The sequence below is a fragment of the Salinactinospora qingdaonensis genome (assembly GCF_039539445.1).
GTDB classification, from domain to species: domain Bacteria; phylum Actinomycetota; class Actinomycetes; order Streptosporangiales; family Streptosporangiaceae; genus Salinactinospora; species Salinactinospora qingdaonensis.
This window is the reverse complement of sequence record NZ_BAABDD010000010.1, coordinates 1-187,247: the sequence shown is the minus strand read 5'-3', so window position 1 is coordinate 187,247 and position 187,247 is coordinate 1. Positions and strand designations below refer to the sequence as shown.

Here is a 187,247-nt window from a genome sequence, read left to right as displayed (position 1 = left end):
ATCCGCTCCACCGAGATCGGTATGGCGGCCGCCCTCGACGAGGCCGCCGAGCTGGCCCACCGCCACCCCGCCACCATCGGCGCCCCCCACCACCCCGACATCACCGCCAACACCAACGACCCCGCCAGCGAGGGCAGCGGCCCATCAACGTCCACTTCCGCTGAGGGCTCCTCCTTCTCCTCTACGCCCTCCAATACCGGCGGAGTCGACGGGGACCGTAATACCGGGAAGGGGGCGCAATCCAGCGCTTCCTCACCCCCAGGCGGCTCCGGCAATGAAAGCAATACCCCGACTTCAGCGCAGGTAGGCGACGGCAAGGGTGATGGCGCGCACGGTACGGACCCCAATGGCATCGCTGAAGACCGCAACGGCGCCGCGCGAAAAGAGGACCGTTCCGTTACGGGAGACTCCGCTGCCGAGAATAAGACCCATGAGACAGACCGCATCGGCGAGGAGCACACGGCAGCCGAACCGAGCCGACCTGAGGAATCCTCCAGCCAGGCGGTGGAAAGCGACAGCGACCCAGGCGACAGGAACGGCCATTCGGCGGTCGAAGTCTCCACAAGCGACCCGGTTCCCCTGCCGGACGCCACTGAGGGGCAGACACTAGAGACCGTCGACGAGTCACGAGTGACACGCGGCGATGACGGCCTCATCGACTCAGTCGACGGAAGACCAGTCGAGAAATATATTCAAGACAAAGCAATCGACCGCGCCAACTACATGCGCGAGCTAGTTGAAAATGGACTTTCCAAAAAGTCACTTGGAAAAGAGGGCGGCGCGGTCAACTCTGTTGTTGTCGACCTGCAAACCGGAAAAATATCCGAGGGAATCAATGGCAGACCCAATGATGTAATTGAACAGACAGAGGTTCACAAACTCCTTCAAAATCGGATTGAGAAAATGCGCAATGAAGGACCCTACGAAAAATGGAATCGAATCACTGGAGAGAAGAACGGGGTCTCCGAGTTCCCCCAGCCAGATAATCCTCTTAGGCACGCAGAAATCAAAGCTGTCAACAAGCTACTCCAAGAGAGAGGAGAAGATATCAGCGAACAAGTTTTCAGTAATTTTCTAGTGGAAAGCAGATTCACTCTCCACAAAACTGGGACCAACCCAGCGGAAGCTTGTTCCAATTGCACTCGACTATTGGATGGAACGGAAACCAATAACGGCATGAACTTCCACCCACCAGGCCATCCGCAACACAAGGAGACAAAAATCCAAGGGAGAATAAACCAATGAAAAGAGTTCACGAAGAAGACATCGACTTTGAAACTCAAGGAATAGCGACATACGAGGGAGAGGCGTATACAGGAGAGATTGTCGAGCATGACGAAAATGGGAACACTATTTCTCTCGTTACATACCGAGACGGAGAGGAAGATGGCCCCTACCTCGAATGGTATCCAGATGGAACCCCTCAAGTAAAGGGGTTTATCGTCTCTGGAAAGGGCCCCATTGGAACGTGGATAAAATGGCACAAAAACGGCCAAATCTCCCAAGAACAACATTTCGACGACAGAGGGAGAGAGGTCGCCCGCCGCCAATGGGACGAACATGGAAACGTCATTAAAGACAGTGTTTATAAAAATCCGATTTAAGATCGACATCCCCGCTGCCTACCAGATAAGAACCCATGGCTCATTCAATGACTATCATGGTTGGCGCTCTCGACGCTTCGACTGATATAGCTCAAGAGTTGGTTCGAGTACTCGCCGCAGATATAGAATATGGAGGCATTGCTCCTGCCGCACGAACTCCCGAAAAAATAGTATTCCACTTCGAATACGTCGATATATACGAGGGATATGATTATGCTCTTGACGTTTACGGGATGAATGACACCGATGCTGACGTGAAAGCTGATGAGATCTTCGATCGTCTCAGCAAGGCGACCCGCTGGCGACTGGGAATGTACTTCGACGACGATGACCGGCCACGGAAACATCGTCCAGCCAGCCACGGCAGTCAGTGAGCCGAGAGTAACAACAGGGAAAACGTCTATCCTGCAAGCCATCCACTGCATGAGTAGACAAGCATGGAGGGAGACTTGTGAACAGGGTTGACGCAGAAGATGTTGACTTCAAAGAAGACGGGACTCCTACCTACCAAGGAAAGACGTACACCGGAGAAATCGTCGAGTACGACGAAGCGGAGAATATGGCCTCTCTGACAACATATAGAAACGGCCATGAAGAGGGACCCTCACTGGAATGGTACTCGGACGGAACACCGCTGGCCGAAGGGACGGTCGCTTTTGGAAAAGGGGCCATCGGACCATGGAGACGATGGCATCCAAATGGAAAACTTGCACGGGAGAAGGTTTTCGACGACGAAGGTAGAACTCTATCTATACACGAATGGGACAAAGAAGGAAATCTAATAAAAGAAAAAATTCTTAATAAACCCTAAAAATCAACAGAGCCTCTACCTACGAATCAGAACGGAAAAGCATAAGATTCCGCACAACCATGACCAGTGGCGCTAACCAGTCTCATGGAAGTAGCGGGGCCGCCGTCTTGGCCTCGGGTTGCTGTCGAGGTGAACGCAGACGAGGGTGTAGCGATGGTCACCGCCAGCGTTGAGGTAGAGCGCCGCCGCGTTGCCCAAGGCGACCAGCGCATGGCAGGGCTGTTCGTTCCCCTTCAGCACCAACCCGAGGTTGTTCCAGACGTGGACCTGGCGGTAGGTCTCGCGGGCGATGGTGGCGACGGTGACCTTGTCGGCAAACGCGCGAGGCCGGTCCAGGTAACCGCCCAGCAGCAACGGCAGGCGGGGCAGCGGGCTGACCGGGCGCATGCGTGATCCGGTGTCGCTGTGGGCGCAACCGGCCGACGGCCGGGGCGGGAACACGGGTTCACCGCGGCTACGTTGACCCGGGGAAGGCAACGGTCACCGACCGTTGGGATGGCCGACACTCATCGCAGTCCGCCGGTAGGGGGCCCGCTCTGTCAGGGAACACACGCAACCACGCCCGATCAGACTGGCCACAACACGGCCCGTACCCGCCGCTCGCCGGAAAGCGGCGGCCATGACGGGTAAGGAGATCAGTCCAGCCGACCATCCCGACAAGGAGATCCGTCGCGTCCTCAACGACCTGGCCGCCAAGGGGTGGGTGGTGCGCAAGGAGGGCCACTGGGGCCGGCTGTACTGCGACTGCGGGTGCTCGTGCATCCAGATCCCCGGCAGCGCCAAGAACGTCACCCGGGCAGCCCGCCGGATCGCGCGCGAAGCCCAGCGCTGTCCGCTGCCTCCGACAGATCCGCGGCGCAGCCTCACCGGCTCCCACGGGTAAGCCTTAGCGGCACCCCAGGACCTCCTCGACACTGCGCCCCACACCGTAGGGCCAACCGGTGACCGGCTGCGCCGAGTCGGCGTCTCACCGCCAAAACCGCCACTCTCACCACTCAAACGTGGTGCGAGCTGTGACGGGTTCACACCGATTCTTTGTTGACGTTCGTCAACGCCAGTGCGATATTAGCTGGAGTCGAGCGCGCCCACCACCATGCTGGTGCCCTACCTGAGCTTTCGAAAAGGTGATGGACGAACGGATGCTGGAGTACGAGTTCACCTTCGTGCTGGACGGGATCAGCCTCGACGACCACACCGCGGTCCAGCGGCTCACCGAGGAACTGGACGCGCTACTGTCCCACTCCCACGGCACGCCCAGGATGACTGTCGCGGGCGAGGGGCCCGACGCCGTCACCGCCGCGCTGGCGGTGGTCACGCGCGCGCTGGACCTAGTGCCCACGATGCGCGTGGTCCGGCTCGACTGGGATCTCGTGGGCGTCTCCGACATCGCCGAGCGCACGGGCCGCAGCCGGCAGAACGTCACCCAGTGGGTACGCGGCCAACGCCACGACCGCGTCCCTTTCCCCGCCCCCGAAGGCACGGCCGGGCACTCGCTGATCTGGCTGTGGTCGGAGGTGAACACATGGCTGTGCGAGCTCGGACTCGACGACGGCGAGAACCGGCCCACCCGCGTACAGATGGCCGAAATTGACTGGCGGCTGCACGGCCTGCGCAGAACCCCGCTGACACTCGACATCGGCCCCGACCGGGGCAACGTGACCCGTGTCGCCAAACAACTCGTGGCCCTCGCCGGGAGTGACACGCGGTTCATCGACTACCTCAGGGCACACCCGCAGATGCGTGGCTCCCATGGCCAGTACACGATCGTCGTGTGCTGCCCCCAGGACCGCGCCGTCGACGCCTTCCGCCGCCTCAGCGCCTACTCCCACCCCGTGGTGTTGGCGGTGGCCACCGACACCGGCACGATCCACACGCTGATCATGGCCCCTGGCTATGACAACGCGGCGGAGAACTGCGAACTCACCCCGGATATGACGGTGGCCGATTGGTTCGGGCTCATGCGGCTCTCACCCAACCGGGAGTTCACCGTCACCGCCGGCGGCCTCACGACGATCGCCGTACGGTCCCCACTGGAGCTCACCCCCACCTGAAGCCACCTCCCCCAGTCATGACGCGCACCGGACAACCCGCCGAACAGACGCCCTTCCGCCGAGGGCGAGGGGACACAGCGCGCGGTATGGCCGATGCCGGTCATGGAAAAGACGTATCCCGGTCTCCCGGGATTGGCCGGCATGTGACGGCCATGTGACGTTGGAGGTCCAGGGGAAGCCGAACGGGACGAGGGTTGCGGAGCTCGCTGGCGCCGGATGGAACGCTCAGCGCTACAAGAACGTCGCAGTCGGTAGCCCATGCCAGAATAAGCATGCTGCTGTTTTGGCCGTTCGACGCCTTTTAGTGAGAAATCCACAGCTCAGATGAGTTACGAACCTAATTCTGGACAGCCGTACCCGCCACCGCACGGCGGCTATGCCCCCGCTCCCGGCTACGGGCCTCCGCCTGGCTACAGTCCCGCCCCTGGTTATGGTCCAGCGCCCGCTCCCGTTCCCCCCGCCGGCTATGTCGGTGGCCCGGGGTATCAGCCTGTCGGTGGCTCCCCGCCCCGCCCAACCAGCCCGCCCTACCTGGCCAGTTGGGGGGCACGAGCGGCGGCCTACCTCGTCGACTCGGTCTTGATGCTGGCGCTGGTCTTCCTCATCTTCGCCACGGGCATGACGTTCTCCTTCGAGGTCTTCGAAGAGGACTCGCCGTGGATGGTCCTCAGCGTCTTCACCATGATCGGCCTCGTCATCTTCGTTCCCTTCGCCTACTTCTGGCTGCTACACGCCCACAACGGGCAGACGGTGGGCAAATTGGCGCTGGGAATCAAGGTGATCTCGCTGCGCACCGGGGCTCCGCCCGGCTTGGGAGGCTCGGCGGGGCGGCAGTTGGTCCACATGACGCTGGCAACCGTGGGGATTCTGGGATGGCTCCTCGATGGCCTGTGGCCGCTGTGGGACGAGCCCAACCGGCAGGCGCTGCACGACAAAGCCGTATCCACCTACGTGGTGCGCACCCGCGGCGACAGCGCCTACCCGTACTGACCTGACCAGCCTCGGGACGGTCGAACGGCGAACCGGCCATCGCGCAGCCGGACTTCGGTACGGTCGGAGCGTGAGTAGTGCGACCGGTTCCTTCCTGATGATCATCGGCGATCGCGAAGCGCTCGCCTGGGTGCTGGCTACCCGCCAGACCGCCTTTCCCGCCGGCCGAGCGCGGGAGGCGAGCGGGCTCGCCGCCGGCGACAGCGTACTGCTGTACACCACCCGCGGCTGCTTCCGTAACCCCAGCCGTGACCGGGGCCGGATCATCGCCCACGCCGCCGTGGCCGCGCCAGTGACCCACGACGACGAACCGGTGGAATTCGGCGGGCGCGGCTATCCGCTGCGCTGCCCGCTGCATCTGACCGAACTCGCCCCCTTCGGGGCCGGGGTGGTGCTCGCCGACCACGTGACCTCGCTGTACGCCTTCCCCAATCCGAAGGCGTGGAGCATCCAACTGCGCCGCCCGCTGCTGCCCCTCAACGAGCACGACCACGCCTACCTGACACGCGAACTCACCCCGATCGTGGCCCCCGTCGAGGAGACGATCGGGGAATACCTGCGTGTGGGCGTGCCACCCCGCTCCGCCGCCGGCGAGCGGTAGCCTCCCTCCTCAGTAGCGGGCACCGTCGAGCCGAAACTTCTGATACAGCGGTCCGTTCCTTGGTGGGCTTTTGGGGCGACAACGGGTCCTTCGCTCAGCGAACACGTGGGGTCGCTCCCCAACGCACCTATGTAGTCGAGGAGCGACTTTATCTGGGAAAACTTGGGAGAGCGGGGCCGCGCGGGTCCCGAGGCAGCCGTACCAGGCGGGAGTGACCGCGGCACGCGAAGATCTCAGGTGCCGGCGGGGCGGGTGTTGAGGAGACGGGACAGATTCTCCGGTTCGGCCACGGTAGCCGTGAGGCCGGGATGGCGTACGAGCCCCCAGGGGTCGACGCCGCGCACGGGCACTCGCAACTCCACACACACCCCTTGGTGAGTGTTGCTGCCCAGGGTCAGTCCACGGTCGGCCAGCGACACCCGGACCCCGATGACTCGCCACCACAGGTACGGTCCGGTGATGTGGGCGGCCATGATGTTGGTGCGGGGAGTACGCACCGACCAGGGCCCAAAGCGCGCGGACAGCGCGATGTCGTCCACCTCGACCCAGGCATTTTCGGGCCGCACTCCCACCAGCCCCAATAGCCGCACGTACGCAGAGTCGAAGGCGAATTCGAAACGTTGGGTCGTGGCCACAGCACCTCCCCAGGGTTGCACCGAAACCGACCCGCTACCCGGCTAACTCGTGGTGATGCTGGCCCGCCGACGTGCCGGCGAACCAAAGCAGACGCCTCGCCTCTGCACGGTCGGGCGCATCGCCCCCGCAGCCGTGTCACGGCGCGCGGCGAGCAGCGACGCACCGTGAAGCTACCGCGAGGTGTCGGCGGGGAAGCGTTTCTCGTTGATGGCGACCTTTTCGCGCAGGGCGGTCTCCAGGTCGACGCCGAGCACGTCGGCCAGCCGCAGCAGGTAGCTGAAGACGTCGGCCATCTCCATGCGCACGGCGGTGGCCTTGGCGGGGTCGTCCAGCACGCGGGCCGACTCCTCGGGGTCGAGCCACTGGAACTCGGCGGCCAGTTCACCCGCCTCCCCCACCAGCGCCATGGCCAGGTTCTTGGGGGTGTGGAAGGGGCCCCAGTCCCGACGCTCGGCGAAATCGGACAGGAGTTCCTGCATCGTCGCAACACTCATGGGCCAATGCCTACCACGCGCGCCGCACCGGTGGAGCGGGGCCACCGTGACAGCGACGATCCGCCCGCCGGTAGGGCTGCCCGGCTTTGGGATGTGTGTCTTGTCACTATAAGCCCGCTGCCGTTAGTGCGGCGCCTTCCCCGAGCCTGACCGGAGGCGCCGGGAGGGGGCGCTGCCGTCGGCGACGGTGCCGAGGACGGCGGGGCGTTGTCTCCTGTGGCCGGCGTAGGGGCCCGCCGTGCCCTGCCTGTGGAGGACGCGCTGGTCACGACCTCGTGGGTCGTTCCACCGGTTCCCAGGAGCCCCGCCCTTCCCGCGGGTGTACGGCCTTGCCTCGGCAGGGACCGGGTGTCGTTGTGCGAAGCCGCACAGCCGGATGTGGGCTGTGGTGACCAGGAATTCTTCCACTGTAAAAGATTGGTTTAGACCTTTTGGTTTAGCATGGTGGCGTCATCCCCGCCGACGACGAGGAGGACGCCGCTGTGGAGTCGCGCAGCACATCGGGAGTGCCCAGACCCACGCGCTCCCACCCTCCTGCCAAGGCCAGCACCACCATGCGGAGCTGACCCGCAGCGGGCACAACCACGACAGCAACGCCCCCACGCTTCCCGTCCACTCAGCGGGCAGCATCCAGCAGTGGCAGCGCACACCCCACCGGTCGCACCGCACGCTCCTCGCGCCTTCCCAGCCGCGCGGCACGCGAGCCGGCCCGATCGGAAGCGGGGCTGCCCCCTACCACCCGGTCTGTGCTGCCCCAGCACGGCCGTGGCCGCACAAGATCATCACCGCCAACCCCGAAGCGAGTTCGTATGATCGTCACCGTCACGCCCAACCCCAGCGTCGACCGCACCCTGGAAATCGACACCTTCACCCGCGGTGAAGTCCTGCGCATCCACACCGCCCTGGCCCACGCCGGCGGCAAGGGCGTCAACGTTTCGCGCGCACTGCGCAATCACGGCCTGCAAACCGTGGCCGTGCTGCCCACCGGCGGCGCTGAAGGCGCCCAACTCTCCGCCCTGCTGGGCGAGCACGGGATCGCCGCCGTGACCGTGCCCGTGGCCGCTGTGACCCGCTGCAACATCACCACCGCCGAAGCCGACGGCACGACGACGCAGCTCAATGTGGCCGGTGCCGCGCTCAACGAGGCCGAGGTGGCCGCGCTGCTGCGTGCCACCGAGGCCCAGTTGGCGCACCGGCCGGAGTGGCTCGTCGCCGGCGGCAGCCTGCCCACGGGCACTCCCGAGGACTTCTATGTGCGCTTGTCGGAGCTGGCGCGGGCGCGCGGCGTGCCCATCGCGATCGACACCTCGGGCAAGCCGTTGGAGGTGGCCGCCCGCGCAGGTGCCGCTGACCTCCTCAAGCCCAACCATCACGAGTTGGCCGAGCTGTTCGACCGGGAGATGGTCACGATCGGCGACGTGATCGAGGCCACTCGGGAGGTCCTGAGCTGGGGCAACCGGGCGGCTCTGGTGACGTTGGGCGGCCACGGCGCGCTGCTGGTCGAGCCCGAGCGCGCCTGGTGGGCCGGGCACACGCCCGTCGTACCACGCAGCACGGTCGGGGCGGGCGACAGCGCACTGGCCGGCTACCTCAGCGGCGGCCCCGACGTCTGCGAAGGGTTGCGTCGCGCCGCAGCCTGGGGCAGCGCCGCGGTGGCGCTGCCGGGCACCACCATTCCCGGCCCGGACCACGTTGCTCTCGACACCGTCCGCGTGATCGCCGATCCCGATCCCGGCCGGGTGCTGGAGGAGATGTCGGTCGCGCTGGTGTGAGGGGGCTTGAGCCCCCGCCGACGCACCACCGAGGGTGGGGCGGTCTCCGTCCGCGGGATATCCCGCGGTGCGGACTCGGCGCCGCTACGGTCTCACCTGCGTGGGGCGTCGCGTCGGCTGTGCTCACCGGTAAGAACCGGTGCGGCGCACAGCCGGCGGGCGGGACGATCGGAACCGCCAATGTCGCCGGTCATGGCTAAACTCACGGCCATGGTCTCCAAGGAGTTCAGCATCGAGGATCTCCGCGCAGTCGCTAACCCCACCTGGTTGGAGCGCGGAGAGAAGTATGTCACCGACGGCCAAGTGGGCCGACTGCGCTCCGAGGCGGGTCAGGTCACGGCCGTTGTAGGCGGGGAACGCGACTACCTGGTGCGATTGAGGTGGCCCAGCGGCTCGCCCACGGGCGTGTGCGGCTGCCCGCAAGGCACCGAGGGAGAGCCGTGGTGCGAGCACGCCATCGCCGTAGCTCTGGCCTGGCTGGAGGAGAGCAGCGACAACGAACACGGCGATGCCGCGGGCGAAGCGCCACGCCAAGACGAGGCGGCACTCACCGCGTTCCTGACCGCCCAAGAGCCCGCATGGCTCACCGAACAGTTGATGAACGCCGCTGAGGACGATCCCGTGTTGTGGGGGCGCATGGCTGCCGCCGCCGGCTTGGACGCGGCTGTGTCCCTCTGCCGCGACCTGCTACGGGAGGCCGTTTTGGCCTACGTACCCGAGGCCGAGTTTCGCGACTCCCGCATCGACGACGGCGCCGAGCGGTTGCGCCGCGCCGTGGCCCTCCTGGATGACCTGCTGGACTACGGATTCACCGAGCAGGTCGCCGAGGTGGCCGACGAGATCCTCGACACCTACGACGAAACCCACGACGACTACGAGAGCGAGCACAGCGAGCGCCTCGCCGAGATCGCCGAATCGGCCCACGCGCTCCTCCAGCGGTGAACGTCTCGCCCGGTGGCGGTGTCGCCCCTCCCGTCGCAGGCGCGGGCGAGTGTCGGGGGAGCCCTGCCCCCACCCGCTAGGGGCACGGACGACGTGAGGGGCCAGGAGTCGACCTCTTGGAACAGGCGGGGGAAGACGTAGAGGGTGCCGGCCGGCTGGGTGGCTGCGGGAGCGGCCCGGCCGGCGACCGGGGAAAGCAGTCGCCCCACTGCCCCGGGGGTCGGGCGGTGCTCTGCCGTGGTCGGCCGGGAAGCGGTGGTGGGCTGGCCATCCACACCCATCACCAGGAGGCTTTCCGCAACGCACAACCAGGCAGCCCGTCGTCTGCGATGTGTCAATGGCTCTGCCCTGTGCCCGGCGGTCACGTTAGGCCCGCCGCCCGCGGGTAGCAGCCGGGAGGCCCGCGCTGTGGTCCGACCGCAGCGACGTCTCGAATGCGCATGGTCGGGGGGATTGGCCTATGACATCGACCCGCGAGAGCGCCCCACTCGTCCCGCAGGTTCTCGTGCTGCTGGGAGCTACCGGTGACCTCGCCCGGCGCAAACTGTTTCCCGGACTGTTCCGCCTGGACCGCGCCGGCCTGCTGCCGCCACTGCGCGTCGCGGCGGCTGGGCAACGCCAGCGCCGCGACGCCGACTTCCGCGCGCACGTGTGCGAGGCGCTGGTGGAGTTCGCCGACGATCCCGGAGACGAGCAGGCACGCCACGCCTTCGCAGCCAAGGTCTGCTACAGCGCCGCCACTCCAGACGACGGTGCGCACCTGGCCACCCGCGTAGCCGAACTGGAGCGGGAACTGGGCGGGCATGCCGAACGCCTGGTGTACCTGTCAGTGCCGCCAGACGTCACCGAGCCGATGATCACCATGCTGGGACGCACGGGACTGGCCAAGGACGCGCGGCTGGTCCTGGAGAAGCCGTTCGGCACCGACCTGGAGTCCGCCCGCACCCTCAACGCGACGCTGCATGAGGTCGTCACCGAGTCCCAGGTCTTTCGGATCGATCACTTTCTGGGCAAGGAAGCTGTCCAAAACGTGCTCGCGCTGCGCTTCGCCAACGGGCTGTTCGAACCGGTGTGGAATCGCCACCACATCAGCTATGTGCAGATCGACGTGCCCGAAGCATCCGCCATCGAAGGGCGGGCCGGTTTCTACGAGACTACCGGCGCATTCCGCGACATGGTGTCGACGCATCTGTTTCAACTGCTGGGCTTCGTCGCGCTGGAGCCCCCGTCTCGCCTCACCGCCGAAACGCTGCGTGCCGAAAAGGCCAAGGTGTTCGACTCGGTGCGTCCCCTCACTCCCGAGCGCACGGTGTTCGGCCAGTACGAGGGGTACCGGGACGAAGCGGGGGTGGCTGCGGACTCGCAGGTGGAGACGTTCGTGGCGGCAGAGGCCCGCATCGACAATTGGCGCTGGAAGGAGGTGCCTTTCCTGCTGCGCACCGGCAAGGCGCTGGCAGCCCAGCGGCGCACCGTCACGATCGGCTTTCGCGAGCCCCCGCCCTTGTTCGGCAGCGGAAACGACGCCTCCCCCGGCGGGGACGAGTTGGCCTTCGAGCTGACGGTGGAGCCTCGCATCAGCATCGACGTGCGCACCAAGCGTCCCGGTCCCGAGCTGGAGATCGCGCCGGCGCGGTTCGTGCTGGACTTCGCCGAGGCATTCGACGAGGAGCGAGCGGTACCCGCCTACGAGCGGCTCCTCCTCGACGTGATGCGCGGCGACCAGATGCTGTTCACTCGTGACGACGAGGTAGAGCGGATCTGGCAGGCATGTGACCGGCTGTTGCGCCACCCGCCCACCCCCATCAGCTACCCCCAGGGGTCATGGGGCCCACAGCGCGCCACCGACCTGGCGGGGGCGCGTAGTTGGCGGGTATCGCGCGGCGTGTGAGGACACCCGGTGGGGAAGACGCCGGAGAGGGCTGCGGGCACGGCCACCCCTGAGAACACCGTAAAGTAACCAAGCCATCACCTTCTGTTTTGGGCGCGTCGCTTCCGTGAGCACTCGGTTATCGCTTACTACTCAAGGGTTACCGATTCGTCGACCGGGAAGGACTCCCCCGCATGCGCCTCGCCGCAAGACGTGCCCTCATGTCGATGCTCACGCTGGCTATAGCGGCACTGTTGCCGCTGCTGGGAACGGGAGTGGCACAGGCCGCGCTTACTCCTGCCCAGGTGCGCGACGTCACCGATACTTACCTCTACGAGGTGTCCCTGGACTCCTTCAGCGACATCCGGGCGCGCGCCCCCTACCCTGCCCATCTGGACTGGAGTTCCGACGGCTGCTCGTGGTCCCCCGACGAGCCACTGGGGTACAACTTCCTGCCGAGCTGCCACCGCCATGACTTCGGCTACCGCAACTACCAACTCCAGGAACGGTTCACCGAGAGCAACCGGCTCCGCATCGACGAGCAGTTCCGAGACGACATGTACACCCAGTGCGACGGCAGCTTCCTGTGCGAAGGGGTCGCCGAGATCTACTACGCCGCTGTGCGCCAGTTCGGCGGTTCCAGCACCAGCACCGCCGAAGCGCTGGATAGGGCCAACGCCCACGAGCGGGCTCGCGAGTACCTCACCAACTACCTCACGAGCACGCAGTAAACGGCTTCTATAACCGCGACGCTGCCGCGCGGACCTGAACCCGCACGGCAGCGTCGCGCTGCCCCAGGGGCGATCACCGTTTGTCGATCACGGGATTGCCCATGAAACGCTGCGTGAAGAAGCTGATGTCGGCGTTGATCAGTGCAATGTCAAGGTAGATGTCGACATAGCGCCCGATGAAGAGTTTTGCTCCGCGGCTGGGAGGCATAGCTTCAATCCCGAAAGCGAACCGGTCGATACGGGCCACAGCGCTGCACGAGACCAACGTAGCCGCACCGAAGGGATAGGCCCTGTCGCCAAGGAACTGACCGGTCAACGGCACCTCGATCGAACGGTCCCGCAGTGTCAGGACACCGTGGAAGACCCATGTGCGGGGGTCGTCGGTGGCTTCGACCCCCGTTCCGCGCCAACTCATCGTGGGATAGCGCTCCACGTCAAGGAACTCCGGCGACCGCAGGTGGTTGTCGCGGCGCTCGATTCCCGTGTCGATGCCAGCCGTCTCAATGGTGACTGAGGCCGAGCTCGTTGCCGGCTCCTCATGGACCCACACGACCCCGGAGACGTTGCTGAACCTGCCGTGCACGGGAACGAGATCCTGTAGTGCAGCAGCGAACCCGACCGTGGAGTGGACGGGGTCGATGTAGTAGGTGTCGGGCTCGGGAACCATAACCGTTGGCTGCGGCCCGGGCTGACCAGGTGCGGCTGGACGCGCCGCTGTCCCCTCCCCGCTATGTTGACCGGTCCTCATCGACGCTCTTCCTTCCAGCGCTGGCACGGATGCTCACAGGGGCACACGGATACCCATGGTCACGCTGTCAGAATGCTGCACTGATTGCAGCGTTTCGTACTAATTGCCGCGAAGATGGCGGGCCGCCCTCTCTCGATCGCAGGGGCCACGCCGCTCCAGCGGCCCGGCACGACCAAGCCCCAAGAGCGGGGAGAGGCCGTTGGAGCACGTTGGAACACCGAGTAGCCGGCTGGCAGCGCCCGCTCTCCGATTCCCTCTCGGGCCCTTTGCCTGGGCGAGCACGGCTTTGCTGCGGCGCCAACCTCACCGGGCGGCGTCGGGGCTGTCCCGGGCCACCCGCAGCGCGAGCCACAACTCGGCGCGGTAATCGGGATCGTCGAGGTCACCGGGCAGGAGTTCGCGAATCCGAGCGATACGGTAGCGCAGCGTATGGCGATGCACCCTCAGCGACTCGGCAGCGGCATCCCAGCGGCCGGCCGCGGCGAGATAGGCGCGTAGGGACGCCACCAGCTCAGCCGAGGAGCGGTGCGAGGCCAGCGGTGCGAGCAACTCATGGGCGCGCCGCAGTCCCTCGGGGGTGGCGAGCAGTCCCATGAGCCCACCCGGCGCGTCGCGGTAGCGCACCAGTCCCGCTCCCGCCCGCTGGGCGGCCCCCAGCGCTGCCTCGGCCCGCGTCCACGCGCCGGGCAGGTCAGTGTACTCGGCGGGCTCGGCCGCGCCGACAGGTCCGCCGGTGAGCGCGGCTAGGCCGGCGGCGGGATCGCTGTCGGCTGTTCCCAGCACCACGACACGATCGTCGATGTCGGCGGCGAGGTGGGGCGCCAACTGGGCGGGCCAGCGCTGTTGCAGTGTCGCGGCGGGAGCCAGCGCCAGCACAACCGGCTCGGTCGGCAGCGCCTCACGCAGTCGAGCGGCGGCATTCAGGTCGATCGCCCCTGCCAGGAGCGCCGTCAGTACTGCCGCACGCAGGCCCACCCTGCGCTCGGGGGCGGTGCGGGCCAACTCCAGAGACAGCAAAGAGACAGCGGCGTTGACCAGTGTGCGCTCGTGGGTCTCCAGGGGGCGCGGCCCACCCACGGCGAGCACTGCCCGCCCCCGTTCTCCGACACCGAGCGGCTGTAACGCGACACTGTCGCCCGCGACCGTTACCGAGACACCAGTGGGACGGCGCGCCCCCCGCAACGCACGCACCTCCGCAGCCAAAGCGGGGGAACGGTCGGCCACCGACTCCGGCGCGGCGTGGCGTAACTCGCCGTCGGGAGCGAACAGCAGCGCCCAGCGATCCACCTCCTCGGCGAGCGTGTCGACCACCGCACGTTCGCCACGCAGGGCGGCCTCTGTCAGCCTGCGCTGGGCATCAAAAGCACGGGTCAGCCCTTCGTACTCCTCACGGGCCACCAGGCGCGACACTTCCTCACCGACCGCGATGAAGGGGGTGGCCAGCGGAACTTCCAGCAGCGGCAGTCCCAGCTCCCGCGCAGCCGCAAGGAGCTCCGCAGGCACGGCCTCGTGCACGACTCCGGTGCCAAATCCCAACGCGGTGGCGCCGTGCTCGACTAGGCGCCGCACATAGTCATAGGCGGCTAGGTCTGTTGTCTCTTGCCAGCGCACACCGGTGGTAAGCACAAGTTCCCCACCGGCCAGGTAAGGAGTTGGGTCGGTGAGCTCGCTGACGGCCACCCAGCGCACCCGGTTGTCGAGGCGGGTGTCGTCGGTGAGCAGTCGCAGGTGCAGGCGCCGGGCGCGGAGGACGGCGCCGAGGGTGGGCGGCACAGCGGACTCCTCTCATTGGCGGCCGGCTCCAGCGGCAGCCGGACAACGGGCTCCTGGCCCGTGCCTATCGCCTGGACGCGGCGACGAGGGGCGAGCCGGGGCCGCAGCGACAGCGGGGCCGACCGTGCAGTGCCGGGCTGCCGGCGGTCTACCCTACGCTCGGCGCGGCCGGAGGCGCCGACGCGCGAGCCGGGGACTCTCCTCGGCTGGTGAGGGAGAGCGGTAACGAAACGACCACCTCATGGGAGAGATCCTAGCCGTCGCGGCGGTCGTGGGGCCGGAGCGGACCGCCCCCGCCTGCGTCGACGTCCCCGCCACGCCGCTGCGGGGAGCGCCGCGGGCACGAGCGGTATACGTCTGCGACGATGGACCCCAAGGGCAGGAGAGCGGTGATCCGGTCAACCGGATCGGGCCCGGCAGAGGGAGAGTGACGACCGTGCATGTGGCTGTGGCCCAGTTCGCGCCGGGTGAGGACAAAGACGAGAACCTGGCCGGCGCGAGGGCGCTGGTGGCCGAGGCCGCCGAGCGCGGTGCCGGCGTGGTGGTCCTGCCGGAGTACACGATGTTCACGGTGCCGCGCACCGATCATCGCCTCATCGACGCCGCCGAGCCCCTCACGGGGGCGTTCGTCTCGGGCGTGCGCGGGCTGGCCCGCGAGCATGGGGTTCACGTTGTCGCCGGGGTCAATGAGGCCAGCGAAGAGGACAAGCGCGTCCACAACACGCTCCTGGCGGTGGACCCCAGCGGCGAGATCGTGGCCACCTACCGCAAGCTGCACCTCTACGACGCCTTCGGGTTCACCGAGTCCGCGGTGATCCGGCCGGGGGAGATCAGCGCACCGGAGACATTCACCGTCGACAGCGTTACGCTCGGGATGCAGACATGCTATGACCTGCGTTTCCCTGAGGTTACCCGGCGTATTGTCGATGCCGGCGCCGACGTGCTGCTGCTACCGGCGGCGTGGGTTCCCGGCCCGTTGAAAGAGGACCACTGGCGCACCCTCGTGCGGGCCCGTGCCATCGAGAACACTATGTATGTGGCCGCAGCCGGCCAGCACGCACCGACAGGGGCCGGTTCGAGCATGGTGGTCGACCCCATGGGAGTCACCGTGGCCGCATTGGGCGAACAAACGGGCGTCGCCGTGGGGGAGATCTCGACCGAACGCATCGGCGACGTCCGTAGCCGAAACCCGGCGCTGCGGTTGCGCCGGTTCCGGGTCGTGCCGAGCGAGTAGCACCGAAAAAGCCGACATACCAGGCTAGACGGCACCGAACACGAGAGCTGGACGCAACATATTCCCTTTTTTACTACTGAGAGTTATCATACACATGCCTACGGTCACGGAATATGGCCCAGACCATTCCTACAGTACGGCACATCTGGTTCAATAAATAGTTAGTAACTATCGACCCGCCAGACTGTCCTAAACCACGGGGGGAGCAAGGACGTTGAGCGGTCTGCGTATCGTGTGCGATCACACGACAAGCACGGACACTGACGAGGGCAGCTACATCTTCGAGCCCGAGTCGCTGACATCAGCGCAGGCATTGGGGGATGCCTGCGCGATCTGCCACGCGAAGTGGCCGCGTCCTCGCCGGCCACTGGGCGCACTGCCCGACGGCACGGGCATCTACGGGTGCGGCGAATGCGCCGGAATCGTGGCCGATCACCAGGCGGGTTCGTCGCGCCATGCGCTCGCGGCGCACTGAGCAGACCCTACGATCCCGACTGTAGGCGCAAGGGTCACCGACCACGCGGCGAGCGCCCCACGGGGGTGGCCGACCACCGTGGCAGGTATAAGCGCCGGCAGACACCGAGGGGCCTCCCACGAAGCGGGAGGCCCCCACGGCGTGGCGCGCTCCAGGCGGGGGAACCCGAAACGCTCCCTGCGACGCACCCGCTTTCCATGGAGGGGGAGGGGAGGGGAAATGAGTGCGTCATCCCGTTATGCCAGCACAAGCCGGTCCATTACGGCCGACTGATCGAAACCATACTCCCCGCGTCGACACCGCGACTATATGTATGCGAAAGCTTGTCCGTGGTTCGCTGCCTGTTCACCGCGCCGATACTCTCCAGAAGCTCAAGTGTCAGCTCTCCGTCGCGGCCCCACTAAGGGCACCCTACGGGGAGGGCTCAAGAGCGCGCCGCCGCATCGACAGCACTGACGGCTTCGACGAGCACCTCCAGGCCCTCGCGCGCCTCCTCCTCGTGCAGCGTCAGCGGCGGGGCCATACGCAACACATTGCCGCGCAGGCCCCCCTTGCCGATGAGCAACCCCCGCTCTCGAGTCGCTTCCAGGGCCGCCGCGGCCAATTCCGGTGCCGGCTCCCCCGTGCCGGGCCTGACCAACTCCATACCGAGCATCAGTCCTTTGCCCCGTACCGCCGCCACGCTGGGCAGGGTCTCGACCAGGGGGCGCAGCCCCGCCATCAGCACCTCCCCCAAACGGGCGGCGTTGGTCTGCAATTCGTGGTCGAGGATGTAATCCAGGGTGGCATTGGCCGCGGCGGTGGCGATCGGGTTGCCACCAAAGGTGGACAGGCTGTTGGCAGGCAGCACGTCCATCAGGTCCCCACGTGCGACGACGCCGCCGATGGCCACCCCGTTGCCCAGCCCTTTGGCGAAGGTCATAGCGTCGGGGACCACGCCGTGCGCACCGATCCCCCAGAAATGCTCCCCGGTGCGCCCCCAGGCCGTTTGCACCTCGTCGGAGACGAACAGGATGCCGTGCTCGTCGAGCACCTCCTTGTAGGCGGCCAGCAAGCCGTCGGGAGGCGCCGTGAGCCCACCCACGCCCTGCACCGGCTCGGCGATGAGACAGGCGAGATCCGGGGCTGCTGCCGTGGCCAGCACCTCGCGCAGGTCGGCCACGCAGGCGTCGATGTACCCGGCGTCGGACAGGGCACGGAAGGCAGGCAGATCGCGGTCGGTGCCATGCAGGTAGTGCACGTTCAACGGCGACAGAGCGGAGTTCTTCCAACTCCGGTTCCCCGTGACCGCAGTCGTGCCATAGGAGCGGCCGTGGTAGCTGTTGCGCATCGCCAGCACCTGGTCGGAGCCGCGTGCACACGTGGCCAACAGCAGCGCGGTCTCGTTGGCCTCGGTACCGGAGTTGGTGAAAAACACTTTGGCCTCGGGGATACCGGAGAGCCGAGCGATCTTCTCGGCCAGCTCCACCTGGCCGCGTAGTAGGTAGAGGGTGGAGGTGTGTGCCACACCGCGCGCGAGTTGGCGTTCCACGGCATCGCGAACCTCAGCCACGTCGTAGCCAAGCGTGTTCGTGACGATTCCCGCGAAGAAGTCGAGATAAGTACGGCCTTCGGCGTCGGTGAGCCGGTTGCCTTTACCACTGACGATCTCGATGGGGGTGTCGTAGTACAGGGCCAGCCAAGCGGGCATGACGGCGCGGTGACGTGCGAGCAGATCCGACATGCGTTCAGTCTCTTGGTTATCGCAGCCATTGGCCAGCGTCACGCCGTCGAAATCCCCTCCCCGCCGCGACCGTGGGGGCGCGACCGCGAGAGCGCGGCAAGCTGTGACGCACGGCGTTGGAGGCCGAACGTGGCCAACCTTAGATGGCGATAACCGATGACCAGCAATAACGCTGCTAGAAGGGGGAGGGGCAGCTCAGGGTCAATCCGCCGTTCCACTCGCCCACACCGGCCCATCCACGCGATATTGGATGTGTAAAACGAGGCATCTAGCCATCACGCGAAAAGCGGAGGCGCATGTGGCAGAGCAGGTGGACCTGACCACACCCCGAAAGGGCAACTCGCACGGCATCGTTCTCGATGACACCGCTCAACGCATCATCGAGCAGCTCCAAGAGGACGGACGGCGCTCCTACGCTGCGATCGGCAAGGCGGTAGGACTCTCGGAAGCCGCGGTGCGTCAGCGGGTGCAGCGATTGCTGGAGACCGGCGTCGTCCAAGTGGTCGGCGTGACCGACCCGGTGATGCTCGGGTTCAGCCGGCAAGCCATGATCGGCATCCGCTGCGACGGGGACCCCAGCCTCGTCGCCGACGAGGTTGCCGAACTCCAAGGCGTCGAACACGTCGTGATCACCGCCGGGTCGTTCGACCTCCTCGTCGAGGTCGTGGCCTCCAACGACGAACGGCTGCTGGACCTGCTGCGCGACATCCGGTCAGTGGCCATGGTCACCGGAACCGAAAGCTTCCTCTACCTCAGGCTGCACAAGCATGGCCGGAGAACACGCTGACCTCCGCCCCCTACGTCAAGCCCGATTCCCGGCACGGCGCTACGTGTGCCGGGGGTTCGGCGAGGACGGCGTTTCGGCTCTCGCGGAAGGCGGCTGCGTCCCAAGCCCCCTGCTCACGCCAGGATCGCCCCCGCCACTCCCGGCGCATAGACCAACAGCAAAAACCTGGCGGTGCGAGTAACCATCGTGACCGCGACGAAGGCCACCAGCGACATCCGCAGCGTTCCCGCGAGCACCGAGACCACCATGAACGGAGGGACGCTGGTCAAGGAACTCAGCCCTACCAGAGCCCCCGTCCACCAGGGGCGCCCCTCGACCCGCCGGCGCCACCGGGCCATCTTCTCGCTCCAGCCCCCCGACTTCTCCGCCCGACGGCGCAGCCAGCCCGCCGTGAGCACGCCTTTACCCAGGTAGTAGTAGACAACCTTGCCGATGGTCTGACCGGCGCCCGCCGCCACAGCCATCGCGACGAGCACGCCGTCGCCCGACAGGGCCGCCGCTCCCAGCAGGTAGAGCTCGATGTTGATGAACGGCAGCAACGCCGAGAGCAGCGCGAGGAGGAAAGCGAAAGCGACTTCGATCACGACGGGACTCCCGCCGGCACGGCGGCGCCTCCGCTTCGGCTACTTCTCGGCCGCGGCGAGCTGACCACACGCACCGTCGATCTCCTGGCCCCGCGTATCGCGGATCGTCACCGAAACACCGTGGGCCTGCAACCGGCGGACGAATTCACGCTCGTCCTCGGGGCGCGAGGCGGTCCATTTGGAGCCGGGCGTGGGGTTGAGCGGGATGAGATTGACATGGGTCAACTGGCCGGCGAGCAGCTCACCAAGCATGTCGGCGCGCCAAGCCTGATCGTTGATGTCGCGGATCAGCGCGTACTCGATCGAAACCCGGCGACCGGTCACGTCAGCGTAGTGCCAGGCTGCATCGAGCACCTCGGCGACCGGCCAACGGTTGTTGACCGGGACCAGCTCATCGCGTAGCTCGTCGTCGGGGGCATGCAGCGAGACCGCGAGCCGCACCTGCGTCCGCTCGGCGGCCAGCTTGTGCATCGCCGGCACCAGCCCGACCGTGGAGATCGTCACCCCGCGCTGGGAGAGCCCCAACCCGCCGGGGACAGGATCGGTGATCCGTCGTACCGCGTCGAAGACGCGCCGGTAGTTGGCCAACGGCTCCCCCATCCCCATGAACACGATGTTGCCGATGCGCCCCGGGCCGCCGGCGACCTCGCCGCGCTCCAGATCCCGCGCCACCGACACGATCTGGTCAACGATCTCGCCGGTCGAGAGGTTACGGGTGAGGCCGTTTTGGCCCGTGGCACAGAAGGGGCAGTTCATGCCGCACCCGGCTTGGGAGGACACGCACAGCGTGACGCGGTCGGGGTAGCGCATGAGCACCGACTCGAACATCACCCCGTCGAAAGCGCGCCACAACGTCTTGCGCGTCATCCCGCCGTCGCAGGTGACATGACGCACCACCGTGAGCAGCCGCGGCAGCAGCGCCTCCCCGAGCCGTTCTCGGGAGGCCGCCGGCAGGTCGGTCATAGCTGCGGTATCGGATTCGAGATGACCGAAGTAGTGCTGCGCGAGCTGCTTGGCCCGGAACGGCTTCTCCCCCAGCTCGGCGACGGCGGCCTGGCGATCCTGCGGACTGAGGTCGGCGAGATGCCGCGGCGGGCGGGCACGGTTGGGCGATACGAAAGTGAGCTCGGCAGGCATGACTAAGATCCAGAAGGAGAGACAACGGGGGCAGCGGCAGACCGACGCTTCGCGGTAATTTGTGGCCTGACACAACCGAGCAGCGCCAACGCCGCCCATACGGCACTACCGTCCATACTATGTTGCACGGTAGGTGGGGGCGCGTGGGCAACGACCAATGAGGAGGAGCTGTGGCCACAACTCGGATCCTCCTCGACCGGGTGAGCCCCTACCAGAGCCGGCGGCTCATCGTCGAGTGTGACGGCCGGACCACCGCCGCCTACCTGATCGACCCACGCGGGGCGGTCCGCGTTCCCGTATGGTTGGCCAACCACGAACTCGCCCCCGACATCGGCCAGGAAACCCCTGACGACGGCCGGGCTCCGCTGATGCCGGCCCAGCACACCAAACATCCTCAGGGACGCGCCCCCTTCGACCCCGACCGGTTGCGCGTGGTGTGGTTCGAAGAGGGCGACGGGATCGCACTGCTCGACAGCGACGGACTGTTGGCGATCATCCCCGGCTGGGCAGAAGCCGACCGCGGTCTGCCCGGCTATGCCCGGGAAGCCATCGGCCGCAGCCCCTATGCGTGGGCGCTCGACGACGTCGCCGCCCAACTGTGGCCGCGCGTGGTGCACGCCGAAGCCTACTGGCAGTGGCGTGAGGCGCCCAATGCCTGGCGCAACGTACAGCGCACCGTCTTCAACCACCTCACCCGCACCGTGGGGCCGGCCGGGCACTACTGGGACGTCTCCGACGGCCACGCCCCCCTGATCCGCGTCTCCGAACGGCCGGCCACCCCAGAGCGGCCGTACACGGTGCTGAGCACCGTGGGCATGTGCGGCCAGCGCATGCCCACCCTCGACCGCTACATGGCCGACACCTCGGCCTATGCGCGCATCGAGCTCGCGCTGGCCACCACCGGCCCCTCCCATCTGGCCGCCCGTGTCTTCCGGTGGCTGGGCACGTTTCCCTGGCGCGCCGTCACCTGGTTCGGGCCGGGTCACAGCGTGAAATGGATGCGCAGCGCCGAAGACTCACCGCTGCGCGGGGATAATGCCGCCGTACTGCTCGTGGCCGATCCCGGTCCGCTGGCCGGCAACGGCAGCGGCCCCCCACCCGACACCTCAGGCCTACAGTTCCATGGCGACCCAGTGACCTGGCTGTGGGTGATCCCCATCACCCGGCCCGAGCATCTCTTCGCCAAGGAACACGACTCCACGACCCTCCTCGCCAAACTCGCCGCCGAAGGCCGCAGTTGGATCATGAGCTAACAGCACCGCCAGCCGCGGCACGCCGGCGAGCCTAGAGCTGTAGCCGGCCACGGTCAGGCCGGGGCGGGCACCAGCAGCGTGAGCACGACCCAGGCCACGGGCCCGGCGACCAGGAGAGAATCGAGCCGGTCGAGCAGGCCACCGTGGCCGGGCATGAAGCTCCCCATGTCTTTGACGCCAAGATCACGCTTGATCAGCGACTCGATCAGGTCGCCGACGGTGGCGGCCAACACGACCGCCACACCCAACACCAGACCGGCCCACACCGGGCCACCAAGCATGAGCCACACGGTAAGCGCCCCCGCGATCATGCAGGCCGCGACAGAGCCGGCAAAGCCCTCCCAGGTCTTATTGGGACTGATCGTCGGCGCCATCTTGTGGCGTCCCGCGGTGATACCGGCGAAATAGCCACCGATGTCGCTGCTGATCGTCACGATGATGAAGGCGATCATCCGCTCCTGACCGTCGCCGGGCGAGGCCAGCAGCAACAGCCAGGTTCCCAACAGCAGCGGGAGGTAGATCGCGATGAAGACACTGGAGGTGGCGTCGCGTACGTAGCCCTCCGGTCCGTCGCGCAGCCGCCACGACAGGGCGACGATCACGGTGACGGCCAAGACACCGAGCAGCCATGCCGGACCGCCGAAATAGGCGGCGACCTGCATCCCCAGTCCTCCCGCTACCAGCGGGAGGAGCGCCGGGCTGATATCGAGGGAGCGAAACGCCCGGTGAAGTTCCCGCAGTCCGATGAGGACGGCCACCATGGCGATCGCCACGAAAGCGGCCGGATAGGGATAAATCGATACGAGGACGAGAGCGCCGAGCGCCACACCGCTGCAAATGGCGAGCGGGAGATTACGTCCCGTGCGGATCTTCTTGTGGGATCGGCCCCCCGAGTCCGCCGAGTCGTCGGCCCCGCCGCCGGACGCCGATGAGTTAGAGACTGACACTAGACCTCAAGCAGCTCGGATTCCTTGTGCTTGAGCAACTCGTCGACCTCGGCGACATACTTGTGGGTGAGCTCCTCAAGCTCCTCTTGAGCGCGCCGCCCCTCGTCCTCACCGATCTCGCCCTGTTTCACGGCCTTGTCGAAGGAGTCTTTAGCGTGGCGACGCACGTTGCGGATGGAAACCCGCCCGTCCTCGGCTTTGGAGCGGACGACCTTCACGTAGTCCTTGCGGCGCTCCTCCGACAGCTCAGGAAAGACGACACGGATGACGTTACCGTCGTTGGCCGGATTGACGCCAAGATCACTGTCGCGGATGGCCTTTTCGATGGCCTGGGCCGACCCCTTGTCGAACGGCGAGACGACCACCATGCGCGGTTCGGGAACCTGGAAGGACGCGAGCTGGTTGATGGGGGTCTGCGTGCCGTAGTACTCGGCGGTGATCCGGTTGAAGGTCGCGGGGCCAGGGCGGCCGGTACGGATACTGGCGAAGTCCTCCTTGGCGACCGCGACGGCCTTCTCCATCTTCTCCTCGGCTTCGAGGAGTGTCTCTTCGATCATTTCGGCTCCCGGATGTCGCGATGCGTCGGTTTGAGGTCTACGCTAAGTCAACTATCAGCGTGACACACGATCGTGCCGAGTTTCTCGCCTCTGATGGCGCGGACGATGTTGCCCTTGGTCATCAGGTCAAAGACGACGATCGGCAAAGCATTGTCCATGCACAGGCTCACCGCGGTGGCGTCCATGACCTTCAACCCGCGGGTGAGCACCTCGTTGTAGTCAAGTCGGTCGAACTTGACGGCGTGCGGATTGCGGTGTGGGTCGGAGTCGTACACTCCGTCGACCTGAGTCCCCTTGAGCACTGCCTGCGCACCGATCTCCAAAGCACGCTGGGCGGCGGTGGTGTCAGTGGAGAAGAAAGGGGCCCCCAAACCGGCACCGAAGATCACCACACGGCCCTTCTGGAGATGGCGCACCGCACGACGCGGGATGTAGGCCTCAGCCACCTGGCTCATGTGGATGGAAGTCTGCACCCGCGTGTCGACTCCCAGCCCCTCCAGGAAGTCCTGAAGAGCGAGGCAGTTGATGACCGTACCGAGCATGCCCATGTAGTCGGCCCGGCCTCGCTCCATCCCACTCTCCGAAAGGACGGCGCCACGGAACATGTTGCCACCGCCAACGACGACGGCGACCTCTATGTTCTCCGCGACGGCCGACGCGATGGCGTCAGCGAGATACTGCACCACGCCGGGATCGATCCCGAGCTGGTCGCCGCCGGCGAACGCTTCCCCCGAAAGCTTCAGCACTACGCGACGCCTTCCATGGTCGTACATGGCTGGCCTGGTGGCGGCGGTATGCCCTTCGGTCTCCGGCACGGCTGGTCGGCCTCCCTCTGTTTCCCCCGAGTGGTACACATCCGCCCGATTCGCCACATCAGCGGCAAACCGGGCCTGATCCACCAGAGGTGCCGGGGTCACCCCCGGCACCTCCCATCATGTCAAACGTTCTAGGCTTCGCCGACCTTAAACCGCACGAAGCGGCGTACAGTGACGCCGGCCTCGTCGACCACCTGCTGGACGGTCTTCTTGTTGTCCTTGACGAAGGGCTGGCCCAGCAGTGTCACGTCCTTGAAGAAGCCGTTGACACGCCCTTCGATAATTTTGGGCAGCGCCTGCTCCGGCTTGCCCTCTTCCTTAGCCGTTGCCTCAGCGACACGGCGCTCGTTCTCGACCACGTCGGCGGGCACATCGTCTTTGCTGATGTAGCGCGGCGCCAGTGCGGCGATCTGCTGGGCAAGGTCCCTGGCGACGTCGGCGTCGGACGTGTCCAATTCGACGAGCACACCCAGCGTGGGCGGCAGGTCGGGGTCGCTCTTGTGCAGGTAGCTGGCCACATAGGTGCCCTCGAACTTGGTGAAGCGCCCCAGTTCGAGCTTCTCACCGATGACCGCGCTGTGCTCCTCGATCAGGGTCCGCACGGTCTTTCCGTCAGCGTACTCGGAGTCCAGGAAGCTGGCGGGGTCGGTGTCGCCGGTACGGGCCACGAAGTCAGCGATGTCGGCGGCCAACTGCTGAAACTTCTCGTTCTTAGCGACGAAGTCGGTCTCACAGTTGAGCTCGACCAGCGCGGCGGCGGTGTCGTCCACGGCGTGCAGCGCCACTAGACCGTTGGCCGCGGTACGCTCGGCGCGCTTGTTGACGTCCTTAGCGCCCTTGACGCGCAGCGCCTCAACCGCCTTGTCGAAGTCGCCCTCCGCCTCCTCCAGGGCCTTCTTGCACGCCATCATGCCGGCGCCAGTGAGTTCACGAAGCTTCTTGACGTCGGCGGCAGTATAGTTCGCCATTACTGTTCTCTATCCGTGAAGAGTCGGGACGGGAAAAGGGGCCACGGGCTCGGGGGCGCGTCGTTGTGACGCCGCCCCGAGCCACACCTAGTCAGGAAACGGAGGTCTCGCCCTCGGCCGCGTCAGCGGTCGCGGTGGCCTCGGCCTTCTCCGTCTCGGCCGGGGTCGTGACCTGCTGGTCCTGGGTATCGGTCTCGCCCTTGCCTTCCAGGAGTTCGCGCTCCCACTCGGCCAGCGGCTCCTCAGCGGTCTTCTCCGCGCCCCCGGAGCGAGCCAGTCGGCCATCGGCCACGGCGTCGGCGACCACACGGGTGAGTAGGCTAACGCTGCGAATAGCGTCGTCATTGCCCGGAATGGGGTAGTCGACCTCATCGGGGTCGCAGTTGGTGTCGAGGATCGCGACCACCGGAATGTTGAGCTTACGCGCCTCGCTGATCGCGATGTGCTCCTTCTTGGTGTCGACGATCCACACCGCGCTGGGAACGCGGGACATGTCGCGGATACCGCCGAGCGTGCGCTCCAGCTTGTCCTTCTCGCGGCGCAGCCCCAGCAGCTCCTTCTTGGTCAGGCCAGAGGCGGCGACGTCGTCGAAGTCGATCTCCTCCAGCTCCTTGAGCCGTTGCAGCCGCTTGTGGACCGTGGAGAAGTTGGTGAGCATGCCACCGAGCCAACGCTGATTGACGAAGGGCATCCCCACGCGGCGCGCCTGCTCGTCGATGGCCTCCTGCCCCTGCTTCTTGGTGCCCACGAAGAGAATGGTGCCGCCGTGGGCCACCGTCTCCTTCACGAACTCGTAGGCGCGGTCGATGTAGGAGAGCGACTTCTGCAAGTCGATGATGTAGATGCCATTGCGCTCAGTGAAGATGAAGCGCTTCATCTTCGGGTTCCAGCGGCGAGTCTGGTGCCCGAAGTGGACGCCGCTCTCAAGGAGCTGGCGAATCGTCACGACTGCGGCCATGACAAGGTCCTCCCAGTCACGGCGGAACATGTCCGCCTCGGTTGTTCCTAGCGTCCTGACCGCTCCGCCACGCCTGCGGCGTGGACCGTAAGAGTCGGCCCTTCCCGGTAAGGAAGCACAAGGACGCGCGAGATGTGTGGTTCGCGAGGAACCACGCAACGATTCTAGCTGCCACACGCCGCCGACGGGGCGTGTAACCTCTGCCGCGGGTTCGTGTCAAGGATGCGGCCAAAGGTGAATGTCGACACCGCTCCACCTCAGAACAGCGCAAAGCAGCGCGGCGGCGACGGGTTATCCACAGTCCGCACATCACAAGTGCGCGGCGGCGACGCACTGGGCCAAGCTGATCGCATGCACCACCTAAGTCCCCGCCATCACACCGTTGCCCACTGCCGTGGCGTGCAGTCGCTTATCTCGCGCCTCCCGCGTGTGCTGGCGCCTCTGGCACTGGCCTGCGCGATGCTGGCCGTGGGCGTGTCGTTCCCGCTGCCGGTCCGGGCCGACGCCACCGCCTGGCGCAGCCCCCTCGCAGGCGAGCTGACGGTCGTGCGCTCCTTCGCTCCGCCCCCCGAACCGTGGCTGGCCGGCCATCGCGGCGTCGACCTGGCTGCCCGCCCCGGCGATCCCGTCCACGCCGCCGGCGCGGGCCGGGTCGCCTTCGCCGGCTCCGTCGCTGGGCGCGGGGTCGTCAGCATCGTCCACGGCGAGCTGCGCACCACCTACCTGCCGCTTGTCCCGCGGGTGAAGCGCGGCGCGACCGTGGCCGCGGGCCAGCTCATCGGAAGGCTCACTGAAAAAGGGACCCACTGCGCCCCGAGAAGTTGCCTGCATTGGGGACTGCTGGACCGCCATGGCTACCTCGACCCGCTGCTGCTGTTGGGACAGGGCGAGGTGCGGCTGTTGCCGCTGCCGCACCACCCCGGCGGCCACCACGGCTCAGGCGCGCGGATGGGCCTGGTTGTAGGTGCGGGTGAGCCGTTCGATCGAGACATGAGTGTAGATCTGGGTGCTCGACAGGGAGGAGTGCCCCAGGATCTCCTGGACACTGCGCAGATCGGCGCCCCCGTTGAGCAGATGGGTGGCGGCACTGTGACGCAGGCCGTGCGGGGTGACGTCAGCGGCGCTGTCCCTCTCGCCGTCGCGCGCGAGCGCGCCCATGTACCCGTGCACGTCGCGGCGAGCCGAGCGGGTCCCAAGCCGGCCCCCTCTGGCCCCCAGGAAGACCGCGGCCCCACTGTGGCCGGCGGCCCAGCACGGCCGTCCCCGGCTCAACCAGTGATCCAGCGCGACCAACGCCCGCGGCGCGATCGGCACCACGCGCTCCTTGCCCCCTTTGCCGCGTACCCGCAGCGTGGCGCGCTCGCGGTCGACGTCATCGAGGTCGAGCCCACACAACTCCGCCACCCGAATCCCCGTGGCGTAGAGCGTCTCCACCACGGCCTGCCTCCGTAGCGCCAGCGGCGACGTGTCCTCACCCGCAGGGGCGAAGGCGCGGGCGACGGTGTCCTCTTCAAGCACAGCGGGCAGCCGCCGCTGCTGTTTGGGGCTGGCCAGCAGCAGCCCGGGGTCGGTAGCCAACCGGCCGAGCCGGTGTAGGTAGGCCGTGAACACCCGGGCGGCGGCGATGCGCCGCGCCACGGTCGCACGGCTCGCGCCACGGTCGCGCAGCCGCGCCAACCACCCTCGCAGTAGCGAGATTTCCAACTCGTCGATGTTGGCGCCCACCTCTGCGAGATAGCCGAGCAGTGCGCGCACATCGCCGACGTAGGCGCGCACGGTGTGGGGCGAGCGATGCAACTCGGCGCTGAGGTAGCGCTTGAACTCGCCCAACAGCGCGCTCTCGGCGCTGTCGGTGTTCTCGGTGCTGTGGCCGGACTGTGGCGATGGTTCTGCTGCGGTCACTGCTCGCGGCCCCCACCCTGGTGTGGTGCCACGGCTATGGCGTCGATCTCAAGCAGATAGCGGGTGTCGATGAGCCCGCTCACCTCTACCAGGGTGCTCGCGGGGCGGCACGGCGGCACCAGGAGCTGCGCCACTGCGGCCTGCACGACAGCCAGGTCGGTGATATGGCGCAGATAGTAGGTGAGCTTGACGAGGTCGTGCAGCTCGGCGCCGTACTCGGCTAAGACCGCGCTGGTGTTTCGAAAGATCTGCCGGGTCTGCTCGGCGGCATCGCCCTCGGCGACCTCGCCGTCGGCGGCTTCGGGGACCTGCCCCGAGACGAAGACCAGCGGCCCCGCAGCGAGGGCAGCCGGGCTATGGCCCTTGCTCATGACGCCACCTTATCCGGACCTACCGTCATCCCCGGGGGATCACGGAGCCGAGCGTGCCCGCCACCCCGTCTCGCCGCGCTCGACGAACCCACCCGCGGCTAGGACTCCCAGCGTACGTAAGGCTGTGTCGAGGTCGACCTCAGCCGCGGCGGCAACGGTAGCCGTGCCTACCGTTGTGCGCTGCGGCAATGCCGCTAACACGCGGCGCGACAGCTCGTCGAGTTCGGCTGGGTCGAGCACGGTGGCTGTCTGTGGACGCAGGTCGGCACCGATCTGGCCGACCTGCTCAATGACGTCGGCGGCCTCGGTGACGCACACGGCTTGGAAGTCGCGCAACAGCCGATGGCACCCGCTCGACAGGGCTGACGTGACCGGCCCGGGGACCGCCATGAGCGTGCGGCACAGTTCCCGCGCGTGCGAGGCGGTGTTGAGGGCGCCGCTACGCGGCCCTGCTTCGACCACGACGGTGCCGGGGGTGAGGGCGGCGATAAGACGGTTGCGGACGAGGAAGGCGTGGCGCGACGGCAGGGTTCCGGGGGGATGCTCGGTGACGAGAACCCCAGCAGATCCGACGTCAGCGAACAAGTTCTCGTGGCCGCGCGGATAGGCGACGTCGAGCCCGCAGGCGAGCACGGCCACCGTGGCCGCGCCCCCGGTCAGCGCCGCACGGTGGGCGGCGCCGTCGATACCGTAGGCTCCGCCGGAGACCGTGACCCATCCCCGCTCGGCCAGCGCATAGCACAGCTCGCCTGTGGCGTGCAGACCATAGCTGGACGCGGCCCGGGAGCCGACGACCGCCACCGAGCGCAGGCAACAATGGCGTAGATCCCGCGCTCCCCGCATCCAGAGGGCATAGGGGCGGGCCTCGGCGAGGTCGTCGAGTTGGCGCGGCCATTCCGGGTCACCGGGCACGGCGACGCGCACCCCGAGATCGTCGGCCCGTGCCAACAGTGCCTCGCCGTCGACCCTTTGGGCGCGGGCCCGCCAGCGCCGAAGCCGCACGGCGAAACCGGAGGCGTCACGCTCGGACGGGGCCGCCAAGGGGCGTTCCTCGCGGACCGCGCGCCAGACAGCCACGGCGCCGTGGGTGGCGATGGCACGCCCCATGGCCGGGTCGCCGGGGCTGGCCACGGCGGTGAGACACGCACGGGCCACCGTTTCGGCCGTCGGGTGGGACGGTGTCGCGCCCCCGCTCACCGCGCCGTCCCGGACCACAGCGCGAACGCATAACCGGTGTCGTCGGCAACGGGGCGGGAACGCCCGGCAAGGTCGGCTAGGCTCCAGGACACTCGTAGCACCCGATCGACTCCCCGCGCGCTGATCTCCCCGCGTTCCAGCGCGCCGGCGAGCACCCGCAACGCTTCCTCTCCCACCGGGAAACGCCGCCGCAGCTCCGCCCCCGGGATCTCGGCGTTGGTGCGCCACGGCGTGCCCGACAGCCGCTTAGCGGCGCGCTCCCGCGCTTGGCGCACGCGCTCAGCCACGACACTCGACGATTCCGCGAATGCCTGGTCAGCCAGGAGTTCGGCCCTGCTGACCGGGTACAGCTCCACTTTGAGGTCGACTCGGTCGAGTAACGGCCCCGACAGCCGGCTGAGGTAACGGCGCCGCACCGGGGAGGGGCAGGCGCACCCCTTGGCGGGCTTGCCGCACGGACAGGGGTTGGCAGCCATGACAAACAGGAACCGCGCGGGAAACCGGGCCGTGGCGGCCGAGCGCGATACAACCACCTCCCCCGTCTCCAGCGGCTGGCGCAGTGAGTCCAGAACCCCGCGGCCGAACTCGGGCGCCTCGTCGATGAAGAGGACGCCATTGTTGGCCAGGGACACGTAGCCGGGGCGCAGCACGCTCGTGCCGCCGCCCACGATCGCCGCTCTGGTCGCGGTGTGGTGGGGGTCGCAAAACGGGGGGTCGGTGATGAGCGGGGTACTGCGGGGCAGCGTTCCGGCGATGGAGTGGATCGCCGTGGTCTCCAAGGACTGCGCTTTGGTCAATGCGGGCAACACGGTCGGCAGGCGGGCAGCCAGCAGACTCTTCCCGGTGCCGGGCGGTCCCACGAGGAAAACGTTGTGCCCGCCGGCAGCGGCGATCTCGACGGCTCGACGAGCGACCGGCTGGCCGAGGACGTCGGCGAGATCGGGGCGGGGGCGGGATTCCTCGTCGCTGGTGGGGAGATCGTCGTCGAGGTCGTGGTCGAGCCCGTCGTCCTCAGGTGTGGGCAGGCCGCGCAGCCACGCCAACAGCTCTGCCAGCGAACGCGCAGCCACGACGTCGGCTTCGGGGACCAGCCGAGCCTCGGCGACGTCACCGCCGGCGACGACGAAGCGCGTGTGTCCGCATCGCACCCCTGCCAACACCGCCGGCAGCACTCCCCGCACCGAGCGGGTGCGACCGTCGAGGCCGAGTTCGGCGAGTAGCACACAGTCGTGGAGCCCTTCGACCGGCAGGGCTCCACTGGCCGCGAGGATCGCGGCGGCGATGGCGAGATCGAAGCCGCTGCCGCGCTTGGGCAGACTCGCGGGCGAGAGACTGACGGTGATATGGCCCTCGGGCCAGTGCTCGCCGCTGTTGACCACGGCGGCCCGGATGCGGTCGCGGGCCTCGCGAAGCGCGGTGTCAGGCAGGCCGACCAGCGTGAGCCCCGGCGGGCCGTCACCGAGATGGGCCTCGACCTCCACCATGTGGCCCTCGACCCCCACCAGAGCGGTGGAGCGGGTGCGCGCGAGCCCCATCTAGGCCACCCCCCGATGGTGGTTGACATACCAGCAGCCGTCTCGCGCCAGCAGCACCGAGACCACGTCGACCCGCACCCGCTGTGGAACGGGGCGACGTTGGGCGGCGCTCCAGTTGCGCGCAAGGCGCCGCAACCGCGTTCGCTTGGCTACGGTGACCGCTTCGAGCGGGCTCCCGAAGCGGGTGCACGCGCGGGTCTTGACCTCGGCCACGACCAGGGTCGCGCCCCAGCGCGCCACGATGTCGATCTCACCGTCACGGCAACGCCAGTTGCGCGCCAGGATGCGCATGCCCTCTTCCCGCAGGTAGCCGGCGGCGATCTCCTCGCCGCGCCGCCCCAGCGTCTGGGCCCACCGCGGGGTCGTTGGGTGTGCCACCTCCATCACCTCCACCTTCACAGTGGAGCAGGAGCATTACCCACAGCCACGACGATTCAACGGCTGTGGATAACCCGACCCCTTGGTTGCGCATCGCCACTGGGCTCTGTTCTTCGAACGCCCGAGGCGTAGGGTGCGTGCGGGGGCTCTCGATTATCGCCGGTGTCGCCGTTCGGCGATGCTCGCAACCCGATGTCCACCGCGCCACAACACTCGCGGTGATCATGGCGGCCCCACCGCCGAGATAGGGCCGAGTCCCTGGACAAGGCGGGCAGGGCGGCCGGGACGCCCCGATTGTGCCCGGGGCCGGCGGCACGGGCCGACGGCGTACTCTGGGCCGCAGCCGGTCCCCCGCGGGCCCTGCGAGGCGACCGGGCCGCAGCGGCTCCAGGGCCGGACGTCCGCCCCCCGAGAGGCTCTGACTCAGGCGAGGCTGCCGCGTCCTGGGCCGGGGCTGGTGAGCCTTGGGCCGCCGCGCGGGAGTGACTGTTAAGGAGTGTCGGTCCCGGTCGCCGGCTGGTTGGGACGGGGGTCGACCTCCCCGTCGGGCCGGCCCTGGACCGCGTTGGCCACCCGCCTGACGTTCCACACGTCGGTGTGCTCGGGGTCGCCGCCGGCCGCCTCGACCGCGGGCGCGTCAGTGGGCGCAGCCGCGGCGGGCACGCCGCCGCTTAGGCGCGCTGGAGGGACCGGTGCCTGGGAGCGGGCGGAGGGCTCGGGGCCCACCGGCAGCTCGGACACGGCCCCCAGGTGTCCAAGTTCCTCGTTGCGGCGCACCGCGAGCTGTCCCCGCTGCCCTTGCGGTGCGGCCGACAGCGACTCTTCCTCCGTTCGATCGGCCCGTGCGGCATCGGAACCGGGCTGACGGGACTGATCGTGCTGTTCCTCGCTCAACGGTCTCCTCCCTCATGCCGTCGTGTCGTCCCCGCCCTCAGGCGACTCTCCCGGCTGGCAGGGGACTCTCCTCGCCGCTACCCGCTGCGCGAAGGTGGGAACATCCCCATTCCACTCCCCTGTCCGAGAGCGGGGGAGGTTCGCGCACGTATACCGGAGTGTTCCGGCGAGGTGTCGGCTTACTCGCCGCTACGCACGTCGGTGAGGCGGTGTGGTGAGTAGCGGATGTCCTCGAAGCGGACGGTGCGGCCCTCGCCGAGCGGGCTCTGGGCGAGGAAGCCCACCTCCGGATCGCCGTCGAGTGCAAAGTAACGGATGAGGTCCCAGGAGTCGGCATCGGTGCGCGCGTGGAAGGCGTAGACAGAGCCAAGGCGCGAGATCCGCAGTTCGACGTCCGGGCCCGCCACCGCGAAGGAGTTGCAGTCGTCGGACACCCCCCGCGTGACTACGGACACGATCGTCGGGCGGCCCTGGGGGGAGGATTCCAGGCACAGCTTCGCCCACGTGGTGTCGTCGGTGTAGAGCAGCAGGACGGCGGCGTCGAAGGCGGATTCGAGGTCGAGCCTGACCCGCGCGCTCAGCGTGAAGTCCCCGGACAGCCGGCCGACAAGTGCCGGGGCTTGGGCGTGCTGGGCGCTGCCGTCGGGGTCGGTGAACAGGTCGGTGCCGCCGCCTGCGCTGATGACCAGGGTGTCCTCGCCGAGAATCGCCCAGGACTCCGGCTGGTTGAGCCACCGCAGCGGTGAAGGGAACGCGGGAATCTCGACCGGCTCGCTCATCTCGCTCCATCAATCGGTGTGGTTAGGTCGCTGAGACCGACCTGTGCGACGGCCAGAGCGCTCTCTGCCGGGGCAGGCGCGAAGGACTGTTCCCAAGGACGGCAGGAGGGGAAACGAAAACGCGGTTGTAGGGTAGCCAGCTTGCCCGGTCGTCGCAGCCGGCCTCTCGGGCCTCGACATGGAGGATGCCGGTCCCAGAGCGCCTCCCGCCGCCTCTCTCTGCTGCACAGCGCCTGCTGCCGGGCCTTATCGCCGACACTCCCCACACCCGGCATACTTCACATTAGAGATAAAAACCCCAAAACAGACAAAGCAATTACATATTTTGAATTTGTTCTGATTATTTCTTAATGCTTGTCACGATCCCGCGTTAGCGGGCCAGACATAAAACGAAGTGGCGGCTACCGCGTTCCGGAACGCCGCTGCCAGGGCACGCTGTAGCCCCCGTGCGGCCAGGGGCGCTCAACCTGCGTTTTCAGAAAACGGGCACTAACCTCCAACAATCATCGATAACATTCGCAAAGCACATTTCTCAGTCCCTGAGGAGACCAAACACGCTCATGGAAGCCTTCACGCTGCCCGACTTCTACCTACCGCATCCGGCTAGGCTCAACCCCCATGTCGAGCGTTCGCGCGCCCACAGCATGGAATGGGCCCGCCAGATGGGAATGCTCGATTCCCCTACCCCTGACGGCGGTCTCGTCTGGGACGAGGCGGCGCTGGCCAGCATGGACTATGCGCTGATGTGTGCCTACACGCACCCGGACTGCGACGGGCCCATGCTCGATCTGATCACCGACTGGTACGTCTGGGTGTTCTTCTTCGACGACCACTTCTTGGAGCAGTTCAAGTACTCCCGCGATCTGCAAAGCGCACAGGCCTACCTCGACCGCCTCGAACTGTTCATGGTCGCCGAGGACGAGGAGCCACCAGAGCCGGAGAACCCGGCCGAACGGGGACTCAACGACCTGTGGCAACGCACCATCCCGATGATGTCGACGGATTGGCGGCAGCGCTTCACCCTCAGCACGCACAACCTGATGGTGGAGTCGATGTGGGAACTGGACAACATCAACCGCGAGCGCATCGCCAACCCGATCGAGTACATCCAGATGCGGCGCCGGGTCGGGGGCGCGCCATGGTCGGCCAACCTCGTCGAGGTCGCCGTTGGCGCTGAGATCCCCGACCGCATCGCCGAGACCAGGCCGATGCGGGTCCTCAGAGACACGTTCTCCGACGCGGTGCACTTGCGTAACGACCTGTTCTCCTACCAGCGCGAGGTCCGAGAGGAAGGCGAGAACTCCAACGCGGTCCTGGTGTTCGAGCGGTTCTTCGACTGCTCCACCCAGGAAGCGGCTGACCTGGTCAACGACCTACTGACCTCCCGGCTGATCCAATTCGAGAACACGGCGCTGGGCGAGGTCTCCGGGCTGTTCACCGACTACGCCGTGGCCCCACACGAGCAGTTGGGAGTGGCCGGCTACGTCAAAGGACTCCAGGACTGGCAGGCCGGTGGCCACGAGTGGCACGCCAGGTCGAGCCGGTACATGAACGACCGGGCCGCCACCCGCCCTTCGGGCGGGCTCAGTGGCCCGACCGGCCTGGGTACCTCGGCCCTCAGGCCGGCGTTCTCCACCGTCGCCCTGGGACTGCGGCAACGGTCCCGGCAGCACTCCCAGCCGGTGTTCGCACCGGTCGGCCACCTCACGCTGCCCGAGCTGTACATGCCCTACACACTGCGTATGAGCCCGCACCTGGACGCAGCGCGGCGTCACGGGGTCGAGTGGGCCCGCCGGATGGGGATGTTCGACTCGGTGCCCGGGGTGGAGGTCGGCGGAGTGTGGGACGAGCGGCGTTTCGTCATCTTCGACTTCGCTCACTGCGCTTCGATGATCCACGCCGACGCGAGCGCCGAACAGCTCAACCTGTCCTCAGACTGGTTGGCTTGGGGCACCTACGGCGACGACTACTTCCCGGTGGTATTCGGCGCGAGCCGCAACCTGGCGGCGGCCAAGGTGTGCAACGACCGGCTGTCGGCCTTCATGCCCCTGGACCTCGGCCCCACACCGGAACCGACAAACCCGATCGAGCGCGGGCTGGCGGACCTGTGGCAACGCACAGCGGGGCCGATGACCTCTTCTGCTCGGCGGCAGTTCCGCACCGCCGTGGAGGATATGACGGCGAGCTGGTTGTGGGAACTGAACAACCAGGCACAGCACAACGTGCCCGACCCCATCGACTACATCGAGATGCGTCGCAAAACGTTCGGATCGGACATGACGATCAGTCTGGCGCGCCTCGCTCGCTCCGACGAAGTCCCCGCCGGGATTTACCAGACCCGGACGTTGCGGGAGCTGGAAACCGCGGCACAGGACTACGCCTGCTTCACCAACGACCTGTTCTCCTACCAAAAAGAGGTGGAGTTCGAGGGTGAGCTCCACAACATAGTGCTGGTCGTCGAGAACTTCCTTGGCGTGGACCGGTGGCGGGCGCGCGACATCGTGGCCAATCTGATGCGGGCGCGGATGGAGCAGTTCGAGCACATCGTCGCTGTCGAGTTGCCGAACATGTTCGAGGAGTTCGATCTCGACGAGGATGCCCGCACGATGCTCACTCGCCATGCCGACGAACTCAAAGACTGGATGTCGGGAATTCTGGAGTGGCACCGCCGCTGCGGTCGCTACACCGAAGAAGAACTCCGGGGCAGCCGGACCGGGGCGGCGCAGAAGGAGGTTCCCTCACGGCCCACAGGTCTGGGAACATCGGCTGCACGAGTCGCAGAGACGCTGCGGCGGGGCGACTCCCGGAACGATGACAGCCCGAACGGCGGGGCGGCGGGCGACCGAGACGACAGCGGGGAGGCGGCGCCGGTCACGGTCGCCACTGTTGACGACGGTGAACTAACGGCGTCGTAGCGCCCGTGGACAGCGGCGTCCGAGAGGGCCGACCGTGCTTACACAACGGAACCGCCCGAGCTGCGTAGTGGGGCGCGCCTGGGAGACCTCAGGCAACGCGGCTCGGGCGGTTCCGGACAATATATGGGCGAAATGTTGAACCTGTCGGAAATGAATCGTCCCCCGTGTGGGGAGGTTCGGCTATGTCCACTGGAATGGTTACCGAATGGAATAGTAATCCGCCGGATTTTATTTTTTGAACTGCTACGGCGTCAGCGCCCCGGCCCCTGGGGAACCGCTATATCAAGAGTCCGGGCTTCCCGTGGCAGGAACTTCGAGATCGCTCTTTGTGATTTCTTCGACATTGACGTCCTTGAACGTCACCACGCGAACGTTCTTCACGAAGCGAGCCGGGCGGTACATGTCCCACACCCAGGCATCTTGCATCGTGACCTCGAAATACATCTCCCCTGTCTCGGTTGACCTGGGCACCATATCGATGTGGTTGGTGAGGTAGAAGCGGCGCTCGGTCTCCACCACGTAGCTGAAGAGCCCGACGACGTCACGGTATTCGCGATAGAGCTGGAGCTCCATCTCGGCTTCGTACTTCTCCAAGTCCTCAGAACTCATTCAACCGCTCGCTTTCCTCGTGGACTTGTTACCCGCGGGTCGGTCTCCCCATCCGCCCGGACAGCGCCTCTGTGTCGGTCAGCGGGGGCGCGCGGTTCCCCCGCTCCTATAATGATGCATCTGTCAACTACTTAAGGGTAGATGTGGCAGCGGCTGAGTGGCGGAGCGCCATGTCACAGACCCTGACCGACTACTCTACGGACATGCTCGCCCGACGAGATCCGTAACGATGCCATGCGCGTCGGCCGGCTAGGTGGAGCGGGACAGCCGCAGCGAAACCGAGACCGAGCGGCGCAGCAGCCGCGGAGGCAGCGCTCGCTTGATTCAGCTCCGAGAACGTCTCGGGCACCGACAGCACCTGGAAGTGGTCGAAGGGCCACAGGACCACAAAGGCTCGGCCGACCACGGCGTCCTCACCGATCGACCCGCCCCCTGGATCGTTTTGGTGGCGGCGGGAGTCGTAGGAGATCGAGCGGTGGTCGCCCATCACCCACAGCCGCCCTTCCGGCACCTCGACAGGCCCGAAGCTTTGGTGCGTGGCGAGGCTGTCGGGGTAGAGGTAGGGTTCGTCGATCGATTCGCCGTTGACGATCAGTCGATTCTCGCTGTCACAGCATTCAACGGTGTCGCCGGGCAAGCCGATGATGCGCTTGATGTAGTCCTTGCCGGAGGGAGCCAACCCGAGCCGCTGGCTGACCCATGTGAACCCCTGGGAGATGGGGTTGGAGGGTTCCTCGATCTGGACGGTGTTCTCTTCGTCCCATGAGCCGCTGCCGTTGAAAACGACGATGTCGCCGCGTTCGAAGTCCCGCACCTCGTAGACGAGTTTGTTGACAAGAACGCGGTCACCAACGAGAAGCGTGTTCTCCATCGAGGTGGAGGGGATGTAGAAGGCCTGCACCACCCAGGTTTGAATGATGAACGCCAACACAAGGGCTATAACGACCAGAACGGGCAGTTCTTTCCAGAACGAGCCTTGCTTCTTGGCGTTTTTTCCCTCTTTCTTCGCGTTCATGGTGCCCTCCGGACTCGTGCCGGTAGCAGCATCCCCGTCGGAGTCACCACTTGCGGCGCTGTCGTCACTTTCGGCTCGCGCAGCCGCGGTGCCCTCTCCCTCATCGGTGGCAGCGTCCTCCCCCGAGGCGGCCGGCGAAACACCACTGGCTCTCCCACGGGTTGCCATGGGAGAGCCAGTGCCGTCAGTCGGATTGTCCTCATCGAACTGGGGGGCATTGCCACGGGCACCACGGGTCTCGTCATCGCGAGACTCCACATCGTCATTGCTCATCGGCACTGAAGCCTAGCCGAGCCCGGGATCGGACGCCCGTAAAGACGCATCCTCAGGCCACACCGATTTGGATTTCCGGTAGACGGCGGCTGGAGTTCCGAGGCGCAACAAGGGCAACCGAGAACCCGAGGGCAGCAGGGCTAGCGACGCTCCGGGATACGAGCGGCCTTGCCGCGCAGGTTCCGCAGGTAGTAGAGCTTGGCGCGGCGGACACGACCCCGCATCACCACCTCGATCTTGTCGATCGCCGGAGTGTGCACGGGGAACGTGCGCTCCACACCCACGCCGTAGCTGATCTTGCGAACGGTGAAGGTCTCGCGGTTGCCGCCCCCGTGGCGGCGGATGACCACACCCTTGAAGACCTGAACCCGGGACCGGTTACCTTCCGTCACCCGCACGTGAACATTGAGGGTGTCGCCCGGACGGAAGTCGGGAATGTCAGAGCGAAGCTGAGCCTTCTCAAGCTCCTGAATAGCAGTGTGCATCTCAGCGGTTCCTCGTCGGTTGCGCGCCGCGGCGACGGACATTGCGGTTCGCGCGGGCGGATCTGCTGGGTTCGGATCGGTTGCCCCAGTGGCGTGTCTCTGGTTGGGCGGCACTGTCGACACAACGACGGCGCGCGAGCAGAGACGAACGGCAACGGCAACTCATCTAGTCTGCCATAGATTCAGCGGCGACCTGTAACCAGGCCGCGGCGATGACCTCACGGTCACGCTCGTCGAGGTGGGCGGGGTCAATCCGTTCCAGCAGATCGGGACGGGTGCGAACCGTCCTGCGCAGTGCCTCGTCGCGACGCCAACGGTCGACGGCCCCATGGTCGCCCGAGAGCAGCACGGGGGGCACGTCCAGACCGCGCCAGGAGGCCGGCTTGGTGTAGACGGGCCCTTCCAACAGGTTGTCCATCGCGCCCGGCGCGAAGGAGTCCTCCGCCACCGATTGGGCGTTGCCCAGCACGCCCGGAAGCAGGCGGGCAACGGTCTCCACCATGACCAGCGTCGCCACCTCTCCCCCACCGAGAACGTAGTCGCCGATACTGATCTCCTCGACCGGCATCCGGGTGGCGGCATCGGCCAGGACACGGCTGTCGATGCCCTCGTAGCGCCCGCAGGCGAAGATAAGCCAGGGTTCCTGCGAAAGCCGGAGAGCGTGGGCCTGGGTGAACGGCACGCCACTGGGGGTGGGGAGGATGAGCCGGGGCCCGCTCGGCCGCTCCGAGGCCTTCCCCGTGTCCTCGACGCCGCTGGCCGCCACGGCAGACTCGCCGGTATCAGCGGTTACCACGTCGTCACGGGCGGTGATCTCATCGAGAGCTTCCCCCCACGGCTGCGGCTTCATCACCATGCCCGGCCCCCCGCCATAGGGAGTGTCGTCGACGGTGTTGTGCCGGTCGTGTGTCCAGGAGCGCAGGTCGTGCACGCAGACGTCGAGGATGTCAGCGGCACGCGCCTTGCCGATCAGGGAAAGATCCAGTGGCGCGAAGTAGTCGGGAAAGATAGAGATGATGTCGATACGCATGAGGCTTACCGGTTTCGCCGAAGACCTGACCGCGCCGGACCGGCCGGTCGACATGGCGGGGCAACGACGTCGTGCGGGACAGGGACCGAGCGGCTCGGCGAGGGCACCACCACCGTGCCCAAGGCTATAGCGGGTCGGCTACGGGGATCTCCGGTCATGGTGCGCGGCGATCTCAGCGCGGCGCGCCATCGAGGCGAGGGGAACGGCACGGGGTGCCGTCTCGGCTCAGCGGCCAAGGTCGACGAGGCCGGGAGGCGGGTCGATGACGAGCTGACCGGCGGCGGTGTCGACTTCGGGAACGAGGGCACGGACGAAGGGCACCAGTACCTCCGCGCCGTCGTCGGCTCTGATGAGAAGGACGTCCTGGGCATAGTGGAGCACGTCCTCGACGTCACCGACACGCTGGCCCGCCGTGGTGCGCACGCTCAACCCGAGGAGTTCGTGGTCGTGGAATTCGTCAGGGTCGGGCAGCGAGTCGATGTCGGCGGATTCCACGAAAAGCGTCACGCCACGCAGCCCTTCGGCAGCAGTACGGTCGCGCACTGAGGCGAACCTGACGAGCAGCCGGCCCGCGTGCGTGCGTGTGGCGGACACGGTCAGCGGTCCCGCGCTTTCGGGGTCGGTAAGCAGGACCGATCCCGGGGCGAACCGCTGATCCGGGTCGTCGGTACGCACATCCACGGCCACATCGCCGCGGATGCCGTGTGCCCGGCCCACATGGCCGACGACGAGACGCATCGTTTCCTCCTCGTCAGCGTCAGGCCCGCCGAAACAGCACGCGCGGACGGGGCACAGCCCGCCCGCGCGGTTGGCCTGCGTTACGTTTTGGGACGTCGCGGCGCACCCGTCTCCCGTGCCCGCACCGGGCGGGACGGAGGAAGGGAGGCCGCCGCCAAGGGGCGGCGGCGGTGAGGTCAGCGCACTTCGTGCAGGTCCAGCAGGTCGACGCGCACATAGCGCCCGCCGGCCAGCGAACCGATGACGGTACGCAGCGCCTTGGCGGTACGGCCATTGCGGCCGATGACCTTCCCCAAGTCATCGGGGTGGACCCGAACTTCGAGCACCTTGCCCTTGCGGAGCCTGCGGGCTCGCACCTGGACATCGTCGGGGTTGTGGACGATCCCCTTGACGAGGTGCTCAAGCGCCTCTTCCAGCACGTTATGCCTCGCCCTCGGACTTCTCCGCCGCGGCTTCGGCCGGCTCGCTGTCGGACGCGGCGGCCTGTTCGGCCTGCTCAGCCTTACTGTCAGCCTTGTCCGACTTCTTGGCCTTGCCCTTGCTCTCGTTGTCGGGCAGCACGAGTTCCTTCAGAACAGCCTGGAACGCGGCTTCCTCAGCTTCCTTGTCCCGGGGCTCGGCGACCTTGAGCGGCGGCGGTGCAGGCAGCCCCTTGAACTTCTGCCAGTCGCCGGTAAGCCGAAGGATCTTTTGCACCGGAACGGTGGGCTGTGCCCCCACGGACAGCCAGTACTGTGCCCGTTCGGAGTTCACCTCGATGAAGCTGGGCTCCTCTTTCGGGTGGTACTTCCCGATCTCCTCGATGGCCTTGCCATCGCGCTTGTTGCGGGCGTCAGCGATGATGATGCGGTACTGCGGCGTACGGATCTTCCCCATACGCTTGAGCTTGATCTTGACAGCCACTGTTGTGGTCTTCTCCCGATTACAGCCTGATGCCCCAGCGCGTGCCGTGTGGGGTTGCGGCCCGCTACCGGAGCGGGGACGTGGATGTGCGGATAAGTAGAGGGCCGACCCGCACATCGTTAGTCGCGTTTCAATTGTGCCAGAGAATTCGAGCGGACCAGCGCCAACTACCAACGTTCGGCGGGTCTTACCCAACCTTGACACTCGGGCGCCTTGCAGCACGGCACCACGGCCCGGGGGTGCCTACTTCTTCGGGATCTTGAAACCGGAGAGGTCGGGCATCTTCCCGCCGCCGAACCCCGGCGGGAGCTGCTGCGAAGAGCCTTGAGCACCGGAACCACCGCCGAAACCGGGGGGAAGTCCCGAGGAGTCCTGCTCGTCGGTCCCCTCCTCGCGGCGACGCTGGCGCTCGGCAGCCTTAGCCGCCTCCTGCTCCTTGGCCTTCATAGGGTTGCCGCTGCGCTGCTTGCCCTTGTTCTTCTTCTTGGCGGCGGGCTTGGCCGCCTTCTTGCGGCCACCGCCCCCGCCACCGGCCCCGGGCATCCCCGGCATCCCGGGGAAGGAGCCGTCCTTCATCTTGCGCAGCATCTTCTGCGCCTCGAAGAAGCGGGTGACCAGCCCGTTGACGTCGCTGACCTGAGTGCCGGACCCGTTGGCGATGCGCAGCCGCCGCGACCCGTTGATGATCTTGGGGTTGCGGCGCTCCTCGGGGGTCATGGAGCGGATGAGCGCGGTGATCCGGTCGAGATCCTTGTCGTCGACGTTGCTGATCTGATCGCGCATCTGCCCCATGCCGGGCATCATCCCCAACAGATTGCCGATGGGGCCGAGCTTGCGCACCATCTGCATCTGTTCGAGGAAATCCTCAAGGGTGAAGTCGTCCTCAGAGGTCAGCGAACCGGCCATCCGCTCGACCTCAGCCTCGTCGAACGTGCGCTGGGCCTGCTCGATGAGCGAGAGCATGTCGCCCATATCGAGGATGCGCGAGGCCATCCGATCGGGGTGGAAGACGTCGAAGTCCTCCAGTTTCTCCCCTGTGGAGGCGAACATGATCGGCCGGCCGGTGATGTGACGGATCGACAGCGCGGCACCGCCGCGGGCGTCGCCGTCGAGCTTGGTGAGGACGACCCCGTCGTAGCCGACACCGTCGAGGAAGGCCTGCGCGGTGTTGACGGCATCCTGACCGATCATGGCGTCGACGACGAAGAGGATCTCGTCGGGAGTGACGGCGTCGCGGATGTCGGCGGCCTGCTGCATCATCTCGTCGTCGACACCCAGGCGACCCGCGGTGTCGATGATGACGACGTTGTGGTTGTTGCGACGGGCGTGTTCGATGGATTCCCGAGCGACCTCGACCGGATCACCAACACCGTTGCCGGGCTGGGGCGCGAACACCTGCGTGCCGGCGCGCTCCCCCACCACTTGCAACTGGGTGACGGCGTTGGGGCGCTGTAGGTCGGCGGCCACGAGCAGCGGTGTGTTGCGTTCGGCGACGAGCCACTTGGCCAGCTTGCCCGCGAGCGTGGTCTTACCGGACCCTTGCAGGCCGGCGAGCATGATGACGGTGGGCGGCCGTTTGGCGAAGCGGATCTCGCGCGTCTCACCGCCGAGGACGGCGATGAGTTCCTCATTGACGATCTTGATGACCTGCTGGGCAGGGTTGAGGGCCTTGGAGACCTCTTCACCGCGCGCCCGTTCCTTAATGTGGGCGATGAACTCGCGCACCACAGGCAACGCAACATCGGCCTCCAGCAGGGCGAGGCGGATCTCGCGCGCAGTGGTGGCGATGTCCTCCTCTGACAGGCGTCCCTTGCCCTTGAGCGAGGAGAAGACGGATGTGAGCCGGTCGGAAAGCGTCTCGAACACGAGTGTGTCCCGTCCTTCATCTCGGGATTGGCTTTCTAGGCTACCTGCCGGAAGGCCCGGCCCGCCCAATGCTCGCCGGCGCCGGTGACCCGGGTCGCACGACCGGGCCACCGCTGGCCCGTTGAGCCGTCAGCCGACGGACGGACTGGAACTGGCCGACGGTTCCTCCCCACTCAGGGTGGCCTCACGCTGCTTCTCAATGCTAGCGACGAGTTCGTCCTTGGCGTTGCCGCCCAGGGCACGGGTCGAAAGCTTGGGCCGAGCCTGAATCTCGTAGGTCGTGGGGTCGGTGCTGGGCTCTAGGGCGTAGTCGATGGCACACGCCAAATCGACGGAGCCCCCGGCTTCCAGGGACTCGGTGACATGGCAGCTCTTCTCTCCCAACGAATCGTTGGTGAAGGTGGCATCCATCCGCACCAGCACCGAACCGGAAGACTCCCAACTGGAGATATCGGTTACCGAGGCGGTCAGGGTGCACTGTCCGCCCGTCTCGCAGTACAGCTCGTCGGCGCCCTCGCTTTGGATCTCGATGCGGGCGTCGCGGGCGCTGCCGAATTCGTCCTTGGCGGTGGTGGCCATGTCGTCGTAGAGCTGCTGGACGTCTTCCGTGGCCGGCTCCTCGACGTTGACGGCGGCCCGCACGGAAGCGCCGGCCGTATCGCCGCCCTCGCCGGTGGAGGCGAGCGCCTCGGCCTCCACTCGCAGCAGCCGGTGGGGCTCCTCCTCGGCGAGCCACACCGTGGCGTCGGAGAGCTCAACCCGGTAGGCACGGGTTCCGGAGAGCCGCTCCCGCGTGGCATCGCCTTGGGCGGGCATGTTCTTAAGGCTCTCGGCGAGCTTGGCGGGGGTCAGCGCCGCCTGCGGGTCGAAACCGAGAAGTTCGGTCCTGACGCGCACCCAGTGGTCGACGTAGGTGTTGGCGTCGGGGTTGTACAGCGGCTGGGTGAGCCAGAAGTTGTCGGCGGCCGAAAGGTAGAGCTGGCTATCGGCTTGCACCACGCTGACGTCGGTCTCGGCGATGCGCATGGTGCCGGAGACGGCGCCGGAGTCTGTGACGGTGAGGTCGGTCTCGTTGGGGGCGCCGTCGGGGCCGGCGAACTGACCCTGGAGGTGGACCGCGCTGAGTTCTGCGAGCTGTGAAAGCGAGGAGTCCAGGAGCGGCTGGGCTGCGAACGAGGTGGGGGAAGGTGAGGGTGAGGGTGAGGGGTCCGAACCGCCGGGGCGAAGGTGACTCAGATCGAGGGCGCACCCCGTGCTCACCAGGGTGAGTGAAGCCACGGCGAGGGCGACGACGCGAGATCGTCGGTGAGGGCGCGGGGCTCGCCTGGCCCTTATTCGCTGCGTTGTGGATGCTACCGGCGCCATCGTGCCTCCTGGCCCCTGCCATAGGGACGAAACGTAAGGGGAGCGTGCTGGACGGTTCGACGCTTTGGGCCGGGCGCAGGCTCCAGGTGGGCTGCGAAATGTTCGCGCTCGGCGCGCCGGGCCCCTAGAGACCGCCCACGAGAATCGGGAGATTTGAGGTGAATACCTCGCTGGCGGCTAAGCGTAGCTAATGCCCAGGTCGCCACGTGGCGCAACCATAGATCCAGAACGGGTTTCAGCCGCTCACCGTACTGTGACGGGGGTGCCGGTGGGAGTCAACGCAGCCGGTGGCAGCTCGACATCAACCTCGCGGCGCGGCAACCGAACCGGTAAGTGCGAGTGATGGATATCACATTGGCGCGTGGGGAGTTACGGCCGGGCTCGGGGCGCCTACCGGCCCGGCCGGGGACCGTGCCCGGGGAAGGAGCTGCGTCGCACCGACCCCGGACACGATGTGGGCCGGCGGGAAACCCGCCGGCCCAACGGCCCTCGCCGCGTACCTGGCGTGGACCAACGCCCGCAGCGTTGAGGGCGTTAGAGCCGCGCCTGCTGCGAGGGCTTCTCCTCGCCCGGAGGCGTCGGCGAGGAGAGCTCCGCTTCCGTCTCGTCCAGCTCGTCGAAGGCGTAAGCGGTCTCGGAGTGGACCTCGTGGTCCAGACCGTTGGTCTCGACGTGCTCGGGGATACGGAAGCCCATGATCAGGTCGATGACCTTGGCGATGATCCAGGAGGCAACGAAGGAGTAGATCATAACGACGACCACGGCCACCGCCTGCACGGCCAGCAGGGTGAAGCTGCCGCCGTAGAAGAGGCCGTTGGGAGCCTCCTCCCCGACGAGCGAGGAGGCGAGGAGGCCGATGCCCAGGGAGCCGATGATGCCGCCGACCATGTGGATGCCCACGACGTCGAGGGCGTCGTCATAGCCGAACTTGAACTTCCAGCTAATCGCGTAGGCGCAGATGGCACCGGCGATCAGGCCGAGGATGACGGAGCCGATGGGAGTCAGCGAGGCCGCGGCCGGGGTGATCGCGACCAGACCGGCGATGGCGCCGGAGGCGAAGCCAAGTGCGGTGACCTTGCCGTAGCGCAGCCGCTCGACGAGCATCCAGGCAGCGGTGGCGGCGGCGGTGGCGACCTGGGTGTTGACCAGGGCCAGGGAGGCGGTGCCGTCGGCGGCCAGACCGGAGCCGGCGTTGAAGCCGAACCAGCCGAACCACAGCAGGGCGGCACCGAGCAGGACGAACGGCAGGTTGTGCGGACGCATCGACTCGGTGCCAAAGCCCTGGCGACGACCCAGCACGAGGGTCAGGGCCAGTGCGGCGGCGCCGGCGTTGATGTGAACGGCAGTACCACCGGCGAAGTCGATAACGGCGCTGCCGCCGATCTCAAGATCAGCGATCCAGCCGCCGCCCCAGACCCAGTGGGCCACGGGGAAGTAGACCAGCAGGGACCACAGCGGGACGAAGAGCAGCCAGGCGCCGAACTTGGCACGGTCGGCGATGGCGCCGCTGATCAGGGCAACGGTGATGACGGCGAACATCATCTGGAAGCCGGCGAAGGCCAAGTCGGGAAGGCCGTCGGTGCCGGTGCTGATGAGTCCGCTCAGGCCGAGGGTGTCGAGACCGCCGATGATGGGAGAGAGGGCACCAGAGCCGCCCCCGAAAGTAAGGGAGTAACCGATAACCACCCACAGGACGCTGACGATCGCGATGCTCGCGAAGCTCATCAGCATCATGTTGAGGACGCTCTTGGCCCGCGACATTCCTCCGTAGAAGAAGGCCAGCCCAGGGGTCATAAGCATCACTAGGGCGGCGCAGGCAAGCACCCATGCGGTGTTGCCGCTGTCGATCTCCATGTCGCCTCCATAGTCGGTGCGGGGATGGACTTTGCAGGGTGGTGGGAAGCCGCGAGCACGTCCTCGGGCACAGCGGTCTGGCCACGCAGGAAATCGTGTCCCGGTCGTGTTACTCGGCATCGCCGCTGTTGTTGCACCGGCGTAAAGACATCACCGCTTCTGTTACGTCTGTGTGAATTAGTGACGCACAGAGGTCATCCGGTCGCAGGGAAGCTGGAATCGGTCGCCGTTAAAAACGTGTAAGGGGGCGTCGATCGTCGCCGTAACAAAGGGATCATTGTGTGTACTGCAAATTCAATAAATACTGAACACTATGGACCACTGGGATCGAGAGACACAGCAGCAGCCCCCCTTCGCCCCTACTGACGCGCAGCGCCACTACGTCGAGGAACTCGCCGTCGTCCTCGAAGGCATGGGGTTGGTGCGTATGCACGGACGTGTCGTGGGCTGGCTGCTGATCTGCGACCCCCCAGAGCAGAGCGCTTCGGACATCCAACTGGCACTGGAGGCGAGCAAGGGCTCCATCAGTGGAGCGCTGCGCTTCCTGACCACGGCCGAGCTGGTAGAGCAGGCCCCCAAGCCGGGAAAACGCCGCAACTACTACCGGATCAGGCGCCACGCCTGGAGCCGGATGATCAGCAAGCGTGTCCCCCTGTTCGCAACGTTCGCCGAACTCGCGGAGCGCGGACTGCGCGAGTTCGACGACCCCAGCGGAAGGCTGGAACGGCTGCACGAGATGCGCGACTTCTTCCGCTGGCTGGAACGGGAGATGCCCGAACTGCTGGAAAGCTGGACCCGGTGGTCCGGAAAGGAGACGCTGGAGGAATGACCGAACTCGCCCCACCGGTCATCGCGACCCTTGACCTGACGAAGAGCTATGGCCGCCATCAGGCACTCTTCGGCGTGAACCTCCAGGTGCGCGCCGGTGAGATCTTCGGCTTCCTGGGCCCTAACGGCGCGGGAAAGTCCACGACCATCCGTATCCTGCTCGACATCATCCGCCGCTCCGGCGGCGGTGTCGAAGTCTTTGGCCTCGACCCACGCACCGACGGTGTTCGAGTACGGAGCCGTGTCGGCTACCTGCCGGGAGAGTTGGCCATGACCAGCCGGCGCCCGGCCCGGGAGTTCCTCACCTACCTAGGCCACCTGCGCGGCGGTGTCGACCCACGCCGGATCGAGGCGTTGGCCCACCGCCTGGACCTGGACCTGTCGCGCCCGATCCGAGGGCTGTCCAAAGGCAACAAGCAAAAGGTCGGCCTGGTCCAAGCGTTCATGCACGAGCCGGAACTGCTGATCCTCGACGAGCCCACGAGTGGGCTCGACCCGCTGTTGCAGCAGGAATTCCAAGAGATGGTGCGTGAGGTCCGCGCCGCGGGTCGAACCGTGTTCATGTCCTCACACGTGCTCAGCGAGGTGCAGGATCTGGCGGACCGGGCCGCGATCATCCGCGACGGCCGCATCGTCGCGCTGGAAGACATGGACGCGCTGCGGGAACGCGCCCTGCGCCGGATGACGATGACCTTCGCCGACTCCCACACCCTCAGTCAGGAGGAGTTCGCCGCGTTGGACAACGTCCGAGAGGTCACGCTGGACGGGACCGCGGTGAGCTGCCTGGTGGAAGGCAGCCCCGACGCCTTGATCAAGCTCGCCGCCCAGCACACGGTGCTCTCCCTCACCAGCGAAGAGCCCGACCTGGAAGAACTGTTCTTCACCCACTACAGCAACGGCACAACCGAGGCGACCGAGGGGCAGGACCAGCATGCTGCGTAACGTCTTCGCCAAGTTCTTGCGCGACCACCTGCGCGCGCTCCTCGGCTGGTCGGTGGGCGTAGTGCTCGTGACGGCCATGTATTCGTCGTTCTACCCCACGATGACCGGCGACAGCACCATGGCCGCGCTGGCCGAGGCCGAGATGCGGGGCATGGGCGACACCATGACCCAGGCGCTGAACATGACCGACCTCACCTCCCCCGAGGGCTACCTCAACGCCACCGTGTTCTCGCTGCTCGTGCCCATCCTGCTGGTCATCGCCGCGATCACCGTGGGCACCCGCGCCATCGCCGGCGACGAGGAGGAGGGCGGACTGGAACTGCTCCTGGCCCACCCGGTGAGCCGGACGCGCCTCGTGGTCGAGCGCTTCCTGGGCCTCGTGGTGTTCGTCAGCGTGCTCGGGGCGCTGGTCTACGCAACCCTGCTGACGATCGGTCCGGGGCTCGACCTCGACGTGGACCGACTGAACCTGCTCGCCGCCTGCGTCGTCGTGACACTGCTGGCGCTGAGCTACGGCTCGGTGGCCCTTGCGGTGGGGGCCGTCACCGGCAGGCGCGCCACGGCCTTGGCGGTAGCCGCGCTGCTGGCGGTGGTCGGTTTCCTCGGCAACACCTTCGCGTTGCAGGTCGAGGAGTTGGAGTGGCTGCGTTTCGCCTCCGCCTTCTACTACGCCCTCGACAGCGACCCCCTCGCCACCGGTTTCCACGCCGGTTTCATCGCCGTGCTGATCGCGGTACCGGTCGTGCTGCTGAGCTTGGCCGTGAGCACGTTCACCCGCCGCGACGTCGGGGTGTGACGCGCAGCCGTGCCGCGCCGGCTCCAGCCTCACCGCGGCGACGGCACGGCTCCCCTCGACGGCGGTAAGCAGCCGAGAAAGCCTCGGCCGGCCCTGCTGCGCTGCGGCCTTAAAGAGACCCGCCGACCGTTGCCCCCGCCCCGGAGGGCAGGGACGAGAGCTAAAATGTGGCGTCGTTCGCCCCAGCGGCAGGCGGACGACGCCACCGCTGGGTACAGGCGCCGCGGCCCCGCTCACACCCCGGTACAAGGGCCTGTCGGCCCGCCCTCAAGCGGCTTCCAGGATGGCGTCGACGAAGCCCTCGGGGTCGAAGGGCGCGAGGTCGTCGGGCCCCTCCCCCAGTCCCACGAGCTTGACCGGCACTCCCAGTTCACGCTGGACCTGGATGACGATGCCGCCCTTGGCCGTACCGTCGAGCTTGGTCAACACAATGCCGGTGATGTTGACGACCTCAGCGAACACACGTGCCTGGCGCAAACCGTTCTGGCCCGTGGTGGCGTCGAGCACCAGTAGCACCTCGTCGACCTGAGAGCGCTTCTCGACGACCCGCTTGACCTTGCCCAACTCGTCCATCAGGCCCGTCTTGGTGTGGAGCCGGCCGGCGGTGTCGACGATGACGGCGTCGGCGGCGTCCTCGATACCGCGCGAGACGGCATCGAAGGCGACGCTGGCGGGGTCGGCGCCCTCGTCTCGACGTACCACGGGAGCGCCCACTCGACCGCCCCACGTCTCAAGCTGGTCGGCGGCGGCGGCGCGGAAGGTGTCGGCCGCACCGAGCACCACGCTGCGGCCATCGCCCACGAGCACGCGCGCGAGCTTGCCACACGAGGTGGTCTTGCCCGTCCCGTTGACCCCCACGACCAGCACGACCGCCGGGCTCTCGCCGCGAGGCTCGGTGTGCACCACACGGTCGAGTTCGGGGTTGATCTGGGCCAGCAGCTCGGTGCGGAGCAGGGCACGGATATCGGCAGAGGTGCGGGTGCCCAACACCTTGACCTTGGTACGCAGACTCTCCACGATCTGCGCGGCGGCAGTGACACCCACGTCGGCGGTGACGAGGGTGTCCTCGATCTCCTCCCAGGCGTCCTCGTCGAGCTGGTCACTGGAGAGCAGACTCAGCAGCCCTTGGCCGAAGACGTTTTGCGAGCGTGCGAGCCGGGCCCGCAAGCGCACCAGCCGACCGGCCGAGGGAGGCGGGGTTTCGACCTCGGGAGCCGCCGGCGCCTCTTGAACGGCGGTCGTCCCCGCCGCGGCGTCGGCGGTCTCGTCCTCGCGCTCGCGCGGCTCGGCCACGGCTGTCGCGGCGCCGCCCTCGCGGTCCTCGTCAGGGGCCTGCGAGCGCCGCGGCCGGATCAGGAACGCTCCGCCGACCACGAGCACGGCGACGACGAAGATGACAACGGCAACGATGGTGTAGTCCATAGCTCGTCCAGTTTCGCAGAAGACAAGCGCGCGGCGGTCACCTACCGCTCCTCGTGTGGATACTTCCCCCATGGCGGCAGCGGTGTTGCGTACAGGATCGCGGTGACTCACCGGCCATCGGTAAAAACCGCGAGCGGTGCTCACACGGCGCGGTGGCGAGTGGCGCGCAGCACAGCGAGGAAGAACGGCGCGCCGATGAAGGCGGTGACCACCCCCAACGGCAGCTCCGCCGGAGCAACGACGAGCCGCGCGACCACGTCGACCAGCACCATGAACGTAGCGCCCGCCAGGAGGGAGACGGGCAGGATGCGGTGGTAGGCGCTGCCGACCAGTTGGCGGACGATATGGGGTACGACGATGCCGACGAAGGCGATCAGGCCGCTGACCGACACCGCGGCGGCTGTGGCCAGCGACGCCGCAGCGATCACCAGCAGCCGCACCCACATGGGGTTGAGGCCTAGGCTGGTGGACTTCTCATCGCCAAGAGCGAGCAGGTCGAGTAGTCGGCCGCAGCCCAGCAGCACCACGACGCCCACGACAGCGTAGGGGGCGATGAGGACGACATCGTCCCAGCCACCCCGCCCCAAACCCCCCAAGATCCAGGCGTAGATGCGCTGTAGTTCCTCGATGCGCAATTGCTGGATCAGGGTTTGGGCGGCCGACAAAAACGACGACACCGCGACACCGGCGAGCAGAAGCGAAGCGGTGGCCCCCCGGCCGGCGGCGCTACCGATGGCATAGGAACCGAACACGCCCACGACCGCCCCGACAAAGGCGGCCACCGGGATCAGCCGCACCGACCCCAGAGTCAACGCGGAACCGTAGACGATGGCCAGCGTCGCCCCCAGGCCCGCACCGCCGGCCGCCCCCAACAGGTAGGGGTCGGCCAGCGGGTTGCGAAACGCGCCCTGATAACCGGCTCCGGCTATGGCGAGCAGCCCGCCCACGACCGCCCCCAACACCACCCGGGGCAACCGAATCTGGAGGAGTACGGCGCTTTGGCGCTCCCCCAGCGGCGACTCGCCGCCCAGTGGTAGCAGGCTGAGCAGTTCGCCCGCGATCGCGCCCGGGGCGATACCGGCCGCGCCGGCAGCGATACCGACCAGCATCGCCAGCAGCAGCGCGACCGCGGCGGCGAGCAGCCACAGCCAAGGCAGCCGGGTGTGGGGCACGGTTCAGCTCTCGCCGGAGGCGATCACGGTGTCGGCCACGTCGCGGGCGAAGTCGACGACCCGCGGCCCCCACCGCGAGGAGGTGTCGGGGTCGAGTTGGGCGATGTCACCGTTTTTGACGGCCGTGATCGTGTCGAAGGCGGGGCGCTGGGTCAGAGATTCGACGTTGTCGAAATCGCCGTCTGCGCCGGGATAGCTGAGGAAGATCAGGTCGGGGTTGGCCTCGACGACGAACTCGGCCGACAGTTGCGGGTAGCCGCTGTCGCCGTCGGTGGCGGCGTCGGCGATGTTGTTCAGTCCGAAACGCTCATAGACCTGGCCGACGAATGTCTGCGAGCTGACGGAGTGCATGCTCTCGTCGAGCTCGTGGTAGAAGGACAGCTCCGGCCGGCCCTCGGTGGCCGCTTCGACCTCCTCGACAATGTCGGCGATGTCGCTTTCGACCTGGTTGGCGAGCTTGGTGGCGCTTTCAGGGTGGCCGGTGGCCCGTCCGAGCAATTCGATCTGCTCATAGGTGTCGGCGAGCTCGGTCGCCGACGGCATCAGCAGCGCCGGAATGCCGACGTCGGAGAGCTGGCGCACCGCGTCTTCGGCGCTGCGGGCCAAGACCACCAGGTCGGGATCGTAGGAGGTGATGGCCTCCACGCTAGGGGTGAAGCCCGACAGGTCGGTGTCGGGTGCTTCGGCGGGGTAGGTGGAGTGCTCGTCGACCGCGACCACCTGATCGCCGGCGCCGATAGCGAAAAGCATCTCGGTGTGGCTCGGCGAGAGCGAGACGATGCGCTGCGGGCGCTCCGCGAGGGTGACCTCGCCCTGAGAGTCGCTGACGGTGACCGGGAAACCCGTCGCGCTGGCCGAGCTCTGGGGGGACACGGCCTCAGAGGCAGGCTCGCCGCAGGCGGTGAGGACGCTCAGGGGCAGGACAGCCAATGCGAAGGCGGCTATCCGAAGGCGTGCGAGGTGCACAGGACTCCTCCACAACAGGTGAGGGGAAGAAAGTCCGCAGGACGGACTGCCCTTCCCACGAGGACAGTGATCGTCGGCATACCTACGAGGCGACCTGGCTCGTCACCACCGTCGACGACGGCGGGCCTCACAGTTGCGGGACAGCGCCGGGTTGTGACCGGACTTCGCTCGTAGGGTGCCGTTGGTCCGCGTGCCACCCGCGCAGCGGCGCGCCGAGCGGCGAAATCGACGCGGACCAACGCACCACTCTAACGGCGCCCGTGTGTCGGCCCGGAGACCACCCCGGTCGACAGCACTGACAGTGCGGGGCCCAACGAACGGCCCCCTTCCCTCCCCTGGCTCGGCATCCCCACAGAACCTTGCGGCGGGGTGTGGCTTTGGTTTGAGGAGAGCATGCAAGGTTTCCCGTCGCTCGTGCCTCGATCGCTAAGCGATCTCGGCAGCCTGGGGGCGGGCTGTGGCCAAGGTGGGATGAACAGCGCAACGGGCAGGCTGGCCACGGTGGATGTCGCGGCTCAACGCTTTCTGAGGTGTCCTCTGCCACCGCCCCGCAGAGATCGCCGCCCACCGCTGTATCCCTCGCGACAGCGACACCCCGCACGACAGCGAGTCCTGGGGGCGGCGACCTCCCGAGTCGGAGCGAGGCCCCGGCGAGGTTCTGGGATAGAACGGCATCGTGCGCTGGAGCGACGTTGCCTCATCCCTGGAGCCACCCACATCGTTTCCACTCTCCCCAGCCACAGCACCCCCATGAGGCTGCCGAAATCGCGCAGCGATCGAGGAACGAACAGCAAGCCCTCCAGGCCGGGGCAAGCGGCAAACTCCCACCTACGCCGCCAAGAACGCCGAGACCACGCAACGATCAACGCACGAGCGAGCACCACCCACCCGCTCCCCGCTTGACCACCCCATAGAAACACCCCCGCGCGACGGGGCGCGATTCCAAAAGCGCGCTCTGTTACCGGCCGGGCGGGGCCTTAACCGCCCTCGCCGGAGCGGCGCTCCAGCTTTTGGCTGATCACGTGCGAGATACCGTCGCCCTGCATGGTCACGCCGTAGAGGGCGTCGGCCGCCTCCATGGTGCGTTTCTGGTGGGTGATGACGATGAGCTGCGAGGCTGCACGCAACTCGTCGAAGACCACGAGCAGACGTTGGAGGTTGACGTCGTCGAGCGCGGCCTCAACCTCGTCCATGACGTAGAACGGCGAGGGGCGGGCTTTGAAGATCGCGGTGAGAAACGCCACCGCGGTCAGGGAGCGTTCGCCCCCCGAAAGCAGCGAGAGGCGTTTGACCTTCTTACCGGGCGGCCGCGCCTCCACCTCGACGCCGGTGGAGAGCATGTCGTCGGGTTCGGTGAGCACCAAGCGCCCCTCGCCGCCGGGGAAGAGCCGGGCGAAGACGGCGGCGAACTGCTGCTGCACATCGGCAAACGCCGAACCGAACACCTCCTGGACCCGGTCGTCGACCTCCTTGACGACGGTGAGCAGGTCGCGGCGGGTCTTCTTGAGGTCCTCCAACTGCGAGGAGAGGTAGGCGTGGCGCTCCTCCAGCGCCGCGTACTCCTCCAGCGCCAGCGGGTTGACCTTGCCAAGCCGGTTGAGCTGACGCTCGGCGGTACGGGCCCGCTTCTCCTGCACCTCGCGGACGTAGGGCACGGGTACGGCTTCGTCGGGATCGGCGTCCTCGGGGGGCGGGACGGCCACGTTGGGGCCGTACTCGGCGATGAGCGTGTCGACCTCGATGCCCATCTCCTCCACGGCCTTGGTGTGGAGCTGCTCTAGGCGCATCCCCCGCTCGGCGCGAGCCACCTCACTGCCGTGCACGACGTTGGCGAGTTTCTCCAACTCCACCGAGAGTTCCCGCACCCGCGCACGGACCGTTTTCAGCTCGGCGTCGCGGGCATCGCGCTCGGTTTCGGCGGTGCGGCGCTCGGTTTCGGCCGCGGCCAGCGAGGACTCGATCCGTTCCAGGGCGTACCCCGCCGCTTGGGCCACATTCTCGGCTACGCGGGATTGGCGCCGGCGGCGCTCTCGCCGCTGGGCGGCGCGCTCGCGCGCTTGACGCTCGTTGGCGGCGGCACGCAACAGCGCGTCAGCGCGGCCTTCGATGGAGCGGACGCGCTCCTCGGAGGTGCGGACAGCCAGCCGCGCCTCGGTCTCCACCGACCGGCTGTGGGCGGCACGCTCGGCCAGCTCGTCGCGGTGGGCGGTGTCGGGCTCGGCGTCATCGACGGGCTCGGCTTCGGCGTGAGCCAACCGTTCCTCCAAGTCGGCGAGCTTGGCGAGGTCGGCTTCGCGGGCCTTGGCCGCCTTGGTCACCGAAGCGGCGTAGCGGTCGGCCTCGGCCTTGACCGAGCGGGCCTGGCCGCCGAGCTTGCCCAGTTGCTGTGCGATCTCGTTGCGGCGCTTGTCGGCCGCGCGGCGCCGGGCGGCGATCTCCTCGATGGTCTCGGCGTGGCGCCGGCGCTGTTCCTCGGCCGCGGCGAGATCGGCGGCGGCCCGCTCGCACGAGGTCTCGGCGCGTTCCAGGTGCTCGGTGGCCTCATCCACGGCGGCCTGCACTTCCAGCAGGCTCGGTGCGGAGGCGGAGCCGCCGTGGGCGAAAGCGGCCCCGAGGAGGTCGCCGTCGGCGGTGACGGCCCGGAGTTGTGGGTGGGCGGCGATGAGGTCACGACCGGTTGAGATGTCGGCTACGAGCGCGACCCGGTCGAGCAGGGCGGTGACGGTCGCCGCCAGCTCCGGGGGCGGGGTGACGGCCTGGACGGCGTAGCGGCAACCGTCGGGCAACGCGGGCCACTCCGGGCGTGGCGGCAGACCGGCGGGGCCGCCTTGGGCGACGACGATACCGACCCGTCCGGCGTCGTCGCTCTTGAGCAGTTCCAACGCCGCGGCTGCGGAGTCGAGGGTGTCGACGGCCACGGCGTCGGAGGCGGCCCCCAGGGCGGCGGCGACGGCCGTTTCGGCTCCCGGCTCCACCCGCACCAGCGTGGTGAGCGGACCGAGCAGGCCGGGCAGACGCTGGGCGGCCTCCAAAAGCGTGCCGGCGCCGTCCTTGCGGTTGAGGCTGCTCTCCAGGGCCTCCTTACGCGCGGCCAGCGCGGCGCGTTCGCGTTCGGCCGCGCGCTCGGCTTCGCGGGCGCGCTTGAGGGCCGTCTCCGCCGCGTCGAGGTCGCGCTTGGCCGCCTCATGGTCGGCTTCAAGTTCGGTGTCTCCGGCGTCGAGGCCCTCGGAGTCGGCGGTAGCCCGCTCGTACTCCTCCTGGGCGGCGTGGGCTCGCTCAGCGGCCTCATCTGCGGCTTGGGTGAGCCGTTCGACTTCGGCTTCGCTGGCGGCGAGCCTGCTACGCAGCGCTTCGACGCGGCCACGCAGTTGCGCCAGGCTCTCCCTGCGGTCGGCGGCGGCCCGCGCCGCCTCGGCGACGCGCTTGTCTTCCTCTTTGAGCGCTGCCTCGGCCTTCTCGCGCTCGGCGAGAGCGCGTTCGAGCTCGCTTTGGGCCTCCAGGAGGCGCTGCTGGAGACGTTCCTCCTGTTCCCCGACTTCTTCGGCCTCACGTTCCAGCTCGTCGGGGTCGCGTCCGCTGCTGGGCTCTTCCTCGACAGTGGCGAGGTTGCGGTGACGCTCGGTGGCTAGGCCGGCGACGGCGCTGAGTCGTTCCTTGAGCCGGGAGAGTGTGTGGTAAGTCTCTTGAGCTTGGGCGAGCAGGGGCGCGGCTGCGGTGGCGGCGGCATCCAACTGGGTCTCGCGGTCCTGGGCCTCGGCCAGTGCTCGCTCGGCCGTGGCCCGGCGCTCGCGCACCTCGGCCTCATCGGCGCGTTCCTGCTCCAGGGAGTCGCGCAGCGTCACGATGTCGTCAGCGAGCAGACGTAGTTGAGCGTCGCGCAGCTCGGCCTGGATGGCGGCGGCTCGGCGGGCGATCTCGGCCTGCTTGCCCAGCGGTTTGAGCTGGCGGCGCAGCTCGGCGGTGAGGTCGTTGACCCGGTCGAGGTTGCCCTGCATGGCGTCGAGCTTGCGCAGCGCCTTCTGTTTGCGCTTGCGGTGTTTGAGGATGCCGGCGGCCTCTTCGATGAGGGAGCGGCGTTCCTCAGGGCCGGCGTGCAAGACGGTGTCGAGTTGGCCTTGGCCCACGATGACGTGCATCTCGCGGCCGATGCCGGAATCGCTGAGGAGGTCTTGGATGTCGAGGAGCCGACAGGTGTCGCCGTTGATGGCGTACTCCGATCCCCCGTTGCGAAACATCGTCCGCTTGATGGTGACCTCGGAGTAGTCGATGGGGAGCGCACCGTCGGTGTTGTCGATGGTCAGACTGACCTCGGCGCGGCCAAGCTGGGAACGCGAGGACGTACCGGCGAAAATGACGTCCTCCATCTTGCCGCCACGGAGCGACTTCGCGCCCTGCTCGCCCATAACCCAGGCGAGCGCGTCGACGACGTTGGACTTGCCCGACCCGTTGGGGCCGACCACACAGGTGATGCCCGGTTCGAATTTGAGGTTCGTGGCGGAGGCGAACGACTTGAAACCCCGCAGCGTGAGGTTTTTCAAGTACACGAGCGTGCCCCCTTCCCCGTTTAGTCGACTGCTCGTGAGCGTCGCCCCGTCCCCGCTAGGGCGCCATCTAGGGTGCCATGAACGGCGTGTTCGCGGGGACGACGAAGGGTAAAGCCCGCAGGAGAGAGCTGTGTTGGAGGCGGGGGAGCCCCGCGCGCCATGGATGCGACGCCCCGGCCGCACGGCACCGCCGGCGTGAGGCTGGCGATCCAGCCTCACGGGCGGGCCGCGGCGATCCGGGACACTGCTCCATGCGGCGTGCGCACGCGAACCGATGAGCGGGCCGGCTGGGGACGACCGCTCATGCGTAGGCGTGGCTGCCGGCACCGCCAAAGTTAGGCGGCTATGACTGTTGTGCGTGTTGTCGCGCCGACCGCGCCATCCCAGCCCCCTGCGGGAAGTCCCGCGATGCGCACCGTCGACGGCCTCACCGGCCCACCCCTGCGGCACGTACCCGGGGAACCGCCGCAGCAGAAAAATCAGGTGTGGGCCGGGGATTGCGGAAAAATGGAACGGGGTAAACCCTCGACAAAATGACGGGAAACGGCGGCACAGGGAAACGAGGGTGTAATGTGCCGGTCCCCCAGGGACGCCAGAGAAAGCGTGGACGGCGTCCCTTACCTTACGCTACGTCTGGTTACGGGAGACTAAGCCAGGGCAGGTTCACGGTCGGACGTGCTCACAGCGACATCAGCCACAGCCGCGGAGAGTTGGTCATTTTGCGCCTGGAGTCGACTGATCTCCTCTTCCAAGTCGCTTACTCGCTTTTGCAGCCGCCGCATTTCCTGAACCATACGAGGGTCAGGGGCGCCAACGTGGCCAAACAAAGCCTTCGCCATGACGTGGGTCCTCCACACTGAGTGACCGGACTGGTTCACGCACGTGAGAGCCAGCAATCCGCAGCCGGTTAGACATGTGCTGCGTTGTGGCAGGAAATATCGCGTGGTCTATCTTCCAGAGTCTCACCATGCGTACCGCCGGTCAAGATTGAACGGGTACACGGAGATTATTGTGACTACTTTCTGTAACCAGGCAGGTCACAGTGCACGATTCACATGCAAGTACCTCCTTAGCGCAAGGCGTGAAGCCCCCGCCACGGAGTGACCCTCCCATGGGCAGTGGCGGCCTCTTCAGGCCGCCATGACCCCGCCTATGGGTACTTGGCGAACCGCGTCACCCATCTATCATACTCATCGTTCAGCGAATCCGGAGAACGCCCCCGACGCATCGGACCAGCGTTGCGTCACAGACTCCACGCGACCAGGGGTGGAACCACCGTTGAGGAGCCGAAAAAGCTCCTCGCAGCGCTCGCGTGGCCCTTCCGCGGTGACCTCAACCCTGCCGTCGGCGAGGTTGGTGGCAGCGCCGACGAGCCCCAACTCCAGGGCGCGTGAGCGCACCCACCATCGGAACCCGACTCCCTGCACCCGACCTCGAACCCACGCGGTGAGCCGAACGTCGGCCATGAGATCCCTCCTTAGCTGCGGTCGCGCTTGAACCAGCCACGCCGCCCCTTCAGAATCGGGCGAACTCCGGGGGTGGCTGGCACTTCGGGCAACTGAACGATGAGCGATTCATGAAGACTTCCCTGCGGAGCAACGTCGCACAGCGCTCGCATGGCAGATCCGCGCGCCCGTAGGCCCGCAAGCCGCGGGAGAAGTAGCCGCTCTCGCCGTTGACATTGACATAGAGGCTGTCGAACGAGGTCCCGCCTTCGGCGAGGGCACGAGTCATGACATCGCGCACCGCGCTCAGCAGTGCGTCGACCTGGGGCCGCCGCAACCGTTCGGTGGGTGCGGCCCAGTGCAGCCGACACTGCCACAGGGCTTCGTCGGCGTAGATGTTGCCGATCCCACTGACCAACGACTGGTCCAACAGGGCGCGTTTGAGGCCGGTACGGCGCCGCAGCAGTGCCGCGGCGAAGGCGTCGTCGTCGAATGCCGGATCGAGCGGATCGCGGGCGATGTGGGTGATAAGGCTCGGGAGCGGCACACCCGCGTCGTCATCGACGAGCTTGTCGACGAGCAGGTGACCGAAGGTGCGCTGGTCGACGAACCGAAGCTGGCGCTGTCCGTCGGTGAAGTCCACCCGGATACGCAAGTGGCGCTCACCCGGCTCGTGGGCAGGCCGCAGCAACAACTGTCCGCTCATGCCCAGATGGGCCATGAGGGCATCCCCGCTGTCCAGCGGCAGCCATAGGTACTTGCCGCGACGTCGAGCCTCGACGACGCGGGTGTGGGCCAGCCGGGCGACGAAATCGGTCGCGCCGGGAAGGTGGCGGCGCACCGAGCGGGGGTGCAGCACCGTCACGTCGGCGACAGTGCGATCGATGAGCCAGTTGTGGAGTCCGCGACGGACGACCTCGACCTCGGGGAGCTCGGGCATGGCCGGCTGTCAGTCCTCTCCGTCCACCGGCTCGGCGCGCCTGGCCTCGCTTTGGGAACGGATAGCCTTCCAAGCCGATTCAGCGGCCTGCTGCTCGGCCTCCTTCTTGCTGCGCCCCTCGCCGGAGCCATAGCTGTGCCCGGCCACCCACACCGTAGCGCTGAACGTCTTCTGGTGGTCGGGGCCGCTCTCGTCGACGTGGTATTCGGGAACCCCGAGCAGTTCAGAGGCGGTCAGCTCCTGGAGCGAGGTCTTCCAATCCAACCCCGCCCCCAAGCCGGCGGCCTTGTCGATCAGCGGATCGAAAAGGCGATGCACGAACTCGGAGGCGACCTCCAGCCCAAGATCGAGGTAGACCGCGCCGATGATCGCTTCCAGGGTGTCGGCCAGGATGGAGGACTTGTCACGACCACCGGTCCCCTCCTCGCCCCGCCCCAGCCGGATGTAGTCGCCGATGCCCAACCCGCGGGCGACGTCGGCCAGGGCCCGCATGTTCACCACGGCGGCCCGCAACTTGGCGAGCTGCCCTTCGGGCAGGTCGGGGTGTTCCCGAAAGAGGGTGTCGGTGACGACCAGACCGAGCACGGAGTCGCCGAGGAACTCCAGGCGTTCGTTGGTGGGCAGGCCGCCCTTTTCGTAAGCGTAGGAGCGGTGGGTCAGCGCGCGGGTGAGCACGCTCGGATTGATTTCGATCTCGATCGCTCGGCTGAATTCGCGGATCTCGGCCGCGGAGAGTTGAGTGGCCACTCGACGTTCACATCCCTTTCTGCGTTGGGCGCACCTGCGGCCTCACCGGCTCGTGGGCACACGTGCCCACAGCGGCTGGCGCGCCCGGAGAAGCGGTGGTGGACCGGACCGACCAGGGACGCTCGAGAGCGAGGTGAGCGTCGCGGCAGAGCCAAAGGGCGCGGGAACAGCCGGCATAGCCGACTCGCCCGTCGTCCACGGCGGCCACCACGGTCTCGGGAAAGCCCTGTTTCGGTTCAGGTGGAGAAAACCGGTGAGACATTGGGGCGGGCCCAGGGGCACTCGTGGTCCCTGGGCCTACTCCTGATGCGCGATAGGCTCGCTGTGCTCGTTACGCAGTGTTGAGAACCTGGCGATTGTTGTAGGTGCCGCACGTGGGGCACGCGACATGGGGGAGCTTGGGGTCACGGCAGCGCGGGCAGTTGACCAACACCGGACGCGACGCCTTCCACTGGGAACGGCGCTTGCGGGTGTTACTCCGCGACATCTTCCGCTTCGGGACGGCCACTTCAATCCTCCTGGGTCACCCCCGCCTAGCGCGGGGACGGAGTCACTTTCTGGGTCACCCCGCGGGCGCGGGGGCACCGTGCTCGTTGTCGTCAGCGACCCTGCCGACATCGAGCGAGACACCACGCGGTCGTGCGGGGACGCCCCGCACCGCGGGCTACTGGTCGCCGAACTCCTCGCTCAACGACCGCAGCGCCTCCCAACGAGGGTCGACGCGGTCGCCATGGCTGTGATCAGCTTCGACGTCGGCCAGTTTGGCACCGCACTCCGCGCACAAGCCCGGACAGTCCCCCCGACACAGCGGCGAGAGGGGCAGCGCGAGGATGAGCGCGTCACGGACCACCTGCTCAAGATCGATAAGGTCGCCCTCAAGATGGTAGTCCTCGTCAGCACCTGCCCCGTCACCCTCTCCCCCGCCGGCGTCGATACCGAGAGAATCGTCAGAGGGGTAACGGAACAGTTCCTGGAAGTCGACCTCGACCTCATCGCTGATGGGATCGAGACAGCGGGAGCACTCGGCGGACATCCGAGCCAGCGCGGCACCGGTAACCAGCACGCCGTCCATAACGGCCTCAAGCCGGAAATCGAGTTGGATCTCGGCGTCCTGTGGGACACGCGCCATCTCCACGCCGAGGTCACCGGCGTGGGGCGCCATACGCTGCTCCGTTCGCATCGCACCGGGCTGGCGCCCGAGTGGCCGCGTGTCGACCACGAACGGGGAACGGGTATCTAGACGAGACAGGGTAATCGCGCTTTCAGTGGAACCGCCCCGCGGGTGCGGGGAATTCACGGGTTTGCTCGACATGTACGGGCCCGGGCACGGCGGGCGCCATCCTGAGACTCACGAGGACGCGCGCCGAATATCCCGACGACACAGTGCACACAGCGTGCACATTCACAATCTCATTTTAGCGACGGCTGCAAGCCGGACAAATTGAGTTCTTCCCCATGGCTGACGCCAGGGGGAAGCCGCCGGCGTCCCGACCAGTGGGCCAAGCCACCGTCGGCCAACCGCTTCACGCCCCCGCAGCGGGGCCGCCGACCGCCCTGCCCGCCGGAGCGCCGTGCCAGCCGGGCAGACTCAGCCGTGCTCCTTGTACTTGGCGCGCAGCCGCTGCTCGACAAAGGGTGTCACCAAGGTACTCACGTCACCGTCGTACTGGGCGATCTCCTTGACCAGGCTGGAACTGAGGAAGGAGTACTGCGGGTTGGCGGTCATGAACAGGGTCTCCACTCCGGAGAGCTGGTAGTTCATCTGGGCGATCTGCAACTCGTAGTCGAAGTCGCTGACCGAGCGCAAACTCCGCACGATCGCCGGGATGTCGTTTTGGCGGCAGAAGTCCACGAGTAGCCCATCGAACTCCGCGACCTGCACATTGGGAAAGTGTCGAGTGGACTCGCGCAGCATGTCCAGTTTCTCGGGGACCGAGAACAGGCCACGCTTGCTGGTGTTGGTCAGCACGGCGACGATCACCTCGTCGTTCTGCCGCGCCGCTCGGCCGATGATGTCGATGTGACCATTGGTAACCGGATCAAACGACCCGGGGCAGACGACACGGCGCACAGTAGACCGCTCCCCTCTCAAGGTCCTCTCCAGCGGACGCGAGTCACCGCACAACAGTTCTGCCCAGATTGTGACTTAACCGATCAGACCGGATCGTGCAGACTCGCGGCGTGACCGTACCAAAGCGCGGCTTCGCCGTATCGACGTACCCTGCCCGGTTCGTACCCTGCTGGCCAGGTCACATGAGGCCCACGACTCGCGCGTTCAACGACGACCAGCGCGCCGGGAGTCAGCCACCCCTGGTCACACAGGGCCCGCAAGACGACTGTGATCTCGCCCTCAGTGGTGACATAGGGCGGATCGGCGAAAACGAGGTCATAGCCCTCCACCTGGGGTGAGCGCGCGAGTACCCGCTCGACCCGTTCCTGAGCCACCTCGGCACCGGCAAGGCCCACAGCGGCAACGTTGCGGCGCAGCACCGAGGCGGCCCGACGTCCCGCCTCGACCAGCAAGACGTGTTCAGCGCCACGCGAGAGCGCCTCCAGGCCGAGCGCGCCCGAGCCGGCGTAGAGGTCGAGCACCCGCAGCCCCGTAAAGGTTCCCAAGTCCGACAGCGCGGCGGCGAACAGCGCCTCTCTCACCCGGTCGCCGGTGGGTCGCGTATCGCGCCCCCCGGGAGCGGCGATCCGTCGACCGCCCGCGCGCCCAGCGATGATGCGGGGCATCGTCCTCCTCGCGTTGTGCCCGACCGCCGATGGGCGGTCGGGCTGTCAGGTCTTCTCCAGGTACTCCGCACGCTCGTCGGTGAGCAGCTCGGCCAGTGCCGCGGTCAGTGGCGGATGCGACCCCAGATGAGGGTCCTCGGCGATGAATGCCAGTGCCGCCTCCCGAGCGTCGCGGATCAGCTCCTCGTCCCGTAGGAGGGTCAGCAGTCGCAGCGAGGACCTGCGGCCCGACTGGGCCTCGCCCAGCACGTCGCCCTCGCGGCGCTGCTCCAGATCCACCCGAGACAGCTCGAAGCCATCGGTGGTGGCGGCCACGGCCGCCAGTCGCTCTCGCGCGGGCGCATGCTCGGGGGCGTCGGTGACGAGCAAGCACAGCCCCGCCATCTGTCCCCGCCCCACGCGACCGCGCAACTGGTGGAGCTGAGAGACACCGAAGCGTTCAGCGTCCATGATCGCCATAACGGTGGCGTTGGGCACGTCCACGCCCACCTCGATGACGGTGGTGGCCACCAGTACATCGACCTCGCCGGCGGCGAAGCGGCGCATGACCGCGTCCTTGTCTTCGGGAGGCAGCCGACCGTGCAGCGCCTCGACCCGCACCCCCGCCAGGGGCCCCGCGGCCAGCTCGGGAGCCATGTCGAGTACGGCGAGCGGCGCACGCCGCTCCTCCGGGGAATCGTCGCCCTGCCCTTGAGCCCCGACGTCGCCGGCCGTGACCTCGTCGCCGGCGGCCTCGGCTCCCTCCGGCTCTCCCCCCACGCGCGGACAGACCACGTACGCCTGGCGCCCTTGGGCGACCTCCTCGCGGATGCGTTCCCATGCGCGGCTGAGGTAGTGCGGCTTGTCGCTGGCCGGAACCACGTGAGTGCTTACCTGCGCGCGTCCGGCCGGCAACTGGGTGAGCGAAACGACGTCGAGATCCCCATAGACGGTCATAGCGACCGTGCGGGGAATGGGGGTGGCGGTCATGACCAGCGTGTGGGGACGACCGTCGGCGACCTTCTCGCGCAAGGCGTCGCGTTGCTCGACCCCGAAACGGTGCTGCTCGTCGACGACGACCAAACCGAGGTCGGCGAAGCTGACGTGTTCTTGCAGCACGGCGTGCGTGCCCACGAGGATGCCCGCCGCGCCAGAGGCGGCATCGAGGAGCGCCTGCCTGCGCGCCGCGGCGCCCTGTGACCCGGTCAGCAACGCCACGCGCGTGGCGTTGGGCGCGCCGTCGAGCTGCCCGGCACGCGCTAGGGGGCCGAGCATGGCCGTGATGGAGCGGTGGTGCTGCTGGGCCAAGACCTCGGTGGGCGCGAGCAGGACAGCCTGGCCCCCCGCGTCGAGGACCTGCAACATGGCACGTAGCGCGACGAGGGTCTTCCCCGCTCCGACGTCGCCTTGCAGCAGCCGGTGCATGGGGTGGTCGGTGGCGAGGTCAGCGGCGATAACCTCCCCCACCTCGCGCTGGCCCTCGGTGAGGGCAAACGGCAGCGAAGCGTCGAAGGTGTCCAACAGCGCCCCCGGAGTGCGGGGGCGCGGGCGGGCCGCGAGAGTTTGGGACTCCTGGCGCCGCCGAGCCAAAGCGAGCTGAAGGACGAACGCCTCGTCCCATTTCAAGCGGTGCCGGGCTATGCCGATGTCGGAGGTGTCGCCGGGACGGTGGATGAGCTGGTATGCCTCGCGCAGGCCGATCAAGCGGTACTGGGAACGCAGCCAGAGCGGGAGCGTGTCGGGCAGTTCTTCAAGCTGGTCGAGGACCAACCCCACGCATTGGGCGATCCGCCAGGACGGCAAGTCCTTGGCAGCCGGGTAGACGGGGATCAGCTCGTCGGCGAACTCGCGGGCGCGCTCCTCGTCGGCGCCCTCGTCGACCGGCAGCAGTTGGTAGTCGGGGTGGGCGAGTTGGCGCTGCCCGCGGTAAGTGGAGACCTTGCCGGAGAAGAGCCCACGCCGTCCGGCGTAGAGCTCCTTCTCGCGGAAGTCGCGGGGTGGGCGGGCCCCGGAGCGACCGCCTTTGCCGAAGAAGGTGAGGGTGAGCCGACCCTGGCCATCGGTGACCGTGACCTCGAAGATGTGACCGTTGCGGTTGCGCATGGGCCGGGTGTTGGTCTTGAGGACCTCGGCCAAGACAGTGACCTGTTCCCCTTCGACCAGACCGCTCAGTTCGGTCAGCTCTCCCCGACTGGCGTAGCGCCGGGGGTAGTGGCGCAGCAGATCGCCGACGGTGTGCAGATCGAGGGCCATGGCGAGCTTCTTGGCCGCGTTGCCGCCCAACGTTGTGCGAAGCGGCTCATCCCAACCAATCACTGCTTTCCCCAACTTCCCCTGCCGCGGTGCGAGTCAGGCGCGGCCCGTGTGGGCCGCTGTGCGGCATCCTAGATCGTTCGCGTGAAATACGCGGGTCTGCGGCGGCTATAATGGTGCGGTATTGACCGTTGGACGGCGGACGCCAAGCCGGTACCAACGGTGGTCCGGGCGCTGGGGTCTGCCCCCGCTTCCGGAACGCACAAGGGGGAGTTCGAGGAGCGTGTACTCGCTCATGTGGGTGGTGTCCTCGGACCTCGTGTAGGCTTTTCCGGTTGGCGCCTTATCGCGCCGACCCGCGTGCTTATCAAACCTTATGTGGGACGGCTGCGCATGGACGCGCTGTCCCGAACGCTTAAAGGAGTAACCGTGGCTTCCGTCTGCGACGTCTGCGGCAAGGGACCAGGGTTCGGTAACAGTGTCTCCCACTCGCACCGCCGCACCCGCCGCCGCTGGAACCCCAACATCCAGACTGTGCGCACCCGCGTGGGCGGTACGCCCAAGCGGCTGAACGTGTGCACCTCCTGCATCAAGGCGGGCAAAGTCAGCCGCTGACGCGCCGGCCTTGGTAGGTGAGCCGCCTGGCCCGTGGGGGCGCCGTTATGGGCTGCCGCGGGCTGCGTGGCTTTTTGATATTCGCTGGTCGCGGTAGTGACGCGGGTGGACGCGGATGTGTGCGGTGGAGAGGGCGAAGAGATAGCCCGGTCCTGACTGCCCGCGGAGTCGGCGGGAGCACGGTTACCGTGGGCGATGCGTAATCCGTGATGGGCGCCATGGCTTCGAGCCAGGGCGCCCATTGTCGTCTCGGGTCGTTTCGGCTGGTCGCTGCCGCGCTGCCGGATCGAGGGCCGGGGTTGGGATCGAAGAGGGGGCGAGCGCGGGGCGGTCCTGCTCGGCCTCTCAGAGCCCGCAGGAAGCGCCGTTGAAGGAGCAGTCAGTGGGGGGCTGCGCTTCGCCTTCGGCGGTGAAGCTCAGGGTGGTCGATTCTCCGGGAGCGATTCCGCTCTTCCAATCGGGTTTGCGAGCGATGATGCCCTTGCCGGTGGACTGCCAGTCCGCCTCCCATGCCGCTGTCACCGTGACGTCGGAAAAGCTGAGGCGCAGCCGCCAGTCCTCGATGGTGCTCTCACCGTTGTTGGTGATGACGACCTGTCCTCCAAAGCCGGAGTCGGAGTAGGTGACCGTGCTGTAGGACACGCTGGCGGAGGCCCCCGACTGCGCCCCGGCGGCGGTGGCCGTGGCCTGGTCGTCGTGATCGGCGTCTTCCTGCTGCTGGTCCTGCTGTTGGCTGGTTTGCTGCGGCGACTGGCTGCGCTGGTCGTCGGCTTGCTCTGTCGACTCCTCGACGCTGGTGGGCTCGGGGGAAGGGCTCTGGCTTTGGGCCTCAACAGTGGCGCGCGCGTCGACTTCGGGGGTCGCCGAGGGAGACATCTCGCCTGAGGTGGGCTCGACCTGGATATTGAAGTCGGGCTCGCCGTTGGCTCCCGGCGAGGCGGGGGGCTCGGTGAAGCGCAGGTAGATCTGCGTCGTGCTATAGCCGAAAAGACACAGGCCGATGGTCATCCCGGAGATGAGCAGCACCCGAAGCAGGCGGGGCGGTTGCACGCGCTTGGGGACCGTACTGCCGAGCACGTGCCCGACCGTGGCCAGGGGACCACTGCCTTGGGGCTCGGCTCGATGCGCACCGCGCTGACCACCTTCGGCCTCTTCGGTTGGAGGACCCATAGCTATGCCCTTCGTCTCGCGCGATTCATGGCTGTCCCCTCGCGTTCCGGGCGAAATACCGACGTCGCGACCGATGGTGAACGCCGGTGCCAGGACGCGCTGAATCCTGGAGGGGGTGCGGAGAGTGGTGCTTCACCGGTGCCGTCGGCGTGGGAGTCCGTGCCCGCGAGCCGAGGCAGCCACCACGTGGGCTTTCCGACGACGGTTACGCGGCAGAGCTTAGCGCGAATTCACCCACAAAACAGACATCTAACCCAAACACCGCTCTCACCAGGGAAGGCGACAGCGCTGCTAAGGAACGGGAAACTCCCTCTTCATACCCCCTCCGCCAGCAATGATGACAGGGCTCCTCCCGAGCGCGCGCTACCTGACTCTACTCACGCGCGCTCGACCGAACCATACCCCGGCGCACCAGCCCCAGTGTGGGCCCGGTGCGCTATGGGACGGCAGGCGACTGAAGACCCATCCGGCCCCGCGCCGCAGCCGAAACGGCACGGCGAGCACGCCGACATTGGCGGCTGCGTGCGGCGCCGGCGAAGGGGGTGGGGGCGACGCGCAACCGGCGGAGCCGGTCAGGAGAAATGGTCCCAGCCCCCGTCGAGGGCCGCAGCACCGTCGACGCTGACCCCCGTCCCCGGGGTGACGCGGCCGATAACCCGCCACTGCGGCGGCAGGTCGACGCTGGGCGGGAAAGTGGCGGCCAGTGCGTGGTCCTCACCTCCGGTGAGCAGGTAGTGCCGGGCGCTGCACGGCCGCGCGCCTATGGCGGTGAGCCGGTCCACCGCTGCCACCAGTTCGGGGGCAGGCCGCAGCAAGCTACCGTCAAGGTCGATGGCCACCGCGCTGTCGGCGGCGATGTGGCCGAGATCCTGCACCAGGCCATCGCTGACGTCGAGCATCGCCGTAGCGCCCAACTCGGCAGCCTGCACACCGGCGCGATACGGCGGACTGGGCCGCAGGTGAGCCAATCGGCAGGGGGCGTGCTCGTCGCTACCGGCTTCCAGCAGTGCAAAGCCGGCTGCCGACCAGCCGAGCCGCCCGTTGACGGCGACGACATCGCCTGGCCTAGCGCCGTTACGGAGCACCGGGGCACCACCCGCCAGATCTCCAAGGGCCGTGATAGCGATGGTGAGGGTTTCGGAACGAACCACGTCCCCACCGATCACCGCCGCCCCAGCCCGCACGCACTCGGCCCGCAGCCCCTCGGCGAATTCGTCGGCCCACACCGTGGGCAGGTCGGCGGGCACGGCCAACCCCACTAGAAGCGCGGTTGGACGGGCTGCCATGGCGGCGATGTCAGCGAGGTTCTGTGCCGCCCCTTTGTGACCGACATCACGCGGACCGGACCATGCGCGGCGGAAGTGACGCCCTTCGACAAGCAGGTCAGTGGTGGCGACGACCCGACCGTCGCCGGCGCTCACGATGGCGGCATCGTCGCCCGGCCCCACGAGGACGTCGTCGGTCTGGGGAGACCTGGCAATCAACCGGGCGATAAGCCCGAATTCGCCGATGTCTGCGATGGTGCTCAACACAGCCCTCAGGGTACGGTGACGCTTCTGAGGCCAATGGTCTAGACCCGCGGCAACGTCGCTCGGGGAGGGAGCCCTCAATGGTGCAGGCTTACATCTTGGTGCAGACCGAGTTCGGACAGGTAACCGATATCGCCCAACGGATCTCCGAGATCGACGGGGTTGTGCGGGCCGAGGACGTGACGGGCCCCTACGATGTGGTGGTAAGGGCGGAGGCCGAGGACATCGATGCTCTTGGGCGGTTGGTCGTGGCCCCGATCCAGCGACTCGACGGCATCGCTCGCACGCTTACCTGCCCGATCGTCGAGCTCTGACACGGGGGTGCGAATTGCACAGGCGACACATCTGGCCTGGTGCAGTGCCGATTCTGCTAGCGCTGCTCGTCGGTTGTGCCCCCGACAGTGTGCAGGTTCCCTCCCCGAGCCCCGCTGAAGGAGCCTCAGGACTGTGCCGCTCGCTCGTGCAACAGCTTCCCGACTCGCTGCTGGGCAAGAACCGGGTCTCTGTCACCCCCGACTCTCCCCTGGTCGCCGCCTGGGGCTCGCCCACGATCGCGCTACGCTGCGGGGTTCCCCGCCCCGACGGGCTGGCCCCCGACTCCGAACTGCTCGCCGTCAACGACGTCGCGTGGCTTCCCGAGCCCCCTGAGCAGCCCACCACGTACACCTCGGTGGGACGGCAGGTGTACGTGGAGCTCCTGATACCGGCCTCCTACGAGCAGCCCGCCGAAGCCCTGGTGCGGGTCAGCGACCTCATCAAGGAGCACCTTCCGGCGAAGGAGAGCGGACTCTAACGGCCCGCACACCCGCTAGCAGCGGCGTTTCGGAGCGGCCGGACCTCGACGCAAGGCCCGTGCGCCCCGAAGCGGTGTTCGGGGCGCACGGGCCCAGAAAGGCACACGCCGGAAGGGCCGTCGACGGCAAGTAACCGCACTGCCTGCCGGAGCTGATGGTGAGAAAGGCGGAGGTAAGGCGAGGGCGGCTGCTGGAGGTGCTGTTGGTTGGGGTGGTGGGGGTGTCTCGGGGAGAGGAGATGTCCCGTCGGTGCTGTGCGCTAGAGCGCGGCCGGTGACGTGAGGCAGTAAAGGCAGCCGATGGGAGGCGGCCACCGGGTCGGTGCTGGGATACAGCGGCCGGGGTGGATGACGGGCAGCGGCGAAGGCACGCGAGGGGGCGGGCACCGAGCGGGCGCCCCCTGTCGCCACCCGGTCCTCGCTACTGCTCGTTGCCGCCGACACCCCCGCTGCCCCTGAACAGTGGCCCGTCTCACGCTGCGCCGCAGGGTTTTCGAGCCACATCCCATCGATCTACTACGCCTCGTAGAACTACAATTTGTAGTACTACTGGCCGTCGAGACTCGGACTCGCGGAAGGGCGGGTATGGACGCACTCGACTTGGCACGGTGGCAATTCGGGATCACCACCGTGTACCACTTTCTCTTTGTGCCGTTGACCATCGGACTGTCGGTGATCGTGGCCTGCCTGCAAACCGCCTGGCACCGTACCGGCAAGCACGAGTACCTCCAGGCCACGAAGTTTTTCGGCAAGCTGTTCCTGATCAACTTCGCGATGGGAGTGGTCACCGGCATCGTGCAGGAATTCCAGTTCGGGATGAACTGGAGTGAGTATTCGCGCTTCGTCGGCGACGTGTTCGGCGCGCCGTTGGCGATGGAAGCGCTCCTCGCCTTCTTCCTGGAGTCGACGTTCATCGGGCTGTGGATCTTCGGCTGGGACAAGCTGCCCCGGCGAGTCCACCTCGCCTGCATCTGGGCCGCGGCCGTGGGGACGAACCTGTCGGCCTACTTCATCCTGGCCGCTAACGCCTGGATGCGCCATCCCGTAGGCTTCACCGTGGATGAGGAGACCGGCCGGGCGCGCCTGACCGATATCTGGGCGGTGCTGAGCAACCCGCACGCCTGGTCGACCTACCTCCACGTAGTCGCTGCCGCCTTCATCGTCGCCGGACTCTTCGTCGTCGCCGTCAGCGCCTTCAAACTCATGCGTGCCCGGTTCCACGGCGACACCGGGACACCAGGCGAGGCCGTGCCCGCGGGCGAGCCGGGACTGTTCCGTGCCACCCTGCGCACTGGACTGGTGGTCACCGCCATCGCCGGTGTGCTGGTGTCGCTGTCTGGCCACCATCAGGCCCAACTCGCCCACGAGTACACGCCGATGAAGCTGGCCGCAGCCGAAGCCCTGTGGGAGAGCGAGGAAGGCGCCGGCTTCTCCCTGTTCGCGGTCGGCGACGTGGAGAACGGACGCAACCACATCAACGTCCAGATCCCCTACCTGTTGAGCTTCTTGGCGGGCAACGACCCGGGCACTGAGGTCGACGGCATCAACGACGTCCAGGGACAGTTGGAAGAGGAGTTCGGGCCGGGGGACTATGTCCCCAACGTGGCGGTCCTGTACTGGTCGTTCCGGCTCATGATGGGGCTGGGGCTGGCCGGCGTGGCGCTGTCGGTGCTGGGCCTGTGGGTGACCCGCCGCGGCCGGCTACCCGAGCGACGCTGGATGTACTGGGCGGCGGTCCTCGCCCTGCCAGCCGCTATGGCGGCCAACATCTTCGGCTGGATACTGACCGAGATGGGCCGCCAGCCGTGGGTCGTCGTCGGTGAACTGCTCACCGCCGCCGGCGTCTCCCCCAACGTCGACCTCGGCGAAGTCGCCCTGTCGTTGAGCGTCTTCACCTTCGTCTACGGCGTGCTCGCCGTCGTCGAAGCCGGTCTGCTGTGGCGCTTCGTCAAATCCGGCCCCAGCCACCTCGTGCCGCCCCGGGACAGCGAGAGCGACACCGAGGACGACAGCGACACCCGCGTGCCCGCCTTCGTCTACTAGGAGCCGTCCGCTATGGATCTCCCACTCATCTGGTTCATCGCCATCGCGGTCCTGTGGACCGGCTACTTCGTCCTCGAAGGGTTCGACTTCGGCGTCGGCACCCTGCTGCCCGTCCTCGGCAAAGACGACACCGACCGTCGCGTGATGATCAACGCGATCGGCCCGGTTTGGGACGGCAACGAGGTCTGGCTGATCACGGCGGTCGGCGCCATGTTCGCCGCGTTCCCCGCCTGGTACGCCTCGCTGCTCAGCGGCTTCTACCTTCCGATGCTGCTCATCTTGCTCGCGCTCATCGTGCGCGGCGTCGCCTTCGAGTACCGAGGCAAGGGCGACACCGACCGTTGGCGCGCCAACTGGGACCGAGCGATCTTTTGGGGCAGCGCGGTGCCCGCCCTGCTATGGGGCGTCATCTTCGCCAACATCGTCAGCGGCGTGGAGATGACCGCCGGCCACACCGTCACGTCGGGGCTGCTCGACTTGTTGACCCCCTACGCACTCCTGGGTGGGCTGACGACCCTGTCGCTGTTCACACTGCACGGCGCGGTGTTCCTCAGCCTGAAAACCGGCGGGACGGTGCGGGCGCGGGCTCGCAGCACGGTTCTGGCCACGGCGCTCGTTGCCGTGCCGGCCACGGTCGCCTTCTTGGTCTGGACCCAACTCGCCTACGGCAACCCGTGGACCCTGCCTTTGGTGGTCGTGGCCGTTGCCGCCCTGACCGGCGGCGTCGCCTTGGCTGGCCTGGGGCGGGAAGGCTGGTCGTTCACAGCGACAGCACTGACGATCGTCGCGGCCACGGTCGTGCTGTTCGGGTCGCTTTTCCCCGAAGTGCTGCCCGCGACCATCCCCGCCCACAGCCTGACCGTGGCCAACGCCGCCTCAGCCGACTACACCCTCACCGTGATGTCGTGGGTGGCCGTGGCCTTCCTGCCACTTGTGTGCGCCTATCAAGGGTGGAGCTACTGGGTGTTTCGCAGGCGCATCACCCGTAGCCACATCGTGGGCGCCTCCTCGGGCGGCCAGTCCACACCGCCCTCGGGTGCGGCGCGGGAAACGGTGTGACGGTAACCGCGGTCCCGCACGGAAAGGAGGGCCACCGGGTGCGCCCGCTCGATCCCCGGCTGGTGCGCACAGCGCGCGCGGTACGGCTGCACCTGGCCACAACCGCGGCCTGTGGCACGGCGGTCACGCTGTTGGTACTGGCCCAGGCGTGGCTGCTGTCCCACACGATCGCGGCCACGGCCCAGGGGCAGCGCCCAAGCGAACTGTCGTGGGCCATTGCCGCTGTCGCCGTAGTAGCTCTGGCGCGGGCGGCACTGTCTTACGGTGCCGAAGCCGCCGCGCTGCGCTCGGCTGCGCGCGCGAAGTCACAACTGCGCCGCGCCCTCATCGCCCGAGTAACGGGCTATCCCGTGGACTCGGAAACCGGTCCGGGGGACCACAGACCGGGGGCGGTCTGGTTGTCAGGGGAGACCGACCCCGCGGGGGCGGGGGCGCCACGCGCCGGCGAACTGGTCACGCTTGCCACACGTGGCCTGGACGCGCTGGATGATTACTTCGCCCGGTATCTTCCACAACTGGTGCTGGCGGTCCTCGTCCCCACTGCCGTGGTGATCGTCGTGGCTGGCGCCGATTGGCTGTCAGCCGCGGTGATCGCGGTGACGCTCCCGCTCATCCCGATCTTCATGGCGCTGGTGGGCTGGCATAGCCAGGCCCGCACCCAACGGCGCTGGCGCCTGCTCAACCGGCTGGGTGGGCACTTCCTGGACGTCGTGGAAGGGCTGCCCACGCTGGCGATCTTCCGCCGCGCCAAGGCTCAGGCGCGCATCATCGGCCGGATCACCGACGAGCACCGGCAGGCGACTATGGCAACGCTGCGCGTGGCGTTCCTGTCGGCGCTGGTCCTGGAGCTGCTGGCGACGCTGGCCGTGGCCGTGGTGGCAGTGGAGATCGGGCTGCGGCTGCTGTACGGGATGGTGGACTTCCAAACAGCGCTGCTCGTGCTGATCCTGGCTCCAGAGGCCTACCTGCCCCTGCGCGAGGTGGGGGCGCGGTTCCACGCCAGCATGGAAGGTGTGGCAGCCGCCGACCAGGTGTTCGACGTCTTGGAGCGGCGCTCGGAGCGTGAACACTCCGCCCCTGGCCAGGAGTCCGCTGTGCCGGGAACGTCCGCGGCTGCGGCGCTGGCGGCGGTGGGTGGTGCCGCTGGCTGGCGCGGCGCGCCACGACTGCGCTTCGACGGCGTCGACCTCACCTATCCGGGCAGCGCCACTGCGGCGCTACGCGGGGTCTGGCTGACCGTCGAGCCCGAACAGCGACTGCTGCTGACCGGCCCTAGCGGGTCAGGCAAGAGTTCGCTGCTGGCGCTGCTGTTGGGCTTTGTCACACCGACAGCGGGCACGATCCGGGTCGAGTGGCCCGGCGGGCGGAGTACACCGCTGGAGCAGGTGCCTATCGACGCCTGGCGCGCGTTGATCGCGTGGGTTCCCCAACATCCCTACCTTTTCGACGACACGGTGGCCGGCAACATCCGGCTCGGCGCTGCTGAGGCAAGCGCGGCGCAGGTGCGGCGAGCGGCCGAGGCGGCCGAAGCTCATGCGTTCATCTCCGCCCTGCCTGAGGGCTACGACACGCGGCTGGGGGAAGGGGGGACACGCTTGTCAGCGGGGCAGCGCCAGCGCATCGCCCTGGCTCGGGCGTTCCTGCGAGACGCGCCGATCGTGCTGCTGGACGAGCCCACCGCCCACCTTGACCCCGACAACGTCGCCGCCGTGCAACGGGCGGTACGCCGGCTGCTCACCGGCCGCACCGGCATCATCGTCGCTCACGACACCGGATGGTCCGACACAGTCGACGCCCGCGCCCGCATCGAGGCCGGCCGCCTCCTCACCGGAGCCGCGCTATGAAGTCCGCACCGCCCGTTGACCACCCGGGCACAGCCGGTGGTGCCACGCCGGCGTCGGGGAGCGCCCCGTGGAGCCGGCGCGTCACCGGGCACCCGCTGTGGCGCATGATCGCCTTGGCACGGCCACGCGGCGCACGCTTCGCGCTGGGGGTCGGCCTCGGCGCGGTCGCGGCGGGGTCGAGTATCGCGCTGCTGGGCCTGGCGGCGTGGTTGATCGCGCGCGCCGCCGAGCATCCACCGGTGACAGCGGTGAGTGTGGCGGTCGTGGCCACGCGCGCGCTGGGCATCACCCGCGGCCTGAGCCGCTACCTGGAACGTCTCGTCACTCACGACGCCGCGTTTCGGACGCTGGCCGACGTGCGGGTGCGGGTCTACAGGCGGCTCGCCAGGATCGAGCCGATCCGGGCGTTTCGCTCGGGTGATCTGGTGTCGCGGCTGGTCAACGACACCGACGCGACGCAGGATCTGCTGATCCGGGGCGTGGCGCCGCCGCTGGTCGCGGTCGTGACCGGCGGGGCCGTCACGGGGGTGTGCGCGGCGATCCTGCTGCCGGGAGGGCTGGTGCTGGCCGCGGGCCTGCTGGCGGCCGGGTTGGGGGTGCCGCTGGCTGCCGCTGCGCTGAGCCGCGGCCCCGGCCGTCGGCAGGCGCAGGCGCGGGGAGCGTTGTCGACGGCCCTGGTCGACACGCTCTACGGTGCGCCCGATCTGCTCGCCTACGGTGCTATGGGACGTGCCGTGGCACGGGTGGCAGCGGCCGACCGGGAACTGACCGAGGTCGCACGGCGCGACGCGACCCTGCTCGGCTTCGGCGCAGGGGCGACCACGCTGGCCACAGGGCTGACGGTGTGGGCCACGCTGCTGTTGGGGGTGCACGCGGTCGCCGCGGGCGGGATCGGTCCTATCTGGCTGGCGGTCCTCGTGCTGACCGCGGTGGCGGCTTTCGAGATTGTCGCGCCGCTGCCGGCTGTGGCTGCCAGACTCGGCGCTATCAGCGCCGGGGGCGAGCGGTTGTTCGACGTGCTCGACGCCCCACCCATGGTCAGTGACCCCGAAACGGATCGAGCCGTGCCCGACGGGCCGGCGGCGCTGCGCGTGCGCGGTCTCCGGGTGCGCCATGGTCCCCAAGAGCCGTGGGCGCTGGACGGCGTGGATCTCGACGTGGCCCCGGGGGAAACCGTGGCGGTGCTCGGCCCCAGCGGTGCCGGCAAGAGCACGCTGGCGTCGGTGCTGCTGCGTTTCCGTGACCCCGAGGCGGGCACGGTGGAGCTGGGCACTCCCGAGACCGCGGCCCCCACTGAGATCACCGACTACCCTGCCGACGAGGTCCGTCGGGCGATCACCGGTGTGCCCCAGGACCCGCACGTGTTCGCCAGCACGCTTCGGGAGAACCTGCGCCTGGCCCGGCCCGAGGCCGGCGACGACGAACTGTGGGAGGTGTTGCGCCGTGTGCGGCTCGCCTCAGACGTCGCAGCGATGCCGCACGGGCTCGACAGTGACGTCGGTACGCACGGCGCTAAGCTGAGCGGCGGCATGCGCCACCGGCTGGCCGTGGCACGTGCCTTGTTGGCAGCGCCGCGGCTCCTGGTGCTCGACGAGCCGACCGCTCATCTCGATCCCGACACGCGCGACGCGGTCATGGCCGACCTGCACACGGCCGCCGCCGGCTATTCGACGCTGCTGATCACCCACGACCTGACGGGACTGGATCGGGTCGACACCATCTACGTCATCGTCGACGGGCGGGTCATTCAGCGCGGTAGCCACACCGAGCTGCTGGCGCGCGAGGGGTGGTACCGCGATGCTCACGCTGTGGCCGGCGGCCAGAGAGTGTAACCGCGCCAACCCTCGCAGCAGGGGGCGGGACGCGCGGCCCCGGCTCTGTTCTGGCTCGGTGGCCACCTCTGGTGGTGCGCCCCGGCCGCCCTCGGCCGCCGCCGTGCCGAGATGGAAAGCCTCCCGGTGCCCCTGCCGCCACCGATGGGGCCGCTGCGGTGTCGAGAGGCTGTCTTTGCTGACCGCCGAAGAGCAGCCCTCACGTCCGGGCCTGGATGCTGCCGTGAGACGAGAATGTCCCGCGGCAGCCGGATCGTGGCCTCCCCATCGACACTGCCGTCGGCGGCGACAACCGGTAGGGTCGCGTCGTGTTTACACCCGTGCGAGAACTCCTCATCGGCGTGGGCGTGCTGCTACGGGGCTTTGGCCTGATCGTGCGCCGTCCGAAGCTGTTCGTGCTGGGCGCCATCCCGCCCCTGATCACCTCGGTCCTCTTCCTGGCCGTCCTCGTCACGTTGCTGATGAACATCGAGGACATCGTCACCTGGATGACGCCCTTCGCTGCCGACTGGGACGAGATACTGCGCTCGGCGGTACGGGTAGCGGTGGGCATCGCGCTCGTGGCCGCGCTGGTGCTGCTGATGGTCGTGAGCTTCACCGGCGTGACTCTGGCGCTGGGCTTCCCGCTTTACGACAAGATCGCCGAAGACGTGGAAGACGAACTCGGTGACGCTCCGCCCAAGGTGGAGGAGCCGGTGGTGGCCTCGGCCGCGCGTGCGGTGCGCCAGTCGTTGACCCTCATCATGATCTCGGTACTGGTCACGATCCCGCTGTTCTTCTTGGGCTTCATACCGATGGTGGGCCAACTCGTGGTCCCGGTGATCTCGGCCGTGTTCGGCGGCTGGATACTGTGCATCGAACTGGTGGGCACCGCCTTCGACCGGCGTGGTCTGCGGATGTTGGCCGACCGGCGCCGTCACATGCAGCTCCACCGGTTTCGGGCCTTGGGGTTCGCGATACCGTGCTACCTGCTGCTGGCGATCCCCTTCGTGGCCGTGGTCGTATTCCCGGCCGCCACCGCCGGCGGGACCGTCCTGGCCCGCCAACTAGTGGACACCGCGAGCCGACAGGTGTCGCAGGGGCCGCCGCCGAGCCAGCTCTGAGGCCGAGGCCGGGGCGCGGCCGGTTCAGCCCCGGGGAGAAAGCCGGCGTCAGGGCTGCGCGCCTCCACTGGGTGCGACGCGAGAACGGCGTAGGCCCGGGCTCCACTCGGCGTCACCACGACCGTGGCCACCTCCACGGCGCCCGCACCGGTCGGCTATACGCCCCCTGGGAAGCCGACCCTGGCGGGCGCGTGGGGCACCGGCGGCTAGCGCAGCCCGGTGCCACGCTCCAACGCGGTCCGGATCAGGCGGTCGACGAGCGCAGCGTAGTCCAGGCCGGTGGCGGCCCACATCTGCGGAAACGCCGAGGAAGGGGTGAACCCCGGTAGGGTGTTGATCTCGTTGACGTAGATCTCGCCGTCGTCGCCGTAGAAGAAGTCGACACGGGCCAGGCCCTCGCAGCCCACCGCGTCGAACGCCTCCCCCGCCAGTCGGCGGAGCTCGTCGACCGTGTCGGCGGGCAGCGGAGCCGGGATGGTGAGGCTGCTCGTGGACAGGTACTTGGCGTGGAAGTCGTAGAAGTCGAACCCGTCGGCGACGTGGATTTCGGCCGGCAGCGACACCTCTGGGGTGCCACCGTCGAGCGACTCCAGCACGCCACACTCGATCTCGCGTCCGGCGATCCCGGCCTCCACGATGACCTTGGGATCGTGCTCGCGGGCTGTCTCGATGGCGGCGGAGACGGCCTCGGCGTCTCCGGGGTCGTCGACTTTGGTGATGCCGATGCTGGAGCCGGCGCGGGCGGGTTTGACGAACACAGCGGCGCCCAGGTCGGCGATGTCGTCGAGGACACGCTTGCGTTCGCGTCTCCAGGCGCGGTCGGTGACGGCCACATAGGGGCCGACCTTGATGCCCTGCCCGGCCAGCAGGACCTTCATGAAGACCTTGTCCATGGCGGCGGCGCTGGCGAAGACCCCGGCCCCGGCGTAGCGGGCCCCCATCATCTCGAACAGCCCCTGGATAGTGCCGTCCTCTCCGAAGGGGCCGTGCAGCAGCGGCAGGATGACGTCGACCTGTCCCAGGGTCTCGGGGATGTCGTTGTCGCGCAGAATGAGCAGATCGGAGCCGGCAGCAAACGGCAGCGCCAACGCGGAGGTGTGAGCGGCGTCCTCGACCACCTCTGGCAGCGTGCCGTCGGTCAAGGCCAACTGTTGGGGATCGGCTGAGGCCAGCACCCAGGTTCCGGAACGGCCGATGCCGATGGGAACGACCTCGTAGCGTTCGGTGTCGATGACCGACATCACACTACCGGCGGTGACACACGAGATCTCGTGCTCGGAACTGCGCCCACCGAAAACGACGGCGACCCGGATCTTACGCTGCTCAGCCATGAGGGTGACCCTACCTGGCTCACAACGGGAGTCCGCAACGCATCACGCTGGCTGACGACAGCCTTTCTCCCAGTTTCGCGTTCGGCACCTCCGTCCCAGCCCCGCTGGGACGGCCTGCGCCAGCTCAGCGGGGGTGGGCGCCTTGGCTGGGCTCCCCCAAGCCGTAGCGTTCGGGTTTAGCGCTGCGCGACATGAACTGCAACAGTGCCTGGGCGGGGGGCAACTGGTGGTGCATCATGGCGACCACGGCCTCAGTGATGGGCATGTCCACCCCAGTGGCCCGCGCCAGCTCCAGCACCGACTGTGAGGATTTGACCCCCTCAGCGGTCTGGCGCGTCTCCCCGATGACCTCCTCCAGCTTCATCCCCGAGCCGAGACGCTCACCGAAGGTGCGGTTACGCGACAGCGGAGAGCTGCACGTGGCCACGAGGTCGCCCAGCCCGGCCAGGCCGGCCAGAGTGTGCTCATCGGCGCCCAAAGCGACGGCCAGCCGCACCGTCTCGGCCAGTCCCCGCGTGATCAGCGACGCCTTGGTGTTGTCGCCGAAGCCCATGCCGACCGCCACCCCCACCGCCAGGGCGATGACGTTCTTGACCGCGCCCCCCAGTTCGACGCCGACGACGTCGGTGTTGGTGTAGGGGCGGAAGTAGGGCGCCATGCAAATACTTTGCAGCCGCACGGCACTGCGCTCTTCGCTACAGGCGACCACGGCGGTGGCCGGCTGGCGCTGCGCGATCTCGCGCGCCAGGTTCGGCCCGGAGACGACGGCGACCCGTTCGCCGGGAATGGCCAACACCTCGCTGATAACCTCGCTCATGCGGCGGGAGGTGCCCAGCTCGATGCCTTTGATCAGGCTGACGACGACGGCGGAGCGCGGGATGTGGGCACGCCACAGGTCGAGGTTGGCGCGCAGCGTCTGCGAGGGGACGGCCAAAACGACGAAGTCGGCGCCGCTGAGGGCACGCTCGACGTCGGTGGTGGCCGAGAGGTTGGCGTTGAGCTCGATCCCCGGGAAGTAGTCGGGGTTGAGGTGGCGCTGGTTGATCTCGTCGACCACCTCGGCGCGCCGGCCCCAGAGGACGGTGTCAGCCACGCCGGCGTCAGCGACGACGTTGGCGAACGCGGTCCCCCATGAGCCGCTCCCCAGGACCGCCACCTTGGTCATGTCGCTCCCCTCGTGTTGTGCCGGGCCGGCGCTTTAGTTGCGCTGGCTGCCGGCGTCGTCGCCCGCGGGGGGCTCCTGGGACGTTATCCGGTCGTGGCGCTCCCGCTTGGGATCGTAGATCTGGGCGGGTGGCTCCTCGCCGCGCAACTGCGCCTGAATGTCGGTGATGGCACGCATGATGGCAGATGTGGCTTCGCGCAGTGTCGTGGCGGTCAGCGGCTGGTCGCGGTAAGCCGACAGATCCACCGGCGGCCCGGCACTGACCTGCACCTTCTTTGGCGGGAACAGGCGCAGCTTTTTGGTGCCGTAGGCCAGGAGGTGCTGCTCGCCCCAGTGGGCGACCGGGATGACGGGCACCCCGGTGGTCAGCGCCAAGCGCGCCACTCCGGTTTTGGCGGCCATGGGCCACAGGTTGGGGTCGCGCGTGCAGGTGCCCTCCGGGTAGAAGATGACGGCCGCACCGTCTTCGGTGAGTGCCCGCTCGGCCTCGCGCAGCGCCCTGACGGCATCGGTGCTGCCCCGTTTCACCGGGATCTGGCCCAGCGCCCGTGTGATAGCCCCCACGATCGGGATGCGAAAGACCCCTTCCTTAGCGGTGAAGGTGGGCCAGCGCCGGCCGCCGACGTAGAGGAAGTGGGACACGGTCAGCGGGTCGGCCATCGAGAGGTGATTGGCTGCGATGATGACCCCGCCCTCGCGGGGCACGTTGTCCTTCCCGCGCCAATCGCGCCTGGTGACAGCCGCCAGGATCGGCCGGACGAGGGCGACCACGATCGCCTTCACCCAAGGGGACTCCCGGCGTTTCATCGCGCTCTCCTTAGTACTCGTGGGGCGGGCTGGTCAACCGGCCCGAGGGTCGCGTGGCCGCTCCAGTGTAGGCAGTTCACCAACCGGCGGCGCGGCGACGACGTGGGAACCTAAGCTCAGTATGGGACCAGCTGTGTGCTTCGTGTCGATTCGGGGGTAACAGTGACCGTAGTGCAACAGGAGCCGCGTTGGTCACTGGTAGTCCCGGTCAAACGTCTGGCGGCGGCGAAGTCACGGCTGGCCGCGTTTACCGGCCCGCACCGTGGCGAGCTGGCGCTGGCCGTGGCAACAGACACGGTGACGGCCGCTGCCGCCTGTCCCGTGGTGACCGAGATCGTCATCGTCGCCGAGAGTCACGCCGATCTTGACGCCCTGCGTGATATCGGGAGGGTGCACGTGGTCACCGACGAGCCCGCCGCAGGGTTGAACCCCGCGTTGCGTCATGGCGCGGCGGTGGCCGGCGCGCGCACCCCCGGAACGTGGGTGTGCGCCCTATCGGCGGATCTACCCGCGCTGCGGCCGGCGGAACTCCACCGAGTTCTGGCAGCGGCCGAGCGGCACGACCACGCTTTCCTGGCCGACACCGCCGGCACGGGCACGACCGCCTACACCGCTCGCCCAGGGACCGGGTTCACTCCGGCCTTTGAAGGCCCGTCGCGGCGTCGACACCGCGAGAGCGGTGCGAGCGAACTCACTCTGGCAGACGTGGCCTCAGTGCGGCGCGACGTCGACACTCCCGCGGATCTGCGCGAGGCGATCGCCCTCGGGGTGGGACCGCATACCGCCAAGATCGTGGCCCGCTTGGGGCTGTGAGCGACCGGTGTCGCGACACACCATTGCCCGGGTCCCGTGAGACCCGGGCAATGGTGTGTCGTGGTGCGCTAACTCCTCTCGCCGTTCACGAGAGCTTTGAAATCGGCGCCGGCACGGAACTTCGGAACGAAGGTGGCCGGGACTTCAATCGGTGCTCCCGTAGCGGGGTTGCGAGCGGTGCGAGGCGCACGCTCGGACTTCTCGAAGACTCCGAACCCGGTAATCGCCACTTTGTCGCCTTGGGCGACCGTGTGCTGGATGGTTTCCAGGATGGCGTTGACCGCTTCGGTAGCGGTCTTTTTGTCCCCCAACCGGGTGGAGATCGCGTCAATCAAGTCACGCTTGTTCATTGGTTCCTCCGGTTCCCCCTTGCTCGCTCGAAATTAGGGGACGGGAGGCCCAGGACACAAATACAAACGCCTGGGAAACCAGCGTGTCGAGGCGATATCGCCCTGCTCAGCGGCCTTCCGGAGGGGGTGAGGGCGGCATCGGCGTCTAACGGGGGAAACAAAGCCCGCCCTTTTTGCTCTGTTTGTAACTTTCAAAAAGCCACGAATTATCGAAATTCGGACAGTCGGGTAACCCCCATCGGCACGGCGACGCACGCACTGTGATCGCCGTGCCAAATCCAGGTAAAATTCCGCGCCATGCGGGTATCACGGCCCTACTGGGTGACCGGAAGCCAGGGCTTGCGCCGCCCTTCGTGATCAGAAATGTGCTCGGCGTGACGCAGCGTCAAGGCGATGTCGTCCAAGCCCTCCATCAGCCGCCAGCGGGTGTAGTCGTCGAGTTCAAACGCCTCGACGATGCCGGGGGCCCGCACCTGGCGCTCCACCAGGTCCACGGTGACCTCCGTCCTGGGATCGGCCTCAACGAGCTCCCACAGTTGCTCGATGGTCGACTGCTCCAGCACCACCGTCAGCAGCCCGCCCTTGAGCGAGTTACCGCGGAAGATGTCGGCGAAGCGCGGTGCCAGCACCGCCTTGAAACCGTAGTCGCGCAGCGCCCACACGGCGTGCTCGCGGGAGGAGCCGGTGCCGAAGTCCGGCCCGGCGATGAGGATGGTGCCCCCGGAGAACTCGGGCTTGTTCAGCACGAAGTCGGGGTCGTTGGCCCGCCAAGCCGCGAAGAGTCCGTCCTCGAAGCCGGTACGGCTGACCCGCTTGAGGTAGACGGCGGGGATGATCTGGTCGGTGTCCACATTGCTGTAGCGCAGCGGCACGGCATGCCCGGTGTGAACGGTGAACTTCTCCATGTCGGTTCTTCCTAACCTAGCTAGCTACGCTGCGGGCCTACAGGTCGGTGGGCGAGGAGAGCGTGCCCCGGACAGCGGTAGCGGCGGCGACCAGCGGCGAGACGAGATGGGTGCGCCCGCCCTTGCCCTGGCGCCCCTCGAAGTTGCGGTTGGAGGTGGAAGCGCTGCGCTCGCCCGGCTGCAACTGGTCAGGGTTCATGCCCAGGCACATCGAGCAGCCGGCCTCGCGCCACTCGGCCCCGGCCTCGATGAAGATCTGGTCCAGCCCTTCAGCGGTGGCTTGCTCCTTGACACGCATGGAGCCGGGCACCACCAGCATCCGCACGCCGTCAGCGACCTTGCGTCCGCGGATGACCTCGGCGGCGGCGCGCAAGTCCTCGATGCGCCCGTTGGTGCACGAGCCCAGGAACACGGTGTCAACACCGATCTCGCGCATCGGAGTGCCGGGACGCAGGTCCATGTAGGCCAACGCCTTCTCCGCGGCAGCGCGCTCGCTGGGGTCGTCGAAGTCCTCGGGTGCGGGGACCGCCGAGGCGAGAGGGACCCCCTGGCCGGGGTTGGTGCCCCACGTGACGAACGGGCTGAGCTGCTCGGCGTCGAGCACCACCTCCTTGTCGAAGACCGCATCGGCGTCGGTGCGCAGGTCGCGCCAGTGGGCGACAGCGGCCTCCCAGTCCTCCCCCACGGGAGCGTGCGGACGGCCCTTGATGTAGTCGAACGTGGTCTCGTCTGGGGCGATCATGCCGGCGCGCGCGCCCGCCTCGATCGACATGTTGCAGATGGTCATCCGGGACTCCATCGACAGCGACCGGATGGCCTCACCCCGGTATTCGATGACATAGCCCTGACCGCCACCAGTGCCGATCTCGGCGATAACGGCGAGGATGATGTCCTTGGACGTGACGCCGGCCGGCAGGGAGCCGTTGACGGTGACCGCCATCGTCTTGAACGGAGTCAGGGGCAGCGTCTGGGTCGCCAGTACGTGCTCGACCTGACTGGTGCCGATGCCGAACGCCAGCGCACCGAAGGCACCATGGGTACTGGTGTGGCTGTCGCCACACACGATGGTCATCCCAGGCTGGGTCAGCCCCAACTGCGGTCCCACCACGTGCACGATGCCCTGGTCGATGTCACCCATGGGGTGCAGCCGAATCCCGAAGTCAGACGCGTTCTTGCGCAGGGTTTCGATCTGGGTGCGCGAGACCGGGTCGGCAATGGGCAGCAGGATGTTCTCGGTGGGAACGTTGTGGTCTTCGGTGGCGATCGTGAGATCGGGACGGCGCACGGTGCGGTCTGCGAGCCGTAGCCCTTCAAACGCCTGCGGGCTAGTGACCTCGTGAACGAGGTGGAGGTCGATGTAGAGCAGGTCAGGCTCTCCCTCAGCACGTCGAACGACGTGTTCCTCCCAAACCTTCTCGGCCATGGTGTGAGCCATATGCGACGCCTCCTCGCGTCTTGAACAATGGTGAAGAGCGCTCTGGTGCAAGCGGTGCCGGCACGGTGGATCACCTCGTCGCTCGCCGCGGCGGGCCCATCGCTTGAGATCGGCTCCCACGCCGCGCGGCGGCGCCACGCTGTCAGCCGCGCCTCGCGGCGGCGGTGAGGTGGTCCATACAACCTCATGCCGACTTGCGTTCCAAATGGCGAGACGGCAGTATCAAGCCATGGACAACTCTAACCCATCCAGTGGCGTCGGTGTGCTGGATAAGACCATGTCCGTCCTGGACGCCCTCGAGGCCGGCCCCGCTTCGCTGGCCCGGCTCGTGCAGATCACCGGGCTGGCCCGGCCCACCGCACATCGGCTGGCCGTCGCACTGGAGCGCCACCGCATGGTCACGCGCGACAGTCAAGGCCGGTTCGTTTTGGGCCCCCGGCTGGGCGAGCTGTCCATCTCCACCGGCGAGGATCGGCTGCTGACGATCGCTCACCCCGTCCTGCTGCAACTGCGCGACCTGACCGGGGAGAGCGCCCAACTGTACCGGCGCCAGGGCAACGTCCGCGTCTGCGTGGCCGCGGCCGAACGCAGCAGTGGACTCCGCGACACGGTGCCCGTGGGCAGTGAGCTGCCCATGAACGCCGGCTCAGCCGCCCAAGTGCTCCTGGCGTGGGAAGATCCCGAACGGGTCCATCGCGTGCTGCGCGGGGCCCACTTCACCTCCTCGACTCTGGCGCAGGTGCGCCGCCGGCGCTGGGCGCAAAGCGTGGGCGAGCGCGAGCAGGGCGTGGCCTCAGTCTCGGCACCGATCGCAGGAGCCGGCGGCCGAGTGATCGCAGCCGTGTCCGTGTCGGGCCCCACCGACCGCCTCACCCGTTCCCCCGGACGGCTGCACGCCCAAGCGGTCACGGCGGCTGCCGAAAAGATCAGCGAGGCCATCCACGGCACGGAGCAGGCCACCGCCCTGCGGGGATAGCACGCGCGGCCCACCGGCCGCCCCAAGCCGCCGACTGTGGCACGCCCTCGCAGAGCAGAGGGCCGTTCAAGGCGGGGTGTGGCTTTGGCCTGAGGAGAGCAGGCGGGGTTTGCCGTCGCTCGTGCCTCGATCGCTGCGCGATCTCGACAGCCTGAGGTGGGCTGGGGCCGACGTGGGACGAACACCGCAATAGGCGGACTGGAGTCAAGGGGAGGCGGGTACCGCAACAGGCGGACTGAGGTGGATGCCGCGGCTCAACGCATTCCGGGGCGCCCTTTGCCACCCTCCCCGCGAAGACCGCCGCCACAGCAACATCGCGCGCGACAGCGAGGTTCTGGGGTGCGGCGCATCCCGCGGGAAGAGCGAGATCCTAGCGAGATTCTGGAGCGCGGCGGCACCGTGCGTCGAAGTGGCCTCACCTCACCCCGGTGGTCCTCCGCGTCGTTTCCGCTGGTTCCCAGCCCCACGGCGCCCCCTTGAAGCTGTCGAGATCGCGCAGCGATCGAGGCACGAGCGAACAGCACCCTCTCCACCCCCGGAAAAGAGCCAGCCCCCACCTGCGGCCCACCCGCCAAGACCGCCAAGCCCCCGCGACGCGCAACACACGAGCCAACACCACCCCCGCTCGCCCCCAGAGAAGCGCCCCCAACCGTCCGAAAAACAGAACCTAACCGGTGGGGGCGACGCTGAGGAGCCGATCGTCGCCTTGTGCGGGAGAGCCACGGCCGTCGCGGTTGCTCGTGCTTACCCATAGGGTGTCTTGCCCAGGCACGGCGGCAACGGCCCGCAGCCGGCCGTAGTCGCCGACGAAGAGCGCCTCCGGTGTGCCCAGCACAGCGTCGGCACGGCCGGTCAGCGGTATCCGCCACAGGCGCTCGCCGCGCAGCGAGGCCACCCACAGCGCCTCGGCGGTGATCGCCGCACCGCTGGGCGAGGCTTCCGCCGGGCGCCACGTGAGGAGTGGATCGACGTACTCTTGGCGCCGCCCCATCCCTTCGACCTCGGGCCAGCCGTAGTTGTTGCCCGGCTCGATGAGGTTGACCTCGTCATAGGTGTTCTGGCCGAACTCGGTGGCGAACATGGTGCCGTCCTGGCTCCACGCCAACCCCTGCACGTTGCGGTGGCCATAGCTGTAGACGAGGTTGTCGAACGGGTTGCCCGCCGCGGGCTCCCCCTCGGGGGTCATCCGCAAGATCTTGCCCGCCAGGGAGTCGGTGTCCTGCGAGCGCGCTCCGCTGCCGGCGTCGCCGGTTGCAGCGTAGAGCATGCCGTCGGGGCCAAAGGCGATCCGCCCGCCGTTGTGGATCGAGGACGCGGGGATGCCGTCGACGATCACCTCCGGCTCGCCGAGCCCGGTGGCCGGGGCGTAGCTCATCCGCACGATCCGGTTGCCGGAGTCGGCGGTGAGGTAGGCGTAGAGCAACGAGTCGCGGGCGAAGTCCGGCGACACCGCGATCCCCAGCAGTCCCCCTTCTCCGCCCGGCTCGGCGGCCTCGATCGTGCCGACCTCCTCGACGGCGCCGCCGGGGGCCACCCGCACGACGCGCGTGGAATCGCGCTCGCTCACCAGGGCCTCGCCGCTGGGCAGGAAAGCGACTCCCCACGGCACCTCCAAGCCGGTGGCCACGTCGGCGACCGCCGGGGCAGCCGTCTCGGCGGTGTCCCCGGTCGGGGCGGAGGGCGTGGTCGGCCGTCCCGGCTCAGTAGTGGGATCGGCTTGTTCCGGCGCGCCGGAACAAGCCGAGACGAGCAAAGCGAGGGCCGTCGCTACGGCAGCGAGGGCGGGAATGGGTGCAGGGCGTCTCATGGTGGAGCTCCCGGGTCCCGGTCGAGGTGACCGTCGCGTGCGCCTCTTGGTGGGACAACGTGTGCGCGCTCGGCGCCGGTTCCGCCATGGGGCTGGGACGGTGTGGCCGCCGACACTCCCCCTGACCGCCGGCGGTGCTGTTACCCCGGTACCTGTTCGGCGCGCGAGCGCTCGGTTGTGGATCGGGGCGTGCCCAGTCGGTCGCTGGAGCGCCGAGTCTGGCGGGTCAGGGGGCGCACCCCCAGTGCGGCGCCGAGCCCGAAGGCAGGCATCTGCTTGTAAATGGCCTCGTAGCCCTGGGCGCTCGTGTCGCGCTCGGCGCCGACCTGGTACGTTTCGTGCCAGATGCCGACGGTGCCGTCGTCGAGTAGCCGGTAGTACTGCTGCCAGGCCGCGGTGTGCAGCCGGTCATGGGCGTAACGCAGGAGCTTGTCGGTGCTTTCCCAATACTGCACCGAGGTGACGCCGTTGATGCCGGTGAGGATTCTGGCGTGCAGCAGGCCCCGCTCGGGTTCAGCGGTGAGTTCTGTGAACATGGCGCGGAACGCCCGGATGACCCGCCACCACTTGTCGATGCGGTACCAGGTGTTGATCCGCATGCCGATGATGAACACCACGAAGCCGGCTTCGGGCTCGACCGTCATGCGGTCAGGGTGGATGGTCGCCATAGGAACTCTCCTGTTGCTGACTGGGGTGGCCGGGCCGCTGCCGAATGAGCCGCGAAGACCCGCGTGGCCGAAAGATCGGCGTTCAAACCACACCTATTAGATAGTTTCACTCTCTAATTTTGGAGAGTATAACTATCTAATAGGGCTGGGAAGGGGTGAGCGGTGAAAATCTCGGAACTGAGTCAGCACAGCGGCGTCCCGGTCGCGACGATCAAGTACTACCTGCGCGAGGGACTACTCCCCAAAGGCGAAGCCACCGCGGCGACGCAGGCCAGTTACTCCCAGCGCCATCTCCAACGGCTGCGGCTGATCCGCGCCCTCAGCGAGGTCGGCGCCCTCCCACTCGCGCGCATCCGCGACATCCTCGACGCCGTCGACGACGAGGAGATCAGCCTGCACAAGCTATTCGGCCTCGCCCTCTACGAGATCGGGCCCACCGTCGCGGTCCCTGAAGAGGACCCCACATGGGACCGGGCGCAACGAGTCAGCGAAGAACTGCTAGAGGAGCTGGGCTGGCAGGTGACTCCCCACGCCCCCTCCCGCCACCGGCTCACCCAGGCCCTAGCCACCATCGACCGCCTAGGCCTGTCTGTGGAGCGGAGGGTGCTGCACGAGTACGCCGACCTCGCCCGGGCCGCTGCTGTGCGGGACCTGGAATGGATCGACCCCGAGGACTCCCGGGAACACGCGGTGGAGTTCGGCATCGCGATGACGGTGCTGCTGGAGCAGGCCCTGCTGGCACTCCACCGACTCGCCCAAGAGGACGTCTCAGCCCAGCGATTCGGTCCCCCCGCCCCGCATGCTCCCGACGACCCCCCGGCCGACACCTCTTAGGAGAACACAAAGCGCCCCCACCCGGCTGGGTGAGGGCGCTCCCTTGTGGTACCCCTGAGCGGATTCGAACCGCCGTTACCGCCTTGAGAGGGCGGCGTCCTAGGCCACTAGACGACAGGGGCTTGCGCAATACCGGACTCAGTGTAACCGCCGTCGGCCAACCACCGCAGATCCCCTGAAGGGAAAACCGGTAGCCGTGCCTAGCGGCAGCGGACCCATCTTCGGGTGCTGCCTTTGCGGTGGTACCCCCGAGCGGATTCGAACCGCCGTTACCGCCTTGAGAGGGCGGCGTCCTAGGCCACTAGACGACGGGGGCCTGCCAACACAACCAGCGGGTGACCCGAATGTTCCACCCGACGAGTGAGGTTCCCGGCGGGATCTCACCCGCTGGGGTACCAGGACTCGAACCTAGACTAACTGAACCAGAATCAGTCGTGCTGCCGATTACACCATACCCCAACGCTTGTCAAGAGCTGGCCCCGGTGGGACCCGCTCCCGTCGGCGCAGCCCTCACTCTAGCGGAGATCCGGAGTGCTCGCGAACCGAAAAACACGCGGCCGGGGCAGCGACCGCCGAACGCCGCCCCGCGCCCGGCCGCGCCCTCGCCTCACTCTTGAGCGTCACCGGCGGTTTCGGCCGCAGCCAACCGCGCCAGAGCCGCCCGCAACCGCTCTTGGACCGCCTCCCGGCCGAGCAACTCCAGCGACTCGAACAGCGGCAGCCCCACCGTACGGCCGGTCACGGCAACCCGCACCGGAGCCTGGGCCTTGCCCAGCTTCATCCCCTGCTGGGCGCCAACCTCCTCCAGCACCGCCTTCAGATCCGCGGCCCGCCACGACAGGTGCGGATCGGCGAAGGCGTCGAGGGCGGCGGTGAGCACATGCTCACCCACGCCGGGCTTCATCGCCTTGTTCCAGCTTTGCTGGTCGAGCACGGGACGGTCGAGGAAGAGGAAATCCACGTTGGGGATGATCTCGCTGAGCACGGCCACCCGGCTCTGCGCCAGCGGAGCGATGGCGGCGAACAGATCGGGGTCGAAGTTCTCGGCCGGCCACGGCGCGACCTCGGGCTCCAGCCACGGTTGGCAGCGCCGCACGAACTCGGCGACGCTCAGCGCGCGGATGTACTCGCCGTTGAACGCCCGCAGCTTCTTCTCGTCGAAGAAGGCGCTGGAGCTGTTGACGTCGGAGATCCGAAAAAGCGGCTCCATCTCCTCCCAAGGCATGATCTCGCGGTCGCCGCCTGGCCCCCACCCCAGCAGCATCAGGTAGTTGACCATGGCCTCAGGCAGGTAGCCCTCGTCCTGGTAGCTCTCCAGCGCGACCTTGTCGCGGCGCTTGGACAGCTTCTGGCGCTTCTCGTTGACGATGACGGGCAGGTGCGCCCATGCGGGAGGGTGCTGGCCCAACGCCTGCCACAGCAACTGCTGTTTAGGGGTGTTGGACAGGTGCTCCTCCCCACGGATCACCTGGTTGATCCTCATCTCGACGTCGTCGACCACGTTGGCCAGCACGAACAGCGGCGAGCCATCCCCCCGAGCGATCACGAAATCCTCGATGGCGTCGTGGTCGAACTCCACCCGGCCGCGGATCAGGTCATCGACGACGGTGGGCCCGCCTTCGGGAACGCGGAAGCGCAGGGCGCGGCCTTCAGCCGGCTCCAGGCCACGATCCCGACAGAAGCCGTCATAGCCCAGATGCGGGTCGTCACGCCGTTGCTGGACCTGCTCGCGGGTGCAGTCGCAGTAGTAGGCGTTGCCCTCCTTGTAGAGCTGCTCAGCGGTCTGGCGGTGTTGCTCGGCGTAGGCCGACTGAAAGTAGGGCCCCTCAAAGTGCGGGTCGCCCTCCTCGATACCCAGCCAGGCCAGCGCCCGGATGATGCCCTCGGTCCATTCCGGCCTGTTACGCGCGGTGTCGGTGTCCTCAATACGCAGGACGAACCTGCCCTCGGGGCTCTGCCGGGCAAGGGCCCAATTGAACAGGGCAGAGCGGGCACCGCCGACGTGGAACATACCGGTCGGCGAGGGGGCGAATCGGGTACGGATCGGATTATCAGCCACGCCTGTAGCCTACTGGCCGCGCCCGAGGGCCAGCGGCCACAACAGTCCCCGCTCGGGCCCGAGCCGCCCCGCGGGTACCGGCAACGGCCCGGGGCACCGCGCCACGGCCGCCACGGGGCCGGCGCCCCCGGGGGGACTACTCGCGGGCGACCACCCTGTTGTCGATCTCACCGATGCGCTCGATGGCGACACTGACCTGCTGGCCGACCTCCACCGGCCCGACGCCGGAGGGCGTGCCGGTGAGAACGACGTCACCGGGCAGCAGGGTCATGAACGAGGTGATGTAGGAGATGAGCGCTGGGATGTCGTGGAGCAGGTGCGACGTCCGGTCGTCCTGGCGGATCGCGCCGTCGACCCTGGTGGTGATACGCAGGTCACCGGCTTCTTGGAGGGTGAGTCCGGTCTCGATCCAGGGGCCGATGGGGCAGAAGGAGTCGAAGCCCTTGGCCCTGGTCCACTGCCCGTCTTGGCGTTGCAGATCGCGCGCTGTGATGTCGTTGCCGACCGTGTAGCCGAAGATGACGTCGGCGACGCGCTCGCGCGGCACCTCACGACACACTCGACCGATGACGATGACCAGCTCGCCCTCGTAGTCGACCCGCTCGGAGATGGGCGGGTAGAAAACGGGATCGTTCGGGCCGTTGACCGCGGTGGAGGGTTTGAGGAAGACCACCGGCTGCTCGGTGGCCCCACCGGTGACGTCGGCCATCTCAGCCACGTGGTCGGCGTAGTTCTTGCCGATGCACACGACCTTGCTGGGCAACACCGGCGAAAGCAGCCGCACGTCGGCCAGCTTGGCGCGCTCGCCGGCAAGCTGGATTTGGCCGAGCAGCGGATGTCCGGTGATCCGGGATACGAACTGTTCCCCGGCCTCCTCGTCGACCTCGACCAGACCGAACCCGACGTCGTCACCCGACGAGAATCTCGCGATGCGCACGGCTGCCTCACCTTAGGAAATACGGTTTGCGTTCCAGCTAGAGGTTATCGGCGCGGGTGCGGCGATGGTGACGATCGCAGCGATCCGGGAGCGCCACGTCCGGGGAAACCGGAAGCAGCCGGGCGGTATGGGCCACACTGTTGTCATGAGTATCGTGAAATTCAATGTGCTGACCGTCCCCGACGCCGATGCCGGCGCTGTGCTGGAAGAGCGGTTCGCCAAGCGGAGCGGGCTGGTGGAGAACCAGCCCGGCTTCGAAGAGTTCCAGTTGCTGCGGCCGGTCGAGGGAACCGACCGCTATCTGGTCTACACGCGCTGGCGCTCCGAGGAGGACTTCCAGAACTGGGTGCAGGGCAGTTCCTTCCAGCAGGGCCACGAACAGGCCAGGGCCGACCGGCCCGGCCAGGGGCACGGCGGCCCGGCCGCAACCGGCAGCGAAGTGTGGGGCTTCGAGGTGGTTCAGCACGTGACCGCCCCCAACGAGCAGCAATGACCTCCTTGGTGGGGTAAGGCAAGGCGCTTGCCTCCACCCCGCCAGACGCCGAATGCCCTACGCTCGGTGGCGCTAAGTGTGTGCCCGCGTGAGTTTGGCGACGCGCAGTTGCCGGCACCGCAACGAGGGCACCATCCCCAGGGCAGGAAGGTATCGGCGTGGCCACGTCCGGAGCGCACACTCACCGCGAGCGTGGACCGTCGCCCCGCAGGCGACGCGACAGACTGTCGTTGGCACTACTGGCAGGGCTCGCGGTGGTGGGTGCCGGGTTGGTGCTCCTGGCCACCGGCGTGTTCCCGCCCGGCTCGGGCGAGCGCGAGGGGGTGCCGTCGTCGGCGCTGTCGACCGCGCCGGCGGACTCAGCCAGTCAGCGCCCCTCGCCGTCGCCGTCCTCCCCGGAGCCCTCTCCCACCCCGGTACTGCTGCGCTCGGCAGTGCAGGAAGTCGACTCGGCGGGAGGCGAGCTGGACGTGGTGTCGGGCACGAGCGAGGTCGCCGGCTCCGGTCCCCTCAAGCGCTACCTGGTCGAAGTCGAGAAGGGACTGCCCGGCGAGGCCGCGGACTTCGCTGCCGCCGTCGAAAAGATCCTGGCCGACCCGCGCAGTTGGGGCGGCGACGGCGAGCTGTCCTTCCAGCGGGTAGACGAGGGCGAGGTCGACTTTCGGGTGGCGCTGGCCGCGCCCGACACGGTCGACACCCTGTGTGCCCCACTACAGACCAACGGCCGCGTCTCCTGCACCCAGGGCGGGCGGGCCATCATCAACCAGAACCGGTGGGTCAGCGGCGTCGAGCACTTCGACGGCGACCTCAAGACCTACCGGATCTACGTGATCAACCACGAGGTCGGCCACGCGCTGGGACACGGGCACGTGAACTGCCCCTCCCCCGGCGCCCCGGCGCCGGTCATGCAGCAGCAGACGTTTGGCCTGCAAGGCTGCGAACGCAATGGGTGGGTCCACCCCGACCCCGAATGAGCCCACGCCCGCCGGGCTCGATACACGCCCCTGCCGGGGCGGCGGAGAGCGGTCTCAGCGCCTCCCGGTGGCCCAGGCGCGGATCTTGGCGATGCGCTGGCGGATCTGCTCCTCGCTGGCCTGAGCGATCGGTGGGCCGCCGCAGGTGCGCCGCAGTTCGTTGTGGATGGCGCTGTGGGGCTGACCGGTGCGGTGGTGCCACGCCCCCACCAGGCTGTTGAGCTCACGACGCAGGTCGGCTACCACCTCGTGCTTCGGCGCCTGCTCAGCCGGCTCCGCGGGCCGGCTGCGCTCGGCGGCGCGCTGCTCGGCCTTGCGCTTACGCAGCAGCTTGGCTACCTGTTCGGGTTCGAGCAGGCCGGGCAGGCCGAGAAAGTCCTCTTCCTCGGGCGAGTCCGGAGCGCCCCCGCCGAACTCGCCGCCGTCGTAGAGGGCCCGATCGAACTCGGCGGATGCCTCCATCGTCTCGAACGGCAGTTCCTCGCCGGTATCGGGCGTATCGCGCTTTTGTCGTGCCTGGTCGAGCAGGTCCTGCTCGGGGTCGAAGTCGTCGCCTTTGGGGGGCCGGTCAAGGACGTGGTCGCGCTCGCGCTCCATCTCGCCGGCGTACTCCAGCAGGGTGGGCACCGAGGGCAGAAAGACCGACGCCATCTCGCCTCGGCGGCGGCGCCGCACGAAACGCCCCACTACCTGGGCGAAGAACAGCGCGGTGCTGGTGGAGGTGGCGTAGACGCCCACCATCAGCCGGGGTACGTCCACCCCCTCAGAGACCATGCGCACCGCGATCATCCACCGGTCTTCGGACTCGGCGAAGCGTTTGATCTTACGGCTGGCCGTGGGGTCGTCGGAGAGCACCAGCGTGGCGCCGTGGCCGGTGATCTGGCGCAGAATGCGCGCGTAGGCGCGCGCATTCTCGTGGTCGCTGGCGATCACGAGCCCACCGGCGTCGGGCGAGGTGTGACGGACCTCGGTCAGGCGCCGGTCGGCGGCGGCCAGTACCCGTTTGATCCAGTCGCCCTTGGGATCGAGCGCGGCACGCCAGGCTTGGGCGAGCGCGTCCTGGGTGAGGGGCTCGCCCAAGCGGGCGGCCAACTCGTCGCCGGTCTTGGTGCGCCAGCGCATCTCGCCGGAGTAGGCCATGAAGATGACCGGGCGCACTACGCCGTCGGCCAGAGCGGGAGCGTAGCCATAGTTGTAGTCCCAGGCGCAGCGGCGCACGCCGGTGTGGTCCTGGACGTAGTCGACGAAGGGGATCGGGTTGACGTCGGTGCGAAAGGGGGTCCCTGTCAGCGAAAGCCGCCGCGCGGCGGGCTCGAACGCCTCACGTACGGCGTCGCCCCACGACAGGGCGTCGCCGGCATGGTGGATCTCGTCGAAGATGATCAGGGACCGGCGGGCCTCGGTGCGGTTGCGGTGCAACATCGGGTGCGCCGCAACCTGAGCGTAGGTGACGGCGGCGCCGGTGTACTGCCGGCCCAGCGCCCCCTGCCCGTTCTTGAAGTCGGGGTCGAGGGCGATGCCGAAGCGGGCGGCGGCCTCGGCCCACTGCTTCTTCAGGTGCTCGGTGGGGCAGACGACGGTGATCGCGCGCACCACGCGGCGTTCGATGAGGTCGGCGGCGAGGGTGAGGGCGAACGTGGTCTTGCCGGCGCCAGGAGTGGCGACCGCCAGGAAGTCTCGGGGGTCCCGGCGGAAGTACTCCTCCAACGCGGCGCGCTGCCACGCGCGCAACCCACCCATCCGTTCTCGTGTGCTGTCGGTTTCAGCGAGCGTCATCAGCTGCATCCCCAGATACTCACGTGGCCGAGGGTATCGAGCCCTGGCCGGCGGAATCGTCGCGCGTACTATGCCACGGGGTGGTGCTGGCCACGCCGAGGCGGGATCGGCGCTCCCGCGCCGAGGCGCGCATCACTGGGAGGAGCCGGTGACCGACGCGCTGGGCGAGGCCGCGGCGCCCTGCCCCCCGCCTTCGACGGTGACGTCGTTGAAGGGCAGGTAGGGGTCGACCCAGGGGAAGACGACGTACCACAGCAGCGCGGCGAGTGCGGCGATGAGGACAAGGGCCAGCGGGAGCTTAACGAACCACGGGCCAGGGAGGCCACGCCAGATCAGGCCGTACACGACCGGGTCACTCCTGTTCGCTCTCGGGAGCCATATCGGCGATGTTGGCGGGCATTCCTTGGTCCTTGGGGGTGTCGTCGGTGAGCTCGGCGTGGACGACGAGTCGGTGGGCGTTTTGCAGCTTGGGGTGGCACGTGGTCAAGGTCAACAGCCGGCGGGTGGGGTCGGCTTCGGGGGAGAACGGATCGGGTGCGACCACTTCGACCTGGTCGGGGGTGACGACCTCAGTGGCGATGACCTCGTAGGTGTAGAAGGCCTCGCCGTCTTCAAGCACGATGTCGTCACCGTTGTCGAGCTGGTCGAGATCCCAAAACACCGCGGGGACCCGGTGGCCGGCCACAGAGTAGTTGCCCACCTCGCCGGGCATGGCGGTGTCGGGGTAGTGGCCGGGACCGTACTTGATGTCGGCTTGGGAGACGCCGTTGACCACGACCCACTGCTGGTCGAGGTCGGGGATGTACATCCGGCTGTTGGCGGTGCCCGGCAGCGGCTCGGAGTCGGGACCGGCGGCCTGCTGCTGTTGCTGTTCTTGTTGCTGCCACTGCTGTTCGAGGGCGGTGTCGAGCTGTTCCTGCTCGGCGTTGGTCTGGGCCTGCTTGCCATAGATCTGGTACGCGGCGAAGAACAGCATGATCAGGCCGGCGGTGAACAGCAGTTCACCGATGAACCGGACCGTGGTTCGGACTACGTCGCCGGCGGTGAGGCGGGCAGGCGGGCCGGCCGGGTCGACCCTGCGCCTGCGTCCCGGGGCGCTCTTACGGCGCCGGCCACCGCGACCACGCGCCCGGTGCGACCGCCGTTCGGTTGTGGAAATCATGTGACCTACCCGTGGTTGGGGGTACGCGCACCCGTACGCGCACCGTGTCGCGGGCGTGCCACTGCCCCAAAGTGCCCCCGAAACGTCTCGATCCCGCCCCGACCGGGGGCACCTGGCCGCAGTTAAGGAGTGCAAGATCGCTCTCGCGACACCGTGCCATCGCGGTGTTGTGTCTCTCGGAGGTTACCGTGTCGCGCCGGTCATACGGCGAGAATAGGGCGACCACGCCGCGGCCGGTATCGGCCGGACGTTAGCGCAACCGCGTGCGGTTGGTGCGGTTGGGACGCGGGGGGCTTGGGGAGCCACTGAGACGCTCGCCACCGCCTCGGACAGGCCGGCGCCGGCGGTGGGAGGCCGCTGCCACCACAGCGAAGCGCACCGAAACTCTCACCGCCGGTGAGGCGCAAGCGTCCTACGGGCGAGGGAACTCCCTCACTCCCCCATCATCTCCGCGTAGATCTTCTTGCACTCCGGGCACACGGGGAACCGTTTGGGGTCACGGTTGGGCACCCACACCTTGCCGCACAGGGCGATCACGGGCTCACCGGTGACAGCGCTCGCCGTGATCTTGTCTTTTTGCACGTAATGGGCGAACCGTTCACGATCGCCGTCGTCATGCGAGACATCAGGGTGAGTCTCGCTTTCCGGGATCACCTTGTTGATCACGTCCATGGACATCCTGCCCTCATTCCTCCTACGTCTCATCCCACGTTATCGGCGCCGCCGGCCGGGATCAGTTGAGTGTGGGATCGTCGGGAAAGGTCGATACCAAGGCGAGATCCCCGCCCTGCCGGCGCAGCACCTGAGCCCACAACTCGTCTGGAGCGAGCGAGAACACGTCATCGGTGACGGCGGGCACCACATACCAGGCGCCCTCCTCGATCTCGGCCAGCAGTTGCCCCTCGCTCCAGCCGGCGTACCCGGCGAACACGCGCAGCCGCTGGAGGGCGTCACCGATGATCTCGGGCGGCGTATCGAGGTCGATGGTGCCCACGCTGGCGACCTCCGAGTTGACCTGGAGGCTCTCCAACGGGTGCCACCCCAACGGTGCGGCGCTTTCACCGAGCATTCCCAGGGCGAGCCCAGCCCCCGAGCCCACCGGCCCCCCAGCGAACATGACGGGGGGATCACTGGCATAGTCGCTCCACGCCTCAAGAACCTCCGCCACGGACAACTCCGAGGGACGGTTGACGATCACACCGAGCGTGCCCTCTGTGGGGCTGTCGTCGATAACGAACACCACGGCACGTCGGAAGTTGGGATCCTCCAGAAGGGGTGTGGCCACCAGGAGATGGCCAGTCAGGCTGGACTGCTCCATGTTCCACCTTTACCCGGCGGCCACGATGACCACCCTCCGGCTGGGGACTCGCGTCACGTTGCCCGTCCTTCCCGCAGCGCCGTGTCGCGCACCGCCGCTGCCACCCGCTGCGCCAGGTTGGAGTGGAAGACGCTGGGGATGATGTAGTGCGGCCCCAACTCCTCGTCGGTGACGACACCGGCGAGGGCGTCGGCTGCCGCGACCATCATGTCGGAGTCAACGGTGTGACTTTGGGCATCGAGCAGACCGCGAAAGACGCCGGGGAAAACGAGAACATTATTGATCTGGTTAGGGTAGTCGCTACGGCCGGTAGCCACGACCGCGGCATGCAGGTGCGCGATCTCAGGATCGACCTCGGGGTCGGGGTTGGCCAAGGCGAAGATGATGGAGTCCTCGTTCATCTCGGCGATGTCGTCGCCGGAGAGCAGGTTGGGCGCCGAGACACCGATGAAGACGTCGGCGCCACGCACCGCCCCCGTGAGGTCACCGGTGTAGGAGGCGGTGTTGGTGTTGCTCGCGATCCAGGCCAGGTTGGGGTCGAGGTCCTCGCGACCCTGGTGGAGAGCGCCCTGGACGTCGCACACGACGATGTTCTTGGCGCCGGCGTGCATGAGGAGCTTGAGGATGGCGGTGCCGGCGGCCCCGGCCCCCGACATGGCGATACGGACCTCGGCCAGGTCCTTACCGACCACGCGCAGCGCGTTCTTCAGCGCGGCGAGGACCACAATGGCGGTGCCGTGCTGGTCGTCGTGGAAGACGGGGACGTCGAGTAGTTCGCGCAGCCGGGCCTCGACCTCGAAGCAGCGCGGCGCGGAGATGTCCTCCAGGTTGATACCGCCGAAGCCGGGCGCGATGATCTGGACGGTGCGCACGATCTCGTCGACATCTTGGGAGGCCAGCGCGATCGGCCAGGCGTCGATATCGGCGAAGCGTTTGAACAGGGCCGCCTTTCCCTCCATGACGGGCATGGACGCCTCGGGGCCGATGTTGCCCAATCCCAGCACGGCCGACCCGTCGGTGATGACGGCGACACTGTTGCGTTTGACGGTGAGGCGGCGGGCGTCGTCCGGGTTGGCGGCGATCGCGGAGGAGACCCGCGCCACGCCGGGCGTGTAGGCCATGGACAGCTCGTCGCGGTTGCGCAGCGGCACCTTGGACTTGGTCTCGATCTTGCCGCCCAGGTGCATGAGGAAGGTACGGTCACTGACCTTGTGAACGTCGACACCGTCGATGGCGCCCAGCGCGTCGACGATGGCCTGCGCGTGGTCGGTGTCGCGCGCCGCGCACGTCACGTCGATCCGGATTCGTTCATGACCTGAGGAGGTCACATCGAGGGCCGTGACGATTCCACCCACATGCTCAACGGCGTGGGTCAGGCTGCTGACCGCGCTGCCGTGCCCGTCCAGCTCCAGGCGGACCGTGATCGAGTAGGAAACGCTGGGAAGGGTGGCCACGTGATACTCCTTGGTTGCCCGAATGTGCCGTGTGCAGGCGCACCCCTCATAGTGCCACCACCGGCGCGGGTCGCAGGTGCCGACCACCCATTTGTGCGTGGCGGATTTCGCCGAGTCGCCGCGGTGTCACTAGTGGTACGCAACCGGTGACGGTCAGGGCTGTGCGCCGTTGTGGAAACGCGCGCGTTCGCGGGCCAGGCGCTCCAACACGTCGACGCAGGTCCCGATCCCCACCACAGTGGTGTCGAGGACCAGGTGGTAGTGACCGGGATGGGCAGGGTCGGCCCGGTAGAAACGCCGCACGTAGGAGGCGCGGAGGCGGTCGTTGTCCTCAAGGTCACGCATGCTGGGCGGCTGCCAGGTGCCTTCGGAGGAGTGCGGGTGGCCCGCCGCGGTTTCGCCTAGGGCCACGGCGCGCCGCAGCCGACGGTCTTTGGGGCCGTCGAAGCGGACGTGCAGGGCGTGGGGGTGGCCGGAGAGCACCATCGCGGCGGCCCGCCCCAGGATCACCCCGCCACTGTCGCCGACCTTGCGCAGCACACGCTCGGTGTGTTCGACGAACTCGCGGTCGTAGAGGGGGCGCCCCTGGTTGTCGGTGGCGCCGACGAGGGGCGCGTCCACACTGCCGAGGGTGATGGTGGGCAGTTGGGCGGCGTTGGCCAGCAGCCGCTCGAAGCCAGTGGGGGCCTGGTCGTCGTGGGCGAGGGCATCGGCCAGCGAACAGCCGATCTCCCGGGCGACAGCGGTGGGGATGGCCCGGTCGAGGAAGGCCACCCCGAGACGCTCGGCGACCTCCGGGCCGATCACGCTGCCGCCCGCACCGTAGGTCGCCGAAATCGTCACCACGTACACCATCGGCCCACCGCCCGGCTCGGGACACGGCTCCTTGCGCTGTGGCCGTTTCCTACCCCGTCCCGGCCACCCTAGGCGTGCGCCGCCCCGTGCCCTAGAACAGTGCCGAGGTCAGGGAGCGGCGCGCCTTGGCCACGCGCGGATCGCCGCCTGGCAGGACCTCGAAGAGTGAGAGCAGGTGGCGACGGGCCTTGTCGCGTTCCTCGTCGCTGGTGCGGCGCACGGTGCCGATCAGTCGATCGAAGGCGTCCTCGAACTTGCCCCCGTACATGTCGATGTCGGCGACCTTGATCTGAGCGTCGACATCTTGGGGGTTTTCGGCAGCCGCCGCGCGCACGGCATCGACGTCGAGGTCGCGAATGCGCCCGATCAGTCGTACCTGCGCCAGCCCGAGCTTGGCGTTCTCGTCGTCGGGGTCGGCTTCCAGCGCCTTGGTGAAGGCTGCTTCGGCCGCCTCGAAGTCGCCGCGCTGGATGGCCTCGGCCGCCTCGCTGTCGGCTTGGCTCTGCGCTTGCTGCTGGGGTTCCTGCTGCTGGGGTTCCTCCTCGGCAGGGCCCAGCCCCGAGTAGTTCTCGGGTAGCACACCCTGGCTGCGCAACCCTTCAAAGACTTGGGAAAGCCAGTCGCGCAACTGCTCCTGGGTCGCCGCGCCGGCGGGACCGGGCACGACCTGACCGCCGATGACCATGGCGACCATGGGAACAGTGGAGGCGCGCAGGGCCTGGGCGATCTGCGGGGTGGCCTCGCTGTCGACCTTGGCCAGCGCCCACTGTCCGCCCGCCGCCACGGCGAGTCGATCGAGCGCCGCTTCGACCTGCTTGGCCTGTTCAGACCAGTTGGCCAGAACCACGAGAACGACCGGGAGCTGCATGGAGCGCTCCAGGACCTCGTTTTGGAAGTTCTCCTCGGAGATGTCGATCGCGTAGGGATTAGCCTGGCCGGAGGATTGCTCGGCTTGCCGCTTGGCCTCCCGCTCCAGGGCCGCCTTACGGGCACCGAGATCGACCGCGCTGTTGGTGGAGAAGTCCGAAGGCTGCATACTTCCCATCCTGCCGTATCCGCGGCGACCACGTTGCCTTCCTCGCCTCCTTGGCAGCGGGCAATCGGGGTCGTGTCGGGGGTTGGGCGTTTCACAATCGGTTGTGATCAGGTGTGCCGCGGCGTTTCCCCGCGGTTCTCCGGGTGGGGATTGCCTGGCTATGGCCCTGAGCAGCCACGAGAAGCCCCGCAGAAAGCCCCGCGGTCTCGGGCGTGGCGGGTGGGCCGCCGGCGCGGCGGGGTGTTCACCGACAGTTCGACCAACCGGCATCGGCTGGCCCATGGGGCGTTGTGCTGGGAGAACACCGCGTAGGACCAGAAGAGCCCGCCGGGGCTCAAAGCGCGGCCGGCCGAGGCGCCGTACCCGCCCGAGGTGCGGCTGTCGGCCAGCGACGCCGGTGGCCAAGGTGTGCTCGACCGGGCGGGAGCTAGAACTTCGGATCTTCGGTGTAGCTTCCGAATTCCTCCCCCATGGTGGCGCATATCTCACCGAGGGTCGCCTCGGCGCGAACGGCGTCCATGATGACCGGGATGAGGTTGGTGCTGTGTTCGGGTTCGCGGGTGGCGCGCAGCAGGCGCGCTAGGGCGGCGTCGACGGCGGCGCGGTCCCGTTCGGCCCGGCGGCGGGCGAGCGTGCGTGTCTGTTCCCGTTCGATCTCGTGGCTGACCCGCAGGATCTCCAGTTCACCCGAGACGGTACCGGTGTGGCAGTTAACGCCGACGATGCGCTTGTCGCCCTTCTCCACAGCCCGCTGGTAGGCGAAGGCCGACTCGGCGATCTCGGAACTGAACCAACCGTTGGCGATGCCGGCGAGAATGCCTGAAGTCATAGGGCCGATGGGGTGGGTGGCAAAGCGGGGGTCCGCGGCCACGGCGCGCTCGGCCGGCCGCGGCTCGCCCATCTCCAGGATCTGGCCGAGGATTCGTTCGACGTCGGCCTCGATCTGGTCGGTGAGCGCTTCGATGTACCACGAGCCGCCCAAAGGGTCGGCGACGTTGGTCACACCGGTCTCTTCCATGATGACCTGCTGGGTGCGCAGCGCGATCTCGGCGGCGTGCTCGGTGGGCAGGGCCAGCGTCTCGTCGAGGGCGTTGGTGTGCAGGGAGTTCGTGCCCCCCAGCACGGCCGACAGCGCTTCCAGGGCGGTGCGCACCACGTTGTTGTGGGGCTGTTGGGCGGTCAGTGAGACTCCGGCCGTCTGGGTGTGGAACCGCAGCCACTGTGCCCGTTCGCTGCGGGCGCCGTAGCGGTCGCGCATCCAGCGGGCCCAGATGCGCCGGGCCGCGCGAAACTTGGCGATCTCCTCGAAGAAGTCGATGTGGGCGTCGAAGAAGAAGGACAGGCCGGGGGCGAAGGTGTCGACGTCGAGTCCGCGCGACAGGCCCACCTCCACGTAGCCGAAACCGTCGGCGAGGGTGAAGGCCAACTCCTGGGCGGCCGTGGCCCCGGCCTCACGGATGTGGTAGCCCGACACCGACAGGGGCTTGAAGGCCGGGATGTCGCGGCTACAGAACTCCATGAGGTCGCCGATGAGGCGCAGGTGTGGCTCGGGCGGGTAGAGCCACTCCTTCTGGGCGATGTACTCCTTGAAGATGTCGGTCTGTAGCGTGCCGTTGAGCCGGCTGATGTCGGCTCCCTGCCGCTCGGCGGCGACGAGGTACATGCACAGCATCGGCACGGCGGGGCCGCTGATGGTCATCGAGGTGGTGACGTCGCTGAGGGGAATCCCGTCGAAGAGGGTCGTCATGTCGGCGACCGAGTCGATGGCGACCCCGCAGTGGCCGACCTCCCCCAAGGCGTGAGGGTCGTCAGAGTCGCGCCCCATGAGAGTGGGCATGTCGAAGGCCACCGAGAGCCCGCCGCCCCCCGAGTCCAGGATCATCTTGTAGCGCTCGTTGGTCTGGGCGGCGCTGCCGAACCCGGCGAACTGGCGGATCGTCCAGGTGCGTCCTCGGTAGCCGGTGGGGTGGAGGCCGCGGGTGAAGGGGAACTCGCCCGGCCAGCCGATGCGGTCGAAGCCGGGAACCTCAGCTCCCGGCGGCGGGCCGTAGACCGGTTCGACCTGTCGGCCCGACAGGGTGGTGAAGTCGGCCTCGCGCGTGCGGGCGGCGTCGTAGCGTCGTTGCCAACGGGCACGGCCCGCTTCGATGTCCTCCTCAGCCATACTCCGATAGTAGGACTTCCAACTAAAATCTGGTAGTAGGGATCTCCCTAACCGTGCGTGCCCACCTCCCCTGGGGCGGGTCGGGCGCCGCAGGGGCCGCGACGCTTTAGGCGCGGGGGCGCTCCCGCGCCGCGGATTCGGGGAAGTCCCCAAAGCTCACCCGGAGCTTGACGAACAGCTCGTGGACGTGCCACAGCTCCTCTTCGCTGTAGCAGTCGAGGCCGAAGTCCATCGCCAGGAGCTCGCGGGTGGCGCGCTCGACGACATCGCGCCCGGTGTCGGTGATCTCCGCGAGCGTGCCGCGGCCGTCGCTGGGGTTGGGCCTACGCCGTACGAACTCCTGACGCTCTAGCCGGTCGATGGTGTTGGTGACGCTTGTCGGGTGGACCATGAGCCGCTCGCCGATCTTGCCGAGCGGGAGCGCGCCGGTGGAGCTGAACGTCAGCAGCACCAGCGCCTCATAGCGCGCAAACGTCAACTCAAAGGGTTTGAGGGTGGCGTCGAGCTGACCGATGAGAAGCTGCTGGGCTCGCATAACCGAGGTGACCGCGGCCATCGCCGGCGAGGCCCCCCAGTGCGCCCTCCAGTTCTCATGGGCGCGCTCGATGGGGTCGAACGGAAGATTAAGCGGGTTACCCACAAGTCACACTGTATCGACTTCACGCCGGGCTTCACGGTCCGCGATCTCTGTCAAGAGACGACGCCTGGCCGGATTCGGCCAATTCGCCTCCCGCTTCCCCGCCGGAAGACCTGTCCAGCTCGACAGCCAGACCAGGCAGCATCCTCGCTCCCCCGGCAACGATGACAGGGGAACGCCGCAGGAGAACCCATTGCCCCCTACAGAAATTATTAGTTAAGTTTCCTAAAAATTTGGCGCTCACCGGATGGAGGTCACATGCCCCTCCCCAGCGGTGGTGACCGGCACAGCGCCCGAGCTCCCCCATCCCACCGTCCCCTCCCCACGACCGCACCGCACATCCGGCCGACACGGTCGGCCCTGCGGCCCCCTCCGGGCGCCCCGCCCGGCACCGGCCGCGATCTTGCCACCCTGCTGACGAAGTAGGAGACGAACGCAGTTGAGAACCCCCCGAATCCGAGCGGCGACTGCGGCTGCTCTCGCTCTAGCGCTATCCGCCCTTCCACTGGTTGCCACACCCGCTACGGCTGCCAGCTCCGACGTCTCCGTGATCTACACCGAAGGGCAGACCTGGGAGACCGGCTACAGCGGCCAGCTCACCATCAACAACGACGGCGACGCCGCCCTGACCGACTGGACCATCGAGTTCACCCTGCCCGACGGGGCCGAAGTGACCAGCCTGTGGAACGCTGAGCTGCAAACTTCGGGCGGTACCTACATCGTGACCCCGCCGAGCTGGGGCGCCGACGTCCCCGCCGGCGGCAGCTACGGCATCGGGTTCAACGGCTCCTTCTCCGGCGGCGAAACCGCCCCCGTGACCTGCCTCATCAACGATGCCCCCTGCTCAGGAGAGGCGCCCGACGACACCGAAGCGCCCACAGCTCCCACCGCCCTGACCGCGACGGCGACCACCGCCACCAGCATCACCCTGGACTGGGACGCCGCCACCGACAACGTTGCCGTCGCCGGCTACGAGATCCTGGACGGCACCGGCGAGGTGGTGCGCGCCCTCGTCGGGGACACCACCTCGGCCACGGTCGGCGGGCTGAGCCCCGACACCGAGTACACCCACACCGTGCGCGCCTACGACGCCGCCGGCAACCGCTCGGCGGCCAGCGCGGCGGTAACCACCCGCACCGAGACCGACAACGGCGGGGACCCCTCCGGCCCCGGCGACGACCGTCGCGTGGGCTACTTCACCCAATGGGGCATCTACGCCCGTGACTACCTGGTCAAGGACGTCGACACCAGCGGGACCGCCGAAAAGCTCACCCACATCAACTACGCCTTCGCCAACGTCTCGGCCGATGGACAGTGCTTCATGGCCAACCAGACCGGCGAGGGCGACGCCTACGCCGACTACGGACGCTCCTTCAGCGCCGCCGACAGTGTCGACGGCACGGCCGACTCCTGGAGCCAGGACCTGCGCGGTAATTTCAACCAACTGCGCGAGCTCAAAGAGAAGCACCCCCACCTGCGGGTGCACATCTCCATCGGCGGCTGGACATGGTCGAAGAACCTCTCCGACGCAGCGCTGACCCAGGACTCGCGCGAGCAGATGGTCAGCTCCTGCATCGACATGTACCTGCGCGGCAACCTGCCGGTGATCGACGGCGCCGGCGGAACCGGTGCAGCCGCAGGCGTGTTCGACGGCATCGACCTGGACTGGGAGTGGCCGGGCTCGGCGGGCCACCCCGACAACACCTATCGGCCCGAGGACAAGGAGAACTTCACCGCACTGGTGCAGGAGTTCCGCGACCAACTCGACGCCCTAGCGACCGAGACCGGCCAGGACTACCAGCTCACTTCGTTCATGGCCGCCGACCCCGAAAAGATCGAGGCCGGCTACGAGGTCGCCGCCCTCATGGAAGACTTCGACTTCATCACCCTCCAGGGCTACGACTTCCACGGCGCGTGGGAGGACACCACTAACCACCAGTCCAACCTCACACCCATCCCCAACGACCCGGGACCGCGCACCTACAGCATGCAGGAGACCGTGCAGGCCTACGTCGACCGCGGCGCCGACCCCGCGGACATGGTGATGGGCGTGCCCTTCTACAGCCGCGGCTGGACAGGCGTGCCCGCCGGCCCCGACGGCGACGGGTTGCACCAGTCCGCCACCGGAGCGGCGTCCGGTCCCTACGAGGACGGGATCGACGACTACAAAAATATCAAGGATCTGAGCGGCTACACGCTCTACCGCGACGAGGCGGCGGGCACCGCCTGGCTCTACGACGGCACCACCTTCTGGACCTATGACGATCCCACTGCTATGGAACAGAAGGTGGCTTGGGCCAAGCAGCAGGGCCTCGGCGGGATCATGGCGTGGTCGCTGGACGGCGATGACGCGCAGGGCAGCTTGATAACAGCCATCGACGCAGCGCTAGAGCAGCCTTAGGCTCTGACTGGACCGGGGCGGGGCGCAGTTGGTCTCTCCCAGCCCCTGCCCCGGGGTGGACCCGACGCCAATGCCGGCTTCGGGTCCACGGCCGGCGCGCGGGCGGCTGTGGGGCCCGTCCGCGCGTTCGGTCCCAGCCGCTCACCCCAAGGTGTCGAGGAGACGGTCGGCCGCAGTGTAGGGGTCGATCCGGGCGGTGGCCACCTGTTGGGCCAGCTCCGCGAGATCGGCGGCACCGGGCCGCAGCGGCCGGGCGAGGCGCTCGCGCAGGGCGCTCATCGCGATCGCCTCAACCTCCTCGCGCGCCCGAGCCAACCGGCGGCGCTCCCGCTCGCCGGAGATGGTGAGGTGCGTGTCGTGCTCGTCGAGAGCGGCAAGGAGGTCGTCGATCCCCTGCTCGTGGGCGGCGACGGTGCTCACCACAGGCGGGCGCCACTGGCCAGGGGCGCGCGGGACCTGGCTCACCACTTGACGTAGCTCACGCGCTGTGGCATGCGCCCCCTCACGGTCGGCTTTGTTGACGGCGAAAACGTCGGCGATCTCCACGACCCCGGCTTTGGCGGCCTGCACCCCGTCGCCCATCCCGGGGGCGAGCAGCACGACCGTGGTGTCGGCGTGGGCGGCGATGTCGACCTCGGCTTGGCCGACCCCGACGGTCTCGACCAGGATCGTCTCGAATCCCGCCGCGTCCAGCACCCGCAGGGCGTGCGGGGTGGCCCACGAGAGCCCGCCCAAATGCCCACGACTGGCCATAGAGCGGATGAAGACGCCGGGATCGGCGGCGTGGTGCTGCATGCGGACCCGGTCGCCGAGCAACGCCCCACCGGTGAAGGGAGACGAGGGGTCCACCGCCAGAACTCCCACGCGCTCGCCGCGCCGGCGCAACGCACTCACCAGTGCACTGGTCGAGGTGGACTTGCCCACACCGGGCGAGCCGGTGAGGCCGATCACCCGCGCGCCACCGGTGTGGGGAGCCAGGGCAGCCATGAGTTCGCGCAGTTGTCCGCCCGCGTTTTCCACCAACGAGACGGCGCGGGCGACCGCGCGGCTCTCCCCGCCCAGCACGCGGGCGGTCAGGGTCGCGGGCTCGATGGCGCGCATGGCCGGCTACCCCGAGGTGACGTCGAACAGCAGCGCGTCGCCCTGGCCACCGCCACCGCACAGCCCCGCGGCGCCCAACCCGCCCCCGCGGCGGCGCAGCTCGTGAATCAGGTGCACAGCGATGCGCGCCCCAGAGGCACCGATGGGATGCCCCAAAGCGATAGCGCCGCCGTCGACGTTGACGATGTCCTCCGCGACCTCCAGATCTCGGATGGACTGCACGGCCACGCTGGCGAACGCCTCGTTGATCTCGACGAGGTCGAGGTCGTCGGTGCGGCGGCCCGAGCGCCGCAGCGCCCGTTGAATGGCGCCGGAGGGCTGGGAGTGCAACGAGTTGTCAGGGCCGGCGACGTTGCCGTGCGCGCCGACCTCAGCCAAGATCTCGCACCCCAACTCCTCAGCCCGCTCGCGGCGCATCACCACCACGGCACAGGCACCGTCGGAGATCTGCGAGGAGGAGCCGGCGGTGATGGTGCCCTCCGGCGAGAAGGCGGGGCGCAGCCGTTGCAGCGACTCCACGGAGGTGTCGCCACGCACCCCCTCGTCCTCGCTGAAGACGCGCGGCTCGCCCTTGCGCTGGGGGACCGAGACCTCGACGATCTCGGCGTCGAAGCGACCGTCCTTGATGGCGGCAGCGGCACGCTGGTGGGAGCGGGCCGAATAGGCGTCCTGGACGTCACGGGTGAGCCCGAGACGGGCGTTGTAGCGCTCGGTGGAGGCCCCCATGGACTCGGCGTCGAAGACGTCGGTGAGACCGTCGTGCTCGGTGGCGTCGAGCACCTCGACGGCGCCGTAGCGGTACCCCTGACGCGCCTTGGGCAGCAGGTGCGGCGCGTTGGTCATGGACTCCATCCCGCCGGCCACGACGATGTCGAACTCGCCTGCGGTGATGAGCTGATCGGCGAGAGCGATCGCGTCCAGACCGGACAGGCACACCTTGTTGATGGTCAACGAAGGCACGCTCATCGGGATACCGGCCTTGACCGCAGCCTGCCGGGAGGGGATCTGTCCTTGGCCGGCCTGGAGAACCTGCCCCATGATCACGTAGTCAGGGTGCTCCCCGGTGAGGCCGGCGCGCTCCAACGCCGCGCGGATGGCGATCGCTCCCAGGTCAACGGCCGGGAACCCGGCCAACGACCCCATGAGCTTGCCAATGGGAGTACGAGCTCCGCTGACAATGACAGAACCGGACATGGACGGGCCTCCAACCGTTCGTCTCGCCTGATCTGACACGATACATACAGCTCATTCCCTGCTGCGGAGAGGCTGACCACTATGCTCACCCGGATCGATCATGTGGGGATCGCCTGCCACGACCTCGAGGCGACTGCGGAGTTCTACCGCCGTGTCTACGGACTGGAGGTGGCTCATGAAGAGGTCAACGAGGAGCAAGGGGTACGCGAAGCGATGCTGCGCGTGGGCGGCACCGCGGACGGCCACTGGGCCTGCGTGCAGCTCCTCCAGCCGCTGACCGACGACTCGCCTGTGGCGAAGTTTTTGCAGCGCAATGGCGAGGGAGTCCACCATGTCGCATTCGGTACAGCCGACGTGGCCGCTACCGCCGAGACGGTGGGACAACGCGGCGTCCGCGTCCTCGATCCGGAACCACGGCACGGGACGGCGGGCTCACGGATCACCTTCTTGCACCCCAAGGACTGTGGCGGGGTGCTGACCGAGCTCGTCGAGGCCGCCGACGACAGCGCAGCGAAATCTGAGAAAACACTCTGAGCCTACGATGCCCGCTTCGAGGAAGGTGTAACGCAACCGTCACATTTTTCATTTCCGCACGTCAGCGCGTGGGCTACGAAAGTCCCCCCCATCGGGAATCGAGGGATTTTTACAGCGAAACCCCTTCCCCACCAGCTTTGACTTGATAAAGTCTGCTAACTGCCAAGCTTCTCTTGGACGCACCACCTGTTCCCCCCGCTGGTTCAGGCTTGTCGATTTCGAGCCCGCCACGCAGCGTCGCAACACAAGTGAAGCGTCTCCTTTCGTACCAATGGCGTGAACCCCATCACGCAAATCGGTCCGTCGGAGTACGCTCCCAGTGAAGTACCCACCGGATTACAGCGTGATACCGGGTTCATCATCCGGACGCTGTGACGCTAGCGCCGCGACTCGAAACGTACGCACATCCGTAATGTAGCCGTCTCGTAACCCGTTCAGGATTCCGCCACATGTCGTCCGATATTGACGCGCAGCTCAGCAACTTCTTCGAGGAAAGCAGTCAACCCACCGAGTTCGATGTGGTGCTCCGCGGCTTCGACCGGACCCAGGTCACCACGTACATCGAACAGCTCAAGAGCGACCTCCAGCGCGCCAAGGAGGAAGCTGAAAAGAGCCAGCAGGAGCTGACCGAAACTAAGCGCCAACTCCAGGAACAGGACAAACCCAGCTACGCGGGCCTGGGCGCCCATATTGAGCAACTCCTCCGGTTGGCCGAGGAGCAGGCTACCGAGCTCGTGCAAGACGCCGGGGCCACCGCCAACGACATCAAGGCCAAGGCCCAGGTCGAGGCCGCCGAAATGCGTTCGGCGGCCGAGAACGAGGCCACCGAGCTGCGCTCCACGGCCCAGCGCGAGGCCGAGGAGATGCGCACGGCGGCCGAGAACGAGGCGGAGGAGATCCGCACGACCGCTCGCCGCGAAGCCGACGACCTCACCTCCACCACCGAACGCGAGGTGCAGAAGCGGCGTTCGGCAGCCGACCACGAGATCGCCGAGAAGCGCGCCAACTTCGAGGGCGAGATCTCCAAGCTGCGCACCACCACTGAGCGCGAATGCGCCCAGGCTCGTGCCGCCGCCAAGCGCGAGCGCGACGAGACCCTGCAAGCCGCCAAGCGCCAAGCCGATGAGATGCGGGCCGAGGCCCAGCGCACGCTTGAGGAAAGCGAGGCCAAGCGGGCTCAGGACGAGGCCGAATTCGAGGTGCAACTGGCCAACCGGCGCGAGGAGGCCGAACGCCAGGACGCCGAGCGTCTCGCCGCCGCCCAGGCTGCCACCCAGAAGCTCGTCGCCGAGTCCGAAGAGCGGGCCGCCAGCGCCGAACAGCGCGCCACCAAGGCCAGCTCCCAGGCCGAGCAGACGCGCCGCGAGGCCGAGCAGCACGCCAAGCAGGTGGTCGCCAACGCCAAGAAGCAGGCCGAGCAGATCAGCAGCGAGGCCAAGTCCAAGGCCGAGCACCTGGTCAACGACGCCCAGGCCGAAGCCGACCAGATCCTGACCGCGGCACGCCAGCAGGTCGACGAGTTGACCCGCCAGCGCGACAGCATCCAGTCGCACCTCCAGCAGCTCCGGCAACTGCTGGGCGGCAGCGCGGGCGGCGACTTCAACTCGGTGCCGCAAGCGCCGGCCCCGAAGGCGGCCCCGGCCGCGGAGGAGCCGGCAGCCATCGAGGGCAACGAGCAGCAGGCCCCCGCCGAAGCCTCCTCTGAAGGAGCGAACGGGCAGAAGCAGCCGGTGGCCGCGAGCTCCAGCACCAAGCCCGCCGCCGACGACGAGGACTGGTGGCAGGAGTAACGCCCCCTCCCCCACTGCGAGACAACGATGGGGCCCGGTCCGTACGGACCGGGCCCCGCGTCATGGTGATCGTTTGTGTCCGGACGCCGGCGGCGAAAAACGGTCGCGGCTGCCCCAACCGGCCGGGCCGGCCTCACGACAGCGGCCCCACCCGAGAAGCCCCCGCAGAGGGCACGAAACCGCGTTCATAGGACCGGCTCTCGCCGACCTGAGTGTGGTGCGGCTCCCCTGGGGACGGCAGTCAGCCAGGCAAGCGCGCCCAGGGCCACGCCGCGTCACGGCCCCACGCCCGGCTGGGTTCTGTTCGGGCGGCTGGGGTGGGTGCCGTGGAGGTGTTCGCTCGTGCCTCGATCGCTGCGCGAGCTCGCCATCCGGCGAAGGCGGCAGCGGACGCGCTCACCCACGTCTGCCCACCGCCCTGCCAAAACAGAACCTGACCCGCCCGGACGGATGCCCCCTCACGCGAGCCGGCGGAGCCTCAGGCGGTCACAGCACGTCCTTGTCATAGGCACCGTCCCACTCCGTCGGCAGCGGGACCGCGCCCGGTACGACGCGGGCGACGATCTCGTTGAGCACGGTACGCACGTAGGGTTCGCCCACCCACAGGTGTTTGGCTCCGCTCACCCCGACAACCTCGGCCTGCGGGACGGCGGCGAAACGTTCCCGCGCCTGGTCTGGACGCAGATAGTCGTCGAACTCGGGCACGAGCGCCGTGAGTGGCTTACCCGACTTGGCCCACGTCGCCAGATCTTCCTCGCCCGCGCGGTGCAACGGCGGCGACAGCAGGACCGCCCCCTCGACCTCGGGGTCGCACCCCCATTTCAGCGCCAACTCGGTCCCGAACGACCACCCCAGGAGCCAGATCCGGGGCAGCCCCTCGAACTCGGCGAACTCGATGGCGGCAGCGACGTCGTAGCGCTCGGTCTCTCCCTCGCCGAACGTGCCCTCGCTCGTGCCGTGGCGGGAGGTCGTGCCGCGGGTATTGAAACGCACGACCGCGGTGTCGGCCAACGCGGGAAGCCGAAACGACGCCTTGCGCAGCACGTGACTGTCCATCATGCCCTCGGCGGTGGGCAGCGGATGCAAGCAGATCAGCGTGGCGACCGGGTCGGCCTCGGCCGGCAGCGCCAACTCCCCCACCAGGCGCAGGCCGTCGGCGGTGTGCAGGGTGACGGCGCGGCGGCGGGCGGGCAGCACCGTACTGGCACGGATCTCCATAACACCTCTTCAATCGCGGTCAGCCGTGGCCGCGCCGGCGCGGCCACGGCTTTAAGCCCAGAGAGGGGGTCAGCGGCGCGGGTAACGCACGGAACGGTGCTCGCGCCGCTGCCAGCACGAGGAGTGCCAGTGACGGCGCTCCTCTCCCTTGCTGCCGGCCGGCCACGCCACAATGTGGGGCATCCCCGGTGGGATGTCCTGGTAGCAGCCTGGACAGCGGTAGTGCTTCACGGCGGCGGACCCGCTGATGTGCCGCATCACCCACTCGCCGTCAGAACCGGTTACACGACGCTGGCCACCGGTAACCCGGTCGATGAACGAATCGTCGTCACCTTCGGGTCGCTTGGGGCCCCGGTCGCGACGGCGGGGAGTGTTACGGCGCGGACTCACCCTTCCCAGGATAAAGGGACGTTCCTCGCCCTGGACGAGCTCGGGGCGAGGGTGATACCGATCACGAGCCGTTAGTCGACGTCGCGGAGGGTGTCATGCCCTTCGTGCCGTAGCCAATTCAGCAGTGGGGCCGGACTATCAGCGGGCACGAGCCCCATATCGATCATGGCGCGCAGGCCCGTGACGACCGACTCGATACCGCGCGCATTGAGCAGCTCGATCGGCCCCTTGGGGTAACCGCAGCCGAGCTTTATAGCGGTGTCGACCTGCTCGGCGGTGGCGTAGGTGTCACCCACCATGCGGACCGCGTCGTCAAGGTGGGGCAACAGCAGCAGATCGGCGAGGTCGAAGCCAGCCTCCTTGGCGCGTACCCGCCGCGCGATCGGTCCGGTGGGCTGCTCCTCGGGGGGCTCGTCGCGCGAGTAGTCGTAGAAGCCGCGCCCGCTCTTGCGCCCGAGGAGACCGGCGGTAGCCATGCGCCGGAGCAGCGGCGCGACCGCGTGACGCGGCCCGCGAAACTCCGCCCAGAGGACGTCGATGACGGCCAGGGCCACGTCGATGCCGATCAGGTCGAGCAGCGCCAGCGGCCCCATGGGCATCCCGGCGCTCTTGACCACGGCGGAGTCGATCTCCTCGCGCGAAGCGATGCCGCGCTCGTAGACCGACACCGCGTGGTTGAGGTAGGGCACCAGCAAAGCGTTGGCGACAAAGCCGGCACGGTCGGACACGACCACGGGGGTCTTACCGACCCGCTTGGCGATCTCGGTGGCGATCTCGACGGCCCACTCCTCGCTGATGACCGTACCGGCGACCTCGACCAGGTTCATCACGGGAGCGGGGTTGAAAAAGTGCAGGCCAACGACCTTGGTGGGGCGTTGGGTCATTGCCGCGATCTCGGTGACCGACAACGAGGACGTATTAGTGGCCAGGACGGTTCCTGGCGGACAGATGTGATCGAGATCGGTGAAGACCTCACGCTTGACAGCGATGTCCTCGGAGACCGCCTCGACGACGAAGTCGGCGTCAGAGAGGTGGTCACGGGAGGTGGTGAACGTGACGCGGCCCAAGATAGCGCGCTGCTCATCTTCGGTGAGCTTGCCCTTGCTCACCGCTTTGGCCAACGACTTCTCCAGATGGGCTCGCCCACGTCCCAGCGCCGCCTCATCGATTTCGACACCGGTCACCTCGAAACCGCCGGCGGAAAACACCTCGACGATGCCCGCCCCCATAGTTCCGAGTCCGACCACTCCGACCTTGTGGAATTCCTGCACCATGGGATAACACCCTAGTCGGTGACCTCGGGAGCGCCCAGGGGAGGACGGGCGTGGCTGCCACTCCCGGGAAACCGGATGGGCTGTCGAATTCCCCAGCAGCGGGGCGAGACGGTAACGTGACCTGCCGTGCGTCTTGTCATCGCCCGTTGCAGCGTCGATTACGTGGGCCGCCTCACCGCCCACCTGCCCATGTCCCCCCGACTGATCCTGATGAAGGCCGACGGTTCGGTGTCGATTCACGCCGACGACCGCGCTTTCAAACCGTTGAACTGGATGAACCCGCCGTGCCGGCTCCGGGAGTCCGAAGACGACAGCGGCAGGAAGGTGTGGACGGTCACCCACGGCAAATCCGGCGAGAAGCTGGTGCTCACCATCGAGGAGATCCAACATGACTCCTCCCACGAGCTGGGCGTCGACCCCGGCCTGCGCAAGGATGGCGTCGAGGCGCACTTGCAGGAGTTGCTCGCCGAACACATCACCACGCTGGGAGAGGGCTACACGCTGATCCGCCGCGAGTACCCCACCGCGATCGGGCCGGTGGACATCCTCTGCCGTGACGGGGAGGGCCACACGGTGGCCGTGGAGATCAAGCGGCGCGGCGAGATCGACGGTGTCGAACAACTGAGCCGCTATCTTGAGCTACTCAACCGCGATCCCGTGATCACGCCAGTGCGGGGGATCTTCGCTGCCCAAGAGATCAAACCCCAGGCGCGGGTGTTGGCCAACGACCGCGACATCTCATGCGTCACCCTCGACTACGAGGCGCTGCGCGGCATCGAGTCCGACGTTCCCCGGCTGTTCTAGCAGCGGCGCGCGCCGTGTGGCCCACGCAGCGGGGCAAGGGGCTTTCGAGCCGCGGCCGGATACGGAAGGCTCGGCATATGAGCGCAGCGAGCAACGGTGACCACGAGAGCAACCCAACTTCACGGATGCGCGTCTCCGACGCCGACCGCGATCGGATCGCCCACCGGCTCCGCGAGGCGCTGGCCGAGGGCCGGATCACTGCCCAGGAGCACACCGAGCGTCTCGAAGCGACCTACACCGCCACGACGGCCGGAGAACTTCTCCCCCTCGTCAGCGACCTGCCGACACTGCCACCATCGCCGACCGAAGGCGACGCCGCCGCGCTGACCGGCCTTTCGGGGGCGCCCCGACCGATCTACGGTCGAGAGCGGATCGGCGGGCGGGCGAGCGGCCGGTTTTCGGCCGCGCTGATGGGCGTGACCGAACGTGCCGGCACCTGGACGCTCCCTGAGACCTACGTGGCCATGACTGTGATGGGCGCGATCGGTCTGGACCTTCGGGAGAGCCGCTTCGCCGCGCGCGAGGTGACCATCTACGCCAACGTGGTGATGGGCGCGATCGAGGTCATCGTCCCCGACGACGTTGAGGTGCGCGTCCACGGTGTCGGCATCATGGGGAGCTTCGCCACCGACGGCAAGCCTGCCGGGGTCACCGAACCCGGTGCGCCGATCGTCCACGTCACAGGCATAGCCGTGATGGGGGCCGTCGAGGTGGCCCGCAAACCCCGCCAACACCAGCCCCACACCGACGACGACAGCGACGATTAGGTTCTGGTTTTCGAACGGCTGAGGTGCGGAGCCGTGGGGGGTCTTCGGCCACTCACGCCTCGATCGCCGCGCGATCTCGGCAACCTGCGAGGCGCCGGCGGACGCGCTCACCCACGTCCGCCCACCACTTGCCCTCACCGACCGTGCCGAAAAACAGAACCTAGCCCGCCCTGGCGCCGCCTCGCCGGTGCGCAACAGCGAACGCCATGATCTCGTCAGCACTTGGGCTAATTGCGGCAATCACCGACGCGACCCTTGCCCACTGCACACACACAGTGACAGGCTGCATGCGATTTACCACCCTATGCGTCTCAATCGTCACCTTTAGTGAAAGTGCACTGAGCAGAAGATCTCGTCAGGGAGGACGATCGTGCTCATACCTACTGGTCAACCTCGGCGTCTTGCGTCTTCGGGCACGCCGGCCCGACGGCGCGCGCTGGCCGCCGGCTTGGCCCTTGCCACCGCGGCGCTCACGCTGGGCACCGCCACGGGAGCTCGGGCCGAGACCGACGCCACTCCACTGCCCAAGCTGGTCACGGTGGACAACGTCCGTGCCCACATGGAGAACCTCCAGATCATCGCCGACTTCAACGAGGGCAACCGGGCCCACGGCACCTCGGGCTACGACATCTCCGCCGCCTACGTCATGGACCAACTGGAGCGGGCGGGCTACCAGCCGACGAAACACACCTACATCTACGAGTACTGGACCCAGCTCGCCGCCCCCTTCCTGACCATGCGCGCGCCCAAGGAACACGGCTTCATCCGCGACGAGGACTTCCTGCCGCTGGAGTATGCGGCCTCAGGTGACGTGACGGCTCGGGGAGTGCTCGTGGCCGCCGGCAGCGACACCAGCGGGTGCGCGGCCGAGGACTTCACGGGCTTTCCCAAGGGAGCGATCGCGATCATGAAGCGCGGTACGTGCACCTTCGAGGCCAAGACCGCCAACGCCGCCGAGGCCGGAGCAGCCGCCGCCGTCATCATCAACCACGGCGCCACCGACGAGCCCGCCGACGTGGGCCCGATCCGCGGCACGGTGTCGAACCTGTCGCGGATTCCGGTCGTAGGGGTGTCCGTGGCCGCGGGTGAGCGACTGCGCCAGGCAGGTGAGCAACTGCGGCTGCGCGTCAGGATCAAAAGCGAGATCCGCGAGGAGTCCTCCTACAACGTCCTCGCCGAGACCCCGCAGGGGCGCGCGGACAACGTGGTGCTCGTGGGCGGCCACCTCGACAGCGCTCCGGCAAGCCCCGGCATCAACGACAACGCCAGCGGCAGCGCGGCGATCCTGGAAGTCGCCAAACAGTTCGCCGAGGTCGAGCAGCCCGTCAACAAGGTCCGTTTCGCGTTCTGGGGCACTGAGGAGCAAGGACTGGTGGGCTCGACCAAGTACGTCGAGAGCCGCTCGGAGCAAGAGCGCGCGAATATCGCGCTGTACCTGAACTTCGACATGCTCGGCTCCCCCAACTACGGTCGCTTCGTCTACGACGGCCGCGGGGAACTAGCGCAGTCGACCACCCCACCGGCCGGCTCCGCGGCGATTCAGAAGATGTTCGAGGACTACTTCGCCAACCGGAGCCTAGCCACCGAGGCCACACCGTTCAGTGGACGCTCCGACTACAGTGCGTTCATGGCGGCCGGCATCCCCGCTGGGGGCCTGTTCAGCGGAGGCGGCAGCGTCAAAACCGAACGGCAGGTCAAGGACTACGGTGGTGTCGCGGGCGAGGAGTTCGACCCGAATTACCACACGCCCAACGACGACATCACCAACATCAACTGGGAGAGCGTCGACCAGATGTCGGACGGCGTCGCCCACGCGGTGGCCAAATACTCCCAGAGCACGCTGCCGGTCAATGGTGTGCTGCGCGAGCAGCGCGCGCCTGGCGAGGTCGCATTCGCCCGCCAGGGTGACGTCTGGCTGCGCTGAGCCCGCAGCACCGCAACCGCTGCCCGGGGCGTGCGCCCGCGCCTCGGGCAGCGGCGTGTACCGGCCCCAAGCGTGTCGGCACCGGTCGCCAAACCGCGGGGCCGCTCCCCCAGCGCACCACGAACATCATGGGCAATTTCCGGTTGCCCTGGACACCCAAATTGATACTCTTGATGATTGAATCACTACTAAAAGTAGTGAGTCGCAGGTGGAGCGCTTGACTCCAGCGTTGCGCGCGGCTCCGGGTGCACATATTCGGGGGCCATCCGGAGCCGGGCGGACCGCCACCTTTGCGCCGCACCGCCTCGGGACTGTCCCCGGCCACCCTCGCCGATCAGCTCCTCCCCCTAGAGTGAGGGCTATGACAGAACGGGATCGCGAAAAGCCGGTGGTGCTGTCCACGATCTACACCAGAGTGGGCGACGACGGAACCACCGCCCTGGGCGACATGAGCCGTGTCTCGAAGACCGACCCCCGCATCGCCGCCTACGCCGATGTCGAAGAGGCCAACGCCGCCCTCGGAGTGGCCCTAGCCTTGGGCGAGATCGACGCTGACGTCCGAACGGTGCTCGCCCGCATCCAAAATGAGCTGTTCGACGTAGGTGCCGACTTGTGCACTCCGGTGGCCGAAACGGACGGGGCGAGCGAGTTCACTCCGCTGCGGGTCGAGACGGCCTACGTCGAGCGGCTCGAAGCCGAGTGCGACCGCTTCAACGAGGGCCTGTCGACGCTGCGCAGCTTCATTCTGCCGGGCGGCACCCCTGCCGCGGCCCTCCTGCACACGGCCCGCGTCACCGTCCGCCGCGCCGAACGTAGCGCGTGGAGCGCGGCCGAAGCCCACGGTGACACGGTCAGCCCGCTCCCGGCACGCTACCTCAATCGACTCTCCGACCTGCTGTTCATCCTGTGCCGCCGCGCCAATCACGGCGGTGGCGACGTGCTGTGGCAGCCCGGAGGGCAACGCTGAGACCGATCGACACAACGGCCGCCCCGCGGTGGCTGTCGGGGGGTGAGGGGCGGTCAGCCCCAATCGGGTTCGGTGAGCTGTTCCTCGACCGCCTGCACCTTACTCGTGAGGCCATCGACCATCCCCTCACGGATATCGGCCTTGAGAACCAGACTGACTCGGCTGGCCCCTTCGCCCGCCGCTCCCACGGCGCGCTTGACGACGTCCATGACTTCGTCCCACTCACCTTCGATACTGGTGAACATGGCGTCGGTACGGTTGGGCAGGCCGCTTTCGCGCACGACCTGGACAGCCCGCGCCACAGCGGGGGCCACCGAGTCTCCCTGCCCCATAGGGCTGACTGAGAAGGCGACGATCATAGTTTCACCCTAAGCCGCGGGGGTGGCGGCCGGCGAGCGTCGTCGCCTGCGAGGAGGGTTAAGAATCCCAACTGGTTCCCGGGGGCAACGACTCCAGCCATGAGAGGAAGCCGGTCAGCGTGGCGTCGCTCATCGCCAGCTCGTAGCTGGGTTCCTTGCGGTCGTCCTCGTCGGGCTCGCGGCCGACCTCGATCACGACGAGGTCGGTGGCCAGGTCGCTGGCCAACTCCTCACTGGTGGGCTCGCGGCGGCCCCTAACGACGAGACCGCGGCGCGACAGCTCGGCTGTCGGCCGCGGCCATAGCGAAAACGCGCGATACCAGCGCAGCTCGTCGCTACCGTAGCGGGCGAACCCCACCCGCCATGGGCGTCGATCGCCTTGCCCGGAGCGCAGGTAACACTCCACGGCACCGCCCCCGCGTTCGAGCACGAATCTGCGTATGGCGACGCCGAGGAAGAACAGCACCAGAAGGGCGAGAAAGGCGGCGAGCAGCCATTCAGCGAGCAGCAGCCAGCTTTGGATCGACCGCGGTTCGCCCACTCTCTCGTTCCCCTACCTGTCCTTTGTCAGGCGGCTTCTCCGGCCGCGCGCAACCGACTCCGGGCCCGCATCAGCTTGTGCACCGCTTCCTCGTCCTCGACAGCGATGCCGGCGGCCACAGCCTCCTCCAGCGTGCCGCGGGCACGCTCGGTGTCGATGTCCTCAGCCAACTCGGCGACCTCGGCGAGGATGGAGACCCGGTTGGTGTCGGTGACGGAGATATAGCCTCCGTGCACCGCCGCGCGGACCTCGCCGTTCTCGCGACCACCGAGTACCCGCACAACCGCGCCAGGCGCAAGCAGCGCAAGGATCGGCAGGTGGCCAGGTTGGATGCCGACCTCACCGTCGATGGTCTTGGCGATGACCATATCGCCCTCGCCCGCCCACAGCTCGCGTTCGGGCGAGACGAGCTCGACGAACAGCTTCTTCGACACTGCCACAAACTCCTCTGATTGTGTCCCGAATCGGGAAGCCGGTGCCGACCCGCGGCGCGGGCCGGCACCGCCGCCCTACCGGACGTGATTCCGCAGCGTCTAGGCTTCGAGCGTCTTGGCCTTCTCGACGGCCATCTCGATGTTGCCGACGTCGAGGAACGCCTGCTCGGGCAGGTGGTCGTACTCGCCGTCACACAGCGCCTTGAAGGAGGCGATGGTCTCCTCCAGCGGCACGAACACACCCGGGTTGCCGGTGAACTTCTCGGCCACGAACATGTTCTGCGAGAGGAAACGCTCCAGGCGCCGCGCCCGGTTAACGATGATCTTGTCCTCCTCGGAGAGCTCATCGATACCGAGAATGGCGATCTGGTCCTGCAAGTCGTTGTTGCGCTGCAAGATCTCCTTGACCCGCTGGGCGACCTGGTAGTGCTCCTGGCCCACGTACTGCGGGTCGAGGATACGCGAGGTCGAGGTCAGCGGGTCCACCGCCGGGTAGATCCCCTTCTGCGAGATCGGGCGGGACAGCTCGGTCGTCGCATCGAGGTGGGCGAACGTGGTCGCCGGCGCCGGGTCAGTGTAGTCGTCGGCGGGCACGTAGATCGCCTGCATCGAGGTGATCGAGTGCCCCCGGGTGGAGGTGATGCGCTCCTGCAACTGACCCATCTCGTCGGCCAGGTTGGGCTGGTAGCCCACCGCCGAGGGCATCCGGCCCAGCAGCGTGGAGACCTCCTGACCCGCCTGGGTGAAACGGAAGATGTTGTCGATGAACAGCAGCACATCCTGCTGCTGCACGTCGCGGAAGTACTCCGCCATCGTCAGGGCTGACAGGGCCACCCGCAGTCGGGTGCCGGGCGGCTCGTCCATCTGACCGAACACCAGCGCGGTGTCGGGCAGCACGCCCATCTCACCCATCTCCAGGAAGAGGTCGGTCCCCTCACGGGTCCGTTCCCCGACTCCGCCGAAGACGGACACACCGCCGAAGTTGCGGGCGATACGGGTGATCATCTCCTGGATGAGGACCGTCTTGCCCACACCGGCGCCGCCGAACAGCCCGATCTTGCCGCCCCGCACGTACGGGGTGAGCAGGTCGATGACCTTGATGCCGGTGACCAGCATCTCGGTCTTGGACTCCAGTTGGTCGAAGGCCGGGGCGGAACGGTGGATCGGCCAGCGGTCGGCAGCGTTGACCTCCGAGGGCGCCACGTCGAGCGACTCGCCGAGGGCATTGAACACGTGACCCTTGACGGCGTCGCCCACCGGCACGCTGATGGGCCGACCGGTGTCGCGCACCTCACTACCGCGGACGAGACCGTCCTGGGGCTGCAACGAGATGGTGCGGACGAGGTTGTCCCCCAAGTGCTGGGCGACCTCTAGCGTGATGGTCCTGGTCTCCCCGCTGAGGGTGACCTCGGTCTCCAAAGCATTGTAGATCGCCGGCAGCGCGTCGACGGGGAATTCCACGTCGACGACCGGGCCGGTGACCCGGGCGATGCGGCCGGTGGCGGTGCCAGGCGCGGCCGTTCCTTCAACAGTCGCAGTCACTTCTCTTACTCACTTCCCGCGCTGGCGCCAGCGAGCGCGTCGGCGCCACCGACGATCTCGCTGATCTCATTGGTGATCTCCGCCTGGCGGGCCTGGTTGGCCTGGCGGGTCAGCGTCTTGACGAGTTCCTCGGCGTTGTCGGTCGCCGCCTTCATCGCGGCGCGCCGCGACGCCTGCTGCGAGGCCGCCGACTCCAAGAGCGCGAAGTAGATCCGGTTCGTCACGTACTGCGGGAGAAGCTGGTCGAGGGCATCTTCCGCGGACGGCTCAAAATCGTACAGCGGCAGTGGTCCACCGTGTTGGCGGATCAACTCCTCGTCCTCCACCTCTTCCAACTCCAGGGGCAGCACCCGGGTGGCCGTGGCCCGCTGGGTCAGCATGGAGACGAACTCGGTGGAGACGACGTGGATCTCATCGACGCCGCCGTCCCCGGTGTCCTGGGAGAAGCGCTCCAGCAAGACGTCGGCGATCTCTTTGGCGTGGATGTAGGTGGGGCGCTCGGTGAACCCCTCCCAGCTCTGCTCCATCGGACGGTCGCGGAACTGGAAGTAGTCGATGCCCTTGCGGCCCACCATGTAGGTGAGGACCTCTTTGCCCTGGTCCCGCAGGAGCGCGGTGAGGCTTTCGGTCTCTTTGATGGCGTTGGCCGTGTAGGGACCGGCCAACCCCTTGTCCGACGTGATGACCAGGACCGCCGAGCGGGTGGGGTTGTCGGCCTCGGTCAGCAGCGGGTGCTCGCGGTACCGGGCGGCCAACGCCGCGACCGCCCGGGTGATCTCGCGGGCATAGGGCCCGGCCGCGTTCACCGCACGCTGCGCCCGGGAGATGCGCGTAGCCGCGATGAGCTCCATCGCCCGGGTGATCTTGGCCATCGACTTCGTCGAGCGGATTCTGCGGCGATAGACGCGAAGCTGTGCTCCCATGGCTTACTTCCCGCCGTCCTTGGCGACCTTGATGGTCTCCTGGCCGACCTGGTCCTCGCTGAGGGCTTCGGCATTCTCGGCGCCGAGGATGCCGCCGCTGCTGGTCTCGAAGGTCTGTTTGAACTCCTCGATCGCCGACTTCAGCGCCTCGGCGGTCTCGTCTTCGAACTTGCCGCTCTCGCGGATGGTGTCGAGAATCGGGGCGTGCTCGCGACTGAGGTAGTCGAGGAAGTCGCTCTCGAAGCGGCGCACGTCCTCCACCGGAACCTCGTCGAGCTGGCCGGTCGTACCGGCCCAGATCGAGACGACCTCCTGCTCCCCGGGAAACGGCGTGTACTGGCCCTGCTTGAGCAGCTCCATCAGCCGCGCGCCCCGGTCGAGCTGGGCCTTGGAAGCGGCGTCGAGGTCGGAGCCGAAGGCGGCGAACGCCTCCAGGTCGCGGTACTGCGCCAGACCCACCCGCAGCGAACCGGTCACCTTCTTCATGGCCTTGGTTTGGGCGGAGCCACCCACACGCGACACCGAGATACCGACGTTGATGGCCGGCCGCTGTCCCTGGTTGAACAGGTCGGACTCCAGGAAGACCTGGCCGTCGGTGATGGAGATGACGTTGGTGGGGATGTAGGCCGAGACGTCGTTGGCCTTGGTTTCGATGATCGGCAGCCCCGTCATCGACCCGCCGCCCATCTCGTCGGAGAGCTTGGCGCAGCGCTCCAGCAGACGGGAGTGCAGGTAGAAGACGTCACCGGGGTAGGCCTCACGGCCCGGCGGACGGCGCAGCAGCAGCGACACCGCACGGTAGGCCTCGGCCTGCTTGGTCAGGTCGTCGAAGACGACGAGGACATGCTTGCCCTGGTACATCCAGTGCTGGCCAATGGCCGAACCGGTGTAGGGAGCCAGGTACTTGTAGCCCGCGGGGTCGGAGGCGGGCGCGGCCACGATGGTGGTGTACTCCAGCGCACCGGCCTCTTCCAGGGCGGCCCGAACACCGGCGATGGTCGAGCCCTTCTGGCCGACCGCCACGTAGATGCAGCGCACCTGCTTGTTGGGGTCGCCGGAGTCCCAGTTGGCCTTCTGGTTGATGATCGTGTCGATGCAGACCGCGGTCTTGCCGGTCTGCCGGTCGCCAATGACCAGTTGGCGCTGACCGCGACCGATGGGCGTCATCGAGTCGATCGCCTTGATGCCGGTCTGGAGCGGCTCCTCAACCGGCTGGCGCTGCATGACCGAGGGCGCCTGGAGCTCAAGCTCGCGGCGCTCGGTGGCATCGATGTCGCCCTGACCGTCGATGGGGCGCCCGAGCGGGTCGACCACGCGACCCATGTAGGCGTCGCCCACCGGCACCGAGAGGACACGACCGGTGCGGCGCACCGTCTGGCCCTCTTCGAGCTGGGTGAAGTCGCCCAGGACGACCGCGCCGATCTCGCCGATCTCCAGGTTCAGGGCGAGACCCAGGGTGCCGTCCTCGAATTCGAGCAGTTCGTTCGCCATCGCAGAGGGAAGGCCTCCGACGCGGGCGATGCCATCACCGCAGTAGGTGATAGTCCCGGTTTCCTCGCGTGCGGCGGCGTCAGGCTCGTACGACTGGACGAAGCGCTGTAGCGCGTCCCGGATTTCCTCCGGCCGGATCGTCAGCTCCGCCATCTCACGTATGTCCTTGCTCTCGTTGGCGCCGCGTTGCCCGGCGCCGTGCGTCCTGCGGTTGCGTCATTCGTCGCGTCAGCGTGCCAAACGTCGGCGAACCTCGGCGAGTCGCCCGGCGATGGTGCCGTCGATGACCTCATCACCCACGCGGATGGACAGGCCGCCCACGACGTCGGGGGCGATTTCGATGTTCAGATGGATCGCCCGGTCGTACAGCCTGGTGAGCGTCTCTCGCAGCCGTGTCTGCTGCGTCTCGCTGAGAGGCACCGCGGTGCGCACGACAGCGATGTAGCGCTTGGCGCGCTCGGCTACGAGCTGACCGAAATGGTCGATGCTCTGTTCCAGCGTACGTCCCCGGGGACGGGTGACGGCCTCGGTGACCAGTACCAGCGTGGCCCCGCTGACCTTGCCGGAGAGCAGGTTTTCCACCAGAGTCCGCTTGTGCTCGACGGCGACCCCCTCTTGGGTGAGCGCCGCGCGCAGTTGCGGTTCGGCTGCGACGACGCGCCCGAACCGGAACAGCTCGTCTTCGAGCTCACCGAGACGTTGCGCCCCTTCGACACTGGCGACCGTAGCGAATACGGCCATCCGCTCAGCGGCTTCGACCAGGTCGCGACTGGTCGACCATTTGTTGCGGACGAGGTCGCCGGCCACGATGACCGTGGACGGCGACACCTTCGTCTCAAGAAGCTGACTGGTCAGCTCAGATTTGGCATTGGGATCGCCAGCCGGGTCGGCCAACCACCGCCGCAATGGGTGCTCCCGTTGCAGCAGATCCACGACCTCGAAGAGCTCGTGGCCCAATGTGACGGCGTTGGCCGACGGGAGGATGGCGTCCAGACGTGCGGTGACGTCTTCGAGGGAAGATCGGCTAATCCCGCGCATCAGCGCACCTCAGCTTGCTGTTGCGTGGTTTCGCTGGACTCCAGCTCGTCCAGGAACCGGTCGATGACGCGGCTCTGCGCCTCGCTGTCGCGCAGCGTCTCCCCGACGATACGGGTGGCGAGGTCGGTGGAGAGAGCGCCGATCTCGTTGCGGAGCTGGGCCAGCGCGTGCTGGCGGTCGGCCTCGATCTGGGCGTGTGCGGCGTCGATGACGCGACGTGCCTCGACCTGGGCTTCCTCACGCGCCTCCGCGATGATGGCGGCGCGCTGCTCCTTAGCTTTCTCCAGCTCTTGGGCGTACTGGCGGTGCGCCTCGTCGAGCTTCTCGCGATACTGCTGCCGGATCTCCTCGGCTTCGGCCTCGGCCTTGCGCGCACGCTCGATGCCACCCTCGATCTGGTTGGCACGCTCGTCCAGCGCCGTTGAAAGCCGCGGCCACATCCGATAGACGACGCCGAGGACGATCAAGAAGGCGATAAAGCCGAAAACGAACTCGTCCAGGTGAATCCGGAGGACGTTTTCCTCGGCTGCCAGAATCATGGCTGGCATCCCTTCGCGCTCGTAGGGCCGGGGTGACTACTGGAGGATGAACGCGAGGACGAAACCCAGCAGGGCAAGCGCCTCGATGACGGCGAAACCGATCAGCATCTGCGCCTGCAAAATGCCGCGAGCCTCGGGCTGGCGGGCGATGGCCTGCACGCCAAGACCGAAGATGATGCCCACGCCGATGCCGGGGCCGATAGCGGCGAGGCCGTAGCCGATGACGTTCAGGCTGCCAGCGATCTCCATTGATGTTTCCTTACTTGAGAACACGCCGACGGGCAGGAGTGCCGTCGAACTGACTTGTTTCCAATGGGGTCAAGAGGGTGTGCGGGGGTGGCTGAAGCCGGTTAGTGCGCACCCTCAATGGCCTCACCGATGTAGACGGAGGCCAGCATGACGAACACGTATGCCTGGAGAGCCATGATGAACAGCTCAAAGCCCGTGAAGACGAGGAAGGCGAGCAGGGACAGCCCCGAGTAACCAACGGAGACCACGCTGAGCAGCCCGCCCGCGTTCAGGTTGAACAGGTAGAACCCGCCCGCGGCGAACACCGCGAGCAGAAGGTGACCGGCGAGCATGGTGGCGAACAGCCGCAGCGCGTGGGTCACGGGCCGGAAGACGAAGTTCGAGACGATCTCGATCGGCACGAGCAGCGGCAGAATCCACACGGGGGCGCCGGAGGGGACGACCTTGCCTTTGACGAAGGAGCCGAACCCGTGCTCGCGGATGCCGATGACATTCCACAGCACGTAGACGAACAGCGCCAGCACCGCCGGATAGGCGAGATTACTGGTGACCGGGAGCTGCGCACCGGGGATGAGGCCCATGACGTTCATAACGAAGATGAACGTGAACAGGGCGAGCATCAGCGGGAGGTACTTGTCGCCGGCCTTGCCCATGCCCGGCCTGACCACCTGGTCACGGATGAAGGCGACGAGCAGCTCGGCGATGGACTGCCCCCGGCCGGGGACGATCTTGGCCTTGCGCGTGGTGAAGAACCAGAAGGCCATCACCAGGAGCACCGACAGCACCAGCAACACCGTGTACTTGGTGAAGCCCGACGTCAGCGGGAGGCCGAAGGACGCCCACGGCTCAGGGAAGAACAGGCCGATGCCGGGGGAGACTTCCTGGAAGCCACACTGGTTCTCGCCGAAGATGTGGCAATTCTCTTCGGCCGCCAGGGAGATGGTGCGCACGTCAGCACTCACGGCGAACCCTTTCGTCGTGACGCAACTGAAAACCTCGTTTGTGTGAACGGCTCTTCACCGCAAAGTCACGGCGAGCCAGCCGGTATGGACGGTTCAGGACCGGATGAACTGCACGTAGATCAGGTAAACCGCAAGGGCCAAGCCGAGCAGCACCCCGATGGGTAAGAACAGCGCCTGAAAGTCCAAAGCCTGATCCGCTAGCCAGCCCAGACCGCCCCAGACGGCCATGCCCGCCAACAGATAAGCGATGACCGACGCGGGGTCGACATTGCGTTCGCCCGAGTTTCGGGCGGCCCCCTGACGGTCGCTCATCTCGCTCCGGAATCTAACAGTTGGCGTTGACGGTCCACACATCTCCCCTCGCCACGGCAGACTCAACGCTGCTCCCCAAGGGTTTCGGTCGGATCAACGTAGAGCCGCTTCTCAGTGGTGAGGGCGCGCATGTGAGCTCCCATCCAGACTACGGCGCAGATCGCAGTGGTCAGCGCGAAGGCCTCACCGTCGAACGCGGTCGTGCCCCCGAACATGACCAGAAGCACGCCGAGAACCAGGACCTTACCGGCGTAGGTGCCCAGGCCGGCGGCGAAGAGGGCCCGAGGGCCAATGCTTCCCGCCCAGGCCACGGCGGCGGAACTGACGGCGAAGAACGCGACGACCAGCGCGGTCGCACAGGCGGCTCCCAACAGCCCCTGGAGCCCTTCAAACGCGAACGCCACAGCCATAGCGGCTGCCCCGACCAGGACGGTCGGGATCGCAGCGCCCCGGCGAATCCGGGCGTCGGGTTCCCGCATAAGAAGAGACTCCGGTGCTGTTCAGTGAAGTGCCTGCTCGTGAAAGCTATCACAAGGTTTCTGGAACCGGTTGTGCACCTAACTTTACGCAGTCCTTACGCCTGGGAAAAACCCCATGCCACACGGAGATTTCACCATCATTGTCGGATATGTCACCAGATTGTCATACGGCACCGAGGCGTGAACATCGGGTGACATCACCGTAGGTCTCAGCCAGGAGACGTTGAGGTGTGATCTTCTGTGACCTGGCCTGTCGCCGTGGCCTTGGCGAGCTCACGGCGACGGCGCAGCCGGGGCAGCGTAATCAGTCCCATGGCACACAGCGCCACCAGCGTGGTTACGGCCAGCACGATGAACGGAGCGTTAAAGATCGACAACGCCACCGAGGCGAACGCGATGATGGCCGCCCACAGGTACATGAGCAGCACCGCGCGCCGGTGCGAGTGGCCCAACTCCAGCAGCCGGTGGTGCAGGTGCTTCTTGTCGGGAGCAAACGGCGACTTGCCGGCAAGTGTGCGCCGTACGACCGCGAGCACCAGGTCAGCCAGCGGCAGCGCCAAGACCAGCAGCGGAAGGAGAGTCGGCAGGAAGACCACCAGACCGCCGGCGTTGAAGTCGCGCGAAGAGTTGGCGTCGAACTGACCGGTGACCGTGATCGTGATCGAGGCGAGCAGCAATCCGATGAGCATCGCCCCGGTGTCGCCCATGAAAACCCGGGCCGGGTTGAAGTTGTGCAGCAGGAAACCGACACACACCCCCGCCAGGCAGATGGCGATCATCGCCGGATAGGACTGGCGGTCGAACCCCTTGTCGACCGCCACGACGTAGTAGTAGGCGAAGAACGCGAACGCCGAGATCGCCACGATGCCGGCAGCCAGCCCATCGAGACCGTCAGCGAAGTTCACAGCGTTGATCGTGATCACGATCAACAGCACCGACAGCACGGTCCCCAACTGCGGGCCCAGCACGAAGGTGGTGCCAGGTAAGGGCAGCCACAGCAACTGCACCCCGCGCCAGACGAGGATGCCGGCCGCCGCGATCTGGCCCGCCATCTTGCTGATGGGGTCCATGCCCCACCGGTCGTCGACGATGCCGATGACCGTGATGAGACCGCCGGCCATGAGTAGCCCCTGCCAGGTGCGGTCGAGGAAGACCTCCTGTAAGTGCGGCAACTGCGCGGAGATGAGCAACGCGGCGGCGAACCCGCCGTACATGGCGATACCGCCCATACGCGGGACCGGTTCGCTGTGGACATCGCGGGCGCGCACGGGCGGTACCGCTCCGAACGCGATCGCCGCGCGGCGGACGAAGGGGGTCAACAGGTAGGTGACCGCTACGGCGATGACGAAAGTGAGCGCGTACTCACGCACGGCTGTCCCATCCGCCTTCCAGACACGGGATACACGCCGGCCGGAATGCCGGCGCGGGGGAAATCAACGAGTGCCCATGACGCTAGCACTACTTTCGGCCGCCGTGTGGCCGCGTTGGGAAGCGGCGCGTCAGTTTGGGGCGGTGGTGTCGCCGCCGACTCCGTTGGCTGAAGCGGCGCCGTTGGCCTCGGCACGCGAGGCCGTGTCGGTCTCGCCTCCCTCGGCTGCGCCGGTGTCGGCGGCGTCGCTGCCGGCGTCGGGCGTGCGCGGCGGCGCGGACTGCTCTGGGCTGCTCTGGGGCTCGGCGAGCACGGTCGAGCACACCGCGCGCAACTGTTCCACGGAAATGGCGCCCGAACGCAGCACCCGCGGCACCGCGTAGGTCAGATCCACGATCGTGGAGGGCACGCTCGCGTCGTCACAGGGGCCGCCGTCGAGATAGACGGCGACACTGTCGCCGAGTTGCTCCCGGGCCTGCTCGACCGTTGTCGCGGCGGTCTCCCCGGAGCGGTTGGCGCTGCTGACCGCCATCGGACCGACGTCTTTGAGGAGCTCCAGCGCCACCTCGTGCATGGGCATCCGCACCGCCACGGTGCCCTTAGTGTCGCCCAGATCCCACGAGAGGCTGGGCACGGCGGCGCAGACGATCGTCAGCGGCCCGGGCCAGAACTCGTCGATGAGGTCCTGGCCGTAGGAGCCGAGGTCGTCGATGAGGGCGTGCGCGGCACGCACCGACCCCACGAGCACGGGCGGGGGCATCTCCCGGCCGCGCCCCTTGGCGTCGAGCAGCGCGCGCACAGCCGTGGGGTTGAAGGCGTCAGCGCCGATACCGTAGACGGTGTCGGTCGGCAGCACGGCCAACTCCCCCTTGCGCACCGTGGAGGCGGCGTCGAGGAGACCGGCGCTGCGTTCGTCGTCGACTGCGCAGTTGTAGCTGCGACTCATGACATTGGCCTTTCCGGAAAGGTTCGCGGGGCTGGCTCCCGCTCCGGTCACTCGTCGGCTCTGCGCGCGACCACGAATCGGTCGCGCCGGGCCAGGTCTTTACGGTTACGCACGTCGCGCCACCCCAACTCCTCCGGGAAGATGCGTGGGATATCGATCCCCTGACCGTCGCCGTGCTCGACGGCCAGACAGCCCCCCGGACGCAGCAGCCGCCGCCCGACGCCCTCCAACTCCCGGATGGCGTCCAATCCGTCACGACCCGCCCACAGCGCGGGCGCGGGGTCGTAGTGGCCCACCTCCGGCGGCACACGCTCGGCACCCTCGGTGGGCACGTAGGGCGGGTTGCTGATGAGGAGGTCGACGCGGCCCTCGAAATCGGGAAGCGCGCTGCGCATGTCGTCCTGCTGGGCGATGACACGATCGCCGTGGCCACTGGCGGCGATATTGCGTTTAGCCCAATTCAGCGCCTCGGGATCGACGTCGAGAGCGTACACGCGCGAGCGCGGCACCTCCTGGGCGATGGAGATGGCGATCGCACCGGAGCCGGTCCCCACGTCTACGACCAACGGGTCGGCGACATCCATGGCGCGCAGCGTGTCGATAGCCCAGCCCACCATGATCTCGGTCTCGGGACGCGGCACGAAGACGCCCGGCCCCACCGCCAACTCCAGGTAGCGGAAATAGGCTCGACCCGTGATGTGTTGCAGAGGTTCGCGCGCCTCCCGGCGGGCCACGCACTCCCAGTACAGCGCGTCGAAGTCACTATCGGGTACCTGATGTAACTGCCCTCGACGAACACCGTGCACGAACGCCGCGAGTTCCTCGGCGTCGGCACGGGGCGAGGCAACGCCGGCATCGGCCAGCCGCAGCGTGGCCCGCGCTACCTCGTCGAGCAGGAAGTTCATTACGAGGCTTGCTCCAGCCTCTCCTTGGTGTCGGCCTCGATGAGGGCCGTCAGCACCGCGCCCAACTCACCGTCGAGTACCTGGTCAAGGTTGTAGGCCTTGTAGCCCACGCGGTGGTCGGAGATTCGGTTCTCCGGGAAGTTGTAGGTACGGACCCGCTCGGAGCGGTCGACGGTGCGCACCTGGCTCTTGCGCTCGGCCGCGGCCTCGGCGTCGGCTGCGGCTTGGGCCTCGGCGAACAGGCGGGCCCGCAGAATACGCATCGCCTGCTCCTTGTTTTGCAACTGGCTCTTCTCGTTCTGGCAGGAGACGACGATGCCGGTGGGCAGGTGGGTGATCCGTACCGCCGAGTCGGTGGTGTTGACGCTTTGCCCCCCGGGCCCCGACGAGCGGAAGACGTCGATACGCAGGTCGTTTTCGTGGATTTCGACCTCGATCTCCTCGGCCTCGGGCACGACCAGCACGCCGGCCGCTGAGGTGTGAATCCGTCCCTGGGACTCGGTGACGGGGACACGCTGCACCCGGTGGACCCCGCCCTCGAACTTGAGTTGGGTCCACACTCCTCGGCCGGGCTCACTAGCGCCCTTGGCCTTGAAGCCGATGGTGATGTCCTTGTAGCCCCCCAGGTCGGACAGGGTGGAGCTGATGATCTCGGTCTTCCACCCCTGCTGCTCGGCGTAGCGCAGGTACATCCGCACGAGGTCGCCGGCGAACAACGCGGACTCCTCGCCGCCCTCCCCGGCTTTGACCTCCATGATGACGTCCTTGGCGTCGTTGGGGTCGCGGGGGATGAGGAGCTGGCGCAGCCGCTCGGTCAGCTCCTCTTGCTGCTTGACGAGCTGCTCGGCCTCTTCAGCGAAGGCGGCGTCTTCCACCGCGAGCTCGCGGGCGGTTTCAAGGTCGGTCTCGACCTGCATCAGCTCCCGGTAGGCGCCGACGATGGGGGTGAGCTCGGAATAGCGCCGCCCCAGTCTGCGGGCGTGGGCCGGGTCGGCGTGTACCGCGGGGTCGGCGAGCTGCTGCTCCAGCTCGTAGTACTCGCCGAGAAGGTCGTCCAGCTTCACTTCGTCGCACCTCGGATGAGCGTCGTAGAACCATCGTGCTCACCCGTGCATCGGGCGGGCACGCTGTCGAGAACCACGGGACGGCGCCGGTCCCGCCACCGCTGACGCGCGCGATCCGGCGCCGATGCCGGCGGACGCTACTTGTTGCGCTTGCCGAAGCGCTTCTCGAAACGGGCGACCCGACCGCCGGTGTCCAGGATCTTCTGCTTACCCGTGTAGAAGGGGTGGCAGGCCGAGCAGATGTCGGCGCGGATGACACCATCGGTCGCGGTGCTGCGCGTGGTGAAGCTGTTACCGCAGGCACAGGTCACCGTGGTGACGACATAGTCAGGGTGGATGTTGGGTTTCACGTGGATTCTCCTCGCTAAAGGCGGCGCCGGGCGCATACGGCCGGTTGTGGCCGGCTTTCTCCGTGAAGTGGGCATGCGGGAACCGGTACCGCGGCGTTCGATACCCCAGTTTGCCAGATTGTGAAACCTGAAGTGACCGGCGTGTATTCCCATGCAGCGGACTGACTGGGGCAGCAGGGCCGGGGACAACGTTTCCGGCGCACGGCGGCGTCCGTCTCCTCGGGTGAGCGAGACGCCGCCGTGGTCGCGGGGAGGTCAGTCGTTACTGCCACCGACCGTGGTCTTTTGCACCTGAAGCAGGAACTCGGCGTTGCTCTTGGTGTCCTTCATCCGGTCCAAGAGCAGCTCCAGCGCCTGCTGCGTGTCGAGAGCCTGCAACACCCGGCGCAGCTTCCAGATGATGTTGAGCTCCTCGCCCGACATCAGGATCTCTTCCTTACGGGTGCTGGAGGCGTCGACATCGACAGCGGGGAAGATCCGCTTGTCAGCGAGCTGCCGGTTGAGCTTGAGCTCCATGTTGCCGGTGCCCTTGAACTCCTCGAAGATGACCTCGTCCATGCGCGAGCCGGTTTCGACCAGCGCCGTGGCCAAGATCGTCAGGGAGCCGCCGTGCTCAATGTTGCGGGCGGCACCGAAGAACCGCTTCGGCGGGTAGAGCGCGGTGGAGTCGACACCACCGGAAAGGATGCGCCCGCTCGCCGGGGCGGCGAGGTTGTAGGCACGACCGAGCCGGGTGATGGAGTCAAGGAGCACGACGACGTCCAGCCCCATCTCGACGAGGCGCTTGGCCCGCTCGATGGCCAGCTCCGCGACGGTGGTGTGGTCCTCGGCCGGCCGGTCGAAGGTGGAGTTGATGACCTCCCCCTTGACCGTGCGCTGCATGTCCGTGACCTCTTCTGGCCGCTCGTCGACGAGGACGACCATCAGGTGGCACTCGGGGTTGTTCTCAGTGATGGCGTTGGCGATGGACTGCAACACCATCGTCTTACCGGCCTTGGGGGGCGAGACGATGAGACCGCGCTGTCCCTTGCCGATGGGCGAGATGAGGTCGATGATGCGGGTCATCATGACGCTCGGCTCGGTCTCCAACCGCAGCCGCTCTTGTGGGTAGAGCGGAACCAGCTTGGAGAAGTCGGGACGGCCGCGGGCCTGGTCGGGCGCCATGCCGTTGATGGTGTCGAGCCGCACCAAGGCGTTGAACTTCTCGCGGCGCTCGCCCTCGCGCGGCTGGCGCACCGCACCGGTGATGGCATCGCCCTTGCGCAGGTTGTTCTTGCGCACCTGGGCGAGCGAGACGTAGACGTCGTTGGCCCCGGGCAGGTAGCCGGTGGTGCGCACGAAGGCGTAGTTGTCGAGGATGTCGAGGATGCCGGCGACGGGCAGCAAGACATCGTCGTCGTTGATCACCGGCTCGGTGTCTTGGCGGTCGCGCCCTCGGCGGTCGCGGCGATCACGCCGGCGACCGCGCCGGCGACCTCCACTACCACCGAAGTCGTCGTCGCCATCGTTGCGGTTGCCATCGTTGCGGTTGTCGTTACGGTTACCGCTCTGCGACTGCTGCTGCTGTTCTTGGGCGCTGTTGTCGTCGCGGTTGCGGTTACGGCGATTACGCTGGCGGTCGCGGCCTCCGCCACCCTGGCCGTTGGAGCCCTGTTGCTGTCCTTGGCTCTGTCGACTCGAGTCGCCGCCGCTGGTCTGGGGGGTACTGGATGTCTTGGTCACGCTGCTCGCGGAAGTAGAGGTGTCAGGGCCGTCGGTCGGCGCCTCGGACCCACCGGCTTCGTCGCCGCGACGGCGAGCGGAGCGGCGGCTCCGTGTGGACTTGTCAGGACGCTCGGCCGATTCCGTGGCTTGCTCGCCAGTGGAGGCTGGAGCCGTATCCGGCGCGACTGCCCCGGCTTCGTCCTTCGTGGCCTTGCCTTCACTGGCTTGGCTGCCTTCGCTGGTACCGGCCTTCTTCGTTGACCGGCGGCCCGAAGGTGAACCATCGGTAGCGTCGACCTTACCGGCTTCACCGTCATCTTCGGTGGTTTTCGCGGACTTCGACGTCTGCGGAGCGCTGACCGGACCACCCTGCTTAGCCTCGATGGCCGCGATGATGTCGTTCTTGCGCATGCGCCCCGTGCCCGTGATCCCCAGGCTCGACGCCAATCGCTGGAGTTCAGTGAGCTTCAACGCGGCCAGGCCAGTACCGCTGGCAGAGCGGCGCGACCGCGATGACGTGCTCTTGCCGGCTGGGGGCGCGGCGTCGCCGGCTTCCGCGCCGGACGTGGCTGGATTCTGTGTATCGACCGCCGCATCCGGGTGGAGTTCGGTGGTGTCGCTCACTAAGGGTCCTTCCCAAGGAGCGGGCTGGAACCGCTGTCGTAACCATGAACGGTCAGCCCGGTGGTGCGAACCGGCAGGGGCCGGGTCGGATGTGCCCCACGTGGATGTCGGGATCCGTCGTTGCGAACGGCCCCGTTACCCAAGCGCGGCGGGCTGTGGGTATGGCCAGATGTCGAGGCGATGGACTCGAAAACGCTGCCCGTAGACCATCCTGTCGTTCGTGCGCGAGGACGAGACTTCGGTGGAGCGGGCAGAGCCACGGCCGAGCCGCGAACTCAACACAGTGGCAACCGTGCGCAGCGCTGGCGTGGAAAGAACCACTTGCGCGAAACGCGCGGAAGACACTGCGGCGGATGAGCACTCGCCCCGCGTTGGGGCATCTGGTGCTTCATCCAGCCTAACACCACCGGAGCCCACAGCTATTCCTCGGCACACGTCTATGAACGGGGAGAACTGATACACACCCCTGCCGGATCGATTTTTAAGGGGCGTATGTGCCATCCCGTACCCGCTCGGCGTTGGATTGAATCAAATAAATCCCCACTGATTTGAACGGGATCTCCCGGAGCGGCATCCGTATGGCACAACACCAGCACACTGGGGCCCGCCCCGGAGACGACCGCGGGAAGCCCCTCATGCTCGCGCAACGCATGGATCAACGCGGCGCTGGCGGGCATGGCGGGGGCCCGATAGGACTCGTGCAGTCGATCTTCAGTGGCCGCCAGCAACAACTCCGGATGCCCAGACAGCGCCGCCACGAGCAGCGCCGCCCGCCCTGCGGTAAACGCGGCGTCGCCGTGGGAGACCGTGTCCGGTAGCAGGCCGCGCGCGGCTTCAGTGGACAGTTGCTCGGAGGGCACGCACACCACCGGCGTCAGGTGCGCGGTAGCCGCCAGCGGCACCGCCCGCCACGTCCGCTCACCGCTCCAGGCGATCGTGAAACCGCCGTAGACGCAGGGGGCGACGTTGTCGGGATGGCCCTCGACCTCGGCGGCGACCTGAAAGATCCGATCCCGATCGAGGTCGCCGCTGCGCGGATCGCCCTTGCCCAACAGGACACTGGCCGCGGTAACGCCGGCGACGATCGCCGAGGCCGACGAGCCCAGGCCGCGGCCGTGGGGAACCGCATTGCGGCAGTGCAACTCCACTCCCGGCAGCGGACGGCCCGCGGCGTGGTAAGCGGCCCGCATGGCGCGGACAACCAGATGGGACGGGTCGGCCGGCACGTCGTCGGCCCCCTCCCCCTCCACCGAGACCACCACGCGCTCGTCGTCGCGGACACGGACATCGACCTCGTCGTGCAGCCACAGGGCCAAGCCGAGCGCGTCAAACCCCGGCCCCAGATTCGCACTGGTAGCGGGGGTGCGGACGCGCACAGCCAATGGACCGGGCTCGGGCATGGGGCGCCTCCGAAACAGGTGTGGCGGGGGATCGAACGGGGCGAAGCGCGGGTCAGGCCAGTCCCAACGCGGTCGCCGCCGAGTGGGCGTCGACGGGGATCGTGGTGGCTGAGGAGGCGCCGGCCAGCGCCCAGTCCGGGTCCTTGAGGCCGTTTCCGGTGACCGTGCACACGACCCGCGTACCGCGCTCGATGTGCCCCGACTCCACGGCCTGCATGAGACCGGCGACGCTGGCGGCCGAGGCCAACTCCACGAACACGCCTTCCTCCGCGGCGAGCAGCCGGTAGGCGGCCAGGATACGGCGGTCGGTGACTGCGTCGATTCGGCCGCCCGAATCGTCGCGTGCCTTCTCGGCCAGCGCCCACGATGCGGGGTTGCCGATGCGGATGGCCGTGGCGATGGTGCGGGGATGGGTGACGGGGGCCCCGTTGACGATCGGGGCCGAGCCGCTGGACTGGAAGCCGAACATCCGCGGCACGCGCGTGGTGAACCCGTCGGCGGCGTACTCTTGGTAGCCCATCCAGTAGGCGCTGATATTGCCGGCGTTGCCCACCGGCAGGCAGTGGACCTCGGGGGCGTCCCCGAGCGTGTCGACGACCTCGAAGGCCGCGGTCTTTTGCCCCTGGAGTCGGTAGGGGTTAACGGAATTGACGAGGGCCACCGGGTAGTCGACCGAAAGCTTGCGCGCGAGTTCGAGACAGTCGTCGAAGTTGCCGTCGACCTGGAGCAGCTTGGCGCCGTGGATGAGGGCTTGAGCGAGCTTGCCCATCGCGATCTTGCCCTGTGGGATCAGCACGGCACAGGTCATGCCGGCGCGCACAGCGTAGGCGGTCGCGCTGGCGCTGGTGTTGCCTGTCGAGGCGCAGATGACCGCTTTGGCTCCCTCCTCAGCGGCTCGGGAGATCGCCACGGTCATGCCGCGGTCCTTAAACGAACCGGTGGGGTTGAGCCCCTCGACCTTGAGCAGCACCTCGCAGCCGGTCAGCTCCGAGACGCGGTGGGCCGGCAGCAGCGGAGTACCACCTTCGAGCAGGGTGATGGCGGGGGCCGTCTCAGGTATGGGGAGCCGGTCCCGGTACTCATCGATGACTCCACGCCAGGAACGGGACGTACGCACAGGGGCCTCCGAAGGCGGTACTACGAACGGCGTCTTCAGCCGCGGGACGCGACGGTGCGACTATGTGCACGCGATCGTGACGCCAATCGCACGCCGGCGACGAGAGAAACGGCGGATTCGCGCGTTCACTGACAGGCCCAGTCTACGACGCTGTAGGAGCTGCTCCGACTCCGTCTCAGGTCGTGGAACAGGGCCCCGAAACCGCAGCGCCCCAGGGGCGGGCATGACTGGTAACACCGCACCGCAGCAAGGCCCCCAAGGGGCGGAGCGGCCCCGACGATCGAGCACATGAACTCGGCCGAAGCCGCCCACCCCCTGGTTCCCGCCAGGACGTCGGTGCCCGCAGCGCGGCGGCCCCGCTCCCCACACCGGCGAGCACGCCCGTTCGTGACCGAAAATCAACAAGACCGCAATCTCGCCTCCAACCCGGGAGCCTGCCGCTCTCCCGGCAGGCAGGTCAGCGCTGCCCCGCCTCTCCGGGGGCAACACCGCCGTGGGCGAGGAGCAGGCGGCACTGGTGCAGCAACCGGCGGCGCAACACCCCTGCGCGTTCGGCGAACTCGCGCTGCTGGGCGATGTAGTCGGCCTTACCCGCCGAGGTCTCGATCGGGACCGGAGAGTAGCCGTACTCGCTCAGGTCATAGGGGGAAGCGCGCATATCCAGGACACGAACGTCGCGGGCCAACTCGAAACAGTCGACGACCAACTCGCTGGGGATGGCCGGAGACAGCTTGTAGGCCCACTTGTACAGGTCCATGTTGGCGTGCAGACACCCCGGCTGCTCGTTGGCGACCTGATCGGCACGGGTGGGGGCCAACCGGTTGCGCGGGCGAGCCGCGGCGGTGAAGAAGCGGTAGGCGTCGTAGTGCGAACAGCGGATCGAATGGGACTCGACCACGGCGTCGGTACCGGCCCTCCCCAACCGCAGGGGCAGTCCGGAATGACGTAGCTGGTCAGCGGAACAGCGGTAGACCATAGCCCACTCGTGCAGCCCGAAACAGCCCAGGTGGGCGGGGCGCGCGTCGGTAGCGGCCAGCAACCCCATCACGAAGTCGACCGTGGCACCCCGCTCGGCCAGGAACGCTTCGACGTCCAGCGCCGCTCCCGCGCCGCGGCCCCCACCTGCCACGGGAGCCGCGGCCGCGCGATACCACCGCCAGGCGGCGCGCTGCTGCGCCCGCTGCCCGAGGAGCACGACGCCAGGGCCGCAGTGCCAGCGCCGCAACCGGCCCGGCGGGAAGCTGTAGTAGGTGAACAGGAAATCTTCCACCGGGTGGGAGCGCCCCTCGGCGCGGCGGTGCCGGTGCTCCCGCGTCACTTCGTCGACGCGACGCTGGTGCAGCTCCTCGCGGTGGCGCCACTGTTCCTCGTCGATGACGGTGACGGGGGGCTGTGCCACTTCTTGCTGTGTTGGCTGGTCAGACGTACTGGTCATCGGCTACGAGGTGCTTTCCTGCGGTTAGGCGAGCGCCGCGCGGGGCCGGCGCCAGGTCAGTGCTGGAAGGCTTCCACCCGCATGACGCTGGCCACGGCGCGGACCATGTCGAGAGTGCGCAGTTGCTCCACCGTCCTGGCCAGGGCAGCGTCGGGCGCTTGATGGCTGACGAGAACGAGTTGAGCGTCCTCGCCGTGGCCCTCCTGGCGCACGTTCTTAATGGAGACGCCGTTGGCGGCGTAAACCTCGGCCACGGCGGCGAGCACCCCGGGCCGGTCGGCGACGTCAAGCGCCACGTGGTAGCGCGTGACGGTCTCCCCCATGGGGTGAACGGCCAGCACCGAGTCGTCGTCGCCGTCCGCGGCGAACGTGCCGGCGCGGCGGTTACGGGCGATGGCCACGACATCGCCCAGTACAGCGCTGGCTGTGGGCGAGCCTCCGGCGCCGGCCCCGTAGAACATGAGCCGCCCCGCCGACTCGGCCTCGACGAACACCGCGTTGTAGGCCTCTTTGACGTTGGCCAGCGGGTGCTCGCGCGGCAGCATCACCGGATGGACCCGCACCCCCACCGACGCGCCGTCCTCGGAACGCTGACAGATCGCCAGGAGCTTCACCACACACCCCATAGCCTGTGCGCTGACGATGTCGCCGGCGGTGACCTCGGTGATGCCTTCCCGGTGGACGTCGGCGGCCGTGACCGGCGTGTGGAACGCCAATCGCGCCAAGATGGCGGCCTTGGCCGCGGCGTCGAACCCCTCGACGTCGGCGGTGGGGTCGGACTCGGCGTAGCCCAGCGCCTGCGCCTCCTCCAAGGACTCCGCGAACCCGGCGCCCAGAGCGTCCATGCGGTCGAGGATGTAGTTGGTCGTACCGTTGACGATGCCCAGCACCCGGTTGATCCGGTCACCGGCCAGCGAGTCGCGCAGCGGGCGCAGCAGCGGGATCGCCCCGGCCACGCTCGCCTCGTAGTAGATGTCGACTCCGGCGTCGCGGGCGGCGTCGTGGATCACCTCGCCGTCTTCGGCCAGCAGCGCCTTGTTGGCGGTCACGACGGACTTACCGGCCTTGACCGCCGCCAGGATCAGCGAACGCGCCGGCTCGATACCGCCGATGACCTCGACGACGAGATCGATGTCGGGGCGTGTCACCAGGCTCATGGCATCGGTGGTGAACAGTTCCGGGTCCAGGCCGGTGTCGCGGACACGCCCGGTCCGGCGCACCGCGATCCCCCCGATCTCCAGGGGTGTTCCGATGCGGGCGGCGAGTTCCGTCGACTGCTCGTTCATCAGTCGCACGACTTCTGAGCCCACAACGCCGCAGCCCAACAGGGCCACCTTCAGTGCCATAGGGGGGAGACTCCCAGTCTTGTCTTCTTCGGTCGGCTCTTCGCGGTTCGGTGTCACCCGTGGCGCCCAGCGGCGCCGGCTGAACTCAGCCTACGTCCAGGCGGAGGAGATCCTCTTCGGTCTCTCGCCGGACGAGCGTGCGCGCCCGCCCCTCACGCACCGCGACAAGAGCCGGCCTGGGCAAATAGTTGTAGTTACTGGCCATGGAGTGACAGTAGGCGCCCGTGGCCGCCACGGCGACCAGGTCACCGGCACCCACGTCCGCCGGAAGGTAAAGGTCGCGGACGATCATGTCGCCGCTCTCGCAGTGCTTGCCCACCAGCCGGGAGAGCATGGGGGAGGCGTCGCTGGCGCGCGAGGCGAGCACACACGTGTACTCGGCGCCGTAGAGAGCGGTACGGATGTTGTCGCTCATGCCGCCATCGACGCTGACGTAGCTGCGCAGCCCCTCGACGTCCTTGACGGTGCCGACCTCGTAGAGGGTGACCCCGGCCGGCCCGGCGATCGCGCGGCCCGGCTCCACGGCGATCCGCGGCATGGGCAGCCCGTTGGCCTCGCATTCGCGCTGGACGATGGTGAGCAGGCTGTCCGCGATGGTCTTGGGTTCTTGGGGAGTGTCGCCGGTGACGTAGGCGATCCCCAGCCCGCCGCCCAAGTTGAGCTCGCTGAGCACCACCCCGTGTTCGGTGTGGATCTGGGTGAGCAAGCGCGTCAACCGGCGCGCGGCCACCTCGAAACCGTCGGTGGTGAAGATCTGGGAACCGATATGGGAGTGCAGCCCAACCAGGTTCAGATGCCGGGAGGCGATCACCCGACGGACGGCCTCGGCGGCGGCACCGCTGCTGAGCGCCAACCCGAACTTCTGGTCGTCGTGAGCGGTGGCCACGAACTCGTGGGTATGGGCCTCGACCCCAGTGGTGACCCGTACCAGCACCTCGGGAGTACGGCCGTACTCGGCGGCGATCTGTTCGAGCCGCTCGATCTCGGCGAAGGAGTCGATGACGATCCGGCCGACGCCGACGTCGACCGCGCGAGCGAGTTCGGCCCGCGACTTGTTGTTGCCGTGCATACCAAGGCGCGCGGGCGGTACACCGGCAGCCAGCGCCACGGCGAGTTCACCGGCGCTACAGACGTCGATCTTGAGACCTTCCTCGTGCGCCCAGCGAGCGACCGCCTTGGTGAGCAGGGCCTTGCCGGCGTAGTAGACCTCAGCGTCGACATCGCTGAAAGCCAACTGGTAGTCGCGGGCGCGAGTCCGAAAGTCGTCCTCGTCGAGCGCGTAGAGCGGCGTGCCGAACTGTTCAGCGAGCTCGCTCACCCTGACCCCACCGATCGTCAACTCGCCACCGACGCGCTTAGCCGTGGTGGGCCAAATGACCGGGTCAAGCTCGGTGAGGTCGTGGGAAGGAAGCGGCGGATGGTCCTCGGGCAGCACTTCGGCGTGGCGCGGACCTGCCGGATGGGCGTTACGGCTCATGGGCGAACAGACTCTCGCTGGGTTGAGTAGGGCATGGCTGAAGTTGGCGGGCGGGCACAAAGCGGCGGAGCGCGTGCGGCAGGACGCACCTACAGTCGGGCGGGTGCCGACACTCCGAGCACGGCCAATCCGGCGGCGAGGACACCACAGACAGCGGCGCACAGGTCGAGCCGCGCGGCGACGGCCTCCCCGCGCGCGGCACCGGCCCCAGCAGGGCCGATGTCCCTTCCGGTGACGGCGTCGCAGGATTCCCACCAATCATGGTAGGCAACGGCGAGCCCTTCCAGATATCTGACCAGCGTATGGGGGCTACGGCGGCGAGCAGAGGCGGCGAGCAGGCCGGGGCCGTCGAACAGCAGCCCGGTGACCTCGACGGCCGTACTGGAGGCGAGGGCGGCGAGCGCGTGGGCGCCGTCCCCCTGCGGCGCTGAGCTCTCGTGGCTCGCCGAGGCAGGACGGGCTGGAAGGTCGTCGACCGTGGCGCTGTCGTGGGCCCAGCGCAGTGTGGACCGGGCGTGGGCGTGGGCGTAGCGCAGCGCGAACGCCGGGTTGTCGGCGGTATGACGCGCCCAAGCGCCCGGCCGGCGGGCGGTGGGCCATGCGGGCAGGTCGGGACCGGTGCGCTCGCCGGGGCGCGGCTGCTGGTCGGCACTACGACAGTAGGCGATGCGGGTGGCCGCCTCCCCGAGCACCGCGAGCAGTCGCGCCGGCTCGGTCTCACCGGGCGGGGCGTCGTAGTAGGGGTCGCGCCACCCGCCGTCGACCGCGTCGGCGCAGCGAGCAGCCACACCCTCCGCCGCCCGGCGACCCCCCCGCCCCCCGGTGGCGAACTCCTCTGTTGCGCAAGGGCACGAGATCGCGGTGGTTTCTTCGGGCGCTTCCCCCCTCCCGGTGCCGTCGCCCTCATCGGCTCCAGCGGTCTCGGCGGCGCGGGGCGACCGGGTGGGGGGGTTCTCGCTCGCTGCGGTGTCGACGCCGGCGCCCGGCGCCTCAGCCGGGGCGATGTCGTGGCCGGCGGCGAGGGCGAGGCGGTGCCGGGCGTCGTCGCGCGCCCACTGTCTGGCTTGGGCGAGAGTGGCGGCGCGGTGGAGGGGGGTGAGCGCCCACGCCGGGTGTTCGCCGCAGCGACCGAACCCTTCGGGGCGGCCGGTGAGGTAGGCCGGCCCGAGGCTGGCGGCGCGTAGCAGCGCCCTGCGAACGGCGGGAAGCGGGGTCACGGTGATGAAACCGGGGCCTTCGGCGACAGCATCACCGATTCCCGGCTGCCGGCGGAGTTCGGCGGCGACCTCGTCGGCGAGTTCGCGGGCGGGGCGCCCGCTGCTGCGGGACAGGCGCAGCGCGAGCGCGGTCGAGTAGTCGCCGGCTGCCCCGTCTGGCGCCTGCCGCGGTTCGGCGGCGGGCAGGCGGGTGGGGGGGTTGTGGTCGGCACCGAGCACGCTGGCTGCCGCTGTGCGCAGCACCGTGTCGAGCCACCAGGGGGTGCCTTCTCCCTGGTGCGGTCCGGCTGGAGGTACGCCACCGGCGGGACCGGCGGGCTCCTCGCCCGACCGCTTCGCGTGGCCGCAGCCGGGCCTGTGGGGAGGCGGCGAGGGGAGGCTCATCGACTATCCGGCCCGCGTGGCCGCGGCCAGGTCGCGTACGACCTGGATCAGTTCGGTGGGGTCGAACGGCTTGGTCAGATAGGCGTCGGCTCCGACCTCGGTTCCCCGTCGCACGTCGTTTTTTTGCGCACGGGCGGTGATGAGCAGTACCCGCACGTCGCGGGTCCGTTCGTTCTCGCGTAACCGCACCGCCGTCACCCACCCGTCGAGGCGGGGCATCATGACGTCGAGCGTGATCACATCGGGCGCGATGTCCTCCACTCGATCGAGACAGTCTTGGCCGTCGACGGCCGTATGGACCTCGAACCCCTCCAATTGCAGATTCACGACGATGAGCTGGCGAATCACCTCATCGTCATCGACTACGAGTACCCGTCCCACGGCATCACCCACACCCGTGAGGCTAGCGCCGCAACGGGGGCTTCGCTGGCGTACCCACAACGCGACGATAACGACCCACTCCCTCCGCCCCCGTCACCGCGCACGTTCCCCCTCGAACCCCTGCTAAAGTGGACCCCACAGCGCCCCCTTAGCTCAGGGGATAGAGCAACGGCCTCCGGAGCCGTGTGCGCAGGTTCGAATCCTGCAGGGGGCACGTCACAGAGGGGAACGTGGGGCGGTGCTGCGTCCATGGGTTCCTTTCTTTCTCGTTTTTCGTCACGGTCGTCGTGGGTGAGCACGCGGTCGGCCGTCTGGCGCAGCTCGGGCACGGTCTCGGCGGCCAGGTGCACCCGCACCGTCACCGCGTGACGCGGACGGTCGTAGACCACCTGGAGGCGAAACGCCTCGAACAACCGCCGCAACAGTTCCTCGGGCACCTTAGCGAGGTCACACTCGCCCACCGGCAGCGCCTCCAACAACTCCGGCGCGCTGCGCTGTGGGGCGTGCTGTTGCAGTTCCCGAAGCTGCTCCTGGACGGTGCCGCGCTCCTCGTAGATGCGCTGCGCACGGGCACGGATGTCGGCGGCCATCTCGGCATGGGGGTCGTCGAACACCTCCAGTTGGGCCAACAGCCGCTCCCGTCGGGTGTCCAGATCGTGAAGGCGGCGTTGCAGCGAAGCCAGGCCGGCCTCGTGTTCGCGGTGGGCCTCGGTCTCGACCTGGGGCAGCCGGGCGGCCAGCCGGCCCCCTGCGGCTGGGGCTAAACACCCGTCGGGCGAAGAAGCCCAAAACCGCCTCCAGCAGGTCCTGCTCGCGTACCCACACGCTGGCCGGATGGCCGCCCTCGGCACAGCCCGGTGCGGGCTGGCAGGCGAAGTAGCCGGTGTGGCGGCGGGTCTTGCCGAACATGCGGCGCCCACAGATCCCGCACACCACGTAGGAGCGCAGCACGTAGGAGCGCTTGGCCTGGGGATGGTTGGCCCGCCCGCCGGAGCTGCGGGAGCGTTCCCGCTGGGTGGCCACCTGTTGGGCGGCCACGAACATGTCGATGCTGACCACGGGTTCGTGGGTGGGTTGGCTGGACCACACCCACTGGCGTGGGGCGTTGTGGCGCCCACGCCCGGTTTTGGTGGCGCGCCGGTTCCAGACCATGTAGCCGGTGTACTTGGGGTTGGTCAGCACCCCACGCACCGAACTGGCCGTCCAGCGCCCCACCCTGCGCTGGGCATCGACCGGCTCGGGTGGGGGGAACCGCTCGGGCTGGAGATTGAGCAGCTCAGCGATGGCGGCATAGCCCAGGCGTCTGCGCACCCGCAGCTCATAGATGTGGCTCACCACCGGCGCGCGCACCGGGTCGGGGGTGAGGCGGTGCGTGCCGGCCCCCTCGGCTCGGCGGGCCGGCACCGGGTGGGGCACCCGCAGCGCAGTGTAGCCATAGGGGGCACGGCCGACGTCGAAGCCCTACTCGGTGTGGGTCTCGAACCCGTCCCAGGACTTCTCCAGCAGCTCCAGGACGCACCACTCGGCCACACCCTGCTTGACCCGCCGGGTCAGGATCTGCGAGGCGCGTTCACCCGAGGCCACGATGGGCTCACCGGAGGCGAACAGCATCACTCCAAGCTGTTCCAGCCGGTACTCGATCTGGGTACCCAGGTAGGTGCGCCGCGCAATGCGGTCGATGGACTCACAGATCACCGCATCGAAGCGGCGATCGGATCGGGCGGCCTCCTCCAGCAGATCGGTGATACCGCCATCGCGCGGCACCGGGATGGACATCTCCTCATGAGCCCGTCCTTGGCCGCGTAGCCCCAGCTCGGTGCGGCCCGACTCCACATCATAGAAATGAGCCACAATGGCGGCCTGCTCGGGCAGGTTGCTGCGCGAGCTGGTGAGCTGGCGCGGGATGGAAAGTGTGGGGTCCTGGCGGTCGTCGGTGGAGGTGCGTCCTGCGAAGGCCACCCGCAGGAACCCGCCTTTCAGCTGTCCTTGGAGTCGCTGGGTGGGTTCGTCGGTGGAGCCGTGTCGGAGGGCGTCGAGGGGGATGGGGGGTTCTCGCTGCGCGTGCTCAGCACCCATTCCAGTACGTCCTTGATGGCGTGGGTTTGCTCTGCTTGCAGCTCACGCCCCGGCTGCCCCGGCACCACCTGAAACTCGTAGGTGACATTCATCTCGCCCGAGTTTCGCGAGGCCGTAACCGGCGGGGCGTGGGAACGGTCTTTCGACTCTGCTTCGGGGTGGGCAGGATATGCGACATCGCCGGTGTTGTGGGACGGTTCGGGCTGGTGGGAAGAGTTTTCTCGCGCCTCGGTCACGGTGTCCTTCCCAGCATGATGCGGTCGGCACACGAGTCAGCGAGCGGCATCCCATTGCCGTGCGGCAGCCGCCGGCGGCACCAGCGGGCGCGGCGTGCGATGCGTGAGCCATCGCCATCGCTGCGAACCCACGAGCGAACGCACGGGACGGCAATGCCGGCGGCCGGGCCGGTAGCAGTGGTCTGGCCGTGGCATGCCAGCCGGTCGTAGCGGCCCGCCGAGACCAGTACCGCTGTGGCGAGGCGACCGGCGAGGTTGTTACCGGCATGGCCCTGGTGAGCCTGCCTGCCGGAGCCACCCCCTGCACCGTGTCCCGCCCTGGGGCTCAGGAACTCGACGAGGTTCGTTGCGGTTCGTGGACAAGTTCGGACCTGCAAGGCAACCAATCGGAACCGGCCCACACTGCGGCAACGCCTCCTCATAGCTCCCCCACGCCGTGCTGTCCCGAAGCCTCGGTGCCGCGGCACGTCCAGAGGGAGCAGCCCTCGACCTCGGGTGTGTCCTCGGTGTCGAGGTCGGCGTGGGCCAGTGGGACGCGGGCGGGGTGGAGGTAGTAGGTAGTGCCGGGTGGCGTGGGGCGCGGTGCCGCGTGTGGGTGTCTGTGCCGCAGGGCGGCATCGATGGCAAGCGCCTCCTCCCACGCCTCGGGCTGGTAGGCGCGCAGCTCCCGCCATCTGGCGCCGGAGTGTTGTGGGCAAGCTAGGCAGGCCAATCTCCGCGTGTCGGCGAGGTCGTGCCGGTGGAGATAGGCCCGACAATCCGCGTCGGTCCAGCCGATGTCGAGCAGCGGATAGCGCACGCGCAGTCCATGCGTGCCCGCGCTAGCCCGGCGGGCGTGCTCGATGCTCACAGCCCGAAAGCACTCGACAACCGTCCCTGGGGAGTCGGGGGACGCTTCGGTCAGGCTTCGTACCTGGGCAGCCAGGACGGCGGCTTGGCGGCGTGCGCACTGGTTGGGCAGTCGTCCAGGTGTGCCGTCGGGGTCTCGCGTGAACAGTGGCAGCGGGCAGGGGTGGTCGTTGCCAAGAGTGTGTTCGGCGACGATGGTGGCATCGGCGCGGCGAAAGCCGATGCCGGCGTCGGCGGCGATGCGTTCCAGGCGCGACAGGTGGTGGTAGGCGGCGGCGGTGTAGAGACCCGTGTCGGCGGCCAGGACGTGGTCGGGGCGGGGGAGGGCGCGGTGGGCTGCCAGCAACAGCAGTGCCGTGGTGCCGGGCGTGCCGTCCAGGATCAGCAGTCGCAGGCGTTGGCGGGCGTGGTGGCGGTCGTATCTGAGTGTGGGCATCGCGTGGTGTCGGCTGCGGTCATCGAACGCCTCCCCCATCAAGAGGAGCGGGAGAGCCGGTTGCGCTCACGCACGCGGCGGCGAATTCGGAGCCGGCGTAGGCCCAGCGGCTATCTGGCGCACGCCGGGCGAGCAGAAATTCGTCACTGCCAATCTTCTGATCGGATATGCGGCAGCTTTTCTACTCGCTTAGCGTTCGCCGCTGATGAGCAGTTTCTGCGCACCCGCCGCTGCGATTCGCATGCGGATTTTCGGCGAACTTTCTTTGACGTCATGGAACTCCCCGACACGGATAAGGGAGTTCAGTGATGCTGCTCGATGTTTCGTCCGATCAGCCGTTTTCGGCGTTGCAGCGTTCGGTTGAACTGGTCATCTCCGGGGCGGCCCCGCCGGTGCTGCCCATGGCCGACCTTCCCGGCGTGGAGGCTGAGGAACTGGCCGCCGGGCAGGTGGTGACCCTGCTGCGGCGCGGGTCGGTGGAGGTGGCCGATGCGCTGTGGCGTCGTGTTCTCGCGCGTTCGCGTGCGGGCCAGACGGTGTGGACCGTGGTGGCGGCCGGGGCGATGCTGCCGCGGCTGGTCAGCGCATGCTCTCGGTTCGGCCGTGTTCCCAACGACCACATCGCCGATGTGGAGGCCGAGATGCTGGCCGCGTTGCTGGAGCAGATGCGGTCGGTGGACACCTCGGGCACCGACGTGGGATCGCAGTTGTGGCACGCGGCGGCCAACACCGCCTACCGGTGCGGCTACCACGCCCAGCAGAACAGGCGGCGGCTGACCCCGTGGGACCCGCTGGAGCGGGAAACGCCCCACCATGATGGGCGCGGGCCGGTCACGGTGTTGGCCGAGGCGATCACCCAGGGGCTGCTCACCCGGACCGAAGCCGACCTCATCGCCCGCACGCGGCTGGAGTCGCAGACGTTGGGCCAGGTCGCCGCTGACCTGGGGCTGGCCTACATCACCGCCCGGCGCCGGCGACACGCAGCCGAGGCGCGGCTGGCGCACGCGCTGGAAGAAAAATCCGCGGATGCGGTGAGCGCAACCACGCCCTGAATTCCTCTTGATGGGTGAGAAGGAACCTTCTTCTCGCCCACAGCGGCCGGGGCGGAGCGGTCATCGAACGCTTGCACCTGTTGCCCCCAGCGAAAGGAGGATTCGGCGCGTTCGCCCCGGCCCTCACCCCTAAGCCTGACAGCGACGCCCCCGACCGGTCGCCGCAATTTGAGGTGAGGCATGGAGGCACGAAAACCCCGCATCCTGATCTTTTTTCTTTGCATTTTTATCGCTGGTTTCGCCCTGGCCCTGGCGGGGGCCGACCCTGCCCTGGCCGACACCGCTCCCGCTCCTGGTGTTGAGGATTTGGGAGCGGTGATCACCAATATCCGTAACTGGGTGCTGGGGCTGCTGGTGGCGTTGGCCACCTTGTTGTTGACCATCGGTGGGGTGCGCTACCTGCTGGCCGGTGGCGATCCGGGGGAGGTCAGCAAGGCCAAGGACACCTTGAAGTACGCGGCGTTGGGCTATGGGGTGGCGATCCTGGCGCCGCTGCTGGTGGAGATCCTGCGCGGGTTCGTGGGGTTGTCGTCATGAGCCCACCGCGGCGGTCTCCCCTCTCGCGTCGTGTGGCAGCCGGCACGGCGCTCGTGGTTGCGGCGTTGGTGGGCGGTGGGACGGTGCTGGCGGCACCGGCCGGCGCTGCCGCGACCGTTGCCGGTGCCATCGAGGCTCCCGCGCCGTCGCCGGGCCACGAGCCAGAGCCCGTGCCGAAGCCGACACCCCCGGCTGAGCCGGAACCGAGCGGGGTGCCCTCACCCGAGCCCTCGCCTGCCCCGGGGCCTGAGCCCAGCCCACCGGAGGAGCAGCCGCCGGAGAGGGCGGATGCGTGTGGGATGTGGGACTACGCATGCCAGGTACGCCAGGCGTTCAACGGATGGCTGGTCGAGACGGTGACCGAGGTGGTCAACCTCAACCTCATGGCCGCGGCGATCGGCCTGTTGACCCAGCCGGTGCCCACGCCGGGGGTGGAGCAGGCGTGGCGGGTGTGTGCGGGGGTGGTCAACACCGGATTCGTGCTGCTGGTCACGGTGGGCGGGGTGGTGGTGATGACCAACCCCACGGTGCAGACCTCGACCGGTATCAAGAAGGTGGCGCCGCGGCTGGTGCTGGGGTTTGTGGGGGCCAACGCCTCCTGGTGGGTGTGTGAACTGCTGGCCGACCTCGGCAACGCCACGAGTCTGCGGCTGGTCAGCGACACCGCCACCGGCGCCGACGTGGCTACCGCGATCGGGCGCGTCCTGGCCGATCCGGCCGGCGAGGTCGTGATCGTGGTGGTGTTGTACCTGGTGGCCGGCCTGCTGGAGCTGTTCTTTTTCTTCGCCTTGCTGGTGCGGCTCACCCTGTGGCTGTTGCTCACCGCAGCGGCCCCGCTGGCGTTGGCCTGCCACGCGCTGCCTCAAACCGAGGGTGTGGCGCGGTTGTGGTGGCGCGCAATGGTCGCACTGATGCTGGTGCAACTGGGCCAGGCGCTGACGCTGCGCGTGGCGGTGACCATCTTCCTCAACCGCGGCGCGCGGGATCTACTCGACCTGAGCGGCACGGCGGCGTCGCTGCTGGATGTGGGGATCGTGATCTGCCTGCTGTATGTGCTGGCGCGTATCCCGTTCTGGGCGTTCAAGCGGGTGTTCAACTACCAGGCCTCCCCCGCGCTCAAGGCCGCCAAGTTCGCCCTGAACGTGCTGGTACTGCGCAACCTCGGCAAAGCCGCCGCCAGCGCCACCGCAGCACGGGCGCCCCGCGGTGGCCAGGGCGGCGCCCCGCCAGGGGCTGGCGGCGGGCCGGCCGGTCCGCGAGGCGGACGGGGACCCACCGGCCCCCGAGGCAGCCCCACGTCAACTGGCGCTGGCAGTGGCCCCCGACGCGCAGGCAGCCCGGCCAGTGCCGCTGCCGGACACAGAACGGGGACCGGGGTGGGGCGCCAAGCGGGCACGCCGCCAGCCCGCGCGACCGGCAGGACTAGCCGTACCTCCGGCCAGACGTCGGGCGCGTTTGGCGGCCACGGCGGGGCTGGCCCGCCAGGGCCTGCCCGCTCCCCCAGAGGCAGGGGTGGCAGCGGCACTGCCGGCTCGGCAGAGGGCGGCACGGCGCACCACGACCGGTCCCGTTCTGGCACGGCAGCACCCCCACCGCCGGGGAGTAAGGGGGCGCGTCGGCACCAGCGGGACGGGGCCACGGCCTCGGACAACAGCAGTGGCAGTGGCGCTAGCCAGTGGTGGGGGCGTGGTTTCGCTCAACACCGCCCCCGCGCCGCCTCTGCTCCCCCACCGCCGGATCCACGCCGCTACCGGGCGATGCGGCCCCACCTGCGCTACCCCCAGTCCCGCCGCCAACAGACACGCTCTGCCCGCACCTCCCCCGACCAGACGCCCCCTGCCCGTGCCAGCAGCGGACCTGCCCCACCACCCCGCCGGTCCGCTACCGCCTCGCCTCCACCACAGGGGGCGCGGTCGGGGGCGTCCCCGCCCCCGTCGTCCTCTTCTGCTTCCCCTGCCTCGGGTGAGGCGGGTCCGACTGGACGGATTCCCAAAAGGCCGATTCGTCCCAAGCCCCGCCACGCTCAGCGGGGCGCTCGGCAAAGGAGACGGTAGATGGCGCGGATCCGCATGCCCGCCGACATCGAACGCGACGATCCGATCCTGGCGGGGCTGACGGCCCGCCAACTGCTCATCATCGGCGTTCCCGCCCTAGCGGTGTGGGGCGCGGGTGCTGTCCTGTACCCGTGGGTGCCACTGCCGGTACTGGCCGTTCTAGCGGTGCCCCTGGTGGGGGCGGCGGTGGCCGCGGCGCTGGTGCGCCGCGACGGGCTCAGCCTGGACCGGCTGGCTGTGGCGGCCTGGCGCTATCTCCGGGCCGCCAAACGCCGCACCGCCCATCCCGTTCCCACCGCTTCAATCCCCTCCTGGATCGGCGCACGGGCCACGCCGCTGCCGGCACCGCTGGACCTGCCGCTGCAGGCGATCGGCGATGACGGCACCATCGACCTGGGCGAGCACGGCGTGGCCGTCATCTTGTCGTGTTCGACGGTGAACTTCGGGCTGCGCACCCCTGAGGAACAAGCCGCCCTCGTCAGCGGTTTCGCGAGCTATCTCAACTCCCTGGCCACGCCCGCGCAGTTTGTGGTGCGCGCCGAATCCGTGCGCCTGGACCCCTTGATTGCCGCCCTCGACCACGCGGCACCGGGGTTGCCGCATCCGGCCCTGGAGCGGGCCGCCGGCGACCACGCCGCCTATCTCGCCGAATTGGCTGAGAGCCGCGAGCTGCTGTATCGGCAGGTGCTGATGGTGCTGCGCGCGCCTGCCAGCCAAGGGCGGCAGGCGGTGGCAACCGTGCGCCGCCGCGCCGACGATGCCGCCCGCGCGCTGGCTGGTGCCGGCACCACCGCCACCGTCTTGGACGGCGCCCGTGTTGCCGCCGTCTTGGACTCGGCAGCCGCGCCCTTCGATGCCACCCCGCCCGGTGAGGAGCTGGCCAGCGCGGACGAGGTGATCACCGGGGCGCCTTCGGGTGAGGAGGCCTAGATGCTGGGACGGACGAAATCGAAAACGAAGCGCTCCACGACCGCGCGTGACTCCACACCGGTGGCGGCCGAGGTCGAGGTTGGGGCGCGCCGGATCGACCTGGGATCGGGGGTGGCGGCGAACTTCGTGGTGACCGGCTATCCCGCCGAGGTGGGCCATGGGTGGTTGGAGCCGCTGCTGACCTATCCGGGACGGCTGGACGTCTCCGTCCACGTGGAACCGGTGCCCCCGGAGATGGCCGCACACCGGCTGCGGCGCCAGCGAGCCCGACTGGAATCGGCCAGCCAGACCGGAGCCGAGCAGGGAAAACTGGAGGACTTCGAAGCCGAGACCGCCGCCCAGGACGCCCGCGACATGGCCGCCTCGCTGGCCCGCGGCGAAGGCAAACTGTTCCGCGTCGGGCTGTCCATCACCGTCCACGCCGCCACCAACGAAGAGTTGGACGCAGAGATCGGCCACGTCCAGTCCCTGGCCGCCTCGATGCTGTTGCAGGCCCGCCCGGCCACCTATCGCCAACTCCACGGCTGGGCCTCAGCCCTACCGCTGGGCGTGGACCTACTGGGCCAGCGCCGCAGTATGGACACCACCGCGCTGGCAGCCGCCTACCCCTTCGCCAGCCCCGATGTAGCCGTGCAGACCTCCCCCACCGCCGTGCTCTACGGGTTGAACGCCGACTCGGCCGGGGTGCTGGTTTGGGACCGCTGGGCGCTGGACACCTACAACACGGTCGTGTTGGCCCGCTCGGGTGCCGGCAAATCCTACTTCTGCAAACTCGACCTGCTGCGCTCGCTCTACACCGGTGTCACCGCCGCCGTCATCGACCCCGAAGACGAATACACCCGCCTGACCGAAGCCGTCGGAGGCACCACGCTGCGGCTGGGGGCTCCCGGGGTTCACCTCAACCCCCTCGATCTGGCGTTGGATGCCGGCGCTACCCGCGACGCGCTCAGCCGCCGCGCCCTGTTCCTGCACACCCTGCTGGCCGTCATGCTGGGCGGGCCCCTGAGCGCGCGGCAACGCGCCGCTTTGGACCAAGCGGTGATCACCACCTACCGCAACGCCGGCATCACCGCCGACGAGCGCACCTGGAGCCGTCCCGCTCCGCTGTTGGGCGATCTGGCCGCCACGTTGGGCGCGGCCGACGATGAGCACGCCCGTGACCTCGCACTCCAGCTCGCCCCCTACGTCAGTGGGTCCTACCGGGAGCTGTTCGCCGCGCCCACCAGCCGGCGCCCCACCGGCCATCTCGTCTCCTGGTCGCTGCGCGAGATACCCGAGGAACTCAAAGGAGTGGGCACGCTGCTGGCCCTGGACGGGATCTGGCGCGGCGTCGCCGAGGCCGCCCCCGATCATCCGCGCATGGTGCTGGTCGACGAGGGGTGGCTGCTCATGTCCACCCCCGAAGGCGCCCGTTTCCTGTACCGGCTGGCCAAGGCCGCCCGCAAACGCTGGGTGGGACTGACCGTGGCCACCCAAGACGCCGCCGATGTACTCGGCAGCGATCTGGGCAAAGCCGTGGTCGCCAATGCCGCCACCCAGATCCTCATGCGCCAGGCCCCGCACACCATCGACACCATTGCCCACACCTTCGCCCTTTCCGAGGGCGAGAAACAGCACCTGCTCACCGCTGCCCCCGGCGACGCACTGCTGTGCAGCGGCGACCAACGTGTCGCCTTCCAGGTGGTCGCCAGCCCTTTCGAACACCAGCTCATCACCACCAACCCGGCCGAAGAAGCCCCAGACCGCGACGGCCCCGAGACCGACGTCTCCCTCGACCTCTCCCAATCCCAGCTCGACGAGGAGGACGACGACCTCCTATGACCCTGCTCCTCACCGATCTGGGGCGGCTACCCAACGCCCTCGCCCGCGCCTTCGTCGACCTGCTGGCTGCCCACGGCTGGACGCTGCTAGTGGTCGGGCTGGCCACGGTGGCCCTGCTACTGGTGGTCCGCGTTGTCGTCCACGGGCTACGCCACCGCGCCTGGACGCGCCACGCCCGTCTGGTCGAGATCCTGCCCCCACCCCACGCCGAGCTGTCCCAAGCCCACGCCTTGTGGACCCAACTGCTGGGACTGCTGCGACCGGCGTGGAAACGGCTGCTGCTAGGCCAACCCCACCTGGTGTGGGAATACGTCATGACCGTCACGGGGGTGCGCATCCGGCTGTGGGTGCCCGGCCCCACCCCGCCCGGGCTGGTAGAACACGCCATCACCTCGGCCTGGCCCGGCGCGAGCACCACCACCCGCCCCATCCCCACGCCCCGCCCCGACCGCTATATCCACGCCGGGTGGGTGCGGCTGGCCCGCCCCGACCACTACCCGCTGGCCACCAGCTACGACGAGGACCCGCTGCGGGCCGTGATCGGCGCCGCCAGCGATATGGCCACCGGCGAGGAGATCATGGTCCAAATCGGCGTGCGACCGGCCACCGGCCGGCGGCTACGCCGCACCAACCAGGCCGCCGCCGCGCTGCGCCACGCCCCCACCGCCCACGCCGACGCCTTCGACGCGCTCACCCCCACCACGCGACGCTCCACCAGCTCCCTGTTGGCGATGCGCTCCGAAGCCCGGCGCGAGATCCAGGCCATCCTCAACAAGTCCACCCAACCCCGGCTGGAAACCCTCACCCGCTACCTCGTCTCCTCCCCCGGAACCGACACCGCGGCACGGCAACGCCGACGGGGACACGCCCACGCCATCGCCGCGTCCTTCGCGGTGTTCAGCGGCCACAACTACTACCAACGCCGCCACATACTCCTGGCGCCGCAGCGGCGCATCCACACCCGCCACATGGGCGCAGGCGATCTGCTCTCGGTCACCGAACTGGCCGCAGTGGCCCACCTGCCCACCGACGAGAGCGTGCCCGGCCTGCAACGCGCCCCAGCCCGCTCCACCCCGCCACCGCCCCAAGTCGCCACCGACAGCCCGCAAGCCCGCCTGCTCGGGGTGGCTGAACAGTCCGAACGCCGCAGCATCGCCCAGCGCATCGCCGACGCGCGCCAGCACACCCACATCATCGGCGGCACCGGAACCGGCAAAACCACATTGTTGCTGGGCATGGCCCTGGATGACATCGCCAAGGGCCGCGGACTCGTCTTCATCGAACCCAAAGGCGAATCCGAACTGCTACTACCACGTATCCCCGAGGACGCCATGGACCGGGTGGTGCTCATCGACCCTGACGACGACGCCTCCCCGCCCAGCCTCAACGCCCTGGCCAGCCCCGCCCCGGCCCGCACCGCCGACACCATCACCGGCATCTTCAAACGCATCTTCGCCGAATCGTGGGGGCCACGCACCGACGACATCCTGCGCTCGGCCGTACTCACCCTGGCGGGAACACCGCAAGCCAGTCTGGCCAACATCCCCAAACTGCTCGACAACGACGCATTCCGCCGCCGCGCCACCGCCCACCTGGACGAGAAGTCCGTACTGGCCGGCTTCTGGTCCTGATACGAGGCCCAATCCGACCAGGCTCGGGCCCACGCCACCGCGCCGCTGCTCAACAAGCTGCGCGCCGTACTACTGCGCGACTTCGCCCGCGACCTGCTGGCCGCCCGGCCGCGCTCCAGCCTGAACCTGCCCCACCTGCTCGACAACGACGCCGTCATCATCGCCCGCCTGCCCAAAGGCGTCCTCGGCGAAGACACCAGTGCCCTGCTGGGCTCCCTCACGCTGGCCCAGGTCTGGCAAGGCGTCCTGGCCCGCGCTCGGCAGCGCCAAGCCCACCGCAGCGACATCAGCGTGTACCTGGACGAGGCCCACAACTTCCTCACCCTGCCCTACGGACTCGGCGACATGCTCGCCGAAGCCCGCGCCTACCGCGCCGGCCTCGTCCTCGCCCACCAAGACCTCGCCCAACTCCCCCGCGACCCGCGCGAAGCCGTCTCCACCAACGCCCGCAGCAAAGTCTACTTCGACGTCTCCCCCGAAGACGCCCGCGGCCTCGCCCGCCACGTCCACCCCGAACTCGGCGAACACGACCTCTCCCACCTGGCGCGCTACCAGGCCGCGGCCCGCCTGGTCGCCAACGGCGCCCTCACCCCCGCCTTCACCCTGCGCACCCGCCCACTGCCCGCCCCCACGCCAGGGCGGGCCACCGCCGTACGCAAGACCGCCCGCACCAACCAATCCTCGTAACGCTGCAACACTCCGGTTCTCAAGGAGGCCAGTCGTGTCTGTCGTCCTGCGCCCCGACCGCCGCGCCCCCGCCCGTCCCCGCAGCTCACCCGAAACCGTCAAGCAACTCGCCCGCCGACTCACCCCACGCGACCGCCACATCATGCGCCTGGTCTGGCAACACAAGGTGTTCACCACCGACCAGCTCACCGCCCTGGGCTGGAACTCCTACAACACCGCCAAACAGCGCCTGGCTACCCTGCACCGGCTGCGCGCCCTCGACCGGCTCCGCCCCTGGAAACCCCACGGCGGCGCCCCCTGGCACTACGTCCTCGACCAGCCCGGCGCCGAGATCCTGGCCGCCGAAAACGGCCAGTCCCTGCGCGAGTTCGGCTACCGCCGCGACCGTGCCCTGGCCGCCGGCTACTCCGCCACCCTCGACCACACCCTGGGCACCAACCAGTTCTTCGTCGACCTCTACACCCACACCCGCCACCACGACGACACCCACCTGGACTGGTGGACCGAGACCACCTGCACCCACCACTACGGCGACATCGTCCGCCCTGACGCCGCCGGCCGCTGGCGCGTGGCCGACCGCAGGGTGGACTTCTTCCTCGAATACGACACCGGCACCGAACGACTACGCCGCCTCACCGCCAAACTCGACGCCTACCAGGAACTGGCCGACCTCACCACGACCAGCGCGATCGTGCTGTTCTACCTACCCAGCCAACGGCGCGAAGCCCACCTCCGCCACGCCCTCGGTCCTCGGCCTGCGGTTTTGGTGGCCACCGCCGTCCACGGCGCTCACCCCGCCCGCCACGTCTGGGTCCGCGTCGACGATCCGCACCTGATCCCCCGCCGTCTCGTCGACCTGAGTCCTCGCACCACCTACCACCAGCCCGCACTGCTTGAAGGAGCAGACGATGGCTAACGTCGGCTGCGGCGCCGCTCTAGGCGCCGCAGCCCTGCTCATCCCCGCACTGGTGTTCTCCACCGCCACCGCCTTCCTCGGCCGCGACGCTCCCGCCTCACAGAGCGCGCCCGAACAGCTTGAAGGCATCCCCGAACTCCTGCTGGAGGCCTACGCCCGCGCCCCCGCCCAGCTCGAACGCCACTCTCCCCAGTGCACAGGCATGAGCTGGGCCATACTGGCCGGCCTCGGCCGCATCGAATCCACCCACCTGGCCGGTCACGACATCAAACCCGACGGCGACGTGGTCCCCCGCTTCCTCGGCCCCGTCCTCGACGGCTCCGGAGCGGGTGGCAACATCACCCCCGTCCACGACACCGACAACGGCCGATGGGACGGCAACACCACCTACGACCGCGCCCTCGGCCCCACCCAGCAACTCCCCGGCCAGTGGGACACCTACGGCCGTGATGGCAACCACGACGGGAAGGCCGACCCGCACAACGTGTTCGACAACGTCCTCGCCGGCGCCGTCGAGCTCTGCGAAAGCGCAGGCGGCGCCCCAGTGGACTTCACCGACCGCGGCCAACTCCGCGACGCACTCTGGCGCTACAACCATTCCGAGATCTACGTCGACGACGTCCTCACCCGCATCGAGCACTACCGCCAACTCAGCAGCCCCGTCGGCGGCGAGGCGGGCAGCTACGCCGGCCAGCACGCCGTCAAATGGGCGCTACGCCAGGTCGGCAAACCCTACATCTGGGGCGGCACCGGCCCCCAGGGCTACGACTGCTCCGGCCTGACCATGAAAGCCTGGGCCGCCGCCGGCGTCACCATCCCCCGCGTCACCACCGACCAGTACCACGCCGGCACCCGCGTCAGCCTCAACCAGCTCGCCCCCGGCGACCTGCTCTTCTACGACACCACCAACGTCGGCGCCCCCGGCCCCGCCCCCAGCCACGTCACCATGTACATCGGCGACGGAAAAATGATCAACGCCCCCGGCACCGGCCACCCCATCCGTACCCAGCCCCTGCACAGCGACTTCTACACCCCCCGCTTCATGGGTGCCGTCCGCCCCCACGCCGCATAAATCGGCAGGTTTCTCAAACTCGCAACGAACACACCCAGCGAGCCTTAGCCAAGACGAGGGGACGACCTCTTGCCTCCTTACAAGCCGGTGAATGCTCCCGGCCAGAGCACCAGCGGAGAGCTTAGAGCCCATCTCATTCGGGGTCTCGTCGGCCTGAGCGTGTGTCGATGGTTGAGCGTTTGGTTCCGGACGGGTTGTGGGAGTTGTTCCAGCAGGTGGTGCCCTAGGTGCCGTCTCGCCTCTAGGAGCGTCTGGCCCGCGCCAGCGTGGAGTCCTCGACGCGATTGGGGCGCCACCGAAGGAAGGCCGCCTGGCTGGCCGGATACCACCGCCTACACCGGCGCTACGAACGCACAGGCACACACGTCCCGGCCTTCACCGTCATCGCCTGCACACTGGTCTGCTGCCGCAGATTCACCAAATGAGAGGAACTCTCATAAAGCGTCGGGTTAGTTCAGTAGGCGGTCTCATGCTCGGTCCGTGGGGCGTGGCTGATTCTCGTTTCCAGCCAGGTCGTGACACCGGCCGCGGCACTGGTGATGAGTTCGTCGGGTGCACCGGAGGCACAGATCGATGTGCGTGCTAGTGCCGCGAGTTGTGGGTCTGTCAGTGATAGCTGCGCGCGAGCGTTCTGGTACTCGGTGAGCAGACTGGTTTCGAATAGCAGCGGGTCGTCGGAGCCCAGGGAACACAGCACTCCGGCGTCCAGGAGTCGCGGGAGGGGATGCTCGTCGAGGTGCTTGACAACACCGAGTACGTGGTTGGACGTCAGGCACACGTCCAACGCTGTGCCTTCGTCGGCGAGGCGTTTCATCAGCGGTGGATGCTCAACGGCACGCACGCCGTGGGCGATTCGATCGGGAGAGAGCACGTCAACCGCGTTTTGGATGCTCGACGCGCCGGCGAACTCGCCTGCGTGCGGTGTGATGATCAGGTTGGCTTCCCGGGCGATCGTGAAGGCTTTCTCGAAAGCTTCCGGAGGCGCTGCGGTCTCATCACCGGTAAGGCCGAAGGCGACGACTCCACGGCCGGCATAGTCGGCGGCAAACCGTGCCAGGGCGATGGCGTGGTGCGGATCACGGTTGCGGCTGGCACCGAGGACCAGCCCAAAGCCGACGCCCAAGTGCGTTCCTGTGGAGGTCCCGGTTTCCAGGACCAGGTCAAGCACCTCTTCGGTGGAACCGAGCGCTGGCGTGTAGGTCGTCGGGGTGAAGTGTGGCTCGATCCAAACCGCTCCTGAGGCTGCTGCGTCTTCCACGACTTCACGCACGAGGCGTTGGAGGTCACTCCTGGTGCGAATCAGTTTGACGATCTCTCGATAGCAGTTCTGAAACTGGTCAAACGAGTCGTAGGGAGCGGTCTGTGGGATCGGTTGCCCGTAGGTGCGTGCCAGATCTGCAAGCGTGGCGGGCCGCATGGCGCCTTCGAGATGGAGGTGGAGGTCGACTTTGGGTAACTGTTTGAGGCAGCGCTGACCTGGAGGGTCTTCTGGCGGTGGGAATTTGGGCGCCATGGGCTGTTTCCACGTAGTGCGAGTTGGGGTGGCGTCAGCTCACGGACATTCAAACGTTTACCCGGCTCGGGCTGCCGTGTCTGACAGGAACCACGAGGGTCCGAGGTAGCCCTGGCCGGGCGTTGCTGGGGTGCGGGCCAGGGCTGGTTCGAGGCTGGTGGTCACTCGACGGGCTGGGGCAGGTCGTTGGCGTGGAGGCGTTCGTGGAGCTCGCCCAGGGCTGTGCGGTTGCTGTCGAACCGCAGCACGTCACGGGCGGTGTGATAGTCCAACCATTGGACGGCAGTGTGCTCTTCAGAGATCTTGATCTCCACACCGGTCAGGTCAACGGCGAAGGAGTACTCGGGGATGACGTAGGTTCCCGTCGGCCAACTGTCGCGATCGACGAAGAACCGTGCGGGGATGCTGGCGGTGGTCTGCAACGGATAAAGCGAAACAGCCTGGGTGAGTCCGAGTTCCTCGCTGGCCTCGCGAGCGGCGGCCTGCTGCGGTGTCTCGCCGACCTCACCACCGCCGGCGACCGCCTGCCAGACGTCCATGTCCTCACGCCGCAGTAGGGCGAACTCGACCTGCTCACCGGTGCGGCGGAAGGCAACGACAAGGACCTGAAACGGTGCTCGGGGCATGTGAATCTCCTTGTTCACTGATCAGGCGAGACGCGGCTTTGATCACGGCTCCGCTGGTCTTCGTGGAGTCGACTGCGATTGTTGTATATCTTCTCGGCCGCACGTGTGACATCGGCGAGTTCTGTTGGTTCGTCGAGCAGCATGCCAGATCCGGCTGCTTGTCCGAGTAGAACCAGACGGGCGCAGGTGTTGCGGGCATGGGTGTCGGCGGCCACGCGTGCGGGGGCGTAGTCGGGGTTGGCGGGGTCAGCATAGATCGGCTCGTCGCTACAGGGGATGAGGGTGCCTCGCCCGACGGGTATGCCTTCGGCCCGCAGGGCGGCGCGGAAGGTGTCGATCGGGACATCGTCGAATGCCTTGGGGTCGTAGGTGAACGCCAGGGAGAAGCGGCCGTGTGTGGTTACGCGCGGGTCGAGAGCCGGGGGCACGGGCTGCAGGCCGGGGATGGTAGAGAGTTCTGCGGCAAGGAAGATTGCTCCCCGCTCCTTGGCTGCGGTGTGGTGCTCCATGCGTGCGAGCTGGGCTCGCAGGATGGCGGCCTGGAATTCGCTTAGCCGCAGGTTCCAGCCCAGGTGGGGGTGCGGGCTGGAGGTGCCGGGCGGACGGCCGTGGTCGCGGAGTGCGGCGATACGTGCGGCGAGATCGTCACGCGGTGTGACAACAGCGCCGCCTTCGCCAGCGGAGATGTTCTTAGTGCTGGCGAAACTGAACACGCCGATGGTGCCGAGCGTCCCGGTGTGTGCGCCGTTCCAGGTCGCGCCGAGCGACTGGGCGCAATCCTCGATGATCGGGATGTCGTGTTCTGCGGCGATGGCGCGGAGATCGTCCATGTCGGCCGGGTGCCCACCCAGGTGGACGGCGATGATCGCCCTGGTCTTGTCGCTGAGGGCGGATTTCGTGGAGGAAGCGGCGAGAGTGTGGGTGGCGGGGTCGATATCGGCGAAGACCGGGACACCGCCGAGCAGGGAGACCGCGGTCGCGGTGGCCACATAGGTCATGGCCGGTACCACGACTTCGTCTCCCGGCTGGAGTCCCAGTGCCCGTAGGGCGATCATGAGCCCAGCGGTGCCGCTGGAGACCACGGCGACATGCGGAACGTGAAGGTAGTCGCCGAGTTCGCGTTCCAGGGCTTGCCCTTGGGATTGGCTGTGGATGCCGCCCCACCGTCGGCTCTCCAGGACCGCGGTGAGGGCGTGGAGTTCTGCCTGGTCGAACTGCGGCCAGTCGTGAAAGGGGCGGGTCCGTACCGGTGGTCCGCCCACGAGGGCGAGTGTGCTCACGGTCGAGCCTCCTCGGCGATTCTGCGCAGGCGGGCACGGTGGTCGATGACCCAGGTCAACTGGTGGTGTCGGGCGCGGGCGAAGGCCGACATGCCGCGGACCTCATCTTGGGTAGTGGTAAAGGTTCGGCTCTCGGCTGCTTGGACGGTGATGAACAGGTCGATCATGACCGCGCGGTCCGTCGCCTCAATCGATCTGATGCGGTGGTAGGCGTCCAGATAGGTCCGAAACGCCGAGTCCGGCGCGGACATCCCGGGAGGGATCGAGGTGACGAAGGCACGGACGATCTCATAGGGGCGCGGGAATCGGGAGACCTGGTCGAAGTCGACGAACAGGGGGCGGTTCGGGTCGGCTGCGACCAGGTTTTCCAAGCGTGCGTCCCCATGAACCCACCCACAGGAGAGGGTTGCCATGGCCTGCGCGTCGAGTCCGTAGGTTTCCAGAATGTGGATGCGCCAGTCGATCGCGTCGCGGATGGTCGTATCGCATATCTGTTGTCGCAGTCGTTTCAGATCTGCGGTGGGAGGGGTGGGCAGTTGTAGGAAGTCGGCACAGTCCTGGTCCGGGATGAAGTGGTCCAGGCAGCGGTGCAGCGCGGCGAGCGCGGAGCCAAGACATGTCAGCCCGGCTTGCTGGGCATGGTAGATGTACTCGGTCACCAGGTAGGTCGCGTCCTCCACGTGTGCGATTCGTCGGCCGCTTCGCGTCAGGCACAGTGGTGGGGCCAGTCCGGCACGCGCTGCGTGGTGGTGGGCCTGGGCCGCCAGTTCGATGCGTTCGGGCGTGAATCGTGAGCCGAACCGCTTGGCGACCAGCGGGCCGTTCTCGGTCGGCACCACGTTGACCTGCCCCACGTGTCCGCCGGGAAGACGGCGCACCGCTCCGCACAGGCGTCGTCCGTACTGGCGCAGGCATGCCGACACCTCCGCTGTTTCCGTGGGTGCGCTCATTTGGTGAGCACCCGGTTGCCGAGGACAAGCGTGTCCAGACCGGATGAGAAGAAGGTGCGGATCGCGTCCTCAGGGCTGCACACGACGGGCTCTTCGGCCAGGTTGAAGGAGGTGTTGAGAATCGCACCGACACCCGTACGGTCCCGGAATCCGCAGATGAGCCGGTGAAAGAGCGGGTTGGCTTCGGCGGTGACGGTCTGCGGGCGGGCGGTGCCGTCGACATGGATCGTGGCGGGGATGAGGTGGTGTGTCTCAGGAAGGACGGGAAGGGTGCGCTCCATGAACGGCGCCGCTGGTTGTGAGCCGAAGTAGGTGGCGAAGTCGTCGGCCAGGACCGCCGGAGCGAAGGGACGCCATGGTTCGCGCAGCTTCACCGCATTGTTCACCTGGTCGCGCATGCCCGCGCTGCGGGGATCGGCCAGGATCGAGCGGTTGCCCAGCGCACGCTGCCCGAACTCCATGCTGCCCTGGAACCAGCCGACGATCTTGCCCTCGGCCAGCGCGTGTGCGGCGACATCCGCCGGGTCGTCCACCTCGGGGGCCCGCAGTTTGGCCCGAGAGAGAACGCGACTGATGGCGGCATCATCAAAGGAGGGGCCGTAGTAGTTGTGGGTCATCGCCGGGCCGCGGTCGGCCCCCAGCAGGACGCAGTGGGTATAGAGGGCCGCACCGATCGAGGTGCCGCTGTCATCGGGACAACTGGAGACGAAGACCTCGTCGAACGGCGTTGAGGACGTGATCTTGCCGTTGAACACGGAGTTCATGAACGTTCCTCCGCCTACCACGAGCTGTTCCAGGCCGGTGCTGTGGTGCAAATCGGCCAGGAGGTGGTGTAGGGCGTCCTCCAACACGTGCTGGGCGGCTGCGGCGACGTCTTGGTGTCGGCTGGTGATCTCCTCGTCGGGGCGGCGTGGCGGACCGAAGCGCTGGATGAACGCCTCGCTCACCGCGCTGCGGGCCGGCCGCAGGTAGTAGCTGAAGTAGTTGAGGTCAACGCGGATTGTGCCGTCCTGGAACTCGACGAGGTCGCGGAGCGACTTGTAGACCGCGCCATTGGCGTCACCGTAGGCGGCCAGCCCCATGACCTTCCACTCGTCACGGTCAAGGCGGAAGCCCAGATACTGCGTCAGCGCCCCGTAGAACAGCCCCAGCGAGTGCGGATAAGGGATGGTTCCCAGCGTGGTGAGGGCAGAGCCGTTGCCCACCGCGCTGAGCGCGGTGCAGTCCTCGCCCCGCCCATCGACGGTGAGAACGGCGGCCGACTCGAACGGAGAAAGGAAGAAGGCGTTGGCCGCGTGCGCGTCGTGATGGTAGACGTAGTCGATTTGAAGCGGCTTGTCTCCGGTCTGCAAGATCTGCGTCGCAGCCCCCTGATACGGCTCATCCAGCAAGGCAGCGAGGTTGTTCGGTATCGCATACAGCCCTTCGGGGTGCCATCGGGCGCGCCCGGTGTAACGGCCATCCGGCACGCTCAGGTCGATCGCCGGGTTGGTACTGACCGCGATCCGGTCCACACCGTTCAGGCCGTCCGGGACGGTGGAGAGGCAGTACTCGATCGCGCGCCGGGGGAACGCACGGGTGTGTTTACTCCGTGTGAAGCGTTCCTCGGCCGCGGCGGCACGGACCTGCCCGTCCTCGACCAGGGCTGCCGAGGAGATATGGAGGTCACTAGCGATGCCAAGAATGTGCATCCCCTTCATTCCCCTTCCCGGGTGCGGCGTACAACGTCGTCGACCAGCCGTAGTGCCTGTGGGGTCATGCCCGGTGGCTGGATCAACCGGTAGGTGGGAATCTGCGGAATCCACTGCCGGTGCTCAGGCGCACCATCAGCTAACGCGGCCTGCTCGGGGAAGACCTCGCCAGGGCCGTGCAAGACGTTACGGCTCCACAACGCGCCGGCCTCTTCTTCGCTGAGCAGCGACAGATACGGCGCGGAGACTGCGGGATCAAGCCGGGGTTCGATGGCTACGGTCAGGCGACCACGTGGCGCCACCGTGCTGCCCGCAGCGGTGGCCAGCTCCTGTGGTCGCAGCGCAAGTCGCGGCTCCAAAGCATCGCCACATCCCTCAACATCGCCGATCTGCTGCTCCCACTGGTGCACCAGGTAATCTCGCAACGGCCCTTCCCGCAGGGAGAGGACGCTGCCCGCGCGGACCCCGACACGGATCGGGAAGCCCGCCACCTCCACCTGCCCTTCCCCCCCTTGCCGGAGGGCGACCTTGTCGTTACCGGCTAAGGCCCCGCCCGCGCTGTCCAGGGTGTGCAGCAGCATCGTCGTTTTGCCGGCAGCTCGTCCTCCGAGCACGGCCACGCCTTCCCCTTCCAGCGCAAAGCACGCCGCGCGAACGAACAGCTCCCCCTTCGCCAATAGCTCGCGCAGGATAAGCGCACGCATGATCCGCACTACAACCTGGGCGTGCTCATGCTCTGCGCCTTCCCCGAGAACCAGATGTACGGTCGAGCGAGCGTCATCCACCAGGCAGACCACGTCCGGAGCAGTAGGAAGCACCGCGCGGCGTATTGAGGAAGCGAGGGGAGCTTCCCGGGCGATCCGGAACAGCTCCGGAGCACTGCTGTAGACGATCAACCGCGTTCGGTCCGGTGCCGCGCGGCGTGCGAAGTAGCCGTCGACGTACCACGCGACGTAATCGACGATCGGTTGCGCAGCCACGACCTCGACACCCGCTCCTGCGAGGTCGAAGCACTCCCGCAGCAGGCGGGGAAAGGAGCGAGCAGCCCACCCGTTTAAGTCCTCGACTGTCAGGCGATACGCCACAGGTGTCACCTCTCGATCGCGTACGCACCACCGTCAACCAAGTCGGCCACATGCTTTTCAAGGCGATCGATACCACTGTCCGCCACGACCGTCTTGGCTTCGGCTAGCAGCCGGTTGGCCCTGTTCTTGAACGGATCGCACACCGTCGGACAGATCGTCGGCAGCTGGTGGCGCAGCCGCTGGCGCTCCTGGCTTTCCCACACCTGAGCAAACGAGGTGTCGATGGCGCTGCCATAGCTGAACCCGCCGGGCCGCGGATGGTAGTTGCACGGATATAGGTGCCCATCCGAGCCGACCGCGGCCATCAGGTCGGTGATCGAACAGGTCGAACAGGTACGCGCCATCTCCTGAGGGTTGTCGAGCTGGTGAATCTCCACCAGCCGAAACGCCTCGGTCTCCACCTCGGCACGAATGCGTTCAACCAGACGCTTAGCCTCGGCGCGCTGCTGGTCGCTCAACGGTTGGGAGCCGGAGTTGTCCTGCTTCAACCGCAGTGAATCGACCCCGACCTGGCTCAAGAGGTGGGCGGCGTCATAGACCTCGCCGAAGTTCTGCGGATACATCACAAAGGAAGTGTTGATCTCCACCGTCGCCCCGCTCTCGCGACGTCGCTCGGCCAGGCGGGCCACGTTCGCCACGGCCTTGTCGAACATCGCCTGCCCCGCGGGACGTCCGCCGTACTTGAGGTCCGCATAGGTTTGTGGGGTGGCGGCGTCGATGCTGACGTGGACATAGGCGGCGCCGAGCAAAACCTCGATGACAGCCTCGTCCATCAGCACGCCATTGGTGAAGATGCCCACCCGCATGCCGCGGGCCACCAGATAGTCGATGGCAGGAACCAAGGCACGCCGGGCGATGAGCGGCTCACCGATCAGCCCGGAGAAGGAGACGTTTTCGATGCCGAAAGTGTCGCGGTGTTCGCGACCATCATGGCGGTAGCGCGCCTCAACGCGATAGTCGACCAACTCCTGGGCCAATTTCATCATGTTCTCCGGCACCGCCAACGCATCGGGGAGTCGATCCGAAGCGACTTTGGCCGCGTCCAGCAGCACCAGTTCTTCGCGTTGGTCGTCCCAGATCTCCAGGGGGACATGATCGCCGATGCACCAATCGCAGCGCAGGTTGCACCCCGAGGACGGATGGATCAGAACCTCGAACGGGGGAACGATCTGGCCCTCCACCGTGGCGGCGAAGCGGCCCCACTGGCGGCGCAGCACGTCGAGTTCGTTGAATCTGCCGGGCAAGTCCGGGCGTACATGGGAAGACAAAGGATTGCCGGGAAGGGGGGCAGACACCAAGCGTCCTTTCGCTCGTTACCAGCCAACCGCTGGACGAAACTCCTCAAGCGCGGCCACGGGGATGCTCAAGCTCACGTCGCCGGCCGGCGCCCACGTAGACAATGCGGAGGCATCTGCTGACCGCGAGCGAACAACGCGTGACCACTCCGTGCTCTTTACCTTCGCTTGACCCACGAAAACACGGCGAGCTCAGCGAGCTCTCACGTCGAGGTAATGCCGTATTCCGCGGAAAAGCGGTGGGGAGGCGAGAACAGCAGGGGCCGCCCCGCTCCCGCTCCAAGACGCGTCTGCCCAGCTCGTCCAGGACCGTCTGGCGGATACGAGGCCACAGGCCCGTCTCGGTCCAGGCCTTTCAACCATCGGTGGGCGGTGGCCCGGGTGAGGCCGTCCATGCCTCGGCCTGCTTCCAGGAACAGCCCGAGGTCTGGACAAACAGCACAGTCGTCAGCAACGCCCGTTGGTCCACGCGGGGACGCCCGGTTGTGAGCGGCGGGGCAGCAGGGGGACACGATCTCCCGGAGTCCTTCAGACAACACGCCACTCACATTGCGTGATCACGCTAAGCCATAGAACGCCCTCGCAGAGCTTTTAAGATGAGTTCTTACTGCGGATCGTGATCAACGAATCGACACCGGTCAACTTTCGATCTCCACTTCCCAAACAGGGCTCAGCGCGGCAGTGATCGGCTTCCTTTAAACCAAGTGGGACACGGCGTTGAAGATGGTGTCGTAGACGTCGTCGAGTTCGGGGCAGCACAGGACTCCGTGGTCGTAAGCTTCGATCTCGCCGATTTTGCTGCCGTCGAAGTAGACCTCGTAGAGGTCGCACAGGCCGTCGTTGCCGATGTATTGCACGGCGCCGCGAAGCCGATCGGACCAGGTCGATGTGCCGCGCGACAGGATGTCGATGCGTCGTGTCATGCCGAAGTCGTCGGTTTTGGCGATGCGCCCGTAGAGGGTGCCGGCTGCCATGGTCATCCTCCCAGTGGTCTGTTGCCTTAGCAGGCGCGGAAGCTGATGGAGCAGCGCGTCTGGTTAATGGGGCAAGGCGTGGTATATGCGAGGGCTCGTTTTCCGCCTGGCGTAGATAGGGGTTGGGGGGCTCAGGCGGTGAGGGACGCCAGGTCGAGACAGGGCCGGCAGGCGTGGAAGATACGGCACTTGGTCGTGTCCTGCGCCTGCCGGTCGCGGCGACGGTCAGGGGCTTACCGTGTCGTCTCCTGCTCGTAGAGGGAGATGAGTTGGTGCAGGTCGGGGCCACCGATGAGTGTGCTGGCTTCGGCCAGTGCCTGCATCCGTGCCATGGCGAGTTGGAGTCCCACGCCCCACGTCATGGGGTCGGTGTTGGGCCAGACCTCGCCGCGTTCGGCGAGCATCTCGGCAACTTCGCCCCACGTTGTGAGGGCGAGTCGGGTGAGGCGGTGTCGTTCTGCTGCGCTGCTCATTGCTGAATCTCCTCTACAGGGCAGGTCCGAGTGGAGCGGGCGCGGTGGACATAGCTAGGCGATCCGCAGGTCTCGTGAACCACGAGGTGGGGTTGTCGGCGTCGTTCGGGCGCCTGCGAAATGGCCTCGGCCGCTGGAGAGGCGGCGGAGACGCTGTCCCGGCTTGGGGAGATGTGGCCGAGGCCACGAAGCGGCGGCAGCGGTCAGGGCGACGCAGAGGAGTCCTGTTCCGATTCGGGCTGCCGGTCTGGCGGTTCGAGGTTCTGGAGCGCGCGGAGGACGGTTTTGTGGCGACGGACCTGCTGGGCCAGTTCCAGGGTTTCGCGGCGTTCGGCCTCGGCGCGTTCCATCCAGTCGTGGCTGAGACTGTCGCCCACTCCCAAAAGCACGCGGGGTCCCAGTCCCCAGAGCACGACGTTGACGGCCAGGCAGGCGATGGCCTCCTCGTCGATGTCGACCGCGATCCAGGTCACCGTGGCGGGATCACGCCCGTGCTCACGCATGGCCTGTGCAGCGGCGCGCAGCATCCCTCCACTGCCGGCTGCTGGTTCGTGGACCGTTTGCCCTTCCTGGGGCGGCCCGAGCAGGCGGGCTATCGTGTCGGTGACGCTGGTGGGGGTGTAGAACTGGCCGCGAGCCTGAGCGGCTTTGGGACCGCGCAGGAGGGTCAGTACCTTTCCCAACAGGTCGGTGGAGCCTCGCAAGTCGGCATCTCCAGTGAGGTGGAGCTGGGCGCGTTGCAGCGCTACCCCGGCCACTCGCTTAGCCGCGCGCGTCGCGAGGTCACCCAGCGGACGTTCCCCGTGCCAGGGCCGCATGAGCGGCCAGACCCGGTTGACCAGGTCGGGACGGGCGTTGACGAAGATCGCCCATTGGGTACGCATGAAGGTGGCGAATCGGTCAGCATCCATGGCGATCAGTTCGCCGGCGACCTCGTCGCGCTGTTGGGCTGGAGGGGCCAACAGCGCGAGCGCCGCGACCACCGAGACGGGCACCTCAAGCTCGCCATGACCGTGTGCGTCGTGCCAGACGTCGTCGACCGCTTCAGCGATCGTGGTGGCGTGCTGGTGGGGCGGGCCAGCGGGAGGGGCGATCCCGGTGTTTTTGGCGCGCTTCTCGGAGTTCTGCTTCCTTTTCTTTTTCGGTCCAGCCATGATGACCACCTGATTCGATCGTACTTTTCAATGACAGGCGTCGGGCGGGAACGCGGAATCTGACACAAAGCAGAGGATTCATGAAAGGCGGTCGGCGCGTGATCTTGTGCGACCGGCCGTCGACGGGAATTGACTCCGTTTCTTGTCCCAGGCGGTGGCACGAGCCCTTCACCGCGATATGGGTGTAACGTGCCGCTGCGAGGAAACTGCTGTTCGACGGGGCAGCGATGCGCTACACTGAGCCCACTGGCGCCCCTATGGGTGTCAGATATCGACGCTCCTCAAGAGCGATCGAGGTTGAGGCCCGGCGGGTGAGTTGCCGGCACCCTTCGGGGTGTTTCACCCGCCGGGTTCTTTTTCTCCATTGATTGCGGTTAGAGTGGGACTAGATACGCTTCCCCACAGCCTTGACTATTCCACGGAAAGAACGCGGTGACGTTTTTCGGGAAGTGCTGTCGCTCGCGCCGGCTGTCCCGTTTGGGACACCGAGACAGCAGAGTCAGGTGCCAAGGGCGGGGATGCGGGCCGTATCGACGCGCTGGTGCAGGTGCTGCCAGTAGGGCTCCTCCTGCTGCCAGGGCACCCAGGCCACCAACCGATGCGCCGCCTCCCTGTCGGAGTCGGGGTGGTGAGAGGTGAGAACCTGCATCCCGGTGGGAGTGAGGACGTAGACCCACTCGATCCATAGCGGCAGGCACCCCTCGGTGTTGCCAGGGCAGCGGCACACCAGCAGCTGCGCAGAATCGTTTCGGCTGCCGTGGCAGTAGCAGGCGGGAAACCGGGCATGGTCGCTACTGTCGGGTTCAGCGAATCCGCTGTGGTCAAAGTCGGGCACGGTGAAGGGGTGCGGGCCAGCAGGGTTGATGATGGTGGACCAGCCGGCTGGGTGTTGCTCGACCAGGGTGGTCGCCATCGCGGCGTGGTCTCTGCCGAAGGTCTGGTGGTAGAGCCGGAACAGGGTCCGTCCCAGGCCGGCAGGGTAGCTGGCGAAGTGATGGTAGCGACCCTGCCAACTGTCGCCGGTGAGGACGGCGATCGCGCCACGCGTGCTCATGTGTGCTCTCCCTCCTTCTCGGGCGTGAACTGTTCGGCTGCGGTGGCTGCCTGGGTGATCTGGGCGGCCCAAGCCCGCGCGGTCGCAGGCGGCAGGGTGATGATGTGGGCGAGTTCGCGCACGTGGGAGACCCACAGCAGCACCTGACCGCGCGCGGGTTCGACTGCGGCGCCAACGTGTGGCGGGCTCGACTCTGGGGTGGACATGCCGTTCCTTGCCTCCTCTCGCTCGACCGGGCGTTGCGCTCTGAGTACGAGACAGGGCGGGGAGGAGGTGCGGAAACCGAAAGGCCGGCTTTCCGCACCTCGCGGGGAAAGAGGTCAGTCAAGACGGATGGGCATGATGAGGTGGCGAAACGCCGTGGGATCACCGAGCCCGTCGGGGGCGTCGGTAAGCAGCATGGGCGTGGTGGGGGTTTGCGCGTGCAACGTGACGGTTTGACCCGTGAAGCTGTCCAGCGCTTCGCAGAGGTACTGCGGATTCACCCCGAACTGTGTGGCCTGGCTGATTCCAACGACGTTGGCCGCCAGCCGCGGTGTGCTCACCTGCTCAGGCTGCTCTGACAGACGCGGCGCGACCGTCACCGACTCGGGATCGACGGTGAGTGTCACGGTCTTGGAGGCGTCACGTTTAGCCGAGAGAACGGCTTGGGCCCGCCTAGTCTGAGTGAGCAGTTCGGCGCGGTCGGCAACGATGGCGACGGGGGTTTCGCTGGTCAGCAGCCGAACGTAATCGGGAAAGTCACCATCGATCGAGCGCGTTCGCACCGTGATTTCACCGCACGTCAGCGCCACCATCGTCGGGTAGGGCTCCTCATCATGTTGCCAGCCGAACCCTACGTGGTCACCGGTGAACTTCTTGGCCAGCTTGACGAGCAGCCCGCCATGGACCAGCACCCCCGAGTCTTGCGCGGGGAGTGTGGAGGTGACGGGCAGATGCGCCACGGCGATCCGGTAGCGGTCTGTGGCTGCCAGCGTGAGCTGTGAGGGGGAAAGGTCGAACTTGACCCCTTCGAGTGGGGGCAGGGTGGCGTCTTGGCCCACAGCTGGCAGTACACGCTTGAGCTCGGTGGTGAAGACCTCGCGGTCCACGCGCGCCGTGGTGGGAGGCGTGGCGGGCAAGGTGGGGTAGTCGTCGAGGGGAAGCGTGGTCAGTGGCATGGTGGAATCGGCCAGTTCCACGGTGGCCGACGTGGTATCTGTCGCGCTGATCGTGACCGGCAGCCGCTCGGCTTCGCGTTTGCGCGTCCCTTTGACCAGCGCGTTCATCAGTTTAGTCAACTCGGTGTGGTCGACCAGAAGCCGTCCCTGCGTTGTAGCCGCTTCGGGGATACGGACGGAGATCGCGGTTTCGTAGTCGAAGCCGTTGAGCACGAGATCGCCGTTACTGCTCTCCAGCAGTACACCGGCCATGATCGGGACGGCGGTATTGGAGCAGATCGCAAGGCCGACGGTGGCCAGAGCGTCGGTCAGCCGGGCATAGGTGGTGTGGAAAACGGGTCGCTGCGTCTCGTTGTGGGTGTGTGCAGACCGGCTCACGGACTCGGTCGTGACACTCATTCGCTGCCTCCTACAGGCCAACGATCGTGGTTGCGAACCCTGTTCAGTTGTGGCTGCGTTGTGATTACTGTTCAGCCGCCATGGCGGACGGCTTGGACTCACAGCCGAACTTCCGTTGCTCGCCGGCGCGCTCCGGTGAAAGCGGAATAGCCATGGCTGTGAGGTGGGCGGTCGCAGGCGGGGGCGCGTGGCAGGGCGGGTGGTCCCGCCCTGCCACGCGAACGGGCTAACTCTGGGCTTGCGCGCGTGAAGCGTAGGGCTGGGAACCGATGACGTAGGTCCCGGGACGAACTGGGGTCAGCTCCATGTGCAGGGATGGCTCATCCGGATGCGGCACGTGTAGCACCAGGCGACCGGCAAGCTCGCTGTGGGCATCGTCGGGGATGCGTCGCAGCGTGAACGCGAATGCGCCTCGTGGGTCCCCGACGGAAGCGGTGACCGTGATCGCGTCTTGTTCGGGATCGGTCGTGATGCCCGCGTGGTTGCACCACGCCAGCGGGATCCGTTCGGGATCGTGGGGACCTTCGCCGTAATCGAGGCCGGTGTCGCCGGTGGGCTCATACTCGGGACAGCACGGCCCGTGGTCGTCGCTTTCGAAACCGTCTGGTGTCCTGGCCAGTTCGCGTGAACAGGCACGGCAGCGGTACTGCGGCGATGAGGTTTCCGTATCGGACTCCAGTTGCACCGTTTGGTCGTCGTCCTCCAACAGCGTGACGGGCTCACCGTTGACGATCAGGTCAGCAAGCATGACGCGCTCCATAACAGACAGCGGGAAAGCCGCGAATCGCGGCGCAGGAACGGGGAAATCGGGGCGGGGCATCCCGGGACCACTCGGGATGCCCCGCGGTGCGGTGTGGCCTATACGACGAGGAAGCCCACACGTCCCGTCACGCAGGCGGGGCAAGCGATCGTGGCACCGTCGACGTCGTCGATGGCGTCAAAGTCGAAGTCGTCGACGTCTCTGGCACAGTCAGGCCGGAAGTGCCAGGAACCGGCTTCAGCGATCCACCGGCCCTGGCAGGAGTCGCAGCCGGCCAAGCAAGAGGAAGCGAGAAACCCTTCCTGCTCGACCAGCCACATGAAGAGCACGTCATCCGTGATGTCGTCGGCACCCTCGCAGGCGGCATCGATCCCGGTAGCCCCGACGTAGGTCATCCCGAAGTCGCCCACATGGCCGACCAGGTAGGTACCTGCCTGCACAGTGTGCGTACGTTCGGTGATCTCCCAGCGGTCGGCATAGGCACCGAGAACGCCGCTCCAGCCATAGCGCACGCTCACGATGGTGAACGGGCACAGCACCCGGACCACTGTCAATACGCGGCCCTCGTCCAGGTAGGACTCTCCGATGGTTTCCGAGAACAGGTCGTAGGTTTCGGCCAGTCCCGCGCGCTCCATGTTGCGCAGTACCGCAAGCTCGTGACGATCTCCGATCTCGGGCCAATCGTCGTCATCGGGCAGACCCGGGCGGAAGTCGCCGCGGTCGACGGAGGCCGACGGCGGAACCGCGAACGCAGCTTCGCCGCAACTGGCTACGTGCATGATCTCGTCGAACCGGGAGCCACGCTCCCCATCGCCAGAGTCCAGCACCGCACGAATCGTGTCGCGCGCATCAACGGTCAGAGAGTAACGCGAGACGTCAACATCTAGCAGCGTCATGAGAAATGCTCCTCAAGCAGCTTCCCGAGGTTGATTAAACGCCAGACTTTGGGGTTGCCGTCCCATTGCCTGACACTTCCAATTCTAGTCGTTCATGCGCGACAGACAAGGATTCACAGCCAATTTTTAGACAGGAATCCAGGCCAGACACAAGGAATCGGAAACCCTTGACAAGCACCACCGAAGAAGCATCGACAACCAACCAGACAGCCAGCCATTCACCCCGAAAAGAAAAAACAAAAACCACTGTCGACAAAAGATTCCCAACCGGGAGAAGCCAAACACCGAACAGCCCCCAAAAACGATCCTAGCAACATCCGAATAAAATCGCCGCTCGCTGCCGACACCAATTTTTTTCGGGTGCCTGCGACACCGGTCCGGTGATGCGCCAGCGAAGGCTGCGTAGGGTTTGCCCTGGGGTTTTTCATTCGCATACTCCCACCGACCAGGATGGCGAGGGAAACGGCGGGGCCTACGGCGCCCCCGGCGGCAAGCCGGAAGGAAGCGTCGCCCCGGATCGATGATCCGTTTACCAATCAAGATCAACTAGCGGAAGTTGAATCACAGATGCCTCTAACACGGCCCAAAAATCACCAAAAAGAACAATCCCACACCCCGAAAACAAAGACCCAGACAACAGAAAGAATTAGCACCAGAACCGCCACTACCCCTCTGAAGAAAATAATTTTTCGCCACACTCGCCACGACAGAGGACAACCCCCAGGAACCTATCCACAGTAGAGGCCGCGCGTTCGCTCCCTCAATTTTTCTGTGGAGTTTCTTCTAGTAGTTCGCGCAGCCGAGGGTTGGGAGTGGTGCTGATCCGTCGCATTTCCTGGGCGTAGCGTTCGTAGCCGCGTCGCGCCGCTTGGGTGTTGTCCTGGGCCAGGTGGAGTCGGATCAGCGCCTCGTGGTGGTCTTCGAGGGTGGGATCCAGGGCGATGGCACGCTCCAGCATGGTCACGGCCTCAGCCGGGGCGTTCTCGGCGAGTTGGGCGGCATGATCGCCGAGGACACGCAGGAGGCGCGTCCGGATCTCGACGCGGAGGGGTTCGAGCCAGAGGTAGTCAGCCTCAGCGGCCACGTCGCCGGCGTAGAGCGCGAGCACATGCCGGAGCTGTTCGTGGCGCTGCTCCCCTGGGGCGGCCTGCTCCGAGGCTTCCAGGGCTGCGGTGAACTCCCACAGATCGACCGCGACCGTCTCGGCGGCGAGTTGGTAGCGGTCGCCGTCACGGATGACCAGGGGTGGTGGGTCCTGTCCCTGCACGGGGCGCAGGAGACGGCGCAGTGTGCTGACGGCGTCGTGGAAGCGGCGAGTGGCGCGTCGAGGCTCGTCCTGGGGCCACATGTCCTCGATTGCGGCGTCACGTCGCACCCCGCCGGGATGGACGGCGAGATAGGCGGCCACCTCGTAAGCGCTGTGGCGCCGTAGTTCCACCGGCTCGCCCGCCACGGTGATGCGAATCCGGCCCAACAGGTGCAGCCGCACGTCTCGCGAGCGCGGTGCTTCGTCGAGTGTGTCGGCCTCTGCTGGCGAGCCCTCACCGCTGCTGGGGACTGAAGCGTTCTCAGCCTCCGCCGCTGCTTGTGCCTCGACGTACAGGGCTTCCCCCGCAGGCTGCGAAACGTCGGGCTCGGAGGCGGCGGCCGGTGGCGGCCCGGAGGCGTCCTGGGTGACCTCAGGCGTTGGGGAGGTCGCTGGAGGCTGTTCGTCCAGCAGGGCGGCGATGGTGTCAGGAGTGACGGTAGGCCAGCGGAGGCCGTGGACGTGTGCCAGGGACGAACTGGTCTCGGTGATCACGCCGTTTTCGGAGATGGTCAATGTGTTGCCTGCCGGCCAGTCGCCCAGCACGAGTGCGGTGATGTCCAGCTCGGCCGTTGCGTGCAGCAGTGCGGCGAGATCTGCCTCGTGCTCCTGGTGCGCGGTGGTGATCAGCACCAGCGGAGGCGTGGTGGAAGCGGCCGGGGAGGTGGATCGCAGGTCGGCGATGGTGTCGACGCCGGCTTCATGGAGCCGGTGCTGGCGTTCGACCGACTCCGCGTGCAGCGTGGTCAGCGCCACCGTCGGCGAGGAAACCACCTCGACTCGGGGTGCGTGTCGTGCCTGCAGCGCCGTGCTGGTCTCCTGGCCCAGGACGAGCGCGGCGTCCGGGGCGCAGAGCACGATCCGTGGTGACTGCGGAGCCGCGTGGGGGCGGAGGGCGGTGGCCAGCACAGCGCGTGCGGCGCCGGTCGCGCCGGGGCCGGTCACGCCGACGCCAGGGGTGCGGGACAGCTCGACCAGGATCTGCTCGCCGACGCTGTCAGGGTCAGCGACAGCGTCGGGGGTGGGCGCCTCTTCCTCAGCGTCGTCGGTTGACAGCGCTGCCGCGCTCGCCGGGACAGGGGGCGGTTGCCGTTGGCCATCCTCGCCTGGCCAGGGTGGGGCTTGGCGATCTTTCTTGTATGCGTAGCGCCGGGAGGCAACCGTGGCACCGCTGGCCGCACCGACCGCAGCGCCTACTCCCGTTGCGAGGGTGAGCATGACGCCGGAGGGCAGTACCAGCGCCACAGCCGGCTGCTCGTTCGCACCGGCCGCGGTGGGTGCGGGTTCTGCACTGGGCGAGGGTGGCTCTTCGTCCGGTGTGGCGGGCTGCGAGGTGGGGGCGGTGGTGACGGTGTAGGTGATCTCGACCCGGCGCTGGCCGGCGTCTTCGGCTCCGGCGATGGGGTGTTCCTCGCCCATCGCACGCGTCTCGATCGGGGGTGCCCTGTCTGTGAGCTGCTCGCTGAGGTAGGTGGCGGTGGCCACAGCGCGGCGCCGGGACAGCGTGCGGTTGTAGTCGGCGTCGCCCGCGGTGTCGGTGTGGCCGGTCACCGTGATCGCGATGTCTGTGGCGCCGTGGTCACGGATCATCTCCACAGTGGGCCGCAGCTCCTGGCGCATCGCAGGCGTCAACTCCGCGGAGTCGTAGCCGAAGTGGTCGATGGTGCGGCTGCGTTGCACCACCTGTCCCCCGTGCACCGTGCTGTCGGGAAGCTCCTCGCCGACGGCGGAAGAGCCCTCAGTTGATACAGCACGCGGAGGAGACGGGGGCTGTTCGGCGGAAGTTGGGGTGGCTGCGGGCGGGATGGTGGCGTGGGCGGCCGGAGTGGTGAGGGTGGCGCCGATCGTGGTGGCGGCCAGCACCTGGAGGGGACCGAGCAGGCGCAGGCGCAGGCGGATCGGTCGGCCGCGCAAGCGGGCGAGGATCTCGGCCAGGAGGGTGAGCAGGTACAGGCCCCACGCGGCCCATAGGGCGGCGATGAGTACTGCGGTGGCCAGACCGGGTGGGAGAGAGCCGCCGCGTAGGTAGGCCAGCACGCCGGCGTAGGACCAGTCGAGTGCGGGCCAGTCCAGCACGGCCGTGGCCGCGTAGGGCAGGCCGGCCAGCAAAGCGACGGTGACCAGTAGGGCGCTGAGTCGGTGGATTCCGCGGAACACGGCGGCCTCGTCTCCAGACCGAAGGGGCTTCAGGGCGTGGTGTGAGGGCGGGCGGTGGCGGTGGCCTGCAGGGAGCGGGTGCCCAGCGGCAGCAGCGTGAAGGTGTGGTCCAGGCGTGCGGTGACGGTGACCGTGTCACCGTTGACCTGGACGGTTCCCTCAGCTCCGGCTTGGGTGAGGAACGTGCGTGCGGCGTGTCGGGCGGGGCGCGGGGTGAGGCGGACTGAATCGCCAGCGCGGTAGGCGGCCAGGTCGATCTCCTGGGCGCCGGCGCGGGCGGCCTCCTGGGCCAGTGACAGGGCACGGCTGCGGGTGGCCAGTGCGGTCCCGCCTTCGAAGACGAGGGCGAACAACAGCAGCAGCGCGGCGGTGAGGATGACGACGAAGGCAGTGACCTGTCCGGAGTCGTCGTGGCGGGTGCGGGTCATGGGGCGCTCCGGTAGGTGTCGACGACCGCGCTGGCGGTACCGGTGGCGGTGTAGGTGCCGGGCAGGCCCAATCCGGAGAGGTCGGCCAAGTCGGCGTGGCAGGTGAAGGTGGCGGTCACCGTCGATCCCGGTACCAGGCCGGCGGTGTCGAGGGTGAGGGTGTGGCCGGCGCAGCTCAGTTCGTGCGTACGCAGTGCGTTCGCCGCCGCTTCGCGGGAGGCGATCTCGGCGGCTGCGACGCTGCGTTGCAGGGTGGCAGCACGGGCGGCGGCGTGGGCGACGGTGTCGGCGGTGAACTCGGCCGAGACAGTGCGGTAAGCCAGCACCACCAGTAGGGCGAACAGGACGAGGGCGGGAGTGAGCAGCGCGAGTTCCACTGCCGCCCCACCCGTGTCACGTCGGATCTGGGTGTGGCGCATCATGGGACGGTTGCGGGGACGTAGCGTTCCACGGGAGCGGAGAGCTGCTGGCGCACGGGCCAGGTCATTCCCGGCAGCAGGGTGGGCACGTGGGCCTCGACTGTCACTTCGGCGGTGGTGGCGCCGCGCCGCACGGTGACGTCGATGTCGGTGAGCAGGTCACCAGCGAGCTGGGCGGTGGCCTGCTCGGCTGCGGCGCTGCCGCCGGCCTGGGTGGCCTCGGCGGTGCGGGTGGCGGCCAGGGTGTGGCGGGCGATGGTTTCGGCGGCGTGGCCGGCGTGGGCCCATACCGCTACCTGGACTACCAGCATGATGAGCAGCAGCATCAGCGGCGTGGCGATGGCCACCTCGGTGCTGCCGCGGTCGTCGCCGCTACGGGGTGGGTGGGCCATGGCCGGGTCCTCTACTCCAGAGTGATGGATTCGGCTTTGTCCATGACGGCCTCGGAGATCACGGAAAGGGCGCCGATGGCGAGGATGGCCAGCAGGGCGATGACGATAACGGCTTCGGTGGAGTAGCCGCCGTCGCCGCGGGGGCGGCGGGCGGCGAGGAACGCGGCGAGACGGTCCAGCATGAACAGGCGTCTCCCTTCAGTGCGTGGGGCTAGAGGCTGGTCAGGACGAGGCTGAGGGCGGGGTAGCCAATCAGGACCAGGAAGCCGGCGAAGAGCACGACCACGGGCAGGCTCATGCGTTCTGTGGCTGATTGGGCGTGGGCGTCGAGCTGGGCCAGGTGCTGGGTGCGCAGGGTCTTGGCTTTGGCCGCGAGGGAGGCGCGCACCCGGGCGCCGTCGGCGCCGGCCAGTTGCAGGCTGGCGGCCAGCTCGGCGAATTCGGGGACCTCGTAGCGGCCGGCCAGCTCGCGCAGCGCGGTCCAGGGAGGTTGGCGGCGTAGCGCCGCTGCGTGCAGGGCAGTGCGGATGCGGCGCATCGCCCAAGTGGGGCTGGCCTGGGCGGCTTCTTCCAGTGCCCCGTTGACGCCGGCGCCGCCGGCCAGGGCGATGACGACGAGGTCGGCGAAGGCGGCCAGCGTGTGGCGCAGGGCCGCGCGGCGTTTGGCCGCCCGGTCGCGCAGCGCGAGGTCGGGGGCCAGCCATGCCACCACGGCGAACAGGCCCCACATCACCATCGCCCATACAGGCGCAGGGGCGGCTCCGGCCACGGCCAGCGCTGTGACCAGCAGGGGTGGAGCGGCCAGTCCCAGGAGGGCGGCGGTGGTTTTCTCGGCCAGGTAGTCGGTCGTGTCGCGGTCGCAGGCGGCCAACCGTGTCCGGGTCCGGTCGGTGGGCAGGCCGAGGGCGGCCAGCACGGGCACGCCGAGGCGGCCGAGGCGGGCCGCCCACCCGCGTGAGGCCACCGCTGCCGTGTCCGTGGCGGAAGGGGCGGGGTCGGTGAGGCGTTCGGCCAGGCTGGGCCGGGCCCAGCGCAGGGCGAGCATCGCCCAGATCCCCGCGGCGAACAGCGCCCCGCCGAGCGCGCCCAGCACCGGCGGACTCACTGCGGCACTCCTTTCTGCTCGTGGTGGGTGGCGGACAGGACACGGGGGCCGACGTCGGTGCGGGCCAGCCGCGCCAGCCACGCCAGCGCCGCGGCCCACAGCGCGCCGATACCGGCGAGGACGGTCTGGCCCACCGGCCCGTCGTAGGGGTCCAGGTAGCTGGGGTTGACCAGCAACAGCAGCGCGGCCAAGCCGATGGTGACGGCGACGATGATGCGCATCGCGGTGCGGATGCGGGCCCGGCTGGCGGCGATACGCACCAGCATCGCCGCCTGCTCCCGAGTGGTTTCGGCCAGGCTGGACAACAGCGTGCCCAGATCGGCGGCGTGGCGACCGGCGGCGCTGGACAGCGCGGCGGCCACCAGGTCGGCGGTGGGAACGTCCACGACCGTGGCGAAGTCTGCGAGGGCCTCCTGCGGAGGACGCGCGGTGCGCAGCTCCTCGGTCAGCCGGGCGACCTCGGGTTGGATCGGAGCGGGCGCGATGGGGGCGGTGGCGGTGATGGCGTGCTGCAGCCCGGAGGCGCCGGCCGTCAAATCGCGGATCTGCTCGCTCCAAGAGGCCACCGCTTCGATCCGAGCCACCCGACGCTCATGGCCGCGATCTGGCCCCAACACCTGAGGCAGCCACGCCAGACCGGCCGCGGCGAGCACACCGGCCACCGGCCAGCCCGTGGCCAGCCAGGCCAGCACACCGCCCAGGGTCGCGGCACCGGCGCGCAGCACGTGGTGGCGGTGGAGGGCCAACCGCCGCAGCCGCAAGGGCGGGCCAGCCGGACCAGTTACGGTCAGGGCCACCAGCCACACTCCCGCCCCGGCCAGCATGCCACCGCCGATGGCCATCACGCTGGGGATCACGGTGCGCTCCCCTCGCCGGCCTGCAGCAGCCGGGCCGGGTCGAGCCCGCCGTGGACGAGCGCGTCGAGCATGTCGGGGCTCGGCGGTGCGGCTGTTCGCACCGTCCCGTCGTGGTCGCGGCAGTAGATCTCGTTGGAGGTCACCCGCTGGCCTTCGGCCCCGACCACCTCGCGCACGCTGGTGACCATCCGCTCCCCCTGTGGGGTGGCGGAAAGGTGCACGACCAGGTGCACCGCCGCCGCGGTCAGTAGCGCGCTGGCCTCCAGCGGGAGGCGTTCGCTGCTTTGGGTGGCGTAGGCACCGATCTTGGTGAAGGCGCCTTCCGAGGAGGCCGCGTGCAGGGTCGTCAGCGAGCCGTCGTTGCCCTGTGACATCGCGTTGAGCAGCGGCACGGTCTCGCTGCCGCGGGTCTCGCCCACGATCACCCGGTCCGGCGACATCCGCAGCGCGGCACGCACCAGGTCGGCAACCGTGATCTCGCCGGCGCCCTCGACGTTGGCCGGGCGCGCGTGCAGCGCCACACAGTCGGGGTGGGCGCTGCGGTCGCGTTCTAAGGCGAGCTCGGCGACGTCCTCCACGGTGACGATGCGCTCCGAGGCGGGGATCTCTGTGGCCAGTGCGCGTAGCAGTGTGGTCTTGCCCGCCCCGGTGCCGCCGGTGATGACGATGTTGCGCCGGGCCCGCACCGCCGCCCGCAGCAGCCCCACGAGGGTGTCGTCCACAGTGGCGGCCTCGGCCAGTTCGGCCAAGGTAGTGGTGCGGTGACGGTGGCGCCGGATCGAGACCGCCGGAGCGTGGGCGACCTCCATCACCGCGTTCAACCGGGAACCATCGGCCAACGGCATATCCAGGATCGGCGCGGCCGGGTCGAAACGCCGCTCCCCCGCCGGAGACTCGGCGGCGATGCGGCGCACCAGCGCCACCAACTCCTGACCGCTGGACACGATGGGAGAACGTTGTTCGCGGCGCCCGTCGGCGTAGCGCACCCACACCTGGGTGCCGGTGAGGTTGATGTTCTCGATCTCGGGCTCGTCGAGGAGTTCCTGGAGCGGCCCCAGTCCACACACCTGGGCCAGCACCCGGCGTGTGACCACCTGCTCGCTGGGGCCATCCAGCACCGCCCGGCCGTGGGCCAAAGCGTGCTGGGCGGCCTCGTCCAACACCTGGCGAATCGCCCGTTCGGCCTGCTCACGGTAGTCTCGGCCGGCCAGTGATGCGCCCGAGGAGTCCACCTGCGCGCTGAGGCGGCTCCTCACCTCACCGGCCACATACCGGGTCCATTGGGTGATCGCCGCCGCATACTCAGGATCGACACCCGTGGTGGGCTCGGTGACCGCGAAGGTCTCGGCTTGGATCATGCCTCTCCCCCCATATTGCGGACCGGTTGCTGGGTGTCCTGGGCAAGCAGGGCATCAGCCAGCCGCTGCGCTCCCGCCAACAGCGGACGACGATGGGGACGGCGCAGGCGCTGGTGACCGCGCATGAACTCCGCGCCCCGCCGGTCATAACCGATGCGGGCCCACACCGGCCTCGTCATCGCCCGCGCGATCTCGCCACCACTTTCGCGGTCTCCGATGACCACCAGCCCCAGCCGAGCCATCTTGGCGCCCAGCACCTGGGCAACTTCGTTTGCTCGCTTGAGTTGGGCCTGCTCGTCGGTGGTGACCAACAGGGCCACGTCCGCGGCGGCAGCCAGGTAGGCCGCCGCCGAACGCGGCATCAACCGGCCCAAATCCAGCACCACCAGGGAGTCCACGGCCGGGGCCAGCACGCCGGGATGCTGGGCCACCATGCTCACCACCCCGTTCGCACGGCCGGCGGTGACCGGCGCCACGCACACCCGTTGGCCACCGGCCAATACCTGAGTGTGGCGAAACAGATCCGGCGGCTGGCTGTGGAGCCCCTCGGGGCGCGCCGCTGCGGCCAGCTCCACCAGCCCGGGCGCAATCGGCATACGCCGCCACGCGGCCACATCCCCACCGCTGGCATCAGCCTCCACCAGCACCGTAGGCACCTCGCGTGGCCACATCGCGGCCAGCGCCAACCCCAGCGTGGTCACTCCCGGCGCTCCAGACAGCGAAAACAGCGCGACCGTGCGCATCACTGCTCTCCTCGCGGGGACACCTCGACCACGCTCAGGCTCTTGGCCGCCGCCGCCCGAGCCACCATGGCCGCATCGCCGGCGTCCACGACCAACTCCACCCGCGAACTGCCGCTACCCGTCTCACCTGGAGGGATGATCGACTGAACCCGTCCGGCCACCGCCTTCGGCGAACCCGCTGGCGCCGCGGCCTCTCCCGCTGCGGGGGTGGCCTGCCCAGCCTGCACAGCGCCACCGGTGATCACCACCGACACCGGCGCACCCGCCCGCAGCGAGGCGGGAAACTGGTTCGTGGCCAAAGCGGCCCCGACCACAGCCTTCCCCTCTCCAGGATGCTCCGCCGCCGTTCCCACGGCTGCCTGCGTGAGCAGCGCTCCCTGTGCCACGGGCCGTAGCACCGTCTGGCCCACCATCCGGTCCAGTCGCGCACTGGGCACCGCCGCCAACTCTTCTCCCCCGGCGATATCGACCACGCGCAGATCCCCCGCGGTCACCACATGGCCAGCCGGAAGGTCGCGGGCCGCTGCGACGACCCCGCTGCGCTGATCCACCTGCCCCAGAGCCACCACGACCGCCATCGCCCCCAGCGCCATCAGTCCGACGCCAACCGCCAGCCAACGCCATCGGCGCATCCCGGTCCCCAGCAGCCGCACCGGCGCCTGGCCGTTGCTCACATTGTCGGACCGGCGGGGGGCGGTTGTTCTATCCGTTACTCCTGCCATCTGGCCTGAACTCCCTCCATGCAGTTCAGGACGTCATTACCTAGCTCGTCGTCTCCACCAGCGCCTGGGATTCGACGACTTCGACCTCGGCGCCGGCCGCGGTCACCAGCGGGTCGAGCGTGCCGCCTCCGCCGTCGGAGGACTGCCAGCTAACCGCCCAGGTGACCTCTACTCCCAGCGCGTAGGTCCCCTGCGGCTGCCCGGCCGAGGCGCGGGTGTAGGTGTGGCCACAGGCGGGTGAGGCCGCCGCCGGATCATGGACCTGCGGGTTGTAGGCCACCCCCGGCCCCGCGCAGGCAACCGTGGTGCCATCGCCCATCGCCCAGTGCGCCCGCACCGGTGTGGCGGTGACCGAGACCGCTCCGCCCGGCACGGCGGCTCGGGCCGAGTGCGCCCGCCAGGTCTCCTCGCCCACCCACAGCCACATGGGCACCCGCACCAGCACTGGCTGGTCCAAGGGCGGCGAGGCCGCCAGTCGGGGTGGGGGAAGGCGCAACGAGTCACGGGCATCGTCGGCCACCGCCGCCGGATCCACCGCGGCCACCTCCGCCGTTTCGGCTTCGGCTGCGGCCCCACCGATCACCGAGCACAACGGGTCGGCCTCACACTCCGACTCGCCAGTGAGAACGGCATCGTCGTCCTCGGCCGCCGAGTCTTGCGAATCCGCCACGTCCCCACCAGCCTCTTCGCGCGAACGCCCCGGCGTACCGGGCTCCTCGTCCCCGGAATACGCCGACACCTCACAGCCGGGTCCACCCGAAGAACCACACTCGGCCCGGCCGAAGAAGTCCTGCGCATCCGCTGCCGCCACCCCCAATGGCGTGAGGACACACGCCGCCACCAAGCTTGCGGATATCCCTCCACGGTGCGTGATCAGTCGCATGAGCCGGGCTCCCAGATCCGCATCTCGCTGACCCGCCACACCAGCCCGTCATATGAAGCCGTGGCCTCGATCCGACGCGGCTTAATCTGCGAATCCGTCCGGTTCTCGGCAGGGATCCAGGCCGAGCCGTCGGCGCAATCCTCGATGTCCGCGGTGGTGGGGTTCTCTTCGGGGGCCAGGGATATGACTTCCGGGTTCAAGACCGGATCACCGGAATAAGTCACGCCTTCCTCGGCCGCGCTTTCCAGCGCCTGCACCATGAGGGCGTGCGCCTGCCCCTGGGCATAGTCACCAAGCTCGGGCGGCTCGGTCACCCCATCATGGGATGCATCAACCACTACTGCCCACATGCCCTCATAGGCCGCCAGCGCGGCTTCCTCCGCCGTCTGCGGAGCGCTCGACGAAGGCTCTGGAAAAGAGGGAGAGGGAGGAGGCGACGGGGCAGAACGGTCAGGCCCTGTCGGCGTACAACTCGCTGCCACCATAGCCACTACAGCGCCACAGATCGCTGCGGCGCCCCGATGCACGACAGCCATCTATATCCCCACGACGCGCACTCAACCTCACGTCCGGTATGGAGTAACGACGCTAGTACGCACAGCCATTACGGCCAAGGGAACACCAAAAACGCACCAGCCGAAAACAACGAACTAACCGACAAGTAAGACCAGACAGCTATGAAAGTGACCGTGAAGTTACCGCAGGGGAAAGCTCTATAAATAGGACGCCTTCCTTGATGAAAAGCCTGCGGCTGTTTCGAGGATGGGGCGCTGCAACCGTAGGCGAGCCCCAACGATGGTTTCTGTCACGTGGTGGCTGCTGTTGTTCAGATGGCGCTCTCGGGCGGCTCGGCTTCCTGGCCAGGCGAGGACTGGAAGGCGTGGGTGGGGTGGGTGAGGGTGGCGGCGACGAGGTCGATGATCGTGTCGAGGTGGTGGCGCCGGCAGGTCAGGGGCGGGGTGAGCCGCAGGCCCGTGCCATCGTCGGTGGCGCGGACGCGCAGGCCGTGGTTGCCGGCGATGCTCGCCAGCCGCCGGCCCGCGCTCGGGCTCTCGCCCGGCGAGGGTGGGTGGATGCTCACATCCAGCCCCTGGCTGTGGACGTGAGCGCCCGGGGCGAGGCGTTGGGTGAGACCGCGGTGGAGGTAAGCGCCATCAGCAATGGCTTTGGGGGCCAACTCGTGGTCGGCGATCGCATGGAGCACCTCGACGGCGACAGCGGCGGCCAAGGGGTGGATGTCGCCGGTGTCGTGGGCTTCGAAACGCGCTCGCTCCAACAGGCGAGTATCGACGAGGAGGGCACCCAGTGGGCCGAAGCCGGCGGTGAGGCTGTCGCCGACGGCGGCGATGTCGGGCCGATCCTCCGGATCGGTGAGGGTCGACAGCAGCAGGGGCGTGCCGCTGCGGGCCAGTCCGAGGCGGGTCTCGTCCCACCCCAGGATCACGTCGTGGTCCTGGCACAAGCGGCGTAGCTGCTTCAGGGGCGCGGTGGGCACCGGGAGCGCGGTGGTGGCGTGGACGATGATCGCGCGGACGGGGTCGGGGCGGGCACGGCGCAGCGCGCGTTCGACCCGCTCAAGCACACTCAGATGCTCGGCGCCGGCCAGCCGGGGGCGCGCCTCCGAGACGGGAACCGCGTGGGAGGAGGCCGCGGGATCGGCCAGTTCGGTGAGGTTGAGGGCCAGGGCCGCGCCGGGTGGCCAGGACAGATCGGCCCATCCAGCCTCGCCGATACTGGCCAGGGCTTGGGCGGCGGTTTCCCCGCTGGGAGCCAACGCCACATGGTCCCAGCCCAGCAGTGCACTGAGGTTGGCGGTTAGGTGGTGTTCCTGGCTACGAGTCCACGGTGGCGGCAGGGCCGGCAGGAGAGGAGAGCGACCCGCACTGATCTGCGGCTGCCAGTCATAGCCCAGCAGCACCCGGTCGCCGGCAACGCTGTCGGCGCCGGCAGTGGCATCCACCAGCCGGCGCCCCTCAAGTGTGCGCAGGTAGGGGCCCTCGCCACCGGCGGCAGTGAGCCACGGACCGGTCGAACGGGCGGGACGGAAACGAACAACGGACGACACGAAAAGACTCCTAGAAACAGCAACAGCACGAGAGGGAAAGGGCCACGGCGGCAGCGCCGACTGGGGAAGGACAGAGTCGGCCGGAGCACTCACGAGAGGCGATGGGCTCCGGGGCCTGCCGCCGCGGCCAACCCCCGGTTCGGCCCAGAACGCCGCGCCCGAGAGCGGGCATGGCTCGCCAGGGCCATAGGGGGCGTCGCGCTGCGATCGCCGCGAGGCTCAGCGCTAGGCACGCTGCCTCGCAGCGAACGCGCACAGCAACAACAGTGTTGGCAGTTGTGGATCGTCGAGGGCGGACAACGACAGATGTCCCGGCAGGAGAAACCTGCATGCCCCAAAACCAGGGGCCTCGACCGCCGGGAGGGTCCCGACCGTGACGTCACGCTGTACAAGCGCGCTCATCACGGCGGACTTAGCGTGTCAGTACGGCGCTAGAGCAATCGGGTGGCCCTTGGTCACGCCGCCGGTAAGGGGGAAGCCTCGGTGGGCAGAGGAAGCCCGACCATGACCTCCTTGCCGGGACTGCCACCGACCTCTGAGACGGCTGGGCGCACGATCAGGCTGAAGGCCGACTGGACGAGGAACAAGCCCCGCCCGCCGATCGCGAGAGGGTCGGGTGGGCCCATCGCCGCCCGCACCCGGCGTCGTAGCTGTTCCAGCGAAGCCACTCCGGCGTCGAAGAGCGCGAACCACAGCCAGCCATAGCTGGCATAGACCCGCAACTGCCAAGGGGCCGGAGCGTGGCGTTGGGCGTTGCTGGCCAACTCCGTGACGGCTTCCTCGACCGATTGCACTGTCTGTTCAGCGATGTCGAAGCCGTGGAGCAGCAGCCGCGCCTCTTTGCGCGCCAACCAGGCAGGCCGACACCGCTGCACCAAAACCAACCGACAGAACAGATGCTCAGGGCCAGGCCAGGGGGAAACGCCAGCGGGAACATCGCCCGTGCCGGCCGGTGACGAGTGGGGTATACAGGAAGAACCGGGGGTTTGGTTTCCGAGCATCGGAAACTCCTTCGGTAACGGCCACCCGGGACGCGGTCGAGCGCCAACTCATTGCACGCGTCTCGGGTGGCGATCTCTCGCGGCACGTCATGCCGCCGTTCCTTGAACTCCGCGTGAGCTGGGGCTCACGTGCTGCTCAGATTGACACACTCTCATCATAGCGTCAATATTGTTTTGCAATTTTGTAGATCGTTAACGGGAGGACTCGGTGTGGCGCAGCGCAAGGTGACCCTACGCGCCCAGTGGCTGGGCAAGCTCCTCAAAGAGCTACGCGAGCAAAACGCGATGACGCTCAAGGAAGCCTCGGAGTACCTGGGACGCGACGCTCCCGCCCTGAGCCGCTTCGAATCAGGCGTGCACCCCATCCGACGCGGCGATGTCTACGCCCTCATGGACCTTTACGGCGTCGAAGACAAAACCCAGCGCGACATCCTGCTCCAACTCACCGGCGAAGTCGCCAAAACCGGCTGGTGGGAAAAGTACAGCCACGACCTCTCCGGCGGGATCATCGACTACGTCTGGCTGGAAAACCGCGCTGAAAGACTGTGGACCTTCGACGTCACCCCTGTGCACGGGTTACTGCAAACCGCCGCCTACGCCGAAGCCTGGCTGCGCGCGGTTCGCCCCACCGCCACCACCAAACAGGTCAACCGTTGGGTCGAGATGCGCCTGCGCCGCCAAGAAATCCTCACCCGCGACGAACCCGCCCACCTCACCGCCCTGATGGACGAAGCCGTACTACGCCGCCCGGTCGGCCAACGCCAGGTGATGAAAGACCAACTCCATCACCTCCTCGATCAGGCGCAACGCCCCAACATTGACCTACACGTCCTACCCTTCGCCTCCGGCGAGCACAGCAGCCCCGACGGCGGCTTCGCCCTGATCAAAATGAGCGACCCCTTCCCCACCATCGCCCACGCCGCAGGCCCGGCAGGCACCCTCTATGTGGAGACCGACGATGCCGAACAACTAGTCTCGGTCTATGACCGGCTCCGCCAGGCCAGCCTCAGCACGGAGGACACGATCACCCTGATCGCCTCCATCGAGAAGGAACTGTAAATGAGCCAGACCACACCCGCCCCAGGCGCCACCACCCAACACGACCGCTGGCGCAAGAGCTCCTACAGCCCCAGCGGCGGCCCCAACTGCGTCGAAGTCGCCGACGCCGCCGACCACCACGCCATCCGCGACTCAACACGCCCCCACGCGGGCCATCTCGACTTCCCGACTCCTGCCTGGGCCACCTTCATCGCCTCGATCAAAAACACCGAACGCGACATGTAACGGCGCAACCGAGATGAACTCTTAGACACGTCAGTGGCGCAGCAACGCCCGAATAGCTCACGGTGGAGGACTCGGCCACAAAGCAGTGCGTGATCTTCTGCTCAGGCGGATGCCAGCGATCCCGGCAGCGGTACCAGGCGCTCCGCCCGCTTATGGCCGGCCCGGTAACCTTGGCCATTCAATATTGCGGTGCTCCGGGCACTATTAGCCGGTCCGCCCTCATGGCTCGCCAAGAGCTGGGCTGGCAGCCCCACCTCATCCCCGGCATCCTGGAGGAGACCGACCGTGGCCAGCCGTAGGTGGACCAAGTCCAGCTTCAGCACCGGCGCCAACAGTTGCCTGATATACCGCCCCGCCACCTCTGCCCCGCTGGTGGCCGACTTCACCCCGACGGCGAGAGGCGCATAACCACCACCGCCGCCGACTCCCCCACCCTGTCCTTCACCACCGAAGAAGTCACCGCATTCATCCACGGCATCCAAACCGGCCAACTACGAAGCTCTACCTTGACGGCCCACTACCCCCTGTAAGAACTGGTAACCGTCCACCTACAGCGGAGATGTCAACGTCGCCCGAAAGTGGACCACTGGGCGACGGATGAATGTTGACCACCCTCCACCACCAGTTTCTTCTCATCGCTTGGTCGTCCAGGCTCAGGTGCGGTTTCCGCCTGAGGGAGGTATCCGG

At 67.8% G+C, this 187,247-nt stretch carries 181 protein-coding genes, 4 tRNA genes and 3 pseudogenes; 56 read left to right on the top strand and 132 right to left on the bottom strand.

The window, feature by feature from the left end; all coding sequences use genetic code 11:
* From ABD848_RS13275 to ABD848_RS13260, 4 genes are all read left to right on the top strand, one after another.
* The coding region (locus ABD848_RS13275; RefSeq protein ID WP_344971543.1) for a hypothetical protein at positions 1 to 1,245 on the top strand (1,245 nt) is incomplete at its 5' end.
* On the top strand, positions 1,242 to 1,604 hold the full coding sequence (locus ABD848_RS13270; RefSeq protein ID WP_344971541.1) for a toxin-antitoxin system YwqK family antitoxin: 363 nt from the start codon (positions 1,242 to 1,244) through the stop codon (positions 1,602 to 1,604). The genes ABD848_RS13275 and ABD848_RS13270, both read left to right, overlap by 4 nt.
* A 35-nt stretch (positions 1,605 to 1,639) precedes the next feature.
* Positions 1,640 to 1,978 (top strand): hypothetical protein, encoded by a 339-nt coding sequence (locus ABD848_RS13265; RefSeq protein WP_344971536.1) that lies wholly within the window; start codon positions 1,640 to 1,642, stop codon positions 1,976 to 1,978.
* Positions 1,979 to 2,055: 77 nt separating this feature from the next.
* Entirely contained in the window at positions 2,056 to 2,415 is a 360-nt protein-coding gene (locus ABD848_RS13260; RefSeq protein WP_344971534.1) for a toxin-antitoxin system YwqK family antitoxin, read from the top strand.
* A 72-nt stretch (positions 2,416 to 2,487) separates the two neighbouring features.
* Here ABD848_RS13260 and ABD848_RS13255 read toward each other — a convergent pair whose 3' ends face one another.
* Complete coding sequence (locus tag ABD848_RS13255; protein ID WP_344971532.1) at positions 2,488 to 2,802, bottom strand: hypothetical protein; 315 nt, start codon at positions 2,800 to 2,802, stop codon at positions 2,488 to 2,490.
* A 232-nt stretch (positions 2,803 to 3,034) separates the two neighbouring features.
* Between ABD848_RS13255 and ABD848_RS13250 the strand changes: the two genes are divergently transcribed.
* The 4 genes from ABD848_RS13250 (at position 3,035) to ABD848_RS13235 (ending at position 6,057) form a co-directional block, all read left to right on the top strand.
* On the top strand, positions 3,035 to 3,298 hold the full coding sequence (locus ABD848_RS13250; protein WP_344971530.1) for a hypothetical protein: 264 nt from the start codon (positions 3,035 to 3,037) through the stop codon (positions 3,296 to 3,298).
* A 244-nt stretch (positions 3,299 to 3,542) separates the two neighbouring features.
* Positions 3,543 to 4,466, top strand: coding sequence for a helix-turn-helix transcriptional regulator (locus tag ABD848_RS13245; RefSeq protein ID WP_344971528.1), 924 nt, complete (start codon positions 3,543 to 3,545; stop codon positions 4,464 to 4,466).
* A gap of 324 nt (positions 4,467 to 4,790) precedes the next feature.
* A complete protein-coding gene (locus ABD848_RS13240) occupies positions 4,791 to 5,456 on the top strand; it encodes an RDD family protein (RefSeq protein WP_344971526.1) in 666 nt (221 codons plus the stop codon).
* 70 nt (positions 5,457 to 5,526) lie between these two features.
* Entirely contained in the window at positions 5,527 to 6,057 is a 531-nt protein-coding gene (locus ABD848_RS13235; RefSeq protein ID WP_344971524.1) for a hypothetical protein, read from the top strand.
* 233 nt (positions 6,058 to 6,290) lie between these two features.
* Here the strand turns inward: ABD848_RS13235 and ABD848_RS13230 are convergent, their stop codons facing one another.
* Entirely contained in the window at positions 6,291 to 6,692 is a 402-nt protein-coding gene (locus tag ABD848_RS13230; protein ID WP_344971522.1) for a hypothetical protein, read from the bottom strand.
* 171 nt (positions 6,693 to 6,863) lie between these two features.
* Positions 6,864 to 7,187: a nucleotide pyrophosphohydrolase gene (locus tag ABD848_RS13225; RefSeq protein ID WP_344971520.1), complete on the bottom strand. Its 324-nt coding sequence runs from the start codon at positions 7,185 to 7,187 to the stop codon at positions 6,864 to 6,866.
* 809 nt (positions 7,188 to 7,996) lie between these two features.
* Here ABD848_RS13225 and pfkB point away from each other — a divergent pair.
* The 4 genes from pfkB to ABD848_RS13205 all read left to right on the top strand — a co-directional run bounded on the left by pfkB (position 7,997) and on the right by ABD848_RS13205 (position 12,499).
* Positions 7,997 to 8,959, top strand: a complete 963-nt coding sequence (pfkB, locus tag ABD848_RS13220) for a 1-phosphofructokinase (RefSeq protein WP_344971518.1) — start codon at positions 7,997 to 7,999, stop codon at positions 8,957 to 8,959.
* A 192-nt stretch (positions 8,960 to 9,151) separates the two neighbouring features.
* On the top strand, positions 9,152 to 9,901 hold the full coding sequence (locus ABD848_RS13215) for an SWIM zinc finger family protein (protein ID WP_344971516.1): 750 nt from the start codon (positions 9,152 to 9,154) through the stop codon (positions 9,899 to 9,901).
* Positions 9,902 to 10,361: 460 nt separating this feature from the next.
* Complete coding sequence (gene zwf, locus ABD848_RS13210) at positions 10,362 to 11,789, top strand: glucose-6-phosphate dehydrogenase (protein WP_344971514.1); 1,428 nt, start codon at positions 10,362 to 10,364, stop codon at positions 11,787 to 11,789.
* Positions 11,790 to 11,962: 173 nt separating this feature from the next.
* On the top strand, positions 11,963 to 12,499 hold the full coding sequence (locus ABD848_RS13205; protein ID WP_344971512.1) for a phospholipase: 537 nt from the start codon (positions 11,963 to 11,965) through the stop codon (positions 12,497 to 12,499).
* A gap of 73 nt (positions 12,500 to 12,572) precedes the next feature.
* On the opposite strand, the gene ABD848_RS13200 is transcribed toward ABD848_RS13205, so the two are convergent.
* Positions 12,573 to 13,166, bottom strand: a complete 594-nt coding sequence (locus ABD848_RS13200) for a YceI family protein (protein ID WP_344971510.1) — start codon at positions 13,164 to 13,166, stop codon at positions 12,573 to 12,575.
* A gap of 384 nt (positions 13,167 to 13,550) precedes the next feature.
* Complete coding sequence (locus tag ABD848_RS13195; protein WP_344971508.1) at positions 13,551 to 15,020, bottom strand: PucR family transcriptional regulator; 1,470 nt, start codon at positions 15,018 to 15,020, stop codon at positions 13,551 to 13,553.
* A gap of 241 nt (positions 15,021 to 15,261) precedes the next feature.
* Between ABD848_RS13195 and ABD848_RS13190 the strand changes: the two genes are divergently transcribed.
* Both ABD848_RS13190 and ABD848_RS13185 read left to right on the top strand, forming a co-directional pair.
* Positions 15,262 to 16,254, top strand: coding sequence for a carbon-nitrogen hydrolase family protein (locus ABD848_RS13190; protein ID WP_344971506.1), 993 nt, complete (start codon positions 15,262 to 15,264; stop codon positions 16,252 to 16,254).
* A 214-nt stretch (positions 16,255 to 16,468) separates the two neighbouring features.
* Positions 16,469 to 16,729, top strand: a complete 261-nt coding sequence (locus tag ABD848_RS13185; RefSeq protein ID WP_425567529.1) for a hypothetical protein — start codon at positions 16,469 to 16,471, stop codon at positions 16,727 to 16,729.
* Positions 16,730 to 17,153: 424 nt separating this feature from the next.
* Here the strand turns inward: ABD848_RS13185 and ABD848_RS13180 are convergent, their stop codons facing one another.
* Complete coding sequence (locus tag ABD848_RS13180) at positions 17,154 to 18,452, bottom strand: aspartate aminotransferase family protein (protein ID WP_344971504.1); 1,299 nt, start codon at positions 18,450 to 18,452, stop codon at positions 17,154 to 17,156.
* Between the two features lie 298 nt (positions 18,453 to 18,750).
* On the opposite strand from ABD848_RS13180, the gene ABD848_RS13175 reads away from it, so the two are divergent.
* A complete protein-coding gene (locus ABD848_RS13175; protein WP_344971502.1) occupies positions 18,751 to 19,239 on the top strand; it encodes an Lrp/AsnC family transcriptional regulator in 489 nt (162 codons plus the stop codon).
* A 113-nt stretch (positions 19,240 to 19,352) separates the two neighbouring features.
* On the opposite strand, the gene ABD848_RS13170 is transcribed toward ABD848_RS13175, so the two are convergent.
* Positions 19,353 to 19,823, bottom strand: coding sequence for a VTT domain-containing protein (locus tag ABD848_RS13170; RefSeq protein ID WP_344971499.1), 471 nt, complete (start codon positions 19,821 to 19,823; stop codon positions 19,353 to 19,355).
* Positions 19,824 to 19,862: 39 nt separating this feature from the next.
* Positions 19,863 to 20,960 (bottom strand): dual-specificity RNA methyltransferase RlmN, encoded by a 1,098-nt coding sequence (rlmN, locus tag ABD848_RS13165; RefSeq protein ID WP_344971497.1) that lies wholly within the window; start codon positions 20,958 to 20,960, stop codon positions 19,863 to 19,865.
* A 170-nt stretch (positions 20,961 to 21,130) separates the two neighbouring features.
* Between rlmN and ABD848_RS13160 the strand changes: the two genes are divergently transcribed.
* Positions 21,131 to 22,213, top strand: a complete 1,083-nt coding sequence (locus ABD848_RS13160; protein WP_344971495.1) for a suppressor of fused domain protein — start codon at positions 21,131 to 21,133, stop codon at positions 22,211 to 22,213.
* A 53-nt stretch (positions 22,214 to 22,266) separates the two neighbouring features.
* Here the strand turns inward: ABD848_RS13160 and ABD848_RS13155 are convergent, their stop codons facing one another.
* The 6 genes from ABD848_RS13155 to ABD848_RS13130 all read right to left on the bottom strand — a co-directional run bounded on the left by ABD848_RS13155 (position 22,267) and on the right by ABD848_RS13130 (position 27,160).
* Positions 22,267 to 23,160, bottom strand: a complete 894-nt coding sequence (locus ABD848_RS13155; protein ID WP_425567528.1) for a phosphatidate cytidylyltransferase — start codon at positions 23,158 to 23,160, stop codon at positions 22,267 to 22,269.
* Complete coding sequence (gene frr, locus ABD848_RS13150) at positions 23,160 to 23,717, bottom strand: ribosome recycling factor (protein ID WP_344971491.1); 558 nt, start codon at positions 23,715 to 23,717, stop codon at positions 23,160 to 23,162. The genes ABD848_RS13155 and frr overlap by 1 nt, the downstream gene beginning before the upstream one ends.
* A gap of 47 nt (positions 23,718 to 23,764) precedes the next feature.
* The gene (pyrH, locus tag ABD848_RS13145) at positions 23,765 to 24,490 is read right to left on the bottom strand and encodes a UMP kinase (RefSeq protein ID WP_344971551.1); all 726 of its coding nucleotides are present in this window, start codon (positions 24,488 to 24,490) and stop codon (positions 23,765 to 23,767) included.
* A gap of 173 nt (positions 24,491 to 24,663) precedes the next feature.
* Positions 24,664 to 25,500 (bottom strand): translation elongation factor Ts, encoded by an 837-nt coding sequence (gene tsf, locus ABD848_RS13140; RefSeq protein ID WP_344971489.1) that lies wholly within the window; start codon positions 25,498 to 25,500, stop codon positions 24,664 to 24,666.
* Between the two features lie 91 nt (positions 25,501 to 25,591).
* Positions 25,592 to 26,458, bottom strand: a complete 867-nt coding sequence (gene rpsB / locus ABD848_RS13135; RefSeq protein WP_344971487.1) for a 30S ribosomal protein S2 — start codon at positions 26,456 to 26,458, stop codon at positions 25,592 to 25,594.
* A gap of 360 nt (positions 26,459 to 26,818) precedes the next feature.
* Positions 26,819 to 27,160: a hypothetical protein gene (locus tag ABD848_RS13130; protein WP_344971485.1), complete on the bottom strand. Its 342-nt coding sequence runs from the start codon at positions 27,158 to 27,160 to the stop codon at positions 26,819 to 26,821.
* Between ABD848_RS13130 and ABD848_RS13125 the strand changes: the two are divergent.
* A pseudogene (locus ABD848_RS13125) lies at positions 27,062 to 27,265 on the top strand (peptidoglycan DD-metalloendopeptidase family protein); the annotation flags it as partial. The gene ABD848_RS13130 and the pseudogene ABD848_RS13125 sit on opposite strands and share 99 nt — an antisense overlap.
* Positions 27,266 to 27,394: 129 nt before the next feature.
* Here the strand turns inward: ABD848_RS13125 and ABD848_RS13120 are convergent.
* The 7 genes from ABD848_RS13120 to ABD848_RS13090 form a co-directional block, all read right to left on the bottom strand.
* Positions 27,395 to 28,291 (bottom strand): tyrosine recombinase XerC, encoded by an 897-nt coding sequence (locus tag ABD848_RS13120; RefSeq protein ID WP_344971549.1) that lies wholly within the window; start codon positions 28,289 to 28,291, stop codon positions 27,395 to 27,397.
* A gap of 65 nt (positions 28,292 to 28,356) precedes the next feature.
* A complete protein-coding gene (locus tag ABD848_RS13115; protein ID WP_344971483.1) occupies positions 28,357 to 28,731 on the bottom strand; it encodes a RidA family protein in 375 nt (124 codons plus the stop codon).
* Positions 28,732 to 28,770: 39 nt separating this feature from the next.
* Positions 28,771 to 29,886 carry a DNA-processing protein DprA gene (gene dprA / locus ABD848_RS13110; RefSeq protein ID WP_425567527.1) on the bottom strand — a complete coding sequence of 372 codons (1,116 nt, stop codon included), beginning with the start codon at positions 29,884 to 29,886 and terminating at the stop codon, positions 28,771 to 28,773.
* Between the two features lie 38 nt (positions 29,887 to 29,924).
* The gene (locus ABD848_RS13105; protein WP_344971481.1) at positions 29,925 to 31,463 is read right to left on the bottom strand and encodes a YifB family Mg chelatase-like AAA ATPase; all 1,539 of its coding nucleotides are present in this window, start codon (positions 31,461 to 31,463) and stop codon (positions 29,925 to 29,927) included.
* Positions 31,464 to 31,841, bottom strand: coding sequence for a YraN family protein (locus tag ABD848_RS13100; protein ID WP_344971479.1), 378 nt, complete (start codon positions 31,839 to 31,841; stop codon positions 31,464 to 31,466).
* A gap of 489 nt (positions 31,842 to 32,330) precedes the next feature.
* Positions 32,331 to 32,735, bottom strand: coding sequence for a hypothetical protein (locus ABD848_RS13095; protein WP_344971477.1), 405 nt, complete (start codon positions 32,733 to 32,735; stop codon positions 32,331 to 32,333).
* Between the two features lie 179 nt (positions 32,736 to 32,914).
* Positions 32,915 to 33,514 (bottom strand): DUF1349 domain-containing protein, encoded by a 600-nt coding sequence (locus tag ABD848_RS13090; protein WP_344971475.1) that lies wholly within the window; start codon positions 33,512 to 33,514, stop codon positions 32,915 to 32,917.
* 560 nt (positions 33,515 to 34,074) lie between these two features.
* On the opposite strand from ABD848_RS13090, the gene ABD848_RS13085 reads away from it, so the two are divergent.
* Entirely contained in the window at positions 34,075 to 36,429 is a 2,355-nt protein-coding gene (locus ABD848_RS13085) for a family 2 encapsulin nanocompartment cargo protein terpene cyclase (protein WP_344971473.1), read from the top strand.
* A 282-nt stretch (positions 36,430 to 36,711) separates the two neighbouring features.
* On the opposite strand, the gene ABD848_RS13080 is transcribed toward ABD848_RS13085, so the two are convergent.
* The 10 genes from ABD848_RS13080 to ABD848_RS13035 all read right to left on the bottom strand — a co-directional run bounded on the left by ABD848_RS13080 (position 36,712) and on the right by ABD848_RS13035 (position 46,567).
* Positions 36,712 to 37,038, bottom strand: coding sequence for a DUF2469 domain-containing protein (locus ABD848_RS13080; protein WP_344971471.1), 327 nt, complete (start codon positions 37,036 to 37,038; stop codon positions 36,712 to 36,714).
* A 190-nt stretch (positions 37,039 to 37,228) separates the two neighbouring features.
* Positions 37,229 to 38,326: a signal peptidase I gene (lepB, locus tag ABD848_RS13075; RefSeq protein WP_344971469.1), complete on the bottom strand. Its 1,098-nt coding sequence runs from the start codon at positions 38,324 to 38,326 to the stop codon at positions 37,229 to 37,231.
* A 140-nt stretch (positions 38,327 to 38,466) separates the two neighbouring features.
* Positions 38,467 to 38,811: a 50S ribosomal protein L19 gene (gene rplS / locus ABD848_RS13070; RefSeq protein ID WP_344971467.1), complete on the bottom strand. Its 345-nt coding sequence runs from the start codon at positions 38,809 to 38,811 to the stop codon at positions 38,467 to 38,469.
* Positions 38,812 to 38,977: 166 nt separating this feature from the next.
* Positions 38,978 to 39,841: a tRNA (guanosine(37)-N1)-methyltransferase TrmD gene (gene trmD, locus ABD848_RS13065; protein WP_344971465.1), complete on the bottom strand. Its 864-nt coding sequence runs from the start codon at positions 39,839 to 39,841 to the stop codon at positions 38,978 to 38,980.
* Positions 39,842 to 40,066: 225 nt separating this feature from the next.
* Positions 40,067 to 40,579 (bottom strand): ribosome maturation factor RimM, encoded by a 513-nt coding sequence (gene rimM / locus ABD848_RS13060; RefSeq protein ID WP_344971463.1) that lies wholly within the window; start codon positions 40,577 to 40,579, stop codon positions 40,067 to 40,069.
* A 176-nt stretch (positions 40,580 to 40,755) separates the two neighbouring features.
* Entirely contained in the window at positions 40,756 to 40,998 is a 243-nt protein-coding gene (locus ABD848_RS13055) for an RNA-binding protein (RefSeq protein WP_344971461.1), read from the bottom strand.
* Between the two features lies 1 nt (position 40,999).
* Positions 41,000 to 41,482 (bottom strand): 30S ribosomal protein S16, encoded by a 483-nt coding sequence (gene rpsP, locus ABD848_RS13050; RefSeq protein ID WP_344971460.1) that lies wholly within the window; start codon positions 41,480 to 41,482, stop codon positions 41,000 to 41,002.
* 243 nt (positions 41,483 to 41,725) lie between these two features.
* Entirely contained in the window at positions 41,726 to 43,348 is a 1,623-nt protein-coding gene (ffh, locus tag ABD848_RS13045) for a signal recognition particle protein (protein WP_344971459.1), read from the bottom strand.
* Positions 43,349 to 43,477: 129 nt separating this feature from the next.
* Positions 43,478 to 44,608 carry a LolA-like protein gene (locus ABD848_RS13040; protein ID WP_344971457.1) on the bottom strand — a complete coding sequence of 377 codons (1,131 nt, stop codon included), beginning with the start codon at positions 44,606 to 44,608 and terminating at the stop codon, positions 43,478 to 43,480.
* Positions 44,609 to 45,247: 639 nt separating this feature from the next.
* Entirely contained in the window at positions 45,248 to 46,567 is a 1,320-nt protein-coding gene (locus ABD848_RS13035) for an ammonium transporter (RefSeq protein WP_344971455.1), read from the bottom strand.
* 313 nt (positions 46,568 to 46,880) lie between these two features.
* Here ABD848_RS13035 and ABD848_RS13030 point away from each other — a divergent pair, with 313 nt between their 5' ends.
* The 3 genes from ABD848_RS13030 to ABD848_RS13020 are packed head-to-tail and all read left to right on the top strand — an operon-like array spanning position 46,881 to position 49,133.
* A complete protein-coding gene (locus tag ABD848_RS13030) occupies positions 46,881 to 47,396 on the top strand; it encodes a GbsR/MarR family transcriptional regulator (RefSeq protein WP_344971454.1) in 516 nt (171 codons plus the stop codon).
* Complete coding sequence (locus tag ABD848_RS13025; RefSeq protein ID WP_344971453.1) at positions 47,393 to 48,337, top strand: ABC transporter ATP-binding protein; 945 nt, start codon at positions 47,393 to 47,395, stop codon at positions 48,335 to 48,337. Before ABD848_RS13030 ends, ABD848_RS13025 begins: the two co-directional genes overlap by 4 nt.
* Positions 48,327 to 49,133, top strand: coding sequence for an ABC transporter permease subunit (locus ABD848_RS13020; protein ID WP_344971452.1), 807 nt, complete (start codon positions 48,327 to 48,329; stop codon positions 49,131 to 49,133). The genes ABD848_RS13025 and ABD848_RS13020 overlap by 11 nt, the downstream gene beginning before the upstream one ends.
* Positions 49,134 to 49,400: 267 nt before the next feature.
* Here the strand turns inward: ABD848_RS13020 and ftsY are convergent, their stop codons facing one another.
* The 13 genes from ftsY to recG all read right to left on the bottom strand — a co-directional run bounded on the left by ftsY (position 49,401) and on the right by recG (position 65,400).
* Positions 49,401 to 50,555, bottom strand: a complete 1,155-nt coding sequence (gene ftsY, locus ABD848_RS13015; RefSeq protein WP_344971450.1) for a signal recognition particle-docking protein FtsY — start codon at positions 50,553 to 50,555, stop codon at positions 49,401 to 49,403.
* A gap of 140 nt (positions 50,556 to 50,695) precedes the next feature.
* Complete coding sequence (locus tag ABD848_RS13010) at positions 50,696 to 51,727, bottom strand: FecCD family ABC transporter permease (protein ID WP_344971448.1); 1,032 nt, start codon at positions 51,725 to 51,727, stop codon at positions 50,696 to 50,698.
* A 3-nt stretch (positions 51,728 to 51,730) separates the two neighbouring features.
* Positions 51,731 to 52,693 carry an ABC transporter substrate-binding protein gene (locus tag ABD848_RS13005; protein ID WP_344971446.1) on the bottom strand — a complete coding sequence of 321 codons (963 nt, stop codon included), beginning with the start codon at positions 52,691 to 52,693 and terminating at the stop codon, positions 51,731 to 51,733.
* 977 nt (positions 52,694 to 53,670) lie between these two features.
* Positions 53,671 to 57,237, bottom strand: coding sequence for a chromosome segregation protein SMC (smc, locus tag ABD848_RS13000; RefSeq protein ID WP_344971444.1), 3,567 nt, complete (start codon positions 57,235 to 57,237; stop codon positions 53,671 to 53,673).
* 647 nt (positions 57,238 to 57,884) lie between these two features.
* A complete protein-coding gene (locus ABD848_RS12995) occupies positions 57,885 to 58,076 on the bottom strand; it encodes a hypothetical protein (protein ID WP_344971442.1) in 192 nt (63 codons plus the stop codon).
* Between the two features lie 351 nt (positions 58,077 to 58,427).
* Positions 58,428 to 58,703: an acylphosphatase gene (locus ABD848_RS12990; protein WP_344971440.1), complete on the bottom strand. Its 276-nt coding sequence runs from the start codon at positions 58,701 to 58,703 to the stop codon at positions 58,428 to 58,430.
* Positions 58,704 to 58,752: 49 nt separating this feature from the next.
* Positions 58,753 to 59,622, bottom strand: a complete 870-nt coding sequence (mutM, locus tag ABD848_RS12985; RefSeq protein ID WP_344971438.1) for a bifunctional DNA-formamidopyrimidine glycosylase/DNA-(apurinic or apyrimidinic site) lyase — start codon at positions 59,620 to 59,622, stop codon at positions 58,753 to 58,755.
* A 9-nt stretch (positions 59,623 to 59,631) separates the two neighbouring features.
* On the bottom strand, positions 59,632 to 60,369 hold the full coding sequence (gene rnc / locus ABD848_RS12980; RefSeq protein ID WP_344971436.1) for a ribonuclease III: 738 nt from the start codon (positions 60,367 to 60,369) through the stop codon (positions 59,632 to 59,634).
* A gap of 331 nt (positions 60,370 to 60,700) precedes the next feature.
* Positions 60,701 to 60,877 (bottom strand): 50S ribosomal protein L32, encoded by a 177-nt coding sequence (gene rpmF / locus ABD848_RS12975; RefSeq protein ID WP_344971434.1) that lies wholly within the window; start codon positions 60,875 to 60,877, stop codon positions 60,701 to 60,703.
* 156 nt (positions 60,878 to 61,033) lie between these two features.
* A complete protein-coding gene (locus tag ABD848_RS12970) occupies positions 61,034 to 61,624 on the bottom strand; it encodes a YceD family protein (protein ID WP_425567532.1) in 591 nt (196 codons plus the stop codon).
* Between the two features lie 333 nt (positions 61,625 to 61,957).
* Positions 61,958 to 62,440, bottom strand: coding sequence for a pantetheine-phosphate adenylyltransferase (coaD, locus tag ABD848_RS12965; protein WP_344971430.1), 483 nt, complete (start codon positions 62,438 to 62,440; stop codon positions 61,958 to 61,960).
* 83 nt (positions 62,441 to 62,523) lie between these two features.
* Positions 62,524 to 63,105, bottom strand: a complete 582-nt coding sequence (gene rsmD, locus ABD848_RS12960) for a 16S rRNA (guanine(966)-N(2))-methyltransferase RsmD (RefSeq protein WP_344971428.1) — start codon at positions 63,103 to 63,105, stop codon at positions 62,524 to 62,526.
* A 45-nt stretch (positions 63,106 to 63,150) separates the two neighbouring features.
* Complete coding sequence (gene recG, locus ABD848_RS12955) at positions 63,151 to 65,400, bottom strand: ATP-dependent DNA helicase RecG (protein ID WP_344971425.1); 2,250 nt, start codon at positions 65,398 to 65,400, stop codon at positions 63,151 to 63,153.
* Between the two features lie 366 nt (positions 65,401 to 65,766).
* On the opposite strand from recG, the gene rpmB reads away from it, so the two are divergent.
* Positions 65,767 to 65,952 (top strand): 50S ribosomal protein L28, encoded by a 186-nt coding sequence (gene rpmB / locus ABD848_RS12950; RefSeq protein WP_344971423.1) that lies wholly within the window; start codon positions 65,767 to 65,769, stop codon positions 65,950 to 65,952.
* A 345-nt stretch (positions 65,953 to 66,297) separates the two neighbouring features.
* On the opposite strand, the gene ABD848_RS12945 is transcribed toward rpmB, so the two are convergent.
* Together ABD848_RS12945 and ABD848_RS12940 are read right to left on the bottom strand one after the other, a co-directional pair.
* Entirely contained in the window at positions 66,298 to 67,122 is an 825-nt protein-coding gene (locus tag ABD848_RS12945) for a cellulose binding domain-containing protein (RefSeq protein WP_344971421.1), read from the bottom strand.
* A 572-nt stretch (positions 67,123 to 67,694) separates the two neighbouring features.
* Complete coding sequence (locus ABD848_RS12940; RefSeq protein WP_344971419.1) at positions 67,695 to 68,654, bottom strand: thiamine-phosphate kinase; 960 nt, start codon at positions 68,652 to 68,654, stop codon at positions 67,695 to 67,697.
* A 77-nt stretch (positions 68,655 to 68,731) separates the two neighbouring features.
* Between ABD848_RS12940 and ABD848_RS12935 the strand changes: the two genes are divergently transcribed.
* From ABD848_RS12935 to ABD848_RS12905, 7 genes are all read left to right on the top strand, one after another.
* Positions 68,732 to 68,965 carry an Lrp/AsnC family transcriptional regulator gene (locus ABD848_RS12935; protein ID WP_344971417.1) on the top strand — a complete coding sequence of 78 codons (234 nt, stop codon included), beginning with the start codon at positions 68,732 to 68,734 and terminating at the stop codon, positions 68,963 to 68,965.
* A gap of 44 nt (positions 68,966 to 69,009) precedes the next feature.
* On the top strand, positions 69,010 to 69,444 hold the full coding sequence (locus ABD848_RS12930) for a DUF3515 domain-containing protein (RefSeq protein WP_344971415.1): 435 nt from the start codon (positions 69,010 to 69,012) through the stop codon (positions 69,442 to 69,444).
* Positions 69,445 to 70,029: 585 nt separating this feature from the next.
* Positions 70,030 to 71,487 carry a cytochrome ubiquinol oxidase subunit I gene (locus tag ABD848_RS12925; protein WP_344971413.1) on the top strand — a complete coding sequence of 486 codons (1,458 nt, stop codon included), beginning with the start codon at positions 70,030 to 70,032 and terminating at the stop codon, positions 71,485 to 71,487.
* Positions 71,488 to 71,499: 12 nt separating this feature from the next.
* Positions 71,500 to 72,546 (top strand): cytochrome d ubiquinol oxidase subunit II, encoded by a 1,047-nt coding sequence (gene cydB, locus ABD848_RS12920; protein WP_344971411.1) that lies wholly within the window; start codon positions 71,500 to 71,502, stop codon positions 72,544 to 72,546.
* A gap of 38 nt (positions 72,547 to 72,584) precedes the next feature.
* Positions 72,585 to 74,390, top strand: coding sequence for a thiol reductant ABC exporter subunit CydD (gene cydD, locus ABD848_RS12915; protein WP_344971409.1), 1,806 nt, complete (start codon positions 72,585 to 72,587; stop codon positions 74,388 to 74,390).
* Positions 74,391 to 74,494: 104 nt separating this feature from the next.
* On the top strand, positions 74,495 to 76,222 hold the full coding sequence (gene cydC, locus ABD848_RS12910; protein WP_344971545.1) for a thiol reductant ABC exporter subunit CydC: 1,728 nt from the start codon (positions 74,495 to 74,497) through the stop codon (positions 76,220 to 76,222).
* Between the two features lie 308 nt (positions 76,223 to 76,530).
* Entirely contained in the window at positions 76,531 to 77,325 is a 795-nt protein-coding gene (locus tag ABD848_RS12905) for an EI24 domain-containing protein (RefSeq protein WP_344971407.1), read from the top strand.
* Positions 77,326 to 77,531: 206 nt separating this feature from the next.
* Here ABD848_RS12905 and ABD848_RS12900 read toward each other — a convergent pair whose 3' ends face one another.
* The 3 genes from ABD848_RS12900 to ABD848_RS12890 form a co-directional block, all read right to left on the bottom strand.
* Complete coding sequence (locus tag ABD848_RS12900) at positions 77,532 to 78,656, bottom strand: D-alanine--D-alanine ligase family protein (protein ID WP_344971403.1); 1,125 nt, start codon at positions 78,654 to 78,656, stop codon at positions 77,532 to 77,534.
* A 124-nt stretch (positions 78,657 to 78,780) separates the two neighbouring features.
* Positions 78,781 to 79,821 (bottom strand): NAD(P)H-dependent glycerol-3-phosphate dehydrogenase, encoded by a 1,041-nt coding sequence (locus ABD848_RS12895; RefSeq protein ID WP_344971400.1) that lies wholly within the window; start codon positions 79,819 to 79,821, stop codon positions 78,781 to 78,783.
* Between the two features lie 33 nt (positions 79,822 to 79,854).
* Positions 79,855 to 80,628 (bottom strand): lysophospholipid acyltransferase family protein, encoded by a 774-nt coding sequence (locus ABD848_RS12890; protein ID WP_344971398.1) that lies wholly within the window; start codon positions 80,626 to 80,628, stop codon positions 79,855 to 79,857.
* A 171-nt stretch (positions 80,629 to 80,799) separates the two neighbouring features.
* Between ABD848_RS12890 and cofC the strand changes: the two genes are divergently transcribed.
* On the top strand, positions 80,800 to 81,441 hold the full coding sequence (cofC, locus tag ABD848_RS12885; RefSeq protein ID WP_344971395.1) for a 2-phospho-L-lactate guanylyltransferase: 642 nt from the start codon (positions 80,800 to 80,802) through the stop codon (positions 81,439 to 81,441).
* A gap of 68 nt (positions 81,442 to 81,509) precedes the next feature.
* Here cofC and ABD848_RS12880 read toward each other — a convergent pair whose 3' ends face one another.
* From ABD848_RS12880 to leuC, 3 genes are all read right to left on the bottom strand, one after another.
* Complete coding sequence (locus ABD848_RS12880) at positions 81,510 to 81,791, bottom strand: HU family DNA-binding protein (RefSeq protein WP_344971393.1); 282 nt, start codon at positions 81,789 to 81,791, stop codon at positions 81,510 to 81,512.
* Between the two features lie 314 nt (positions 81,792 to 82,105).
* Entirely contained in the window at positions 82,106 to 82,696 is a 591-nt protein-coding gene (leuD, locus tag ABD848_RS12875; RefSeq protein WP_344971391.1) for a 3-isopropylmalate dehydratase small subunit, read from the bottom strand.
* 37 nt (positions 82,697 to 82,733) lie between these two features.
* Positions 82,734 to 84,131 carry a 3-isopropylmalate dehydratase large subunit gene (gene leuC, locus ABD848_RS12870; RefSeq protein WP_344971388.1) on the bottom strand — a complete coding sequence of 466 codons (1,398 nt, stop codon included), beginning with the start codon at positions 84,129 to 84,131 and terminating at the stop codon, positions 82,734 to 82,736.
* 277 nt (positions 84,132 to 84,408) lie between these two features.
* On the opposite strand from leuC, the gene ABD848_RS12865 reads away from it, so the two are divergent.
* The gene (locus tag ABD848_RS12865; protein ID WP_425567531.1) at positions 84,409 to 85,107 is read left to right on the top strand and encodes an IclR family transcriptional regulator; all 699 of its coding nucleotides are present in this window, start codon (positions 84,409 to 84,411) and stop codon (positions 85,105 to 85,107) included.
* 667 nt (positions 85,108 to 85,774) lie between these two features.
* Here the strand turns inward: ABD848_RS12865 and ABD848_RS12860 are convergent.
* Both ABD848_RS12860 and ABD848_RS12855 read right to left on the bottom strand, forming a co-directional pair.
* Entirely contained in the window at positions 85,775 to 86,914 is a 1,140-nt protein-coding gene (locus ABD848_RS12860) for a PQQ-dependent sugar dehydrogenase (RefSeq protein WP_344971384.1), read from the bottom strand.
* Positions 86,915 to 87,054: 140 nt separating this feature from the next.
* Positions 87,055 to 87,582, bottom strand: a complete 528-nt coding sequence (locus ABD848_RS12855) for a DUF4188 domain-containing protein (RefSeq protein WP_344971382.1) — start codon at positions 87,580 to 87,582, stop codon at positions 87,055 to 87,057.
* Positions 87,583 to 87,744: 162 nt separating this feature from the next.
* Between ABD848_RS12855 and ABD848_RS12850 the strand changes: the two genes are divergently transcribed.
* Complete coding sequence (locus tag ABD848_RS12850; RefSeq protein ID WP_344971380.1) at positions 87,745 to 88,416, top strand: MerR family transcriptional regulator; 672 nt, start codon at positions 87,745 to 87,747, stop codon at positions 88,414 to 88,416.
* Positions 88,417 to 88,462: 46 nt separating this feature from the next.
* Here ABD848_RS12850 and ABD848_RS12845 read toward each other — a convergent pair.
* From ABD848_RS12845 to ABD848_RS12825, 5 genes are all read right to left on the bottom strand, one after another.
* A tRNA-Glu gene (locus tag ABD848_RS12845) sits at positions 88,463 to 88,538 on the bottom strand.
* A 118-nt stretch (positions 88,539 to 88,656) separates the two neighbouring features.
* Positions 88,657 to 88,732, bottom strand: a tRNA-Glu gene (locus tag ABD848_RS12840).
* A 71-nt stretch (positions 88,733 to 88,803) separates the two neighbouring features.
* Positions 88,804 to 88,875 (bottom strand) — tRNA-Gln (locus ABD848_RS12835).
* Positions 88,876 to 89,023: 148 nt separating this feature from the next.
* Positions 89,024 to 90,475 carry a glutamate--tRNA ligase gene (gene gltX / locus ABD848_RS12830; protein WP_344971378.1) on the bottom strand — a complete coding sequence of 484 codons (1,452 nt, stop codon included), beginning with the start codon at positions 90,473 to 90,475 and terminating at the stop codon, positions 89,024 to 89,026.
* A gap of 136 nt (positions 90,476 to 90,611) precedes the next feature.
* Positions 90,612 to 91,412 carry a fumarylacetoacetate hydrolase family protein gene (locus ABD848_RS12825; protein WP_344971376.1) on the bottom strand — a complete coding sequence of 267 codons (801 nt, stop codon included), beginning with the start codon at positions 91,410 to 91,412 and terminating at the stop codon, positions 90,612 to 90,614.
* Positions 91,413 to 91,557: 145 nt separating this feature from the next.
* On the opposite strand from ABD848_RS12825, the gene ABD848_RS12820 reads away from it, so the two are divergent.
* Together ABD848_RS12820 and ABD848_RS12815 are read left to right on the top strand one after the other, a co-directional pair.
* Positions 91,558 to 91,905 carry an antibiotic biosynthesis monooxygenase family protein gene (locus ABD848_RS12820; RefSeq protein ID WP_344971374.1) on the top strand — a complete coding sequence of 116 codons (348 nt, stop codon included), beginning with the start codon at positions 91,558 to 91,560 and terminating at the stop codon, positions 91,903 to 91,905.
* A 230-nt stretch (positions 91,906 to 92,135) separates the two neighbouring features.
* Positions 92,136 to 92,879, top strand: coding sequence for a DUF3152 domain-containing protein (locus ABD848_RS12815; protein WP_344971371.1), 744 nt, complete (start codon positions 92,136 to 92,138; stop codon positions 92,877 to 92,879).
* Between the two features lie 54 nt (positions 92,880 to 92,933).
* Here the strand turns inward: ABD848_RS12815 and ABD848_RS12810 are convergent, their stop codons facing one another.
* The 10 genes from ABD848_RS12810 to ABD848_RS12765 all read right to left on the bottom strand — a co-directional run bounded on the left by ABD848_RS12810 (position 92,934) and on the right by ABD848_RS12765 (position 103,284).
* Positions 92,934 to 94,655, bottom strand: a complete 1,722-nt coding sequence (locus ABD848_RS12810; protein WP_344971369.1) for a DEAD/DEAH box helicase — start codon at positions 94,653 to 94,655, stop codon at positions 92,934 to 92,936.
* 132 nt (positions 94,656 to 94,787) lie between these two features.
* The gene (locus tag ABD848_RS12805; RefSeq protein WP_344971367.1) at positions 94,788 to 95,000 is read right to left on the bottom strand and encodes a hypothetical protein; all 213 of its coding nucleotides are present in this window, start codon (positions 94,998 to 95,000) and stop codon (positions 94,788 to 94,790) included.
* Positions 95,001 to 95,007: 7 nt separating this feature from the next.
* A complete protein-coding gene (locus tag ABD848_RS12800; RefSeq protein ID WP_344971365.1) occupies positions 95,008 to 95,817 on the bottom strand; it encodes a class E sortase in 810 nt (269 codons plus the stop codon).
* A gap of 432 nt (positions 95,818 to 96,249) precedes the next feature.
* Positions 96,250 to 96,495 carry a DUF3039 domain-containing protein gene (locus ABD848_RS12795; RefSeq protein WP_344971363.1) on the bottom strand — a complete coding sequence of 82 codons (246 nt, stop codon included), beginning with the start codon at positions 96,493 to 96,495 and terminating at the stop codon, positions 96,250 to 96,252.
* Positions 96,496 to 96,550: 55 nt separating this feature from the next.
* On the bottom strand, positions 96,551 to 97,135 hold the full coding sequence (locus ABD848_RS12790) for a YqgE/AlgH family protein (RefSeq protein WP_344971361.1): 585 nt from the start codon (positions 97,133 to 97,135) through the stop codon (positions 96,551 to 96,553).
* 53 nt (positions 97,136 to 97,188) lie between these two features.
* Positions 97,189 to 98,589 carry an NAD-dependent malic enzyme gene (locus tag ABD848_RS12785; protein WP_344971359.1) on the bottom strand — a complete coding sequence of 467 codons (1,401 nt, stop codon included), beginning with the start codon at positions 98,587 to 98,589 and terminating at the stop codon, positions 97,189 to 97,191.
* Positions 98,590 to 98,742: 153 nt separating this feature from the next.
* The gene (locus ABD848_RS12780) at positions 98,743 to 99,444 is read right to left on the bottom strand and encodes a cytidylate kinase-like family protein (protein WP_344971357.1); all 702 of its coding nucleotides are present in this window, start codon (positions 99,442 to 99,444) and stop codon (positions 98,743 to 98,745) included.
* 91 nt (positions 99,445 to 99,535) lie between these two features.
* Positions 99,536 to 100,480 (bottom strand): tetratricopeptide repeat protein, encoded by a 945-nt coding sequence (locus ABD848_RS12775; RefSeq protein ID WP_344971355.1) that lies wholly within the window; start codon positions 100,478 to 100,480, stop codon positions 99,536 to 99,538.
* Positions 100,481 to 100,907: 427 nt separating this feature from the next.
* Entirely contained in the window at positions 100,908 to 102,644 is a 1,737-nt protein-coding gene (locus ABD848_RS12770; protein WP_344971353.1) for an acyl-CoA mutase large subunit family protein, read from the bottom strand.
* 106 nt (positions 102,645 to 102,750) lie between these two features.
* A complete protein-coding gene (locus ABD848_RS12765; RefSeq protein WP_344971351.1) occupies positions 102,751 to 103,284 on the bottom strand; it encodes a MarR family transcriptional regulator in 534 nt (177 codons plus the stop codon).
* Between the two features lie 436 nt (positions 103,285 to 103,720).
* On the opposite strand from ABD848_RS12765, the gene ABD848_RS12760 reads away from it, so the two are divergent.
* Positions 103,721 to 105,682 (top strand): glycoside hydrolase family 18 chitinase, encoded by a 1,962-nt coding sequence (locus ABD848_RS12760; protein ID WP_344971349.1) that lies wholly within the window; start codon positions 103,721 to 103,723, stop codon positions 105,680 to 105,682.
* A gap of 141 nt (positions 105,683 to 105,823) precedes the next feature.
* On the opposite strand, the gene meaB is transcribed toward ABD848_RS12760, so the two are convergent.
* Together meaB and ABD848_RS12750 are read right to left on the bottom strand one after the other, a co-directional pair.
* Positions 105,824 to 106,774 carry a methylmalonyl Co-A mutase-associated GTPase MeaB gene (meaB, locus tag ABD848_RS12755; RefSeq protein ID WP_425567530.1) on the bottom strand — a complete coding sequence of 317 codons (951 nt, stop codon included), beginning with the start codon at positions 106,772 to 106,774 and terminating at the stop codon, positions 105,824 to 105,826.
* Positions 106,775 to 106,789: 15 nt separating this feature from the next.
* Positions 106,790 to 107,977 carry an acetyl-CoA C-acetyltransferase gene (locus tag ABD848_RS12750; RefSeq protein WP_344971345.1) on the bottom strand — a complete coding sequence of 396 codons (1,188 nt, stop codon included), beginning with the start codon at positions 107,975 to 107,977 and terminating at the stop codon, positions 106,790 to 106,792.
* A gap of 81 nt (positions 107,978 to 108,058) precedes the next feature.
* On the opposite strand from ABD848_RS12750, the gene mce reads away from it, so the two are divergent.
* Together mce and ABD848_RS12740 are read left to right on the top strand one after the other, a co-directional pair.
* A complete protein-coding gene (gene mce / locus ABD848_RS12745; protein ID WP_344971343.1) occupies positions 108,059 to 108,511 on the top strand; it encodes a methylmalonyl-CoA epimerase in 453 nt (150 codons plus the stop codon).
* 449 nt (positions 108,512 to 108,960) lie between these two features.
* Positions 108,961 to 110,301, top strand: a complete 1,341-nt coding sequence (locus ABD848_RS12740; protein ID WP_344971341.1) for a DivIVA domain-containing protein — start codon at positions 108,961 to 108,963, stop codon at positions 110,299 to 110,301.
* Positions 110,302 to 110,787: 486 nt separating this feature from the next.
* Here the strand turns inward: ABD848_RS12740 and ABD848_RS12735 are convergent, their stop codons facing one another.
* The 3 genes from ABD848_RS12735 to ABD848_RS12725 form a co-directional block, all read right to left on the bottom strand.
* Positions 110,788 to 111,519, bottom strand: coding sequence for an alpha/beta hydrolase (locus ABD848_RS12735; RefSeq protein WP_344971339.1), 732 nt, complete (start codon positions 111,517 to 111,519; stop codon positions 110,788 to 110,790).
* 69 nt (positions 111,520 to 111,588) lie between these two features.
* Entirely contained in the window at positions 111,589 to 111,909 is a 321-nt protein-coding gene (locus ABD848_RS12730; RefSeq protein ID WP_344971337.1) for an ATP/GTP-binding protein, read from the bottom strand.
* Positions 111,910 to 111,980: 71 nt separating this feature from the next.
* Positions 111,981 to 113,183, bottom strand: coding sequence for a 3-hydroxyacyl-CoA dehydrogenase (locus ABD848_RS12725; protein ID WP_344971335.1), 1,203 nt, complete (start codon positions 113,181 to 113,183; stop codon positions 111,981 to 111,983).
* A gap of 126 nt (positions 113,184 to 113,309) precedes the next feature.
* Between ABD848_RS12725 and nucS the strand changes: the two genes are divergently transcribed.
* From nucS to ABD848_RS12705, 4 genes are all read left to right on the top strand, one after another.
* On the top strand, positions 113,310 to 113,987 hold the full coding sequence (gene nucS / locus ABD848_RS12720) for an endonuclease NucS (RefSeq protein WP_344971333.1): 678 nt from the start codon (positions 113,310 to 113,312) through the stop codon (positions 113,985 to 113,987).
* Positions 113,988 to 114,064: 77 nt separating this feature from the next.
* Complete coding sequence (locus ABD848_RS12715; RefSeq protein WP_344971331.1) at positions 114,065 to 114,754, top strand: DUF1707 SHOCT-like domain-containing protein; 690 nt, start codon at positions 114,065 to 114,067, stop codon at positions 114,752 to 114,754.
* A gap of 370 nt (positions 114,755 to 115,124) precedes the next feature.
* A complete protein-coding gene (locus tag ABD848_RS12710; RefSeq protein ID WP_344971328.1) occupies positions 115,125 to 116,678 on the top strand; it encodes a M20/M25/M40 family metallo-hydrolase in 1,554 nt (517 codons plus the stop codon).
* A gap of 361 nt (positions 116,679 to 117,039) precedes the next feature.
* Positions 117,040 to 117,645, top strand: coding sequence for a cob(I)yrinic acid a,c-diamide adenosyltransferase (locus ABD848_RS12705; RefSeq protein ID WP_344971326.1), 606 nt, complete (start codon positions 117,040 to 117,042; stop codon positions 117,643 to 117,645).
* A 53-nt stretch (positions 117,646 to 117,698) separates the two neighbouring features.
* On the opposite strand, the gene ABD848_RS12700 is transcribed toward ABD848_RS12705, so the two are convergent.
* The 25 genes from ABD848_RS12700 to ABD848_RS12580 all read right to left on the bottom strand — a co-directional run bounded on the left by ABD848_RS12700 (position 117,699) and on the right by ABD848_RS12580 (position 142,245).
* Positions 117,699 to 118,004, bottom strand: coding sequence for an MTH1187 family thiamine-binding protein (locus ABD848_RS12700; protein WP_344971324.1), 306 nt, complete (start codon positions 118,002 to 118,004; stop codon positions 117,699 to 117,701).
* A 58-nt stretch (positions 118,005 to 118,062) separates the two neighbouring features.
* On the bottom strand, positions 118,063 to 118,545 hold the full coding sequence (locus ABD848_RS12695) for a DUF2550 domain-containing protein (protein ID WP_344971322.1): 483 nt from the start codon (positions 118,543 to 118,545) through the stop codon (positions 118,063 to 118,065).
* Between the two features lie 26 nt (positions 118,546 to 118,571).
* Positions 118,572 to 118,979, bottom strand: a complete 408-nt coding sequence (locus ABD848_RS12690; RefSeq protein ID WP_344971320.1) for a F0F1 ATP synthase subunit epsilon — start codon at positions 118,977 to 118,979, stop codon at positions 118,572 to 118,574.
* Between the two features lie 99 nt (positions 118,980 to 119,078).
* A complete protein-coding gene (gene atpD, locus ABD848_RS12685; protein WP_344971318.1) occupies positions 119,079 to 120,521 on the bottom strand; it encodes a F0F1 ATP synthase subunit beta in 1,443 nt (480 codons plus the stop codon).
* A gap of 5 nt (positions 120,522 to 120,526) precedes the next feature.
* Positions 120,527 to 121,444 carry a F0F1 ATP synthase subunit gamma gene (locus ABD848_RS12680; RefSeq protein WP_344971316.1) on the bottom strand — a complete coding sequence of 306 codons (918 nt, stop codon included), beginning with the start codon at positions 121,442 to 121,444 and terminating at the stop codon, positions 120,527 to 120,529.
* 3 nt (positions 121,445 to 121,447) lie between these two features.
* Complete coding sequence (atpA, locus tag ABD848_RS12675) at positions 121,448 to 123,088, bottom strand: F0F1 ATP synthase subunit alpha (RefSeq protein WP_344971314.1); 1,641 nt, start codon at positions 123,086 to 123,088, stop codon at positions 121,448 to 121,450.
* Positions 123,089 to 123,163: 75 nt separating this feature from the next.
* Positions 123,164 to 123,973, bottom strand: a complete 810-nt coding sequence (locus ABD848_RS12670; RefSeq protein ID WP_344971312.1) for a F0F1 ATP synthase subunit delta — start codon at positions 123,971 to 123,973, stop codon at positions 123,164 to 123,166.
* Complete coding sequence (atpF, locus tag ABD848_RS12665) at positions 123,973 to 124,512, bottom strand: F0F1 ATP synthase subunit B (RefSeq protein ID WP_344971310.1); 540 nt, start codon at positions 124,510 to 124,512, stop codon at positions 123,973 to 123,975. Before atpF ends, ABD848_RS12670 begins: the two co-directional genes overlap by 1 nt.
* A 36-nt stretch (positions 124,513 to 124,548) precedes the next feature.
* Positions 124,549 to 124,761 carry an ATP synthase F0 subunit C gene (gene atpE / locus ABD848_RS12660; protein WP_344971308.1) on the bottom strand — a complete coding sequence of 71 codons (213 nt, stop codon included), beginning with the start codon at positions 124,759 to 124,761 and terminating at the stop codon, positions 124,549 to 124,551.
* A gap of 101 nt (positions 124,762 to 124,862) precedes the next feature.
* A complete protein-coding gene (atpB, locus tag ABD848_RS12655) occupies positions 124,863 to 125,723 on the bottom strand; it encodes a F0F1 ATP synthase subunit A (protein ID WP_344971305.1) in 861 nt (286 codons plus the stop codon).
* A 93-nt stretch (positions 125,724 to 125,816) separates the two neighbouring features.
* Positions 125,817 to 126,035: an AtpZ/AtpI family protein gene (locus ABD848_RS12650; RefSeq protein WP_344971303.1), complete on the bottom strand. Its 219-nt coding sequence runs from the start codon at positions 126,033 to 126,035 to the stop codon at positions 125,817 to 125,819.
* A gap of 62 nt (positions 126,036 to 126,097) precedes the next feature.
* Positions 126,098 to 126,514, bottom strand: coding sequence for a hypothetical protein (locus tag ABD848_RS12645; protein WP_344971301.1), 417 nt, complete (start codon positions 126,512 to 126,514; stop codon positions 126,098 to 126,100).
* A gap of 209 nt (positions 126,515 to 126,723) precedes the next feature.
* Complete coding sequence (locus ABD848_RS12640; RefSeq protein ID WP_344971299.1) at positions 126,724 to 127,884, bottom strand: glycosyltransferase family 4 protein; 1,161 nt, start codon at positions 127,882 to 127,884, stop codon at positions 126,724 to 126,726.
* Between the two features lie 129 nt (positions 127,885 to 128,013).
* Positions 128,014 to 128,829: an L-threonylcarbamoyladenylate synthase gene (locus tag ABD848_RS12635; protein ID WP_344971297.1), complete on the bottom strand. Its 816-nt coding sequence runs from the start codon at positions 128,827 to 128,829 to the stop codon at positions 128,014 to 128,016.
* A gap of 47 nt (positions 128,830 to 128,876) precedes the next feature.
* Positions 128,877 to 129,734: a peptide chain release factor N(5)-glutamine methyltransferase gene (gene prmC / locus ABD848_RS12630; RefSeq protein WP_344971295.1), complete on the bottom strand. Its 858-nt coding sequence runs from the start codon at positions 129,732 to 129,734 to the stop codon at positions 128,877 to 128,879.
* Positions 129,734 to 130,798 carry a peptide chain release factor 1 gene (gene prfA, locus ABD848_RS12625; RefSeq protein WP_344971293.1) on the bottom strand — a complete coding sequence of 355 codons (1,065 nt, stop codon included), beginning with the start codon at positions 130,796 to 130,798 and terminating at the stop codon, positions 129,734 to 129,736. Before prfA ends, prmC begins: the two co-directional genes overlap by 1 nt.
* 137 nt (positions 130,799 to 130,935) lie before the next feature.
* On the bottom strand, positions 130,936 to 131,148 hold the full coding sequence (gene rpmE / locus ABD848_RS12620) for a 50S ribosomal protein L31 (protein ID WP_344971290.1): 213 nt from the start codon (positions 131,146 to 131,148) through the stop codon (positions 130,936 to 130,938).
* Between the two features lie 255 nt (positions 131,149 to 131,403).
* Complete coding sequence (rho, locus tag ABD848_RS12615; RefSeq protein ID WP_344971288.1) at positions 131,404 to 133,476, bottom strand: transcription termination factor Rho; 2,073 nt, start codon at positions 133,474 to 133,476, stop codon at positions 131,404 to 131,406.
* 437 nt (positions 133,477 to 133,913) lie between these two features.
* Positions 133,914 to 134,876 (bottom strand): homoserine kinase, encoded by a 963-nt coding sequence (gene thrB, locus ABD848_RS12610; protein ID WP_344971286.1) that lies wholly within the window; start codon positions 134,874 to 134,876, stop codon positions 133,914 to 133,916.
* Positions 134,877 to 134,928: 52 nt separating this feature from the next.
* Positions 134,929 to 135,993 (bottom strand): threonine synthase, encoded by a 1,065-nt coding sequence (thrC, locus tag ABD848_RS12605; RefSeq protein ID WP_344971283.1) that lies wholly within the window; start codon positions 135,991 to 135,993, stop codon positions 134,929 to 134,931.
* A 457-nt stretch (positions 135,994 to 136,450) separates the two neighbouring features.
* On the bottom strand, positions 136,451 to 137,428 hold the full coding sequence (locus ABD848_RS12600; RefSeq protein ID WP_344971281.1) for a 3-methyladenine DNA glycosylase: 978 nt from the start codon (positions 137,426 to 137,428) through the stop codon (positions 136,451 to 136,453).
* A gap of 56 nt (positions 137,429 to 137,484) precedes the next feature.
* Positions 137,485 to 138,774, bottom strand: a complete 1,290-nt coding sequence (locus ABD848_RS12595; RefSeq protein ID WP_344971278.1) for a homoserine dehydrogenase — start codon at positions 138,772 to 138,774, stop codon at positions 137,485 to 137,487.
* An 85-nt stretch (positions 138,775 to 138,859) separates the two neighbouring features.
* Entirely contained in the window at positions 138,860 to 140,251 is a 1,392-nt protein-coding gene (lysA, locus tag ABD848_RS12590; RefSeq protein ID WP_344971275.1) for a diaminopimelate decarboxylase, read from the bottom strand.
* Between the two features lie 89 nt (positions 140,252 to 140,340).
* Positions 140,341 to 141,852: a DALR anticodon-binding domain-containing protein gene (locus ABD848_RS12585; RefSeq protein WP_344971272.1), complete on the bottom strand. Its 1,512-nt coding sequence runs from the start codon at positions 141,850 to 141,852 to the stop codon at positions 140,341 to 140,343.
* A gap of 3 nt (positions 141,853 to 141,855) precedes the next feature.
* Complete coding sequence (locus ABD848_RS12580) at positions 141,856 to 142,245, bottom strand: response regulator (RefSeq protein ID WP_344971269.1); 390 nt, start codon at positions 142,243 to 142,245, stop codon at positions 141,856 to 141,858.
* Between the two features lie 130 nt (positions 142,246 to 142,375).
* Here ABD848_RS12580 and ABD848_RS12575 point away from each other — a divergent pair.
* Both ABD848_RS12575 and ABD848_RS12570 read left to right on the top strand, forming a co-directional pair.
* Positions 142,376 to 142,447, top strand: a tRNA-Arg gene (locus ABD848_RS12575).
* Positions 142,448 to 142,598: 151 nt separating this feature from the next.
* Entirely contained in the window at positions 142,599 to 142,997 is a 399-nt protein-coding gene (locus ABD848_RS12570) for a hypothetical protein (protein ID WP_344971266.1), read from the top strand.
* 259 nt (positions 142,998 to 143,256) lie between these two features.
* Here ABD848_RS12570 and ABD848_RS25015 read toward each other — a convergent pair.
* The 3 genes and pseudogenes from ABD848_RS25015 to ABD848_RS12560 form a co-directional block, all read right to left on the bottom strand.
* A pseudogene (locus ABD848_RS25015) lies at positions 143,257 to 143,583 on the bottom strand (recombinase family protein); the annotation flags it as partial.
* A gap of 111 nt (positions 143,584 to 143,694) precedes the next feature.
* Positions 143,695 to 144,309, bottom strand: a complete 615-nt coding sequence (locus ABD848_RS12565) for a recombinase family protein (protein ID WP_344971264.1) — start codon at positions 144,307 to 144,309, stop codon at positions 143,695 to 143,697.
* 654 nt (positions 144,310 to 144,963) lie between these two features.
* A complete protein-coding gene (locus ABD848_RS12560; protein ID WP_344971262.1) occupies positions 144,964 to 145,830 on the bottom strand; it encodes a hypothetical protein in 867 nt (288 codons plus the stop codon).
* A gap of 308 nt (positions 145,831 to 146,138) precedes the next feature.
* Between ABD848_RS12560 and ABD848_RS12555 the strand changes: the two genes are divergently transcribed.
* The 6 genes from ABD848_RS12555 (at position 146,139) to ABD848_RS12530 (ending at position 153,855) form a co-directional block, all read left to right on the top strand.
* Entirely contained in the window at positions 146,139 to 146,882 is a 744-nt protein-coding gene (locus ABD848_RS12555; RefSeq protein ID WP_344971260.1) for a hypothetical protein, read from the top strand.
* Between the two features lie 180 nt (positions 146,883 to 147,062).
* Positions 147,063 to 147,419: a pilin gene (locus ABD848_RS12550; RefSeq protein ID WP_344971258.1), complete on the top strand. Its 357-nt coding sequence runs from the start codon at positions 147,063 to 147,065 to the stop codon at positions 147,417 to 147,419.
* Between the two features lie 299 nt (positions 147,420 to 147,718).
* Complete coding sequence (locus ABD848_RS12545) at positions 147,719 to 149,473, top strand: hypothetical protein (protein ID WP_344971256.1); 1,755 nt, start codon at positions 147,719 to 147,721, stop codon at positions 149,471 to 149,473.
* Complete coding sequence (locus ABD848_RS12540; protein ID WP_344971254.1) at positions 149,474 to 150,403, top strand: PrgI family protein; 930 nt, start codon at positions 149,474 to 149,476, stop codon at positions 150,401 to 150,403.
* A complete protein-coding gene (locus ABD848_RS12535) occupies positions 150,404 to 152,224 on the top strand; it encodes a VirB4 family type IV secretion system protein (RefSeq protein WP_344971252.1) in 1,821 nt (606 codons plus the stop codon). It abuts the gene before it with no gap.
* The gene (locus ABD848_RS12530; RefSeq protein WP_344971250.1) at positions 152,221 to 153,855 is read left to right on the top strand and encodes a type IV secretory system conjugative DNA transfer family protein; all 1,635 of its coding nucleotides are present in this window, start codon (positions 152,221 to 152,223) and stop codon (positions 153,853 to 153,855) included. Before ABD848_RS12535 ends, ABD848_RS12530 begins: the two co-directional genes overlap by 4 nt.
* Positions 153,856 to 153,924: 69 nt before the next feature.
* Here the strand turns inward: ABD848_RS12530 and ABD848_RS12525 are convergent, their stop codons facing one another.
* Positions 153,925 to 154,167, bottom strand: coding sequence for a hypothetical protein (locus tag ABD848_RS12525; RefSeq protein WP_344971248.1), 243 nt, complete (start codon positions 154,165 to 154,167; stop codon positions 153,925 to 153,927).
* Between ABD848_RS12525 and ABD848_RS12520 the strand changes: the two genes are divergently transcribed.
* From ABD848_RS12520 to ABD848_RS12505, 4 genes and pseudogenes are all read left to right on the top strand, one after another.
* A complete protein-coding gene (locus ABD848_RS12520; RefSeq protein WP_344971246.1) occupies positions 154,147 to 154,542 on the top strand; it encodes a type IV secretory system conjugative DNA transfer family protein in 396 nt (131 codons plus the stop codon). The genes ABD848_RS12525 and ABD848_RS12520 overlap by 21 nt on opposite strands.
* 34 nt (positions 154,543 to 154,576) lie before the next feature.
* Entirely contained in the window at positions 154,577 to 155,458 is an 882-nt protein-coding gene (locus ABD848_RS12515) for a replication-relaxation family protein (RefSeq protein ID WP_344971244.1), read from the top strand.
* Positions 155,451 to 156,530 carry a C40 family peptidase gene (locus ABD848_RS12510; RefSeq protein WP_344971242.1) on the top strand — a complete coding sequence of 360 codons (1,080 nt, stop codon included), beginning with the start codon at positions 155,451 to 155,453 and terminating at the stop codon, positions 156,528 to 156,530. Before ABD848_RS12515 ends, ABD848_RS12510 begins: the two co-directional genes overlap by 8 nt.
* 248 nt (positions 156,531 to 156,778) lie before the next feature.
* Positions 156,779 to 156,955: pseudogene (locus ABD848_RS12505) on the top strand (IS5/IS1182 family transposase); the annotation flags it as partial.
* A 29-nt stretch (positions 156,956 to 156,984) separates the two neighbouring features.
* Here ABD848_RS12505 and add read toward each other — a convergent pair.
* The 29 genes from add to ABD848_RS12360 form a co-directional block, all read right to left on the bottom strand.
* Positions 156,985 to 158,043, bottom strand: a complete 1,059-nt coding sequence (gene add / locus ABD848_RS12500) for an adenosine deaminase (RefSeq protein WP_344971240.1) — start codon at positions 158,041 to 158,043, stop codon at positions 156,985 to 156,987.
* A 161-nt stretch (positions 158,044 to 158,204) separates the two neighbouring features.
* On the bottom strand, positions 158,205 to 158,669 hold the full coding sequence (locus ABD848_RS12495) for an NUDIX hydrolase (RefSeq protein ID WP_344971238.1): 465 nt from the start codon (positions 158,667 to 158,669) through the stop codon (positions 158,205 to 158,207).
* Positions 158,670 to 158,683: 14 nt separating this feature from the next.
* Positions 158,684 to 159,949: a DegT/DnrJ/EryC1/StrS family aminotransferase gene (locus ABD848_RS12490; RefSeq protein ID WP_344971236.1), complete on the bottom strand. Its 1,266-nt coding sequence runs from the start codon at positions 159,947 to 159,949 to the stop codon at positions 158,684 to 158,686.
* Positions 159,946 to 160,899, bottom strand: a complete 954-nt coding sequence (locus ABD848_RS12485) for a phosphotransferase (RefSeq protein WP_344971234.1) — start codon at positions 160,897 to 160,899, stop codon at positions 159,946 to 159,948. The genes ABD848_RS12490 and ABD848_RS12485 overlap by 4 nt, the downstream gene beginning before the upstream one ends.
* A complete protein-coding gene (locus tag ABD848_RS12480; RefSeq protein WP_344971232.1) occupies positions 160,896 to 162,599 on the bottom strand; it encodes a carbamoyltransferase family protein in 1,704 nt (567 codons plus the stop codon). Before ABD848_RS12480 ends, ABD848_RS12485 begins: the two co-directional genes overlap by 4 nt.
* Positions 162,596 to 163,675 carry a hypothetical protein gene (locus ABD848_RS12475; RefSeq protein WP_344971230.1) on the bottom strand — a complete coding sequence of 360 codons (1,080 nt, stop codon included), beginning with the start codon at positions 163,673 to 163,675 and terminating at the stop codon, positions 162,596 to 162,598. The genes ABD848_RS12480 and ABD848_RS12475 overlap by 4 nt, the downstream gene beginning before the upstream one ends.
* 5 nt (positions 163,676 to 163,680) lie before the next feature.
* A complete protein-coding gene (locus ABD848_RS12470; RefSeq protein WP_344971228.1) occupies positions 163,681 to 164,970 on the bottom strand; it encodes a radical SAM protein in 1,290 nt (429 codons plus the stop codon).
* Positions 164,971 to 165,665: 695 nt separating this feature from the next.
* Entirely contained in the window at positions 165,666 to 165,944 is a 279-nt protein-coding gene (locus ABD848_RS12465; RefSeq protein ID WP_344971226.1) for a hypothetical protein, read from the bottom strand.
* Positions 165,945 to 166,177: 233 nt separating this feature from the next.
* On the bottom strand, positions 166,178 to 166,417 hold the full coding sequence (locus tag ABD848_RS12460) for a hypothetical protein (protein WP_344971224.1): 240 nt from the start codon (positions 166,415 to 166,417) through the stop codon (positions 166,178 to 166,180).
* Positions 166,418 to 166,620: 203 nt separating this feature from the next.
* The gene (locus tag ABD848_RS12455; protein ID WP_344971222.1) at positions 166,621 to 167,571 is read right to left on the bottom strand and encodes an N-6 DNA methylase; all 951 of its coding nucleotides are present in this window, start codon (positions 167,569 to 167,571) and stop codon (positions 166,621 to 166,623) included.
* A gap of 499 nt (positions 167,572 to 168,070) precedes the next feature.
* Complete coding sequence (locus tag ABD848_RS12450; protein ID WP_344971220.1) at positions 168,071 to 168,625, bottom strand: hypothetical protein; 555 nt, start codon at positions 168,623 to 168,625, stop codon at positions 168,071 to 168,073.
* Positions 168,622 to 168,831 (bottom strand): hypothetical protein, encoded by a 210-nt coding sequence (locus tag ABD848_RS12445; protein ID WP_344971218.1) that lies wholly within the window; start codon positions 168,829 to 168,831, stop codon positions 168,622 to 168,624. The genes ABD848_RS12450 and ABD848_RS12445 overlap by 4 nt, the downstream gene beginning before the upstream one ends.
* A gap of 114 nt (positions 168,832 to 168,945) precedes the next feature.
* Positions 168,946 to 170,184 carry a DNA polymerase III subunit beta gene (dnaN, locus tag ABD848_RS12440; RefSeq protein WP_344971216.1) on the bottom strand — a complete coding sequence of 413 codons (1,239 nt, stop codon included), beginning with the start codon at positions 170,182 to 170,184 and terminating at the stop codon, positions 168,946 to 168,948.
* A gap of 226 nt (positions 170,185 to 170,410) precedes the next feature.
* The gene (locus tag ABD848_RS12435) at positions 170,411 to 170,932 is read right to left on the bottom strand and encodes a hypothetical protein (protein WP_344971214.1); all 522 of its coding nucleotides are present in this window, start codon (positions 170,930 to 170,932) and stop codon (positions 170,411 to 170,413) included.
* A 110-nt stretch (positions 170,933 to 171,042) separates the two neighbouring features.
* On the bottom strand, positions 171,043 to 171,840 hold the full coding sequence (locus ABD848_RS12430) for a hypothetical protein (RefSeq protein ID WP_344971212.1): 798 nt from the start codon (positions 171,838 to 171,840) through the stop codon (positions 171,043 to 171,045).
* 760 nt (positions 171,841 to 172,600) lie between these two features.
* Positions 172,601 to 175,303: an OmpA family protein gene (locus ABD848_RS12425; protein ID WP_344971210.1), complete on the bottom strand. Its 2,703-nt coding sequence runs from the start codon at positions 175,301 to 175,303 to the stop codon at positions 172,601 to 172,603.
* A gap of 29 nt (positions 175,304 to 175,332) precedes the next feature.
* Positions 175,333 to 175,731 (bottom strand): pilus assembly protein TadG-related protein, encoded by a 399-nt coding sequence (locus tag ABD848_RS12420; protein ID WP_344971208.1) that lies wholly within the window; start codon positions 175,729 to 175,731, stop codon positions 175,333 to 175,335.
* Positions 175,728 to 176,150 carry a TadE/TadG family type IV pilus assembly protein gene (locus ABD848_RS12415; protein WP_344971206.1) on the bottom strand — a complete coding sequence of 141 codons (423 nt, stop codon included), beginning with the start codon at positions 176,148 to 176,150 and terminating at the stop codon, positions 175,728 to 175,730. Before ABD848_RS12415 ends, ABD848_RS12420 begins: the two co-directional genes overlap by 4 nt.
* Complete coding sequence (locus ABD848_RS12410) at positions 176,150 to 176,542, bottom strand: TadE/TadG family type IV pilus assembly protein (protein WP_344971204.1); 393 nt, start codon at positions 176,540 to 176,542, stop codon at positions 176,150 to 176,152. Before ABD848_RS12410 ends, ABD848_RS12415 begins: the two co-directional genes overlap by 1 nt.
* Before the next feature lie 11 nt (positions 176,543 to 176,553).
* Positions 176,554 to 176,724, bottom strand: coding sequence for a hypothetical protein (locus ABD848_RS12405; protein ID WP_344971202.1), 171 nt, complete (start codon positions 176,722 to 176,724; stop codon positions 176,554 to 176,556).
* Positions 176,725 to 176,753: 29 nt separating this feature from the next.
* On the bottom strand, positions 176,754 to 177,647 hold the full coding sequence (locus ABD848_RS12400) for a type II secretion system F family protein (RefSeq protein WP_344971201.1): 894 nt from the start codon (positions 177,645 to 177,647) through the stop codon (positions 176,754 to 176,756).
* The gene (locus ABD848_RS12395) at positions 177,644 to 178,504 is read right to left on the bottom strand and encodes a type II secretion system F family protein (protein ID WP_344971199.1); all 861 of its coding nucleotides are present in this window, start codon (positions 178,502 to 178,504) and stop codon (positions 177,644 to 177,646) included. Before ABD848_RS12395 ends, ABD848_RS12400 begins: the two co-directional genes overlap by 4 nt.
* Positions 178,501 to 179,862, bottom strand: coding sequence for a CpaF family protein (locus tag ABD848_RS12390; RefSeq protein WP_344971198.1), 1,362 nt, complete (start codon positions 179,860 to 179,862; stop codon positions 178,501 to 178,503). Before ABD848_RS12390 ends, ABD848_RS12395 begins: the two co-directional genes overlap by 4 nt.
* Positions 179,859 to 180,605: a hypothetical protein gene (locus ABD848_RS12385; RefSeq protein ID WP_344971196.1), complete on the bottom strand. Its 747-nt coding sequence runs from the start codon at positions 180,603 to 180,605 to the stop codon at positions 179,859 to 179,861. The genes ABD848_RS12390 and ABD848_RS12385 overlap by 4 nt, the downstream gene beginning before the upstream one ends.
* Positions 180,605 to 181,327, bottom strand: a complete 723-nt coding sequence (locus ABD848_RS12380) for an SAF domain-containing protein (RefSeq protein WP_344971194.1) — start codon at positions 181,325 to 181,327, stop codon at positions 180,605 to 180,607. The genes ABD848_RS12385 and ABD848_RS12380 overlap by 1 nt, the downstream gene beginning before the upstream one ends.
* Positions 181,328 to 181,367: 40 nt before the next feature.
* Positions 181,368 to 181,997, bottom strand: a complete 630-nt coding sequence (locus ABD848_RS12375) for a hypothetical protein (protein ID WP_344971192.1) — start codon at positions 181,995 to 181,997, stop codon at positions 181,368 to 181,370.
* Positions 181,998 to 182,200: 203 nt separating this feature from the next.
* Positions 182,201 to 182,524, bottom strand: coding sequence for a hypothetical protein (locus tag ABD848_RS12370; RefSeq protein ID WP_344971190.1), 324 nt, complete (start codon positions 182,522 to 182,524; stop codon positions 182,201 to 182,203).
* 512 nt (positions 182,525 to 183,036) lie between these two features.
* Positions 183,037 to 184,275, bottom strand: coding sequence for an aminotransferase class III-fold pyridoxal phosphate-dependent enzyme (locus ABD848_RS12365; RefSeq protein ID WP_344971188.1), 1,239 nt, complete (start codon positions 184,273 to 184,275; stop codon positions 183,037 to 183,039).
* A gap of 455 nt (positions 184,276 to 184,730) precedes the next feature.
* Positions 184,731 to 185,126: an ATP-binding protein gene (locus ABD848_RS12360; protein WP_344971186.1), complete on the bottom strand. Its 396-nt coding sequence runs from the start codon at positions 185,124 to 185,126 to the stop codon at positions 184,731 to 184,733.
* A 360-nt stretch (positions 185,127 to 185,486) separates the two neighbouring features.
* On the opposite strand from ABD848_RS12360, the gene ABD848_RS12355 reads away from it, so the two are divergent.
* The 3 genes from ABD848_RS12355 (at position 185,487) to ABD848_RS12345 (ending at position 187,090) form a co-directional block, all read left to right on the top strand.
* On the top strand, positions 185,487 to 186,335 hold the full coding sequence (locus ABD848_RS12355; RefSeq protein WP_344971184.1) for a helix-turn-helix domain-containing protein: 849 nt from the start codon (positions 185,487 to 185,489) through the stop codon (positions 186,333 to 186,335).
* Positions 186,336 to 186,560 carry a DUF397 domain-containing protein gene (locus ABD848_RS12350; protein ID WP_344971182.1) on the top strand — a complete coding sequence of 75 codons (225 nt, stop codon included), beginning with the start codon at positions 186,336 to 186,338 and terminating at the stop codon, positions 186,558 to 186,560.
* A 299-nt stretch (positions 186,561 to 186,859) separates the two neighbouring features.
* The gene (locus ABD848_RS12345; protein WP_344971179.1) at positions 186,860 to 187,090 is read left to right on the top strand and encodes a hypothetical protein; all 231 of its coding nucleotides are present in this window, start codon (positions 186,860 to 186,862) and stop codon (positions 187,088 to 187,090) included.
* The last annotated feature ends 157 nt before the right edge of the window (positions 187,091 to 187,247 follow it).

What these genes read in the sequence shown, in the direction of transcription:
- ABD848_RS13270 (WP_344971541.1), top strand. Translation starts at nt 1,242, where the DNA reads ATGAAAAGAGTTCACGAAGAAGACATCGACTTTGAAACTCAAGGAATA.
- ABD848_RS13265 (WP_344971536.1), top strand. Translation starts at nt 1,640, where the DNA reads ATGGCTCATTCAATGACTATCATGGTTGGCGCTCTCGACGCTTCGACT.
- ABD848_RS13255 (WP_344971532.1), bottom strand. Translation starts at nt 2,802, where the DNA reads ATGCGCCCGGTCAGCCCGCTGCCCCGCCTGCCGTTGCTGCTGGGCGGT.
- ABD848_RS13250 (WP_344971530.1), top strand. Translation starts at nt 3,035, where the DNA reads ATGACGGGTAAGGAGATCAGTCCAGCCGACCATCCCGACAAGGAGATC.
- ABD848_RS13245 (WP_344971528.1), top strand. Translation starts at nt 3,543, where the DNA reads ATGGACGAACGGATGCTGGAGTACGAGTTCACCTTCGTGCTGGACGGG.
- ABD848_RS13240 (WP_344971526.1), top strand. Translation starts at nt 4,791, where the DNA reads ATGAGTTACGAACCTAATTCTGGACAGCCGTACCCGCCACCGCACGGC.
- ABD848_RS13225 (WP_344971520.1), bottom strand. Translation starts at nt 7,187, where the DNA reads ATGAGTGTTGCGACGATGCAGGAACTCCTGTCCGATTTCGCCGAGCGT.
- pfkB (WP_344971518.1), top strand. Translation starts at nt 7,997, where the DNA reads ATGATCGTCACCGTCACGCCCAACCCCAGCGTCGACCGCACCCTGGAA.
- ABD848_RS13215 (WP_344971516.1), top strand. Translation starts at nt 9,152, where the DNA reads ATGGCTAAACTCACGGCCATGGTCTCCAAGGAGTTCAGCATCGAGGAT.
- zwf (WP_344971514.1), top strand. Translation starts at nt 10,362, where the DNA reads ATGACATCGACCCGCGAGAGCGCCCCACTCGTCCCGCAGGTTCTCGTG.
- ABD848_RS13205 (WP_344971512.1), top strand. Translation starts at nt 11,963, where the DNA reads ATGCGCCTCGCCGCAAGACGTGCCCTCATGTCGATGCTCACGCTGGCT.
- ABD848_RS13200 (WP_344971510.1), bottom strand. Translation starts at nt 13,166, where the DNA reads ATGGTTCCCGAGCCCGACACCTACTACATCGACCCCGTCCACTCCACG.
- ABD848_RS13190 (WP_344971506.1), top strand. Translation starts at nt 15,262, where the DNA reads ATGGGAGAGATCCTAGCCGTCGCGGCGGTCGTGGGGCCGGAGCGGACC.
- ABD848_RS13180 (WP_344971504.1), bottom strand. Translation starts at nt 18,452, where the DNA reads ATGTCGGATCTGCTCGCACGTCACCGCGCCGTCATGCCCGCTTGGCTG.
- rlmN (WP_344971497.1), bottom strand. Translation starts at nt 20,960, where the DNA reads ATGCCTGCCGAGCTCACTTTCGTATCGCCCAACCGTGCCCGCCCGCCG.
- frr (WP_344971491.1), bottom strand. Translation starts at nt 23,717, where the DNA reads ATGATCGAAGAGACACTCCTCGAAGCCGAGGAGAAGATGGAGAAGGCC.
- pyrH (WP_344971551.1), bottom strand. Translation starts at nt 24,490, where the DNA reads ATGTACGACCATGGAAGGCGTCGCGTAGTGCTGAAGCTTTCGGGGGAA.
- tsf (WP_344971489.1), bottom strand. Translation starts at nt 25,500, where the DNA reads ATGGCGAACTATACTGCCGCCGACGTCAAGAAGCTTCGTGAACTCACT.
- rpsB (WP_344971487.1), bottom strand. Translation starts at nt 26,458, where the DNA reads ATGGCCGCAGTCGTGACGATTCGCCAGCTCCTTGAGAGCGGCGTCCAC.
- ABD848_RS13115 (WP_344971483.1), bottom strand. Translation starts at nt 28,731, where the DNA reads ATGAGCAAGGGCCATAGCCCGGCTGCCCTCGCTGCGGGGCCGCTGGTC.
- ABD848_RS13105 (WP_344971481.1), bottom strand. Translation starts at nt 31,463, where the DNA reads ATGGGGCTCGCGCGCACCCGCTCCACCGCTCTGGTGGGGGTCGAGGGC.
- ABD848_RS13090 (WP_344971475.1), bottom strand. Translation starts at nt 33,514, where the DNA reads ATGAGCGAGCCGGTCGAGATTCCCGCGTTCCCTTCACCGCTGCGGTGG.
- ABD848_RS13085 (WP_344971473.1), top strand. Translation starts at nt 34,075, where the DNA reads ATGGAAGCCTTCACGCTGCCCGACTTCTACCTACCGCATCCGGCTAGG.
- ABD848_RS13080 (WP_344971471.1), bottom strand. Translation starts at nt 37,038, where the DNA reads ATGAGTTCTGAGGACTTGGAGAAGTACGAAGCCGAGATGGAGCTCCAG.
- lepB (WP_344971469.1), bottom strand. Translation starts at nt 38,326, where the DNA reads ATGAGCAATGACGATGTGGAGTCTCGCGATGACGAGACCCGTGGTGCC.
- rplS (WP_344971467.1), bottom strand. Translation starts at nt 38,811, where the DNA reads ATGCACACTGCTATTCAGGAGCTTGAGAAGGCTCAGCTTCGCTCTGAC.
- trmD (WP_344971465.1), bottom strand. Translation starts at nt 39,841, where the DNA reads ATGCGTATCGACATCATCTCTATCTTTCCCGACTACTTCGCGCCACTG.
- rimM (WP_344971463.1), bottom strand. Translation starts at nt 40,579, where the DNA reads ATGCGTCTCGTCGTCGGCCATGTGGGCCGGGCACACGGCATCCGCGGC.
- ABD848_RS13035 (WP_344971455.1), bottom strand. Translation starts at nt 46,567, where the DNA reads ATGGAGATCGACAGCGGCAACACCGCATGGGTGCTTGCCTGCGCCGCC.
- ABD848_RS13030 (WP_344971454.1), top strand. Translation starts at nt 46,881, where the DNA reads ATGGACCACTGGGATCGAGAGACACAGCAGCAGCCCCCCTTCGCCCCT.
- ABD848_RS13025 (WP_344971453.1), top strand. Translation starts at nt 47,393, where the DNA reads ATGACCGAACTCGCCCCACCGGTCATCGCGACCCTTGACCTGACGAAG.
- ABD848_RS13020 (WP_344971452.1), top strand. Translation starts at nt 48,327, where the DNA reads ATGCTGCGTAACGTCTTCGCCAAGTTCTTGCGCGACCACCTGCGCGCG.
- ftsY (WP_344971450.1), bottom strand. Translation starts at nt 50,555, where the DNA reads ATGGACTACACCATCGTTGCCGTTGTCATCTTCGTCGTCGCCGTGCTC.
- ABD848_RS12995 (WP_344971442.1), bottom strand. Translation starts at nt 58,076, where the DNA reads ATGGCGAAGGCTTTGTTTGGCCACGTTGGCGCCCCTGACCCTCGTATG.
- ABD848_RS12990 (WP_344971440.1), bottom strand. Translation starts at nt 58,703, where the DNA reads ATGGCCGACGTTCGGCTCACCGCGTGGGTTCGAGGTCGGGTGCAGGGA.
- mutM (WP_344971438.1), bottom strand. Translation starts at nt 59,622, where the DNA reads ATGCCCGAGCTCCCCGAGGTCGAGGTCGTCCGTCGCGGACTCCACAAC.
- rsmD (WP_344971428.1), bottom strand. Translation starts at nt 63,105, where the DNA reads ATGCCCCGCATCATCGCTGGGCGCGCGGGCGGTCGACGGATCGCCGCT.
- ABD848_RS12945 (WP_344971421.1), bottom strand. Translation starts at nt 67,122, where the DNA reads ATGGGTCCTCCAACCGAAGAGGCCGAAGGTGGTCAGCGCGGTGCGCAT.
- ABD848_RS12935 (WP_344971417.1), top strand. Translation starts at nt 68,732, where the DNA reads ATGGTGCAGGCTTACATCTTGGTGCAGACCGAGTTCGGACAGGTAACC.
- ABD848_RS12925 (WP_344971413.1), top strand. Translation starts at nt 70,030, where the DNA reads ATGGACGCACTCGACTTGGCACGGTGGCAATTCGGGATCACCACCGTG.
- cydB (WP_344971411.1), top strand. Translation starts at nt 71,500, where the DNA reads ATGGATCTCCCACTCATCTGGTTCATCGCCATCGCGGTCCTGTGGACC.
- cydC (WP_344971545.1), top strand. Translation starts at nt 74,495, where the DNA reads ATGATCGCCTTGGCACGGCCACGCGGCGCACGCTTCGCGCTGGGGGTC.
- ABD848_RS12900 (WP_344971403.1), bottom strand. Translation starts at nt 78,656, where the DNA reads ATGGCTGAGCAGCGTAAGATCCGGGTCGCCGTCGTTTTCGGTGGGCGC.
- ABD848_RS12895 (WP_344971400.1), bottom strand. Translation starts at nt 79,821, where the DNA reads ATGACCAAGGTGGCGGTCCTGGGGAGCGGCTCATGGGGGACCGCGTTC.
- ABD848_RS12890 (WP_344971398.1), bottom strand. Translation starts at nt 80,628, where the DNA reads ATGAAACGCCGGGAGTCCCCTTGGGTGAAGGCGATCGTGGTCGCCCTC.
- ABD848_RS12880 (WP_344971393.1), bottom strand. Translation starts at nt 81,791, where the DNA reads ATGAACAAGCGTGACTTGATTGACGCGATCTCCACCCGGTTGGGGGAC.
- leuD (WP_344971391.1), bottom strand. Translation starts at nt 82,696, where the DNA reads ATGGAGAAGTTCACCGTTCACACCGGGCATGCCGTGCCGCTGCGCTAC.
- leuC (WP_344971388.1), bottom strand. Translation starts at nt 84,131, where the DNA reads ATGGCTCACACCATGGCCGAGAAGGTTTGGGAGGAACACGTCGTTCGA.
- ABD848_RS12865 (WP_425567531.1), top strand. Translation starts at nt 84,409, where the DNA reads ATGTCCGTCCTGGACGCCCTCGAGGCCGGCCCCGCTTCGCTGGCCCGG.
- ABD848_RS12860 (WP_344971384.1), bottom strand. Translation starts at nt 86,914, where the DNA reads ATGAGACGCCCTGCACCCATTCCCGCCCTCGCTGCCGTAGCGACGGCC.
- ABD848_RS12855 (WP_344971382.1), bottom strand. Translation starts at nt 87,582, where the DNA reads ATGGCGACCATCCACCCTGACCGCATGACGGTCGAGCCCGAAGCCGGC.
- ABD848_RS12820 (WP_344971374.1), top strand. Translation starts at nt 91,558, where the DNA reads ATGAGTATCGTGAAATTCAATGTGCTGACCGTCCCCGACGCCGATGCC.
- ABD848_RS12810 (WP_344971369.1), bottom strand. Translation starts at nt 94,655, where the DNA reads ATGACGCTCGCTGAAACCGACAGCACACGAGAACGGATGGGTGGGTTG.
- ABD848_RS12800 (WP_344971365.1), bottom strand. Translation starts at nt 95,817, where the DNA reads ATGATTTCCACAACCGAACGGCGGTCGCACCGGGCGCGTGGTCGCGGT.
- ABD848_RS12795 (WP_344971363.1), bottom strand. Translation starts at nt 96,495, where the DNA reads ATGTCCATGGACGTGATCAACAAGGTGATCCCGGAAAGCGAGACTCAC.
- ABD848_RS12790 (WP_344971361.1), bottom strand. Translation starts at nt 97,135, where the DNA reads ATGGAGCAGTCCAGCCTGACTGGCCATCTCCTGGTGGCCACACCCCTT.
- ABD848_RS12780 (WP_344971357.1), bottom strand. Translation starts at nt 99,444, where the DNA reads ATGGTGTACGTGGTGACGATTTCGGCGACCTACGGTGCGGGCGGCAGC.
- ABD848_RS12775 (WP_344971355.1), bottom strand. Translation starts at nt 100,480, where the DNA reads ATGCAGCCTTCGGACTTCTCCACCAACAGCGCGGTCGATCTCGGTGCC.
- ABD848_RS12770 (WP_344971353.1), bottom strand. Translation starts at nt 102,644, where the DNA reads ATGGCTGAGGAGGACATCGAAGCGGGCCGTGCCCGTTGGCAACGACGC.
- ABD848_RS12750 (WP_344971345.1), bottom strand. Translation starts at nt 107,977, where the DNA reads ATGTCCGGTTCTGTCATTGTCAGCGGAGCTCGTACTCCCATTGGCAAG.
- mce (WP_344971343.1), top strand. Translation starts at nt 108,059, where the DNA reads ATGCTCACCCGGATCGATCATGTGGGGATCGCCTGCCACGACCTCGAG.
- ABD848_RS12740 (WP_344971341.1), top strand. Translation starts at nt 108,961, where the DNA reads ATGTCGTCCGATATTGACGCGCAGCTCAGCAACTTCTTCGAGGAAAGC.
- ABD848_RS12735 (WP_344971339.1), bottom strand. Translation starts at nt 111,519, where the DNA reads ATGGAGATCCGTGCCAGTACGGTGCTGCCCGCCCGCCGCCGCGCCGTC.
- ABD848_RS12725 (WP_344971335.1), bottom strand. Translation starts at nt 113,183, where the DNA reads ATGGTGCAGGAATTCCACAAGGTCGGAGTGGTCGGACTCGGAACTATG.
- ABD848_RS12715 (WP_344971331.1), top strand. Translation starts at nt 114,065, where the DNA reads ATGAGCGCAGCGAGCAACGGTGACCACGAGAGCAACCCAACTTCACGG.
- ABD848_RS12705 (WP_344971326.1), top strand. Translation starts at nt 117,040, where the DNA reads ATGACAGAACGGGATCGCGAAAAGCCGGTGGTGCTGTCCACGATCTAC.
- ABD848_RS12700 (WP_344971324.1), bottom strand. Translation starts at nt 118,004, where the DNA reads ATGATCGTCGCCTTCTCAGTCAGCCCTATGGGGCAGGGAGACTCGGTG.
- ABD848_RS12680 (WP_344971316.1), bottom strand. Translation starts at nt 121,444, where the DNA reads ATGGGAGCACAGCTTCGCGTCTATCGCCGCAGAATCCGCTCGACGAAG.
- atpA (WP_344971314.1), bottom strand. Translation starts at nt 123,088, where the DNA reads ATGGCGGAGCTGACGATCCGGCCGGAGGAAATCCGGGACGCGCTACAG.
- ABD848_RS12670 (WP_344971312.1), bottom strand. Translation starts at nt 123,973, where the DNA reads ATGCGCGGGATTAGCCGATCTTCCCTCGAAGACGTCACCGCACGTCTG.
- atpF (WP_344971310.1), bottom strand. Translation starts at nt 124,512, where the DNA reads ATGATTCTGGCAGCCGAGGAAAACGTCCTCCGGATTCACCTGGACGAG.
- atpE (WP_344971308.1), bottom strand. Translation starts at nt 124,761, where the DNA reads ATGGAGATCGCTGGCAGCCTGAACGTCATCGGCTACGGCCTCGCCGCT.
- ABD848_RS12650 (WP_344971303.1), bottom strand. Translation starts at nt 126,035, where the DNA reads ATGAGCGACCGTCAGGGGGCCGCCCGAAACTCGGGCGAACGCAATGTC.
- ABD848_RS12645 (WP_344971301.1), bottom strand. Translation starts at nt 126,514, where the DNA reads ATGCGGGAACCCGACGCCCGGATTCGCCGGGGCGCTGCGATCCCGACC.
- ABD848_RS12635 (WP_344971297.1), bottom strand. Translation starts at nt 128,829, where the DNA reads ATGAGTCGCAGCTACAACTGCGCAGTCGACGACGAACGCAGCGCCGGT.
- prmC (WP_344971295.1), bottom strand. Translation starts at nt 129,734, where the DNA reads ATGAACTTCCTGCTCGACGAGGTAGCGCGGGCCACGCTGCGGCTGGCC.
- thrB (WP_344971286.1), bottom strand. Translation starts at nt 134,876, where the DNA reads ATGCCCGAGCCCGGTCCATTGGCTGTGCGCGTCCGCACCCCCGCTACC.
- ABD848_RS12600 (WP_344971281.1), bottom strand. Translation starts at nt 137,428, where the DNA reads ATGACCAGTACGTCTGACCAGCCAACACAGCAAGAAGTGGCACAGCCC.
- ABD848_RS12595 (WP_344971278.1), bottom strand. Translation starts at nt 138,774, where the DNA reads ATGGCACTGAAGGTGGCCCTGTTGGGCTGCGGCGTTGTGGGCTCAGAA.
- lysA (WP_344971275.1), bottom strand. Translation starts at nt 140,251, where the DNA reads ATGAGCCGTAACGCCCATCCGGCAGGTCCGCGCCACGCCGAAGTGCTG.
- ABD848_RS12585 (WP_344971272.1), bottom strand. Translation starts at nt 141,852, where the DNA reads ATGAGCCTCCCCTCGCCGCCTCCCCACAGGCCCGGCTGCGGCCACGCG.
- ABD848_RS12565 (WP_344971264.1), bottom strand. Translation starts at nt 144,309, where the DNA reads ATGGGTGCTGAGCACGCGCAGCGAGAACCCCCCATCCCCCTCGACGCC.
- ABD848_RS12560 (WP_344971262.1), bottom strand. Translation starts at nt 145,830, where the DNA reads ATGCCCACACTCAGATACGACCGCCACCACGCCCGCCAACGCCTGCGA.
- ABD848_RS12555 (WP_344971260.1), top strand. Translation starts at nt 146,139, where the DNA reads ATGCTGCTCGATGTTTCGTCCGATCAGCCGTTTTCGGCGTTGCAGCGT.
- ABD848_RS12550 (WP_344971258.1), top strand. Translation starts at nt 147,063, where the DNA reads ATGGAGGCACGAAAACCCCGCATCCTGATCTTTTTTCTTTGCATTTTT.
- ABD848_RS12545 (WP_344971256.1), top strand. Translation starts at nt 147,719, where the DNA reads ATGTGGGACTACGCATGCCAGGTACGCCAGGCGTTCAACGGATGGCTG.
- ABD848_RS12540 (WP_344971254.1), top strand. Translation starts at nt 149,474, where the DNA reads ATGGCGCGGATCCGCATGCCCGCCGACATCGAACGCGACGATCCGATC.
- ABD848_RS12535 (WP_344971252.1), top strand. Translation starts at nt 150,404, where the DNA reads ATGCTGGGACGGACGAAATCGAAAACGAAGCGCTCCACGACCGCGCGT.
- ABD848_RS12530 (WP_344971250.1), top strand. Translation starts at nt 152,221, where the DNA reads ATGACCCTGCTCCTCACCGATCTGGGGCGGCTACCCAACGCCCTCGCC.
- ABD848_RS12510 (WP_344971242.1), top strand. Translation starts at nt 155,451, where the DNA reads ATGGCTAACGTCGGCTGCGGCGCCGCTCTAGGCGCCGCAGCCCTGCTC.
- add (WP_344971240.1), bottom strand. Translation starts at nt 158,043, where the DNA reads ATGGCGCCCAAATTCCCACCGCCAGAAGACCCTCCAGGTCAGCGCTGC.
- ABD848_RS12495 (WP_344971238.1), bottom strand. Translation starts at nt 158,669, where the DNA reads ATGCCCCGAGCACCGTTTCAGGTCCTTGTCGTTGCCTTCCGCCGCACC.
- ABD848_RS12485 (WP_344971234.1), bottom strand. Translation starts at nt 160,899, where the DNA reads ATGAGCGCACCCACGGAAACAGCGGAGGTGTCGGCATGCCTGCGCCAG.
- ABD848_RS12480 (WP_344971232.1), bottom strand. Translation starts at nt 162,599, where the DNA reads ATGAAGGGGATGCACATTCTTGGCATCGCTAGTGACCTCCATATCTCC.
- ABD848_RS12465 (WP_344971226.1), bottom strand. Translation starts at nt 165,944, where the DNA reads ATGGCAGCCGGCACCCTCTACGGGCGCATCGCCAAAACCGACGACTTC.
- ABD848_RS12460 (WP_344971224.1), bottom strand. Translation starts at nt 166,417, where the DNA reads ATGAGCAGCGCAGCAGAACGACACCGCCTCACCCGACTCGCCCTCACA.
- ABD848_RS12455 (WP_344971222.1), bottom strand. Translation starts at nt 167,571, where the DNA reads ATGGCTGGACCGAAAAAGAAAAGGAAGCAGAACTCCGAGAAGCGCGCC.
- ABD848_RS12450 (WP_344971220.1), bottom strand. Translation starts at nt 168,625, where the DNA reads ATGAGCACGCGTGGCGCGATCGCCGTCCTCACCGGCGACAGTTGGCAG.
- ABD848_RS12445 (WP_344971218.1), bottom strand. Translation starts at nt 168,831, where the DNA reads ATGTCCACCCCAGAGTCGAGCCCGCCACACGTTGGCGCCGCAGTCGAA.
- dnaN (WP_344971216.1), bottom strand. Translation starts at nt 170,184, where the DNA reads ATGAGTGTCACGACCGAGTCCGTGAGCCGGTCTGCACACACCCACAAC.
- ABD848_RS12435 (WP_344971214.1), bottom strand. Translation starts at nt 170,932, where the DNA reads ATGCTTGCTGACCTGATCGTCAACGGTGAGCCCGTCACGCTGTTGGAG.
- ABD848_RS12430 (WP_344971212.1), bottom strand. Translation starts at nt 171,840, where the DNA reads ATGACGCTGCTAGATGTTGACGTCTCGCGTTACTCTCTGACCGTTGAT.
- ABD848_RS12420 (WP_344971208.1), bottom strand. Translation starts at nt 175,731, where the DNA reads ATGACCCGCACCCGCCACGACGACTCCGGACAGGTCACTGCCTTCGTC.
- ABD848_RS12415 (WP_344971206.1), bottom strand. Translation starts at nt 176,150, where the DNA reads ATGCGCCACACCCAGATCCGACGTGACACGGGTGGGGCGGCAGTGGAA.
- ABD848_RS12410 (WP_344971204.1), bottom strand. Translation starts at nt 176,542, where the DNA reads ATGGCCCACCCACCCCGTAGCGGCGACGACCGCGGCAGCACCGAGGTG.
- ABD848_RS12405 (WP_344971202.1), bottom strand. Translation starts at nt 176,724, where the DNA reads ATGCTGGACCGTCTCGCCGCGTTCCTCGCCGCCCGCCGCCCCCGCGGC.
- ABD848_RS12390 (WP_344971198.1), bottom strand. Translation starts at nt 179,862, where the DNA reads ATGATCCAAGCCGAGACCTTCGCGGTCACCGAGCCCACCACGGGTGTC.
- ABD848_RS12385 (WP_344971196.1), bottom strand. Translation starts at nt 180,605, where the DNA reads ATGCGCACGGTCGCGCTGTTTTCGCTGTCTGGAGCGCCGGGAGTGACC.
- ABD848_RS12380 (WP_344971194.1), bottom strand. Translation starts at nt 181,327, where the DNA reads ATGGCAGGAGTAACGGATAGAACAACCGCCCCCCGCCGGTCCGACAAT.
- ABD848_RS12350 (WP_344971182.1), top strand. Translation starts at nt 186,336, where the DNA reads ATGAGCCAGACCACACCCGCCCCAGGCGCCACCACCCAACACGACCGC.